Origin of the sequence: Aquamicrobium sp. (assembly GCF_023954335.1) — a bacterium.
Classification (GTDB): Bacteria; Pseudomonadota; Alphaproteobacteria; order Rhizobiales; family Rhizobiaceae; genus Aerobium.
In genome coordinates this window covers 217,552-441,754 of the sequence record NZ_JAMLIE010000002.1, presented here as the reverse complement: position 1 = coordinate 441,754, position 224,203 = coordinate 217,552, and the positions used below count along the sequence as shown (strand labels likewise).

General features: G+C 64.7%; 237 protein-coding genes, 3 tRNA genes and 8 pseudogenes (2 of these 248 running past the window's edge). 65 read left to right on the top strand and 183 right to left on the bottom strand.

The annotated features are described in order from the left end of the window. From M9945_RS14830 to M9945_RS14800, 7 genes are all read left to right on the top strand, one after another. Window positions 1–66, top strand: partial view of a 3-hydroxyacyl-CoA dehydrogenase gene (locus tag M9945_RS14830; protein ID WP_367945220.1) — the end only. 696 nt of this gene lie to the left of the window's left edge; only the last 66 of its 762 coding nucleotides appear in the window; its start codon lies beyond the left edge, outside the window; it ends in the stop codon at window positions 64–66. Between the two features lie 8 nt (window positions 67–74). Continuing rightward, entirely contained in the window at window positions 75–1,238 is a 1,164-nt protein-coding gene (locus M9945_RS14825) for a CaiB/BaiF CoA transferase family protein (RefSeq protein WP_367945219.1), read from the top strand. Between the two features lie 35 nt (window positions 1,239–1,273). Next, window positions 1,274–2,056 carry a HugZ family protein gene (locus M9945_RS14820; RefSeq protein WP_367945218.1) on the top strand — a complete coding sequence of 261 codons (783 nt, stop codon included), beginning with the start codon at window positions 1,274–1,276 and terminating at the stop codon, window positions 2,054–2,056. Between the two features lie 168 nt (window positions 2,057–2,224). Then, a complete protein-coding gene (locus M9945_RS14815) occupies window positions 2,225–2,557 on the top strand; it encodes an ArsR/SmtB family transcription factor (RefSeq protein ID WP_367945217.1) in 333 nt (110 codons plus the stop codon). 93 nt (window positions 2,558–2,650) lie between these two features. After that, window positions 2,651–2,860, top strand: coding sequence for a heavy-metal-associated domain-containing protein (locus M9945_RS14810; RefSeq protein ID WP_367928951.1), 210 nt, complete (start codon window positions 2,651–2,653; stop codon window positions 2,858–2,860). A 38-nt stretch (window positions 2,861–2,898) separates the two neighbouring features. After that, on the top strand, window positions 2,899–5,100 hold the full coding sequence (locus M9945_RS14805; protein WP_367945216.1) for a heavy metal translocating P-type ATPase: 2,202 nt from the start codon (window positions 2,899–2,901) through the stop codon (window positions 5,098–5,100). Beyond that, entirely contained in the window at window positions 5,097–5,903 is an 807-nt protein-coding gene (locus M9945_RS14800) for a TrmH family RNA methyltransferase (protein ID WP_367945215.1), read from the top strand. The genes M9945_RS14805 and M9945_RS14800 overlap by 4 nt, the downstream gene beginning before the upstream one ends. 282 nt (window positions 5,904–6,185) lie before the next feature. On the opposite strand, the gene M9945_RS14795 is transcribed toward M9945_RS14800, so the two are convergent. After that, window positions 6,186–7,349 carry a hypothetical protein gene (locus M9945_RS14795; protein ID WP_367945214.1) on the bottom strand — a complete coding sequence of 388 codons (1,164 nt, stop codon included), beginning with the start codon at window positions 7,347–7,349 and terminating at the stop codon, window positions 6,186–6,188. Window positions 7,350–7,478: 129 nt separating this feature from the next. After that, complete coding sequence (locus M9945_RS14790) at window positions 7,479–8,042, bottom strand: DUF1134 domain-containing protein (protein ID WP_367945592.1); 564 nt, start codon at window positions 8,040–8,042, stop codon at window positions 7,479–7,481. 303 nt (window positions 8,043–8,345) lie between these two features. On the opposite strand from M9945_RS14790, the gene chpT reads away from it, so the two are divergent. After that, window positions 8,346–8,975, top strand: coding sequence for a histidine phosphotransferase ChpT (gene chpT, locus M9945_RS14785; protein WP_367928947.1), 630 nt, complete (start codon window positions 8,346–8,348; stop codon window positions 8,973–8,975). Window positions 8,976–9,200: 225 nt separating this feature from the next. After that, a complete protein-coding gene (locus M9945_RS14780) occupies window positions 9,201–9,569 on the top strand; it encodes a response regulator (RefSeq protein ID WP_367945213.1) in 369 nt (122 codons plus the stop codon). A gap of 74 nt (window positions 9,570–9,643) precedes the next feature. Here the strand turns inward: M9945_RS14780 and ctrA are convergent, their stop codons facing one another. Then, window positions 9,644–10,339 carry a response regulator transcription factor CtrA gene (ctrA, locus tag M9945_RS14775; protein WP_367928945.1) on the bottom strand — a complete coding sequence of 232 codons (696 nt, stop codon included), beginning with the start codon at window positions 10,337–10,339 and terminating at the stop codon, window positions 9,644–9,646. A 448-nt stretch (window positions 10,340–10,787) separates the two neighbouring features. On the opposite strand from ctrA, the gene M9945_RS14770 reads away from it, so the two are divergent. Beyond that, entirely contained in the window at window positions 10,788–11,162 is a 375-nt protein-coding gene (locus M9945_RS14770; RefSeq protein WP_367945212.1) for a flagellar export protein FliJ, read from the top strand. Window positions 11,163–11,272: 110 nt separating this feature from the next. Then, window positions 11,273–12,178 (top strand): leucyl/phenylalanyl-tRNA--protein transferase, encoded by a 906-nt coding sequence (locus tag M9945_RS14765; RefSeq protein ID WP_367945211.1) that lies wholly within the window; start codon window positions 11,273–11,275, stop codon window positions 12,176–12,178. Window positions 12,179–12,208: 30 nt separating this feature from the next. Here M9945_RS14765 and M9945_RS14760 read toward each other — a convergent pair whose 3' ends face one another. Continuing rightward, window positions 12,209–13,027 (bottom strand): VOC family protein, encoded by an 819-nt coding sequence (locus M9945_RS14760; RefSeq protein WP_367945591.1) that lies wholly within the window; start codon window positions 13,025–13,027, stop codon window positions 12,209–12,211. Window positions 13,028–13,302: 275 nt separating this feature from the next. On the opposite strand from M9945_RS14760, the gene M9945_RS14755 reads away from it, so the two are divergent. Next, complete coding sequence (locus M9945_RS14755) at window positions 13,303–13,851, top strand: RBBP9/YdeN family alpha/beta hydrolase (protein WP_367945590.1); 549 nt, start codon at window positions 13,303–13,305, stop codon at window positions 13,849–13,851. Between the two features lie 244 nt (window positions 13,852–14,095). Here M9945_RS14755 and uvrB read toward each other — a convergent pair whose 3' ends face one another. Together uvrB and M9945_RS14745 are read right to left on the bottom strand one after the other, a co-directional pair. Further along, window positions 14,096–16,909, bottom strand: coding sequence for an excinuclease ABC subunit UvrB (gene uvrB / locus M9945_RS14750; RefSeq protein WP_367945210.1), 2,814 nt, complete (start codon window positions 16,907–16,909; stop codon window positions 14,096–14,098). Window positions 16,910–17,022: 113 nt separating this feature from the next. Continuing rightward, a complete protein-coding gene (locus tag M9945_RS14745; protein WP_367928941.1) occupies window positions 17,023–17,235 on the bottom strand; it encodes a cold-shock protein in 213 nt (70 codons plus the stop codon). A gap of 257 nt (window positions 17,236–17,492) precedes the next feature. On the opposite strand from M9945_RS14745, the gene M9945_RS14740 reads away from it, so the two are divergent. The 3 genes from M9945_RS14740 (at window position 17,493) to M9945_RS14730 (ending at window position 19,325) form a co-directional block, all read left to right on the top strand. Next, on the top strand, window positions 17,493–18,020 hold the full coding sequence (locus M9945_RS14740) for a hypothetical protein (RefSeq protein WP_367928940.1): 528 nt from the start codon (window positions 17,493–17,495) through the stop codon (window positions 18,018–18,020). 438 nt (window positions 18,021–18,458) lie between these two features. Next, entirely contained in the window at window positions 18,459–18,671 is a 213-nt protein-coding gene (locus tag M9945_RS14735) for a cold-shock protein (RefSeq protein WP_367928939.1), read from the top strand. A gap of 204 nt (window positions 18,672–18,875) precedes the next feature. After that, window positions 18,876–19,325 carry a BA14K family protein gene (locus M9945_RS14730; protein ID WP_367945209.1) on the top strand — a complete coding sequence of 150 codons (450 nt, stop codon included), beginning with the start codon at window positions 18,876–18,878 and terminating at the stop codon, window positions 19,323–19,325. Here M9945_RS14730 and M9945_RS14725 read toward each other — a convergent pair. The 3 genes from M9945_RS14725 to M9945_RS14715 form a co-directional block, all read right to left on the bottom strand. Next, entirely contained in the window at window positions 19,289–20,245 is a 957-nt protein-coding gene (locus M9945_RS14725; protein WP_367945208.1) for a DMT family transporter, read from the bottom strand. The two genes, M9945_RS14730 and M9945_RS14725, sit on opposite strands and share 37 nt — an antisense overlap. Window positions 20,246–20,487: 242 nt before the next feature. After that, window positions 20,488–21,126, bottom strand: coding sequence for an MBL fold metallo-hydrolase (locus tag M9945_RS14720; RefSeq protein WP_367945207.1), 639 nt, complete (start codon window positions 21,124–21,126; stop codon window positions 20,488–20,490). Window positions 21,127–21,287: 161 nt separating this feature from the next. Continuing rightward, window positions 21,288–21,563, bottom strand: coding sequence for a DUF1153 domain-containing protein (locus M9945_RS14715; protein ID WP_367928935.1), 276 nt, complete (start codon window positions 21,561–21,563; stop codon window positions 21,288–21,290). Between the two features lie 366 nt (window positions 21,564–21,929). On the opposite strand from M9945_RS14715, the gene mnmA reads away from it, so the two are divergent. Beyond that, the gene (mnmA, locus tag M9945_RS14710; RefSeq protein WP_367945589.1) at window positions 21,930–23,144 is read left to right on the top strand and encodes a tRNA 2-thiouridine(34) synthase MnmA; all 1,215 of its coding nucleotides are present in this window, start codon (window positions 21,930–21,932) and stop codon (window positions 23,142–23,144) included. A gap of 162 nt (window positions 23,145–23,306) precedes the next feature. Here mnmA and M9945_RS14705 read toward each other — a convergent pair whose 3' ends face one another. Beyond that, the gene (locus M9945_RS14705) at window positions 23,307–24,260 is read right to left on the bottom strand and encodes a Gfo/Idh/MocA family protein (protein WP_367945206.1); all 954 of its coding nucleotides are present in this window, start codon (window positions 24,258–24,260) and stop codon (window positions 23,307–23,309) included. A 211-nt stretch (window positions 24,261–24,471) separates the two neighbouring features. Between M9945_RS14705 and M9945_RS14700 the strand changes: the two genes are divergently transcribed. Next, window positions 24,472–24,548 (top strand) — tRNA-Met (locus M9945_RS14700). A gap of 26 nt (window positions 24,549–24,574) precedes the next feature. Continuing rightward, entirely contained in the window at window positions 24,575–25,111 is a 537-nt protein-coding gene (locus M9945_RS14695) for a hypothetical protein (protein WP_367928932.1), read from the top strand. Window positions 25,112–25,120: 9 nt separating this feature from the next. On the opposite strand, the pseudogene M9945_RS14690 reads toward M9945_RS14695, so the two are convergent. From M9945_RS14690 to M9945_RS14600, 19 genes and pseudogenes are all read right to left on the bottom strand, one after another. After that, window positions 25,121–26,134, bottom strand: a pseudogene (locus tag M9945_RS14690) (recombinase family protein); the annotation flags it as partial. 357 nt (window positions 26,135–26,491) lie between these two features. Continuing rightward, on the bottom strand, window positions 26,492–26,794 hold the full coding sequence (locus M9945_RS14685) for a hypothetical protein (RefSeq protein ID WP_367928931.1): 303 nt from the start codon (window positions 26,792–26,794) through the stop codon (window positions 26,492–26,494). Window positions 26,795–26,968: 174 nt separating this feature from the next. After that, window positions 26,969–27,247, bottom strand: a complete 279-nt coding sequence (locus M9945_RS14680; RefSeq protein ID WP_367928930.1) for a hypothetical protein — start codon at window positions 27,245–27,247, stop codon at window positions 26,969–26,971. Continuing rightward, window positions 27,231–27,452, bottom strand: coding sequence for a hypothetical protein (locus M9945_RS14675; RefSeq protein ID WP_367928929.1), 222 nt, complete (start codon window positions 27,450–27,452; stop codon window positions 27,231–27,233). Before M9945_RS14675 ends, M9945_RS14680 begins: the two co-directional genes overlap by 17 nt. Window positions 27,453–27,572: 120 nt before the next feature. Continuing rightward, window positions 27,573–27,646 (bottom strand) — tRNA-Ser (locus M9945_RS14670). A 374-nt stretch (window positions 27,647–28,020) separates the two neighbouring features. Beyond that, window positions 28,021–28,782 carry a hypothetical protein gene (locus tag M9945_RS14665; protein WP_367928928.1) on the bottom strand — a complete coding sequence of 254 codons (762 nt, stop codon included), beginning with the start codon at window positions 28,780–28,782 and terminating at the stop codon, window positions 28,021–28,023. Between the two features lie 96 nt (window positions 28,783–28,878). After that, complete coding sequence (locus M9945_RS14660) at window positions 28,879–29,073, bottom strand: hypothetical protein (RefSeq protein WP_367928927.1); 195 nt, start codon at window positions 29,071–29,073, stop codon at window positions 28,879–28,881. A 130-nt stretch (window positions 29,074–29,203) separates the two neighbouring features. Next, window positions 29,204–29,602: a helix-turn-helix transcriptional regulator gene (locus M9945_RS14655; protein WP_367928926.1), complete on the bottom strand. Its 399-nt coding sequence runs from the start codon at window positions 29,600–29,602 to the stop codon at window positions 29,204–29,206. Window positions 29,603–29,697: 95 nt separating this feature from the next. Next, window positions 29,698–30,024, bottom strand: coding sequence for a hypothetical protein (locus tag M9945_RS14650; protein WP_367928925.1), 327 nt, complete (start codon window positions 30,022–30,024; stop codon window positions 29,698–29,700). A 10-nt stretch (window positions 30,025–30,034) separates the two neighbouring features. Then, entirely contained in the window at window positions 30,035–30,286 is a 252-nt protein-coding gene (locus M9945_RS14645; RefSeq protein ID WP_367928924.1) for a hypothetical protein, read from the bottom strand. 92 nt (window positions 30,287–30,378) lie between these two features. Continuing rightward, on the bottom strand, window positions 30,379–30,627 hold the full coding sequence (locus tag M9945_RS14640) for a hypothetical protein (RefSeq protein WP_367928923.1): 249 nt from the start codon (window positions 30,625–30,627) through the stop codon (window positions 30,379–30,381). Further along, complete coding sequence (locus tag M9945_RS14635; RefSeq protein WP_367928922.1) at window positions 30,624–31,046, bottom strand: hypothetical protein; 423 nt, start codon at window positions 31,044–31,046, stop codon at window positions 30,624–30,626. Before M9945_RS14635 ends, M9945_RS14640 begins: the two co-directional genes overlap by 4 nt. Next, a complete protein-coding gene (locus M9945_RS14630) occupies window positions 31,046–31,417 on the bottom strand; it encodes a hypothetical protein (protein ID WP_367928921.1) in 372 nt (123 codons plus the stop codon). The genes M9945_RS14635 and M9945_RS14630 overlap by 1 nt, the downstream gene beginning before the upstream one ends. 265 nt (window positions 31,418–31,682) lie before the next feature. Beyond that, window positions 31,683–32,810, bottom strand: a complete 1,128-nt coding sequence (gene gcvT / locus M9945_RS14625) for a glycine cleavage system aminomethyltransferase GcvT (protein ID WP_367928920.1) — start codon at window positions 32,808–32,810, stop codon at window positions 31,683–31,685. Window positions 32,811–32,894: 84 nt separating this feature from the next. Further along, window positions 32,895–35,345 (bottom strand): FAD-dependent oxidoreductase, encoded by a 2,451-nt coding sequence (locus tag M9945_RS14620; protein ID WP_367928919.1) that lies wholly within the window; start codon window positions 35,343–35,345, stop codon window positions 32,895–32,897. A 171-nt stretch (window positions 35,346–35,516) separates the two neighbouring features. Further along, window positions 35,517–37,139 carry an ABC transporter ATP-binding protein gene (locus tag M9945_RS14615; protein WP_367928983.1) on the bottom strand — a complete coding sequence of 541 codons (1,623 nt, stop codon included), beginning with the start codon at window positions 37,137–37,139 and terminating at the stop codon, window positions 35,517–35,519. Between the two features lie 10 nt (window positions 37,140–37,149). Further along, entirely contained in the window at window positions 37,150–37,989 is an 840-nt protein-coding gene (locus tag M9945_RS14610) for an ABC transporter permease (RefSeq protein WP_367928918.1), read from the bottom strand. Further along, the gene (locus M9945_RS14605; RefSeq protein ID WP_367928917.1) at window positions 37,989–38,957 is read right to left on the bottom strand and encodes an ABC transporter permease; all 969 of its coding nucleotides are present in this window, start codon (window positions 38,955–38,957) and stop codon (window positions 37,989–37,991) included. Before M9945_RS14605 ends, M9945_RS14610 begins: the two co-directional genes overlap by 1 nt. An 85-nt stretch (window positions 38,958–39,042) precedes the next feature. Continuing rightward, the gene (locus M9945_RS14600) at window positions 39,043–40,590 is read right to left on the bottom strand and encodes an ABC transporter substrate-binding protein (protein ID WP_367928916.1); all 1,548 of its coding nucleotides are present in this window, start codon (window positions 40,588–40,590) and stop codon (window positions 39,043–39,045) included. Window positions 40,591–41,092: 502 nt separating this feature from the next. Between M9945_RS14600 and M9945_RS14595 the strand changes: the two genes are divergently transcribed. Further along, on the top strand, window positions 41,093–41,872 hold the full coding sequence (locus M9945_RS14595) for a cupin domain-containing protein (RefSeq protein WP_367945205.1): 780 nt from the start codon (window positions 41,093–41,095) through the stop codon (window positions 41,870–41,872). A gap of 62 nt (window positions 41,873–41,934) precedes the next feature. Continuing rightward, a complete protein-coding gene (locus M9945_RS14590) occupies window positions 41,935–42,534 on the top strand; it encodes a dimethylsulfonioproprionate lyase family protein (protein ID WP_367928914.1) in 600 nt (199 codons plus the stop codon). Between the two features lie 139 nt (window positions 42,535–42,673). On the opposite strand, the gene M9945_RS14585 is transcribed toward M9945_RS14590, so the two are convergent. The 4 genes from M9945_RS14585 to M9945_RS14570 all read right to left on the bottom strand — a co-directional run bounded on the left by M9945_RS14585 (window position 42,674) and on the right by M9945_RS14570 (window position 47,409). After that, window positions 42,674–43,615: a bifunctional methylenetetrahydrofolate dehydrogenase/methenyltetrahydrofolate cyclohydrolase gene (locus M9945_RS14585; RefSeq protein ID WP_367928913.1), complete on the bottom strand. Its 942-nt coding sequence runs from the start codon at window positions 43,613–43,615 to the stop codon at window positions 42,674–42,676. A gap of 3 nt (window positions 43,616–43,618) precedes the next feature. Beyond that, window positions 43,619–44,509, bottom strand: coding sequence for a formyltetrahydrofolate deformylase (purU, locus tag M9945_RS14580; protein WP_367928912.1), 891 nt, complete (start codon window positions 44,507–44,509; stop codon window positions 43,619–43,621). Window positions 44,510–44,646: 137 nt separating this feature from the next. Beyond that, on the bottom strand, window positions 44,647–46,125 hold the full coding sequence (locus M9945_RS14575; protein ID WP_367928911.1) for an NAD-dependent succinate-semialdehyde dehydrogenase: 1,479 nt from the start codon (window positions 46,123–46,125) through the stop codon (window positions 44,647–44,649). Window positions 46,126–46,128: 3 nt separating this feature from the next. After that, window positions 46,129–47,409, bottom strand: coding sequence for a 4-aminobutyrate--2-oxoglutarate transaminase (locus M9945_RS14570; RefSeq protein ID WP_367945204.1), 1,281 nt, complete (start codon window positions 47,407–47,409; stop codon window positions 46,129–46,131). 135 nt (window positions 47,410–47,544) lie between these two features. On the opposite strand from M9945_RS14570, the gene M9945_RS14565 reads away from it, so the two are divergent. Next, window positions 47,545–48,384, top strand: coding sequence for a MerR family transcriptional regulator (locus M9945_RS14565; RefSeq protein WP_367945588.1), 840 nt, complete (start codon window positions 47,545–47,547; stop codon window positions 48,382–48,384). Between the two features lie 404 nt (window positions 48,385–48,788). Next, window positions 48,789–49,043: a hypothetical protein gene (locus M9945_RS14560; RefSeq protein ID WP_367945203.1), complete on the top strand. Its 255-nt coding sequence runs from the start codon at window positions 48,789–48,791 to the stop codon at window positions 49,041–49,043. A 22-nt stretch (window positions 49,044–49,065) separates the two neighbouring features. Here the strand turns inward: M9945_RS14560 and M9945_RS14555 are convergent, their stop codons facing one another. The 52 genes from M9945_RS14555 to M9945_RS14300 form a co-directional block, all read right to left on the bottom strand. Then, window positions 49,066–49,329, bottom strand: a complete 264-nt coding sequence (locus tag M9945_RS14555) for a hypothetical protein (RefSeq protein ID WP_367945202.1) — start codon at window positions 49,327–49,329, stop codon at window positions 49,066–49,068. 10 nt (window positions 49,330–49,339) lie between these two features. Next, window positions 49,340–49,531: a hypothetical protein gene (locus M9945_RS14550; protein ID WP_367945201.1), complete on the bottom strand. Its 192-nt coding sequence runs from the start codon at window positions 49,529–49,531 to the stop codon at window positions 49,340–49,342. Window positions 49,532–49,668: 137 nt separating this feature from the next. After that, complete coding sequence (locus M9945_RS14545) at window positions 49,669–50,160, bottom strand: YkgJ family cysteine cluster protein (RefSeq protein ID WP_367945200.1); 492 nt, start codon at window positions 50,158–50,160, stop codon at window positions 49,669–49,671. Then, window positions 50,160–50,357 (bottom strand): hypothetical protein, encoded by a 198-nt coding sequence (locus M9945_RS14540; protein WP_367945199.1) that lies wholly within the window; start codon window positions 50,355–50,357, stop codon window positions 50,160–50,162. Before M9945_RS14540 ends, M9945_RS14545 begins: the two co-directional genes overlap by 1 nt. Further along, complete coding sequence (locus M9945_RS14535) at window positions 50,354–50,566, bottom strand: hypothetical protein (protein ID WP_367945198.1); 213 nt, start codon at window positions 50,564–50,566, stop codon at window positions 50,354–50,356. Before M9945_RS14535 ends, M9945_RS14540 begins: the two co-directional genes overlap by 4 nt. Beyond that, entirely contained in the window at window positions 50,566–50,805 is a 240-nt protein-coding gene (locus M9945_RS14530) for a hypothetical protein (RefSeq protein WP_367945197.1), read from the bottom strand. The genes M9945_RS14535 and M9945_RS14530 overlap by 1 nt, the downstream gene beginning before the upstream one ends. Window positions 50,806–50,847: 42 nt before the next feature. Further along, window positions 50,848–51,276: a hypothetical protein gene (locus tag M9945_RS14525; RefSeq protein ID WP_367945196.1), complete on the bottom strand. Its 429-nt coding sequence runs from the start codon at window positions 51,274–51,276 to the stop codon at window positions 50,848–50,850. Then, complete coding sequence (locus tag M9945_RS14520) at window positions 51,276–51,464, bottom strand: hypothetical protein (RefSeq protein ID WP_367945195.1); 189 nt, start codon at window positions 51,462–51,464, stop codon at window positions 51,276–51,278. The genes M9945_RS14525 and M9945_RS14520 overlap by 1 nt, the downstream gene beginning before the upstream one ends. After that, window positions 51,461–51,643, bottom strand: a complete 183-nt coding sequence (locus M9945_RS14515; protein WP_367945194.1) for a hypothetical protein — start codon at window positions 51,641–51,643, stop codon at window positions 51,461–51,463. Before M9945_RS14515 ends, M9945_RS14520 begins: the two co-directional genes overlap by 4 nt. Continuing rightward, window positions 51,636–51,857, bottom strand: a complete 222-nt coding sequence (locus M9945_RS14510) for a hypothetical protein (protein WP_367945193.1) — start codon at window positions 51,855–51,857, stop codon at window positions 51,636–51,638. The genes M9945_RS14515 and M9945_RS14510 overlap by 8 nt, the downstream gene beginning before the upstream one ends. Next, a complete protein-coding gene (locus M9945_RS14505; RefSeq protein ID WP_367945192.1) occupies window positions 51,857–52,051 on the bottom strand; it encodes a hypothetical protein in 195 nt (64 codons plus the stop codon). Before M9945_RS14505 ends, M9945_RS14510 begins: the two co-directional genes overlap by 1 nt. After that, window positions 52,048–52,479, bottom strand: a complete 432-nt coding sequence (locus tag M9945_RS14500; RefSeq protein ID WP_367945191.1) for a hypothetical protein — start codon at window positions 52,477–52,479, stop codon at window positions 52,048–52,050. Before M9945_RS14500 ends, M9945_RS14505 begins: the two co-directional genes overlap by 4 nt. Next, entirely contained in the window at window positions 52,472–52,657 is a 186-nt protein-coding gene (locus tag M9945_RS14495; RefSeq protein ID WP_367945190.1) for a hypothetical protein, read from the bottom strand. The genes M9945_RS14500 and M9945_RS14495 overlap by 8 nt, the downstream gene beginning before the upstream one ends. Next, entirely contained in the window at window positions 52,650–52,994 is a 345-nt protein-coding gene (locus M9945_RS14490; protein WP_367945189.1) for a hypothetical protein, read from the bottom strand. The genes M9945_RS14495 and M9945_RS14490 overlap by 8 nt, the downstream gene beginning before the upstream one ends. A gap of 31 nt (window positions 52,995–53,025) precedes the next feature. Beyond that, entirely contained in the window at window positions 53,026–53,232 is a 207-nt protein-coding gene (locus tag M9945_RS14485) for a hypothetical protein (protein ID WP_367945188.1), read from the bottom strand. Window positions 53,233–53,241: 9 nt separating this feature from the next. Continuing rightward, window positions 53,242–53,364: a hypothetical protein gene (locus M9945_RS14480; RefSeq protein WP_367945187.1), complete on the bottom strand. Its 123-nt coding sequence runs from the start codon at window positions 53,362–53,364 to the stop codon at window positions 53,242–53,244. A gap of 482 nt (window positions 53,365–53,846) precedes the next feature. Further along, the gene (locus tag M9945_RS14475) at window positions 53,847–54,101 is read right to left on the bottom strand and encodes a hypothetical protein (protein WP_367945186.1); all 255 of its coding nucleotides are present in this window, start codon (window positions 54,099–54,101) and stop codon (window positions 53,847–53,849) included. Window positions 54,102–54,203: 102 nt separating this feature from the next. Then, window positions 54,204–54,755 (bottom strand): hypothetical protein, encoded by a 552-nt coding sequence (locus M9945_RS14470; RefSeq protein ID WP_367945185.1) that lies wholly within the window; start codon window positions 54,753–54,755, stop codon window positions 54,204–54,206. A gap of 87 nt (window positions 54,756–54,842) precedes the next feature. Further along, entirely contained in the window at window positions 54,843–55,193 is a 351-nt protein-coding gene (locus M9945_RS14465) for a hypothetical protein (RefSeq protein ID WP_367945184.1), read from the bottom strand. A gap of 100 nt (window positions 55,194–55,293) precedes the next feature. Continuing rightward, a complete protein-coding gene (locus M9945_RS14460; RefSeq protein WP_367945183.1) occupies window positions 55,294–55,917 on the bottom strand; it encodes a hypothetical protein in 624 nt (207 codons plus the stop codon). Then, window positions 55,917–56,351 carry a hypothetical protein gene (locus M9945_RS14455; protein ID WP_367945182.1) on the bottom strand — a complete coding sequence of 145 codons (435 nt, stop codon included), beginning with the start codon at window positions 56,349–56,351 and terminating at the stop codon, window positions 55,917–55,919. Before M9945_RS14455 ends, M9945_RS14460 begins: the two co-directional genes overlap by 1 nt. 159 nt (window positions 56,352–56,510) lie before the next feature. Next, window positions 56,511–57,692 carry a hypothetical protein gene (locus M9945_RS14450; protein WP_367945181.1) on the bottom strand — a complete coding sequence of 394 codons (1,182 nt, stop codon included), beginning with the start codon at window positions 57,690–57,692 and terminating at the stop codon, window positions 56,511–56,513. 72 nt (window positions 57,693–57,764) lie between these two features. Beyond that, entirely contained in the window at window positions 57,765–58,328 is a 564-nt protein-coding gene (locus M9945_RS14445) for a crossover junction endodeoxyribonuclease RuvC (protein ID WP_367945180.1), read from the bottom strand. Then, a complete protein-coding gene (locus M9945_RS14440) occupies window positions 58,328–59,239 on the bottom strand; it encodes a hypothetical protein (protein WP_367945179.1) in 912 nt (303 codons plus the stop codon). Before M9945_RS14440 ends, M9945_RS14445 begins: the two co-directional genes overlap by 1 nt. A gap of 73 nt (window positions 59,240–59,312) precedes the next feature. After that, window positions 59,313–59,666: a hypothetical protein gene (locus M9945_RS14435; protein WP_367945178.1), complete on the bottom strand. Its 354-nt coding sequence runs from the start codon at window positions 59,664–59,666 to the stop codon at window positions 59,313–59,315. Further along, window positions 59,663–60,739: a hypothetical protein gene (locus M9945_RS14430; RefSeq protein WP_367945587.1), complete on the bottom strand. Its 1,077-nt coding sequence runs from the start codon at window positions 60,737–60,739 to the stop codon at window positions 59,663–59,665. The genes M9945_RS14435 and M9945_RS14430 overlap by 4 nt, the downstream gene beginning before the upstream one ends. 8 nt (window positions 60,740–60,747) lie before the next feature. Further along, complete coding sequence (locus M9945_RS14425) at window positions 60,748–61,005, bottom strand: hypothetical protein (RefSeq protein ID WP_367945177.1); 258 nt, start codon at window positions 61,003–61,005, stop codon at window positions 60,748–60,750. Between the two features lie 30 nt (window positions 61,006–61,035). Beyond that, window positions 61,036–61,368 carry a hypothetical protein gene (locus M9945_RS14420; RefSeq protein ID WP_367945176.1) on the bottom strand — a complete coding sequence of 111 codons (333 nt, stop codon included), beginning with the start codon at window positions 61,366–61,368 and terminating at the stop codon, window positions 61,036–61,038. Between the two features lie 18 nt (window positions 61,369–61,386). Further along, complete coding sequence (locus M9945_RS14415) at window positions 61,387–62,754, bottom strand: DEAD/DEAH box helicase (RefSeq protein WP_367945175.1); 1,368 nt, start codon at window positions 62,752–62,754, stop codon at window positions 61,387–61,389. A 105-nt stretch (window positions 62,755–62,859) separates the two neighbouring features. Then, window positions 62,860–63,696: a hypothetical protein gene (locus M9945_RS14410; protein ID WP_367945174.1), complete on the bottom strand. Its 837-nt coding sequence runs from the start codon at window positions 63,694–63,696 to the stop codon at window positions 62,860–62,862. A 55-nt stretch (window positions 63,697–63,751) separates the two neighbouring features. Continuing rightward, window positions 63,752–64,780 carry a hypothetical protein gene (locus M9945_RS14405; protein WP_367945173.1) on the bottom strand — a complete coding sequence of 343 codons (1,029 nt, stop codon included), beginning with the start codon at window positions 64,778–64,780 and terminating at the stop codon, window positions 63,752–63,754. Continuing rightward, a complete protein-coding gene (locus tag M9945_RS14400; RefSeq protein WP_367945172.1) occupies window positions 64,777–65,397 on the bottom strand; it encodes a ribonuclease H in 621 nt (206 codons plus the stop codon). Before M9945_RS14400 ends, M9945_RS14405 begins: the two co-directional genes overlap by 4 nt. A 4-nt stretch (window positions 65,398–65,401) precedes the next feature. Then, the gene (locus tag M9945_RS14395) at window positions 65,402–65,851 is read right to left on the bottom strand and encodes a hypothetical protein (RefSeq protein ID WP_367945171.1); all 450 of its coding nucleotides are present in this window, start codon (window positions 65,849–65,851) and stop codon (window positions 65,402–65,404) included. Window positions 65,852–65,928: 77 nt separating this feature from the next. Then, window positions 65,929–67,212, bottom strand: a complete 1,284-nt coding sequence (locus M9945_RS14390; protein ID WP_367945170.1) for a DnaB-like helicase C-terminal domain-containing protein — start codon at window positions 67,210–67,212, stop codon at window positions 65,929–65,931. Further along, complete coding sequence (locus M9945_RS14385; protein ID WP_367945169.1) at window positions 67,213–67,782, bottom strand: hypothetical protein; 570 nt, start codon at window positions 67,780–67,782, stop codon at window positions 67,213–67,215. Then, window positions 67,782–68,837: a hypothetical protein gene (locus M9945_RS14380; RefSeq protein ID WP_367945168.1), complete on the bottom strand. Its 1,056-nt coding sequence runs from the start codon at window positions 68,835–68,837 to the stop codon at window positions 67,782–67,784. The genes M9945_RS14385 and M9945_RS14380 overlap by 1 nt, the downstream gene beginning before the upstream one ends. Further along, window positions 68,837–69,511 carry a hypothetical protein gene (locus M9945_RS14375; RefSeq protein ID WP_367945167.1) on the bottom strand — a complete coding sequence of 225 codons (675 nt, stop codon included), beginning with the start codon at window positions 69,509–69,511 and terminating at the stop codon, window positions 68,837–68,839. The genes M9945_RS14380 and M9945_RS14375 overlap by 1 nt, the downstream gene beginning before the upstream one ends. Window positions 69,512–69,577: 66 nt before the next feature. Beyond that, complete coding sequence (locus M9945_RS14370; RefSeq protein WP_367945166.1) at window positions 69,578–70,774, bottom strand: ATP-binding protein; 1,197 nt, start codon at window positions 70,772–70,774, stop codon at window positions 69,578–69,580. 214 nt (window positions 70,775–70,988) lie between these two features. Next, entirely contained in the window at window positions 70,989–71,294 is a 306-nt protein-coding gene (locus M9945_RS14365; protein WP_367945165.1) for a hypothetical protein, read from the bottom strand. Between the two features lie 155 nt (window positions 71,295–71,449). Continuing rightward, the gene (locus M9945_RS14360; RefSeq protein WP_367945164.1) at window positions 71,450–71,689 is read right to left on the bottom strand and encodes a hypothetical protein; all 240 of its coding nucleotides are present in this window, start codon (window positions 71,687–71,689) and stop codon (window positions 71,450–71,452) included. Then, window positions 71,686–72,858 (bottom strand): peptidoglycan-binding protein, encoded by a 1,173-nt coding sequence (locus M9945_RS14355; RefSeq protein WP_367945163.1) that lies wholly within the window; start codon window positions 72,856–72,858, stop codon window positions 71,686–71,688. Before M9945_RS14355 ends, M9945_RS14360 begins: the two co-directional genes overlap by 4 nt. Window positions 72,859–72,988: 130 nt before the next feature. After that, a complete protein-coding gene (locus tag M9945_RS14350; protein WP_367945162.1) occupies window positions 72,989–76,981 on the bottom strand; it encodes a LamG-like jellyroll fold domain-containing protein in 3,993 nt (1,330 codons plus the stop codon). Next, the gene (locus M9945_RS14345; protein ID WP_367945161.1) at window positions 76,978–78,027 is read right to left on the bottom strand and encodes a hypothetical protein; all 1,050 of its coding nucleotides are present in this window, start codon (window positions 78,025–78,027) and stop codon (window positions 76,978–76,980) included. The genes M9945_RS14350 and M9945_RS14345 overlap by 4 nt, the downstream gene beginning before the upstream one ends. Beyond that, window positions 78,024–80,906 (bottom strand): DUF2793 domain-containing protein, encoded by a 2,883-nt coding sequence (locus tag M9945_RS14340; protein WP_367945160.1) that lies wholly within the window; start codon window positions 80,904–80,906, stop codon window positions 78,024–78,026. Before M9945_RS14340 ends, M9945_RS14345 begins: the two co-directional genes overlap by 4 nt. Before the next feature lie 3 nt (window positions 80,907–80,909). Continuing rightward, window positions 80,910–83,522 (bottom strand): phage tail protein, encoded by a 2,613-nt coding sequence (locus M9945_RS14335; protein WP_367945159.1) that lies wholly within the window; start codon window positions 83,520–83,522, stop codon window positions 80,910–80,912. Beyond that, window positions 83,515–83,967, bottom strand: a complete 453-nt coding sequence (locus M9945_RS14330; protein ID WP_367945158.1) for a C40 family peptidase — start codon at window positions 83,965–83,967, stop codon at window positions 83,515–83,517. The genes M9945_RS14335 and M9945_RS14330 overlap by 8 nt, the downstream gene beginning before the upstream one ends. Further along, a complete protein-coding gene (locus M9945_RS14325) occupies window positions 83,967–85,475 on the bottom strand; it encodes a DUF2163 domain-containing protein (RefSeq protein ID WP_367945157.1) in 1,509 nt (502 codons plus the stop codon). Before M9945_RS14325 ends, M9945_RS14330 begins: the two co-directional genes overlap by 1 nt. Then, window positions 85,472–86,671, bottom strand: coding sequence for a DUF2460 domain-containing protein (locus M9945_RS14320; RefSeq protein ID WP_367945156.1), 1,200 nt, complete (start codon window positions 86,669–86,671; stop codon window positions 85,472–85,474). Before M9945_RS14320 ends, M9945_RS14325 begins: the two co-directional genes overlap by 4 nt. Next, window positions 86,671–87,729 (bottom strand): hypothetical protein, encoded by a 1,059-nt coding sequence (locus M9945_RS14315; protein ID WP_367945155.1) that lies wholly within the window; start codon window positions 87,727–87,729, stop codon window positions 86,671–86,673. Before M9945_RS14315 ends, M9945_RS14320 begins: the two co-directional genes overlap by 1 nt. A gap of 28 nt (window positions 87,730–87,757) precedes the next feature. Then, window positions 87,758–93,037 (bottom strand): phage tail tape measure protein, encoded by a 5,280-nt coding sequence (locus tag M9945_RS14310; protein WP_367945154.1) that lies wholly within the window; start codon window positions 93,035–93,037, stop codon window positions 87,758–87,760. A 33-nt stretch (window positions 93,038–93,070) separates the two neighbouring features. Continuing rightward, a complete protein-coding gene (locus M9945_RS14305) occupies window positions 93,071–93,466 on the bottom strand; it encodes a hypothetical protein (protein ID WP_367945153.1) in 396 nt (131 codons plus the stop codon). Between the two features lie 26 nt (window positions 93,467–93,492). Continuing rightward, entirely contained in the window at window positions 93,493–93,981 is a 489-nt protein-coding gene (locus tag M9945_RS14300) for a hypothetical protein (RefSeq protein ID WP_367945152.1), read from the bottom strand. A gap of 233 nt (window positions 93,982–94,214) precedes the next feature. Here M9945_RS14300 and M9945_RS14295 point away from each other — a divergent pair, with 233 nt between their 5' ends. Continuing rightward, window positions 94,215–94,490, top strand: coding sequence for a BrnT family toxin (locus M9945_RS14295; protein ID WP_367945151.1), 276 nt, complete (start codon window positions 94,215–94,217; stop codon window positions 94,488–94,490). Beyond that, on the top strand, window positions 94,477–94,707 hold the full coding sequence (locus M9945_RS14290; RefSeq protein ID WP_367945150.1) for a BrnA antitoxin family protein: 231 nt from the start codon (window positions 94,477–94,479) through the stop codon (window positions 94,705–94,707). The genes M9945_RS14295 and M9945_RS14290 overlap by 14 nt, the downstream gene beginning before the upstream one ends. 90 nt (window positions 94,708–94,797) lie before the next feature. On the opposite strand, the gene M9945_RS14285 is transcribed toward M9945_RS14290, so the two are convergent. The 40 genes and pseudogenes from M9945_RS14285 to M9945_RS14090 all read right to left on the bottom strand — a co-directional run. After that, on the bottom strand, window positions 94,798–96,051 hold the full coding sequence (locus tag M9945_RS14285) for a hypothetical protein (protein ID WP_367945149.1): 1,254 nt from the start codon (window positions 96,049–96,051) through the stop codon (window positions 94,798–94,800). A 38-nt stretch (window positions 96,052–96,089) separates the two neighbouring features. Then, window positions 96,090–96,317 carry a hypothetical protein gene (locus M9945_RS14280; protein ID WP_367945148.1) on the bottom strand — a complete coding sequence of 76 codons (228 nt, stop codon included), beginning with the start codon at window positions 96,315–96,317 and terminating at the stop codon, window positions 96,090–96,092. Between the two features lie 33 nt (window positions 96,318–96,350). Continuing rightward, on the bottom strand, window positions 96,351–96,530 hold the full coding sequence (locus M9945_RS14275; RefSeq protein ID WP_367945147.1) for a hypothetical protein: 180 nt from the start codon (window positions 96,528–96,530) through the stop codon (window positions 96,351–96,353). An 83-nt stretch (window positions 96,531–96,613) separates the two neighbouring features. Beyond that, the gene (locus M9945_RS14270; RefSeq protein ID WP_367945146.1) at window positions 96,614–97,114 is read right to left on the bottom strand and encodes a hypothetical protein; all 501 of its coding nucleotides are present in this window, start codon (window positions 97,112–97,114) and stop codon (window positions 96,614–96,616) included. Between the two features lies 1 nt (window position 97,115). Beyond that, complete coding sequence (locus M9945_RS14265; protein WP_367945145.1) at window positions 97,116–97,769, bottom strand: hypothetical protein; 654 nt, start codon at window positions 97,767–97,769, stop codon at window positions 97,116–97,118. Between the two features lie 10 nt (window positions 97,770–97,779). After that, window positions 97,780–98,385, bottom strand: coding sequence for a hypothetical protein (locus M9945_RS14260; protein WP_367945144.1), 606 nt, complete (start codon window positions 98,383–98,385; stop codon window positions 97,780–97,782). 3 nt (window positions 98,386–98,388) lie between these two features. Further along, window positions 98,389–98,988, bottom strand: a complete 600-nt coding sequence (locus M9945_RS14255; RefSeq protein WP_367945143.1) for a hypothetical protein — start codon at window positions 98,986–98,988, stop codon at window positions 98,389–98,391. Between the two features lie 89 nt (window positions 98,989–99,077). Then, the gene (locus M9945_RS14250; RefSeq protein WP_367945142.1) at window positions 99,078–100,055 is read right to left on the bottom strand and encodes a hypothetical protein; all 978 of its coding nucleotides are present in this window, start codon (window positions 100,053–100,055) and stop codon (window positions 99,078–99,080) included. Window positions 100,056–100,094: 39 nt separating this feature from the next. After that, complete coding sequence (locus tag M9945_RS14245) at window positions 100,095–101,540, bottom strand: hypothetical protein (protein WP_367945141.1); 1,446 nt, start codon at window positions 101,538–101,540, stop codon at window positions 100,095–100,097. A gap of 1 nt (window position 101,541) precedes the next feature. Continuing rightward, on the bottom strand, window positions 101,542–102,213 hold the full coding sequence (locus tag M9945_RS14240; protein ID WP_367945140.1) for an XkdF-like putative serine protease domain-containing protein: 672 nt from the start codon (window positions 102,211–102,213) through the stop codon (window positions 101,542–101,544). 105 nt (window positions 102,214–102,318) lie between these two features. Continuing rightward, entirely contained in the window at window positions 102,319–103,695 is a 1,377-nt protein-coding gene (locus M9945_RS14235; protein WP_367945139.1) for a hypothetical protein, read from the bottom strand. Window positions 103,696–103,862: 167 nt separating this feature from the next. After that, window positions 103,863–105,731, bottom strand: a complete 1,869-nt coding sequence (locus M9945_RS14230; protein WP_367945138.1) for a phage portal protein — start codon at window positions 105,729–105,731, stop codon at window positions 103,863–103,865. A gap of 57 nt (window positions 105,732–105,788) precedes the next feature. Further along, window positions 105,789–107,936, bottom strand: coding sequence for a DNA polymerase (locus M9945_RS14225; RefSeq protein ID WP_367945137.1), 2,148 nt, complete (start codon window positions 107,934–107,936; stop codon window positions 105,789–105,791). A 276-nt stretch (window positions 107,937–108,212) separates the two neighbouring features. After that, window positions 108,213–108,611, bottom strand: coding sequence for a hypothetical protein (locus M9945_RS14220; RefSeq protein WP_367945136.1), 399 nt, complete (start codon window positions 108,609–108,611; stop codon window positions 108,213–108,215). After that, the gene (locus tag M9945_RS14215; protein WP_367945135.1) at window positions 108,608–108,817 is read right to left on the bottom strand and encodes a hypothetical protein; all 210 of its coding nucleotides are present in this window, start codon (window positions 108,815–108,817) and stop codon (window positions 108,608–108,610) included. Before M9945_RS14215 ends, M9945_RS14220 begins: the two co-directional genes overlap by 4 nt. An 11-nt stretch (window positions 108,818–108,828) precedes the next feature. After that, a complete protein-coding gene (locus tag M9945_RS14210) occupies window positions 108,829–109,710 on the bottom strand; it encodes a hypothetical protein (protein WP_367945134.1) in 882 nt (293 codons plus the stop codon). An 86-nt stretch (window positions 109,711–109,796) separates the two neighbouring features. Then, window positions 109,797–110,522, bottom strand: a complete 726-nt coding sequence (locus tag M9945_RS14205) for a hypothetical protein (RefSeq protein WP_367945133.1) — start codon at window positions 110,520–110,522, stop codon at window positions 109,797–109,799. Window positions 110,523–110,560: 38 nt separating this feature from the next. After that, window positions 110,561–111,673 carry a hypothetical protein gene (locus M9945_RS14200; protein ID WP_367945132.1) on the bottom strand — a complete coding sequence of 371 codons (1,113 nt, stop codon included), beginning with the start codon at window positions 111,671–111,673 and terminating at the stop codon, window positions 110,561–110,563. 104 nt (window positions 111,674–111,777) lie between these two features. Continuing rightward, entirely contained in the window at window positions 111,778–112,293 is a 516-nt protein-coding gene (locus M9945_RS14195) for a hypothetical protein (RefSeq protein WP_367945131.1), read from the bottom strand. Between the two features lie 21 nt (window positions 112,294–112,314). Then, on the bottom strand, window positions 112,315–112,539 hold the full coding sequence (locus M9945_RS14190; protein ID WP_367945130.1) for a hypothetical protein: 225 nt from the start codon (window positions 112,537–112,539) through the stop codon (window positions 112,315–112,317). After that, window positions 112,539–112,817 carry a hypothetical protein gene (locus M9945_RS14185; RefSeq protein WP_367945129.1) on the bottom strand — a complete coding sequence of 93 codons (279 nt, stop codon included), beginning with the start codon at window positions 112,815–112,817 and terminating at the stop codon, window positions 112,539–112,541. Before M9945_RS14185 ends, M9945_RS14190 begins: the two co-directional genes overlap by 1 nt. A gap of 35 nt (window positions 112,818–112,852) precedes the next feature. Further along, window positions 112,853–114,862, bottom strand: a complete 2,010-nt coding sequence (locus M9945_RS14180) for a PEP/pyruvate-binding domain-containing protein (RefSeq protein WP_367945128.1) — start codon at window positions 114,860–114,862, stop codon at window positions 112,853–112,855. Between the two features lie 178 nt (window positions 114,863–115,040). Further along, the gene (locus M9945_RS14175; protein ID WP_367945127.1) at window positions 115,041–115,532 is read right to left on the bottom strand and encodes a hypothetical protein; all 492 of its coding nucleotides are present in this window, start codon (window positions 115,530–115,532) and stop codon (window positions 115,041–115,043) included. Between the two features lie 152 nt (window positions 115,533–115,684). Next, complete coding sequence (locus M9945_RS14170) at window positions 115,685–117,586, bottom strand: hypothetical protein (RefSeq protein WP_367945126.1); 1,902 nt, start codon at window positions 117,584–117,586, stop codon at window positions 115,685–115,687. A gap of 31 nt (window positions 117,587–117,617) precedes the next feature. Beyond that, the gene (locus M9945_RS14165; RefSeq protein WP_367945125.1) at window positions 117,618–118,223 is read right to left on the bottom strand and encodes a hypothetical protein; all 606 of its coding nucleotides are present in this window, start codon (window positions 118,221–118,223) and stop codon (window positions 117,618–117,620) included. Next, window positions 118,220–119,143 (bottom strand): ParB/RepB/Spo0J family partition protein, encoded by a 924-nt coding sequence (locus M9945_RS14160; RefSeq protein WP_367945124.1) that lies wholly within the window; start codon window positions 119,141–119,143, stop codon window positions 118,220–118,222. Before M9945_RS14160 ends, M9945_RS14165 begins: the two co-directional genes overlap by 4 nt. A 101-nt stretch (window positions 119,144–119,244) precedes the next feature. After that, window positions 119,245–120,729 (bottom strand): hypothetical protein, encoded by a 1,485-nt coding sequence (locus tag M9945_RS14155; RefSeq protein ID WP_367945123.1) that lies wholly within the window; start codon window positions 120,727–120,729, stop codon window positions 119,245–119,247. Continuing rightward, complete coding sequence (locus tag M9945_RS14150; protein ID WP_367945122.1) at window positions 120,726–121,385, bottom strand: PIG-L deacetylase family protein; 660 nt, start codon at window positions 121,383–121,385, stop codon at window positions 120,726–120,728. The genes M9945_RS14155 and M9945_RS14150 overlap by 4 nt, the downstream gene beginning before the upstream one ends. Window positions 121,386–121,395: 10 nt before the next feature. Then, the gene (locus M9945_RS14145) at window positions 121,396–122,052 is read right to left on the bottom strand and encodes a WbqC family protein (RefSeq protein WP_367945121.1); all 657 of its coding nucleotides are present in this window, start codon (window positions 122,050–122,052) and stop codon (window positions 121,396–121,398) included. A 9-nt stretch (window positions 122,053–122,061) separates the two neighbouring features. Then, window positions 122,062–122,712 (bottom strand): class I SAM-dependent methyltransferase, encoded by a 651-nt coding sequence (locus M9945_RS14140; RefSeq protein WP_367945120.1) that lies wholly within the window; start codon window positions 122,710–122,712, stop codon window positions 122,062–122,064. Next, window positions 122,688–123,911 (bottom strand): hypothetical protein, encoded by a 1,224-nt coding sequence (locus tag M9945_RS14135; protein ID WP_367945119.1) that lies wholly within the window; start codon window positions 123,909–123,911, stop codon window positions 122,688–122,690. The genes M9945_RS14140 and M9945_RS14135 overlap by 25 nt, the downstream gene beginning before the upstream one ends. 53 nt (window positions 123,912–123,964) lie before the next feature. Beyond that, the gene (locus M9945_RS14130; RefSeq protein WP_367945118.1) at window positions 123,965–125,071 is read right to left on the bottom strand and encodes an SDR family NAD(P)-dependent oxidoreductase; all 1,107 of its coding nucleotides are present in this window, start codon (window positions 125,069–125,071) and stop codon (window positions 123,965–123,967) included. Continuing rightward, window positions 125,056–126,195, bottom strand: a complete 1,140-nt coding sequence (locus tag M9945_RS14125) for a DegT/DnrJ/EryC1/StrS family aminotransferase (RefSeq protein WP_367945117.1) — start codon at window positions 126,193–126,195, stop codon at window positions 125,056–125,058. The genes M9945_RS14130 and M9945_RS14125 overlap by 16 nt, the downstream gene beginning before the upstream one ends. A gap of 59 nt (window positions 126,196–126,254) precedes the next feature. After that, on the bottom strand, window positions 126,255–126,593 hold the full coding sequence (locus tag M9945_RS14120) for an RNase adapter RapZ (protein ID WP_367945116.1): 339 nt from the start codon (window positions 126,591–126,593) through the stop codon (window positions 126,255–126,257). Window positions 126,594–126,596: 3 nt separating this feature from the next. Next, the gene (locus M9945_RS14115; RefSeq protein ID WP_367945115.1) at window positions 126,597–127,115 is read right to left on the bottom strand and encodes a hypothetical protein; all 519 of its coding nucleotides are present in this window, start codon (window positions 127,113–127,115) and stop codon (window positions 126,597–126,599) included. Window positions 127,116–127,164: 49 nt separating this feature from the next. Continuing rightward, window positions 127,165–127,497, bottom strand: coding sequence for a helix-turn-helix domain-containing protein (locus tag M9945_RS14110; RefSeq protein WP_367945114.1), 333 nt, complete (start codon window positions 127,495–127,497; stop codon window positions 127,165–127,167). 7 nt (window positions 127,498–127,504) lie between these two features. Further along, window positions 127,505–127,915 (bottom strand): GNAT family N-acetyltransferase, encoded by a 411-nt coding sequence (locus M9945_RS14105; RefSeq protein WP_367945113.1) that lies wholly within the window; start codon window positions 127,913–127,915, stop codon window positions 127,505–127,507. A 287-nt stretch (window positions 127,916–128,202) separates the two neighbouring features. Next, window positions 128,203–129,108 carry an AAA family ATPase gene (locus tag M9945_RS14100; protein ID WP_367945112.1) on the bottom strand — a complete coding sequence of 302 codons (906 nt, stop codon included), beginning with the start codon at window positions 129,106–129,108 and terminating at the stop codon, window positions 128,203–128,205. A gap of 10 nt (window positions 129,109–129,118) precedes the next feature. Beyond that, a complete protein-coding gene (locus tag M9945_RS14095) occupies window positions 129,119–129,355 on the bottom strand; it encodes a hypothetical protein (RefSeq protein ID WP_367945111.1) in 237 nt (78 codons plus the stop codon). Between the two features lie 573 nt (window positions 129,356–129,928). Continuing rightward, window positions 129,929–130,972 (bottom strand): annotated as a pseudogene (locus M9945_RS14090) (MFS transporter); the annotation flags it as partial. Here M9945_RS14090 and M9945_RS14085 point away from each other — a divergent pair. Together M9945_RS14085 and M9945_RS14080 are read left to right on the top strand one after the other, a co-directional pair. Then, window positions 130,901–132,025, top strand: coding sequence for an AAA family ATPase (locus M9945_RS14085; RefSeq protein WP_367945110.1), 1,125 nt, complete (start codon window positions 130,901–130,903; stop codon window positions 132,023–132,025). The pseudogene M9945_RS14090 and the gene M9945_RS14085 sit on opposite strands and share 72 nt — an antisense overlap. 67 nt (window positions 132,026–132,092) lie before the next feature. Continuing rightward, window positions 132,093–133,227: pseudogene (locus M9945_RS14080) on the top strand (IS3 family transposase). A gap of 539 nt (window positions 133,228–133,766) precedes the next feature. Here the strand turns inward: M9945_RS14080 and M9945_RS14075 are convergent. After that, complete coding sequence (locus tag M9945_RS14075; protein ID WP_367945109.1) at window positions 133,767–134,483, bottom strand: TIGR02281 family clan AA aspartic protease; 717 nt, start codon at window positions 134,481–134,483, stop codon at window positions 133,767–133,769. A gap of 393 nt (window positions 134,484–134,876) precedes the next feature. Between M9945_RS14075 and M9945_RS14070 the strand changes: the two genes are divergently transcribed. The 3 genes from M9945_RS14070 to M9945_RS14060 are packed head-to-tail and all read left to right on the top strand — an operon-like array spanning window position 134,877 to window position 139,351. Continuing rightward, the gene (locus tag M9945_RS14070) at window positions 134,877–138,215 is read left to right on the top strand and encodes a CHAT domain-containing protein (RefSeq protein WP_367945108.1); all 3,339 of its coding nucleotides are present in this window, start codon (window positions 134,877–134,879) and stop codon (window positions 138,213–138,215) included. Window positions 138,216–138,226: 11 nt separating this feature from the next. Then, entirely contained in the window at window positions 138,227–138,970 is a 744-nt protein-coding gene (locus M9945_RS14065; RefSeq protein ID WP_367945107.1) for a peptidoglycan-binding protein, read from the top strand. Between the two features lie 39 nt (window positions 138,971–139,009). Further along, window positions 139,010–139,351 carry a DUF2147 domain-containing protein gene (locus M9945_RS14060; RefSeq protein ID WP_367945106.1) on the top strand — a complete coding sequence of 114 codons (342 nt, stop codon included), beginning with the start codon at window positions 139,010–139,012 and terminating at the stop codon, window positions 139,349–139,351. 85 nt (window positions 139,352–139,436) lie between these two features. On the opposite strand, the gene M9945_RS14055 is transcribed toward M9945_RS14060, so the two are convergent. The 4 genes from M9945_RS14055 to M9945_RS14040 are packed head-to-tail and all read right to left on the bottom strand — an operon-like array spanning window position 139,437 to window position 142,179. After that, window positions 139,437–140,018, bottom strand: a complete 582-nt coding sequence (locus M9945_RS14055; RefSeq protein WP_367945105.1) for an amino acid synthesis family protein — start codon at window positions 140,016–140,018, stop codon at window positions 139,437–139,439. Between the two features lie 26 nt (window positions 140,019–140,044). Continuing rightward, the gene (locus M9945_RS14050) at window positions 140,045–140,929 is read right to left on the bottom strand and encodes an NAD(P)-dependent oxidoreductase (RefSeq protein WP_367945104.1); all 885 of its coding nucleotides are present in this window, start codon (window positions 140,927–140,929) and stop codon (window positions 140,045–140,047) included. A gap of 10 nt (window positions 140,930–140,939) precedes the next feature. Then, a complete protein-coding gene (locus M9945_RS14045; RefSeq protein ID WP_367945103.1) occupies window positions 140,940–141,743 on the bottom strand; it encodes an SDR family NAD(P)-dependent oxidoreductase in 804 nt (267 codons plus the stop codon). A gap of 4 nt (window positions 141,744–141,747) precedes the next feature. Continuing rightward, on the bottom strand, window positions 141,748–142,179 hold the full coding sequence (locus M9945_RS14040) for an IclR family transcriptional regulator C-terminal domain-containing protein (RefSeq protein WP_367945102.1): 432 nt from the start codon (window positions 142,177–142,179) through the stop codon (window positions 141,748–141,750). Window positions 142,180–142,331: 152 nt separating this feature from the next. Here M9945_RS14040 and M9945_RS14035 point away from each other — a divergent pair. From M9945_RS14035 to M9945_RS14015, 5 genes and pseudogenes are all read left to right on the top strand, one after another. After that, window positions 142,332–142,544 (top strand): annotated as a pseudogene (locus M9945_RS14035) (integrase core domain-containing protein); the annotation flags it as partial. Window positions 142,545–142,621: 77 nt separating this feature from the next. Next, a complete protein-coding gene (locus M9945_RS14030; RefSeq protein ID WP_367945586.1) occupies window positions 142,622–143,131 on the top strand; it encodes a transporter substrate-binding domain-containing protein in 510 nt (169 codons plus the stop codon). A gap of 133 nt (window positions 143,132–143,264) precedes the next feature. Next, window positions 143,265–143,948, top strand: a complete 684-nt coding sequence (locus M9945_RS14025) for a carboxymuconolactone decarboxylase family protein (RefSeq protein WP_367945101.1) — start codon at window positions 143,265–143,267, stop codon at window positions 143,946–143,948. Further along, window positions 143,948–144,706 (top strand): DUF1989 domain-containing protein, encoded by a 759-nt coding sequence (locus tag M9945_RS14020; protein ID WP_367945100.1) that lies wholly within the window; start codon window positions 143,948–143,950, stop codon window positions 144,704–144,706. Before M9945_RS14025 ends, M9945_RS14020 begins: the two co-directional genes overlap by 1 nt. A 42-nt stretch (window positions 144,707–144,748) precedes the next feature. Beyond that, the gene (locus M9945_RS14015) at window positions 144,749–146,158 is read left to right on the top strand and encodes an amidase (protein ID WP_367945099.1); all 1,410 of its coding nucleotides are present in this window, start codon (window positions 144,749–144,751) and stop codon (window positions 146,156–146,158) included. 45 nt (window positions 146,159–146,203) lie between these two features. Here M9945_RS14015 and M9945_RS14010 read toward each other — a convergent pair whose 3' ends face one another. Beyond that, on the bottom strand, window positions 146,204–147,100 hold the full coding sequence (locus tag M9945_RS14010; protein ID WP_367945098.1) for a LysR family transcriptional regulator: 897 nt from the start codon (window positions 147,098–147,100) through the stop codon (window positions 146,204–146,206). 176 nt (window positions 147,101–147,276) lie between these two features. Here M9945_RS14010 and M9945_RS14005 point away from each other — a divergent pair, with 176 nt between their 5' ends. From M9945_RS14005 to M9945_RS13990, 4 genes are read left to right on the top strand one after another with little or no spacing between them, the layout of a single operon-like run. Beyond that, window positions 147,277–148,263, top strand: a complete 987-nt coding sequence (locus tag M9945_RS14005) for an ABC transporter ATP-binding protein (RefSeq protein ID WP_367945097.1) — start codon at window positions 147,277–147,279, stop codon at window positions 148,261–148,263. After that, window positions 148,260–149,231 (top strand): ABC transporter permease, encoded by a 972-nt coding sequence (locus M9945_RS14000; protein WP_367945096.1) that lies wholly within the window; start codon window positions 148,260–148,262, stop codon window positions 149,229–149,231. Before M9945_RS14005 ends, M9945_RS14000 begins: the two co-directional genes overlap by 4 nt. A gap of 14 nt (window positions 149,232–149,245) precedes the next feature. After that, window positions 149,246–150,106 (top strand): ABC transporter permease, encoded by an 861-nt coding sequence (locus M9945_RS13995; protein WP_367945095.1) that lies wholly within the window; start codon window positions 149,246–149,248, stop codon window positions 150,104–150,106. Between the two features lie 3 nt (window positions 150,107–150,109). Continuing rightward, on the top strand, window positions 150,110–151,147 hold the full coding sequence (locus M9945_RS13990) for an ABC transporter ATP-binding protein (protein ID WP_367945094.1): 1,038 nt from the start codon (window positions 150,110–150,112) through the stop codon (window positions 151,145–151,147). Between the two features lie 89 nt (window positions 151,148–151,236). Here the strand turns inward: M9945_RS13990 and M9945_RS13985 are convergent, their stop codons facing one another. After that, on the bottom strand, window positions 151,237–152,835 hold the full coding sequence (locus M9945_RS13985; protein WP_367945093.1) for an ABC transporter substrate-binding protein: 1,599 nt from the start codon (window positions 152,833–152,835) through the stop codon (window positions 151,237–151,239). A gap of 563 nt (window positions 152,836–153,398) precedes the next feature. Between M9945_RS13985 and M9945_RS13980 the strand changes: the two genes are divergently transcribed. After that, a complete protein-coding gene (locus M9945_RS13980; RefSeq protein ID WP_367945092.1) occupies window positions 153,399–153,854 on the top strand; it encodes a gamma-glutamylcyclotransferase family protein in 456 nt (151 codons plus the stop codon). Between the two features lie 60 nt (window positions 153,855–153,914). Here the strand turns inward: M9945_RS13980 and M9945_RS13975 are convergent, their stop codons facing one another. From M9945_RS13975 to M9945_RS13895, 17 genes are all read right to left on the bottom strand, one after another. After that, entirely contained in the window at window positions 153,915–154,388 is a 474-nt protein-coding gene (locus M9945_RS13975; RefSeq protein ID WP_367945091.1) for a nuclear transport factor 2 family protein, read from the bottom strand. A 72-nt stretch (window positions 154,389–154,460) separates the two neighbouring features. Next, window positions 154,461–155,543: an SDR family oxidoreductase gene (locus M9945_RS13970; protein WP_367945090.1), complete on the bottom strand. Its 1,083-nt coding sequence runs from the start codon at window positions 155,541–155,543 to the stop codon at window positions 154,461–154,463. A 152-nt stretch (window positions 155,544–155,695) separates the two neighbouring features. After that, entirely contained in the window at window positions 155,696–156,841 is a 1,146-nt protein-coding gene (locus M9945_RS13965; protein WP_367945089.1) for an ABC transporter substrate-binding protein, read from the bottom strand. A 26-nt stretch (window positions 156,842–156,867) separates the two neighbouring features. Next, entirely contained in the window at window positions 156,868–157,572 is a 705-nt protein-coding gene (locus tag M9945_RS13960) for an ABC transporter ATP-binding protein (protein ID WP_367945088.1), read from the bottom strand. Continuing rightward, window positions 157,565–158,326: an ABC transporter ATP-binding protein gene (locus M9945_RS13955; protein ID WP_367945087.1), complete on the bottom strand. Its 762-nt coding sequence runs from the start codon at window positions 158,324–158,326 to the stop codon at window positions 157,565–157,567. Before M9945_RS13955 ends, M9945_RS13960 begins: the two co-directional genes overlap by 8 nt. Next, window positions 158,323–159,288 (bottom strand): branched-chain amino acid ABC transporter permease, encoded by a 966-nt coding sequence (locus M9945_RS13950; RefSeq protein ID WP_367945086.1) that lies wholly within the window; start codon window positions 159,286–159,288, stop codon window positions 158,323–158,325. Before M9945_RS13950 ends, M9945_RS13955 begins: the two co-directional genes overlap by 4 nt. Then, window positions 159,285–160,145, bottom strand: coding sequence for a branched-chain amino acid ABC transporter permease (locus M9945_RS13945; protein WP_367945085.1), 861 nt, complete (start codon window positions 160,143–160,145; stop codon window positions 159,285–159,287). Before M9945_RS13945 ends, M9945_RS13950 begins: the two co-directional genes overlap by 4 nt. 474 nt (window positions 160,146–160,619) lie before the next feature. Next, the gene (locus tag M9945_RS13940) at window positions 160,620–161,522 is read right to left on the bottom strand and encodes a CoA ester lyase (protein ID WP_367945084.1); all 903 of its coding nucleotides are present in this window, start codon (window positions 161,520–161,522) and stop codon (window positions 160,620–160,622) included. A gap of 2 nt (window positions 161,523–161,524) precedes the next feature. Further along, on the bottom strand, window positions 161,525–162,688 hold the full coding sequence (locus M9945_RS13935; RefSeq protein ID WP_367945083.1) for an acyl-CoA dehydrogenase family protein: 1,164 nt from the start codon (window positions 162,686–162,688) through the stop codon (window positions 161,525–161,527). A gap of 59 nt (window positions 162,689–162,747) precedes the next feature. Then, entirely contained in the window at window positions 162,748–163,518 is a 771-nt protein-coding gene (locus M9945_RS13930) for an enoyl-CoA hydratase/isomerase family protein (RefSeq protein WP_367945082.1), read from the bottom strand. Between the two features lie 10 nt (window positions 163,519–163,528). After that, window positions 163,529–164,767 carry an acetyl-CoA hydrolase/transferase family protein gene (locus M9945_RS13925; RefSeq protein ID WP_367945081.1) on the bottom strand — a complete coding sequence of 413 codons (1,239 nt, stop codon included), beginning with the start codon at window positions 164,765–164,767 and terminating at the stop codon, window positions 163,529–163,531. A 247-nt stretch (window positions 164,768–165,014) separates the two neighbouring features. Then, window positions 165,015–165,770 carry a FadR/GntR family transcriptional regulator gene (locus tag M9945_RS13920; RefSeq protein WP_367945080.1) on the bottom strand — a complete coding sequence of 252 codons (756 nt, stop codon included), beginning with the start codon at window positions 165,768–165,770 and terminating at the stop codon, window positions 165,015–165,017. 182 nt (window positions 165,771–165,952) lie between these two features. Next, the gene (locus M9945_RS13915; protein WP_367945079.1) at window positions 165,953–167,407 is read right to left on the bottom strand and encodes an aldehyde dehydrogenase family protein; all 1,455 of its coding nucleotides are present in this window, start codon (window positions 167,405–167,407) and stop codon (window positions 165,953–165,955) included. Window positions 167,408–167,538: 131 nt separating this feature from the next. Next, window positions 167,539–168,675: a zinc-binding dehydrogenase gene (locus tag M9945_RS13910; RefSeq protein ID WP_367945078.1), complete on the bottom strand. Its 1,137-nt coding sequence runs from the start codon at window positions 168,673–168,675 to the stop codon at window positions 167,539–167,541. A 132-nt stretch (window positions 168,676–168,807) separates the two neighbouring features. Next, entirely contained in the window at window positions 168,808–170,229 is a 1,422-nt protein-coding gene (locus tag M9945_RS13905) for an MmgE/PrpD family protein (RefSeq protein WP_367945077.1), read from the bottom strand. A 13-nt stretch (window positions 170,230–170,242) separates the two neighbouring features. Continuing rightward, window positions 170,243–171,376 carry an NADH:flavin oxidoreductase/NADH oxidase gene (locus M9945_RS13900; RefSeq protein WP_367945076.1) on the bottom strand — a complete coding sequence of 378 codons (1,134 nt, stop codon included), beginning with the start codon at window positions 171,374–171,376 and terminating at the stop codon, window positions 170,243–170,245. A 61-nt stretch (window positions 171,377–171,437) separates the two neighbouring features. After that, a complete protein-coding gene (locus tag M9945_RS13895) occupies window positions 171,438–172,298 on the bottom strand; it encodes an N-acyl homoserine lactonase family protein (RefSeq protein ID WP_367945075.1) in 861 nt (286 codons plus the stop codon). Window positions 172,299–172,749: 451 nt separating this feature from the next. On the opposite strand from M9945_RS13895, the gene M9945_RS13890 reads away from it, so the two are divergent. From M9945_RS13890 to M9945_RS13875, 4 genes are all read left to right on the top strand, one after another. Further along, window positions 172,750–173,160 (top strand): PaaI family thioesterase, encoded by a 411-nt coding sequence (locus M9945_RS13890; protein WP_367945074.1) that lies wholly within the window; start codon window positions 172,750–172,752, stop codon window positions 173,158–173,160. A 55-nt stretch (window positions 173,161–173,215) separates the two neighbouring features. Then, window positions 173,216–174,250, top strand: a complete 1,035-nt coding sequence (gene dctP, locus M9945_RS13885; RefSeq protein WP_367945073.1) for a TRAP transporter substrate-binding protein DctP — start codon at window positions 173,216–173,218, stop codon at window positions 174,248–174,250. Next, window positions 174,247–174,972: an SDR family NAD(P)-dependent oxidoreductase gene (locus M9945_RS13880; protein ID WP_367945072.1), complete on the top strand. Its 726-nt coding sequence runs from the start codon at window positions 174,247–174,249 to the stop codon at window positions 174,970–174,972. Before dctP ends, M9945_RS13880 begins: the two co-directional genes overlap by 4 nt. Before the next feature lie 255 nt (window positions 174,973–175,227). Beyond that, complete coding sequence (locus M9945_RS13875; protein ID WP_367945071.1) at window positions 175,228–176,442, top strand: CaiB/BaiF CoA transferase family protein; 1,215 nt, start codon at window positions 175,228–175,230, stop codon at window positions 176,440–176,442. Between the two features lie 82 nt (window positions 176,443–176,524). Here M9945_RS13875 and M9945_RS13870 read toward each other — a convergent pair whose 3' ends face one another. The 5 genes from M9945_RS13870 to M9945_RS13850 all read right to left on the bottom strand — a co-directional run bounded on the left by M9945_RS13870 (window position 176,525) and on the right by M9945_RS13850 (window position 180,140). Next, a complete protein-coding gene (locus M9945_RS13870) occupies window positions 176,525–177,802 on the bottom strand; it encodes a TRAP transporter large permease (protein ID WP_367945070.1) in 1,278 nt (425 codons plus the stop codon). A 4-nt stretch (window positions 177,803–177,806) separates the two neighbouring features. After that, a complete protein-coding gene (locus M9945_RS13865) occupies window positions 177,807–178,352 on the bottom strand; it encodes a TRAP transporter small permease (protein ID WP_367945069.1) in 546 nt (181 codons plus the stop codon). Between the two features lie 271 nt (window positions 178,353–178,623). Beyond that, window positions 178,624–179,172: a DUF488 family protein gene (locus M9945_RS13860; RefSeq protein ID WP_367945068.1), complete on the bottom strand. Its 549-nt coding sequence runs from the start codon at window positions 179,170–179,172 to the stop codon at window positions 178,624–178,626. 12 nt (window positions 179,173–179,184) lie between these two features. Next, a complete protein-coding gene (locus M9945_RS13855) occupies window positions 179,185–179,394 on the bottom strand; it encodes a DUF2945 domain-containing protein (RefSeq protein WP_367945067.1) in 210 nt (69 codons plus the stop codon). Between the two features lie 11 nt (window positions 179,395–179,405). Further along, entirely contained in the window at window positions 179,406–180,140 is a 735-nt protein-coding gene (locus tag M9945_RS13850) for a GntR family transcriptional regulator (RefSeq protein ID WP_367945066.1), read from the bottom strand. A 130-nt stretch (window positions 180,141–180,270) separates the two neighbouring features. Here M9945_RS13850 and M9945_RS13845 point away from each other — a divergent pair, with 130 nt between their 5' ends. Both M9945_RS13845 and M9945_RS13840 read left to right on the top strand, forming a co-directional pair. After that, the gene (locus M9945_RS13845; protein WP_367945065.1) at window positions 180,271–181,416 is read left to right on the top strand and encodes an alpha-hydroxy acid oxidase; all 1,146 of its coding nucleotides are present in this window, start codon (window positions 180,271–180,273) and stop codon (window positions 181,414–181,416) included. Between the two features lie 11 nt (window positions 181,417–181,427). Further along, on the top strand, window positions 181,428–181,784 hold the full coding sequence (locus M9945_RS13840; protein ID WP_367945064.1) for a RidA family protein: 357 nt from the start codon (window positions 181,428–181,430) through the stop codon (window positions 181,782–181,784). Between the two features lie 34 nt (window positions 181,785–181,818). Here M9945_RS13840 and M9945_RS13835 read toward each other — a convergent pair whose 3' ends face one another. Then, entirely contained in the window at window positions 181,819–182,490 is a 672-nt protein-coding gene (locus M9945_RS13835) for an aspartate/glutamate racemase family protein (RefSeq protein ID WP_367945063.1), read from the bottom strand. A gap of 243 nt (window positions 182,491–182,733) precedes the next feature. On the opposite strand from M9945_RS13835, the gene M9945_RS13830 reads away from it, so the two are divergent. From M9945_RS13830 to M9945_RS13800, 7 genes are all read left to right on the top strand, one after another. Next, on the top strand, window positions 182,734–183,708 hold the full coding sequence (locus M9945_RS13830; RefSeq protein ID WP_367945062.1) for a Bug family tripartite tricarboxylate transporter substrate binding protein: 975 nt from the start codon (window positions 182,734–182,736) through the stop codon (window positions 183,706–183,708). Next, complete coding sequence (locus M9945_RS13825) at window positions 183,705–184,244, top strand: tripartite tricarboxylate transporter TctB family protein (RefSeq protein ID WP_367945061.1); 540 nt, start codon at window positions 183,705–183,707, stop codon at window positions 184,242–184,244. Before M9945_RS13830 ends, M9945_RS13825 begins: the two co-directional genes overlap by 4 nt. Before the next feature lie 7 nt (window positions 184,245–184,251). Continuing rightward, a complete protein-coding gene (locus tag M9945_RS13820) occupies window positions 184,252–185,754 on the top strand; it encodes a tripartite tricarboxylate transporter permease (RefSeq protein WP_367945060.1) in 1,503 nt (500 codons plus the stop codon). Window positions 185,755–185,869: 115 nt separating this feature from the next. Further along, window positions 185,870–187,030, top strand: a complete 1,161-nt coding sequence (locus M9945_RS13815) for a mandelate racemase/muconate lactonizing enzyme family protein (RefSeq protein ID WP_367945059.1) — start codon at window positions 185,870–185,872, stop codon at window positions 187,028–187,030. Between the two features lie 14 nt (window positions 187,031–187,044). Then, entirely contained in the window at window positions 187,045–188,184 is a 1,140-nt protein-coding gene (locus tag M9945_RS13810) for a M24 family metallopeptidase (RefSeq protein ID WP_367945058.1), read from the top strand. A gap of 16 nt (window positions 188,185–188,200) precedes the next feature. Continuing rightward, window positions 188,201–189,289: a hypothetical protein gene (locus M9945_RS13805; RefSeq protein ID WP_367945057.1), complete on the top strand. Its 1,089-nt coding sequence runs from the start codon at window positions 188,201–188,203 to the stop codon at window positions 189,287–189,289. A 17-nt stretch (window positions 189,290–189,306) separates the two neighbouring features. Further along, the gene (locus M9945_RS13800; protein ID WP_367930921.1) at window positions 189,307–190,386 is read left to right on the top strand and encodes an NAD/NADP octopine/nopaline dehydrogenase family protein; all 1,080 of its coding nucleotides are present in this window, start codon (window positions 189,307–189,309) and stop codon (window positions 190,384–190,386) included. A 13-nt stretch (window positions 190,387–190,399) separates the two neighbouring features. Here the strand turns inward: M9945_RS13800 and dhaK are convergent, their stop codons facing one another. The 13 genes from dhaK to M9945_RS13735 form a co-directional block, all read right to left on the bottom strand. Further along, window positions 190,400–191,383, bottom strand: a complete 984-nt coding sequence (dhaK, locus tag M9945_RS13795) for a dihydroxyacetone kinase subunit DhaK (protein WP_367945056.1) — start codon at window positions 191,381–191,383, stop codon at window positions 190,400–190,402. 19 nt (window positions 191,384–191,402) lie between these two features. After that, the gene (locus M9945_RS13790) at window positions 191,403–191,810 is read right to left on the bottom strand and encodes a hypothetical protein (protein ID WP_367930919.1); all 408 of its coding nucleotides are present in this window, start codon (window positions 191,808–191,810) and stop codon (window positions 191,403–191,405) included. An 8-nt stretch (window positions 191,811–191,818) separates the two neighbouring features. Continuing rightward, window positions 191,819–193,426 carry a putative PEP-binding protein gene (locus M9945_RS13785; protein WP_367945055.1) on the bottom strand — a complete coding sequence of 536 codons (1,608 nt, stop codon included), beginning with the start codon at window positions 193,424–193,426 and terminating at the stop codon, window positions 191,819–191,821. Beyond that, complete coding sequence (locus M9945_RS13780; protein WP_367930917.1) at window positions 193,419–193,733, bottom strand: HPr family phosphocarrier protein; 315 nt, start codon at window positions 193,731–193,733, stop codon at window positions 193,419–193,421. Before M9945_RS13780 ends, M9945_RS13785 begins: the two co-directional genes overlap by 8 nt. A 10-nt stretch (window positions 193,734–193,743) precedes the next feature. Continuing rightward, entirely contained in the window at window positions 193,744–194,142 is a 399-nt protein-coding gene (gene dhaM, locus M9945_RS13775; RefSeq protein ID WP_367930916.1) for a dihydroxyacetone kinase phosphoryl donor subunit DhaM, read from the bottom strand. After that, window positions 194,139–194,762, bottom strand: coding sequence for a dihydroxyacetone kinase subunit DhaL (dhaL, locus tag M9945_RS13770; RefSeq protein WP_367945054.1), 624 nt, complete (start codon window positions 194,760–194,762; stop codon window positions 194,139–194,141). Before dhaL ends, dhaM begins: the two co-directional genes overlap by 4 nt. A 5-nt stretch (window positions 194,763–194,767) precedes the next feature. Further along, window positions 194,768–195,505 (bottom strand): ABC transporter ATP-binding protein, encoded by a 738-nt coding sequence (locus M9945_RS13765; RefSeq protein ID WP_367945053.1) that lies wholly within the window; start codon window positions 195,503–195,505, stop codon window positions 194,768–194,770. Further along, window positions 195,498–196,358 carry an ABC transporter ATP-binding protein gene (locus tag M9945_RS13760; RefSeq protein ID WP_367945052.1) on the bottom strand — a complete coding sequence of 287 codons (861 nt, stop codon included), beginning with the start codon at window positions 196,356–196,358 and terminating at the stop codon, window positions 195,498–195,500. Before M9945_RS13760 ends, M9945_RS13765 begins: the two co-directional genes overlap by 8 nt. Then, complete coding sequence (locus M9945_RS13755) at window positions 196,355–198,232, bottom strand: ABC transporter permease (RefSeq protein WP_367945051.1); 1,878 nt, start codon at window positions 198,230–198,232, stop codon at window positions 196,355–196,357. Before M9945_RS13755 ends, M9945_RS13760 begins: the two co-directional genes overlap by 4 nt. Before the next feature lie 80 nt (window positions 198,233–198,312). Then, a complete protein-coding gene (locus M9945_RS13750) occupies window positions 198,313–199,458 on the bottom strand; it encodes an ABC transporter substrate-binding protein (protein ID WP_367945050.1) in 1,146 nt (381 codons plus the stop codon). An 88-nt stretch (window positions 199,459–199,546) separates the two neighbouring features. Beyond that, the gene (locus tag M9945_RS13745) at window positions 199,547–199,969 is read right to left on the bottom strand and encodes a hypothetical protein (protein WP_367930910.1); all 423 of its coding nucleotides are present in this window, start codon (window positions 199,967–199,969) and stop codon (window positions 199,547–199,549) included. Next, window positions 199,966–200,481, bottom strand: a complete 516-nt coding sequence (locus M9945_RS13740; RefSeq protein WP_367930909.1) for a hypothetical protein — start codon at window positions 200,479–200,481, stop codon at window positions 199,966–199,968. Before M9945_RS13740 ends, M9945_RS13745 begins: the two co-directional genes overlap by 4 nt. A gap of 231 nt (window positions 200,482–200,712) precedes the next feature. Then, window positions 200,713–201,174, bottom strand: a complete 462-nt coding sequence (locus M9945_RS13735) for an Lrp/AsnC family transcriptional regulator (RefSeq protein WP_367930908.1) — start codon at window positions 201,172–201,174, stop codon at window positions 200,713–200,715. Window positions 201,175–201,318: 144 nt separating this feature from the next. On the opposite strand from M9945_RS13735, the gene M9945_RS13730 reads away from it, so the two are divergent. Next, window positions 201,319–202,431: a PLP-dependent cysteine synthase family protein gene (locus tag M9945_RS13730; protein ID WP_367945585.1), complete on the top strand. Its 1,113-nt coding sequence runs from the start codon at window positions 201,319–201,321 to the stop codon at window positions 202,429–202,431. Window positions 202,432–202,434: 3 nt separating this feature from the next. On the opposite strand, the gene M9945_RS13725 is transcribed toward M9945_RS13730, so the two are convergent. The 4 genes from M9945_RS13725 to M9945_RS13710 form a co-directional block, all read right to left on the bottom strand. Then, on the bottom strand, window positions 202,435–203,130 hold the full coding sequence (locus M9945_RS13725) for an RES family NAD+ phosphorylase (RefSeq protein ID WP_367945584.1): 696 nt from the start codon (window positions 203,128–203,130) through the stop codon (window positions 202,435–202,437). Further along, on the bottom strand, window positions 203,124–203,534 hold the full coding sequence (locus tag M9945_RS13720; RefSeq protein ID WP_367945049.1) for an antitoxin Xre/MbcA/ParS toxin-binding domain-containing protein: 411 nt from the start codon (window positions 203,532–203,534) through the stop codon (window positions 203,124–203,126). The genes M9945_RS13725 and M9945_RS13720 overlap by 7 nt, the downstream gene beginning before the upstream one ends. A gap of 62 nt (window positions 203,535–203,596) precedes the next feature. Continuing rightward, complete coding sequence (locus M9945_RS13715) at window positions 203,597–205,417, bottom strand: acyclic terpene utilization AtuA family protein (protein ID WP_367945048.1); 1,821 nt, start codon at window positions 205,415–205,417, stop codon at window positions 203,597–203,599. A gap of 34 nt (window positions 205,418–205,451) precedes the next feature. Then, window positions 205,452–206,261: an enoyl-CoA hydratase/isomerase family protein gene (locus M9945_RS13710; protein ID WP_367945047.1), complete on the bottom strand. Its 810-nt coding sequence runs from the start codon at window positions 206,259–206,261 to the stop codon at window positions 205,452–205,454. Window positions 206,262–206,375: 114 nt separating this feature from the next. On the opposite strand from M9945_RS13710, the gene M9945_RS13705 reads away from it, so the two are divergent. Beyond that, window positions 206,376–207,065: a TetR/AcrR family transcriptional regulator gene (locus tag M9945_RS13705; protein WP_367945046.1), complete on the top strand. Its 690-nt coding sequence runs from the start codon at window positions 206,376–206,378 to the stop codon at window positions 207,063–207,065. Here M9945_RS13705 and M9945_RS13700 read toward each other — a convergent pair. The 3 genes from M9945_RS13700 to mtgA all read right to left on the bottom strand — a co-directional run bounded on the left by M9945_RS13700 (window position 207,062) and on the right by mtgA (window position 208,651). Beyond that, on the bottom strand, window positions 207,062–207,463 hold the full coding sequence (locus M9945_RS13700; RefSeq protein ID WP_367930902.1) for a hypothetical protein: 402 nt from the start codon (window positions 207,461–207,463) through the stop codon (window positions 207,062–207,064). The genes M9945_RS13705 and M9945_RS13700 overlap by 4 nt on opposite strands. 138 nt (window positions 207,464–207,601) lie before the next feature. Continuing rightward, window positions 207,602–207,784: a 50S ribosomal protein L32 gene (gene rpmF / locus M9945_RS13695; RefSeq protein ID WP_367945045.1), complete on the bottom strand. Its 183-nt coding sequence runs from the start codon at window positions 207,782–207,784 to the stop codon at window positions 207,602–207,604. 156 nt (window positions 207,785–207,940) lie between these two features. After that, a complete protein-coding gene (gene mtgA, locus M9945_RS13690) occupies window positions 207,941–208,651 on the bottom strand; it encodes a monofunctional biosynthetic peptidoglycan transglycosylase (protein ID WP_367930927.1) in 711 nt (236 codons plus the stop codon). A gap of 200 nt (window positions 208,652–208,851) precedes the next feature. On the opposite strand from mtgA, the gene M9945_RS13685 reads away from it, so the two are divergent. After that, window positions 208,852–209,760, top strand: a complete 909-nt coding sequence (locus M9945_RS13685; protein ID WP_367945044.1) for a polyprenyl synthetase family protein — start codon at window positions 208,852–208,854, stop codon at window positions 209,758–209,760. A 327-nt stretch (window positions 209,761–210,087) separates the two neighbouring features. On the opposite strand, the gene M9945_RS13680 is transcribed toward M9945_RS13685, so the two are convergent. From M9945_RS13680 to M9945_RS13665, 4 genes are read right to left on the bottom strand one after another with little or no spacing between them, the layout of a single operon-like run. Then, window positions 210,088–211,131 (bottom strand): ABC transporter substrate-binding protein, encoded by a 1,044-nt coding sequence (locus M9945_RS13680; RefSeq protein WP_367930900.1) that lies wholly within the window; start codon window positions 211,129–211,131, stop codon window positions 210,088–210,090. A gap of 60 nt (window positions 211,132–211,191) precedes the next feature. Continuing rightward, complete coding sequence (locus M9945_RS13675) at window positions 211,192–211,932, bottom strand: ABC transporter ATP-binding protein (RefSeq protein ID WP_367930899.1); 741 nt, start codon at window positions 211,930–211,932, stop codon at window positions 211,192–211,194. Beyond that, window positions 211,929–212,780, bottom strand: a complete 852-nt coding sequence (locus M9945_RS13670) for an ABC transporter permease (RefSeq protein ID WP_367930898.1) — start codon at window positions 212,778–212,780, stop codon at window positions 211,929–211,931. The genes M9945_RS13675 and M9945_RS13670 overlap by 4 nt, the downstream gene beginning before the upstream one ends. 12 nt (window positions 212,781–212,792) lie before the next feature. After that, window positions 212,793–213,098, bottom strand: coding sequence for a hypothetical protein (locus M9945_RS13665; RefSeq protein WP_367930897.1), 306 nt, complete (start codon window positions 213,096–213,098; stop codon window positions 212,793–212,795). On the opposite strand from M9945_RS13665, the pseudogene M9945_RS13660 reads away from it, so the two are divergent. The 5 genes and pseudogenes from M9945_RS13660 to lexA all read left to right on the top strand — a co-directional run bounded on the left by M9945_RS13660 (window position 213,081) and on the right by lexA (window position 216,041). Next, window positions 213,081–214,251 (top strand): annotated as a pseudogene (locus tag M9945_RS13660) (IS3 family transposase). The gene M9945_RS13665 and the pseudogene M9945_RS13660 sit on opposite strands and share 18 nt — an antisense overlap. Before the next feature lie 45 nt (window positions 214,252–214,296). After that, window positions 214,297–214,353, top strand: a pseudogene (locus tag M9945_RS13655) (Lrp/AsnC family transcriptional regulator); the annotation flags it as partial. An 81-nt stretch (window positions 214,354–214,434) separates the two neighbouring features. Then, on the top strand, window positions 214,435–214,677 hold the full coding sequence (locus M9945_RS13650; protein WP_367945583.1) for an Lrp/AsnC ligand binding domain-containing protein: 243 nt from the start codon (window positions 214,435–214,437) through the stop codon (window positions 214,675–214,677). Between the two features lie 256 nt (window positions 214,678–214,933). After that, window positions 214,934–215,233, top strand: a complete 300-nt coding sequence (locus M9945_RS13645; protein ID WP_367930069.1) for a hypothetical protein — start codon at window positions 214,934–214,936, stop codon at window positions 215,231–215,233. Between the two features lie 91 nt (window positions 215,234–215,324). Beyond that, window positions 215,325–216,041, top strand: a complete 717-nt coding sequence (lexA, locus tag M9945_RS13640) for a transcriptional repressor LexA (RefSeq protein ID WP_367945043.1) — start codon at window positions 215,325–215,327, stop codon at window positions 216,039–216,041. Between the two features lie 307 nt (window positions 216,042–216,348). Here lexA and M9945_RS13635 read toward each other — a convergent pair. The 3 genes and pseudogenes from M9945_RS13635 to M9945_RS13625 form a co-directional block, all read right to left on the bottom strand. Then, window positions 216,349–217,721, bottom strand: a pseudogene (locus tag M9945_RS13635) (glutamate--cysteine ligase). A 116-nt stretch (window positions 217,722–217,837) separates the two neighbouring features. Continuing rightward, window positions 217,838–218,587 carry a 16S rRNA (uracil(1498)-N(3))-methyltransferase gene (locus M9945_RS13630; RefSeq protein WP_367945042.1) on the bottom strand — a complete coding sequence of 250 codons (750 nt, stop codon included), beginning with the start codon at window positions 218,585–218,587 and terminating at the stop codon, window positions 217,838–217,840. A gap of 193 nt (window positions 218,588–218,780) precedes the next feature. Beyond that, on the bottom strand, window positions 218,781–219,422 hold the full coding sequence (locus M9945_RS13625; protein WP_367945041.1) for a hypothetical protein: 642 nt from the start codon (window positions 219,420–219,422) through the stop codon (window positions 218,781–218,783). Between the two features lie 82 nt (window positions 219,423–219,504). Between M9945_RS13625 and M9945_RS13620 the strand changes: the two genes are divergently transcribed. From M9945_RS13620 to M9945_RS13600, 5 genes and pseudogenes are all read left to right on the top strand, one after another. Next, the gene (locus tag M9945_RS13620; RefSeq protein ID WP_367945040.1) at window positions 219,505–220,209 is read left to right on the top strand and encodes a type 1 glutamine amidotransferase; all 705 of its coding nucleotides are present in this window, start codon (window positions 219,505–219,507) and stop codon (window positions 220,207–220,209) included. A gap of 172 nt (window positions 220,210–220,381) precedes the next feature. After that, complete coding sequence (gene groES / locus M9945_RS13615) at window positions 220,382–220,678, top strand: co-chaperone GroES (RefSeq protein WP_367930064.1); 297 nt, start codon at window positions 220,382–220,384, stop codon at window positions 220,676–220,678. Window positions 220,679–220,753: 75 nt separating this feature from the next. Then, a pseudogene (groL, locus tag M9945_RS13610) lies at window positions 220,754–222,390 on the top strand (chaperonin GroEL). Between the two features lie 180 nt (window positions 222,391–222,570). Further along, window positions 222,571–222,750 (top strand): CsbD family protein, encoded by a 180-nt coding sequence (locus M9945_RS13605; RefSeq protein WP_367930072.1) that lies wholly within the window; start codon window positions 222,571–222,573, stop codon window positions 222,748–222,750. Window positions 222,751–222,977: 227 nt separating this feature from the next. Then, window positions 222,978–223,054, top strand: a tRNA-His gene (locus M9945_RS13600). An 18-nt stretch (window positions 223,055–223,072) separates the two neighbouring features. Here the strand turns inward: M9945_RS13600 and xseA are convergent. After that, window positions 223,073–224,203 carry the 3' portion of an exodeoxyribonuclease VII large subunit gene (gene xseA, locus M9945_RS13595; protein WP_367945039.1) on the bottom strand. Its footprint extends 390 nt past the window's final position, so the window shows 1,131 of its 1,521 coding nt (coding positions 391–1,521); the start codon falls outside the window, past its right edge — the gene reads right to left on this strand; its stop codon occupies window positions 223,073–223,075.

The window sequence follows — 224,203 nt, the reverse complement described above, 5'->3', positions numbered from 1 at the left end:
GAGAACCAGATGCTGAACGGCGAGGTGATCCGCCTCGACGGCGCGATCCGCATGGCCCCGCGCTGAGCCACGCCATGGCTGGGAACGGAACGGGGAACAAACCCGGCCCCCTCGCGGGCCTGACCGTCGTCGAGATGGCCGGCCTCGGGCCGGTGCCGCTCGCCGGCCTGATCCTCGCCGAACTCGGCGCGCGCGTGGTGCGCGTCGAGCGGCTGGCCAGGGAGCAGGCGTTCCTCAATTTGCCGCCTGAGTTCGACCTCGACCGCCACGGCCGCGAGATCCTGCGCATCGACCTGAAGCGGCCGGAAGGCACGGCGCTGCTGCTCGGCCTGATCGGCAAGGCCGACATCCTGCTCGAAGGCTTCCGCCCCGGCGTGATGGAGCGGCTCGGCCTCGGGCCCGACGTCGCGCTGGCGCGCAATCCCGGCCTCGTCTACGGCCGGATGACCGGCTTCGGCCAGGACGGGCCGCTGGCGAACCGCGCCGGCCACGACCTCACCTATCTGGCGCTCACCGGCGTCCTCTCCGCCATCGGCCCGAAGGGCGGCAAGCCGGTGCCGCCGCTCAACCTCGCCGCCGACTATGGCGGCGGCACCATGTTCCTGATCGCCGGGGTGCTGGCGGCGCTGGTCGAGAAGGACCGCTCCGGCAGGGGGCAGGTCGTCGACGCCGCCATGGTCGACGGCGCCTCGATGCTGGCCGCGCCGTTCTTCGGCTTCCTCGCCGCGGGGATCTGGCGCGAGGGGCGGGGCTCGAACCTGCTCGATTCCGGCACGCCCTTCTACGACACCTACGAATGCGCCGATGGCGGCTTCGTCGCCGTCGCCTGCCTCGAGCCGCAATTCTTCGCCGAGTTCTGCCGGCTTCTGCCGCTGCCGGAGGCGTTCGCAAACGCGCAATACGACCAGTCGCGCTGGCCGGCGATGCGCGAGGCGATCGCTACGCGCATCGCAACACGCGGCCGGGACGAATGGGCGGCGCTGTTCGAGGCTTCCGACGCCTGTGTCGCGCCGGTGCTGTCGCTGGCCGAAGCGCCCGGCCACCCGCACAACCGCGCGCGGGACCTGCACGCGACCACGAACGGGCTGACCCGGCCGAACCCCGCCCCGCGCTTTTCGCGCACGCCGGGCGCGCGTTCGGGCGAGGCCTTGCGCGACGCCGCCGCGACGCTGTCGGGCTTCGGCATCGACGCCGACGAGGCGGAACGGCTTGCCAGCGCCGGCATAGTCGGCCAATAAGCAGAGAAATCGCCTCAACTTATCGGAGTGCCCACATGGCGGAGAAGACCAGGGACGTCCTGCGCCCGACCGACGACGAAGCCATCCGCCTCGCCCGGGGCCTGATCCGCACCGCCCGCCACGGAGCCATCGCGGTGCTGGAGCCGGGAAGCGGCGCGCCGCTCGCCAGCCGCGTCGCGGTCGCGACCGACCATGACGGCGCACCGATCATCCTGATCTCGGGGCTCGCCGCCCATACCGGCGGCATCGAGGCCGATCCGCGCTGCTCGCTGCTGCTGGGCGAGCCCGGCAAGGGCGACGCCATGGCGCATGCGCGCATCACCCTCGCCTGCATCGCCGAGAAGATCGCTCGCGACGATCCGCGCCACGCGCGCATCGAATGGCGCTTCCTGTCGCACAACCCGAAGGCGAAGCTCTATGCCGGCCTCGGCGATTTCGCCTTCTACCGGCTGGAGCCGCAGCGGGCGAGCCTCAATGGCGGCTTCGGCAAGGCCTTCGCCCTGACGCGCGAGAACCTGCTGACCGCCGGCGACAGGCTCGACGCCATCGCAGCCGCCGAGCGCCGCGCCGTCGAGCACATGAACGAGGACCACGCCGACGCCGTCGCCAACTATGCCGCCGTGTTCGGCAAGGCCAGGGGCGACGAGGTCTGGGTGATGACCGGCATCGACGCCGACGGCTTCGATCTCGCCGCCGGCGACAGGGTGCTGCGCATCCCGTTCAGGGAGCCGCTGGGCGACGCGCCGGACATGCACAAGACGCTCGTCGCCATGGCGATCGAGGCCCGCCAGGCAAGGACAACGATTGGTCCAGAATGACCGCGACAGTCTTGCCCATCAATTTTTCCCTTCGGTGGCTTGTGATTAGGGAAGTTTAGACTACGTTAGGTTGCATGCATGCCGGGTAGCGGACGGGATGCAACCTGCGAGGACCATCCGGCGTTCTTACCCCCGTAGCGCCTGATGAAATGCGGCGATGGGGACGAAATGATATCGAAGCAGCTTGTCGACAATGCCGACATGGTGGCGGAATTTCTGTCCGCAATCGGCAATGGGAAACGCCTGGCGATCATGTGCCATCTCCTTTGCGGCGAGCTGTCCGTCGGGGAAATCGCCGAAAAGGTCGAGCTGAGCCAGTCGGCCCTGTCGCAGCACCTGGCCAAGCTGCGCGGCATGGGGCTGGTCGAGACCCGTCGCGAGCGGCAGATGATCTATTACTCCTGCTCCTCCCCCAACGTGCAGCGCATCCTGCTCACCCTCGACGACATTTTCGGGGCCCCCGCCTCGGTGCCGACGGCGGCCCGCCCGGCCGGCATCTGAACCCGCCGCTGAAATTCATTCCGCATTCCCCTTGACCTTCCAGTAACTGGAAACCCTATCTGTCTCACGAACGACAGACAGGGAGTTCGGACCATGGACATCGTGCTGAAGATCGAAGGCATGACCTGCGGCGGCTGCAAGGCCTCGGTCGAGCGGCTTCTCGCCGCCCAGCCGGGCGTCAGGAGCGCCACCGTCGACCTCGCCGCCGGCCGGGCCACCGTCGCCGCCGAGGACGGCGTGGCGGCGCAGGCGCTGGCCGACGCGGTCGAGGGCGCCGGCTACGACGCCCGCGTCGAAGGCTGACCGCCTACCATTATAGAGACAAGACAGGCAGAAGAGACATGTCAACGGTTTCGCTCGACATAACGGGCATGACCTGCGCGGCCTGCTCCGCGCGGATCGAGAAGGCGCTTTCGCGGACCGAAGGCGTCCGCAAGGCGGAAGTCAACCTCGCGCTCGAACGCGCCTCGGTCGAGACCGACGATCGGGTCACGCCGCAGGCGCTGGTCGCGGCCGTGGAGAAGACCGGCTACGGCGCGCGGCTGCGCTCCTCCGACGAGGCGGAGCGGCGCGCGGCCGACGAGCAGCGCGAGGAGGAGCGCCGGCGTGAGGAGCGGCTGACGCTGTGGCGCTTCATCATATCCGCCGCGCTCAGCCTGCCGCTGGTCATCGGCACCCTGCCGATGATGATCGGCACCGGCCATGCCTGGATCAGCCCGTGGACGCAGGCGATCCTCGCCACCGGCGTCATGCTGGTCTCCGGCACGCGCTTCCTGCGCGAGGCCTTCGCCGCCGTGCGCGGCGGCGGCGCCAACATGGCCGTGCTGGTCTCGCTCGGCACCTCGGTCGCGTATGTCTATTCGCTGGTGCTGGTCATCAGCGGCGACGTCCATGCCCACCTCTATTTCGAGGCGGCGGCGGTGGTGCTGACCCTCATCATGCTCGGCAAGTATCTCGAGGCCCGCGCCAAGCGCGGCACCTCGGCCGCGCTGGCGGCGCTGCATAAGCTGCAGCCGCGCGAGGCCGAGCTGATCGGCGCGGACGGCGCGGCGCGCGTCGTCGCGGTGGAGACGCTGAAGCCGGGCGACCGCGTCCTCGTGCGCCCCGGCGGGCGCATGCCCTGCGACGGTAAGGTGGCGAAGGGCCACTCGGCCATCGACGAATCTCTCGTCACCGGCGAGAGCCTGCCGGTGGACAAGGAGCCGGGCGATGCCGTGATCACCGGCACGGTCAATGGCGAGGCCGCGCTCGAGATCGAGGTCACGGCCGTCGGCCCCGACACCCGCCTCGCCCGCATGACGCGCCTCGTCGAGGAAGCCCAGACCGGACAGGCCCCGATCCAGCGGCTGGTCGACCGCATCTCGGCGATCTTCGTGCCGGTCATCCTCGTCGTGGCGGCGGCGACCTTCCTCATCTGGTGGCTGGTCGTCGGCGATGCCACCGGCGGCATGGTCGCGGCGGTGGCGGTGCTGGTTATCGCCTGCCCCTGCGCGCTCGGGCTGGCGACGCCGACGGCGCTGGTCGCCGGAACCGGCGCAGCCGCCCGCGCCGGCATCCTGATCCGCGACATCGAGACGCTGGAGCGGGCCGAGGAGATCGGCGCCATCGCCTTCGACAAGACCGGGACGCTGACCATCGGCAAGCCCGAAGTGGTCGCGGCCGAGGGCGACGACGCCACGTTGGCGCTCGCCGCCGCCATCGAGGCCCACAGCGAGCATCCGCTGGCAAGGGCGCTGGTCGAAAAGGCGACCGGCACCGGCGCGCCCCTGCCCGCTGCCGCCGGCGTGCGCGCCATCCGCGGCAAGGGGCTTTCCGGTACGGTCGACGGCCGCTCCGTCTCGGTCGGTAACCGCCGGCTGGTTGAAGAAGCCGGCATCGCCGGCGCGGAGATCGACGCCATGCTCGCTCGCCTCGGCGAAGCCGGGACCGTCGCCTTCATCGTCGTCGACGGGCAGCTGTCCGGCGCGGTGCGCTTTGCCGACACGCCGCGCCCCGAGGCGGCCGAGACCGTCGCCGAGCTGAAGCGACGCGGCCTTGCGCCGGTGATGCTGACCGGCGACAACGAGGCCGCCGCCGAGTCGATAGGCGGCGCGCTCGGCTTCGCCGACATCCGCGCCGGCCTGCTGCCCGAGGAGAAGGTCGAGGCGGTGAGGAAGCTCGCCGCGGAGCAGGGCGACAAGGGCGTCGCCTTCGTCGGCGACGGGCTGAACGACGGGCCGGCGCTCGCTGCCGCGCGCCTCGGCATCGCCATGTCCTCGGGCGCGGACGTCGCCCGCGAGGCCGCCGCCATCACCCTGATGCGCACGGATCTGAGGCTCGTCCCCGCCGCGCTCGACATCGCCCACAAGACGCGGCGCACCATCGCGCACAATCTCGGCTGGGCCTTCGTCTACAACGTCATCGGCATCCCGCTCGCCGCCTTCGGCGTGCTGTCCCCGGCCTTCGCCGGCGCGGCGATGGCGTTCTCGTCGGTGTCGGTCGTCACCAACTCGGCGCTCCTCGCCCGCTGGAAGCCGCGCCTGCCGACGACCGAGCCGCAATGAGGGCGGAGCCGATCCACATCGACGACGCCGGCGATCCGCGTATCGCCGGCTATCGCGCCATCCGCGAGCGCGACCTCGTCGGGCGCGAGAAGCGCTTCGTCGCCGAGGGCAAGGTGGTGCTGAATGTGCTGTTCTCGGCCCGCCGCTTCGAGGCGGAATCGGCGCTGATCCTCGACCGCCGGCTGGACGGCATGGCCGACACGCTCGCCCTGGCTCAGCCCGACATGCCGGTCTATGTCGCGTCGCAGGACGTGATGGACGCCATCGCCGGCTTCCACATCCATCGCGGCGTGCTGGCGCTCGGCCTGCGGCGCGGGGACGACGACGCCGACGCGCTGCTGGCTGGCCTTCCGGACGACGCGCTCGTCGTCGCGCTCAGCGGCATCTCCAACCACGACAATGTCGGCGCGATCTTCCGCAACGCCGCCGCCTTCGAGGCGGATGCGGTGCTGCTCGACGACGCGTGCTGCGACCCGCTCTACCGCAAGGCGATCCGCGTTTCGGTCGGCGCGGCGCTCAAGGTGCCGTTCGCCGTGCCGGGAGACGAGGAGGCGCTGTTCGCGGCGCTCGCCCGCAACGGCTTCGCCCAGATCGCCCTGTCGCCCTCCGGGGCCGACGACATCGCGGCCATCGCGCGGCAGGGCCGCACCGCGCTGTGGCTGGGCACGGAAGGCGAGGGTCTGGCAGAGGCGACGATGGCGCGCATGCGCACGGTCCGCATCCCGATGTCGCCCGGCTTCGACAGCCTCAACGTCGCCACCGCCGGCGCGATCGCGCTCCACCGGCTCTGGCGGCCGCGCTGACTCAACACCTGTGCCGCCTCTATCGAGCCTCGCGCCTGTGCATCACCGGCACCGCCCACGCCGCCCCTCATCCGGCTGCCGCCACCTTCTCCCCGTGAACGGGGAGAAGAGAGCTGCCGTCCTTGCTTTCGCCAATCGCAAGCGCCGCAGGAGAAATTGCGGCCGTTGCGGCCGCCATTCCTTCTCCCCGTTCACGGGGAGAAGGTGCCCGAAGGGCGGATGAGGGGCGGCGCAGGCGTTCGACGACCGCGCTCCTCCGGAGCGGACAGGACGCTACAGGCCCTAGGATTTGCCCGCCGCCTTCCGGTCTCCCGCCTGTTGCAGGAGGCGTATCTTCTCGGCGAGGCTGGCGGGCTGCGCGTCGGCGCGTGCGGCCTTGTCCGAGGCCGGCTCTGCGCCGAGCATCCGGCCTATCTCGGAATCCGGGCCTTCGATGCGCGCGGTCAGGCTCACCATTTCAGCAGCGAGGGCGTCGATTCGCTCGCGCAGCAGCGCGGTCTCGACCTCCCCTCCCGCGCCGGTGCCCGGCGTGTCGCCATTGGCGGCGCTCCATTTCCTTTCCTGCACGGCGCGCAGCGCCTTGTTCTCGCGGGCCTGAAGCGCCAGCTCGTCGCCGAGACGCACGGCCTTGTCCTGCGCCGAGGCCAGCCGGGCGGCGAGGTCGCTGCCGGCCTCGTTCGCCTCGCGCAGCTTCTCGCGCAGCCGTTCGAGATCGCGCTCGCGCCGCTCCAGCTTCTCCTCGCGGTCGGACAGCGCCGCGGTCAGCTTCTCGATCTTGCGCTCCAGCGCCACGATCCTGCGCTTCTCGGCCCGGACGGCCTTGTCGAGCTCCTCGGCCTCGGCCCGCGCCTCGCCCAAGGCGCCGTCCGCCCTCGCCCGGCTTTCCTGCGCCTCGGCGAGCTCATCCGACAGCTTCTCCAGCTTCGATTCCTGCGCCACCAGCTCGATCTGGCGGTTGGAGGCGTCGAAGCTCGCCTGGTCGTACATCGCGCCGAGCGTCTCGAGCTCGTGCACCTGCTCGTCGATGATGTCGTCGCGCTCGGCGATCAGCTCCGCGAGCCGGGCGAGTTCCTTCTCGCCCTTCACCAGCTCCGAGCGCAGGGCGCCCTGCTGCGTCTCGAGCTCGGCGATGGTCGCCGCCTTCTCGTCACGTTGCAGCGCGGTGCGCCGGGCCTCGTCGCGTGCCCGGTCGGCATCGATCGACCGCGCCGCCATCTCTTCGCGCAGCGCCGCGAGCGTCACTTCGAGCTTTCGCGTCGCCATGGCGTGCTCGGCCCTGAGCGCGTCCTTGTCGGCGCGGATCTCGTTGAGCGACAGCGGCAGCGCCGCCTCGATGCGCCGGTGGGTCAACGCGACCGCGCGCCGCCAGATCGCCGGCGCGACCAGAACCGCGAGGAAAACGGCGCTCAGAAAGCCGAGGATGAAGATAAGCGTCGCCTGGATCACAGCCCTGTGCCTGCCCTTGGGCCGCGCATGGGAAAGGCGCGGCAGTCACCGCGCCTATCTGCCATGCCGATGCGGCAAGAATCCAGTGCCTTCACGTCGATGCGGCGGCAAAATGCCGGCCGCTCACGGTCAGAACGGGTTCCAGGTCGGACCGGAGGTCAGCTTGAGGTAGCCGACATTGATGCCGAGGCGCGCGCCGACGCCGGTGCGGACCGGAACGAGCAGCGTGTTGCCGTTCTTGAGCACGGTGAAGCCGAGGCCGGCGAGGACATAGGCCGAGCCGGCGACGCCCGCATAGCGCCTGTAGAGCGAGTTGATGCTGTCGAGATTGTAGACGAGGATCATCGTCCGCGATCCCTGCCCGCCGAAATCCCAGCCCAGCGACGGCCCCTGCCAGTAGACCCGGTGATCGCCGACATTCTTGGTGTAGAGCGTGCCTTCGCCGTAGGTCAGCCCGCCGACCAGCGCGCCCGAGCCTTCCTCGCCGAGGATATAGCCGTTGGGCATGCCGTAGGAGGCGAAGATCGTCTCGATCAGGCTGCCCAGCCCGCCCGAGGTGGCGCCGAAGAACTGATGGCCGGAATCGACGATTTCCTGCGCCGTGAACGCCTGGCCGGCATTGGCCTCGGCCCGCTGCGGAACCGCGACCGCCACCAGCGCGGACACGAACATCGCAGCGAGCGCAAGGCGCATGCCGCGGAAAGATAAGAGCCTGCCCAACATGGCTTGCATTCTCCCTTTGGACCCGCGGCCGCCGCATCCGAAACGCGACCGGCCGCACCGCCGTCTTTGTCCCCGCCGATCCGAACCAAATTATGATGCAAACCTTATTCAATCATTAACCATTCGCCGACCGGCGGCGCGGCGCCCGTCCATGCCTTCCTTGTGGCGACCGCCGGCCTGTGTAACCAATACGCCGTCCAAGAAATTGTGATTCGCCGACGGCGCTTCCTGCGGCCCGGCGGCCGCGACATGCACGACGAGGGGTGCCTTTTGATGAGCGACGTCCTGACCCTTTCCGCTCCCGACCTTGCCGCGCTGCTGTGCAGCCGCGTCTGCCACGACATCATCTCGCCGGTCGGGGCGATCAACAACGGTCTCGAACTGCTCGACGAAGGCGGCTCCGATGAGGACGCGATGCGGCTGATCCGCACCAGCGCCCGCAACGCCTCGGCCCGGCTCCAGTTCGCCCGCATCGCCTTCGGCGCGGCCGGTTCGGCCGGGATGCAGATCGACACCGGCGACGCCGAGGCCGTGGCCAGCGCCTTCCTCGCCAACGAGAAGCCGGAATTCGAATGGCGCGGCGCGCGCGCGCTGCTGCCCAAGAACAAGGTCAAGCTGCTGCTCAACCTGATCCTCGTCGCCAACGCCGCCATACCGCGCGGCGGCAAGATCACGGTCGATCTCGCCGATCTCGACACCGCCCCGCGCTTCACGCTGACCGCGAGCGGCCCGATGATGCGCGTGCCGGCCCGCTTCCTCGAGCTCCATTCCGGCGTCAAGCCGGACGAGCCGATCGACGCCCATGCCGTGCAGCCCTATTATACGCTGCTGCTCGCCCGCGAGGCCGGCATGACGATCTCCATCCGCGCCGGTGCCGAGGACATCGTCCTGACCGCGCAATAGGCCGGCCGCGCGGCTCGTCATTCACGCTTTTGCGTATCAAGTCTCTGTTTTTTCGGGTGTTTGCCTCCCGGAGCAGGTCCGCGCCTTCATGCGCGATGCGTCTGCCGCGCTGCGATATTTACCGAATATTCAGCTAGCCGGTTACGCCGATGTTTACCGTCGCGTCCTAGTCTTCCCTCCATCGCCGCCAACGCAGCAAGCCGGCGGCGAAACATGGGGTGGAACATGAAACGCTGCATGATCGTCGACGATTCGAGCGTCATCCGTAAGGTCGTGAGCCGCATTCTGGCCGGTCCGGACATGGTCGTCGTGGAAGCGCCGACCGCCGGCGATGCGCTCGCCATGTGCGCGGCCGAGCTTCCCGATGTCGTCATCGTCGATTCGCGCCTGCCGGACATGGCCTCCGAAGACCTGATCCGCCGGCTCACCACGCTCGATCCGCAGGTCAAGCCGCATATCATGATCTGCATGACCGAGTTCGATGTCGGCACCATCATGCGCGCCCGGCGCGCCGGCGCGCGGGGCCACATGCTCAAGCCCTTCAGCCGCACGCAGCTGCTCGAATGCTTTCGCGACATGGAAATCGCCGCGTAGCGAATAGAACAAGGAAAAGGCCGCTGACGCAGTCAACGACCCCCTATTCGCTACTCTCTATTCGCGATCCGCTTCTAGGCGATTTCGCGAATGTCTTCCGGCTCGCGCAGCACGTAGCCGCGGCCCCAGACCGTCTCGATGTAGTTCTGCCCGCCCGACGCGGCGTCGAGCTTCTTGCGCAGCTTGCAGATGAAGACGTCGATGATCTTCAGTTCCGGCTCGTCCATGCCGCCATAGAGATGGTTGAGGAACATCTCCTTGGTCAGCGTCGTGCCTTTGCGCAAGCTGAGCAGCTCGAGCATCTGGTATTCCTTGCCGGTCAGATGCACGCGCTGGCCGCCGACCTCGACCGTCTTGGCGTCGAGATTGACCACCAGGTCGCCGGTGGTGATGACCGACTGGGCATGGCCCTTGGAGCGGCGCACGATGGCGTGGATGCGGGCGACCAGCTCGTCCTTGTGGAACGGCTTGGTCATGTAGTCGTCGGCGCCGAAGCCGAGGCCGCGCACCTTGTCCTCGATGCCGGCCATGCCGGAGAGGATCAGGATCGGCGTCTTGACCTTGGAAAGCCTCAGCGTGCGCAGCACCTCGTAGCCCGACATGTCGGGCAGGTTGAGATCGAGAAGGATGATGTCGTAGTCGTAGAGCTTGCCGAGATCGACGCCCTCCTCGCCGAGGTCCGTCGTATAGACGTTGAAGCTTTCCGACTTCAGCATCAATTCGATGCTCTGTGCGGTCGCACTGTCGTCTTCGATGAGCAGAACGCGCATATATGTCCCCTTTCCCGCCGCAATCCGGGTTCAGCGAGCTTCCGGCTTCGCAGCGGCAACTGCCTGAATCGGAAATTGCCATGCAATGGTTAACAAAATATGATTCACCTTTGCAAGCTCAATTCCACGCATTCAGCTTTTGCCGATACCTTCTTGAATCCAAACGTAAATCACAAAACCCGGAAGTTAATGTGATGGTTCAGGAAACACGTCCAAGCGACTCAATCAGAGTCGTTTTGCCGCGTTAGGCAGGCCAAATCGTCTTTACCCGGCCTTAAGCCCTCCCCGCTATGATTAACAATGCGCGTAAACGAATGGTTACCGCCGGGGCACGAGGTTAGGATTTTGTTTCCCATCGTCGTGCAGCATGCCCGTCGGCAGCGGAACAACCGGTATGTTGCCGCGGGTTCAATGCGTGCGAGTGTATGCGTTTCGGGAGTAGCGAGTAATGAAGGCACGAGAGAATCTGGTGCGGCTGAAGCGTTTTCAGGTCAATGAAAAGCGCAAGCAGCTCACGCAGCTCGACATGATGATCGCCGATTTCGAGCGCATGGCCGGCGAGCTGGAACTCCAGATCGCCGCCGAAGAGAAGAAGGCGGGCATCACCGACATCAACCATTTCGCCTATCCCACCTTCGCCAAGGCCGCGCGCCAGCGGCGCGACAACCTGCTCGGCTCGCAGGAAGAGCTGAAGCAGCAGCGCGAGAGCGCGCAGGCGCTGCTCGACGCGGCGGAAGCCGAGTTGGCGAAGGCCGAAGCACTGGAAATGCGCGACGGACGCGGCCGCGACGCCGATGGCGGACGCGCGGCGGCTGCCGGCTGACCGGACCGACGGAGCGCCCGCGGACAGCCGCGGCGTTACAGGCGGGACCGCGGCGGACCGCCTCCCGAACCCCGCCGCCCCCGGAAGGCTGACACCGGAAAGGCAGACAGTTGCCCCAAGACACCGCATTTGCCCCCGATGCCGGTGCAGAAAACGCTTCAAGCACCCCGATCGCCCGCGCGCGGCAGCTCGTGCTCGGCATGCTCTATCCGCTGAAGCCGAATCGCGTCGGCGACGCGCCGTATCTGGCCGCCTGCATCGTGCTCGACACGCTGAACCGGCGCGACGGCCCGCCGCAGGCCGCTGACATCAGGACGCGCCCGGCCGGCTATGCCGGCATCGCCTGGGATGTCTCGACCCCGACCATTCTCGAGGCCGCCCGGCGCGGCTTCTATCCACATTCGCATGTCGGGCCGATGAAATGGTGGTCGCCGCCCGAGCGCGCGGTGATGATGCTCGATATGGTCCACGTCGCGAAGCGCTTCCGCCGCACCATGCGCGCCAGCGACGCCGTCCTGTCGTTCGACCGCGATTTCGAGGCCGTCCTCGACGCCTGCGCCGCGCCGCGCCCCGGCCGCACCCCGCTGACCTGGATCACCCCGCGCGCCAAGGCGCTCTACATGCGGCTGCATCGCGAGGGCCATGCGCACTCGGTCGAGATACGCAATGCCGGGGGCGTGCTGGAGGGCGGCCTGTTCGGCCTGACCGTGGGGCCCGTCTTCAGCGCGCTGTCGATGTTCCACACCGCCGACAACGCCTCGAAATTCGCCATCGTCGGGCTCTACCATCACCTGTCCGAATGGGGCTTCGCCGCCGTCGACCATCAGGTGATGTCCCCTTGGGTCGAGGCGCTGGGTGGCGCGATGCTGCCGCGTGCCGCCTATGAGGCGCTGCTGAAGACCCCCGCCCCGGCGATGGCCGCGCCCGGCCGCTGGACCGCGCGCTACAGCCCCGCCGACACCGCCGGCTGGCAGCCCGTCGGCGACAGCGGAAAAGACGCGGCGGAGGCGGCGTAGCGCCGCCTTCCGGTCAGCTTCGCAATCGCCTCACGCGGCGACCGGCCGAACCCTGATCTCGGTGCCCCACGGATCGCGCGAGGCGCTTTCGTTCGCGCTGTCGCGCGACAGGAGCTCGACGAAGCTCAGCCCCGTGCGGTCCTCCTCGCGGCGGCCGGCGCCGCGGCTGCGCCAGACATTCGCCCCGATATGGTGGTGGTAGCCGCCCGAGGACAGGAACACCGCCTGCCCGCCATAATGGGTGATGGTGTCGAGGCCCTGCGCCTCATTCCACCACGCCTCGGCCGCCTCGACGTCGCCGACGCGCAGATGGACATGCCCGACCACCGTGCCGGCCGGCGCGCCGCGCCAGCCCGCATCGCCGTCGCGCAGCTCGCCCATCAGGCTGTCGAAATCGAGGCGCTCGGTCGCCATGCGGATGGAGCCGCCCTCGCGCGGCCATTCGCTGCGGTCGCGGTCGACATAGATCTCGATGCCGTTGCCCTCGGGATCGTTGAGATAGATCGCCTCGCTGACGAGATGGTCCGACGCGCCGTCGATGGCGAGGCGGGCGTCGGCGGCATGCTGCGTCCAGCGGGCGAGATCGGCGCGGGCGGGCAGAAGGAACGCGGTGTGGAACAGGCCGGAGCTTCGCGGGTCGTCTTCGCGCAACGCTGCCGAGCCCTCGATCTCCAGCAGCTCGCGGCCGTCGACTCCGAGCCCGATGGTCGAGCCCGCGCGGCGCAACTCGTCGAGGCCGAGCACGGATCTGTAGAAGGCGGCGAGGCCCTCGGCGTCGCGCGACCGGAGACCGACGCGGCCGATGCTGACCGGCGTGGTGGCGGCAAAGGGAAGGAAAAGGCTGGTCATCTGGTTCTCCGTTCGTGCCGGCACGGCGCCGGCAGAAAGCGCGAGCGCGGCCATGCCGCCCGTTATCTGGCGTCTCGTCGGTCTCATGTCCCTCGACCTCCCGGCGAAACGGCTGCATTGCGTCATGGTGGAAGATCGTGGGCGGCGGGCCAAGGCGCAAGGCCGATTCCGCAGACACGCCGTTCACGCCATGAAGACGATGAATCGTAAAAGCTCGCCGAACGGTTGACGGGCAAGCGGTTGCAACGATGCGGCCGCATCGCTACATGGCGGCCATGAAGGTCAAGGACGCAGATATCCTCATCATCCCCGGCTACACCAATTCGGGGCCGGATCACTGGCAGACGCGCTGGCAGGGCCGGCTTTCCACCGCGCGGCGGGTGGAGCAGGCCGAATGGTCGAAGCCGGTGCGCGACGACTGGGTCGCCAGCGTGGTGAGGGCGATCGAGGAGGCGACGCGGCCGGTGGTGCTGGTCGCCCATTCGCTCGGCGTGCCCACGGCGATCCACGCCGTGCGCGAGGCCGGGCTTCCCGTCGCCGGCGGCTTCTTCGTCGCCCCGCCCGACGTCGCCAACCCGGCGATCCGGCCGAAGCACCTGATGACCTTCGGCCCCTATCCGCGAGACCCGCTGCCGTTTCCGTCGCTGACCATCGCCAGCCGCAACGACCCGTTCTGCGCCTTCGACGTCGCCGAGGACGTCGCCGGCGCGTGGGGCTCGCTGTTCATCGACGCCGGCGAGGCCGGCCACCTCAACGCCGAGTCCGGCCACGGCCCCTGGCCGGAAGGCTCGATGACCTTCGCCAATTTCCTGACGCGGCTCTAGCGCGTATCCGCACCGCCGGCGCCGCCCCTCATCCGGCTGCCGCCACCTTCTCCCCGTGAACGGGGAGAAGAGAGCTATCGTCTTTGATTTCGCCAATCGCGAGCGTGGCAAAGTGGGGATTTGGCGGTGCGGCCGGCATCCCTTCTCCCCGTTCACGGGGAGAAGGTGCCCGAAGGGCGAATGAGGGGCGGCGCGGGCAGACGGAGATCACGTTCCTTCGGAACGGATAAGACGCGATGCGGCTTTAGCGCCCCGGCCGCCCGGTCTTCTTCTTGCGGCCTGACTTGTGGCGCTGCTCGGCCGGGTCCTCGTAGGAGCCAATGCCGGCGCGCTCGCGCTTTACCGGCTTGGGGTCATCGACGGGTTTCACCGGCGCCCTGCCCGGCACCGGCTTTTCCGTGCGCCCGACGGTCATCTCGTCGAGCGAGTTCTTGCGGAAAAGGCCCCGGCTCACTGCGCCCGCAGGAGTGGCGTGATCGCCGGAGGTCCCCATCTCGTCGAGGTCCGCCTTGCGGAACAGGCCGCCGGCCTCCTCCACGGTCCTGTGCCGCGCCCTGCCCTTGTTGTGCCGGCCCTTCTCGCGGCCGGAAACCGGGCTTTCCTGCTCCACGTCGCGCGCCAGCGGATCGTCGGCGACGGCGAGCTCCGCCTCGCGCAGGCGCTTGATCTCGTCGCGCAGCCGCGCCGCACGCTCGAAGTCGAGGTCGGCCGCCGCCCCGCGCATCTCCTTCTCCAGATGCTCCAGATGCGCCTTGAGGTTGGAGCCGACGAGCTGGCCGCCCTGGGTGACGCCGGAAATGTCCGGCCGCACATGGTCGCGCTCGTAGACGGAGTCGAGGATGTCGCCGATGTTCTTCTTCACGCTTTCCGGCGTGATGCCGTTCGCCTCGTTGTAAGCGAGCTGCTTGTCGCGGCGGCGGTTGGTCTCGTTGATCGCCCGCTCCATCGAGCCGGTGATCTGGTCGGCATAGAGGATGACCTTGCCGTCGACATTGCGCGCCGCGCGGCCGATGGTCTGGATCAGCGAGGTCTCCGAGCGGAGAAAACCTTCCTTGTCGGCGTCGAGGATGGCGACGAAGCCGCATTCGGGAATGTCGAGGCCCTCGCGCAAGAGGTTGATGCCGACCAGCACGTCGAACGCGCCGAGGCGCAGGTCGCGCAGGATCTCGATGCGCTCCAGCGTGTCGATGTCGGAATGCATGTAGCGGACCCTGACGCCCTGCTCGTGCAGGTACTCGGTCAGGTCCTCGGCCATGCGCTTGGTCAGCACCGTGACGAGGGTGCGGTAGCCCTTGGCGGTCGTCTCGCGAATTTCGTCGAGCACGTCGTCGACCTGGCTCTTGGCCGGGCGGATCTCGACCGGCGGGTCGATCAGCCCGGTCGGGCGGATGACCTGCTCGGCGAACACGCCGCCGGCCTCCTCCATCTCCCAGCCGCCGGGCGTGGCCGAGACCGCGACCGTCTGCGGCCGCATCGCGTCCCATTCCTCGAAGCGCAGCGGCCGGTTGTCCATGCAGGACGGCAGGCGGAAGCCGTATTCGGCCAGCGTCGCCTTGCGGCGGAAGTCGCCGCGATACATGGCGCCGATCTGCGGCACCGTCACATGGCTCTCGTCGATGAAGACGATGGCGTTGTCGGGCACGTATTCGAACAGCGTCGGCGGCGGCTCGCCCGGCGCGCGGCCGGTGAGGTAGCGCGAATAGTTCTCGATGCCGGCGCAGGAGCCCGTCGCCTCCAGCATCTCGAGGTCGAAGCGCGTGCGCTGCTCCAGCCGCTGCGCCTCCAGCAGCCGGCCGGCCCGCTCCAGCTCGACCAGCCGGTGCTTCATCTCCTCCTTGATCGACTTGATCGCCTGGTTGAGCGTCGGCCGCGGCGTCACATAGTGCGAGTTGGCGTAGATCTTGACGCTCTTCAGGTCGCCCGTCTTGGCACCCGTCAGCGGATCGAACTCGGTGATCGACTCGATCTCGTCGCCCCACAGGGTGATGCGCCAGGCGCGATCCTCGAGGTGGGCCGGGAACAGCTCGATCGTATCGCCGCGCACCCGGAACGAGCCGCGCGTGAAGTTGATGTCCTGCCGCTTGTACTGCTGCGCCACGAGATCGGCGAGGAGCTGGCGCTGGTCGAGCTTGTCGCCCACCTCCATCTGGAAGGTCATCGCCGTATAGGTCTCGACCGAGCCGATACCGTAGATGCACGACACCGAGGCGACGATGATGACGTCGTCGCGCTCCAGCAGCGAGCGCGTCGCCGAATGGCGCATGCGGTCGATCTGCTCGTTGATCGACGATTCCTTCTCGATATAGGTGTCGGTCCGCGGCACGTAGGCCTCGGGCTGGTAGTAGTCGTAGTAGGAGACGAAATACTCGACCGCGTTGTTGGGGAAGAAGCTCCTGAACTCGCCGTAGAGCTGCGCCGCCAGCGTCTTGTTCGGCGCGAGGACCAGCGCCGGGCGCTGCGTCTCCTCGATCACCTTGGCCATGGTGAAGGTCTTGCCGGAGCCGGTGACGCCGAGCAGCACCTGCGTGCGCTCGCGCTCGTTCACCCCGGCGACGAGGTCGGCGATCGCGGTCGGCTGGTCGCCGGAGGGCTTGAACGGCGTCTCCATGCGCAGCTCGATGCCGCCCTCGGACTTCTCCGGCCGGGCAGGACGATGCGGCACCCACGCCTCGTTGCGCAAATTGGGATCGCCGCCCTCGATCAGCCGCGACAGCGCCGCGACCGTGGCGGTCACGCCCGACGAGGCGAGCGTGTCGACGTCCTCCAGCGCGATGTCGAGGCCGGCGACGGGGTTGAGGCCGGCGGCGACGCGCTCCTTCGGCGAGGCCGCGCCGCCCATCGAGGTGCCGCGCGCCGTGCGCGTCGGTTCGGCCGAGCGTTCGGGGATCTTCTTCTTCGCCGGCTTCGCGGGGGCGGCCTTCGCGGCCTCGCGGGCGATCTGCTCGGCCCAGCCCGAGACGGAGCCGCCGAGCGGCGCGCCCTCGAACGCCGCCTGCGGCGCCTCGCCGAAACCGGACGGGTTCTCCGGCGTTGGGTTCTCGTTCTGTTTTCTGGCCATGGCGCGAATATGGGCAGAGTCCATGCCGATGGAAAGGGGTGCCGGCACGAGGCGCAAAGGAAAAGGGCGGCGCAGTCGCCCGCGCCGCCCTTTGTCCGAAACGGCTAGGCCGATCAGGCCGCCGAAAGGTTGACCGCCTTCGGGCCCTTGCCCATGCGGTCCGGCTCCACGTCGAAGGTGACCTTCTGGCCGTCCGCGAGGGTGCTCATGCCCGAGCGCTCGACGGCGGAGATGTGGACGAACACGTCCTTCGCGCCGTCATCGGGGGTGATGAAGCCGAAGCCCTTGGTGGTGTTGAAGAATTTCACGGTGCCGGTCTGGGCCATGGGAATGCTCCTGTTCCCTGATGATGAACCGCACCTGCGCCCCATGCGCAGGCTCGCGGGTGGTCGAGAGTTCACGGTGTCGGGGAAAGGTCGTCCATAACGGTCCAGTCTCCGGGTCAGTAAATGCCCGAACGATACGCTCTTCGCACAGAAACGGCTCTGGCACAAGGGTTTCCTGGGGGTGACAGGGGCAATCCGGGCGGATCGGGCGCGAAAGCGGTTGCGCCGCCGCGCCCGAGGACGCAGGATCGCCGGTCATGAAGCAGCTCGTCACAGCCGGCCTCGCTCTTGCCCTGGCCCTCGGCGCCGCCGGCCCTGCCGCCGCCGAATGGCAGGTGGACAACGGCGTCGCCATCGTCGCCCCGACGACGAACAACAGCACGATGGAACTGCTGGCGATTTCCTGCGGCGACCCCTATCAGGTCGAGGTCTATTCGCGCGGCGGCCCGGTCCGCCCCGACAGCGGCGCGCCGGCGGAGGCGGACTATTTCTACAAGCCCGGCAAGGTCGAGGCGCGGATCGACGGCGCGGCCTTCGCGCTGGCCGCGGCAGGCTCCGACGCGGCGGTGGTGCTGTTCGCCGAAGGCAAGGCGGCCGAGAGCCACCTCGCGCCGGTCACCCGGGCGTTCATCGAGGCGCTGAAGGACGGAACCACGCTGGTGCTGGCGTTCGACGTGACGCCTGAGCCCAACGCGCAGGACGACTCGCCGCACGAGACCGTCGCGGAATTCCCGCTCGCCGGGTCGCGCGCGGTGCTCGACGAGGCGCTCGCCGGCTGCCGCTGAGGCGCATCGGCCCGGAACCGGCTCCGGCCGGCGGGCCGGCGGGCCGGGAAACGAAATTGCGGAGCGCGTGGCCCGGTGCCGTCCGGCCACGGCGCGCTTCGAGGGGATGGCAGGGCAAAACCCGTTGCCGCAGGGACACCCGTCCCTTGCGAATCTTTCGCTTGCCCGCAGGACAAAAATAAAGGAAAGATAGAGTGTTCGGGCATTTGCCGGCCCGGAGACTGGAAATAGGATACCCGGTGCAATTGCATATACGCCACCGCACACGCAGCCGTGACGACATGCCAGGACGCGACCACCGGGACGGACGCGAAATGAGAGGGTTCTGGCAAGACCCCGGCGCGCGCAGAGCTGTTTCTTCTCCCCCAGTAAAGGCACGAGACGCGAGCGGGACCGACACCCCGCGCCATCTAACCACAGGGAGATAAGGAGCTTCCCATGCCCCAGAGCGGAACAGTCAAATTCTTCAACCATGCCAAGGGCTTCGGCTTCATCACGCCGGACGATGGCAACAAGGACGTGTTCGTCCACATCTCGGCCGTGCAGGCGTCCGGCCTGCCGGGCCTCGAGGACGGCCAGAAGGTCTCGTTCGACACCGAGCCGGACAAGCGCGGCAAGGGCCCGAAGGCGGTCAACCTGACCGTTCTGTAGGCGCGAAAGCCCGCAACCAGTTTTTTTCGATGCCCCGCGGGGTCCGCCCGCGGGGCATCGTCGTTTCCGACCCTTACTGGCCTCGGACGGCCGCGCCCGGATCGCATGAACCGGGCATTCAGCGCCCATTCAGTCGCCCTCTCCTAAACCGGCAGCCAGTTCCGGCCGCATGGCCGTCGCTTCGGGTCCACAGGAGATCGACCGATGACTTTCCGTCCCAGCAAGACGCTCGCCTGCGCCGTCGCCGCCGCCACCCTCGCCTCCGCCCTGCCCGCCGAGGCGGGCGAACGCTGGCGCGACCATCACCGCCGCCCGATCGCGGCGGAGCGGCACGGCGACGCCGCGGACCTCATCGCCGCCGGGCTGATCGGCCTTGCCGCCGGCGCGATCATCGCCGGCATCGCCAGCCGGCCGCCCCCTGCTCCGCGCGAGCCGGCGTGGCGCCATCCGCAGGCCTATCCGCGCCCCAGCCCCGACCGCGTCTATTTCCCGCCCGTGCCGCCGCGCGGCATGTCAACCGGCGCGGCAGGCCTCTATCAGCCCTGGTCGCCGGCCTGGTACGCCTGGTGCGGCGAGCGCTACCGCTCGTTCGACGCCCGCGCCGGCACCTTCATCGGCTATGACGGCGTGCGCCGGTTCTGCATCGCTGGCTGAGGCCGCAAGGCGCGCCACGGCCTGCCGTCGATGGCGGACAGGCCGAGGCCGATCAGCGCTATGCCGGCGACGTGACGCGGCAGCAGGGCCTCGCCGAGGAACAGGATGCCGAGAAGGATGGCGCTGACCGGGATCAGGAACGTCACCAGGAGAAGGTTCGTCGCTCCCGCCGACGCGAGGATGCGAAAATAGAGGACGTAGGCGAGCGCCGTCGAGAGCGCCGCCACCCCGGCCAGCGCGGCGAAGGTTGCCATGCCGGGCATCGCCAGCGTCCACGGACGGTCCACGACCAGCACCAGCGGAACCAGCAGCAGGCTCGACGCCGTGACCTGCCCGGTGGCGGTCGCCATCGGCGACAGGCCCATCGCGCCGAACCTGCGCCCGTAGATGCCGGCGAACGCATAGGAGATCGCGGCGGCGAGGCACAGCGCCTGCGCGGCGACATGCGCACCCAGCGCCTGCGCCGCGTCGAGCCCGATCATCACCGCGACGCCAGCGAAGCCGGTGACGACGCCCGCGACCCGGCCGGCGCTCATCTTCTCGTCGCCGGTCAGAAAATGCGCGAGGACGACGGTGAACAGCGGCGTCGACGCGTTGAGGATCGAGGCGACGCCCGAGGCGATGTGCTGCTGGCCCCAGACGATCAGCGAAAACGGGACGACGTTGTTGATGAGCCCCATGACGAAGAAGGCGCGCCAGATCCGCGGCGCGCGCGGCAGCGCATCGCCGGCGAGGCGCAGCAGCGCGTAGAGGATCAGCGCCGCGAGCGCGACCCGCGCCACGACGATGGTGAACACCGGCAGCTCGCGAACCGCGATGCCGTTGAAGAAGAACGAGCCGCCCCAGACAGCGGCCAGAACGAGCAGCATCGCCCATTCGCGCATCGTCATCGGCCGGCTCGTTCGGGTGGTTGGCGACATCTCATTCCTCCGCAAGCAGCAAGTCTCGCGAAGGGGTAGGATCGGCCGGCGGTCGGCGCCACCCGTTTCCTGCCTGCCGGGAACGGAGGGAAATTTCCTTTTATGAGCAGCGGGTTGCGCCGGCGGCCGGACTCACTCCGTCAATGCACGTCCCTCGAAAGCGGGGCCGCTTGCGGGATGAAGACATGCGTCAAAGCAGGAAGCCATGCGCAGGAAACGACTCTGAAAAATCGTGATGCTGGCTAGACGAGGAACGGATTGGAGCGCCGCTCGTCGCCGAAGCGCCCGCCCGGCCCGTGGCCGCAGATGAAGCCGATCTCGTCGCCGAGCGGCAGCAGCTTCTCCTTGATCGAGCGGATCAGGGCCTCGTGGTTGCCGCCCGGAAGATCGGTGCGGCCGACCGAGCCGTGAAACAGCACGTCGCCGACATGGGCGAACTTCGCCGCGCGGTTGTAGTAGACGACATGGCCGGGCGCGTGGCCGGGACAGTGGAACACCTCGAAATCGTGGCCGTCGAAGGACACCGTCTCGCCCTCGTCGAGGAAGCGGTCGGGCGCGCAGTTGCGCACGCCGGCGATGCCGTAGACCTCGCCCTGCCGCTCGATCTGCGACAGGAGCGGCGCGTCGTCGCGGTGCGGGCCGATGATCTCGACGCCCAGCGCCTCCTTCAGGTCCTCCGCGCCGCCGGCATGGTCGATATGGCCGTGGGTGATCCAGATCGCCTCGATGGCGAGGCCGTTGTCGCGGATCGCGGCGAGGATGCGCTCGACGTCGCCGCCCGGATCGACCACCACGCCCTTTTTGCTCTCGTCGTCGAACAGGATGGTGCAGTTCTGCTGGAACGGCGTGACGGGAATGATGCCGGCCTTGAGTTCGCCCATTCGAAGTCTCCTTTCGCGGCCGCGCCGGCCGAGCGGCGCGTTCCGCGCGTCATGGATCGTCGCCGCAGATGTGGCGGTTTCCCGCCGCGAATGCAAACGGCAAAATCCGCGCGCCTTCCTGCCGGGAAGACGCGCGGCGTTTTATGGGATTCAGCTGCGGATCAGTGGCGGTATTGCTGGATTCGCGTGGTGCGCAGGCCGGCGAGGCCGTATTCGTCGATCGAAGCCTGCCACGACAGGAACTCCTCGACCGTCAGCTTGTAGCGCTGACAGGCCTCCTCGAGGCTGAGAAGCCCGCCGCGGACGGCGGCCACCACTTCCGCCTTGCGCCTGATGACCCAGCGCCGCGTATTCGACGGGGGCAGATCGGCTATGGTTAGCGGGCTGCCGTCAGGCCCGATGACATACTTCACCCGCATTCTAACCAGATCGGTCATCGTACTCTCTACACTTACTCAAAGCACCAATCGACGCAGATGCTAGCGCGCCGCCTTTAAAAATTGCCTAAGCGCGTCCTAATTCATAAGTAAGGAATCTGAATCCCGCGTTAGGGTTTGCCCGGTCATTTTAGTCGAATGCGACAGATCGGCCGCCCGCCATGGCGGCGCGGGCCGTGGCGCTCGCCGCGCGCTTGACCTATATTGCCCGGGCGGGCATTAGAGCAGCGGCCGAAAAAGTGGATGCCGGTTGTCGGATTATCCCGGCCCGCAAGGAAAGCGGAAGGCAACCCCGAAGCATGCGCCGGCCGGCGCAGCGGCAGCCCGACCGCCGGAGCAACGACAATGCCAGCGGACTCCCCCGCCCTGAACAGCCTCGACCTTTCCGGCCTGCCGCAGGACACGCGCGTCGTCGTCGCGATGTCGGGCGGGGTCGATTCCTCCGTCGTCGCCGGCCTCCTGAAGCGCGAGGGCTACGACGTGGTCGGCGTGACGCTCCAGCTCTACGACCATGGCGCCAGCGTCCATCGCGCCGGCTCCTGCTGCGCCGGGCAGGACATCGACGACGCCCGCCGCGTCGCCGAGACGCTGGGCATCCCGCATTACGTGCTCGACTACGAGGAGCGGTTCCGCAAGGCGGTCATCGACCCGTTCGCCGAAAGCTACGTCGCCGGCGAGACGCCGATCCCCTGCGTCGCCTGCAACCAGACGGTCAAGTTCGCCGACCTGCTCGAGACCGCGCGCGAGCTCGGCGCCGACGCGCTCGCCACCGGCCACTACATCCGCTCGCGCGTCAATGGTACCGCCGGGGGTGCCACCGGGCGCGCCCACCGCGCGCTCTACCGGCCCGTCGACGCCGACCGCGACCAGAGCTATTTCCTGTTCGCCACCACGCAGGAGCAGATCGACTTCCTGCGCTTCCCGCTCGGCGGCCTGTCGAAGCCGCAGGTGCGCGAGGCGGCCGAGGCGATGGGGCTCATCGTCGCCGCCAAGCAGGACAGCCAGGACATCTGCTTCGTGCCGCAGGGCAAGTATTCCGACATCATCGCCCGGCTGAAGCCGACGGCCGCCGCGCCGGGCGAAATCGTCCATATCGACGGCCGGGTGCTCGGCCGCCACGAAGGCATCGTGCGCTACACGATCGGCCAGCGGCGCGGCATCGGCATCGCCTCCGGCGAGCCGCTCTATGTCGTGCATCTCGACGCCGAGCGGGCGCGCGTCGTCGTCGGCCCGCGCGAGGCGCTGGAGACGCACAAGGTGTTCCTGCGCGACATGAACTGGCTGGGCGACGGCCCGTTGGACGCGCTGCCGCCGGAAGGGCTCGACGTCTTCGCCCGGGTGCGCTCCTCGCGCCCGCCGCGCCCGGCGACGCTCCACCACGAGGCGAGCACCGTCTGGGTCGAACTCGCCGACGGCGAGACCGGCGTCGCCCCCGGCCAGGCCTGCGTGCTCTACAGCGACGACGGCGACGAGGCGCGGGTGCTCGGCGGCGGCTTCATCAGCCGCTCCGAGCGCAGCGCCGAGGCCGAAGCGATGCTGTCGCGGCTCGCCGCATCGGCGAGCGCCCGTCGCAGCGCCTGATTTTTCGACCTTCGCCGACGGCTTCGGAACGCCGGCCGCGGTCTTTTGCGAACCGGAAACGGTTCAAGCGACGGCATTCTGGCGAATGCCGTCCTCGTCGCTCTATCTGTTCGATTTGACTGTTCCATGCGGCGCCGGACGTCCTGCCAGCCGCAAAGTGCGTCAGTCGTGGATGACGGTTCCGGCAGTCAGGATGCGCAGCACGCCGATCGCTTCCTCGCCATCCGTGCGCGGGTGGGCGCGCGTGCGGATGCAGTCGATGAAATGCTCCAGCTCGCGCGTCAGCGGCATGCCGGACGCCACCGGCACGTAGGACGGCTCGTTGGCCGTGAACGCCCAATGGCCGCTGTCCTGCCAGACCGCATGGCGGTAGACGGCGAGCTTGCGCTCCCACGGCTCGACATCGTCGAACACCGCCATCGCCCGCGTGCCGACCACGGTCAGCCGCCGCTCGCGATAGGGATTGAGGCGCGAGGTGAACAGATGGCTGCGCAGCCCGCCGGGAAAGCGCATGTGCAGATGCGCGAAGTCGCTGAGATGGTCGAGCAGCGCCGCGCCCTCGCCGCGGATCTCGACCGGCGCCACCCCGGTGATCGCGAGGATCATCGACAAATCGTGCGGCGCCAGATCCCACAGCGCGTCGTTCTCGGTGTGGAACTTGCCGAGGCCGAGACGATGGGAATGGATGTACTTGACCGTGCCCAGCTCGCCGTCGTCGATCAGCTGCTTCAGCTGCTCGAAGGCGGGGTGGAAGCGCAGGACGTGGCCGACCATGAACACCCGGCCGTTGGCCGCGGCCGCGGCCACCGCGCGCTCGGCATCGGCGACGTTGAGCGCGATCGGCTTCTCGACCAGCACGTCCTTGCCGGCCTCGACGGCGCGGATCGCCGACGCGGCATGGAACTGCGGCGGCAGCGCCATGACGATGGCGTCGACGTCCTCGCGCCCGAACAATTCATCCGGGTCGATGGCAAGGCAATCCTGTTCGCTGGCGAAGCCTTCGGCGCGCGCGGCATTGGCGTCCGAAACGGCATAGAGCGCGCCCAGGGATTTGAGGGTGCGGATGTGGTTCGAGCCCCAATAGCCGCATCCAAGGACAGCGATACGCGGTTTCATGAACAGTTTGACCGAAAGACCTAGCGGGAGAGACATAATCGTGCGCCGGAGCGAACTCAACCCCGCAACGCCCGAAAACGACACGCCCGGAAAGACCTGGTCGCAATTGCCCCGGATGCTTGACAGCCGGACCGGAGCCACCGTATATCCGCGCGACCTTCGGTCAGGGCCAGCCGTCGTCGCGACATGCCAGCGACATCCTGACCACTGGGGCGGAGTAGCTCAGTCGGTTAGAGCAGAGGAATCATAATCCTTGTGTCGGCGGTTCGAATCCGTCCTCCGCTACCATCTATATTAATTCTCGCGGCAGCCTCTTGACATTGGCCAAGCATGGTCGCGAGGTCCCCCTTGATTTCGATGGTGTAGCGAACGCCAGCCGCCCGATCTCCGGGCGTTATGACCACCTGGCTGATAATTTCACGGATCGCCTGGGCGGCCTCGAGATCGCCCTCCTGCACCGTCGTCCCGATCGCCTTCGCCAAGTGCGCAATCTGGCGGTCGTAGAACTTCAGCGAAGCCGGAATAAGCTCGATGACGTTCTGAGCGGGGGGCGCATCCACCAGCTTCTCTTCGATCTCGCGCTTTTCCTTCGACAACTCGGCCGCGCGCTGCAAATTGAATTCATCGTGGCCAATGCCCTGACTGAACCGCGCGGCGTAGCGTCGACCCTCGGCAATGACGTCGGCCAGACGCTTTTCCAACGCGCTCCGCTGGCGATTGCGCGCACGTTCAAGCCGCTGGCGCTCTTCGTGGTATTGACGCAGGTATTCCGACAGGACGTCCGGCTCCTTCAGCTCCTTGCGCAGGTGGCCGAGCACGGCATCCTCGATCTCGTCGACATAGTAGCTTGAGGGGTTTTCGCAGGAGCCAGCCTGCGTGTAGCCGGTGCAGCGTATCCGGGTGCGCTTCGACTTGTCACCGCCATAGGCGCTCATGCCCCCTCCGCACGACCCGCACTTGAGCAGGCCGGACAGGAGGCGCTTCGGCCGGCGCTGCTCGTAGAACGGCTTCATCGAGTGCGCCGTCTCCTCCTTGCGGGCCTGCACCTTCGCGAACAGCGCCTCGTCAACGATGCGAAGATCGGGGCGGTCGACGAACTCCCACTGGTCGGGCGGGTTAACCCGGCTCACGCGCTTCCCTGTGCTTGGGTCCTTGATCATGCGGACGCGGTTCCAGACGATCTTGCCCCCGTAGATCGGGTTGCGGAGGATGCCGTTGCCCCTGGATGCGTTGCCGTTGAGCGTCGTCGACGACCAGACAGTCCCGCGCGGGGGCGCGACGCCCCGATGGTTCAGCTCCTTCGCGATCGCGCGCGGGGACTTGCCGCCGGCAAACTCGCGGTAGATCTTTCGGATGACTTCGGCCTCGTCCTCCTGGATGAGCAACTCGCCCTTCTTCATCGGGTTCGGTCGATAGCCATAAGCCCTACCGCCGGCCGAGAGCCCGCTCTTGACGCGGCCAGCAAGACCGCGGCGGACCTTGTGGGCGTTGTCCTCGCGGAACATCTGGCCCACGAGCCCGCGCAGGCCGACGAGGACGGTGTTTACCTCGCCATCATGGACGGCGATCAGGCGGATACCGAGGAACTGGAGGCGCTTGTGGATGCCCGCGAGGTCTTCCATGTCGCGCGACAGACGGTCCAGCGCCTCGACAATGATGACGTCGAACTTCTTGTTCGTCGCGTCGGAGAGCATTTGCTGCAGGCCATCGCGCCCGAAGATGGAGCCGCCGCTTTTCGCCCGATCCTCATAGCATCCGACGACCTGATAGCCTTCACGGTCAGCAAATGACCTGCACAAGACAATCTGGTCTTCAATCGAACGATCACTCTGAAGTTCAGTGGAAAAACGCGCGTAGACAGCAGCCTTAGACATTGGTTCCATCGCCCTCGGGGTATAGGGCAGCATGATCGCGTCTAGCAGCCTGACGTGCAAGAGTCCTTGCGATGCTCAGCGCGATTTCTCGTAAGGGACGATCTACTTCTGCGACGGGCTGCTTCTTGCGAGCGGGTCCACGCTCCGCGATCGGAGCGATTGGAGCAACGTCGGTCGGCCTGCTCGCCTTCTTTCGGATCACAATCGGCATGGCATCCTGCGGAAAGATGCTCCTCCGATCAGTGGAAATGAAACTACCCTGACGCGGAGAGGCTGGACGTCGATCTGTCTCGGATGAGCACCAACGATCAACGTATTTTGCAATTGATTGCAAAATATACAGCGATACAGCAACCGTCAAGGAACCTGCTTTCCGGTCTCCCGCGCCCATTTGGCGTTCATGCAGTTTTCGGCCTTGCCGTGGCATGGGAATGCATAGGAGTGGCCACAGAGATCGCAGCTCGTCGGGTCGGGCGGCCTCATCGTGTTCGATTTGGCAGCCCATAATTCCTCGATAGACGAAGCGATGGGCAAGTCTCTCCAGGAGACGGGGCGCTCCGGCACGGCCGGCTCAATCGAGCGCGGAGCCACAAGCTCGTCGGGCTCCACCACTCTGGCGGGCGCCTTGGTCGACGCCTTCTTCTTGATAACGATGGCCACCCGGCCCTCCCTGCGCTTGAATTGATGCGAGAGACGGGGCGCGCACCGGGATAGAACCGGCGCTCCCGGCGCTATCGGCCAACTAGCAGCTCCCCGGCCTTGTCGGATCATCGCTGCGGAGGTTCAGGATTCCCTCCCTAACCTAGTGGCCCCGTCTCTCGATCCCCGAAGGGATCAGTAGCCGACAGCGGCAAGCTGTTCAGGCTGGTACTTATCGGGTTCGACTTCCTGGATCTTGATCTCGAAAGCCCGGCCGGCCGCGTGATAGACGACCGTCGACGGATCGTCCTTCACGACGCCGAGGTCGCCCTTCGTCTTTGCCTTGTAGATGTTGGCGCGGGTATTCGCCTTGGCGACACCCAGCTCCTCGAGCGGATTGTGGTTCCGGCACTTGCGCCCAAACCATTGGGCGAGCTTCTCGGTGTCCGTACCGCCATTACGCAGTTTCGGCATGTTCTTCTCCTTCGTCTTTGATTTCCTCGGTCTCGCCTTCCATCAACTGATAGTCGTCGAACTCAGCGACACCGTCTTCTTCCCACGCGCCTTCGTAGAAGCGATCCATAGCGATCACATCAGCCTCTTCGGCGGTTTCGGCCTCAACGGTAGTGGCGTATTTGGCCCATGCATCGTGGCCTTTAACGACTCGGAACTTCGGCACCTGGACCCTCCTTGGTTGGGCCTCATGATCTTAGGTAATTTGCAATCAATTGCAAATTAATTGCCGTCGTTTCGTGGACACAATGCGGGCGATGATGGCATTCCGCACCATCACCGCCCTTTTGATGTGCGGGGATCGAACCCGCGACCGATTGGTTTCAAGCCAATTGCTCTTCCAACTGAGCTACCATCTAGTCCGTTTCGGCTCCGGCTGTCCGTCGGTCTCTTACTGACGTGATCACCAACTCTACCACTGAGTTACACCCCATCATCTGATCCAATCGTGGGTGATTGGGTGGGGTGGCGGGACTCGAACCCGCGACTGGCGATATCTAACGACCTTCGCTACCTTCTGCCGTCGCATCTGTGCTCAAACTGAGGGGCACAAGACTGACCAGGATACTGACCTCCGGCTAACCGCTCGAAAGCGGGGCCGGCTTTTAGACTGACAACAATACTAACCCCTATGGGTCCTTGGTGAGGCGGCCAGAAAGGCTCGGCCTCGAAACAGCTGCGACGGGTGATCCTGAGCGGGGGGGCTGGGGCGGACCACCCGTCGCAATCCCGGCTTAGGCGCCGAGAAGGTAATCCTTGATCTTCTGGCCGACCTGGATCTTGTCGACCTCGACCGTGTTGGCCATCTGGCGAGCCTTCTTGACCGCATTCATCAGCTTGTCGACCCGCGCCAGCACTTCGGCTTTCTTGGCCGGCGTCCACATGCCTGAGACATGCGTGGTTTCGATCTTGGCGACCGGGACGTCGACCGTCCATTTCTCGATCTGGGCCGGATGCTTGTCGGTGGCGGCCGCGAGCACCTTGAACTGCGTGTCCTTCTCGGTGCGCTTCGATACCTGCGGGGTCGAGCGGTAGACACCTTCGCCGGCATTCTGGTCTTCCTCCCAGATCAGCGACGGGTCGAGCGTGGGGGCCGTGAGGATCGTCTGGTGGACGCTCTTCAGGCGGTTTTCCAGGCCGAGCAGGAAGGTGGCCGGAAGATCGGTGCCGATGACTTCGCCGTCGATGACGAGGTCGATCTTGGCGCGCTGGTTTGCTTCCTCCTTCTGGAGGAGCGCGTCGTAGAGACGAGCGACGTGATCGAGCGTGAATTCGAGCTTGTCGTCGACCGTCGTGACCAGCTTCTTCTCCTCGCGTTCGTTCTCCTGGACGCGGGCCTCGTTGAAGTAGGTCACCGCTTTGACGTGACCGCGGAAGTGGTCGGGCTTCTTCGCAAACGTCGTGACCGTTTCCTCAAGGACCGCCTTCGCGGTGTTGGTCAGGTCAGCTTCGACGGCCAACAGGGCATGCAATTGCGTGGGTTTCTTCTCGGCCATCGTCACCCTCCTTGGTGTAAACTGGCGCTGTTTTGAATGTCCCCACGGTACGGTTTATGCAGCCAATTGCAAGATTATTTTGCAATCAATTGCAGTTTATGCCGAGAAAACCTCCTGGGACGATATGTCAATGACCTCGACGGCCAGACCCGCCTCTGCGAGCATGGCGTTTGCCATTTCAACGTCCGGCGTAAGAGCATCGCGCAACTCGTGATCGAAGAAATCCTCTGTTGCCTTCAGCGATAGCGTGACAACAAACTGGACTGTTATGGTTCTGCCATCATCGGACACGACAAGCCTCCTGGCCCTTGCTGGGTCTGCGTGACTCGGGCGGTAAAAAATCTTCCGAAAACAAACGATTATATCACTCTGCAAGCTCATAGCGTTCATGTCGAGTTTGCATGTGTTCAATATGAAACGCTCAGGGGTAGAGCGCATAAATCGTCTTGGACAGCTTTGTCGCGGCAGCCTTGAGACGTACTGCGACCTCGGGATTGTCAACATAGGAAAGACGAACAACCTTTCGGTTTCCGACCTGCTCAAACCTTACCTGACCCAGCTTTTCCAACCGCCTCAGTGCCCGCCAGGCTGTCGATCTCGAAGCCCCGGTGTAACCGGCTATGTCAGACACTGACAATTCCTTGCCATCGCCTTGTCCGACTACAATCGCCAATCCCACGACGAAGTCGAAACAATGCCGGCTCAAATCTGACGTTACGCCTTGGACAGCCTGGGTTTCCCGTAAAAAATCGAGCATCGCCCTGCCGAACAATCCACGTCTTTGCGCGTCTGTAAGCTCTTCCAGTTTCTCCCCCGCCATGCGGACAATATATGCCGATCCGTGTCGATTCCGAATGGGCCACCAGTAGGCATCGAACAGGGCATGAAGTTGCAATCAAATGCAAAATGAATTGATCAACAAGTTTTGAACTCGCCGACCTCATCTGCATCCTCGATGCTGATGCCCGCGGCGCGAAGCTCTCGGCCGAAGCGGGCGATCATTGCCCGGACCTTGGCGCGCAATTCACCGCTGGCTACAAGCTCCTCCACAAGCAGTTTGGGAACGTCGGCATGCACCCACTCGAGATGGCCTTCGAATGGTCCCGCGTAGACCCGGAGCTTGCATTTTCCGACACCCTGATCTGGCCGGGCCGGTGAGAGCGTTTCGTATAGCTTGAGCAGCTCCTCACGTTGCTGGATCTTGCCCGCCAGGTCGACCGCAGCTTGCCGAGTGAAATTCACCGCACGATCCTCAGCGCTTTATCTTCACAGGCTTCAGTTCGTAGCCGAGCATCCGGTAGGCCATCTGGACCGACACGCTTTGCGGGTGGCGGACCTTACGGCTCTGCCAATTGTTCAGCGTCGATGTAGAAAGGCCGCTGACATTTGCCTTGGCGAAGGTGCTGCGCTTATCGCTATTCAGCGCCTCCAAGAGGTCGTCGAGCATAGGGTCGACGTCGGGTTTCAGGGGACGATCTGCTGACCAGTTAGGTTTCTTGCTCATGGTGCCCTCCTTGGCTTCCCTGATCGTGGTCGGATGCCAATAATTTGCAATTGACTGCAAGATCGTCAAGCAGAAACACTGTCCGCAGCCAACTAAGCCTGCTCGTCCTCCTCCATGTCAGCCGGAACCAGTTCGTCGAACGTCCATTCTCGGCCGGCCTCATCGAGATAGACGATTTGTCCATCCCTCCGCACCGTCTTCTGAGCGTTCCAAAATACCTCGGTTCCGCCTTGGTATTCCGGGGTGCCATCGTCGTTGATGCCGATGATCTCCGCCCGGCCGATCAGGGTCTCGAGTGTTCCTAGAATCTCGCTCCCATCGGGTGACAGGTAGGTTTTCATTCGGCCTCCTCCGGGAACTCCTTCGCATAGGTCTTGTCAGCGCAGTCCGGGCACTCGCCGTCGTAGCCGTCACCATAGGGATCGTATTTTTCCCCGCAGGTACGGCAGTTGTTTGCGTCTCCGCGATCGGCATCGTCGATGTCTGTAATTCCGATCTGCTCATTCGTCACCCACACCCAGGCATGCACCCAAGCACCTGGATCGGCGCCGAGAGAGACGATCGCGTCGTCATCAACCTCCAGTTCATCATTGGTCTCGACGGCGTTGCGATATGCGGCGTCCAGCGGGTTCTCGGCCTCATTCGCTTGGATTTTCGCGATGATGGCAGCACCATGATCGACTGCCGGCCCGTCGCCTATGGCTGAAGCCAAGGCGAACTTGATAATCGCGATCTCCTTGTCGTCGAGATTGAGCCACATCAGATCAGCTCCGCCTTGCGAGAGCTGCCGGCCGCGGCCCTGACAGCCTGAAGGGCTTGTTCGGGTGTGTTGGCGTCCGCGATACTGAACTTCAAGCTCATCTCGTCCTTCACATGACCGACGCCATAGGACAGTGCCGCTGGAATACCGTTGGCGAGCACGCAGCTCACCTGGCCGCCTTCCTTGATGATGTAGGCGATATTGCCCAGCTGATCGGTGCAGCGGATTCGGATGAGCGCCCCTTCCAGCTCCGCGCTGGCGGCAACCAGATCCTCGACCAGTTGAGCGCGTTCCGCGCCTGTCTCGCTATCGGGGTCTTCGATAACGGCGGCCGCCCGCGTGAGCAGAGCGGCTAGGTCCTTTCGTTTCATGTCATCACCTCATTCGATCTCCTTTCCCTATTCTTGCTGAAGGTCGTAGAATTGCAATTGATTGCAATTCTGGCTTGTGAGAGTGACATCTATTGCTGGTGGGTCAACCGTCGCCTCTTCCGCGCGGGATATCCGACCCACCAACCATTCCGGCCGAAACAGCGTTGAGTTTCGCAACGCCCCATAGACCGGCTTGTCGCAAGATGAGGCATTGGCGGCACTAGCCAACTGGTCTGAACGCCTATGCCCTTCTCGCGATGCAAGCCTACTGGCGTGCCTTTGATCCTTGAGGATCGTATATTGGCTTCAGCCACACCCGTACCCCTGTACGGGTTGCGTCGATCGAGACGATCTCCAGTTCCCTCTGGTCTGTCGCGAACGGAGTTTCAACGTAACCCATCGCCAGACTTCGCCCGACGAGATGGCCGGTGGCCGCCGACGTCACCGCACCGATCTTACGCCCCTCGGAAACAATGGAATCACCAATTGCAAAGGACGGCTTAGTGTCCTCCGCAGCAAGAAGAACGAGCAGGCGTTCTGTTCCGTTTTCTTTCTGCTCTTGCAGAACCGGTTTCCCTATGAAATCGCCCTTGCTCTTACGCAATGTCCATCCGAGACCAGCCTCGATCGGGGTCGTGGTCTCGTTGATATCGAGCCCGTAGAGAGGATATCTTTTCTCCATCCGCAATGTCGCGAGAGCGCCCAGGCCGCACGGGCGGATGTCGAATTTCGCTCCGGCCTCTAGGACGCTGTCCCATATGTGGCAGGCATATTCGGAGGGATAGAAAATCTCGTATCCGCGTTCACCCGAGTAGCCGGTTCTGGAAATGATCGTATCCGGCACGCCAGCAAACACCCCGGACGTAAACCGGAAATAACCCAGCGCCTCGCCATCGACATCCGTGTCCGTCAGGCTTGAAACAACCTCGTGGGATTTCGGTCCCTGGATCGACAGATAGGCGTCCCTATAGCCGAGGTTGACAATCGAGACATCATCGGTTTCCCGCTGCTGGTGAAGCCAGGCGAGCACGGCGGTGACGCGCGCGGGTGTTGGGGCGAGTCGATAGTCCCGCTCCGAAAAGCAAAAGACCGTGAGATCGTCGATCATGCCGCCAGCGGCATTGCAGATCGAGGAATAGCGGATGTCTCCCGGTTTCATCGAGAGAATGTCGTTGACGCAAAGCCTATCAAGGAATCGGACAGCATCCTGACCAATAATCGCGATCATGACCTGATAGTAGACGTCGAAAATTCCCACTCCTGAACGAGTAGCCAGATGCTCTTCACGGATCGAGCCATAGTGGTAGGGTGCGGAAAAGCCGATGCGATCGACGAACTCCGCACCGAGGGCCTGTTGCCTTGAAAAATATGGTGATTGGCGCATCGAAGGCATGTTGTCCTACCTCTCCCTATTTCTAGGCCAGAATTTTTGGATATCTTGGCCTGTCTTCTTTGTATGTGTGTTGATTTGATCTGATCAGTTGCGGACTCTGGCGTTGGCCGGGTCGTACCAGGCGCCAAACTGGATCTCGATTGGATATCGCTTCATCGCGATCTCCACTTCCCATTGGCCCGACGCCAGCCACTCCCTGGTCACGCCGCCTTCATTCGCGACATAGCCGAGCCCAAGCGACGCCTCGACACGATGGCCGTAAGCGCCGGAGGTGATCGCGCCGACGATCCCGCCGTTCCGCAAGATCGGTTCCTGGTGGTAGAGCATCGGAGCGTTCGGACCGCCCGCCAGCTTGATCTGGACGAGCCTGCGTCGGATCGGCCCTTCGGCTCTCTGCCGAAGCAGCGCCTCGCGACCGAGAAAACCGCCTTGCTTGTCGACTGCGACGGCAAAGCCGAGCCCAGCCTGATAGGGTGTATCTTCCTCGCCGATGTCATGTCCCCAGTGGCGGTAGCCCTTCTCCATGCGCAGCGAGTTCAGCGCGAAGAAGCCGGCAGGCGCCAATCCAAGGTCCTGCCCGGCCGCCGCTATCTCGTCGTATACATGGGCGGCGACCTCCGTCTCGGCATAGATCTCGAAGCCCAGCTCGCCGACGAACGTCAACCGGCTGGCGCGCACCCGGGCATAGCCGAGATCGATTTCGCGGCTTGTTCCGAAGGGAAGCGCCTCGTTGCTGAAATCGTCGGGTGAAACACGCGCCATGAGTTCGCGTACCCTTGGTCCCATCAGCGCCAGCATCGACAGGCCGGAGGTGACATCCGTAATGAAGACGCGGGCGCCGTCGGGAACGTGGCGCTTGAACCATGCGAGATCGCGGCGCTGGGAGGCGGCGACGGTCACGACCATGAACCGGTCGGCGGCAAGCCGTGTGACCGTGACGTCCGCCTCGATGCCGCCGTTCTCGTTGAGCCATTGCGTGTATACGACGCGCCCCGGCTCCACATCGCATTCGTTCGCGCAGATCCAGTTGAGCGTTGCAAGCGCGTCAGGCCCCTCGACGAGGTACTTCACGAAGCAGGAGTGATCGAAGATGGCTACGTTCTCGGCGGTGTTGCGGCATTCCGCGGCCACATTGCCGAACCAGCTCGGCCGGCCGTAGGAGTATTCGACGCTTGAGGGCTCCCCTCCAGTCTTGAAGAAGCCGGGGCGCTCCCAGCCGGCCGTCTCGGTCATCCAGGCACCCGCTGCCAGCAGCCGGTCGTGGAAAGGCGACCGCCGGACGCCGCGCGCGGTGGTGAATTGCCGATTCGGCCAGTGCATATCGAAGTTCAGACCGAGGGACTCGACCGTTCGGTCCCGAAGATACCGGCGGTTGCGCTGGAAACTCTGGGTCCGGCGCACATCGACGTCGATCAGTTCCACCGGAGGGCGGCCATCATGGATCCACGCCGCAAGCGCTTTGCCCACCCCCCCGGACGAGAGAATCCCTATCGAATTGAACCCCGTCGCACAGAACAATCCTGCAACCTCGGGCGTCTCGCCGAGGAGGTAGCGATTGTCGGCCGTGAAGCTCTCCGGTCCGTTGAAGAACAACTGCATGCCCGCGTGCTCGAGGAGCGGCACCCGGTGCGTCGCCGCTTCCAGATGCGGCGCGATGTGCTCGATGTCTTCGGGCAGCGTGTCGAAGCAGAAGTTCTCGGATATGCCGTTCTGCCCCCACGGCTTAGCCGCAGGCTCGAAAAAGCCCACCAGCAGCTTTCCGGCATCTTCCTTGTAGTAGGTCCACTCGTCGCTCATGAAAAGAACAGGCAAGTCCCGGGGGAGGTTCGGGATCGCCTCGGTGACGACATAGAAGTGCTCCGCAGCATGAAGCGGCAGCGTCACGCCGACTTGCGCAGCCAGATCACGCGACCACATGCCTCCGCAGACGATGACATGCTTCGCCCTGATCTCGCCCTGGTCGGTGAGCACGCCAGTCGCGCGCCCGTTCTCAACCAGAATGCGGGTGACGGGAAGGTTCTCGATGATGCGCGCACCACCCATGCGCGCCCCCTTCGCGTAGGCCATAGTTACATCGGCCGGATTGACCTGTCCGTCCTGGGGAAACCAGAATCCGCCGACGATACCTTCCGTGCTGATAGGCGACCACCGCTCTCTGATCTCGCCTGGTGTTACCGCCTCCACCGGTAGTCCAAAAGTGCGCCCCATAGATGCGCCGCGCGCCAGCTCTTCGTACCGTGCTTCATTCGTGGCAACGCGAAGCGAGCCGGTGCGGCGGAACCCTGTGGCCTGCCCCGTTTCCTCTTCTATGCGACCAAACAACTCCCCGGTGTATTGCGCCAATTCGGTCATGCGGCGCGTCGCGCGCAGTTGGGTAACGAGACCAGCCGCGTGCCAGGTCGTTCCGCTCGTCAGTTGGCGCCGCTCGCACAGCACCACATCAGTGATGCCGATCTTGGTCAGATGATAGGCGATAGAGCAGCCGGCAATTCCACCGCCTATTATTACGACATCGACGCTTGAAGGGATTTCCATGTATATTTGCCTTTGCAATTTTGCGTCCGAACCACTCAAATGAAGGGCTCAGAAACTCGGCCGTCTGACTTACCTGTCAATAGATAGCTTCTTGATAGAAGCACATTGACATCCACAGTATGCAATTCTTGCAAAGAGAAGATACTGTTAGTGCCACCGATGTTATGGAATCTATCCTCCTTCAATCGCAATCAATTGCTTTTCTCGCCCAGGAATGGCGTCGATCAATGCTTGTGTGTATGCGTTCTGCGGCCTGTTGAAGATGTCCCACGCGGAGCCCAACTCAACGATCTGCCCCTTCTGCATCACAGCGATACGGTCGCAAATCTTGGCGGCGACGCGGAGATCATGCGTGATGAAAACGAGTGACAGATGGAGGCGCTTCTTCAGGTCATCGAGCAGGTCAAGCACCTGCGCCTGTATGGAGACGTCAAGTGCAGAAACTGCTTCGTCAGCGATGATTATCTCGGGCTCCAAAGCGAGAGCCCGCGCAATACCGATACGTTGACGCTGGCCTCCGGAGAATTCGTGCGGATAACGGTGCATCGTAGAGGCTTCGAGCCCGACCATCTCCAGCAGCTTGGCTGCATTGGCATACGCGCTGCTTGCAGGTAGCCCATGCGCTATCGGACCCTCAGCGACGATTCGACCGACGCGCGTGCGAGGGTTGAGCGACGAGTAGGGATCCTGAAAGATCATCTGGATGCGCTTACGCTCGGTGCGCAGCTTCTCGCCCTTCAAGCTCGCCATATCGACACCTGAAAGCCGAACGGTGCCGGTGTCGGCTTCCATCAACCTCACAAGACACCGGCCGACGCTCGACTTCCCTGAGCCGGACTCACCCACGATGCCTAGCGTTTCTCCCTGCGCGAGATTGAAAGACACATCCTTCACGGCCTCCACCACACGGGGCTTGCGAAAGGGCGATGCCCTCGTGACATAGGTCTTGTTCAGCCCCTCGACAGAAAGTAGTGGAGCGCCCCTGTGGGGTTCACGGCGACCCGCGGCGGCGGTCGGAATCGCAGCGAGAAGCCTCTTCGTATAGTCGTGCGTGGGTCTCATCAGCACGTCGTCAACCGCGCCGGCTTCAACGATGCGGCCATGCTGCATCACCGTGACACGGTCGGCGATCTCCGCGACAACACCGAAATCGTGGGTGATGAACATCACCGCCATCCCCCGATCCCGTTGAAGTCTTCGGATGAGTTGCAGGATCTGCGCCTGTGTCGTGACATCCAGCGCAGTCGTCGGCTCGTCGGCGATCAGGACCTCCGGTTCGAGCGCCAGAGCCATTGCGATCATGACACGCTGGCGCTGTCCGCCCGAGAGTTGGAAAGGGTAGGCGCGCGCAGCCAGTTCCGGATCGGGGATCCCCACCTCACGCAACAGGTCCAGGGCGCGCGCAGCACGCTCCCGTTTGCCCAGGAGACCATGTGCCTCGAAGACTTCGGAAATCTGGTCGGCGACCCGCATCAACGGGCTCAGCGCCGTCATGGGTTCCTGAAAGATCATGGCGATGCGCTTGCCACGCAACGCGCGAAGCTCGCTCGGCGACTTCTTCAGGAGGTCCTCGTCGCCCAGCGTGATCGATCCTGCAACCGGACGAACCAGTTCGGGAAGCAACCCCATCAAGGCGTTGGCTGATATCGACTTGCCCGACCCAGACTCGCCGACGACGCAGAGAATCTCGCCCGCATGCAACTCGAAACTCACGTTCTCGACTGCGTATGGGCGATCGGCTCCAGGGGGTAGTTCAACGGTGAGGCCGTCGATACGTGCGACAGGTTTCGTCATCATAGCCCGCCTACTCCCCCCGCCGGGACAGGCGTGGGTTGAGTGCGTCGTTCAAGCCTTCGCCGATGAGGTTCAACGCCAACACCGTGAGGAGGATCGCGACCCCGGGAAAAAAGGACAGCCACCAAGCCTGCCGGATAACGGTCCGGGCGGCGCCGATCATGTAGCCCCACGACATCATGTTCGGGTCGCCCAACCCCAGAAACGAAAGCGAGGACTCGAGCAGGATTGCCGTCGCCACCATGAGAGACGCCAGCACGATTATCGGAGAGAGCGTGTTGGGCAGAATCTGGCGCCAGATGATGGTCGAGTGGGTCTGCCCGGACAGTATCGCCGCCTCGACATATTCGCGCGAGCGCAGCGAAAGGACTTCCCCGCGGACGAGGCGCGCAACGGGCGGCCAACTCACGATCGCGATCGCGCCGACGATGGAATAGATGCTCGGCTGGAAGATCGCGACGAGCACGATCGCCAGCGCGAAGCTCGGAACCGTCTGGAAGAACTCGGTGAAGCGCATGAGGCCATCGTCCACCATGCCGCCGAAATAGCCGGCCAACGCACCGATCGGAATGCCGATCACCAAGGCGACGATTGTCGATACGAGGCCGATCAGCAGGGAAATCTGCGCTCCATAGGCGAGACCCGCAATGACGTTTCGACCGAGCGTGTCGGTGCCGAGCGGATAGGCCCTCATTTCGAACGGCGGCAGGAAGGGGCGCTGCACCATTCGCCACGGAGAGTCGGGAAAAATCAGCGGCGCGGTTAGTGCCACCAGAATGACGAAGGCAAGAACGACGAGCCCTATGACGGCTCCGTAGTTGCGACGGTATCGTCTCCAGAAATCAGCCATCACGCTGCTCGGATCCTGGGATCAACGACACGGTAGAGGATGTCGGTAATCAGATTGAAGAAAAGCACCATGGCGGCAGAGACGAAGAAGACGCCGAGCAGGACGTTGTAATCTCGTTGCGTCAGCGCCTCGAACATCAACCGGCCAATACCTGGCCAGGCGAATACGGTTTCCGTCAGGACCGCGCCACCGACGAGCTGTCCGGCCTGCAGCCCCGCCAGCGTCACCACTGGAAGCATGGCGTTTCGGAAGACGTGACGGCGCTGGATTAATCCGGGTTTGAGCCCCTTGGCGTGAGCCGTCTTGACGAAGTCCTGTTGGGCAACTTCCAACATCGATGCGCGCGTCATGCGCACATAGACGGCGGTGAAGAAGAGCCCCAGGGTCGTCGCCGGCAGGATCAAATGGCGGCCGATGTCGAGCGCCCGGTCGAGCCCGGTATATCTCCCACCAACGGTTTCGTAGCCGAAGCCCGGCAGCCACTCCAGGTAGACAGAAAAAACCAGCACGGCCATCAAGGCGACCCAGAAGAGTGGCGTTGCATAGAAAAAGAGAGCGGCGGTTGAGATCACAGTGTCGGACCACTTTCGAACGCGCGCGGCGGCGAGCGCACCCGCCAGCGTTCCGACCGTCAGGGCAATTATGAATGCCGTTGTGGTCAGGAGCAGCGTCGCCGGGAGTCGTTGCAGGATCAGGTCCATGACCGGCATCTGCTGGCGATAGGAAAAGCCCAGGTCGAACTGAAGGATGCCGCCTAGATAGATGCCAAGCTGTTGAAGCAGCGGACGATCAAGGCCGAAGCGTTCGCGCAGTTGCTCGATGTAGAGGGCGTCAGCAGCTCCCGCCTCGCCGGCCAGGACAAACACAGGGTCACCCGGTGCGGCGTGTATCAGCAGGAAATTCAGCGTCAGGATCGCAATCAGGACCACCGCAGCCTTCAACAGCCGCGAAGCAACGAAAAGAAGCATGCACTATCTCACCTGGTTCCGTACGGCAGCATCGAGCGCAACCCCAGGGCGAGAGCACAGACGCACCCTCGCCCTGGAGGCATGCCTATTTCTCGATATAGGCGTTCTTGAAGCCGTCGTTGACGCCCACTGCGGTCGTAATCAGATCCTTGATATTGCAGCGATAAATCGTCGGAAGGCCAAGCTCCAGAAGCCAGGCGACGGGGACTTCGTCGACAATCTTCTGCTGCGCTTCGGTGTAGAGCTTCTGGCGTTCTTCCGGTGTCACCGCAACCGCCGCAGCATTGAACAGGCGGTCGACTTCCTCGTTCACCCAACCCTGAACATTGTTGTAGGGATTGCCCTTTGCGATGTTCGTCGAGAGATAGTTGCGCGAGACGCCAAGCGCGGGATCGCCATACTGGAACAGATATGTGAAAGCGATCTCATAGTCCCATTCGGACAGTCTCTGGTTCCAGCCGGCGACGTCGGTAGATTCGATTTCGACGCGAATGCCGACCTCTTCCAGATTCTGCTTCACGGCCTCGGCCCAGCGCGTCCATACTTCTCCGTATGGCATCGCGAGCATTCGTATCGGCCTGCCGTCGTAGCCGACTTCCTTCAGCAGTTGACGTGCCTTCTCCGGATCGTAGTCGTACTTGGTGACATCGTCGCTGTAGAAGCGAGTCGACGAGGAAATCGGCCCGGTCGCCAGCTTACCAAGGCCGTTCCACAGCGCCTGGTGAGAGAACTCGCGATCGATGGCATGCATGATCGCCTTGCGGAACCGCACGTCCGATATCGGATCGATACGGTTGTTGAGCCATAGCCACGAATGGGGACCAAAGAACTCCCAGCCCTTGTCGGTAACACAGCTATTTGCAAGCTCGGTCAAACGCTTGACGTCAAAATTTTCGATCGATCCACCCGGCAGGATGTCGATTACTCCCGTCTCGTACGCAACCGAGCGCGCGGCCGCGTCGGGAATGACGTGCCAGTAGATCTCATCGAGATAGGGCTTGCCCTCCTCGTAGTACTGCTCATTCTTGGTCAGGAGAACGTGCGATCCACGGACCCATTCGGTGAATTTGAAGGGACCGGTGCCGATGGGAGTGTTGTTGGCGGGGTTGTTTCGGAAATCCGTGCCTTCATAGATGTGTTTGGGGATCATCGGCATCGTTCCAGCCTCGAACATGCCGATGAACGGACCAAAAGGCTGATTCAGCTTGAAGACGACGGTGTGCGCATCCGGCGCAGTGATCGATTCCACATATTGGAGTGCGCTCCTCACCCGAGCGTGGGTCTCACGAAGAAACACGTCCACCGAGAACACCACGTCTTCGGACGTGAAGTCCTTGCCGTCATGCCATTTGACGCCTTCGTTGAGCTGGAATGTATAGGTCAGGCCGTCCTCGGAAATGTTCCACGTATGCGCAAGCTGCGGCATGGGGCGAAGGTCAGTGTCGTAGCGCAGCAGGCTTTCGTAGATGTTCCCCGCGATCATCTGCGTCGGCTGGTTCTGGAGCAAGCCGACCATCAGGCCCGGCGGCTCCGGCTGGATGACGACGTTGGCGCGACCGCCGTAGACGGGGTCGGCGAGCGCAGAAGTCGATAGCAGCAACGCCGCTGAAAAGATGGTGGTTCCTATCCTCATGTTCGTCCTCCGGTTTGACCCGTCCTGGGTCGTTGAAATCGAAACTTGACGCACATTCCGCAAATCGAGGCAGCCAGCCGGCATAGCTAACCGGCGGGAACCGAGATCAGGCGACCCGGGCTCACAGCAATTCAGGTGTTGGCTCCCAGCTCGAGATGCGCTTCTCAGCTTGGATAAAAGCTACAAAAATATAGCTTTGAGGGGATGTCAAGGCACTTTCGAACGCGCTATTGTCGTTACGACGAAAGTGATGCGAGGACGGAAACGGTTGCCATCCCTGCGGCGCAGTGCTTCATATGCCGCCGCTGGATGAAAGCTCACGGCACGCTTCATGATGAAAATTTGTAGGTCAGATTGAAGTAACCAAAAGCCGTCGGAAAGCTGTATTTTGAAGTATTTGTGGCTGGACGTGAGGCCGTTTCGAATGACGCATGATAGGACCCGGAAGGCGCCTACCGCGAAGACGCAGAAGGCATCTACCGCCGATGATCGAACCCCGGCCTTGAAAATCTCTGATGTCGCCCGATTAGCCGACGTGTCCGTTTCGACCATCCGTGTGTGGGAACAGAAAGGATTGCTGCAACCCACCTATAGCCCCACCGGGAGGCGGCTGTACAAGCATGCCGACGTGGAGACAGCGGTCTCGATCAAACGCATGCGCAGTCGAAAGAAGATGCCGATAGCCCAGATCGCCACGTCGCTGCCGGCGCCCGGAAATGTCGAGCCTGTCTCTGGCATCGATGGAATCGGCCGCTTATTGCGCGAGATGCGTACCGCACGGCGACTGACACAGCGCGAGGTTGCAAGCGCCATCGGGCTCACTGCAAACCAACTTGCATCGATTGAGCGTACGTCGATTGGCCTAGACGTTCCGGCGCTGAAGCGGATTGCGACCTTTTTCGGCGTGACACTGAACGAAATCATGGGGGTGGACACAAGTCGAAGCGGGCAGGAGATCGTGATGCGGGACCGCGGGGTACTGCTGCCTCGCCTCGGCGTCGGCGTCCAGATCGAGCGGCTAGGTTCCGGCGTCGATGTCATGGATTGCCAGCGATGGACGCTGGAACCCGGCGTTCAAAGCAATGGCGCATACCGGCACTCCGGCGAAGAGTTCATTGTCGTTACATCCGGAACCTTCGAGATCACCCTTGATGACAATAGGGTCCATGTGCTGACGAAGGGGGATAGCATCTACTTCAATAGCAGTACGCCGCACTCGTGGAGAAGCCTGGGACCCGGATCGGCCGAGTTGATCTGGGTCTGCGTCGGCGATTCATTCTAGCCAGTTTAACACATTGCCAGTCGGACTAAGGCAAGCCGGCTGCGACAAATTTGGAGGCGCAGATGACGCATCAGTCCAAGGATTTGCAGGATTTTATAGACCACACCTTCAACTGCATACGAGCAGACCCGAACGTCGCGCAGTCGACCATCGCTGTTGTCTCACGCATATCAGCGGCGTTGAAGACACCAGCAGAACGCACGAACGAACTGGAACCCAGGCAACTACCTGTCTGCCGTTTTATCGATGCAGCATTGGAAACCGCACGCAGGAAATCGGCTGGGCTGGCGAAAGTCGCCGATGCGTTTGAGCATCTTCGACCATCGTTGACATGGACGCAGCGTGCGAGCAGCAACGAGTCAGCCCCCGAGTTTTGGGATGGCCACGCGAATGCTATCCTAGTCGGACCGACTGGCTTGGAGGTCCGGGACGATGTGTGGATCGGCATGACATTGATGGCTCCAAACATCCGCTACCCTGACCATCAGCATGCCCCCGAGGAAGCCTATCTCGCGCTTTCCGCGGGCGAGTGGTGGCGAGAAGGAGAAGAGTGGTTTTCGCCTGGTGTGGGCGGAACGCTCTACAACTCTCCAAACATCTTCCACGCCATGCGCTCCGGTTCCGATCCCTTCCTTGCCATATGGTGCTTGCCACTTAGATGACTGTCACGGCCCCCGAGTCGACCGGCAGCCTAATGCCGGTCGACTGAATTCCAGGTCGACGGCTTTTCCCCTTGGCGCTTGCCCGAAATAGCGAGGCGATTCGCCATCACACATCATATCTCGTCAACCTGGGCAGGGCTTAGGACGGCGTTACACACGGGCCTCGATCACACAAGAGCGTGTCGAAATCTGCGATCTCCAGCCCGGACGCGATCCAGGCGGCTTTTGCCGTATTCGCCATCAGCATCGCAATAGTCATCGGGCCAACGCCACCTGGAACAGGTGTGATGGCGCCTGCCCATTCTGACGCCTCTGCATAGGCCACATCACCCACAATCCGCGTCTTCCCTTGCCCCTTGTCTGGGGCCGATACACGGTTAATGCCGACGTCGATTACGGTTGCTCCTGGTTTGATCCAGTCACCCCTGACCATTTCTGGCCGACCAACGGCTGCGACGAGAATATCGGCGGCGCGGCAGATCGCTGCTAGGTCCTTGGTCCGGCTGTGAGCGACGGTAACCGTAGCATGGGCGGCTAGAAGCAGGTTCGCGATTGGTTTGCCAACGATGTTCGAGCGACCGAGCACCACAGCCGACAGGCCGGATAGATCACGGCCGCGTGCTCCCTCAAGAAGTATCATGCAGCCTGCCGGCGTACAGGGTACGAACGCACTCGCAATCTCACCGGTTCCGAGCTTGCCCACGTTGACGAAGGTGAAACCGTCGACGTCCTTCTCCGGGGCAATCGCCTGCAGGATGCGGCCCGAATCGATGTGGGGCGGCAGCGGGAGTTGCACCAGGATGCCGTGAACCCTCGGATCGGCGTTGAGAATGCCGATGAGGGTGAGCAGGTCGACTTCGCTGCTCTCTGTCGAGAGATCATGCTGGACCGAATGGAATCCGCATTCTTTCGCCATCCTCGACTTCGAGGCGACATAGACCTTGCTTGCGGGGTCCTCGCCCACGATGACCACCGCGATGCCGGGAACAGTTCCGGTCTCGTGCTGCAGTACTCCTGTCGCAGATTTCACCTGCTCTATGACCGATTGAGCCGCAGCCTTCCCGTCGATGAGTTTTGACATCGTTCACCCCATCCGCTCGGAAGCGTACGAGCCGGGGCTTGCCGGAAATACGACGGTACGATTTCCATTGATAAAGATCCGATGATGGATATGAGCATGGATGGCGCGTGCGAGAACCTGGCTTTCCACATCACGGCCAATCGAGATGTAATCCTCGGCCGATTGAGCATGGGATATCCGGGCCACGTCCTGCTCGATGATCGGGCCTTCATCCAGATCGGCGGTGACGTAGTGGGCAGTTGCGCCAATCAGCTTGACGCCGCGCTCGAACGCCTGCTTGTACGGATTTGCTCCTTTGAAGCTCGGCAAGAAGGAGTGGTGGATATTGATGATCCGCCCCGACATCTTCCGACAGAGGTCATCGGAAAGCACCTGCATATAGCGGGCGAGAACTATGAGGTCCGTGCCTGTTTGCTCGATCAACTCGGCAAGCGCGGCTTCCGCCTTTGACTTGTTCTCTTTCGTCACCTTGATGTGATGATACGGGATATCGTGGTTCACGACGACTTTCTGGTAGTCGAAATGGTTCGATACCACCCCGACAATATCGATGGGCAACGCCCCGATCTTCCAGCGATAGAGAAGATCATTCAGACAATGGCCGAATCGCGACACCATGATCAACACCTTCATGCGATGTGTTTCATCGTGCATCTCGGTGATCATCCCGAAAGTTTCCGCTATTTCGGAGAACCCTTCCTCGAGCTCCGTGCGGTTGCGGCCTTCCTCGGAAAGGAAACTGATCCGCATAAAAAACATGCCGGATTCGAGGTCATCAAATTGCGAGCTATCAACGATGTTGCAACCCATTCCGGCCAAATAGCCGGAAATGGCAGCGACTATTCCTCTCCTAGATTTGCACGCGACTGTTAGTACGATGGTGCCTGTTGCCATCTCGTTGTTCCCTTTATTGAGATTTGATCTTTGGGTAATAAATCATGGTGGGGACATTCGTGCCGCCGAGCGCTCAAAATACGAGCGATTTCGCAGCAGGCGACACAAGAACATCGTTTATGGAGGTTGTTTTATGCCTATATACTCAAGCAGAGATATTTCATCTCGACATAGTCATCGATGCCGTACTTGGAGCCTTCGCGCCCCTGGCCCGACTGCTTGACGCCGCCGAAGGGCGCAACCTCGGTTGAGATCAGGCCGGTGTTGATACCGACCATGCCGTATTCGAGCGCCTCGGCCACGCGGAAGATGCGCGACACGTCCCTTGCGTAGAAATAGGAAGCCAGGCCGAACTCGGTGTCGTTGGCCATGGCGATCAGCTCCTCCTCGGTGTCGAAGCTGAACAGGGGCGCGACCGGCCCGAAGGTCTCCTCGCGGGCGACCTTCATGTCGGTCGTCACGCCGGTCAGGATGGTCGGCTGGAAGAACAGGCCGCCTCTGGCGTCCGGCTTGCCGCCGAGCGCCACCGTCGCGCCTTTCGACACGGCATCGCCGATATGCTCCTCGACCTTGGCGAGCGCTTTCCTGTCGATCAGCGGCCCGGCATTGACGCCGTCCTCGAAGCCGTCGCCGACCTTAATTGCGCTGACCTTCATGGCCAGCTTCCCGGCGAAGGCGTCATAGACGCCCGACTGGACATAGATGCGGTTGGCGCATACGCAGGTCTGGCCGTTGTTGCGGTATTTCGAAACCATCGCGCCTTCGACGGCCGCATCGAGATCGGCGTCGTCGAACACGATGAAGGGCGCGTTGCCGCCGAGCTCGAGGCCCAGCTTCATGATCTGGTCCGCGCCCTGCCGCATCAGGATGCGGCCGACCTCGGTTGAGCCGGTGAAGGTCAGCTTGCGCACCTTGTCGTTCTCGGTGAACTCCTTGCCGACAGCAGGCGAATCCTTCGATAGCACCACGTTGAAGACGCCCGCCGGCAGGCCAGCACGCTCCGCCAGCAAGGCCAGCGATAGCGCCGAGAGCGGCGTTTCCGCCGCCGGCTTGGAGATCATGGCGCAGCCGGCCGCAACCGCCGGCGCGAACTTGCGCGCCAGCATGGCGTTGGGGAAGTTCCACGGCGTGATCGCCGCGACGACGCCGACCGGCTGCCGGATTACGATGATGCGCTTGTCGGCCTGGTGGCCGGGAATCGTGTCGCCATAGACGCGCTTGGCCTCTTCGCCGAACCACTCGACATAGGCCGCGCCGTAGAGGATCTCACCTTTGGCCTCCGCCAGCGGCTTGCCCATCTCCATGGTTAGGATCGCGGCCAGATCGTCGGCATTGGCGACCATCAGGTCGTAGAGCCTGCGCAGCAAGGCGGCGCGTTCCTTGCCGGTCTTCTTCGCCCATGCCTTCTGGGCGATGTAGGCTGCGTCGACGGCGCGCGCGGCCTCCGCCCGGTTCATGTCCGGCAGCACCGCGATGACCTCTCCGGTAGAGGGATTGGTCACCTCGAAGGTCTTGCCGCTGTCGCTGGCGGCCACCCATTCTCCGGCGATCAGAGCCTTGTCGATGGCGAGCGACGGGTCCTTGAGCCTGGACAGGAGCTTGTCGGAGATCGTCATGGATCAGGCGTCCTTCGCGCAGTCGCGCAGCGTCTCTTCCAGAATATCGAGCGCTTCGCCGAACACCTCGTTCTGGATGGTGATGGGAGCGAGGAAGCGGATGACGTTGCCATAGACGCCGCAGGTCAGCAGGATCAGCCCCCTGGCCAGAGCCTGCTCACGCACCCTGTTCGCAAAGTCGGGGTTGGGTGTCTTGCTCCCGGGTAAATTGAACTCCACGGCGTTCATGAAGCCGGGGCCGCGGATGTCGGCGATCTGCGGAACGGCGCCGACAAGTGACTGGAGGCGCTGCTTCAGCCTTGCCCCGAGCCGCTCGGCGCGGTCGCACAGTCCTTCTTCCTCGATGATGTCGAGCACGGCGTTGCCGGCCGCGATGCCGATCGGGCTGCCGCCATAGGTGCCACCGAGGCCGCCCGATCCGGGCGCATCCATCAGTTCGGCGCGGCCAGTGACGGCGGCGATCGGGAAGCCGCCGCCGAGCCCCTTGGCCATGGTGGTGAGATCGGCGACGACGCCATAGTGCTCCATGGCAAACAGCTTGCCGGTGCGCGCGAAGCCGGTTTGCACCTCGTCGGCGATGAGCAGGATGCTGTGCCTGTCGGCGATCTCGCGCAGCCTGGTCATGAAAGCCTTCGGCACCTCGTAGAAGCCCCCTTCGCCCTGCACCGGCTCAACGATGAAGGCAGCTACCCGATTGGGGTCGACATCAGCCTTGAACAGCTTGTCCAACACGCCGAGCGAATCCTCGACGCCGGTGCCATGCAGCTCGACCGGGAACGGCACGTGGAACACGTCGGGCATCATCGCCCCGAAGCCGGCCTTGTAGGGCTGCACCTTGCCCGTCAGCGTCATGCCCATGAAGGTGCGACCGTGGAAGGCGCCGGTGAAGGCAACGACCGCTGAACGGTTCGTGGCGGCGCGCGCGATCTTCACCGCGTTCTCCACCGCTTCGGCGCCGGTGGTAACGAAGACCGTCTTCTTCCTGAAGTCGCCCGGCACCACCTTGTTCAGGCGCTCGGCAAGCAGCACATAGTTCTCGTAGGGCACGACCTGATGGCAGGTGTGAGTGAACCGGTCGAGCTGATCCTTTACCGCCGCAATCACCTTGGGGTGGCGATGGCCGGTGTTCACCACGGCGATACCGGCCGCGAAGTCGATGTAGCGCCGGCCCTCGACATCCCAGATCTCAGCGTTCTCGGCCCTTTCGGCGTAGACTTGCGTGGTGACGCCCACGCCGCGCGAGATGGCGTCCGAACGGCGGACCGCGATGGCTGTATTCGACATGGTTTCCCTCTCCGGATGGACGAATGGATGCGAAAATGCGTGACGTAGCTCCGCCACAAACTATCTGCATTTTTTCAGTAGAGTTGCAAGCGGGTCAGCCGGCGTTATTCAGTGGAAGGTGTTATCAGCCGCGATATGGAATACAGGCCATTGAACGATCCCAGTTTCAAGATTGCCGAAGCAGCCCGCACAGTGGGCGTTTCTCCCTCAACCCTGCGGCTATGGGAGACGCAGGGCCTGATCGAACCAATCCGCACACCATCCGGTCAGAGACTCTACGATCAATCGCTGATCGACCGCCTCAAGGCGATCGTCTGGCTGCGGAATCAGGAGGGTCTGAATCCGGCGGCTATCCGTCAAAGGCTGTCGGAGCAGCCGCTTGGCGCCTGGGAAATCGCTGGAAAATCCGACAACACCAAAATCGCATCCGACATTCCATTCGGCTCGAAAATCCGCAGGCTCCGCCGAGATGCCGGCATGACACTAAACAAAGTTGCGCGAGCAACCGGCGTTTCAGTCTCCTTGCTCTCAACTTTTGAGCGAACATCGCAAGGTCTGTCGCTGACAGCGCTACACGCGGTAGCGAAACACCTGGGTACGACTATTGCATCCCTGAGCGGTCAACAGGACGAAGCGTCAGGAGAATCGCTGGTTCGTGACGGCCAGTGGAAGGCTTGGCCGCCGAGTTCGTCAGGCGTGACGGTCCATGTCCTAGCCGAGGGCCAGAACCGCATGGAATGCCATCGCTTCGTGTTAGCGCCCGGAGCATCGAGCGAAGGGGCTTATCAGCACGAAGGCGAGGAGTTCATTCATGTGCTCGCCGGGAGCGTCGAAGTTGTACTCGACGGCGACCGCTTTGTAGAACTTGGCGTAGGCGACTCGTTCTATTTCGAGAGCCGCCGACCCCACAGTTGGCGAAATAGCTTTCCTGGCGAAACGATCCTTATTTGGATCAACACCCCGCCAACCTTCTGAACGCGGTACGCAATCGCGTTCGGCCGGAAAGTTGCGACCGCTTCCTGGAGGCGATAGCGCTATTGGCTCACTGGGCCTGCCAAGTAAGGTCGAGTTGATTGGCCTCGACCTGATGAAGGGGAGATCAATCTTGCAATTGACTGCAAACTTTACGCTGTTGGGACCGTTGCACCGGTGCCTTATGGACTCCTTCACCAGCGGCACTTATTTTGATCCTGCGGCGGGGAGACCCGTCGTGAGGCTTAGAACCCTCTCAAGCGTGTCCTCGGCTGCCAGTTTAGCGGCCGGGTGGCGGTCGCGTATGTCCAAGGCTCAGGCCCAAAGGCGGCCGCGCCGTTGTGGACACGCGACGGGTTCTAACACCCGGCTTCGGGGTGCCTCTGGTTTCGATGGGAGAGGCAGCCGTGTACCGGATCGACTCGTTTGCGACCGTTGACGAAATTGTCGAGACCATTCTCAAAGAGAAGACGCAATTCGAGGCGGAGCTTAACCTTGGCATGAGCTTCGCGCTGGCAACCCGAGAAGGTGATAGCAAATCGATGCTGCGGCTCGCCCTTGCCCACTACGTCTGGAAGAATCACCAACTGGACGCAGACACGATGGCCGAGATGGTCGCCGTGATGAACTGGCAGGGCGTCAAGAAGTCCAAGGCGCAGTAATCGTGCAATTGATTGCAGACAGCTAGGCGGCCTTGTCCGTCCCGGTCAGGAACCTGCCATACATCGACTTCAGGAGATCGACGCCCTGCTGGATGCATATCTCGGGGTCCCGCTTCATCTGGGCCATGAGATACCCGTTGTGATGGGCTTCGTAGGCGCGAGCCAAGATCGCCCTTTGGTCCTGAGTAACCCCGATCGTGAACGTCTTGGCGATCTTGAGGGCCTGTTTCCATCGACCCTGGTTCATGTGCTCGATCACCTGGGCGGTCTTGGTCTTGGATGCCATTACCGGCTCCTCAGATCAGGCCGTGTCGGTGCAGGCGGTACAGACGAACGAACTCATCTGCACCAATCAACGTCCCCCAATTGTTTCGAATGATGCAGGACGCCTTCGACAGATCGCTAGGAAGCGCCAGGTATTCGGCCCAAGTCTCCGAGTCGCCGGCCTTCAGGGTCGATTCAACTTCTGCTTTGGTGAGGATGTTCATGCTGCACATCTGCTTGCCCTCCATGGCGTTCGGGAGTTGGATTTCCCTATGCCTTGACCGTAGCTTGAGCCTACGGCGGGTCAATATATTTTGCAATCAATTGCAAAATAATGGATGGGCGTGCAATTGATTGCACGTCATTCAGACTGATTCATCGGGTCGTACCATTGCATGCCGGACTCGTCGGGATCGGACATGGTGATCGTGCGCTCGCGGATCGCCCCACCGTGCTTCTCGATCAGAGTTTTCCTGGTGCTGATGCCGAGGCTGATGACCACCCGCACATCGATCTTCGCCAGGCGCTCAAGGATGCGCTTCATGCCGCCCTCGCGCCAGGCCAAGGGCTGGGCAGGATCGACGAACGCCGTCATCACGTTGGGGCTGCTGGTCGGCGCGATCACCACTTTCGATTTGTCCGGCCGCAGCTCAGGCCCCATCGGATGCGGCTTGGTCTGCGATTGCAGCCAGAGGCACTCGAACTCGCGGCACGACCGGGGGCGGTCTTCGTAGATCGTGCAGCCATTGCCGGGCTTACAGTGCCGACACCATTGGTTGACCGGCTTGCGGGGCGCCAGATCGCTGATCCCCAGCAGCTTGCAACACATCGTGCAGGTGCCGCAGGCGTTCACTACCGTGCTCCCCTGATCTCGTCCCGCAGCTCCTTTACCTTCGCGGCATCGGCATCCGAGAACATCGTGAGCCGGGTGCCGGTGGGCAGCCGAACGATTTCGGGCCGATAGCCGAACAGATGCGTCCGCTTGCTGATCTGCTGGGCTTCGTCCTCGGTCAGGGTGCAGGACTGCTGCGCTCGCACATATGCGGTCACGACCCCAGATCCTCCTGAGCCTCGCAACTGGTGACGTAGTGCTCCTTGCTGGCGTTCGGGGTGTCGTCCTGTTCCCACACCAGATCGGGGTCCCGGTAGGACCGCTCATGGGCCAGCATGATCGCGGCGGCGCGGTTCTCGGCCTCGACCAGCATCGTGCAGCTCTCGGTGGTGTTCCGTGTGACGATCACATCATAGGTCCTCCGCATTAGGCTTCCTCCACTCGGATGTTGAACGACGTGCCGTCATCCAGCTCGATGTGGATCAGATGCTCGGCGCCGAGATCGACGTTGCTCACCGTCTGAATGTTTGCGCTGGTGCCGTGCTCTTGGCCGATGATGTGCGGAGGGCGATCGTCGGGATGCGGGAAGGCTTCATCGCATTTCGCCATGTGCATCTCGATCAGCTCGCAGACCATCGCGGCGATCGTGTTGACCTTCGTCGTCATTCGCTCACTCCTCACGCTACGCTTTGCAATCAATTGCAGAAGCTACAGAATGCCGGAAAACCCCTTCGTCATGCGGTCGGAACGCTCGGCCGGCAGATCGACGATGACGTATTTCGACCAGACGCTCTTGGGGACGAGCCGGGCTTTCAGTTCGGTCTGGCCTTTCAGGCTGGCCGCGACGTACCGGTGATGACCGTCGACAAGCAGGTGGCTTCCGTCGATCCAGTGTAGGAGCAGCAGGGGCTCCTTGATCTCCTCGCCCATGAGGCGGTCGACGCGATGCTGCTCGATCCCGCGCTTCTGGACGAAATACTCGGCAATGGCGGGCTCGACCTCGATCGTGACGATCGGCCGGGCCTTGGTCTTCCAGCTCTTGGCAAGCGCCGTGACGTTGATGTGCGTGGTCTTGCCTGTCTTGTCGTCGACCAGGGAAAACACCACGTCGAGCGGGTCCATGTCCTGGTAGCGCATCAGCGTAGCCCCAGAGTGTCGAAGGCGCTCTCGGGATCGAGTCGCCACCTCTCGCGGGTCAGCTCATCGATGCGCGCGTCGAGCTTCGGGTCGTGGGGCGAGAACGCGCCGTTCTGCAGGTCCTCCAGCTCCTTGTCGATCTCAGCGATACGGGCCTGGACTGCCATGTCGAGCTTGAGCGTCTTCACGGCGTCTCCTCCTCCAGGCCGGCGAGAAATGCTGCGTAGGTCTTGAAACCCCGCATGTGCGCCGCCGCTTCGATCGCCTGGGATTGACTGAGGCCGGCGTAGGCTCTCTTGATCTCGGCGGCTTCGGCCTTGATCGCGATGATCTCGGGGTGGTCCTTCGTCGGATCGTGCCTAACCACCACGCTCCTCCTTCGGCACCAGCCACTCTCGCACCTTTGTGCCGGCGCAGTTGGGGATCGCCTCGACGTCACGCCGGGCCTTGTCGAGCAGGGTCCCCAGCTTGAGGGCGATCTCGGTCCCGGTGTCCTGGCCGCCGGCCTCCAGCGCGTTGGAAAGCTGGGCTGCCTGAACGGGCGTCATCGTGATCTCGACGGTGATCAAGGGGGTCGCCATCACACGAGTCCTTTGTCTTCGAGTAGCGATTGTTCGGCGGTGAGCACCCAGAGGCGGCCGCGCTTGTGTTCGACCTGACATTGGGACTTGGGCACCCAGACAGCGTTCTCGCGATCGCCGTCCGTGCTCACCAGCACCGCCTTGTCGGTCTGGTGGTGCATGTGGACTTCGATGTCTTCGAGGTTCGACTTCACGGCGTCTCCTCCCAGGTGGAGGAGCAGATCGCGACAGCGCGCCAGTAATCGATCCGCTCCTCGGCGGACCAACGGTCCTCCAGCGTGGCCGAGCTGATCAGGTCGAGGCTTCTCCAGTACGGATCGGCCACCTTGAACAGCAGCTGCACGGCATAGGCCCTGGCGTGGCGGCGATAATCGAAGGGCGTCGGCCGGCAGTCGTATCCCAGCGGATGCGGCCTGGTGAGCTGGGGCCGGCGGTCAAGCAACCAGGCGATCACCTCTGCGACCTTGCCCTCGGACGGCTGGCGCCATTCCAGGACGTCGTGATTGACCTGGTCCTGCACACGGAAAGCGTGGTTCAGGATCTGGGTCATGGTCGGATTGTCCCTGTACTTCTCAAGGACGATCTCGCGCTCCGGGTCTTTGAACAGGATGGGCTCACTCATGCTGGGCCGCCTTGATCGCCTGCCAGAGGATCTCTTCCTCTTCTTCGGTCAGGTCCCATTCGCCGGCCCCGATCAGGTCCTGAAGGGCTTTGGACAGCAGCACTTTCTGGATGACCTCGATCTCATGGAGCATGGGCTTGAACGGCTTCAGATCGTTCTCGGAGGCTGGATCACGCATCGTTCTTCGCCGCCATCTTGTCGAACAAGGACGAGACCTTCTCCTCGTCGACCAGACGCTTGATCACCGCGGCCTTGGGCAGGTCCCTGGCGAGCGGGCTGTCCCAGGCATCGCCATATGGCAGGTGGACGAGAAACGACTTCTTCGGGGAGTCGGCGTACATGTAGCGCGCCGCGCCATCGCCCATCGGAAGCGACAGGATCTTCCCCGTGTGCTGGCCGGCGTAGCCCGAGCGGAGCAACCAGTCCTTCAGCTGCGCCTGGTGCGCCTTTTCGCGGGCCTGCTCCTTCTTCCAGTCGTAGTTCTTGTAGTCGGGCTCCGCGAACAGCAGAACCATCGGCAATCCGCAAACTTTCATCGTCGTCTCCTCATGCGTAGCGTCGTCGAATTGTCGTGCAATCAATTGCAAACTCGGAGCCGAGTTCGATCCCCGACTCCATCAGGCCCCGACCGATCTGGCGGGCATTGTCTTCCGAGACGTCGCGGAACATCGGGTGCCGGGCGCCCGCGACGATCGTGCCGACGGTGAGCAACCCATTCTCTTGCCGGGCGCAGTAGTAGCGGTCGTCGCTCATCGGGCGTTCTCACTTGCCTTCGAGGCCGGAGACGATCGCGTTGACGCCCGCGGCGACCAGCTCGGCCGACAGGTTCAGGCCGGCGATCGACTTCAGGTACTGCTCGATTGCGATCCTTGTGGCGGTCTTCATGGCGTTGCCCTCCGTGGCCTTGCCCTGTTCCCTATGCCCCTAACTTAGCTTATACCGCACTTTTTGCAATTGATTGCAAAATCGTCATGCTGATTTTTTGGAGCCGGGCACAAGCCGGACAGAGACGCGACGCGATCAGGCTGCCTGTCGATCGATCGGAAATGTCCCGCACGCCGACTACCGGCGCGACCAGCAGGGTCAGTACCGGCGCGTCGACGAAAGCGCGGACTTGTACGGTGACTTGTTCGGTGCGGGGAAAGGGGTTCCTGGGACGCTCCCTATAGGCCGGGGGGGCGTTCTGGAATTTGGAAGCTACCATATGGGAGGTAGGGAGTGCCTTCGATAAAGCCTGGTGTAGCGGGCTTTTGGGGGCGCTTGAAGGCTTGGGATTACCCCCTGAATTTTGGGAGTTTATCCGGGTCCCCGCGAATGTCCCCGCCGGACATCGGGACAGTCTGTTTTGTCCCCCGGTTTCGGGGCGGCTATTCCCCAACAACCACCTGGAGGATCGCGTTGAACAGGGCGGATGACGCCACACCGAAGATGTTCTTGTTGCCCACCAGAGCTTTCCTGGCTTGCTGGGCCTCGACCTTGGAAGCGTATGCCAGCTTGATCGTGTTCTTCCCCTGGAGAAGGGTGAAGCCCCATTCCGCCGACGCTGTCTTACCGATCGGCCCTACAAAGCCCACCTTCGCGGCGAGGGCTTCCTCGTCGATCGGCCTGGTGTTCGCGATCATGACGGGCGCCTTCCAAAGGGGTTATACGACTGATTGTAAATATTATTCCGTGTTCAAGAATTGATCAAACTGTATATTCAAAGCGTTCGGCCGCAACGCTGGTCAGAACCCCAGATCAGCTACGATCTTCATGAGTGCTTTTCCCCGCTCCCGGTCAGAGATATTTGTCGCCGTCGTCTTTCCGGCCCCATATTTCATCAGGAGCTTGTCGAGGCGTTCCTTGTCAGCGGCAGACAGCCGAAGGGTGAGCACCCTCTCATTCTCGATCAGCTTCTCCCCGCGAAGCACTTTCGCGAGGTCCGACGATTTGTGCTTCTTCGCCTTGTCGACCAGCTCCTGCCAGTTCTCGGCCTGCGCGTAGGGGGCAATTTCCTTGAGCTTCGTCCAGCCTATCTCTCGGGCCTGGTCGGGCGTGATGGGGAGGTTGCAGAACGCCTTGCCGATGTCGATCAGGTAGTATGTCTTTCGCTGGCTGAGCCCCGACTCTTCCTGAAAGGTCACCACGTCATGGATGTTGTTCTTCTGCAGCTCCCAGAGCGCGACGCTCAGTTCCAGAAGGTTCTTGTTCACATCCCTCGCATAGGCGTACGCCTTGGCAAGCAGCTTGGTGCTGAGTTCCTGCTGCTTGGTTTGGGCCTTAGCTTCCTTGATCATGGTTCCCTTACTCCGCTCCCAGAAACGCCCCTTCACGTCCCTGTAGCTTGACGATCATGGATTATGCAACCAATTGCACATTCTCGCCTACAAAACATCCATCAGCGCCAGCTGCTCGCCATCTGAAAATGCAGGTGGTCTCCGCTTCTTGGCCACGACGTCCGTGAACGGATCGAACGTGCCGGCCCCTGACAGTTCGACTCCGTCCAGAAAGCCGTTGATGAACGATTCATATGGCATAACCGTGAGGCCACGCAACTTTGCATTTCGGGCCTTGACCGTGTCGGTCCTTGACGAAACCAAGAAATCGGTGTCGCGGCGTACGGTGGACTGAACGGTTAGTCCAGCCGCAGTACATGCCTGGGTTAACTCCTTACGGGTAATGATCTTTCCCCCGCTGGTGACTGCGGGGCCGGTAAACACGACATTGATATGCATGGCCGCCCTCCAGGCTGAAAAATTCCATGACTTATCGTAGCTTCCGGGCTGCGAGGCCAAAGGAAGGAAGCGGTAAGCCGTCGGGAATACGTGGGTTTGGTTAAGCGTCGGCCTGATGCGGATAAGGCAGCGCCCAGCGCAGCGCGGTGATTCGGCCGTAGCCGTGCTCGGCTTCGACTTCCCCCTCCACGGGTTCGTCGGTGAACACACATACCCCGGTCAGGGCGAATCGGTATCTGGCGAAGTCGGCCAGATTCTCTGTCATGGCGTGAAGGATGTCCTTCAGCGCCTTCTCCTCGCCCTCGGTAAGCGCGGTATTCTGGAAATCGATCCCGCCATCCGTGTCGATCCGCCCGAAATGCCTGGCCTTGCCGAAGGCGCCCCCGTTGTTGATCGTGATGGTTCCCGGATGCTTCGAGCCGTTTCCAGCCAACGAGAACAGGACGCCATCCCAGAAAATGGTCTTGTGCAAATGGATGCGGGGATAGGTGACGTATTTGCGCGCGTGCTGGAAGTGCCAGACCAGGCGCCCGTAGGCCCCTGCCGGGTAGGTCACGAGATCCGGCTTCGGTCCCTGCTTCACGAGGCCGAGCATCGACCGGAGGTACTTCTTCTGGACGGTGTTGAACGACTCGCGCTGCAGAAGGGCCAGCACCATGCCCCGGTCACCCCGTGGCAGGAGGGCAAGCCCCTCCCGCAACTTCTTCAGGTCGAGCGGGGTCATCAGATCAGGCCCCGCTTCTTGGCGAACGCCTTGGTCATGGTCAGTTGGATGGTCGGCGTAGACGTGCCTTCCTCGACGTTGATCGCGTAGGCGAGGATATTCGACTTGCCGAACGACTTCACCGTACCGTCGGGCATGAACACGTCGATGTAGACGTTCGACTCGTTCTTGAACTTGAAGGACAGGGTGATCTTGTCGCTGTCGGGGACCGCGGCCTCGTCCTGGAGCTTCTTGACGAGGTCGGCGGGCTTGGCGACGGGGAGCGGCTTGGCCGGCGGGACATAGTCCTTGCAGACCGTGATGGGAACAACCTGGAAGCCGGTGGTCACCTTGTAGACGTCATACTTGACGCCTTTGTTCTTGGTCAGCTTGCCGGCGATCATGTTCGCGACAGCCTGGGTCTCGTAGATCATCTTACCGGAAACATCGAGCATTTGGCCCTCCTTGGCGCTGCTGGTGTGGGGAAGAAGTTCCTTGATTTGACGGTAACTTGAGCCGGCTGCGATGCAATAGGAATTTGCAATCAATTGCAAAAAAGAACCCCGGAGAGATTACTCTCCGGGGTCTTTTGCGATCAGGCTGTTGAGGTGCTTTCAGGCCGCTTCGTCGCTCTTCACGTCGACGGTGATGTCGACGTCGGGGAACGCCTTTTCGAGGATGGCGAAGGCCGCCTCCATACCCATCGCCTTGAGCTTCTGTTCGAGCGTCTGCCCGCCCAGGAAGTCGATGCAGATGAACTCGAGCGCGACAGTGTCGACCGTCGTGCCGGACTGCTCCTTCGCCTTGTCGATAGCCGTCTCGATCGTGGCCTTCTGGTCGTCGTGGACCTTGAAGGTCTTCGTCGTGACCGTCTTGGATGCGCCGTCCTCGAGAGCTTTCGGGCTCTCCTTGGCCAGCGTCTTCTTGACGGTGTCGATCAGGGTGAGCGTGTTCGAGTTCTTGGCGATCTCGATCCACTGGTCCTGGTTCTCGGCCGTGATGACGAGCGCGATCTCCTTGAGCTTCGTCCAGCCGAGGCCCTGCACCTTCGACCAGGGCACCTGGGCCGCGGACAGGCCGTTGTAGATAGAGACCCAATACATGGCTTTGCGATAGGCGAGGCCGTGCTCCTTCTCGGTGAAGTCGCGGAACGACGCATAGGGCTCGAACCATCCGTTGGCCTGGATCAGCGACAGGACGCCGCCGAGGCGGAACATGGTCAGCTCGGTCTGCTCGGACAGCGCCATGATCATCGTCAGGGCGTCGTTCTTCTTCAGGTTCTCGATTTCGTGGACGAGGTCCGCCAGGACGTCGGGTTCCATCACTTCGCCGGACTTGGCGGTCGAGGTGGCGACGTCCTTGGATTTGGCGGGCGCCTTCTCCTTCTTCGGTTTCCCCTTGATCTTGGGATCGTCATTCTCCACGGCGGTCGCCGTCTGCTCCGTCTGCTCCGTCTGCGCGCTGTCGGTGGCCGTCGTAACAGCCGGCTCCGAGGTCGGCTTGTCTTGCGCGGCAGCGGCATCGCCCGCCGCCTCGGAGGCGTCCTCGAACTGGCTCTTCAACCAGACGCGCTTGTCGCCTGCGTCCCAATTTTTCCAGTCCTCCGGGACATCGATGTCGTTCTCCTCGACAAGGGCGTCGAGCTGCGGGGCGTCGAGCTGGTCGACATCGACCACGACATCCTCCTCGCCCTCGGCTGCTGCATCGGTCGGCGGGTCTACCTTCTCCTCGGTGATCGCGTCCTCGACGGCCGCCTTGGCAGCGCCCTTCAGGAGCGACAGTGATGCGGAACTCATGTGACAGACCCTCCTTGGCCCTTCGTGTGGAGTAGATCGGTCCAACGTAGCTTTTTTGCAATCAATTGCAAATTATTTTGAGCGCACCGACATGGCGCCAACAATCTTCTGCATGTCCAGGGTGATGCCCGGAAGGCGGCCGGCCTGGGCGAGCCCCATGCAAGCAAGCCCGTAGGCGTCGGCCACGTTGTTGGTGGCGGCTTCAAACACCCAGCGCTTGAACACCTGCAGCATCATCTGCTCCTTGTTGGCGGTGCCCTTGCCGCAGACGAACTTCTTCACCTCCGTTGCGCGCGGGTCGTACCACTTCAGCCCGCCCATCTTCATCGAGAAGCGGATCAGGGTTCCCAGCTCGACGAGCGGGATGATGCTGGAAGCGTTCTTCGTGTTCAGGGAGAAGCCCTCGACGACGAGACGGTCGGGCTTGTGGCCATGCACGATCTCCATGATCTGGTGCGTGACATTGATTGCACGGTCGAGGCCGTCGAGGCCGGGCTCGGGCTTCAGCTCCGCGACGAACAGGGTGGCGGGGATCTTCAGCCCGGTTTCCTCCAGCAGCACGATGCCGGTCGCGGCGGGCGACGGATCGATGCCCATCGACGTGAGCGGGACCCCGCCCTTGATCCTGACGGTCATCAGACGTCCTTCCACTCGTGCTGGGCCGGATATTCGCCGGAGAAGCAATGCTTCTTCATCGGGCACTTCATCGCCCGTTTGGTCAGGGCGTTCGAGCAGATGCCGCAGGGCGACGGGATCAAGCCCTTTCGGAAGTCGGTCACCACCTTGGCGCGGTTGACGATGCCGTCGGTCAGCGCGTCGTTGCGCTTGATCGCGAACTCCTTGAACGGGGAGTATTTCTCGAACATGCCCCATTTCTCCGGCTCGGCGTCCTGGCAGCCGTAGCCGCCCTTCGAGACGTAGAGGATGGTCGCTTCCTCCGTATCGACCTGGTTGGACCAGGGGTGGGCGCTTTCCGCGATCAGCCGAAGGTAGAGGTTGGTCCGCCACTGATGCTCCGCGAGCGGGGCTTTGAGGGCCTTGAATTCCTCCTTGTCCATGGTCTTGAGTTCGGTGACGCGGAGCTTCGGCTGGTTCAGCTTCACCAGCATGTCGATACCGCAGGAGGCCCCGCAGATGGCGCTCTCGAAGCGAACCTCCTTCGGCTCGGTCCACTTGCAGCCGCAATGCTTGCAGGCGGCCGGCCGCAGCGTGAAGTCGTGAACGGTCCCGCAGTTCGTGCATTTCCAGTGGCAGACGGCCCGGCCCATCTCCGCGAACCACAGGACGATGTTGCGCTCCTGGTCCCGGCCGATCTGAAAGGTCATGCGCTCGGAGGTCGTCAGCCACTGGTCCTTCGGCTTCTGGCCCGTCAGGTCATGCAGAGCATAGTATCGCGGGCAGATGCCCCCTTCCTTGGTCAGGTCGGAGGCGTGGATGCGGCTGATGGAGCGCGCGGGGTCGTAGCCGGACAGGTGCTTGTGAAGCAGGAACTTCACGCCCATCGGCGGGGCGGCCTTCTTGGCGGTCTTGAGGAAATTCACCGCCATCGGACCACCCGCACGTCGTTCAGGCGGCGTCGAGGAACCATGCGTTCAGGTCGTCCGGGATCGAGGGTCATCTTCATCCGACGCTGTCCTCCCAGACATGGCGGGGAACCGCGACCCATTCGCCGTCGACGACCGGGTTGCCGTCGGGAGTGACGAACGAGATCATCAGGGCCGGCGACTTGCCCTCCTGGCGGGCCTCGCGGGAAATCTTGGCCAGCCATTCGAGCTTCAGCCCCATCGACAGGGCGGTCGTGCTCTTGGCTTCCATCAGCACCGCGCCGAGGTCGATGTCGCCTTTGGCGCCTTCCATCGCGCCCGAGGCCGGACGCGCCTTGGCCTTCAACTGGCGAGCCAGGCGTTGCTCGGACGCCCGGCCCGATTTCCCGATTGCATGCTTGGCGCGACGTTCGAGGTACGGGTTGGTCAAGCCTCGCCCTCCTCGAGAACGGTGCCCTTGAGCATCGTGCTGATGATGTGCCGGCGGATCTGCGCCCCGAACTTCTCGTCGCCGTAGAGGCGCTCCCTGAATGGCGCGATCGTGTCGTAGTGCTGGCCGTAGATCAGCCAACCCTTGCCCTTGTCGCCCTTGTCGAACAGGCCGAAGGTCTTGAGATACTCGCTGACCGTGTTGAAGTCGTCGCACTGGCCGACCTGCAGGCCCTTGTGCGGCTGCGTGGCCATCTCGAAGCGGCCGGAGGCGGCCAGGATCGGCGTCTTCCATTTCTTGATGACGAAGCTGACCTCCTTCGCCACGGGCATGACGTCCGAAATGGTCTTGTCCATGACATTCGAGCCATGGACGCGCAGGCGGATCGCGGACTGGTATTTCGGCTTGTTGCCACCAGGCTCGGCCTCGGGGTTGCCGAACATCACGCCGATCTTGGTGGTGATCTGGTTGATGTAGAACAGGGACGGATAGCGGCCCTGCTTCTCCGCCTCGGAAAGGGCGTTGACGGTCTTGCGATAGAGCTTGCCCATGATGAGCGAGACACCGCCCACCACGGCGCCCTCGGCGCTCTTCTCCAGCTCCGCGGTGCCGACGAGCGCGGCGATGGAATCGAGCACGACCATGCCGACATCGTGCGCGTGCAGCATGCCCTCGATCAGGTCGACAGCCTCTTCGGCATAGGCCGGCTTGAGGACGACGAGCTGGTCGGTGTTCACGCCGAGCGCCTTCGCCCAGGCCGGATCGAATTCGTTCTCGACGTCGACGAACACGCAGATCAGCTCGGGCCAGAGCAGCTGGTGCATGGCGATCGCGCGCAGGGCGATATTGGTCTTGTTCGAGCTTTCAGGGCCGAAGATGGTCGTGGTCTTGCCGCGCGGGAAGCCGCCGCCCAGCGCAAGGTCGAGCGGAAACAGGCCGGTGGGGATGCGGGTCGAGTTGACCAGGCGGCCGCCGAACGAACCGATGGCGTCACCCTTGTCCTTCTGGAACGTCGCCAGCAGGTCGGCCACGCCGACGGTAGCCTTTGCGGGCGCCTTCTTCGAGATCTTCACCGCCAAGGTCACTCCTCCTGCTTGGACCAGGTGACAGTGTCCGTCTCGTCGGAATAGACCACGTCATAGGATGGCGGTTCCTGCCCATCCGGGACCGGATCGAAACCCGGAGACCAGGCTTCATAGTCGGTCTGGTTCATCTGGAAGCGGAACTCGGCGCGCAGGATCACGCACTCGCCCATCACCTTGCGGACGATGTCCGGCGCCTGGATCAGGACATCCTGCTCGATCGAGAACTTGCCATAGCGGCGTTCGGGCAACTGCATGCTGAAGTCCTTTGTGCAATTGATTGCAGGTCAGTTGCCGTTGACGATGTCGCTGACGCACTTGGAGAGGCGGCCATCGACCCACGTCTCCGCATAGTCAGCGATCTGGTCGATCTCGCCGTACTCGCAGGGGACGGAGAGCGAGATGGCGATCCTGGTCGACTTGAAGTCACCGAGGTTGTGCGTGTAGCTGGCCTCGAAGCCGACGCGGCACAGCTCGGGCGACGCGGAGATTTCAGGCGAGACCTCTTCCGGGATTTCGACGTTCTCCTGGCTGGTCTCCTCGGAGATCACCTTGCCCTGATCTTTGTGGGTGGTGGTTTTCGTGGCGGTCGCCGCCTTCTTGGAGAGTTTCAGCGCCATTGTAGCCTCCTTGCCTGGCTATACGTCTTGAATGTAACTGCCGACGGTCTGATACCAATGGTGACGGTTGGCGGCGTAGCCGGAGAACACCGGGCTATCGTCGTCGATGATGTCGAATACCGTCGGCGTCGGCTTGTCCGGATATTCCCGCCGGATGCGGCCGACGGGCTGCTCGACGTTGGAGCGCGGCATCGCCAGGATCGCGAGATCGAGCCAGTCGATGGACGTCCCTTCGCCCATCATCGTGTAGGTCGTCAGAAGGATCGGCTTGACCTTCTCCTTCTCGCGGGCCTTGCGCTCCTCGGCCGTGTTGGCGCCGATGTAGTAGCCGATGCGCCGGCCAGAGATCTTGAAGTTCTCCCGGCACGCGCGATGGATCGCCTTCAGATGCTCGTGGAGCGTCGAGAAGACGACGATCTTCCGATCCTTCCGGAAGGCGGTGTCGATCAGCTCCGCGATCAGCTGGTTGCGAACGGGGTCGGCGGCGATGATCTTCTCGAGATGGGCCGTCTTGCCGGGCTCGTGAGGCAGGCGAACCACCTTCTTGCCGCCGGTCTTCTTGTCGTCACGAATGACGCGCGGGCATTCCCAGGCAGACCGGAAGCGCATGACCTTGGGGACCATCAGCTGGGCTTCGGTCCTGGCGCGGATCGGCCCGATATGGGCGAAGATCAGCAACTCCTTGCCGTCCGCCCGGCTGGGCGTGGCGGAGAGCCCCAGGCGCAGCTTTGCCGGGAACATGCAGGCCACCTCTATGAACTGGTCGGCCGGCAGCCGGTGGCACTCGTCGAAGATCACCAGGCCGAAATCGTTGGCGATCCAGTCAGGGTATTTGCCGTCCCTCGACAGAGAATGGATCATCGCCACGCAGAACTTGGTGCCGATGACCTCGCATTTGTCACCCCGGATCTCGCCAATCTCATGCGGCTGCAGGCCGAGGAACGTCCCGGCGCCGTCGATCCATTGCCTGTAAATGTCGTCCTTGGTCGTGATGACGAGCGTCTTGCGCTGGACCTCGTAGGCGGCCTTGTAACCGAGGACGGTCTTGCCCCAGCCCGTATAGGCGCTGACGACGCCGGACTGGCCGGCCTTCAGGAACGCCGTCGTTCCCTCGAACAGCTCCACCTGATGCGGCCGCGGCGTCGGGCACTTCGGGAAGACGACCACCTGGCCATCGGAACGGTTGTCGTTGTAGCCGACCGGGCAGACGGCGCGCGGCAGCAGGATCAGGCCGGTCTTGGGGTCCTTGCGGAACAGGGAGACAACGTCACCAAACCGGGACGTGAACTGGTACTTCCGCTCGATCTGGGCCGAGTGCGGATAATGCGCCATCGCATCGGTGATCAGCGGCTTGTCGTGGCGTATCAGTTCGCCCAGCGTGGCCAACGGTATTCTCCCTGAACTGGTGCAGGCCGGTGCATGCGGCCACCGGCCTGCGATCCGCATCGGTCGGTGACGGCGTCCCGATGCGAATTTGCAATCAAGTGCAAATTATAGTTGATCGGCAATCTTCGAGCCGACGCCCTTCTCATAGCCGGGGCCGCCGTGCGCCTTGCCGACGCCGAGTTCGATCAGCTCCTGCGGCGTGTAGTATTTGATCTCCTCGCCATAGCTCAGCGGCAGGCAGTCCTCCTCCTTGAGGCCGAGTTCGGCGGCGATGCTGGCCAGCGACTCGTGCTTCTCCACGAAGTCGAACTGGTTGCCGACATTCGGCTCCTTCTCGCCGGTGCGGGCGATGTCGAACGTGCAGCCGGCAAGGCCGCCACGCTTTTCCGCGAGCTTCTGCAGGTGCTTGATCGTGCCCTTCTTCATCACGTAGAGGCGGCGCTGGTTCTTGATGACGTTGCCCTTGTTCGGGCCGCTCTGGACGACATGCTCCGAATGGTCGATGACGGTCAGGACGCCGACCAGAGAGGGGCGCGAATCCTTGTCGTTCCGGGCGCAGATCGGGCACGGCTGGGACTGGTCGACGTCCGAGGTGCAGACGAAATTCATCCAGTTGCCGTTGACGAACAGCGTGTGCTGGTAGAACCGCTGATCGGTCAGCATGCCGTTCTCATCGAGATTGCCATCGAGGAACGTGACCCTCTTTTCCTCGCCGTCCTTCAGCATGAAGCGCCAGGCGCGGCCGGCTTCGGCCTTGGCCATTTCCGCCTTGGCTTCCTCGGTAGCGAGCGCTTCCTGGGCGGCCGAACCCGACTTCAGGAATGACACGCCGGACTGGCTTTTCGGCGTCTGCTTGGTCGAATTCGAGGGGGAGGAAGCGGGCTTCGAGGTCGACAGCGACGTCGTCGACTTCTGGGCTGCCTTCGCAAAAGTAAGGGCCATATCGATCTCCTTGAGAGGCTATGTCTCACATCAGATTTACATGATGATTTTGCAATCAATTGCAAATTTGACTGAAATCCGGGGGATTGCAAGGGTATTCTTCGACCCCCGGAAGAACCTCGTGGAGAATGTCGAAGAGCGCGGCTGGCGAGCAGGCGCCGGGGTCTTTCAGCCCTTCGGGGACCATCAGGTGGACGAGCACATGGGTCTTGCCCAGCACCGCCGCGAACTTCTCGCGGCCGGCGTCACCGCCCTTGCCGCGGTCGAACAGCGTGTAGACCTCCAGCGCGTCCGCCATGCGCCTGATCTTCTCGGCGCTCGGGTTGACGAACAGCGGGCTCACCACGTTGTCGTAGACCTTGAGGACCGACGCGACGTCGAACGGCCCTTCGACGACGAGGATCGGCTTCGACCGGTCGACCCACGACTCCCCGTACCAGACGATCGGGTTGTTCCGCTTCGCCTGCAGGTACATGCGGTATCTCGGGTTGGCCCCTTCCTCGATCGCCCGGCCGTGAAGACCGACCAGGCGGCCCTCAAAGTCCCGGACGGGGAAGCAGACGCGCCGTTCGCCGTCCTTGGTGTCGGCCCGTATGTCGAGCTTGTCAGCGATCCCCGCCGGCACGTCGCGGTTCTTGAGATACTCCCTTGCGAAGGTCACCTCCCGCCACGGGGGGAAGCTGTCCAGCCACCATTCCGGGAACAGGTGCAGCTCCTCCTTGGCGCCGAACAGGACCTCCTCGATGTCCGGGAAGTCGAGGTCGAGCAGGTCGTCGTTCTCGGCTTCCTCGATCAGCGCGTTGATCTCCGACCATTTGACGGCGATCTCCGGCTGCTTGCCGTTCAGCATCTGCATTTCGAGAACGAGGTCGGACATGCGGCCGTGATAGCCGCAGGCGAAGCAGTTGCAGAAAGCGTCCCCGCCTTCGCGTTTCACCCCGAACACCTCGGGGCTGGACTTGCCGCCTTCGTGCCGCCATGGGCCGAGCGGACAATCGGAGACGATCCAGCCGGCCCGCTTCTGGGCTAACGGCACCTTCGCTCCCAGCATCTTCAGGAACTTGACAGTGCGCTCGATCTTCATTGCATCGCCGGGCCGGCGGCGAGAGCGTCCTTGTGAAGCTCCTGCATCTTGGCGGTGCAGAGTTCGTCGCAACGCTCATTCTCGACGATGCCGGAATGGCCCTTGACGTGTACGAAGCGAACATTGTGCAGCTGGTACAGCGCGAGCAGGATTTCCCACAGGTCGCGGTTGATCACGGCGTTGCCCTGATAGGTCTTCCAGCCGTTCTTGACCCAATTGCGCGCCCACTGCGTGCAGCCCTTGATGACGTACTCGCTGTCGGCATGGATGACGATCTCCGGGCCGATCTCGAGTGCTTCCAGCGCGCGGATGACGGCGATCAGCTCCATGCGGTTGTTCGTCGTATCGAATTCGCCGCTCGCATGCTCATGTGCCGAACCGTCGGGGAGCTTGATGACGTAAGCCCAGGCGCCGACCCCGTTCTTCTTCATGTCGCAGCCGCCATCGGTCCACACCATGATCTGTCCGGGCGACGCGGCCGACAGGGGCTGGAACGGAGCTGCGATGTCCCCGACCTCGACGGGGAGCGCGGCGAGGATCTTCTCGACCTTGAGGCGCAGCGCCTGCGCGGCCGCCTCGTCGTCCACGGCGACCGTGATCGGAAACTGGTAGGCCATGTCACTACCTCGCCGTGATCTTCATGGTCCGGGACGAGCGGCTTTCGGTGATGACCTCCTTGCGCTGCGGCTCGATCATGTAGGCGTCGAGGTCCTTCAGCGTGATCGTCGCGCATGCATAGAACAGCTCGTCACCCAGGATTTCGTGGACGCGCTTCATGTCGGTGACCTTGCGGCTGGTGCCACGGATGCCGGCCTCGATCTTGAATTCGACGCCGAGTTCCTCGATCGCCGCGTCGGGGTCGCCAAGCTGGTCGATGATCTCCTGAAGCTCCTTCTGCACCTTCGCGTAGGGCTTCAACTCCTCCTGCAGCTTCTTGATCCTGTCCTTGACCTTGAGCGCCGGCCCTTCCAGGCGGCCGACCTCGTCGATCTTGGCGGCGAATTCGGAGAGCATCGGGTCGGGCGCCGTGACCGGCGGCTGGACCTTCTTCTTGCTGATGACGATTGCCATTTCGGACTCCTTTGCCTTTCCCCGATCTTAGCTGGCGGCCTGCGGAGTGCAATAATTTTGCAATTGATTGCATAAAATTAGAGAAACTGAAGGTCTTCGACGTGGGGAGAGAGCACCTCCGAGAAGTCCATCCCGATGAAGTCCCAATTCGTCGTGAACTTCCCGACCTCGCCGTTGCGGCCCTTCAGGATATCGATGACGCGCTGCAGGAGGGTCTCCACGCTCTCGTCCTGGAACACCCCGAGCGCAACCGAGCTGACTTGCGCGATGGCATCGGAGTAGCCGATGTCTTCGAGGCCGGCCTTCTCGCCCTTTTTCTTGTCCTTCTTCGCCGCCGACCGGGCGAACTGCCACGAGACGGTGGTGGGGGCGAGCGGTGCCAGCTCCTGCTTGATCAGGTCCGCGTTTTCGGCCACGCGCTGGTATCGATCGCTCACCTTGGGGTGCTTGAGCAGATAGCCGCCGTCGATCCAGATGCTGCCGGGCTTCAGATACTGGGCCAGCATGAAAATGTCCTCGACGGTCGCCGTCAGGTTCCCGTCGACCACCCAGAACGGTGCGTGGTGCCCTTTGATCAGGGTCAGGCCGTCCTTGTACTTCTGGAGATTGGACGAGGTCAGCCCCGCGTGCTTGATCTGGCCCGCCGGCAGGTGCGTGAACATCGCGGCCAGGCGCTGCTGGATCGCCAGCGGGTTCATCTCCATCGAGACGAACAACGGCGTCTGGTTCTGGATTTCGGCCGGTGTCGGGTCCTTCAACTTCATGCCCTGGCGCCAACCGTGGAGCGCGCCATAAAGCAGTTGCCACGTCTTGCCGACCGCCGGGCGGCCGATGATCGAGATCATGTCGCCCTTTACGGCCCCACCCATAATGTCATCGAGCGTCGGCCAGCCGAACTGGATGCCGTACTGGTCGGGCGTCTTCCATTTCGCAACGTAGTCGGCAATCAGCGCATCGTGCGCCTCGCGGAAGTCGACGACCTGCTTGGCCTGCCGGCGGGACACCAGCTCCATGACCGCGGTCGACAGGGTGACCAGCGCCTTCTCCGGCTGCTTGTTGTTCGGAAGCAGGTTCTGCGTGGCGTCCTGCATCGCCTTCTTCAGCCGGTGTTCGGTGTCGCGCAGGACGAGCAGGTCGTAGTAGTAGGCCGCCGGCTCCTTGTGAGGCACCAAAGCCTCGTCGACGTGGGCGAGGATCGTGTCGGGCGACGGGAGCGCCTGGTATTTCTTCACGAACTCGCGGACGAACGCATAGACGGGGACCTCGCTGGCCTTGAACAGGCTTTCGATGTCCCCGAACTGCAGCAAGCCGGCGACCGAGCCTTCCGCCAGGACGGCGGAGATGAACATCTTGCCGAGCATTCAGATCTCCACATCGAGGAAGTGTTCGGAGATCATGGCGCCGAAGCCGAGGCCGTATTCCTTCCGCAGCGAATCCTTGTTCGAGGCGTAGAGGACGGTCTGCTGACCAGTCACCTGCCGATGCGAGAGGAAGTCGAGAAGGGCCGACGTCTGCCACGAGGCGATCGTCCCGCCCTCGGCCTGGGTGTAGAAAAAATTTGGGATCAGGATGCAGGTGATCTCGGGCATCTGCTTGGACGCCAGGAGGTCGAGAACGGTTCCCAGGGTCATGACGCGGGAGCGAATGAAATTGCGCACCAAAGCCCCCGCCATCGCCGCCATGCGGCGCTCCATTTTGCCCGCGCCGTTGGGGCCGCTGTAGACAATCCCCGAGACGCCGGTCGCCCCCGCAATGTGCTTGCGGAATGCCTTCAGGTAGTCGATCTCGCGCTTGGTGAAGTCGTCCGGCAGCGGCCGGTAGATCCAGTGCGGTTTGATGCCGGCATCGAGCGCGAAGTTGTCGATGTCAGCCACCAGCCGCTCGTGGTGCTCCTTGACCAGCACCCCGTCCTTGTAGGGGTCGGCATGCATCAATCACCCCCGAGGATCGAAAGCAGTTGGTCGAGGTCCTGCACCTCATCGACCGGGTCAGTATTGGCATTATGTGCAATTGATTGCAAATTTCGTGACGCGCCGACGCCTTTCCCGGCCTCCTGATTCAACGGCTTCGATGTTGAGGGGCTGCCGATCAGGTTCACCGCGACGCCGGCATGGGTCAGCAGGAATTCGAGCTTGGGCTTGGAGGGCGAGGTCTTTACCCCGGCCTGTTGCTCGACGGTCTTGGCGAATTTGATCCAGTCGAGCATCGCGGCCGTCATAGCTTGCTCTGCCGTACCGGGCGGGCATTTGTTCAGGAAATGCTTCAGCAGCCCGAGTTCCTTTTTCGTGGTCACCGTCGCCACCAGACCGTGGTGCTCGTGCAGCAGGTTCTTCCAGAGGAACGAGAGCCCGGACACGCTGTCGGGCTTGTGCAGCATCTTGTTCGCCTTGACGTGGGCCACGACGTCATGAACCGACTTCGGCTTCGAGGGGGCCGCCTCCGCGTTCATGCCCTGGCGTTTGGCTTTCGGAGGGAGTCTGATCATGCTTCCAACCTTTCCCGGACCTGAAGTTTTCCCCGGATAAACCCCAGCGTGCGAAGTCACGCTACTCACTACATTTCCCTCACTACCCTTTCCCTCACTAAGATACGTAGTATCTATAGATGGTGCATTTCCGAGATTTTGACTGGCGCAATTCTGCACCGCGCCTGGTGCGATTTTGCACTTCTGACCAACTTGCTCCGGCGCAGAAATACACTTCTGCCCATAGTCGGTCAGCGTCACGAACGATGCCTTCTTTCCCTTGACGAGCTTCGTCTGGACGTTGATGACGCCGATCTGCTTGAGCTGCGCGAGCCCGCGCTTGACCTGGGCTTCCGTCAGAGCGGCTTCCACCATCCAGCGTTCGCGGCTGAACGACACCCAGCGCCTTCCAGAAGCGTCCTTGATCTTGGACTTCGGCAGCCAATAGGTCAGCCGGAACAGGATCGCCCCGGCTGACTGGGACCCCGCCACGTTCATGCAGCGCGCGAACGGGTTGGGCATCACACACCCGCGGCCGGCGGCTCCTTGTCCTCGGCTTCACCCGACTTGGACGTTTCCTGAGCCTTCTCGAGCGCCTTCTTCAGGATCTGGGCCTGCATGCCGAAGACGCCGATCTGGGCTTCCATCTCCTGCTTGATCGCGTTCTTCTTGTTCACGGCGTCCATGATCTGGGCGACCAGGCCCTTGTAATACTGGTCGAGCCATTCCTGGATTTCGCTGACGGGAATGACGAGGTTCTCTTCGCCGGCCAGCGTGGCGACGTAATCGGCCAGCTTGGAGGCCAGCTTTCCCTTGTCGACCTCGTCGAGGAACATCTTCACTTCCTCGTCGGTGCCGAGCGGACGCCCATGCAAGAGAACGCCGATCACGGTCGAGGACCGGGTTTCGTTCGTGTTCTCCCAGACGACCTCGGGCCAGGCGGTGGCCGTCGTCAGCATCATGTCCTTGATCGACACAACCTTGTTGATGGGCATCGTGTCGAACAGGCCGCCGGCCATCGCAGACCGCAGCCGGGCGCCGAACCATGTCGTCCCGTCGTGCCCGAACGCCTTGCCGTCGAGGACAGCTTCCGGCTTGACGCCCAGGGCGAAGCCGCCGCGGCGGGCGATCACCAGATAGGACTGCTTGGACTCGGTGCCGCCCATCATCAACGGCGGCTGTTTCTCGGCGTTCATCGTCGTTTCCTCATCGCTTTCCATGCAATTGATTGCACGGTGATCGTGGCTGGCAGGCGAGCGGGATCAAGGTTTGGCGTTCATGGGCGACTTCTTGATCCAGGCGTATGTCTCGGCCGTCAGGGCGGCTTGCGAGTAGGTCAGCGGGCTCACGTCGGAGATCGGCTGGACGCTCTTCATGATCTCCTTCACGGCAACCTCGCTGAACTTGCCGTGGAAGCCGTCGAGCACCTTCGCGACGAAATCCATGGCGGGGGCATTCTCGAGACCGGCGAAGACCAGCGTCTTGTCGATGCGGCCCTCCCGGTACAGCTCCTTTGGGAGCTTGCTGGCCGCGTTCGTGGTCATCATGACCAGCACCCGGCTCCTGTGCTCGGCAAGCCACCACAGGAGTTGCGAGAGCATCGTGGACGTGGTGCCCGACGTATCGTTGTTCGAGGTGTTGAAGATCTTCTCGACCTCGTCGATCAGCGCGATGCACGGCTCCTCGTGATCGAGGCGGGCAAGGTTGTTCAGCAGATTTTGCTCGGATTCGCCGACGTATTTGTTCTTGGTTCCGGCAATGTCGACCCGGTAGAGCGGAACGCCCCATTGCTCGGCCACATACTTGGCCGCCGCCGTCTTCCCGGTGCCTGGCGGGCCGTCCATCAGCAGGCCGCGGGGGACGAGCCGGGGGTCTTTGCCGTGCAGGAAGAAGTCTCTCTCCTTGCCGATCCAGTCCGCCAGCTCCTTCGGCGGGTCGTAGAAGCCCTGCTTGATGTCGATCTGGGTCAGGCCGTTCATCCCCTGGAAGATCGACTTGCGGGTCTCCATGATGCCTTGCACGGTCAGGCTGTTGTCGCGCGCCGTTGTAAGGCGCACCAGCTCCGCCGCCTCCTTGATCGTGCATCCGCCGAGCCCCTGCAGCAGCGTGGCGGCCTGGGCCTCGTCGATGACGATCTGCTTCATGAAGTCGAGCAGCAGCGCCCGCGGAACCGGCACCTCGCCGGCATTGAACATCGGCTCCACCACCCGCTCGGGGTTCACCAGGATCAGCGTGCTCTCGGCGGCGACCATCTTCTCGTAGATCTTGACCAGCGGCAGTTGGGCGCCGGCGGGATGCACGAAATAGAAAAGGGAGTCCGGCTTTGGCTTCGGGCTGTTCGGGTCGAACACCATCGGCGCCTTCTTGGTCAGCGTCTTCAGGACGTCGACGAAGTTGACGAGATCGCGGGTATGAACGGCGATGAGCGGTATCTGCGCTTCGATGGCGAGCTTGAGCATGCGGGGGCCGGCCCTCCTTGGCCTGTCGTCCCCTGACTATGACCTAGAGGCGGGCAGTATCAAGCAGAATTTTGCAATCAATTGCAATATTTCACGCAATGGGCCGGGGGGTCTACCGGCCCGGCCCTGGAGTCGGACGAGCAGCTGGCGACACCCAGGATATAGAGCCATCCTAGCGCGATGATCGCGGGCCAACTTACCATATCGAGCATCTTCACTTCGCCCTCCATATCTTCAGGAACTCGATGGCTTCCTTCGGATTGTTGGCGGAGAAAATCAGCCACTTGCACAGTCCTTCTCCGGTCAATCCGATGAGGACAGCGACCGGGATCGTATATGTGTCCCGGTCGAGATCGAGGAACGCCAGGGCCGGCTTCGTGAAGACCCACGCGACGAACAAGGCTGCGAAGACCGAGATGAGGCTCCGCAACCAGGTCATGCGTGGAGACGTGGCGAGCTTCAGGATCGCCGCGCCCAGCACCGCCAGCCAGAAGGATATGTCGTGACCCCCGATCAACACGCGGCTTATCCTTCCCTTACGGGCTGCGCCCTGCTGCCGATCGATCCCAGCAACCGGCCCTTACGCCGCGCTCGAAGTGGGCATCGATCCTCTTGTTGCCGTCGGGCGTGGCCGCCTGGACATCGCCCAGGCTGTCTACGATGACGCCGCACGGCTTATTGACCGGCTGCGTCGTCGCACACCCCGCGAGCACGGTCCCACCTGCCGCCAGCGCCATGGCAGCGATCGACATCCGCCTGGCCGCCGGCCGCCATGCCCTCGGATTTCCTGTTCGCGTCTTCGACATCCTGGATGGCCTCCAGCCTGGCTCCCTCTCGGAGCGTGTGAACCGTCCAGCTGATGGCGAGGACGCTCGCGAGCAGCAGCAGGCCGTAGATGACGGCGCGCGGGCTCATCGCCGCTCACCGCTTTGGAACGCCTCGACGCCCTTCTTCTCGCCGTTCCGGCTGATCATGAAGATCGACAGCGCCAGCAGGGTGAGGAGCACGAGCCAGAGCCAGCCCGGAAGGCCGGCGGCAAACCCCTTCAGCGGGTCGATGTAGCCCCTGGCGTCATCGAACTGGTCGAAGATGCCGACGATCGCGGCGAAGAAGCTGGAGACGGCCGCCGTGGTCGCGGACAGGATCTTCGACAGCATGTTTGCCTTCACCTCCGGCACCTTCTCGGCCACGACGCTGACACTGGCCAGTACGCGCTCCTTGGCGATCTGGCGTGGCTGGGCGACCTTGAGCGCACGCATGAACTCGTCGTCGAGAGTGGGCGTGAGCGGCAGGCCGTTCTCGGCGCGGAAGGCCAGGATCGCCCCCCGCGTCATGGTCCCGATCACGCCGTCGACGCCTCCGACTTCGGTGTAGCCGAGCGCCTTCAGCATGACCTGCGCTTCCCTGATGACCACGGGGTTCGTGATCGCTCCGGGGACCCCCGCAGGCTTGGCGTTGTCGGGCCATACGGTCACAGCCCGCGCCAGGTAGGTTCTCACGTCGGACAGGCCGTTGGTGCCGCCATTGATGGCCTTGCGCACCCCCTCGGTATCGTTCCTGTCAGCCAGTTCGTTGCAGCCGCGCTTCTTCCACTCACGAACAGCAGCCAGAAAGGCGAGCTTCGGGTTCGACTGGAGCGCGCCGGGGTTGCCCTCGAAGCCCATGTTCCGATAGCCCTCGCGCCCCGTGGTCTGAAGCATGCCGCCGCCGCGAAAGTCCCAGCCGTCCGTGCTGGGGGCCGGCGCATTGCCCATGCGGCCGCCATAGACCTTGATCGCGAGCGCCTTGGCGTTGCGGACATAGGACTGGCATTCAGCGACCGATTTGAAGCGGCGGTTCGTCGCCGGCCCCTTGAAGACGTCGTAGATGCGCTGCGCGCTCGTATAGGTCAGGCTCTCCACGATCGACGTCAGGCCGCCCGTCTCGGTAGCGATGTTCGACAGGAACTGCCGGATGCGGCGGGGCGACGTGATGCCGGCAGCCTCCGCCTCATGCCAATTGCCGGCGACAGCGGCAACAAGCGCCGCCTTCGCTTTCGGGAGGAATTTCCTCAGATCGGCTTCGGTAATCACGGCGACCTCCACGCAGGCGCGTGTGCAATTGATTGCATTCGGCCTGTTCTAGTCGCGCCCCGTTCTTTTTTGCAATTGATTGCAATCTGCCCGGCCCAGTCTGGAGGCCGGCGCGATAAAGGCTTTCAGGAGGAAAATCCGCTCAGCCGCCGGGAGCGACCAGGCTGATCGCCGCGAACCTGTTGAACGCACCCGTGGCATCGTTCTCCAGGTTCACGCTGACGGTCGGCTCCACGCCCGTCCAGTTGAGATAGTCGCTGCCGACCTCCAGCGTGCCGTCCTCGACAATGTGCCGCTCTCCGACCACCAGATAGTTGCCCACGTTCTGGCTGTTGAGGGCGACGGCGATGACCCGGCCGCCTTCGCCCACGGCGATCGTGCCGAGGGACGGCTGACTGTCGGTCCCCTGGATTGCATCGAGCAGCTCAGGTTCGCCATCTACCCAGAACGTAGCGATGCCATGTCGGTATCTGTTTCCGGTGTAGGATACGGCGACCGTCGCCGTCGTGCCGGTCGGAACGGGCGCCATCCAGAAACTGATATGAGCATTGTGGACGCCCGCGTGCCAGCTGCTGTCGAACTCCGCGATCTTCGTGGCGCCGACGCCCGCGACCGTGACGGTGTTGGGGGACCCGGCGATGCCGTTGGCGCGGTTGTTCGCTACAACGACCAGCACATGGCGATCGACACCTTGCGCACCGATCGGTTGGCTTGCGTGGCTGTAGGCAGCCGAGTTGGTGCCGCTGGTCGCCACCCCGGTATAGAGAACCGGCAGGAAGTGCGCCCCGCCGCCCGTGGCAGGAAATCGGTTGGCAGGTGGGGCAAAGTCCTCCGTGTAGCGGCGCTTGCCGTCCGTGATCCGGAATTCGTCGATGTAGCCGTACCAGCTCGCATTGTCGCTGGCCGAGGAGCTGCGGCCGATCGTGAAGCTCGTCGTCAGTGCCGTGAGGTAGGACAGATTGACGGCCGCCTGCCTCTTGCCGTTGACGAACATTTCGCAGACCCCGTCTGCATCGCGGCAGAAGGCCAGGTGAAACCACTCATTGTACGGGATCGGCGCATCGGGACGGACAACCGGGCCATGCAACTGTAGCGAGTTGGACGCGCTGTCATTCCATTGGCCGAAGCCGTTGAAGATGCCTGTCCAATCGCGTGGGTTGCCCTTCTTCAGAAGCCACGCCTCAAGGGTAAGCTCCGTCTTGAATCCCAGACCAGGAAGGACGACGTTGAGGTAGTCGGCGTTTGAAGCTGCCCCGGCGGGATTGAATGCGATGTTGTTCCCGTCCCCGAACCTGCTCTCGGCCACCGTGTGCTGGGCGGTCCCGTTCACGGTGTGCGTGATGCTGCCGAAAGGCGCGAGGTTCTCGATGGCTCCGTTCCGCGAGGAAAGCAGATAGCGGACACAAGGCCACAAATCGTCCTCGGTGACGACGGGCGCAACCGGGGGATCGGGCGGCAACACCGCGGGCTTCTTGACCAGGCCGTGCATGCCGATCGGATAGAAGCTCACGATCCCCGTCTCGCGCGCGCTGCGGACCCCGCGATACCCCATCCGCACCTTGCGGGCCTCGTCGGGGATGCGCGTCTCCAGCTGCGAGCCTTCGCCTCCGAGCTTTTGCCTGTAGTAAGCCGAGCTGTCATATCGCCGCTCACCGACCTGAACGCCTCCGGCGTCGAGGAACTCCGCCCAGACCCGGCCGCCGTCGTTCGTGTCGCCCGAATGGAGCGTGCCGAACCAGTTCATCTCGAAGGCGCACAGGCCCGCGTCGATGTCGTCGGTCATCTCGGGCGGTAGATCAGCCTCGAAATAGGTGTCGGACATATCCGCGGTCTGCGAGAGGCCCGTGGTGCCGTAATCGAGCGCCACGGTCGTGATCGCCCCTCCGAGATTCGTCGCCCACTCGGCCGGCGCCGGAGGATAGGACGGCAGCGCCACATACCGAACGGGATCGCTCCGCTGATCGAGGGAAACTTCGAGATTTGTGCAATTGATTGCCGGGACCGTGCCGCTGTTGAAGGCGAGGAAGCCGATGTCGACCGCCCGCGTGCCCGCCGGCAGCGGGAGCCGCACCGACTGCGGGCTCCAGTTCTCCGCGGAGAAGTTACGGCTGTACCGCTGCGCCACGACCTTCCCCTCTGCATTCGTGGCCCTGACCAGGTAGCAGCCGTTTGCCGCGGGCGATCGCGGGTCCAACCCGAAATCAAGCTCGAAGACCGCATCGACCAGGCCGGCATCAACATCTTCGACCAGCAGCTCCGGGATCGATAGCTTCTGGACAGTATGGACCCGCGTCGTCGACTGGAGATGGAATGCGTAAGGGGTCCCAGGATAGTCCTGATAGCCGCCCGTCTGCATGAACTTGTTCCAGCGGCCAGGGATATTGCCGGAAAGCTGCAGCCACTCCGAGCCAGGCGCCACCGCAGCGCGAGGGTTCACGACGGGCAACGGGTACGGATAGGAATAGCTATCGCCAGGGGGGACTTCCGGGACGTAGGCCGGCCCTTCAACCGGCGGCCTGAAGAAATACTCGTGAGCCGGGATGCAGTAGTCGTCCGTCCATCGGGCGATACCCTTCGTAAGTCGGAACTCGTTGATGCGGCCAGGGTTCGATTGCCAGCCAAGGAGCAGTTCCGCTGCCGGCACGCTCGGCGGGTAAACCCCCACGGTTTTGTCGACGAGATAGCCGTTCATGTACATGCGGCTCACGCCTTTGCCGTCATAGGTGAAGGCGAAATGGATCAGGCTGTTGTAGCTGTTGTCCCCTGCGTTGCCGACACTCGTCCAGCCCGTGCCGTTCCAGAAATAGATACGCATGTTGCTGGCGCTGGCCCAGAGCACCCATTGGTTCTGGACGCCCAGGATGTCATAGCTGACGATGCCCTGCGAGGCGTAGTAGTTGAAGATGCTCTCGATCGTGAAGGGAGTGCCGTCACCAAGGTTGTTCTGGTCGTCGATATCGGGAACCACGATCTTGGCCCCGGAGAGCGGCCACAGGGATTGCACGGGGCCGTCGTAGAAGCTCTGGCTCTGGCTGGTCGACGCGGTGGGAGCCGGATTGCCGTAGACAGGCACGCCCCTGGGGCCGCGGTCAACAATGCCCGCCGACGTGTCCAGCAGCACGGATATCAGGTCGTAATACCGGTCCTGCACAGGGTCGACTTCCGGCATATCCCGAGGCTCGAATGGTGGATGCCCCGTCGGCGCCGTGAAGCCGGTATCCGACCCATAGCGGCAGACCCCGTTGGTGAACCGGACGTCATCGAGCCAGCACTCGGCGGCATTGTTCGTGTGCGATCCGCCCATCTTCAGCCGGGCGCCGGCCTTCCGTATCAGGCCGGGGTAGCTGGTCGACGCGGCCATGGCCCCGTTCACATACAGGCGGACGACGCCTTCATCGTCGCGATCGATGGCGAGGTGATGCCAGCTATTCAAGGACAGCGCCGACGCGGCCGCCAGGTTCAGGGTCGCGGCAGAGTTGGTCTGGTCTGCCGCCCAGAATGTGGGGATGCCATTCTGGAGGTGGAGCATCCAGCCGCGGTCATTCGCATCGGGATTGTAGCAGCTCAGCACGACGGCATAGTTGGCTGCGGGAACCCTGATCCATCCCTCGATGGTGAATTTCTTGCGCCCGATGCCATATCTCTGGACGTCGGGGCGGCAAGCCAACCCGAAATGACGAACGGCGCTGCTCGGCACGGTGCGCTGGTGAAACGAGGTCGTGCCGAACTTTGCCTGCGCGGCGGTGATGAACGGCCCGTAGCGGCGATCCATCGAAAATCCGCGCTTGCGCCGGGACAGGTCGAAATAGCCGATGTCCGACCGCACCAGGAATTCCACCCGGCTCCAATACGGATCGCCGGGAATGCCTTTTTCCGACGTCATCGAGATTGCGATCGGCACTTGCCTGGACGGCTGGCGGGCCGGCCTCGACCGATGGAGCACTTGCAGGAATGCCTGCGACAAGCACGCGGCCGGTTCCTGGTTGACCAGCAACTTGAGCGCGGTTTGCGTCACCCGAGCCGGGGGTCGCGCGTCGCCAAGCACCTTGACGGAACTCTGGGTCACGCGGGCCGGACCACCGCCGGCCGTCGCAAGAACCTTCACCGCATCCTGGGTGACGATTGCGTCCGTCATGCCGAGACCTTGATCTTCGTCTTGAGGCTGCCGATGGCGCCCGCGAGCCATGCGTCGCCGGTCGCCGGGTCCGCCTCGAAGATGGCGTGCGAGGCGGCATAGCTCGTGCCTAAAGCGCTGCCCGGCCCGAGGGCTTCATCGATCCCGCTTACGATGCCGTGCTGGATCGAGCGGGTGCCGCTATCCGACTTCCTGCCCACGACGGACGTGCCGATCGCCAGGATGTTCGCAGGTGCGACTGCCGGCGCTTCCAGGCCGAACGTGGCCTCGTCGCCTACCGTTTCGGAGCTGATATAGGTCGTGTCGCCGTCGCTGCCGACGTCGTTGATCGCGTCCCAGGCGTCCCCCGTGTTCGGGACCCAGGTGCCAAGCGCGTCATCGGCATTGGGGAAAATCGTCAGGACCTCGGCATCACCGACCCACGTATTGTTCGTCGTGCCTTCCGTGTCCCAGACAACCCAGTTGTCGACGAGGAAGCTGCCGTTCCTGTTCACGGTCGCGGCGTTCACCTGCATCAGGGACACGGCATCGATGATACCCTGGCCGCCGTTGCGGGTATCGACGCCCGTCACAAGGCCCCATGTCTCGCCGTTGACGCGGACCTCCATCTCGCCATCCGCATCTCCGATCTTCACGCGGACCTCGACATGATACCAGGTGTCGAGGAGAAGCGGCCGCGAGAAGCCGGCCACGGCGGCGGTGGAACGGTACAGCGCGAGGAAGCCCCCGGCGTCGATATGAAGGCCGGCATGCCAGGTGTTGCCTTCCAGAAATCGGCACAGGTAGCGGTAGTCGTTCGCATAGGGATAGGCGACGATCTTCAGGCGGAACCCACAGCCGACATATGCCCCGAGGGGAACCTGCGGAATCGATCTGACCAGGCCGTTGTGGTTCACCGCAGGCTGCAGGCACGCCAGGGATTTGCCCCGGCCGAATGGCGTGTCGGACGAAAGCCCCCACACGGCCGCGCCGGTCAGCACATAGGTGTTTCCAAGGTCGGCCTGAGCTGCGTACTGCTCAAAGCCATCCATATGACGAATGCTCATATGCGGCTCCCTGCAAAGGTGATGGAGATGTCCGCGAGGTTCTGCAGGCTCAACGGCGAGACGAGGGTCAGCCGGTCGCCGGGCGCGAAGCCCACGGGATCGTCGAAGGCGAATACGCCGTCGTTGGTGGCGAACGCGAACGTGACCGAACCGATCATGGTGCCGTTCTTCTGGATCGAGATGATCACCTCGCCATCGGCCGCGGTCTCGGCATAGGCGAAGCTGTCCTCGAGATCGGCGGCAAGCGTGTACTCCCTGGCGGTGATGTACCGGGCGATGACGCTTTCGGCATCGGGTGTGCCGGGGATGAACAGCGATATGTCGAATTCGGTCGCCACGTTGCCGAAACCGGCACCAGCGACCCATCTGCCCAGCGTGCCGTCGAAGACCAGGGAGTTGCCATCGACCGGCGCCGCGGCCAGGTCGACGTCACCAATCTCGCCCAGTGTTTCCGGGGCGCCCGCGCCCGGCAGCCATTTGCTTTCGGCCTCGCTCCAGACGATCGACTGCCCGTCCTCGAGATCGGTCAGGTCGACGTCACCGATATCCCCGAGCGTTTCAGCGGCGGCAGACCCCGGAACCCACTTCTGCCCGGCCTCGTCCCAGACCAGAGCTTCCCCGTCAGCCGGGGCCTGGGTGTCCAGATCCACGTCTTCGATGTCACCGAGCTGCTCGATGACGCCGCCTGCTTCGCCGGGCACCCACTTTGCTTCCATCTCGTTCCAGACGATGGTCTGGCCGTCGACGGGCGGCGCCGTTTCCATGTCGACGTCCTGCAAGGCTCCAAGCCCGAGGCTGACCGTGCCTTGCTGAATTCGAGAGCCTGCCGGGAAGTCGGGATCTTCCCAATAGGTCAGCAGCGTGCCGCATGTCCCGTCATGCGTGGCGTTCGAGCGGTTCGTGATGCCTACCCGGTCGGGTACGCCTTGCAGGGTGGTGGAAGGATCGACCGGATTGCCGAAAACCTGCCAGACCAGGCCATCGGAAGACACCCAAGCCCGGATGTGGTTGCCGTCGAAGCCGAGGCGCAGCCAGTTGTACTGGTTCGGCTCGGTCAGGAGGATCGTCTCTGCGCCGGCAGCACTCACCCATCCGAGACGCAACGAAAATTGCGTGTCGCTGTTGGAGTTGCCCAGCGCGAGAAAAACGAAAGCCCCGTTGAAAGCGCGCTGAACGACAATCCCGCCCGCGTGACCGGCCACCATGAAGGAGTCGGGGACAACGCGGGCGGTGACCATCCACGGCTCCAGGTCGTACTCGAGCTGTCGATAGACCACCGCGTGGCGCACGCCCGAGGTCTGAGGGCCGCCCTGGATCACGAGGCCGCGCCCCTTGACCGCTGTCAGGTCCGCAGACGGCGCGTTGTGCCGGCCGGGGAACATTTCGGCGGTCGGCGGCGCGAAGGGACCCAGCTCGTAGGTCGCCACCACATATTCGTTCTGATCGATGTTCGGCCCGCCGCCGCTGCCGGTGCCCGGCCCCCATTTCTGGGAAAGCGCATCGAACTTGAGCACGTTGCCGTCGACCGGCGGCGTCTCGAATTGGACGTCATCGAGGTCCGACAACGCCACCGCCTGCGCGGTCTCACCGATATCCACGGTCAGCACGTCATCGATCAGCGTGACGTTGATCCCGTTGCCGGTGAAATTGATTGCACTGACGTCGCCTCCAAGTGCATCGCCGTCGGCCTGGAATTCGAGGACGTTGGAGGCCGTGATGGTGACGAAGCCGTCATTGTCGGGGTCTTCGATGACGTTGAAGCCGTTCAGGTAGAGCTGCCGGATGCGCGAGGTCATCGCGGTGCCGCCGACCGTGAGCCCGATCGAATAATTCGTCTGGTTCACCGTGTCGTAGACATACTGGTATGTGCCCCCGACCTTCGTCAGTTTCAGAAATTTGTTCAGGTGCGTGTCGGACGGTGCCTCGACGTCGGGAAAATCCGCGAGGTTGAACGTCGCGCCGGACAGCAGCTCCGAAAGGGACATGAAGCGGAGGAAGCTCTCGGTCGGGTCGACGACCAGGAAGTGGTCTGCATAGCCGTCGAAGGTCTGCGGCCCGTCCACCATGCCCAGGAACGAATAGGTGATGGCTGCCGGGCTCGGCACCCATGCGGCGCCGTTCCAGGCGAGCACGTCATTCTGCTGGGCGCCGCCGGCCACGACGTCGTTCAGGTCGTTGAGCTGGGCGGCCGGGAATTCGAATTCCTTGAACATCGCCTTGCCGGCGGCGTTGTCCCACATGAAGAGATCGCCCTCGCTCGGGCTGTTCATCTCGACATCGGTCAGTTGTGCGAGCGCCGTCGCCCCACCGCCGCCGCCGGACGGAGGCGCGCTGTTCACCCACTGGCTGCCTGTCTCGTTCCAGACGAGGATCTGACCGTCCAGCAGCGTGTTGAGGTTGATGTCGGCCAGTTGCCCCAGCGGCGGGATCGCGGCGGGTGCCTGCGCCTCCCAGCGATTGTCCGAGGCGTTGAAGGTCAGCACGTCGCCGTCCTCGGGAGCTACGATCCCGACATTGGTCAGGTCGTCGAGCGTCGACGGCGTGCCGGCCGGGTCCTGGGTCCAACCCGCGCCGGAGTAAGTCCAGAACGTGCTCGTCGCCTCGTTGAAGAACTTCATCTTCTGGAGCGGCGAATAGAAGCGCCAACCGTTGAACCAGAGCGCGATCTTGTTCGCGTGGCCGCTCCATGCACCGCTCGCTCCGGTGCCGACGATGTAGGTGTCGCCGTCGGCCGGGGAGCCGGGCGGGTTGTTCTGCCGGTTCTTGGCCGACCGCGCCACCATGGCGTCGAACACCACGGCGGCTTCGTTGAAGACGACCTCCTTCTGAACATCGTTCGATGCCATCAGGCGGACACCGAGCTTTGGGGTCGCAACCATGCCCTATGCCTCCAGTTCCTGGGCAAATCCGCGGCCCACGATCTGGCCTAACTGATACAATCTCAGCCGGACTCTGTCCTCGACCTGCCCGAAGTCGGCGGCCTGGCTGGCTGCTGCGTAGGTCCACTCGCGGCCGGTGATCGATGCGGTGCGGACGACCGTATTCCCGTCCAGAACGTCGATTTCGTAACGCTCGAAAGGCTGGTCGATCTCCAGGGTCTGGCCGTTGATTAGGCCGCCGTTCTGACGCCTGCGCGGGCTCCAGCGAATGTAGATGTCGTCGTTGGACCGCCGCACCAGCTCATGGACGGCCGGCGTCCACGGCCGCAGGCTGTTTCCGGTGTTCACGAACGTGAAGCTGGCCGCGCTGTCGGGGTCGTCCCCGAAGGTCACGGCCCGGTACACCTGGGGTTTGTTCAGGCCGCTGTTGTCATGTGTGATCCGCTTGATGGCCGACTGCTTGAGGCGGACGAAGCGCTCCCCAGGGGCATGCTTGTCCATCTCATGCTCGGTGCCACGGAGCCCGCGCAGGAACTTCGAGATTTCCCATATGCCGTTGCCGAGGTCCCTGACCTGCGAGAACTGGACGATTTCGTTGCCGATCACGGCCATGTTGAGCGGTTGGGACAGCAGGTCATTGGGGTCTGCGGAGGCTAGGTCGATCTCCTTGTTCAGCATGTAGACCCGGATGGCGAGCTGGTCGTCCCAAAGGCCGGGCATGGCTCGCGGGAGCGCCGTCAGCGTGTAGCCGTGGGCGATGCCTACGCTGTTCTGGGCGACCGCGTACCATTTGGAGCCTGCCGCCTCGTTGGCCTCCTCGATGCCGAAGACCTGCACCGTGCCGCCCGACGAAATATCGATCAGCAACGCCCCGCCGGACCATGTATTCCGGTTGCCGGCGAGCACGGCGTAGTAGCCGACATTGTCCGTTTCCTGGTCGCTGAGCAGCGGCACATCGAGCAGGTACGGCACGGTGGGCGAACCCCGAGGCAGCACCGCTGGCTGGTTGTCGTCGATGTCCAGATCGCCTTCGGTGATCGCCGTCGTGTGCAGGAACTGGTTGTGATCGACGAAGACGTGCTCGAGGATGCCGTTGGCGCCGATGTCCACGCCGACGCACCGCCATGAGAGATACTGGTAGCCGGTCGTGTCGGTCAGGTCCGAAACCAGCACGGCGTCGCCCGGCTCGACGATCACATATTTGCGCGGCAAGAGCACCTTGTGGCTCTTCCGGGCCGTGAACTTCAGGGCGAGCATCTCCTCGACGCGGGTCTTCGCCATCGATCGGGTGAGCGCGACCGTGACGTCCAGATCATCGACACTGTCCGCCTCTGTCACCTGCCGGGTCGCATAGACCATGTTCGGGGAGTATGCGCGCGCGGGCTCCTGGAACTTCAGCTGCAGCCGCCGCGGCAGGTCCGCATCCTGGGCGCGGGTCGTCTCGATCGAGGGCGGTGGCTCGCTGCCGTCCGCGTAGGCGCCGAAATCCTCGCGCCGGATAATCGCGACCGGTCTCTGGTTGATCCATTGGAAGACGATCCGGTAGGCGCTTTCGGCCGCGTCGAAAGGGTAGACTGACTGGAGCATGTTGAGCACGCCGCGCCCGGATTGCGATTGCGTGACCGCGAAGCCAGGCACTTCGATGTCTGTCGGCATGTGGCCGAGGGCATCGAACTCCACATCATCAAGGCTACACTCTCGGCAAACGTCGCGCACGATCTCGTGGAGCTGCACCGCGCCGTCTGTCTTCTGCACCTCGACGGTGAAGGTCGGCACGCCGTTGCCGAAGTCCTCGAGCTGGAGATTATGGATGACGAAGTAGCAGACGCCCCGATAGGCGGGGACGTTGCCGACACCGAGATACTCCTCCATCTTCGCGTTCGGGGTCTGGGTCTCGCTGCCCAGATAGACGTTCATCGAGTCGAACCGGATCTTGTTCGTCGCGTATTCCTGGTCCTTGCCGAGACCGTCGAGCATCTGCCCGAGCAGCGCGTCGACGGCGGACTGGCTCGGCGCCGGGACGGGAGGCGTCAGGTTCGTGCCGGGGTGCGCCATGATGTAGGCGACCGCTTCGGCCTGCGTGCCGTAGGTGTATTCGTCGGGACGGTAATTGTTGAAGGCGAAGATGAACGCGCCGCAATAGGCTTCTTCCAGCCGCGTGACGCCTTCCTGGTTCACCAGCCGGTCGAGTTCGGCGTAATAGGCCGCGTCGAAGTCTTCGCTCGCCTGCATGACGATGTCGTCGTGCATCCAGAGGAGCTTCTGGTTCGCCCAGATGCGGTTGATCCGGTGGACCGGTCCCTGGCAGACGCCGACGGTGCAATCCACCGAGTAGGTGTAGGTGTAGATCTTCTGGCTATCGCCTTTCCCGCCGCCCTTTTTGCCCCCTCCAACTTCCTCGACATGCTCGGTTTCGATCAGCTTCGACGTCCAGAGCAACTGGCCCGGAACCTTCATGGCGCCCCAGAGGCGGATGATCGGGTTGCCCGGCGACACGGTCGCTATGTTGATGTCCGAGAGTCGCGGGCCGTACTGGTCCTTCGGCTTCGGCGCGAGCGCCGCCGACAGCATCGTACCCGCCACGCCGATGGCGAGCGAGAGCGCAATCTTACCCATAGGGCGACACCTCCAGAGGGGTGGTGCCGGGATACTCGTAGACGCGGACCAGGCGCTTCATCCAGAAGGCGTCCCAGCTGTGTTCGAGCACCTTTCCGGCCTTGCTGAACGAGTGGATCATCGTCTGCCGGCCGGCGTGCTCCCCGACGATCGCAAGATGCTGGGCCTCGTTCCGGTCGAAGCCCCAGAGGATGGCCACACGGCCGAGCGCCAGCTCCTTGCCGGGGATCGGCTCGAGCTGCTGGTCCGCATAGCGCAGGACGAGGTTCGAGCTGGGGCTCTCCGCGTAGAAATCCGGTGCAATTAATTGCAAACCCAGTTCCGCGCCGACACCGATGATGAGGCCGACGCAATCGACGCCTCTTTCCTTCGAGCGCCCCTGGTGCCGGTAACGCGCGTCGATCCAGGTCCGGGCCGTGTCCACGATGTGCTGCCGGTCGATCATCAACTGCCTCCGCTGTCCTGCTTCTTCTGGCCGCCCTTCGAGGTGATGTTCGCTGTCGCCAGCGCCTTCTCCTCGGTCGGCATGTCGGGGAAGCCCCGGTAGTTGTGGATGTTGTCGAAGTCGTTCTTGCAGGCCGTGCGTGTCTTGGCGCAGCCCTTCACCACCTCGTATTCGTCGCCCGGCATGATCTGCCCCGGCATCTGCTCAAGCAGCGCGAAGGCGCCGCCGCCCTCCTGCGAGTAGGCCCGCACCTCGACCTTCAGGCCCTTGTTCGTGCCCGTGATCCATTCGACGGTGCCGTACCGCCACCAGTCGTAGGGCTCGGCGCGCGAGGCGTCCGTGAAGTGGCTGCGGCTGAAAACGGCGGTGACCGCGCCCCGCAGACGCCGCGCGCGTATCGTTCGCCAGACGAGATGGTTGTCTGCGACCTCGACGCCCACGGCCTGCGGCCAGTTCGGCTCGGCCGGCCCGGACAGCCCGATGGCGTACCGGATGCTCGACGAGACGTTCGTGACCGTCAGCGGCTGCACGCCGGCCGGCGCCGAGAGCGGGACCTCGCCTTCCTTCGTCGGCGTCAGGTACGCCTGCGAGTTGACCAGCTGTCCCTGGCTCGTCAGGTCCTGCTGGTAGTAGCTTTCTCCGAACGGCATCATGCCTTCGACGGTCACGGCGCCCGAGGTCTGCTTCTTCATCGCCGTGGCGATCGCCTTCAGCGCCGGGTGGCTGTTCACGTTCACGACAGTCGCGCCGCTGCCGATGTTCGCCATCAGCAGCATGAGCTTGAACATGCCTGCGGCGCCTTGGGCGTTCACGTAGTTCTGGATCAGCCCGTTCGCGATCAGGCTGCCGAGCACGCCGGCCTGCGGGTTCGACGTGACCGACGCCTGGGCGCCCTGCGCCCGCACGCACTGATACCAGAAGCCGTTCTGGACCCTCGGCCTCACATAGGAGCCGATGCCGGCGTCCGCGCCGGCCTTGGCGATGTAACGCGAGTTCGCCTTCCACTCCTGGGCTTCGAGCCAGACCTTGCACCTGTCGTCCCCGAGAGCCGCGGAGCATTCCAGCGTGAAGAACTGCCCGAACGGCTGCTGCAGCTTCTGGAATGGAGACCGCACCTCGGCCTCGAACTGGCCGTTCCTGATCTTCACCTCGCCAAGGCGGCCGCCCCGGATCGGAACCGCCCCGATCTCCGGCTGCAACGGGTTGAGCCAGAACATGCGGACGAACGCATTGTCCCAGAGGCCGGCTTGCAGGTCCCAGTCCGTGATCTTGTCGCTGACCAGAGCGGTCGCGCTCGTATTGTCCACGGACAGGTTCGATTTCGAGGACACGGCCATGCCGCTGAAGGCATTGGACGGAACATATTCGATGCCGTCGATGGTGAACGGGACGTCGCCCGACGTGAAACCGAGCTTCAGGCCGTCCTTGCGTTCCAGATACCAGCCCAGCACGATGTGCGTGGACCGCTCCTTCAGCTGCTCGAAGAGTGCCGGCGAAATGCGCTTCATTCGTCGAAGACCTCCGACGGACGGATCTCGATCAGCTTGACGTCCGCCGCGCCGCCGACCCCGTATTCCTCCAGGGCCACCGGAAGGCGATCTGTGTCGAAGCTCACCGGGACATAGAAATGGTAGCCGGCCGTAATCACGACGTTTGGCTTGGGAGCCGGGTGCCGATAGACGCCGACGCCGTTGCGGTTGCTCTCCAGCTCGCCGTAGTTCGCGGGGCCGGTATACGTGATCTGGGAGCCGTCCCCGGCCACGGAGGCGACGACAAGATTCATCGCCTCGTTGCTGTTGTTCAGCGGGTTCAGCCAGTTGCGGGTGATGATCTTGTCGCCCGTTACCAGGCCGGTGAACGTGCCCGTCGCGCCGAGCATGCGCCACTGGTTCGCGCCATCCGCCGGCTCCAGGCGCATGTTCTGCAGGTTCACCTTCTGCCAGTTCGGGACGAAGGTGATCACGCCGGTCGCGTAGTCGATCTCCCAGCTTGCGGTCTGCAGGCCGCCGACCCCGATCATGACGGTGCCCGGCTGGGGCCGGTAGATCGGCCTGATCTGCTCCTTGTTGCCGCTGGGCGTCGGATACCGCTTGATCAGCTGGAACTTGAACTTCGAGTGATCGCCCACGCCGATTACCTGATCGAGATGGGATATATCCGGAGGGCGTCGGGCCTCCTCCTCGGTGGCCAGTGTCGAGGTGTGGTCGACATGATCGTGGTAGAGGAAAGCGTCCCGCCGGCCGTGCATCGAGCGGAAGAACGCTACCAGCCCCTGGAGCTGCTCCATGGTCCGCACGCCATAGGCGATGTCGTACTCCATGAGCGGCTGGTCCCAGCGCGACGACCGCTGGTCATGGCCGCTGTCCACCCGCACCACGTCCGTCTGGAAGCGGGTCGCACCGATGCTGTTGTAGGAAATGTCGAAAGGGAAAACCTCGTCGATGACCATGTCGATCCACTCGAAATTGGGTGTGAAGGGGATCATCACGTTGGCGTAGACCTGCGTGAACCGGTTGGCGCCGTCGGCCTCTTCCTCCCCGGTGTTCAGGGGGTATTTGCCCATGATGTGCGCGTAGAGCTGCGTGATGCGGCGGCGGTGGTTGTTCGAGACCCCCAGGAACTGCGCGGAGCTTTGCGTGGCGATGAGGGTCGGCCCGCTCATGCCCGTCACTTCCACGGAGATGCCGGTGATCCGGAGCGACATCAGGCGATCTCCACGCCGATATGGATGGCGTTCGCCTTGGCGCGGTTCCAGCCGCCGCCGTCCGGCGCCGTCTCGAAGACATGGTGCTTGTTCGTGTAGACCGTCGTCAGCGTCATCGGCGGGCTGGTGGCGGTGTCGCTCAGATAGCGGCACTTCAGCTTGATGTTGGAGGTGCCGGCCGCGTCCTTCCTGGCGCGCGCATGCACGCTGACGGCCAGCACATCGATGATGTTGGCCGGGAGGGCATCCAGGTCGAACATGTCCACCTGGCCGAGCGTGTTCGAGTAGATGTAGGAGAGGTCGCCGTCGGGCGGGATGTCATCGACCGCCGTGTAGTTGGACAGGCCGCCGCCATAGGCCACCATCTGGTTCGGGCCGGCGTCCTGCATCGGCGTCAGCGCGTGGATCACGACGTCGCCGCAGAAATCGTTGAACAGCGCGCCGGTCGTGTCGCAGATGTAGAGGTCGTCGAACCTCTTGTTCCAATCGTTCAGGCTGAACTCGCCGGATAGCTGCTGGAACTGGAACATGTTCACGGAGTTGGGGGCGTCGTTGTGCTTGCCCCCCGCCGCGGTCAGGACGGTTGCGCCATCGAGGCGAACGATGATGTGCGACCCCGGCTTGTACTTGACCTCCACATAGTGCCAGACCTTCGCGAACATGATGTTCGGGCCGCTGGCCGCGAGGAATTGCTGGTTGTCCCCGCGCAGGATCGTGATGCCGCCCTGGCCGTTGAGCCAAAGGCTGATCTGGCTGCGGATCGTGCCCATGCGATCGTCGTAGAGAATGTTTCCCAGGCACCCGAAATCGTTGCGGGGGGCGTTGATGGCGAAGCCGATAACGATCTCGTCGCGCGTCACGAAAGCGCGGCGGCAGCGCGTGCCCTGATAGACGGCCGCGCCGCTGGACATACGCATGCAAAGGCCGCGGCCGGTGCGCGTCGTGTTCTCGGCGGTGAGGCCGTTGACGTTGACGTAGCCGGATGCCGACACCACGTCGGTCGCATCCTGACCATGTGACCCATAGGTGTCGAAGCCATCCATCCAAAGAAGCGCCATCGCTTCCCTCCGTGCAATTGACTGCACATCAGCTGTTGCGGCCGGCGAGGCGACGCATCTGCACGGAGCTGTCGGCCATGACCTGGCCCTCGCTCCTGCGGAAGCTGTTCGCGTCCTCGGCGTAGACAGTGATGTTCTGGTTGAAGTTCTGGTTTCCGAAGCGGGTCCGGTCAGAGCGCGCTTGCTGACGTTGCTGGGCCTCCAGGCGAGAGGTCAGGCCCTCGATGACATTCATCGTCCGAGTGTTGTCGTTGGCGGTCAGCACCTTCTCGCCGCGCTTCAGGATCGCCGGATACTCGGCGCTCTTCAGGCCGTTGTGGTGCTTGACTGCGTTCGCCCAGGTGTTCGCCGGCATCATGCGCAGGCCCGAGGCCGGGATACCGCCGTCCACGTCGCCGCCCTTGTGGAACAGACCGCCGAGCATGCCGAAGATGCCCCCCATACCGCCCATTCCGGAGGAAGCCATCTGCTGGATCATCTGCATCAGGGCCTGCGAGAACTGGCCGGTGGCAGCGGGCGCCTGCATGAGCGGCCCCATGAGGCCGGTGAGCTGCTGGCCGAGGCCGCCCAACGCCGGAACAACGCCCTGGGCCTGCTGGGCGATCTGCTGGAACTGCGGAGCGATCCCCTGCAATGCCTGCCCGCCCTGGCCGAATACCTGGGTGAACTGCTGGCCGACGTTCTGAAGTGCCGGCGTGAATTGCTGCGGCATGGCCTGGGCGAGCGTCACGTTCGCCTGGGTCATCTGCTGCTTCCACTGCTCGGTCAGCTGCGTGACCTGCGGGATCGAGCTGGTGGACATCATGTCGACGCCCGGCTGGCCCGGCAGGTTCAGGCCAAACTCTCCCGGCCGCCAACGCTGCAGCTCCGGCGTCGTGCCGTGGTAGTGGATCGCCTTGCCGGCACCATACTTCGGTCCTTCGAGCGCGTTGATCCAGCCGAGGTTCGATTTCGAGCTGTAGTGGGGATTGGCATAGTTCAGATTGTCGCCCACGGACGACTGAGCCCCGGCCGCACGTTCCGCCAGCCAGCGGTCGACCAGGTCCGAGGACATCTGACCCTTCTTCGAGTTCAGGATGCTGTTGGGGAGCGCATCAACCGTCCAGCGACCCTTTTTGTCGGTCAGGATGGAATTGATGTCCGAGAACTGCGCTCGCGCGTTCACGACGTCCGTGATGCTGTCGCCCCATTTGCCGGACGCCTTGCGGTTCAGGATCGTGTCGATGATGCCCTTGCCCTGCATCTCCCCGGCGCCCGTGACCCACTCGGTCGACAGCGTCTTCTTCAGGTCGAGGATTTCCTTGGGCGTCAGGCTTATCTGCTTGGCGAAGCTGCCGGCGGCGGACTTCAGCGCGGGCTGGATCGCCTGCTCGGTCACCTTCTGGACCGAGCCGATGTCCAGAGGCAACGAACCGCGCAGGCCCAGGTTTGTGCTGGCACCCGTCAGGTCGAGGCCGCCCCGCAGCGAACCGAGATCGAGGCCCTTGGTGGCGCTGGTCACGACATCGATCGAGCCGCGCAGTTGCTTCGAGACGTCGTCGACGGCCTCGCTGATCGGGGCAAGGGCCTGGCGCGTCACCTGGCCGAGCGGAGCAGCGAAGTTCTGGTTCGCAGCGCCCAGGCCGGGAAGCACGCCGGTGCTACCCGGCGACATGCCAGGGACACCCAGAGGCGAACCGTTGATCAGGACCGTGGCGGCCGTAACATTCATCGTGGCGGTGGCCATCTGCTGCACGGCGCTTTGGACTGCTGCGGCCGCGTCGGTGGCCGTGCCCGCAGGCGCCACGGGCGAGCTGCCGCCGAAGATCTTCGAGAAGAAGTCCTTGATGCCGCCCGTGACATTGCCGGCGCCACCCTGGACGCCCTGCACCAGGTTCTTCAGGAACTGGTTGACGCCGATCTTGACCATGCTGTTGGCGATGCCGCGCAGGAAGTTCGTCCAGGAGCCCTGCGCGCCGGTCAGTGCGCCGGAGATGGCGTCGGACAGGCCGCTGGCCACATCCTTTGTCAGGTCCAGGAGATTGTCGGTCATCGAGCCGACGCTGTTGATCCAGCCTTGCAGGCCCGAACTCTGGGATTTTTCGATATCCTGCAGCTCGCGGTTCATCGCCGCGAGTTGATCCTTCTGCTGCTGGGTGAGCACGACACCCTGGCGCTGCAGGTCGTTGATCGTCTGCAGCGTCTTTACGTCGGCATCGCGGTAGTCGCCGGTGATGCGGGCCGCGTCCATCGCCTCCCGGATCGAGCGGAGCTGCGCGCCGAACGGATCACGGGCGTCCTGCGTAGTCGCGTTCAGCGTGTTCAGCATCTGCTGGTACTGCTGGGCCGTGATCGCCCCGGACGCCAGGGCCGCGTTGAGCGTCTGGACATTCTGCTCGTACTGGCGGGTCGCTTCGCCCACCGGATCGAGCGTGCTCTTCAACTGGTTGAAAGCCTCGGCCTGGTTCTTTGCCGCAAAGGCCGACTCCAGGGCTGCCTTCTGGTCGGCCGAGAGCGCGCCGTTCGACTTCTCGAAGTCCGCGATCTGGTGCTTGATCTGGAGGCGTTCCCTCTCCGACGCCGTAGTGGCGCGAGCGAGTTCAAGCTCCTGCTGTGCGGATCGCAGCGCCTCGTCATAGGCGGCCTGCTTCTTGGCTTCGTTGAGCGCGGCCACCTTCGAGCGAACCGCGGCAGCCTCGGCTTCGGTGAGCGCCAAGTTCTCCTTGTTGAACTCGTTGATGAGCTTCTTGACCTGAAGCTCCTCCCTGGCGGCTGCGGTAACGGCCTTCGCAGCTTCGATCTCCTCGTCGAGATCGCCCATCATGTCCTTGAAGGCTTCGAGCTTCCGAGCCTCCTGCAGCTCGCGGACGACGCCGGCCAAGCGCTTGCGCGTCTCTTCGTAGGAGCGGCCTGTCGCCTCGGCGGCGTCCCGAATCTGGCGCTCGAGTTCGAGACGCGCCTTGTCCTCGCCGGTCCACGCGCGGGCGTCTTCGATCTGGTCCTTCAGCCCGCGTTCCTGGGTGAACAGCGGATTGTCGCGCATCTGCATGTGCAGCGCGAGCATCTCGCGAGCGCCTTCGAGGTCCTCCCGCTTGATGCCGACGCCGGCAAGCTCCTCGTCGGTCGCCCGGCTGAGTTTCTCGTTGACGAAGGTCTCGAGCTGCTCGAACTGCTTGCGGATGGCGGCCATCGGCACGAGGGCGTCGATGAGCGACTCGTCCTCCTTGCCGAAGGAGACGGGGATGCGGCTGACCTCGTCGATCTGGCTCCGGACGGCGTCGAGGTCGAGCGAGGGCCGCAGCTGCACGTCCCCCAGGACGTCATCGACGTCCTCCCCGGACAGCCAGGACACGAAGCTGTCCCACCTGTCTGTGAGGTACTGGACGGTCGCGTCGAACGCTCCGGCGATCGTGTCGTAGAGAGCCGCCCCGATCTCGCTCCAGCTCATGGAGAAGAATGCGACGATCTCGTCCCAGTTCTTGTAGATGACCACACCGAGCGCGACGACGGCGGCCGTGACAGCCGCGACGATCGCCGCGACCAGGACGGCGGGAGCTGCCGCAATCGCGGCGGTGACGCCCGCAAGCGCCGCCGGAATGCCGACGATCAGCGCCGGGATCGCGATGATAGCTGCACGCAGCCCGGTAAAGGCCGCGGTGACGATGCCCACCGTGCGAGCGGCGGCCGCCATCAGGCCGAAATTGCGGACCATCGCCAGCAGGTTTCCCGAGGTGACAAGAATGACCGCACCGAGCCGGACCATCGCGGCGATCGCCTGCCTGCTGAACAGCAACGCGGCCGCGGTAGCCGCCTTGAACGCCGGGCCGATGCTCTTGATGAAACCGATCAGACCCGCGATCGCCTGACCGGTCGTGACGGTCATCAGCGCCGAGGTCCTGGCCATCATCACCGCACCGGCGACGGTCGAGATGAACGCCTTGCGCACGACCCCGAGCAGCGCGGGCAACCCAGCGAGGGCGCCGGTCAGGCCGGAGAACATCGATGCGCCGCCAAGCAGCTTGAAGGTCGTCGCAAGGAGACGAACGGCGGGGATCACCGCGAGCACGGCAGGGCCGAGCGTAAGCGCGAGCGCGACTGCCGTCTGGATCGGCTCCGGCATGGCCTTGAACGCCGTGATCGCCGCGTAGATGCCCGACGTGAGGCCGTCGACGAGCGGGCCGGTGAGCGGAGCAAGTGCTTCCCCGACCGCCGCGAAGGCGCTCGTCATGGCCTTCCCGAGGGCGATCATCCGGTTTTCCTGGGCGGCCGAGAACGCCGCGAACTCGCGGTCGAGCGCGCCGACCCAATCATCGCCGGAAAGCTGGTTCATGGTCGCGCGGACTTCCTCGACGCGCACGCCGATGGTGCCGAAGACACGCTTGATCTCGTCGGTGTTCAGGCCGAGCTGTTCGAGGAAAGTGACCGCCTGACCCGTCTTGGTCATCTTGGCGTAGACCTCCGCGAAGTTGATGAGGACCTCGGAGGGATCGTCCTTCATCATCTGGTCGAACTGCTCGCGCGTAAGACTGGCTTGCTCGAGGAAGGTCTTGAACGACTTCGCGCCTGTCGCGGAGCCGTCTCGAAGGTTGCGAAGCACCCGTCCGAACGTGGAGCCGGTCACCTCGAACTTCAGGTCGAGTTCGCGGGCGGCGGCCGACAGGGCGAGCACCTGCTTGGAGGACAGGCCGAATTCGGAGGTCGACTGAGCCACGGCGGCCGCCATGTTCAGGATCTCGCTCTCGGTGGCTTTCGAGTTGTTGCCGAGCTGGTTGAGGGCGTCACCGAATTGACGGACCCCGGCGGGGCCTTCTCCCGTCAGGGACAGGATGCGGCCGACCATCGTCGCGCCCTGCTGGCCGACGACGTCCGAGGTGACGCCGAGCTTGCCGAGCACCTCGGTCATCGCGACGATGTCGTCGACGCCCTTCACGCCCATCTGGCCGACCGTCTCGGAAAGACCTGCCAGCTCGCGGGTGCTGATGCCTTTCATCGTCTTGTCGAGGCTGTCGAACTTCCGTCGGAAGTCCTCAAGTTCCCGGCCCGCGAGGTTGGTCGTCTTGACCACGCCGACGATGCCCATCTCGTAGGCGTTCCAGGCTCCGACCGACTTGCGGATCAAGCCTGCGGACGTCGCCACACCGGCCAGCGCGGCAATCGCCTGCTTGGCCGAGGTGGTGATTTCGTCGAGGCTGCCGGCGACCTTCCTGTTGTCGTCCGAAAGACCCTTCGCGCCTTTGCCGGCCTTGCCGAAGGAGCCGCCCAGGTTCTCGATGAGGGCCGAGGCTTCGTCCCTCATTTTGATGATGAATTCGAGTTCCTGAGAATTCACGACAACGGTGCCTTCTTGCAATCAACTGCACAACTATCGGCGGCCTGGTGCTCTGCTCGGCCTCTTGCTGCTTCTGGCTTTCTCCTTCTCCGCTTCCACGCGATCGCACTGGTCGTTCGCGTCATCTAGGATGCGGAAAACCTCCAGGGCCTTGTTCGACTGATCGAGGAGTCCGCCGGGTCCGGGCAGGAAGCCCTTCTTGTAGAAACCGTAGAACTTGAGCAGCCAGCCCCAGTAGCGTGGGTTCTCCCGAATGTGCTGGCGGGGGCATGCGTAGGTCGTTTCCCCCATCAGCTGGACCGGATGGGCAGCGGGGTTGACCCAGTTGCCCGGTTGGTCCGGTTCGTGCGGCGGGTGATCCTTCCATCGCCTGGCGGTACACCCCCAAAGCGCTTGCTTGGTGCAGCCGACGCAATTGCGCTCGGGCATCAACCGTATGGCGGTGACGCCCCGTCTTAGTTTTTTTCCTCGTCCGTGGTGACGTCGGAAATTTCCTTGATCCTGCCGGCGAGTTCCTGGATCAGCCGCAGGCCGAGCTTCGAGATCGTCTCGTCGGATGCGACGTCGTACTCGCGGCCGTTGACCACGTCCTTCTGGGTCTTGAACGCGATCTGGCTGCCCTTGGCGTCGACAAAATTGCGGAAGCCGGCAAGGCCGTGGCGGACGGCATCGATGTTGGTCTGGTTCACGCGGGTCTTGATGCCGACCTCGGCGGACCCCTCCTTGCCCGTAAGGGACGAGGCGTTGTCGTAGATGTAGCCGTTGAGGAAGACGTCGAGCGGCTTGAGGAAGAAGACGGTCGCACCCTCTTCGATGACGAAGTCTTCCTTCACGCCCTTGGACGGATCGCCTGGATCGACCGGAACGGTGATCTTCTTCTTGCAAGGGTCGCGATCGGAAACGTGCTCGATCGTATCGGACACGGTCATTGCGATCAGAGCCACGGTCTGCCTCCTTCGGCTGTCTGGGTTTCGGCTGCCAAGTCGGCGGCGCCCAAAGCCTAAGAGAGGTCTGCTATTTCATGCAATTGATTGCAAAAGCGATGGCCTACGGGTTGATCCGGGCCGCTCTCGTCGCCATCATGGAGAGACACCCCAAAGGTTGATCATACCCAGGCAATCTTTTTCGGGTGTACAAAAATTATTGCCCTCTCGATTAAATGGGTGTACGAAAAACAATGGAGATCGAGTTCGATCCTGCCAAGGATGCGACGAATATCGCCAAGCACGGCATGTCGTTACAGGCTGCAGAAGCGTTCGATTGGGATACCGCATTTGAGCGCGAGGATGATCGCTTCGACTATGGCGAGGTTCGGTTTGTCGCTATGGGGCTAATCGACAACCGCCTGCATGTGCTAGTCTTCACTGAAGGCTCTCACGAAAACGCCGTTCGCGCCATCAGCCTGCGCCTGGCAGAAAAGCACGAAGCAAGGTTCTATCATGGCCAAGTTTGACCCGAAGATTCACGACGACAACCCTCCGATGGATGCCGCGTTCATGGCTGGCATGAAGCCGTCCCGGCGTGGACGGCCTAAAGTGGATGCGCCGAAGGTAGAGGTGAAGATCCGTTTGGATGCGGCAACGGTCGAGCACCTGCGGAGTAGTGGCCCCGGATGGCAAACGCGCGTGAATGCCTTGCTGGGCAAGCTCGTGGCAACCGGGCAGCTCTAGGGGCCGTCGAGGGCGATCCTTCCAGGCTCATGGACTTGGCCGGAAGGGGAGAGCGCCGCCGCTCTCCCCAAAGGCAAGTGATCGCGAATATTAAGCCAGGACGATGCAAAGCTCGTCGTTTCCGAGAACCCGGCTGAAGCGCAGCTGCGCATCGTAGGTCCTGATGCCGTTCCGGTCCTGGTAGGTCAGGCCGGTGTACTGGACGCTGGGCGCCAAGAACCACACCGTGTTGCCGCGATCCTTGCCGACCCGCATCTGGAACGTCATGCGCTCGGCGTCGCCCATCCTCCCCCAGAAGTCATGATCAGCGACCTTCTCTGCCTCGGGGTCGATGCCGCCTTCGGGCGCGCGCGAGACGATGCGGGTGCCGACATAGCCTTCACGCGAGCTGACGTCCGGGCGGATCTGGATATCGTTGCCCTGCGTGTAGTTGAAGGCGTTGACGATGATGTAGTCCTTGTCCATCCGCAGGCGAGCCAGTTCCACCTGGGACGGAAGCGACTTCTCGTAGTTGCAGATGGGCATCGGCACGTCCGTCGGGTCGATGAAGGTTCCCTGGAACTCCCACTCGATACGGGCATAGTCGCCGGCCTCGGCCGAAACCGAGAACGTGCCGAAGCAGCCCAGCATCTTGTGCTGGACGCCGTCCATGTTCAGCACCAGCGTCAGGCTCTCGAAATTGTCCGAGATCGGATCGAGCCGCAGGCCCGTGGGGAGCGCCCAGACGGTCCAGCGCTTGCCGGCCTGCAGATTGCCCGCCCAGGTCGGCGTGACTTCGAGGCCGTGCGTACCAAGCGGGATCGCGGTCCCGGACGTCGCCACGATGGAGGGGCCGGGCGAGCCTTCCCCTGCGGTGTCTGAAACGATGGCGACCTCTGCCGTGCCGGAAGGACCGCCGGTCACGACCTCGATCGAGTAGTTGATGACGTCGGTGTGCGCGGCCGCGACAGCGCTCACCAGCCACTGGACTTCCACCGTGTGGTTGCCGATCGGGTAGACGACCGTGCTGTCCGCGTCAGGAATGGCCGTGAGGGAGTAGCCGCACGCCCGGAACAGGCGGGCGATTAGCGGAGCATCCGCGACGTTGCCGCTGTTCTGGGCACCTGAACCTTTCAGCTCGGTGGTGAACGTCATCGACGCCAGGCGGCGCCCGACGATATTCGGGAGCGGCGAGAGGTCGTCGCGGGCGAAGTCGCGTTCGAGGAGGTTTACGTCGACGGCGTAGTCGGGTTCTTCGACATAGAGCGCGTCGTTGACGCCGACAGCCGCTTCCTGGCGATAGACGCCCTCGATCGCGGTCTGGAGCACAGCGCGGCGCGTAAGCAGAGGTGCTGCAACGGTCATAGCTTCTTACCTTTTGCTGGAGTTCGCCTGACCGCCGCTCACGCCTTGAGGGCCGCGATGACATCGTTCAGCTTCTCCGCGATGGCCTGGGAGGTGGCCGTCGACGGGTCAGCGATGGGCGTGAGCGCTTCGATTTCGGGCTTCGTGGAAGCCGGCTCCTCGCCGTTCACAGCCGTGATGATTTCGTTGAGCTTCTTCTCGAGCGTGCCGTCGAAGATCTTCGACGTGCCGGAGAACTGCTGTTTCCTGATGGGCGCGATAGCCATGGGGCACCTTTCCTTGGAGTGCGGAGGTGCAGGTCAGACCCGGACCCGCTTGCCTCCCCCGATCGAGCGGAAGACGCCGCCCTTGCCGTAGTCCTCGGGCTCGGGGGTCGCGGGTGCGGGCTCATCGGCAACAGGCGCCGTTTCCTCGGAGTCCGGCTCCGGGGTTACGGCCGGCTCTGTGGCCCTGGCCTTCAGCTTGAAGCTCTTGCGCACGACGCATCCTCGCCCTCGATACTTTTTGCAATCAATTGCAAAATAATATCAGGCGTCAACGCGAAGTCGGGCGCTTGGTATGCTCAGGGGTCCGGGTGCGGATCGCGCGGATCGAGATGCGAATGGCGGAACATCACCTCGATGAAGAGGGCGCCGAAGACGGTCTTGTCCCCGTAGGACGACAGGTCGATCGTGTTGCCCGTGCGCTTGGTGTCGACCGCGAGACCGCCCCAGGTACGATCGACGTCAACGACACGCTTGACCACGGTCAGCATGCGCTCGGCCTGGATCAGGGGCTTTTCCTCGTTCTTGTTCACCGTGATGCGGAATTCGACCCCGACCTGGAAATTGCATTCGATGAACGGGAAGGTGAACCGCTCCTTCTCGGGGCCGGGCACGATGCCGACGCTGTGCTTCTTGCGATGGTCTTCCAGCTCCAGCGGTCCCAGCTCGACGCTCGAGAACGCATAGGGCCAGTCGGCATCGGTCGGGACGTGCATGGGATCGGCCGGTGGCTGCACCGCCTCGTAGGCAGCCTTGATGCGGTTGATGATCCCCATGCGGACGCTTGGTGTGTCGGGCATGTCAGGCTCCCTTCGCCGTAGCGACGGCACGCACGATCGCGTCCATGCTCTTTTCGACGAAGTACGGCAGGCCGACATCGAGGGTCTTGCGCATGCCGAGCCGCGGCGGGATCGTGACGCTTGTTTTCAGGACGTAGAGGGGAACGATCTGGGTTCCTCGCCTCTGGAAGATGATCAGATTGCCGGCCTTGCTCCTGGCGACGAACGTGTTGTCCCACTCTCTGGCGGACTTTTTCCTGGGGGTTCCATCGCTGTTCAGGGCAGCCGGCAGCGGGACGGTCAGGTACTTGGCCTTCTTCGGCTTGATCGTTGCGCCGAACTCCTGGACGCCCGCGATCATCGAACCGCCGATCGTCCCCCGGATGGTGCTGAAGGTCTGGCCGTTGACGACGACGCTGTCCACGATGCTCTGGAGCATCTTGCCGGATCGCTTCGACAGCGTTTCCGAGCCGGTGCCGCCGGGCCACGCTCCCGAGTGCCGAAGCACCATGGCCTGGGCTATCTCATCAAGGAACGCTCGCAGTTCCTGACTGAGGACCTTGGCGGAACCGTCCCAACTCGCCTTCAGGTGATGATGAAAAGAGCGCAGGCCCTTCTCGGCGTCCCTGAAGCGTTTGTTCCGGAATTCGAACTCAAGGGTAAGGTCCGAGCCCATGACGACCCCGTCACAGGGGAAGCAGCGCCATCGGGGCGTACCGGACGTGCTTGCTCATGAGCGCTTCGTACTGGGCCGACAGCATCCTGACGTCGAGCTTGACCTCGGCCTCTGTGAGCGCCGGGTTGCTGGACAGGTGGATGAGCGCCAGGATACGGGCGGACTCTTTTAGCCATTTCGGCACCTGACCGAGATCGTAGGACGTGTCGTCGTCCTCGAAACCGTAGATGTAGGCGATCTCCACGGTCTGCTGGTGGTAGGCAGTCTTCAGGTCGCGGACGATCCCCTTGTCCTTGTCGGGAAGCACGATCGACGTCAGGTCGGTCTGCTCGGCCTCGCTGAAGAGGAGGGAATTCGCCGTGGCGGTGACCGAGATGATCGACTGCACCAGGCCGCGCCGGAGGCGGAACTCCGTCTTGTTGACGCCCGGCGCCTGGACGGTCGGCTCGCCCACATAGAAGGTATCGCTCTGCGTGCCTCGCGCGAAAGAGGTGTCCAGACGTGCGGCGATCTGAGGCTCGACAGCGTGCAACGCCTGCGTGATGGCGTCGTTTATGTCGGTCATGTCGTCGAAACCGAGCTGGTCCCGGATCTCTTTCACGGAGGCGAGCAGCATCGATCAGACCTCCACGGCTTCTTCGGTCGTCTCGTCCTGCTGGCTGCCGGCTTCTTCCGGCCGCTCGGGCTCCTTGTCCTGCTCCTCGGGCTTCTGGGCGCCGACGGTGTTGAGTTTCTTGAGCTGCGCCTCCTTGCGCTCCTGGCGGGCGGTCGCACCGCGAACAATGCGGACGCCGGCCCCCTTGGTCTTCGAGCCATCCTTGGCCGGATCGATCGACTCCGAGCCGCCTTCGGCCGTGTCGAGTGTGCCGGCGGTGGAGGCGCGCATCGCGGCGTCACGCTCGGCCGCCGTAATGTCGTAGCCAAGGACGCGCGAGATCGCGAGGTGGTGCGGCTTGCCGCTGGAGGTGAAGTCGTCTTCGCTGTCGACGTCCAGCTGGCCGATCGCGTCGTGGATCGCCGCATGCAGTTCGCCACGTCCGCGCGGCTTGTCGCTGATGGCCTCGAAGTCTGCCTTCGAGAGACCAGCCACCTTGAAGCGGCTGTCCTCCATCAGTTCGAGGGCGACTTCCGAAGGGACGTCCGTGCGTGGCTCGTTCTGACGGAAGAGGAAACCCCTCGTCGTCAGGCTCCGAGGTCGCAGAAGTTCAACTGTCGGCATGCTGCTCTCCTTAGCGTTTCTGCCTTCCAAGCAATGAGAGGCAGCCTAGTAGGGGCCGCCTCTTTGTGCATTTGATTGCAAGACTACGATCAATCTTCAGCGATGTTCTCGTAAGCCACGATCGCGTCGGCCTCTTCGATCTGGAAGTCCACGCGGCACGTCAGGACGATGATGTAGACGCGGGCGGTGATGTCCTTGTCGAACTCCATGCTCACTTGGCGCTGGACGCCGAAGATCAGGTTCAGCGGGTCGGTGTAGATGCCGTCCTCCTCCGGCATCATCGCCACGTCGGTCACGCCCGAACCGTAGGCGTAGAGGGGACTGTTGCCTTGCACCATGTTGTCGCCCAGGCCGGTGCCGCGGTCGGCCAGCGTGTCGCGGTACTCCGTGGCGTTGTTGACCGAGATGAAGTGCGTCAAGGCGGCCTTGTTGCGCTGGTACTGGGACGGCAGCGCCTTCAACCCCTTTTTGAACACCGACTTCTCGATGGTCACGTTGCCGGCGTCGACGGCATGACCGTCGGTACGGGCGCGCTTCAGCCAGCCGTCGAGCTGGGAGAGGTATGCCTGGTCGTCCGGATCGGTCGCGTTGACATAGGCGGTGTCGGCCAAGAGGGCGAGTTCCTCGAGGTCGAGCGCCGCACGCTCGGCGATCAGGTCGATGATCGTCTGGCGCAAGCCGCCAGGACCAGTGTTCGACCCTTCGTTGTTGGCCGACACCGCGCGTTCGATGTTGTCCTCGAGGACGTCGTAAGGCAGGCGCACCTCTGCGATCTGTTCCTTCGTGTCCAGCTCGATCTGCTCGGTGGTCGGCTTGGAGCGTTGGGCGAGCGTGAGCGCCACTCCCGACGTGGCCTTGCGGAGGATGCGCTTGCCGAAGCCGATCTTGTTGATCTTGCGCTTCGGGGACAGCATTTCGACCACGCGGCACAGGCGGATCAGGGTCGGCTGCTTGATGAGCTTGCGGATGAACGAGGCGCCCTGCTCGGGGAGCAGCTCGCCGCCATTGGCCTGCAGGTCCGCGATGGCCAGGTCGGCTTTGCGGAGAAGGCTGGAATTCGACGACATGGGTATTTCCTTTCAAAAGGGGTTGCTTGCCTTCCGCAGTTACGCGGCGCTGCGACGGGAGAGGCCCGTATCGAGGAGCGGGATGTCCACGTTCTCGACCTCGCCCTTGCGGGCGGCGGCGCGATCGGCGGGTGACTCCGCGAACACGGTGCCGTTCAGCGCCGCGTCGGTCTTGCGTGCCATGGTGGCCACCTGATCGACTCGGGTGTTCAGGTAACCGACCTGCTTCTGAAGGGCGTTTTCCAGGCCGGAGACCTGTTCCGAGACGCTCTTCTGAAGATTTGCGATGGCTTGCAAAATCGCGTCGTTTTCCGACTTCGTGAGATCGGCCGCCGTCGGCTTTTCCGGGTTCGGCTGCTGCGCGCCGGCACCCGACTGATGCTCGGGAAGCGTCTGCTGCTCGCCGCCGATCTGGTCGTCACCTTCGTTCTTCCTGACGCCGCCGAAGCGGGCCAGGCCGCTGTTGCCGTCCGGGATGGAACTGCCGGTCGTGCCGCCGTTCAGCTTCATCTTCTTGTCGTCGGCGCTGGCATGCGCCACGGCGCGCTGCGTATCCGCGGGCGGAGCGGCGAAGCCGTCCGCATCGCCCGGTTCGTGGCCGGTCGGCTGGGGAAGGTTCTTGAGTTCGGCCTTCCTGGCCTCCTCGGTCTCCTTCTCCTTGTCCTTATCCTTGGCGGCCATCGGGGGCTTGCCGTCGCCCTTCTGGGCATCGACGGGGGCCTCATCCGGATTGCCGGTCGTGCTCTCGCCGCCGGTGGCGTTCACGGCGGTATTGGCCGCGTCGTCGGCCGTGGCGCGCGGCGACGTGCCGGTGCCCTTGCCGGCCTCGAAGCCGGCGCCGGTGCCGTTCTTGCCCGCGTCGGCCTTGGTCAGGGCGACTTCCATTTTGAAAGCCTGGACCGGCAAGGACGAGGCCATCGCCGTGACGTAGCTTTTGAAGTCGTCGGCCGCCTTGGAAATGGACTGGGCCGCCTCGGTGGGGCTGTTGGCGTCGTAGAGGATATTGGTGACCGTGGTCGCGAAAGCCTCATGAGCGGCGCAGAGCGTGGGGTAGAAGCCGTTGGTCTTCAGGACGGTGAGGAAGTCCTTGCTCTCGTAGTCGTAGTCCGAGAACGCCTTCTTCATGTTCGAGATGACGAACGCGATGTTGTCGTTCGCCTTGATGATGACGGTGTCCTCGGCGGCCTCGGCATTGGCCTTGGCGACGACGATCACGCCATCCTTTTCGACGGGCGTGTATTCGGCGGGGTTGAGGCCGGCCTCCTTGAAGGTGCGGGCGAGCGCGTCGGCGTCGGTGCCCGGCTGCATGATCGCCGCCACGATTTCGGGCTTAGCTTCGGCCTTCTTGAAAAGAGTGCGGCCAATCTTGTGCAAGTCGAGCATGGGCTCATCCCCTTTGGTAATTCGGAACGGGATGCGGTTTGCGCCCCGCTTCACCAGCGATACGAAGTTCACGTCGGTGCCCTGCAGCTCGGTGGCTTTCATCTCAAACCTGGGCACTGAGGACTCCCTCCACGAACGAGAACCGATGGGCGTGGCCGAAGGCGTCCTCCGTCACGGTTCCGCGCAGAATTCGATGCATGTGACCGTCGACGACGTCGGTGTGGCCGCCCAGGAAATTGCCGTCCCGGTCGAACTTGACGAAGAAGCGGTGGCGGTGCCCCTCGACCTCAAGGGTCTCTCCCTGGAGCAGGTCGGGCATGTCGATCTCGAGGACCGTTTCCACGCGCACGCCGAAGCCATCCAGGGAGAAACCGTTCAGCTCTCCGGACTTCACCAGGCTCCAGATCTCCGGATCGGGGACCTTGACGCCCAGCACCCAGCTTCCAGGGATGAAAGTCAGGTCGCCTTCCCGAGCAATGAAGCTCTCGACGACGTAGCAGCCACTTTCCTGCTGAGAGTGCTGGACGTCGATCTTGGTGACCAACCCCTTGCGCATGAACCCGTGAGCCATCTCCTGGATGGTCTCCACCGTCATGAAGTCCCCCTGGCTGTCAGGGAAACCCGGCGCATACACCTCACCGTAGACGAGCTGCTGTTCGTCATCTTGCTTCTTGATCTGGACAGACGCGGCGACCGATCCGCCGTGTGCAATTGATTGCACCGGAGGCACGGATGTCCCCTGCGTCCAATCAGCTGCGAACGTCGAACCGAACAACTCTGGTCTCCCCATCTCGTGCGCGAGTAGCGAGGCGGGAGAATATGCAGGGCTTAGATCATTGCAATTGATTGCAAAAAATGCGGCTTAGCCCGTGATCCGACGTCACGTCAGCAAACCGGCGTCCACGAGGATCTGCCGCACGGTGTCCAGATCGTCGTTCGACCACGCCGAGAGCGCGGCTTCTCGCCGGTTTTGACTCTTCAGCTTGTCGACCAGTTCGAGCCAGGCATACGGCTTCTCGGTCCATGCCAGCGTGGGCTCGGGCGTCGTCGGCTTGGTCTTGCTCGGGAGCGTCGCTGCCTCCGCGATGGCGATGGAGCCGATCGGAAACTCTTCGATGACCGACCCCTGCAACGCGAGCATCCCACGGCAACCGGGATGATAGGGCGGGCTGCCGTACCCGGATGATTGCATGTCGCCCAGCGACATCGAATAGAGCTGCTTGAGGCCGGCCTTCGTCTGAAGAGGCCACGGCGCGAGGCCCTTCAGTTCCTTCGGGTCGGACGTCGCCATGACGTTGAGGACGCGGGAATACTCCCTTTCGACCCTGAAGGTCTTGCCGTGCATGTACCGGCACACTGGGCAGGTCTTCTCGTCGAGCACCTCATTCACCTGGTAGGTGTCGAGCCCCGCGTCGATCGCCTCGGCCAGGAAGCCGAGGGACACCAGCCGGCTTGTCGTGAGGTTCGCGCCGATGTCGATGATCTTTCCGCCCTTGCCGAGGACGGCGTTGTTCAGCCGTTCGGCCAGACTGAGTTCCGCCTTGTTCAGGCGGATTTCCTTGATGTCGGATGACCAGTCCTCCTTCACGGGAGCGAACTTCTCGGCGCCGAACACCAGGTCACCCGTGAACGGCTCGACGAGCGAGAAGTCGAAGTCCTCGATGGCATAGGAAATCGTGACGTGAGGCCGGTAGGCGGGATGATCTGAAGAGGCGCCGGCCTTGCGCAGTTCCCTGTTCCTTGCCTGCAGCTCGTCGCTGTCGAAGGTCAGAACGATGGCCTTGCCGAACAGCTCGATCTGCCTGGCGCCGCCGGACACCGTGATCGTGTCGCCGCGCGGCTCAACGTCATCCCATTCTACCTTCGCCTTGCTGTAGCAGATGGTGACGTGAAAATCGTCGTCTTCCAAGGTTGATGGGAAACCCTGCGCCTTCGCCCATGCAATTAACTGCACGGCGTTCTTCAACGGACGCATGGCGTAGAGCGTCTCTTCTTCCTTCCCCAGCGGTTCGCGTATCTGAAGCTCTTCCGACCGTATCAGCGCATGAAGCTCTTTTCGGAGAAGCTCGGCCCCGTCGCGCTCGACCATTGCCTGCATGTGGCCGAGGGCCTGCTGGACACCACGGGGAATCTCCGCGGAGCCTGTCACAAAGGACGTCTTCTTGAGGTCCTTCGTGACATTCTGGGCGCCGAAGAGGATCGACGAGACCGCCAGCTCCTCGAGGCGCGGAAAGGACGAGCCGACGAGGCCGTTCATCGTGATCTTGCCGGCATATTCGTGGGCGTAGTCCCACTGGCCCTGGGCGAGCATCTTGTCGAGCGCCTCGATGTGGCGCCCGGCGTCCCGCTCCCAGCTGTGCCGCAGGACTGCCGACTGGGTTGTCTCCAGTGCGATGAATGCTTTCGGATCAAGCATCGCGCACCTCAGTGGATGTGGCCGCAGTCACAGTCCTGCTTCATGGCCCGCCCCATGACGGAAATCGTGCAGGAGGCGAGGTCGGTAAGGCCGTCGGCGTCGAGCGTGGTGTCGACGAACTGCAAATCCGCCGATGCCTTGCGGAAGCGGTCGAAGCCGACATGATCGAGTGAACTGATCAGGTTGATGTTCTTCGTCAGCTGAATGACGTCGCGCTTGCGCAGGGCGAGCATGGTGTCGAGCGCCAGGTCGAGCGCGCCGCGGTGCTCGGTCTTCTCGACCGGCGTGGGCTTCTTCTTCGCGGCCGCCTTCGGTTTTCCTGCCCCCGGCCTGTTGCTGTTCGCCGGGGCTTCCGGCATCGGGACCGGCACGATCCTGCCGTCGGCGTCGATCGTATGGCTGGCGCCGTTGAGGACGCGGGGCTTGTCGGAAACGCGAATGTCGGTGCCGGCGGCCTCGTTGATCTCGTAGATCACGTCGTCCATTTCGACCTGCCCGGTCGAGATGGCCATGTTGATGCCTTCCAGCTTGAGCGTGGCATCCTCGATGACGAGCGGCTTCGAGACGATCTTGTACTCCTCGAAGCCGAGGCCCTTCACGAGCTTGAGCGTCACCACCTCGTCGAACTCGTCGCGCTCGGGCTTGAACACCTGCGCCTCGGCCACCGTGTAGGAGGCGAAGGCGGTGGCGAACGAATAATCGTCGGCCTTACCCACGAAGATCGGCGGCAGGCGGAACGAGCGGCGGATGCGCGTTTCGCACTTGTCGTCGTAGTTCTCGAACATCGCGTCGTTCTGGCGCTCGGCGCCAAATCGCTCGACCGTCACGCGGACGGTGCTCTCCTTCTCGAGTGAGCCGCCGCTGGGCTCCACCTCCAGGATCTGGATGCGGTTCTTCTTACCGGGCGTGCCCTTGGTCATCTTCTGTTCGAGGGCGTCGCGCGTCTCATGCTGAAGGGTGCCGCCCTGCAGGACGATCAAGGCCGGCGGGACACCGCCATTGTCGAAGAATTCGAGGTTGAACTCCTCGGCCTTGCGCGAACCGAGCACGGAGGGAAGCTGGCTGACCCACCGGGGAACGCCATAGGGCGTGTGGGAGTCGGGCAGCAGGGTAAGATGGATGATCTCGGTGCCGCGTTCGGGCGCAGCCAGCCTTTGCCCGGTCTGGGACCAGCGGCCCGACTTCTTGTGAACGTCGCGGGTCGCGCCGAATTCCTTGAAGTAGACCAGGCTGACGCCGTTCACCATCTGGCAGAAGCGGCGCTCGCGCGTCATGACTGCGATCGTCTCGTCCTTGCCGCGGCGCTTTACCGTCTTCTTGACGGGGATCGGGTCGTCGAGCTTGACCAGGCGCATCATCTTTGCGTCGACGTGCCGGAAGAAGACGATCTCGTCCTGGGCGTTGCGCAGCACTTCCAGATAGGCGTTGCCGGTGCGCTCCAGGTCGCGGCGCAGCTTCTTGCGGATCGTCTGGAAGGACTCGCCCGGCCACGGCTGGGAGAAGAAGTCGTTCAGGTGCTCGATCCGGGTGTCGTCCTCGTTGTCCTCGGCTTCCTCACCCTCCTTCTCGAAATCATAGCCGGTGCCGTCGACGTTCGTGACCATCGCCTCGATGCAGGGGCTTAAGGCGTTGTTCTCCTGGGCGAGCCTGTCGAGGGACTTCAGATTGTAGGGCGGTTCGAGGATGCCGATGTCGCGGGCAGCGCCGATGTAGAGGTCCTGGTATTCATCCTCGATCTCGAAGGCATTGGCGGCCACCGCCTCGCCATTCGCCTTCGAGACTTTTCCCCTGAGCTTGTCCAGGATCGGATCGCCGTCACCCTGGAACTTCACCAGCCGCAAATGAGGACGTTTGCCCTCGGTCTTCTCGTCGCTCATCCCGCACCTGCCTCGGCAGCGTCAGCTCAAGCCACATCTTGCAATTGATTGCAGACGCTAGGCGGCGAGCTTCAGCTTCTTCAGATCGGCAAGAGTGGGGCCGGCCTCTGCATCCGCGGTGAACGTCAGGACAGGCTCCCACCCCAGCTCGTGGAAGGGCAAATTGCTCATGATCGCCGTCAGGCGTCCAGCCCACAGGGTCGCTTCGTGCTCCGGCACATATGCGATCAGGGCGTCGTGGATCTGGCCGACGATCTGCACGCCGGAGTTCGGATAAGCGTCCTCAATCAGGGCGATCGCCCAGCACATCATGTCCGTGAGCGTCGACTGGATCGGGGAGTTGATCGCCTGGCGCTCGGCCCGCGACTTGATCTCGCGATCCCAGGACCGGATCATCGGGAGATGACGGACTCGGCCCAACGGGGATCGGACCATCTCCGTCACGCGGACGATCGTGCGCTGCTTTTCGTGGTAGTCCGGCAGGCCGGGATACAGCTCGAAGAAGGCGTTCCGCATCTTCTCCGCCTCCTCGAAGGTGAGCTTGATGCCGTAGTTCGCCCAGGCGTAGGTGCGGAACCCTTCAACCTGCATGCCGTAGAGGAGGCCAAAATTCGCCGGCTTCGCGTTGGTGCGGTGCTTCTCGAACAAAAGCGCCAGCGCCGTGTCGGCGTTGTCCTTCCATGCCATGAACTCCTGAACGTCCACTTCGGCCAGCTTGGCGCCGGTCAGCGCATGCAGATCCAGGCCGTCGAGATATGCCTGGATCATGTTCTTCTCGTTCGCGACGCAGGCGACGACCTTCAGCTCGCCCTGGCTGTAATCGAGCGCGAGGACGACGTGCCCCGGCGGCGCGGGGAAGCACTTGCGGATGCGCTTCGCCCACTTCGTCTTCTTCGGCGTCACCTGGAACGGCGGGTCCTTGGCTGACAAGCGGCCGGTGACGGTTCCCGACTCGTCGTCGTCATGTCCCTCGAACTCGGCACGGCCGAGGAAGTAGGTCGTGTGGAATTTGCCGTCCGGGCGCAGGTGCTTGAGGAAGCCCTCGACGAAGGTTGATAGCGTCTTGGCCGCCGAATCCATCTCGGTCAGGACCGACACCATTTCCATCGCCACCGGAATGTCCGCGAACTGGCGAAGATGGGACTTTGCTATTGACGGCTCCTGGGTCTTGCCGGTGAGCATCTTGGGCTTGAGGTTCAACCCATGAGGGGTGAAGAAGAACTCCTTGAGGATGGAAGGCAGTAGCGGGCTTTTGCCGGCCGCAAGCTGCTCGTCTATGCGGTCCCGGTACTTGATCCGCATCTTGTTCGGCAGCAGGCTCATCGCCTTGTCCTGGTTCTCCTTGACGACGACCTTCAGATCGTCCCGGAGCCTGTGGAACTCCTGCTGGTCGACGCAGACACCGCGGCGCTCGATCTTCTCGAAGGCGCGGGCGGCCGGGTGCAGGATGGTGATGTAGAATTTCGCCAACTGCTCGTCCTGCAGGAGATCAGCCTTCAGGTCGTCGGCCACGCGCTGGGCCGCGTCGGTGTCGCCGCCGGCATAGGTCAGATAGTCGTCGTCCGCCGGCAGCTTCTCGAAATGGCTCTTGTCGACCCGGTCGTTGAAGGCGTCATCGTAGCCGCCCATGTCGGTGCGGATCTTGGCGTGGATGTTCAGGCTGTTCGACAGGTTCTCGTTGAGCAGGGTCCCGACCAGCATGTTGTCGAAGGTGAAGTTCGTGCATTCGATGCCCCACTTCACGCCGATCCAGATCAGGTCGTACTTCCCGTTGGACATGCGCAGCTTCACCTTCGGCGAAGTCAGCAGCCATTTGATCTGGTCGAACAACGGGACGCTCGGGTCGAGCTGGACCGGGTGCTTTTGCGGGCCAAGGTAGAGCACCTCGGCCGTCCGCGGCTGCGCCGTGAAGCTGATCGAGACGATGTCCTTGTCCGGATACCACGGGTAAAAGCCCATCGTTTCGGTGTCCAACGCGACGTCGACGGGCCGGCCGGTCTTGGCGAACTGCGCCTCGATCCAGTCGATCATCGGCTGGTAGCTGTTCACCCATTTGTACTGGCCAAGGTCCGGGAGCGCCGATCCGGTTCGCAGCACGCGCGTCGCCAGCCGCACGTCCCAGGCGAGAAGCTCCATCTTCTCGGGCTCGGTCATCATCGAGTACGGGTCGAAGGTCATCAGGAAGTGACCGCCGCCGCGCTTCAAGGGTCTTTCCCGTAACGAATTCAGGGTCCGGTTCTTGGCAACCAGACCCTCGCGCCTCATCGTTTCGAGTGGCTTGTTGCCACATACGAGGACAACGTCCCCGGACCCCGCTTCCGGGACCGGGTCCTCCTCTTTCCAGGGTATGAACTTGTGCGCCGGCACCTCCGGCCTGAACGATCGCAGGATCGGGCCGAAGGTCTTCTGCAGCAGGGAGGTTTCGGACGTCGTCCAGATCAACAAGGTCATTGCGAAATTTCTATGCAATCAATTGCAAAACTAAGGCACCGGCTTCCAGCCTTGCTTGCCGACCTTCCTGAAGGACGCGACCACGGCGGAGCCGAGCTTTGAGAGGCAGTCTTCACGGCTGGCGGGCTTCACGTCCTCGAGCCAGGACTGCACCTTCGGCAGCATCGCGAGATCGAGGATGTGGACCTCGACTGCGTCCTGCTCGTCGACCGTCGCGAAAATCGCCAGGTTCCCCGCGATCTTCGCGATGACGCCGATCAGGTCGTCGATCATGCCCGACGATACGACCTTCTGGCCGAATTCGAAGGTGACGCCCGGCAACCTCCATTTCTTGATGCGGGCGCCCGTGATCTTGCCGTCCGCGCCGTCGCTGTCGATGGCCATGCCGAGCGCATCTGCGAGAGCGTACATGCGGGTCGTGTAGCTCATTTCGACCACTCCAGCTTTCCGCCCGTCAGACGGCACATCCACCGGCCAAGGGTGATGTTCAGGAAGGTGGCCACGAAGCGGACCTCGCGCTCCGTCCGCTCCTGGACGTGAAACGACACCTTCTCCTGGGTCAGGCTGGGAAACAGGGACTCGGTGTCGACGACATCCCCGACTTCGAGCGATTTGAATTCTTCAACGGTGAGCAAAGGTCAGCTCCTTATGCGATCAGCGCGAGATCGGGGATCGGGGTTTCGAGGGAGACGCCCAAGCCGACGAGGAAGGCGCCCAGCGTCTTGTTGGCGAGCAGGAGATCGCCTCCCACATCGAGATGCACCGAGGCGTACTGCTCCGACTTGGACAGTTTCGAGAAGCCGATCGCCTCGATCTTCTTCTTGTGGTCCGACAGTCCCGGTCCCTCCAGACGGATGGAGAGCGTGCCTCCCTTGTAACGGGCGGCCACCCGGATCGAGCTGTTGCCGGCGACCATGAAGTAACGGGAGCCGGCCGAGGAGCCATGCACCGGCTGGTACATCAGCGTGGCGTCGCGCAGCTTCACGAGGTCGGCCGTCTTGATCTTGTCGAGATCGAAGCTCTGCCAGCCCGGCGTCACCTTCGACGCGGCCTGCATCGGAGGGATGCCGCTATTGATCTTGAACGCCCCGGATGCGCCGCCCTCGGCCTGCTTTTTCGCGTCGGCGTAGGTCAACGGCGTTTTCTGCAATTGCGGCAGCTTCCCCAGCGTGCCCTGATGGGTGATCGGGTTCTTCCAGCCCTCCGGCGGCTCCGGCAGATTCGCCAGATAGGCGCCGTGCTTCTCCTGGATATGCGAGATCGTGCCCTGCAACTGGCTCTGAAGGGTCGCGGTCTGGGCGGCGGAGATCGAGCCGTTCTTCAGGGCCACCATCACGTTCAGGCCGATATGGGTGTGGAACTCCTCGGTCGTCTCCGAGAAGTCCTCGGACGGAATGGCCAGCATCAGGTCCGACGACGTCAGCGAGACCTTGACATGGTGCTTCGTCAGCCAGTCGACCTGCTCCTGGGAAACCCCCAGCTTGATCAACACGGTCTTGGCGTCGAAGACATTGAATTTCACAGCCACCGCTAACCTCCTTGTTTCGGATAGCCCGTGATCTTCATTCTACTTGAGAGGTCTGCGGGTGCAATAAATTTTGCAATCAATTGCAGTTATTCCCAGATCGAGCCAGCTCCTTTCAGGTAGCCGTAGGTCTTTACGCTGGCCTTTTTCGACCCGCTCCTGTCGGAGCCGCCGGGCTTGCCGTAGGGGACAACGCCGCCCTTGCCGGGCTTGCCGGCGCCTTGCTTCGACCCGCTGACCTTCTTCACCCCGAAATGCTCGTGCAGGAAGTTGATCTGGCCGCCTGACTCCACAGCCTTCTGGCAGTAGTTCTCGCGAACGTAGGTGATGGCGTCATCAACCCCGTAGGTCGAGACGAGCGCGGCGAGGAACGTGCCGGTGCGGCCGTGGCCGCCGATGCAGCCGCAATGTACCTTGCGGCCAGCCTCGAGCTGCGCGCGTGTCCAGGCCACCAGCTTCTTGAACTCCTCCGGCTTGGACGGAACACCCATGTCCTGGATGCGGAAGTAGACCTCTTCCCCCTTTTTCCAGGGGTAGTGGCGCTCGGTCCACCGCATCGAATGATCGAAGCCGATATAGACGTCGGCGTCGAGGATCACAGGGTCCGAGCAGGAGCCTCCGTAGATCACCAGATCCGTGCCCGGCAGCTTGAGCGGCGGATGCTTGGTGTAGCAGCGGTGGGTGTTGCCGGCGTAGCCCCCCGACTTGCCGCCCTTCCAGCCGTCGTCGAACAGGCTGTCGGTATAGCTCCGGGCAGCGCGCGCCACCGACCGGTCATTGCTGAGCAAGTCGTCGATGTTCTTTCTCTTGGACATCCGGCCCTCCTTGGCCTTCGTTCGTTTGGTGGCCGCCGTCAGGCCGCCTCGCGGATCATCTCGATCTTCTTCACCTGGACGTCGGGCATGACCACGAACCAGTTCTTCTCGAACTCGGCCTTTTCCTTCGCCGCCTGCTCCTTGGCTGCCTTCTTGGCCGCAGCCTCGGCTTCCTTCTTCGCCTGGGCGAGCGCCGCGGCATTCTTCTCGGCCTCGCTCGCCTTCACGGACATGCCGTGCTCCTGGACCTGTTGGGCTTTCTCGGCTGGATACTTGTGGACCGAGCCCAGCGCCTCGACGACGAACCAGTCGACATAGTCGCCAATGGCGCCGGGAAACCGGCTTTTCAGGTCCTTGAATTTCGAGGCCATCGCCGCATCGGCAAATTTGCTGATCTGCGGGTCGGCAAGCACCGCCTCCGGTATCTGGCCGGAACGCTGGACATCGAGGATGCGGAGAAGGGTGTGCGTGTACATCCCGTAGAAATGCGACTTGTTGAATATGGGGCCGTTGTTGTGGCTCAACGTCCAGACGGTATCGAGCATCATCTCGGCGCTGAATTCGCCCTTCACGAAGCGGCAGAGACAGTCGGTCACCTGTCCCCATTTCTTGCCGCCGTAGCTGGAGTTCCACTTCGAGTTATAGAACTGCCAGCGGACGCACTCGACAAAGTTGCCGATCGTGGTCTGCGGCGGCTTGTTCAGCAGCTTCTCGTGGATCGATCCTTCGCCTCCGGACATCTTGAACCACTGCGCGGTCTCCTTGCCGAACTTCTCCGTCATCTGCACGACGTCATTCGCCAATGACTTGTTGTGACGGGCTTCCCTCGTGCAGATCAGCAGCAGGTAGTAGAACGCGCGGAGCGACTTCTCGATCAGCCGGCCATGATAGTCCTTGACCCAGGCAAGGTCCCATTCGTCGAGCGGCTGCAGCGGATCGTACTGCGCCGCAATCAGCGCCATGCCGTGATTGAGGCCGTAGAACCACAGCGCTTCCGCCTCCGGCACCGTGCCGGGGTTCTTGTCCTTCGACTTGAACTGCTTGAGGGCGGCGGACACCAGATGCACAGGCACATTCGACATGTCTCGATAGGATGTCAGGACCCGAGACTGGTGATAGGCCAACGTGTTCTGGGGATCGACGAGAGCCATCTGCTACCCTCCTTGGTCATGGCTTACATTTGAACTTTGAGGGAATGACCAGCGAGATCAATGGGTTGTCGTCCATTTAATGCAATTGATTGCAGGAAATTTTCTTAGCCGAGCAGTCGGCGGAAGCGAGCCCTCCACGCCGCCCGAACCATCCACTTCCGCAGCTCAGCGACATCGAAATCCTCGACGTAGGCTTCCTGCTCCTTCGTCTCGACGGCGCGCGGCGTGTAGCTCCTCCGAACATAGTCGATCGGGTCCTCGACGCCGGCCGTCTTGGCGATCAGGGCGAGGAACAGGCCGGTGCGCCCCCAGCCGCCGGCGCAGCCGACATAGACGCTCTTGCCGGCGAGCGCGGCTTCGAGCGTGTCCTTGAGGGCATACCGGACCTGACCGTCGTCCTGGGGCACCGCGAAGTCGTGGATCGGCAGGTGGACGGCAACGCCTCTGGCCGGGACGCGCTCGGCGCGAACGCACACGCCGAAATTCACCCCCTTGACCGTCGGATAGCGATCGAAAGGACCGCCCACCAGCTCGAACTTCATCCAGGCGTGCCTGGCGCCCAGCGTGATCGGCAGGATGCCGTTGGCCCCCGATGGGACATTGCGGGCATTCATGTTCATGTGACCCTCCTTGGTCAGTTTCTATGCTGCTGATCCGCCCGCCTGGTCAGTCAGGCGGCACACATCCGTGATCAGGTCTCCCTCGATGCGAAGGACATACCCTTGGTATCTGCGGTTGCCGTGCGGGCTGGTGACCGGGGCCGACCGGGCGGCCATGCGCTGCAGGCGCTTCTCCGTATCGCCGTAGATGCCCGCGTCCCGCCCACGGGCAACAGCTTCCGGCGCGGTCTTGAAGATTCTCGTCATCAATAGGCTCCCGCCGGTCTGCCGCGCTCGCCCCGCAGGATCAGGACATCCTTGGGAGCTTCGATGGCGACCCTGACGGTCCCGATTGGGGGATTGGAGCCCGCCGAGATGTAGACCTCGGCCATCACCTCCTCGGACTCCGCGTCCGTGATGCGATGGATCTTCCCGCCGGGGCCGATCAGAGAAAAGTCATTCTCGGTATCGATCTTGCCGACCGAGAAGCACTGACCTCCGATGAAGACGTCGTCGCCGCTTTTCAGGCTCAGGACCAACGCCATGTCGCTTACTCCATTTTTGCAATTGATTGCAAACATTATGACGCCTGCGAGAGCGTCGAGAAGACGGCATAGTCCACGGGGCAGACAGCAGGCGCGGCATCTGATCCGAGCACGACAAATCCGAGCGAATTGAATACGGCGGTATCGGCGCCCGTGAGGCCCTTGACCCGAAGCCCCTTCAACTCGCCGCCGGCTGCAAAGAGCGCCTGCTTCAAGGCGGTGTCGAAATCGTCGGCATACGGATTTACGCCGAAGGCGTTCACCAGATCGGCGTCCTCCGGCTGCATCAGCTCCAGCGGCGAGCGGAGATCGAGGATCGTGAACTCGCGCACCGCCTGGTCCTTGAGATCAGAGACCAGCACATCGATCAGTTCATCGTGCCCCCACCAATACGCGACCTGGATGCACTGATGCTCACCGCCGACCTGATCGTCGTCGACCGGGACTCCGGGGATGGCGTCGACTTTCATCATGCACCACTCACCGACCGTCTTCACGGCGGGCAGTTGCGAGCTGTCGACGACGGGGACTTCCGTCTCGACCCAGACTTGCCCGGTCGCGCCGTCGATCGTGATCCGCTTTGCCGCCTTCACCATCGACCAGTCGAGGTCCGTGCAACCGACGACGCACGACTTGTCCATCGCGCGGGCAACGACGGCCGCGTGGCTTGTGGCGCCTCCGGTCTGAGTCAGGATGCCGGCAGCGGCGTTCATCCCGGCGATGTCGTCGGGCGTCGTCTCGTGGGTCACCAGAATGCACGGCTCAGTGCAATTGACTGCATCCGACGAGCTGAACACGGGCTTGCCGGTCGCGACGCCGGGGCAGGCTGGCAAGCCCACGAAGTCGGGCTTGGCGTCGAACTTCGGGTCGATGATCGGCCGCTTGACCACGCGATACTGGTCTTCGGTGAGACGCGACAGCGCGGTTTCGGCGTCGATCACGGCATCGTTCACGAGGTCGACCGCGATCTGGAAGGCGGCGGCGGCCGAGCGCTTGCCCGTGCGGCTCTGGAGGATGAACAGCTCTCCGTCCTGCACCGTGAATTCTATGTCGACCATGTCCTTGTAGGCGGTCTCGAGCTTGGCGCACATGCCCAGCAATTGGCTGTAGATGCTGTCCCAAACCTCCGACTGGACCTGACCCATCGTATGGACCGGCTGCGGTGTACGAATACCGGCCACCACATCCTCGCCCTGGGCGTTGACCAGAAACTCCCCGAACATGCCGGCTTCGCCGGTCGAAGGGTTGCGGGTGAACAGAACGCCGGTCCCCGACTTGTCGTTCATGTTGCCGAACACCATCGCCTGGACGTTCACCGCGGTCCCCATCGAGGCGTCGATATTGTTCAGCTTTCGGTATTCGATCGCCCGCGGATTCATCCAGCTGTTGAAGACGGCTTTGACGGCGGCCGTCAGTTGCTCCTTGCGGGTCTGCGGGAACTCGACGCCCTTCTCATCAAAGAAGATCGTCAAATACTGATCAACCAGCGCCTGCAGGTCGACCACGCCCAGGTCGGTGTCCTGTTCAACGCCAAGATGCTTCTTCATCGTCGTGAGGGCGTTGTCGAAGCGCTTCATGGGGACGCCATAGGCGGTGCTGCCCAGCATCTGGATCAGGCGGCGGTAGCTGTCCCAGGCAGCGCGTTGGCCGAGACGATCCTCCCATTCGAATACGGTTTCGGACGTCAGCCCTACATTCAGGATCGTGTCCATCATGCCGGGCATCGAAAGCGGGGCGCCGGAGCGAACCGAGACGAGCGGCGCGTAGCCGAACTCACCGGCCAGCCATGCGTCGTTGACGTCCACCTCGGCCATAAGCAGCGTCATCGCATCGCCATAGGCAAGATCGAGCTTCTTCTCCTTCATGGCGGCAAGCTCGTTGCAGACGGTCGTGGTGATCGTGAAGCCGGGGGGCACAGGCATGCCGGCCTGGGCCATCATGACCAGACCAGCGCCCTTGCCGCCGAGGATTGCCTTCGCCTTCTTCTGGTCCTTGTCCTGCCAGTCGCAGAGCGCGCCCGAGAAGCGGAAAATCTGGTCCTTCACCTGCTACCCTCCTTGGTGTTTGGTGGTGAGCTGACTTTAGATGAAGGTCGTACCGGATCAAGATATTTTGCAATTGATTGCAAAATATGGCGCCTGCTCAATCTCCGCCATGTCCCTTATCGCGTTGCGCGTTGCCCGCGTGGGAAGGTGCCATAGCTTGCGGCGCTGGTGTGATCAGTTAGACATAGAGCCCTTGCAGCATAGCCCGTATCATGAGCCCGCCGGCTGCGTCGTGCCATCGCTTCTCCTGGGCAACCCAGACAGGCCCGGTATCCGCGCGCCCGCGCACCTCGTCGCGCACGTCGTCCACCAGAAGCATCGACACCAGCACGGCCTGGTTCTTCGCGTCCTTCCATTTCCCCTCGTCGACGAGGCGCAGGACCAGCATGGCGCAGACATAGAGCCCCTCGCGGGGATCGTCGGGCGAAAGGTCATGCAGGAGGGCGCGCGCCACGTCGTCCGTGCGCTTCGCCAGCCGTGAGACAGACAGCTCGTCGAACTTAGCCAGAGGAGCCGCCACCGCGAGGTTCAGATGATGCAAAACGTCCGAACGCACCTCGAAGCCGATATTTTGGCACTGTTCCAGCATGAGAAACAGCATGTGCGCCGGCACCATCTGTTCGACCACCAACCGGTCCCTCGTTTTGACGTCCAGTACCGCCGTTTCCATCGTCGTGCTCCGGTGTTGCGCCCCACATCGATGCGAGGTCGTCAATTTCGTGGTCTCCCTCCAGCGCGACGGTGCTGCCGTCGACGGTGAAGGGAATGCTCTGGGCCTGGAGGTCGTGTGCGAACCCCTGGAGGTTCGTGTCCGACCAGAGGCTATACCGCCTGCCTGACATCGTTCACCTCCCGGCCAAATTGGTCGGCGCGGTTGTAGTATTCGTCGCGCTGCTCCTTGCGATCGATCGAGTTCTTGCCGGCCTTCTCGGGGCGCTGGAACTGCGGCCGCTTGTGAAGCGGCACCTTGTGCTTCACCCAGATCTCCCGACGGTTGGTCAGACCGATCGCCACGCCGGCCATTGAGTCGGAAACGTCCTTCGAGCCGTTCGGCGGGTGGTCGATCTTGTTCTTCTCCTTGTCGATCTCGAGCGTGATGACTTCCTTCTGCGCCTTCGGGTGTTCCGGCGCCCTCACGCGCTTGTCGTAGAAAGCCTGTTTCAGCAGATCGTAGGCGTAGGTGTCGGTGTCCATCGACTGGTAGCCGACGATGAAACCGTTGTTGTGCAGAACCTGCATCGAGTCCCTGGACTGATACTGGTCGAAGGTCACCCACTTGATCGGCAGCTTGATCTTGTCGCGGAGCGTGTAGAGCAGCTTGCGGATGTTCTCGAACTCGATCTCGCCCCCGCGCGGCGGGCGAACCTCCAGGATGAAGTCGTACTGGATGAGTGGAAGCGCCTCGACGTGCTCGCCGCGGTTCATGTCCACGAAGCCGGGAACATGCCCGACGGTGACGCCCGCGCTGTCCTTCGACACCGCCAGGTCGATGTGGGCGAAGCGCGGCTCGAACGGATTGACGATCCGCTTCGGATAGACCTGGATCTTCGTCGATTTGAAATCGCAGTCCTCGCGCGAGAGGATCGGCAGGGTCGTGCCGAAGCAGTCGTCCACCGCCTCGGTGTTGAGGATGAAAGGGTGCAGCGCGAGCGTCGCCTTGCCGGCGATGTCCCGAAGGGACGCAAGAATGTCGTTCTCGAAGGAACTCCGGTACTCGACAGGGATATGGTCGATCAGGTGCGCGTCCTCGGGATCAAACGCCTCATCCGGCTCGAGAATGCGAGGCTTGCGGGTTTCATCGCCAATAAAGACGCGGAACCGATCCCCGCAAAAACGCTCCGGGCGCAGCTCCCAAAGCCGCTTGTCGTAGACGAAGATCGTGGTGAAGCCCTGCGCGGCGATCTGCCGGCGGGCTTCCTCCTCCTTCTTGTCGGTGAACTGGCCGGGGTAGTTGCGCGAGGACACGAGGCAGAGCATGCCGGGGAGCACGCCCATCTGCATGAAGCGCGACTCGCGGCGGCGGGCGATCGAATTGTAATTCTGGACGGCCTGGTCGTAGGTGCCGCCGTCGCGCTTCTGCTTGGAATTCTCGACGACAGCCATGAAGTTGACCTCGTCGATGATCCCTCCGATGACGTTCTGGCCGATGGCCGCCGTATCGTGGCCGGCGACCGGCTTTACGATCACATTGCGGGGGAATACGAGCTGGCTCTCCAGGCCGGTGTCGAACAGGTAGTTCTTGCGGAAATACGGCCCGTTCTCGATCATGTCCCTGAAGCGCCGGTAGTCGACGTCATGGGCCAGGTGCTTGTTGATTGACTGGAAGACGATCAGGATTTCGGAAGAGCTGTCGAGATCGAACAGCTTGTGCGGGTCGGCCAGGCAGCTGAGCAGATAAACCTGGTAAGCCTGCGTGTAGAGGGCGAGCGTGGTCTTGGCGACACCGATCGCGCCCGTCAGGACGGTCTCCATATAGCGGCCGGAGTTCATCTCCAGCCCTTGCTGCATGACCGCCGGCCACAAGGCTCCCTTCTTGTTCAGGTAGGTCGGCGCCTCGACGAAGGTCTGGAAGTCGACGGGGATCGACCGCCAGGTGTCGGGCTTCATCGCCTTTTCGCGAATGAACGCGATGGACCGGACGAGATAGGCAAGGCGCTCGGCCTTGTCGTCGATCGTCTTCCCGACCGTCCAGACGGCCTCGCCTTGCGGCCCCAGGGACTGCAAGATGCGGAAGCATTTCGACAGGGGGTGCTCCCTATGCATCTTCGGCGCTGAAGGCTTCATCACTCGACTCGATCGACTTGAAAAGTTGCTCCTGCTCCTCGGTCCACTCGAAGGAGTGCATGCGGCCATCGTCCCCCTGGTACTGGCCGCGGACGGTCTTGTGCGCCTTCTGGAGGACGCCGGTCTCCAGCTGCAGCTTGCCGAGGTCCATGATCATCTCCTTCAGCAGGCGCCCCTCGTTCGAGGCGTCCTTGAGGATGATGCCCTCGGGCAGACCGGCTTCCTTCGCCAGCAGCTTGTCGTGCCGGCCCTTCTGGATCAGGACCAGTCGCTCCATCTCATCGAGCGCGTTCAGGCGTATCTGCAGCTGGGTGATGCCAGCATGCTTCTGGACACCGGCAATGCGCTCGATGGTCTTGGTGCGCAGCTCGGAACCCCGGTAGCGGGTCAGCGCCTTCGTGAGCGCGTCCTCCTTCATCTCGGTCAGGTGCCCGCCCTCGTGGAGGGATTTCGCGATGGAGCGCGCCGTCTCGCCGGCCAGGAGCTTGCTTTCCACGGCGTCGATGACCGCCTGCGGGCAGGCTTTCAGTTGCTTGAACTCCCCCGACCGGGTCTTTTTCTTGATCCGGATGCTCATACCGCTGCGATCTTGGCGAGGTGCTCCTTGGTCGGGGCAACAGCCAAGCCTTCCGGTATCGAGTGCTTCGGGACCTTCTTCAGGATCTTGGCGAGCGCATCCGCCATCTCGCCCTTTGCAATTAACTGCAGAACCTGTCCGACGACGTCGTCAACCGTGCGCTCGTTCTCGATGCAGATGTCACCGATGACGTCGAGGGCGTTCATGGTCTTGCCCTCGATGCGGAGCCACATCGATCGCTGGCCGCCGTGGTCGAACACCATGAAGCCGAAAGGCAGCGTGTCGCCGTACTTCGTGAACATCTCGTTCAACAGCTTCGACAGGCCGTCGACGGTCTTGATCTCCTCGGCCGCCTCCTTGAATTTCTTCTGCAGGTGCTTGTCGGGCAGCGCCTTCGCCGTCTGCTCGATGAGCTTCCGGAACTCGGCTGCCTCGGCAAAGCCGAAGGCATCCTGAAGGACCTCGTCGGTGTAACTCGATGCGAGCTTGTTGTAGAGGTCGAAGAACGCCTGCGGGTCCATGCGGCCGCGGATCATGTTCATTCTGACCAGCTGGAATTTCTCGGCCTCCTCGTCGAATTTCGGGTCCATGATCACGGTGCAGGGCACGGTCTCGAAGCCGAGATAGGCGGCGCCGTCGAAGCGGTGGTGGCCGCCGACGATGCGGAACCTGAGCTTGTTCTCGACGAAGGCGGCGACCAGAACGCTCTCGTCGAAATCCTTCGCCGCCAGATCGACGGCCAGCTTGAAGTCCAGCGGGCGAACCAGGATCGCGTCGGTGATCCCGGTCTTCTCCATGTTGTCGATCAGCAGGTCGAACTCCCGCGCCGACATCTTGTTGGGATTGTCCTCGTTCTTCTCCAGCAGGCCGAGCGGAATGTCCAGGCGCAGCAATTTCTTGGTCTTTTGAAGCGCCGACATGACACCTCCTTGGTCGCGGACAGGCAGCGGGACAAAAAATGCCACCCCGGTCGTCAGGGTGGCAAATTGCAATTGATTGCACGGTTCAGGGCGTGCGCCGCCTACTTCTCCAGGTGCCCGACCTCGACGGAGGCATCCCGGAAGCCGTGGAACAGCTGCAGGCCGAGCTTGTACGGGTGGAAGGGGGTGGAGAACGTGATGTTGCGCTCCAGGCGGTCTGCCGGATCGGTCTTCCTGTCGAGCATGTCGACCTCGCCGGTCTCGCCCATGAAGCGCAGGCCGTCGAAGACCGTGCGGATCAGCTTGTCGCCCTGAGCCGTCCCGATCAGCTCGGCAAGGCGCTGGACGATCCTGTTCTCACCGAGGCTCAGCATTTCGCCGCGGAGGTCTTCCATCTTCTGCTGGTAGTCATCGACCGCGGCGTCGAGCTTCGCGAAGAGGAGGTCCTCCATCATGCGCTTCTGGTAGGTCGGCTTGAACCAGCCATCCTGCCAGGCGACGAACTTCTCGTAGAAATAGGCGTAGTCGTCATAGAGCGCCTTCACGAGACCCGGCATCTGGCTGGGGCCTTCGGCAAAGAGCGGATAGTCCTTGCCCAGCAGGCTCTCATAGGCCGGCGTGCGGATCGTCAGGACCGGGGTTCCCAGCATGATCGGCTCGATCAGGGAAAGCGAGAAGCCGCCACCGTTCGGCATCTTGATGAAGGCGTGCATCTCCTCCTTCACGATCTTCCAGAATTCCTCGCGCTTGGGCGTGCGGATGTCGACCAGCTCCTTGTCGAAGACGGGAACGACCTTGGAGACCGTGCAGACGACGAGCTTCACCCGGTCCCCGCGCGTGATCCAAGTCTTCACCATCAGGTCGTGGATGTCGACGATGTTGTTCGCCTTCTCCATGCGGCCGATGTAGGCCAGGCCGAACGGCTTGCCGCCGCCCTTCTTGTAGAACTGGTCGGGCGCCTTGACGTGGTAGTCCTCGAACTGCGCCGTCACCACGTTTTCCAGCTTGGCGTCCAGTTCCCGCACGATCGACGGCGCGAAGAACTGGCGGGCCGAGCGGACGATCTCCGGTTTCTCGTGATAGGAGCAGACCCAGGAGCGGTCGGCCGCCAAGTGCCCCTCGATCGTCATGCGGTCATGGACGGCGGGAATCATCGTGGGGACCGTGGTCTTGAACTCCATCATCGGCATGTCCTCGATCACCCAGACTTCCTTTTGCCAGAAGTGCTTGCGGGTGCGCGGACTGTTCATGATCACGCGGAACAGCGGGACGAGGCCGGTACGCACGGTCAGCAGGACGTCGAAGTCCCAATGCGAGCCGTTGAAGGCCAGCACCTCGTCGAACTCCGGGGACATCGTAATGTAGTCGCGCACCCGGTCGCGGGCGCGGGGCATGCGGATGTACGAGACATTCGGATGCTGCGGGTAGAAGGCCATCTCCTCGTCGGAAACCGAGGTCGGCACCACCCAATAGAAGAACAGGCATGGGCGGGTCTTCAGGCTGCGGGTCACGAACTCGTGGAACTGGATCGTGGTCGAGCACTTCGCAGGCTCGGCGGTCAGTACGGGATCGAGCAGGATCTTCACCGGGCAATCTCCCGGATCAGGAAGGTCACTTCTGCATAGGCCACGCCGATCTCGGCCCCGCGCACGGCGGCAAGGGCATGGGCCGCGTCGGGATTTACCCCCTGCGCGCGCCCCTCGAACTGCGACCTGTGCGCGCGCAGCGCGTTTATCTTGCCGAGGACCGCGCCGTCCGTGCCGGGGTGGTAGCGGCGTCCGACCTGCGGGACCGGGTACTGCCACCCGTTTCCGGGGTATTCATAGGCGTGGAGGCATGCCGTTACGCCGCCGGGGCGAAAAGCGGTGACCGTAGCGTCGTAGAGCGCCCGGTGGTCCTGATTGAAGGACGGGAGGCACACATAGATGTCCGTCGGGTCAGCCTCCGCGATCTCCTTCTCTATCCGCTGCACCAGCTCACCGTAGCCCGCCTCGAGCGCGCCGTTCTCCTGGAACCAGCCGGCGGCCCGCCAGTCGGTCACGCCGAGAATGTTCATGGCGAGGCTTGTCTCTTCCATCCGAAGCGTTCCGTCGATGTATGTCTCGTCCGCGCGCCGGTAGCTGCCGGTGGCGGCGATAACCACCCGAACCGAGTCACCGCGGGCGAGCCACCCCTGAATGGCGATCCCGAGACCAAATTCCGCATCGTCGTGATGCGGCGCCAAGATCAGATGCCTCGCCAACGTCGATCTCCTATCGCTCGATCTTTCTCCAGACGCCTTGCGACATGATCCAGTCTGCGGGGTCAGGCTCTTTTGCAATCAATTGCAAAATAGATGAACTAGCGGCGAAGCGGTAGGGGTCTTGCACAAAACAGTCGACCCGCGCGAAACGCTCGGGGTCAAAGTAGCTGGCGGTGCCGGCGCCCATGTAGAATGAGGTCATGTGCGGGGCGGCCACACGCAGGCGGCTGTCGAGCCGATCGGTCTTCGTCGAGCCGCTGCCGGCGTAGTGGTTCAGGACGAACCGGTAGTTGAAGGACATCTCCCTCGCGATGCACCGGAGCAGCGCGACATTCAGGTGCATGAGGCTGTCGCCAGGCTTCACGTTGCGAAGGCGTTCGAGAACGGGCTCCAGGCGTTTCTTGTAGGGGCCGCTGACCTGGGCCACCGCTTTCCATGTCTTCTCTATGCGGCGCGCATCATGGCCGATCGTCACCTCGTTGATCGCACTGGTATCGGACGCATCCACGGGGAGCGTGAGCCAGGCGCCCTGATGCCGGATTCGGTTCAGGTAGCCGTCCTTGGCCCACTGGACGCCAGCCTGCAGGACGAACGTGTCGACGGACATGACCTTGTGCCAGTACCCCGCCCACGGCAGGAAAGCTGGCTGGTGGCTGGCAACGCGCATGGGAAATCCTCAAGCGTGGACGAGGCTGGCGGCCATCATCGAGGAAGCGCCGAGGAACCTCTCGCCGGTCATGTAAGCCCATTCGGCCCGGAGGCTGGCTTGCCTTGCGTGGTTCTCCAGGCCCGACAGCGTGAAGCGGTGCCTGATGGTCGGATCGGCCTTGAAGCCCCGGAGCCAGTTGTAGGGCATCCTGAGCAGGGTATGGGTCAGGTTCGGATTGAGAACGACGATGCGTCCTTTGTCGGCCAGCGCGCCGGACAGCATCCCGAGCGTTTCCGCCACATCATCCGTGTGCCCGAGGACGTGCAGGCAGAAGATGACGTCGAACGTCCCAAGGTGATCAGGCAGACGGTCGTCGAGGCGAACATAGGCGGGCCGCGCTGGGCGGACAAAGCCGATCTCGCACTCCTCGGCCCGACGAAGCATTTCATCGGACGGGTCGACGCCGACGACGCTTGCACCCTGACCGGCGAGCATCCGGCACAGCTTGCCCGTGCCGCAGCCGAAGTCCAGAACCCTGCATCGCGACAAAACGGAGGACTTCGTGTCCACCGTCTCGATCAGCCTTCTCGCCTCGCGTACCCAGCTCACGCGCCCTTGGAAATTCTCGACGCGGGCAGCGTACTCGACCGGGCTCATTTCGAGTGAAGTGTCGCCCATAGCACCTTCGATCTGCATTGGTTGAGGAAGCCGATCTCCTCGCGGATCGCCTCCAGGTAGGTCGGGGCAAGATCGCCCAGGTCTGCAAAGCGGGACGGACCACCCACCAGTGCAATCAGGGCCTGGCAGTCCGGACCATAAGTCACCCGCTTGCCCAGGCATCCGCCTTCGGCATGGAACACCCCGCCGAACTGTAGGCGATCCTGCGCTCCGGCTGGCATCGCCTTCACGTAGGGCTCAAGCTCCTTGCTCTCTCGGAAGAACTTCTTGATCGCGACCTTTCCCTCGCGGACATACTGGTCGTACGCGGCGCCGAGCAGCTTGCCGACCTTTTCGGGATAGATCGCCTGATGGCTGTGATCGACAACGGGTGCCGCGCGCAGCATCTCGTGGACCAACGGCATCGCGGCAAACATCGCCTCCGACAGGCGGCTGGCAGTCTTGGCCGCGAAGTAGAGCAGGAGCCGCGGGCAACCGATCTCCACCATCATTCGGAACAGGCCGGTCGGCTTGCGGTTGTTCGTATCGGGAAACGTGTTGCCGGCGTATCGGCGCGTGCCTGCGAGAAGCCAGGCGGCGCACATGCGCTGCGGGAACGTGAAATCCTCGTTCATGGCCGTCGCAATCAGCTGCCCGTCCGTGGCCTTGGCCCACTCCTTCTTCGGGACCATCTGCTCAAGCTCGGCCGTCACCAGCAGGTTTACCGCGGTGCGGTCCTTCACGCCTGCGGCCAACTCCCTGGCGACCCAGATCATGAAACGCCGCTCATCGAGGGACTTGCGCCAGTGGGCATTGCCCATCGCGGCCAGGACGATCCCGACCATCAGCGGGTTCCCCATCAGGCAGTCCTCGACCGCAATGACGCCCAGGCGTCGCAGCGTATGGGCCTTGTCCATGTCGTAGGCTGCGGAGACCGCGAACTGCGCGTCTTCGACAAGCCCGAACCGGATCGCCTTCTGGAGGCTTGAGATCGTCCGCCACTTGTTGTCCGGGTTCGTGCCGTGCCCAATCTCGGCTGGCATGTAAAAGCCCTTGATGCCCTTCTCGGCAGCCATCAAGAACGCTTTGTCGACATCGTCGCATGCATCCTTCGTAAAGGTGCCATCGTCCCCGATTTCCTTCGCCATCGGCCGTTTCAGCAGAAACTGCGCCAGCAACTTGCTCCCGAACTGCTCTTCAAAATGTTCCGCGTACTTCACCAGTATTCCTCAGTCTATGAGCCCCCCGATGACCGTAGCTGGAAGCCGGCGGGTTACCATTTGAATGCGACTGCCTCGCTGGTGATCTTGTCGAGCGCTTCCCTGACGACTTCGGTGTTTCTTGCTCGTGCCGCCTGGATCAGCCAGGCAATCATGTCCAGGAGGGCCTTCGGCCGGCCGATGCTGATGGCGGCCTTGCGCAGGCGCGGGACTTCGGTGGGCTTCATGTTCTCCCACTCGTAGGCCAGCATCTCGTGCAGTTTCTCGCCCGGTCGCAGCCCCGTGTATTCGATCTTGATGTCGACGCCCGGCGTGCGGCCGGCCAGCATGATCAGCTGACGGGCGAGATCCACGATCTTCACCGGGCCGCCCATGTCGAGGATGTGCAGGCCATAACCCTCGCCAGACCGATGTTGCAGGTCGGCCGAGGAAAGGACGAGCCCGACGGCCTCCCTGATCGACATCATGTAGCGCGTCATCTCGCGATGGGTGACGGTGACGGGGCCGCCCTGGGCGATCTGCCGGCGGAACAGGGGCACCACGGAGCCGGACGAGCCGATGACGTTGCCGAAGCGAACCTGGGACAGATGGCTCGTGCCGATATGCGCCGCGAGAGAGCGCGTGAACAGTTCGGCCACCCGCTTGGTCTTTCCCATCGTCGACAGCGGATAGACGGCCTTGTCGGTGGAGACGAGGACCATGTCCGCGCCACGGCCGACGGCTGCAAGCGAGACGTTCGCCGTCCCGACGACGTTGGTCATGACGGCCTCGATCAGATTGTGGTCGTTCTCGAGGAGCGGGACATGCTTCAGCGCGGCCGCGTGAAGGACCACGTCGACCTCGAAGTCGTGCATCAGTTTCTCGACCGCGACCCGGTCGCGCACATCCAGAATTGCCGCATGCTTCTTCTGGTCCGGCGCCCCCTGACGAACCGTCGAGTCGATCTCGTAGAGGTTCAGCTCAGAAATGTCGGCCATCACGAGCAGGTCCGGCCGGGAACCGGCGGCCTGCAGCACCAGCTCTGAACCGATCGAGCCGCCGGCCCCGGTGACGAGTACGCGCTTTCCGCGGACGCTTTCATAGAACGGCCCGTCCCTGGATATCTGAGGGCGGGGCAGCAGAAGCGGGAGAGCAAGATCCTCGTTCAAGCCTGCGAGCATTCGAGCTGCTCCTTCAGGCTGGTGATCGCGGCATCGAGAACCTTGGCCACGTCGACCACCGCCATGGTCGGGTAGATCGGCAGGCTGACCGTCCTCATGAAGTGGTTTTCGGCGTTCAGGCAGCGAGGGGCGCCAGCGTCCTGCCAGGCTGGGTGCAACGGCAATGGGATGAAATGGACCGAGCACTGGATGCCGTGGCCCGCCATGCGCGTGATGAAGTCGTCGCGGTTCTCGACGTAGATTGGGTACAGGTGAAAGGCCGAGCCCTCGTCATGGCCGAGCGGGCGCACCGGAAGGTTCGTGCGGGTGAAGATGCTGTCGTAGAGGCTCGCGATGGCCCGGCGCTTCTCCAGCATCTCCTGGGCGCGTTCGAGCTGGACGAGGCCGACGGACGAGGCGAGGTCAGTCAGGTTGGCCTTCCAGCCATTGTCCTCGATCGCATACGCCCAACCTGCCTGGATGTTCGTGTAGCGGTCGAACAGCTGCTTGTTGAAGCCGTGCTGCCGGAGTTTGCGGATGCGAGCGGCGAGATCGTCATCGTTCGTCGTGACCATCCCGCCGTCGCCGGTCGTCAGGGTCTTGGTGGCGTAGAACGAGAAGAAGGTTGCGAGACCCTTGGAGCCGACCTTCGACCCGTCGCTATAGGCCGCCGGGAACGCATGCGCCGCGTCATGGATGATCGGAATGTCCCGGAAATGCGTCTCGAGGCTCTCGATACCGGCTTCCCACGGGTTCCCGGCAAAGTCCGTCGGCATGATCGCCTTGGTGCGGCTCGTCACCTTGGCGAGCGCGTCCTCCCACGACATCTCCGGCGAGCTGGCCCGGCTGTCGGCAAAGACCACCCTGGCGCCGAGCCGCCGCGCCATCATGGCCGGGCCGGAGAATGTGTAGGCCGGCACGATCACCTCGTCCCCCGCGCCGATCCCGAGGGCATCAAGAACGAGAAGCGCCCCCATCGTCGCGCTGGTGACTGCGAGGGCATACTTCGCCCCGACAGTCTCCGCGAAACGTCTCTCGAATTCAGCGGTCACCCCGCCCGTCGTCAGCCAACCGGAACGCAGGCAGTTCGAAATGGCGGTAATCTCGGCTTCGGTAATATCCGGCTTGGCGAACGGTATCGGCATCGGCTTTCCTCTTTTTGCAATTGATTGCATAAAATTGAGCAAAAAGGGAGAGGCGATCTTCAGTCGATTTCCCGATGCACGACCTCGACATCGTGTCCGAGTTTCACAAGACGGTCGCAGGTCAACTCGGCCATCGTCACGGAACGGTGCCGGCCACCGACGCAGCCGAAGGCAATCACTTTCGCACCCTCGGAAATCAGGCGATCGACGTCTCCCGTGAGCGCAATGTAGCGACCGTCACGCTTGACGAACTCCTGGACCGGCGCGTCCTTACCGGTCAGCTCTCGCATGTCCGGGCGGCCATGCGGGTTTGGCAGCGCGCGGCAGTCGATGATGAAATGCGGGCCGAGGCCGTCGGGCGTACCGAACTTGAAGCCGAACGAGAGAATCGTGAGCACGGGTCACCATTCATAGGCCGGGAGATCATCCAGCTGATCGGCGGCCTGATCCAGGCACAGCCACGGGCAGCCCAACTCCCGAGCCACGTTGATCGCCGCGAGCAGATCTTGCGGGACTTGCGAGGTGTCCTCGGGCAGGTCGCCAACAAAGAACCACCAACCATAACCGCCCTTGTCGAAGACGATCAGGTCGAAGGTCTCACCGGCGTTTAGGTATTCAGCTGTCAGCGCGGATATGTGCGCGGTGCTGACGGTGAGGCACGTCTCGACGTGCATGGCATTGGGACCGAGCGGCGCTGCTGGCATCCCGTGCTTCTTGAGCACGTCCAGGGCGAGCTGCACCTGGCTCTCCTCGTCGAGGTGCTCCAGCGCGGCCGCCCATTCGCGGACCTTCTGGATGGCCTCCCATTCCCATTCGGAAGGCTGGTCCTCGTCCTCATCATCGATGCTCTCGGCGTATGCCTGGGCGAGCCCGGTCACATGCAGGATCTGATTGAACGTCGGCTCCGCAAATTCTGCCACTTTTCCCTCCTTGGAATAGTGCAATTGATTGCAAAATTTATCATAGCGTTTAGTCGAGCCGGATCAAGCCGGTTGTCGCCAGGAGGTCCATCGTCAGGATGCGGCTCATCGCCAGCTTCGACCTGCGATCCGGGTTTGTCTCGATAGCCGCCTGCCGGCGTAGCCGCTCATCACGGCTGACTTCCTCCATCACCTCCAGCTCATACCCGAGATAGCGGAGGATACGCTCCATGGTGGCGATCTCTGCGGAGGTCTTGCCGGCCTCGATGCGACGGAGCGTGTTGCGGTTGACTTGCGCCCGGTCGGCAAGGACGCGCTGCGATACCCCTTGCTCTATCCGTAGCTTGTGGATCAGGTTCCCCCAAAAATTGCTCTGCTGCATGCCGGCCTCACATCTCGTAGACCACGGACGAGAGGCGCGCACCGATCGCTTCCATGACGTCCTCGGCAACATCGTTGCCGGCGCCGAACTCGAAGCTGATCCGGGTAACCTGTCGCTGCTTGGCGAGCTTCTTGAGGCTCTGCACCAGCTCCTTGAACACGCCCTTCTTCCGGCTGGACGGCTCCACGTAGGCCATGGTCACATGGAACGTCTGGGTGCCTGCGCTGTGCCGCCACAGGAGACATCCCACCGTCTCGTTGTGGAGATCGGCAAACAGGACTTCGGCGTCCGTTGCCGCGTATGGAAAGCTGATCTGGTCGAGAGTCATTCCCTCCTGCACCAGTTCGTTCCACCCTTCGACAACGAGCGCAAAAGCCTTCGTGTTCTGGGTGCTTTTGCTGTAGCCGATCGAAATCACAGACGCGCACCCTCCTGGTCATCGGTTTCTCTGCGAATTTGCAATTAGTTGCGAAAAAGAGATAACTGACTTGAGTCAGCCGCGCGACAGGAAACATAAAGTGCCGCACAGGTTTTGGCGCAATCTCTGCGCCTACCCGAAAACAAGATGCTTGACAGTTGGAGACGCTTGTCAGGCCGGCTTTCGTTCAAGCCGATCTCCTTGCCCGGCATGGGAGCAGCGGACGCGGCGAGATCCTCGACCTGATTGAAAAAGGGCGCCTCGAAGGGCGCCCCTTGGATCATCGATCAGGCCGCGTCCTGGATCGAGAATGCTGCCGGCACCTTGACCGCTTTGAGGGTCGCCTGTTCCGGCATCAGCTTGCGCTCCATGATCGCCTTGATACGGGCGTGGGCGGCCTCCAGCGGCATTTCGTAGACTTCCGTCAGCAGCATCAGTTCCTTCAGGTGAGCAATGCTGTAGCCATCGGTGATGTCGACGACGGCCTTCCGCTGCGCGTCCGACATCTGCGGCTCCTTCGCCTTGAGGAAGGCATCGCGCGCCTCCGCGGCGGGAAGGCCGATCTGCACGACGAGGTCGAAGCGGCTCGGTCGGTTGGCGATCCTGTCGGGCAGTTTGTTCAGGTGGTTCGTGGTCGCCACGACCACCACGCCGTCGGCCTGGTGCTTGCCGTCGAGCAGGTTCAGCAGATGCTCCTCGCCGCCGCCGCGGACAACCGCGTCGATATCTTCGATCACCACCATGATCAGGCGCTCGGGTTCCCGCTTGCGGATCAGGCCGATGCCGAGAGCGACCGCGCTCGGGTCCTGGGCGAGAAAGACCACACCGTCGAACTTGTTGACGAACAGCTCGATCATCAGCTCGGTGTTCGAGGTCTTGCCGGAGCCCGGAGGGCCTTCCATGATGATGCCGCGCTTATGCACGACCCCGCGCGCCTTGTAGCGATCCTTGCGCTGCACGAACTGCTCAATCTCGTCCAGCACCACATCGGCGCCCATGCCGGGCAGGACCACCAGATCGTCCTTCACCACCCGCACCTGATCGAGGTAGGGGCCAAGGCGCTGACTGACGGCGACGCTGTACACGCCGCAGGGCAGGCGGTTCGCAATCGGGGTGGGCACCCAGAAGCGACCATTGGACGTGGCCCAGGCGGCGCCGGTGTCTTCGATCTTGATATCGATTTCGTCTTCCATTTCACGCTCCTCAGTTGATGTGATGCGGGTGGAGCAGCAGTCCACCGCCGTTGCCCTCGGCAAGCTGCTTGACGACCGTGTCGAAGGCGTCGTCGTCGATGTTCTTCACGGCGATGACAGACGACCCGTCACCCTCGCGATCCACGACAGCCATGAGCACGAACCCGACTAGCGGGAAGTCCAGAGCCATGTCGTCGACGGCCGCCGAGAGCATCTGGGCAATCTCGTCCGTTGTTCCCGTGTCCACCACTATCGCTGCCTCTCTTGACGCACCCGGCGTCAATTTTGCAATTGATTGCAATTCAACTATGGCAGGTAGCCGACCTTGTGCAATGAAGGTCGGCAGAGCCGGCTAGGCTCGCTTGCGAATTTTCAGGGAGTATGGAACGCTGACGCCGGGCAATCGTCTCGGATGGGAGTCGCGGTTCCAGAACTGGTGGTTATGACTTAATCCAGGATGAGGCGGTCTCCCGCTACCACCTATAACCCCCGGTTTTTGGGGGTATAGCGTAGGCTGAGACGGTCCTCCGCTACCAAAAAAGTCTATATTTTTCAGATACTTAACCTTATTTCTGCATTTCATCATGTACGCATAGACCCGATTGGGTGTCAAATTGGGTAACACCTGACACTTGGTAGGTTGCTCCGCTGCGTCGTTCACGACGGTTAATTGAAGAGGAACAGTCGTGCAAAGCACGGCCTTGCATCTCTATGCAGCTCTTTGCCCGATCCGTTTCTCCTTCACGAAGAACATCACGCAGGCACCCGCAGTCGTCCATCGATCAGCGGTTTTGGGATTTTTGCGACGCTAACCGGAGCCCTATAATGAGGCTTTATTTGCTTTGACCGGCCCCCACAGCAGCGCAACGAGCGCCAGATTGGCGAGGGCAAGCGCAGCCAGCATGATTAGGGTCTGGTCTGTCCCGGCAACGGAAAGCAGAAGTGCGCCCATGGTCGGCCCGACCGCTTGGGCGATGAGGCCCGGTCGCGCCAACCTTCCCATGATCGGCGCATAGCGTGCGGGACCGAACAGAGCGAGCGGAAGCGCCCCCTTGGCTATAGAAAAGATGCCGTTGCCAGCGCCGTAGAGGACGAGCGATAACCCGATGACGGGGAAGCCGGCGGCGAGCATCGTCATTCCTGCCGCCCCGAAAGCCGTAGCGATTGCGAGCGTCCAGAACGGATGATGCCGCCCTCCGCTCACCATTTCACCGATACGGCCGGCGACTTGCGCCGGACCAATCAGCGCCCCGAGCGCAACCGCTTCGGCCAGCGAGAAGCCGCGTTGCTGCAACAGGGTCAGCAGATGCACCGAAACGATGGTGACACCAAGACCAGCCAGAACGATGATCGCCATCATGGTCAGATAGGCCCGGCGTTCGTGACCGTGTAGCGCCAAGCGTGGCATCTCGCGTAGGCCGCTGACAGGCTTGGGTTTGCCGTTGCCCGGCAGGACAAGCAGCACGAGCGGCAGGCAGATGGCGAGGTGGATGGCGGCATAGGCGGCGCATGTTCCCCGCCATCCCCAATGCTCCAGAAAGAGAGCCGAGAGCGGCCAGCAGACCGTGCTTGCGAAGCCGCCCCACAGCGTCAGGGTGGTTATGGCGGATCGCGCCGAATGGCCGTAGTAGCCGCCGAGCGTTGCGAAGGCGGCATCATAGAGGCCCGCTCCCATGCCGAGGCCGAGCACGACCCATCCCGCGACGAACACCCATAGGGACGGAGCGGCCGCAAGGATGACGAGGCCGGCGGCAAGGAGCAGGCACGCGGCCGCCAGAACCGGCCGCCCGCCATGCTGGCCGATGGCATCGCCCACGCGAGGAGATACGATGCCGGCGGCGAGCAGGCCGAGGGAGAGCGCGCCGAACCCTTCAATGACCTGTTCCACACGTCGATCAAGGTCGAATGCGTGAAGGGCAAGCTCGACGGCACGAAGTTCGTGCGCGTTCCGAACTACAAGCCACGCGACCTAATGGCCGAAGGCAGCGGCTTCTTACAATGGACAAGCGTTTACGTGCTGGCCCTCAGCCAAACTGTCAGAGTTCTGCTTCTGGATGAACCGGATGCCCATCTGCATCCATCGCTTCAGTCGCAGCTTGTCGAGGCGCTGGAAGACATTGTCAGAGCTAGTGGAAAGCAGGTGCTGATGGCGACCCACAGCACCGAGATTCTCCGCTGGGCAGACCCAGCATCGGTCATGGAATTCAAAGCGACCGGAGGGAAATATCTAAAGGAAGCCAATCAGAAGATCTCGCTATTTCTAGGACTGGGAAGCAACTATGCGCCGAAGCTCGACCCTCTCCGGAATTCTAAGAAGCTGCTGATTGTCGAAAGCGCCAGCGACGCACGAATACTCAAGACACTGGCGGGTAGGGCTGGGTTGGTATGGCCCGAGAATCTCGTCATCTGGCCGTGGACGGGCAGCAGCAAGGAACGGAAGAATCTGTTCCTACAGCTTCAGGACGAGGTGCCGGGTCTGAAGGCTATCAGCATCAGGGATAGGGACGACCAGAGCCTTGAAACGGTCGATCCGACGAATCTTCGGGACAAGGGCTTGCATTCGCCACATGAGGATATGCTGATCCGCGTCTGGCGTCGGCGCCATATAGAGAACTATCTGCTTTGCCCCGCAGCCGTGGCTCGAGCCAGCGGCCAGCCGCTTGAGGTCATCAACGAGCTCTTGGCGACCCATGCCCTAACGATACCGGACAACTTCACGGCGAAAGACGTTGCAACGGCGCTACTGGATGCAAGGGGCAAAGAGATTACAGTGGAACATGCTGACAGCTTCAGGAAACGGCTCGGCGTCACTCCGATACAGATTGCCGATGTGATGAACGCGGACGAGGTCTGCTTAGACATCATCGAGCTGGTCAACCAGATCATTGCTATGTGCGCGCCGGATGACCCCGTCTAGCAGAGGTGGTGCCGGTTTCTGAGACAGGGGCATAAGGTGGATCGCCCGATGGAAAGGACGATCCAGCATGAAGACACGCAGACGGTTTACGGCCGAGTTCAAGGCCAAGGTTGCGCTTGAGGCGATCCGCGGCGAGCGGACGATTTCGGAACTGGCGACGAAGCACCAGCTTCATCCGAACCAGATCACGCAGTGGAAACGGCAGGCCATCGAGAACCTGGCCAAGGCATTCGACGACAGGGCTTCGGATGCGCAGGCCGGCCGGGAAGCCGAGGTGACGAAGCTGCACGCCAAGATCGGCCAGCTCGTCGTGGAGCGGGATTTTTTGGCCAAAGCCTTCGATCGCTGAGCCTGGATCGGAGGAGAATGATGATCGATCCCGATCACGAACGGCTCTCGATCCGCCGCCAGTGCGAACTGGTCTCGATCTCGCGGGCCTCGTTCTATCGACAGCCGGCGGGCGAGACGCCCGAGAACCTCGAACTGATGCGCCTCATTGACGAGGCGTTCACGGAAATGCCGTGGTATGGCTCGAGACAGATGGCGCGGCACCTACGCCGTCAGGGCTGGTGCGTAGGCCGCAAGCGGGTCCGGCGGCTGATGCGCAAGATCGGCCTGTCACCGATCTACCAAGCGCCGAAGACCAGCGAGCCGCATCCCCAGCACCGCATCTATCCCTACCTGCTGCGGCATCTCAACATTGAGCGCCCCGATCAGGTCTGGTGCGCCGACGTGACCTACATCCCCATGCGGCGCGGCTTCCTCTACCTCGTCGCCATCATGGACTGGTTCAGCCGCAAGGTGCTGGCCTGGCGGCTGTCGAACACGATGGATACCGACTTCTGCGTCGCCGCTCTGGAAGAGGCGATCGCCCGCCATGGCAGGCCCGACATCTTCAACACCGATCAGGGAGCCAGTTCACCAGCTTCGCCTTCACCACGACGTTGAAGGATGCCGGCATCCGCATCTCCATGGACGGGCGCGGCCGGTGGATGGACAACGTCTTCATCGAGCGGCTGTGGCGCAGCCTCAAATACGAGTGCGTCTTCCTCAACGCCTTCGAGACAGGCGGTGAGGCCCGGGCTGGCATCGGTTCATGGATCGACTATTACAACCGGCGACGCCCCCACTCGACCTTCGACGGCAGGACACCCGACGAGGTCTATGCTACGGCAGAAATGATGGAGAAATTGGCGGCGTAAAAACCAACCCGATCCACCTTAGCCAAGCCGCCAAACTGTCTCACCAAGCGGGTCCACCTCAATGATTCATCTGCAAATCCGCGTCAACCGATATTCGGTCAGATCCTTTTCTGAGAAAGAAAAAAGAATGAAAGACCGAGAACTAACACCGGAAATGGTCCCTGTGATTAAGCTGGCCCGTAGCTTGAAATACAATTATGCGCGCATCGCATCGTATTTCGAGATCAACCAAGGGCGCATCGCAGACGTGATGAAGGGGCGTAGGTTCCCCAACATCCCACCTGCATCGCAGCTTCCGTCCGACTTCCCAAGGACATAAACAGAACTGGGGCGACCTATGAGTCGCCCCTTTTCAGTTTCCACAGTTTATATGGTCTGCTGGCGTCACGGTCATCAGTCCAGCCACACTCGAAATGGCAGTCAGCACATGAATTTCACCACTGGGAGATATTGACGGCGACGCTCCTCCGCTACCACTGCAAACCCTCTTTCACGGAGAACATCGCGCCGGCGTCTGCATGGTGCGAGCTGTTCCCCTGTCAGTCGCGCAGGACCAGCCGCTCGCCGCGCATGTCGAAGCCGGAAAGCGTGCCGATGAAATTCATGCCGAGCAGGCTCTGTTCGAGGCGTCCGCTCTGCGCGACCATCACCGGTACGCGCCTGCGAACGATGTCGCCGATGCGGATTTCATCGGCCACGACCCGCGCCGCGCTGGCCTGGCCGTTCGCCGTCATCACCGGAATCTCGAACCTGAGCGTCTCCAGCTCGTACCCTGCCCGCCGCGCATCCTCGAATGTCAGCACCGTGCTGGTCGCGCCGGTATCGATCATAACCGTCAGCGGGACGCCGTCGATCTCGGCGCGGACCTCGAAATGGCCGTTCGCGCGGCGATCGATCATCACGGCGGCGCGGCCGTCCGTATCGGTGATCGACAGGGGACTGCCGGGAATGAGGCCGGCGGTAAGGCGGCTCGCGATGTCCTGCAGCTCGTAGCGGTACTGGTAGCCGGCCATCAGCACGAGCAGGATCAGAAGCCAGATCGCCATCGTGCGCGCCACCTGGCCGAATCGCATGCCGGAGCCGAGAATGCCCGCGGCGATCACCGCGCCGAGCACGCCGAGATAAAGGATGCTGGCGAAGCTGTCGTCCTCCAGGCCGAAGACGGTGCTCGTGTCGCCGCTCGACAGCAGCAGGACCAGCCCGAGCGCGAGTGCGCCGATCGCGAACCAGAAGACGGCGTTGCTGTTTGGTCTCATATCAGAATTTTACCACGTCCTTTGCCGGGCGGGGTTCCTCCCGCCGCTCCAGCCATAAACTCGTTATCCGATGCAGCCGCTCCATAAAACGACGTCTGCTCGCCGCCTGTGATGACCGCGCGGCATATCATGTCTATGATGCGGGCAGTTTCGAGGCTTGCGGGGAAGAACGCTGTGCGGATTTCATGGCTTTTCGCGCTGCTGTTGTCGTGCGGCGTCGGCGTTTCGTCCGCTCACGCACAGGACAACCTGCTTGATGAACCGGACGACGCCGGGCAAGATGAGCTATGGGAAGCGCCTTCCGACGCAGACCGGCTGGATTTCTACCGGCACTATCTGCGCGGACTTGAAGACGGCGCGGAGGCCGCGAATGCCGTCCGGCGCTATGTTTCCATGCCTCGCGAATACTTCCGCTCGTGGGATGATCCGGAGTTCGGCAGCGAGCAGGACAACCTGCTTCAGTCTTCCGGCTACGCGCAGATGGTCGGCATCAGCGAGATGGGAGACCTGACGCGGGTGGCGACGCTGGTGTCGAGGCATGGCGAGGCCCTCGCGGCCTTGCAGGACGAAGGCACGGCGACCTTGATGATCGTCATCGCCGAAAGGCTGCTGGACGGCGGCTCTCTCGACGGGAAGGATGCCGCGACGGCGGCGCGATTGCTGGACGCTGCAGCGCGTGCGGGCAGCGCCATGGCGCAGTCCCGGCTTGCGTTCATGTATCGCCACGGCCTGGGTGTCGAACGGGATGCCGCAAGGGCACGGCAACTGGCCGCCGAGGCGGCCGAGCGCGGCGAGGTGTTCGCGCTTTACCAGCTTGCCCGCGCCGCCGAGGACGAAGGCACGCTGGCCGGCACGGAAGCGGCGACCGCTTTCTACCAGCGCTTCATGTCGTCGCCTGAGCATTTCCGCGGGCCCGAGGGCAGCACGCCGGCCGCAATCCTCGTCGCGAACCGCCTGCTTTCGCCCGGTCCCGCCCTTTCGGCGCAGAATGCGCAAGCCGCCATCGCCGGAGTCGCGGAAGAAGCGCCCGATTTCGCGCGGGCGCTGGCGCAGGTGAACCTGTGCACCGATTGCGGCGGCATCATCGATCTGGCCGATGCCGCCGAATGGCTGCGGCTCGCCCACGATCTCGGCGATGCCGATTCCGGCTATCACCTCTATCGCCTGTTGCAGGCAAGGCCCGACCTGGCGATCGAACCGGGCGAGGCCTTGTCGAGGCTTGCCGCCAATATCGAGCCCTCCGATGCGGACGGAGGCCACGTCGGCTACGACACCCATATCAATTCCTACCTTGTTCTGGAGATAGAGCGGCTGCGCGCGGAAGCCGGCGAAACGGGCCTGCAACAGAAGATCGGCGCGTTGCTCGATCGTCTTTGCGAGACGGACGATCCCCGCTGCGAGGAGAGCGCGCTGGCGATGGCGTCGGGCGGGATCGACCTTCTGGCGGTCGTTCCCGGCATCAACAAGCTCATCGAGCGCGACTCGATCTATCTCGTCGACACGCTTGCCTCCTATGGCGACTTCGCCGGCGCCCTGGAGCGGGCGCGGCGGATCAGCCCGGGCAGCTATTCGATGAGCGAGGCGCTGACCCCCGACAACCGCACCGCGACGTTCCGGCGGATCGTCGCTTCCCGCGAAGCCGGCAACATGGACAGGCTGCCGGACGGCTTCGTGCCGCTGCTCCGGTTCCTTGCCGACAACGGCAGTTCCGACGCCACGGCAATGCTGCGCCTGCTCGAGGACCCGCGGGGAAGGACGGACGGCGTTGCCGCCGCGCCGCCGATGTCGCAGGAAGAGTTCGACCGCATCGCGGCAAAGGGCGGCCTGAGCCGGTCCTTCGTGCTGGCCGCGCGCAACCGTTCGCGAACCCTGCGCGCGGACGGCAGGCAGGCCGACGCGCTGCGCATGGAACTGACGGCGCTCTCCACGGAACTTCAGATGAACGATATCGCGGGGCTGTCGGACGGCCCGCTCCAGCGCGACCTGACCCGCGTATGCCTCCTTTCGAAGGCCAGCGAGCGCATATCCGATCTCGGCGCGGACGATGTCGCCATCGTGCTGGCGAAGGACGCGGTCAACACGCTGCAAGGCGTTCGCGCCAGCCTGAGCGGGGTCCCGGAGCGGCTTCAGGCCTGCTTCAGCGATCTCGTCGCCGACCAGTATCGCTGGCTCGCCGATTTCTTCGTCACGCGCGGCAGGCTCGCGGAAGCCGAGTTCGTCATGGCGCTGCTGAAGGATTTCGAGGCGTTCCAGTTCGTCGGGCGCGACACCGATTTCCGCGGACGGGCCTACGAGACGCTTCCCTTCTCGATTCCCGAGGACTCGCTGAAGGCGGTGCTGGACACGCTGCGCCCGCCGACGGTGCCGGATGCCCGGCGCAGCGAGGAACTGCGCATCAAGCGGGCGCAGGGCGGGCTGACCGCCGAGGAAGAACAGGAGTTCGACGCGCTCGACGCGCGGCTTGCCGAGGCCGACGCGACCTATGACGCGGCGCTGGACGAAATACTCGCCCAGGCAGAGGAAATGGGACGCGAAGACCGCATCTCCGGGCTCGAGAACCTCGGGTCGCTCCAAGGTTACCTGCGCCGGGAGGACGGCGAGCCGGTCGCGCTCCACTATGTCGTCCTCGACGACCGGATGCACATCATCCTGACCACCGGCTATGACCGCAAGAGCGTGACGGTGACCGAATGGCATGGCGAGCCGTTTTCCGAAGCGCGTCTCGATGCCGATATCGCACGGTTCCACACTTATCTGGCGACGCCGGGCAGCGATCTCATACCGCAGGCTCAGAGGCTCTACGACCTCCTTCTCGAGCCGTTCGCCGCCGATCTCGAGGCGGCGCAGACCGCCCTTCTCCTCATCTCCTCGGACCGGCGGCTGCGCTACGTGCCCTTTGCCGCGCTGCATGACGGCAGCCGCTATGTCGCCGAGAGGTTCGGGATCGCCATGCTGTCGGACGCCGGATACGAGATCGCCGGCGACAGGGTGAGCGGCGCGCCCGTCGCCGCCCTCGGCATGACGCGGCAGGTGGAAGGCTTCTCCGCCCTTCCGGGGGTGCGCATCGAGATCGAGGGCATCATCAAGGGCGACGACGGCTTCGGTCTGTTCGAGGGGCGCTCCCTGCTCGACGGCGATTTCAGCGACGCCGCCTTCCAGGATGCGCTCCGCATCGGTGCGGGCTCGAAGGCGGGCCTGGGCGTCGTGCACGTGTCGTCCCATTTCAACCTCGGCGACAGCGACGCGACCTCGTTCCTGCTTCTCGGCACCGGGGAACGGCTCAACCTGCGCGACATCAAGAGAAACCGCCGCGCATACGAGTTCGGCTATGTCGACCTGCTCACATTGTCGGCCTGCGAGACCGGCTATGCCGACCCCGCGCAGGACGGGAGGGAGATCGAGAGCCTGTCCAAGCTGACCGGCAGCCGCGGCGCGCACGCCATACTCGCCAGCCTCTGGCCGGTCAGCGACAACTCCACGGCGGTGATGATGCAGCGCTTCTATGAACTGCGCGAGCTGGGCGGCCTGTCCAAGGCGGGCGCGCTGGCGCTGACCCAGCGCGAGTTTATCGACGGCAAGATCGGATCGCGGGACAATCTTCAGGTGGAGAGCATCGTGCTGGAGACCGCGGCGCGCGGTGCCGTGACGCTTGTGGCGCCGGCCGGGCGGACATTGTCTTTGAGCCATCCCTATTACTGGGCGCCGTTCGTGCTCACCGGAAACTGGCGTTAGGAGGCGAGCCCATGAGGCGCAGATCACCCGCGTATCATCTGGCGGCACTGGCGGTTCTCGGCGCTGCCTGCACGCCCGCCCTCGCCGAAGAGCTGACCAGCGAGGACATACTGTCCGGCGCCTGCCTCACCGCCGGCCAGCCGCGGGAGGAAGGCCCGATCAAGGAACTGACGTTCCAGATCACCAGACAGAACGATCCCGAGGGATACAGCGGCGATCTGCTCCGGCTCTCCTTCACCGAATGGGACGTCCCCAACATCGTCTTCGAAACGACCGCAGCCTGCTGGACGGGCGAGCAGGGGATTCAATGCAGCATCGATTGCGACGGCGGCAGGGCCTTTGTCGCCGGCGGAGACGGCAAGCCGTGGACGATCCGGACCGAGCATCTCGCATACTCCATGACCGGACCCGAGAGCCTGTTCGCCCTCCAGGCGGAGCAAGGCCCCGATCTCGGCCAGCTGACGGGAACCTTCGCCATAAGGCGCAATCCGGGCAACGGGATGTGCCGCGCGACGGCGGACTATGTGTTCGCCGCGCTCGAGCCGGGCGACATCTCGCCGCGCGTGCTGCAAGCCGAACGGCTGCTCAGCCAGTGGGGCCAGTTCCTCGAATTTCCGGACGCGATCTACGATGAGGCGACCGCCGACGCGGTGACGCGGTTCCAGCGGCAATACGGACTTGCCGAAACCGGCATAATCGACGAGGCGACGATGAGCGCGCTGGTGACGGCGGGCGCGGCGGGCCATTCCTGCTGAGTGGATGCCGGCAAGGAACGACAAGGAAAGGTGCCGACGATGGTGTTGCGACGGGCTGCATGGGTGGGGTTGGCAATGCTGGGCGCGGACGCCGCGGCCGCGGACCCGATCGTGGGCGAGTGGCGGACGATGGACGGCTCCCTCGCCGACATAGGCAAGTGCGACGCCGGGTTCTGCATCGTCATGAAAACGGGCGACTGGCCCGGCAGGCAGATCGGCGCGCTGAAAGCGTCCACGCCGGGGCGCTATTCCGGCTCGGTGACGGACCCGCGCGACGACCGCACCTATTCGGGGCGGGCGACGCTTTCCGGCAACACGCTGAAGCTTACAGGGTGCGCCCTCAAGATCTTCTGCCAGACGGAGACGTGGTCGCGGAACTGAAGCGCCCTGCTCCGTCGGCAAAACCCTCGATACATGCAGCCGCCTTCAATGAGATAAGCGGCGGCGATGGAAAGCGACAGCAGTCCTACCGCTGGCCGTCGTCTCCCTTGACGTTCTCCTTGAGCAGGCCGCCGAGGCGGGAATTCAGCCGGCCGCCCGTTCCCATCACCAGCGCGAACAGGATCTCGTCGGCGCGCGGCGCGTCCTGGATGCCGATCTCCATGCTGTTGAAATGGCTGCGGACATAGGAGGCGTGGATGTAATGGACCGGCACCATCATGCGGTAGCCGGCGCCTGCAACCGCCTTGTTGGCCGGCACCATCGCCCTGGGCTGGCCCAGAACCTCGCGCATCGCCCAGCCGCCGGCCTCGTGCCACACCGCGCCGTGCTCCATCTCGCCGTTCAGCCCGACGACGGCCGCCTTGGAATAGACCTCGACCTTGTCGACGCCGCCGAGGGCATCGACGAGCTCGAGCGCCAGTTCCTTGCCGAGGCCGCGCAGCTCGGCCATGAACGGCATCAGGTCCGGCTCGTAGCGGCCGGCATAGGGGTTGGCGACCACCGCCATCGCCGCGGCCATCTTCAGCGGCTGCTCCGGCGCCGGGCCGAGCTCGTGGAACGTGGTTTCGACGGTCAGCGCGCGCTTGCGGATGCGGATGAGCGACATGGTTTCCTCCGTTCGGGATGCGTGTGTCACGACGCCCGGCCGCCGAGCGTGTGGTAGATTTTCATGCTGTCGACATCGGGGCCGACCCGGGCGACGGTGCCTTCCCAAATCTCCAGCACCCGGGGCACCATCGGCAGATCGAGCCCGGCGCGTTCGCAGCTTTCGATGAAATTGCGCACGTCCTTGGTGATCAGCGCCGACGTGAAGCTGACGCTGTCGTCATCGCGGCGCACGGTTTCCAGCTTGTTGGCCGAGACATAGCTGGCGCCGCTGGAGCTGTTCACCACCTCGCCGAACTTCTCGAACGAGATCCCGGCCGTGCGGGCGAAACGCAGCGCCTCGGTGAAGCTGACGATGTTCGCCGCCAGGAGATAATTGTTCGCCGCCTTCATGACGTGGCCGTCGCCCACCCTGTCGAGCCGGACGATCTTGCTGGCGAAGCAGCCGAGAACGTCGAGCAGCGGGCTGTCGCCGGCGATGCCGCCGGCCATGATCGTCAGCTCGCCCTTCCATGCCCGGACGAGGCCTCCCGAAACCGGCGCGTCGTGGAGGCCGATCTCCTTCGCGGCCAGCAACGCGGCGAGACGCGTCGTCTCCGACGGGATCGAAGAGCTGCAATCGACGACGACGCTGCCGGGGCGAAGGACGTCGATGAGGCCGGGTTGCCCGCCAGCCCCCTCGACGACGGCCGAGACCACCTTGCTGTCGGGCAGGCAAAGCACGACGACGTCGCAGCCGGAAAGATCGCCGATCGCCGGAACGAAGGACAGGAGCGCCGCCGCATCGCCCGCCTCGGCCGGCAGGACGGGCGGGCGCGGGTCGTAGATGGCGAGGGGGCCGCCCGTCTTGCGCGCGATGTTGCAGGCGATGGGCAGGCCCATCTTGCCTGCGCCGAGAAATCCGATCTTCACGCTGTGCTCCTTAACCGCCGGCGATGCCGGCACCCGAAAGCCCGCCATCGACGAGGAAGACGCCGCCCGTGACGTAGGAGGCGAGGTCCGAGGCGAGGAACGCCGCCATCTGCGCCACGTCCTCGGGGCGGCCGAGCCGGCCCATCGGCACCTGCGCGGCACGCCGCTCCAGCATCGCCTCGAAGCTGTCGACATCATAGGCGCGGGCGAGATTGTGCCGGATGCGCGGCGTGTCGATGAAACCGGGGGCGATCGAATTGACCCGGATGCCGTAGGCGGCGTTTTCCTGCGCGATCAGGCGGACGAAATGATCCAGCGCCGCCTTGGAGGCGGCGTAGAAGCTGTGCGGATAGCCGAGATGGCGCTGCGACCAGGCCGAGCCGGTAGCCAGCACCACGCCCGCGCGCCGCGCGCGCATTCCCGGCAGCAGCGCGCGCGCCACGGTATGCAGCCCGACGAGATTGGTGCTCAGCACGGCCTCGAACTGCGCCGGCTCCAGCGTCTGCGTCTCGGCCGCGAAGCCGATGCCGACATTGTAGTGGAGGATATCGACGCCCTCTTCCGCGAAGGGCGCGACGGCCGAGGTCGCGACCGCGGCGTCGGCGGCATCGAAAACCACGGTGCGCGCCCGGCCGCCCTGCCCGCGGATCAGCGCCGCCGTGGCGGCGGCGGCCTCGCCGTCGCGATCCGCCACGACGACCTCGGCGCCGCAGCCTGCAAAGGCGGCGCAGACGGCGCGTCCTATGCCGTTGCCTTCTCCGAAAGTGCCGCCGCCGACCACGAGGGCGCGCTTTGCCGAAAGGTCGATCCGCATGGCCTCATCCCTCCGTGCGGGCGCTCTGGCCGGCCAGCGTATCGGTGATCAGCCGCGCCTCGCGCTGGAGCAGCGCGACGATCTCCCTGCTGCGCTCCGCCTCCATGCGCGACGAGATCGCGGCGATGCTGATCGCGCCGAAGGGACGCCCGGTCAGCGGGTGGACGATCGCCACGCCGAGCGCGGAGACGCCGGGCAGGACGTCGCGCTCGCTCGATGCGAAGCCATCGGCCCGGGCGCGCCTGATGCGCTCATGCAGCGACTGCGCGGTCGTCTGGCTGTAGCGCGTGATGACCGGCAAATAGTTCTCGATGTAGCGCGCGACGAAGGCCTCGTCATGCGCGGCCAGCAGCGCAAGCCCGACGCCGCCGACGCCGAGCGGCCAGACGTCGCCTTCCTCGAGCGACAGGCTGCGGACCGGATAGCTGCCCAGCACCTGTCCGGCGTCAGCACTGATGGGACCAAATCGGCTTAACTGAGAACGGAGGATTTCTGGTTCATCGTAGCCTTTCAAAGGAGCGAAGATGAGACAGAAATCCTCCGTTCTCAGTTAAGCCGATTTGGTCCCATCAGTGCTGACGCCGGACACTCGAAAACTACTTCCTGCCGGGTGATCTCGAGCAGCAGGTCGCGGCGTTCGTCGATCACTACAACCACCGCCGCTACCACGAGAGCCTCGACAATCTCACCCCTGCCGACGTCTACTTCGGGCGCGGCGATATCATCACGCTGGAAAGGGAAAGGATCAAACGCAAAACCATCAAACAGCGCCGCTTGCTTCATCGAGATGCAGCGGCCTAATGTGACAAACCTGATGGACCAGAGCCTCCGTTAGCTCACGCCGCCTGTTGTCCCAAAAACCCTGACGACGGACAGTCATCGTCAACCTCAATCCGACGCGCGAAAGGGCGAAGGCGATCGACTTCACCCAGCCCTATTTCATTACCGGAACCACGCTTCTGGTGCGCAAGGGAAGCGGCATAAACGGCCCGGCGGACCTCGACGCCTCGAAAACCGTCGCGAGCGTGCAGGGGTCGTCGGACGCGCAGGGCCTGCTGTCCGTGCAGCCGAACGCGAACATCACCTACTATCAGGAGTATCCGCAGGCCTATATGGCGTTCAAGCTCGGCCGCGTCGACGCGATGGTGAAGACGAGCATCGTCCTCGGCAAGCTCGCCAAGGATGATCCCGACTTCGAGATCCTCATGCCTCCCTTCAAGCCGGACCCGTGGGTGATGGGCGTCAAGCACGACGATTCCAAATGGCGTCTCGCGCTCGACGAGCTCATCATGGATGCCTGGCATGACGGCACGATAAACGAGCTGCACAAGAAGTATCTGGAAACGCCGGCGGGCTTCGAGCTCCAGATCTGGCCCGACTACTACTGAGCCGGTCCTGACCGCGGCAGGCACGGTTCGACCTGCGACTGGAAAAGGCGATGTCCGTCGGCCGGACCCGACGGGCATCGCGGCAAGGTCATACCCGTCACCGCATGACGGCGTCCAATCCCGGCGGAAGGTCATGATGAACATGCGATCGACGAGTGAGAACGGCTGCATTCTCGACCATCGAGCCCGGCTATTGATCGCGATAGCGGTCAATTCCTCGACAACCCATCTGGACAGGGAGGGGCTGCGCGAGAACGTGGAAGAAGCCCTCGAAGCCGGCATTCCGGGCCGGCAGGTGCTCGAGGCGATGCAATTGTCGTCCCTTGTCGGGATGCACACCTTCACCGTCGGCATTCCCGTGCTGTTCGACGAGATGTCGGCCAGGCAGCTTCTCGACGGCGACGAGACAGCCTGTGCATCCGAAGCCGAGGCGATGAAGCGGGCCTTCGTCGCCGACCGGGGCTACTGGAGCAAGTTCCTCGACCAGATGCTGGTCCTGTCGCCGGACCTGTTCCGGGAGTTCTACAGTTTTTCTTCGCTTCCCTGGAAAAGGGGGAGCATCGACGGGAAGCTCAAGGAACTGATCTATCTGGCTACCGTCAGCATACCCGGGCATTTTTACCGGGACGGGTTCGACAATCACCTCAGGGGCGCGAGGAACAACGGCGCAACGGATGAGGAGATAATTGAAACCCTGCAGATCGTCCTGTCTCTCACCGACGATGGCGCCACGCCACGCTCGGGCGAGGTGCGAGAGGCAATAAACGCAATCAGGGCAACAGGCACTGCCGATCACGTGAATGAGGAGCCGAGGTGATGACCAGCGGTCGCAATGAAGAGTTCAGCCCCCCGCGCTACAACCCGGAAGGCTTCAACACGTTGAAGACCGGCAGCCTGCCGGACGACTACTATGAGCGCGCGCGCCGGGGCGACATCGCGCGCAAGCTGATCCTGGAGCGGGTCGTCCAGCCGAGAGCGGGATTCGGCTTCGCGTTGAAGCGCGGCAACCTGGTCAGGATCACCTGCATCGAAGGTCCGCAGGTGGTCGATTTCAACGCCTTCAACATGCACGACCCGCGCGAGGCCCTTTCATGCGCCCGCACGCGCATGGTCAACGGGCTGCACCTGAAGGAAGGCGACTATATCTGGAGCAAGCCGCCTTACGCGCGGCCGATGATGAAGCTGGTCCGCGACACCGTCGAGAAGACGGGAGACAGGCTGCACACGCACGATCTCACCTTCAGCCAATGCGACCCGCAATATTACAAGATGCTCACCGGAAGGGACGATCTTCCGAGCTGCCATGACAATCTTCATTCGGCCGTGGCCGAATACGGAATTACCACCGACATGGTCCACGACCCCGTCAACCTGTTCATGTACACGGGCCTCAATGAGGGGAACAGGATGTACTATGAAGACCCGGTCGCGAAGCGGGGAGACTATGTGGAGATCGTCGCCGATATGGACTGCATCATCGGGACTTCCGTTTGTCCCGGCGGCTCCAGCGGAAAGATCAAGCGGCCGATCGGCATAGAGGTCTTCGAGCTGGACGGCGGAGCTGGTGCGTCGTGACCCGGGCGATCGCGGCCCGGCGGCGTCCCGGGTGATTTTTCGATGTCCATCCCAGACGATTTGACGGATGCGCCCATCCACGTCCTCGCGCCGCTGGTGGCAAGCCGGCAGGTTTCCGCCGGCGAGATTTTTCAGGCCCACGCGGCGCGGATAGAGGCGAGCGACGGGAAGCTGGGCGCCCTGGCCGACTTCTGGTTCGACGCCGCCGCCCGGGCGGCCCGCCGGGCAGACATGCTGCTCAGTGACGGCTGCTACCTTGGAACGTTGCACGGAATCCCGTTGGGCCTGAAGGACAATTTGATGGTCGCCGGCCGGTCGAGCGCAGCGGGCTCGGCGGCGCTTGCCGGGCGGCCGGACGACAGAACGGCCACCGTGGCGGAACGGCTTCAGAAGGCCGGCGCGGTTCTCCTCGGCAAGCTTCACATGGTGGAATTCGCCGCCGGGGCGTGGGGCACGAACGCACGGCTGGGCACCCCCTGGAACCCCTGGCATGAAACGATCCACCATGCGCCGGGCGGCTCCTCGAGCGGCGCCGGCGTTGCTGTCGCCGCCCGCCTCATGCCGGCCGCGATCGGCACCGACACGGGCGGCTCGATCCGCGTACCCGCCTCTTTCAACGGCGTGGTGGGCCTGAAGCCGAGCAACGGCGCGGTCAGCAACTACGGTGTCATTCCCTCGAGCAGAAGGCTCGACATAGTCGGCCCCCTGTGCCGCTCGGTCGAGGATGCAGGCCTGATCCATGCCGCGATCAGCGGCCCCGATCCGCTGGATGCCGATACGGCCGGGTTTCCCTGGCGCGATCCATTGCGGCGTCTGAAGAAGCCGGTGCGGGGAATGCGCGTCGGCATGGTCGCCGCAGATCAGCTCCCCGGTGTGCGGGAGGACGTCTATGCGGCCTTCCGGGCCGCAGCCTCGGCTTTCGAGGATCTCGGTATCCACGTGGAAGAAGTGTCCCTCCCCCGCTCGCCCGCCGAGTATAGCCGGGCGGCCGCGATCATCATTCGCAGCGAGTGCTACACGAATTTCGCCGAACTGATCGACGGGCCGGGCGAGGCGCTCGATCCCGTCATTCGGGCCCGCCTGCGCAAGGGCGCGCTCACGCCGGTCGGCGACCTCGTCAGGGCGTTGGAGAGCCGGCGCCCGCAACGGGCGGAAATGCAGGCTTTCCTCTCCGACTACGACGCCGTCATTCTGCCGACGACGCCCATGACGTCAGTGCCGCTTGAGGAGATCGACGAGGATGACGGTTCGATCGTCGACCTGACCCGCATGGCGAACCATCTCGGCCTTTGCGCGCTCTCGATACCTTGCGGGTTCACGGAGAGCGGCCTGCCGCATTCCTTGCAGATCGTCGGCCGGCCGTTCGAGGAGGAGCGGGTGCTCCAATTGGCGTGGGCCTACGAACAGGCAACCCCGTGGCATCTGCGGCGAAGTCCCTTTCCGCCGGCCTAGGAGCCATCGTCGAGAGCGGCGAAGGTCTGCGCTCCGTTCCAGCCGTCACGCCAGCGCGTCGGGAGCGTTCATCTCGCGGAAGAGCCAGTTTCCGAAGACCTGCACGTTGTGGCTTTCGCGGTAGCGATCCGGGTAGACATAGTAGTAGCCGTCGCTGCAGGGCATGGCGATGTCGCTGATCTTGACCAGCGCCTTCGCGTCGAGCTCCCGCAGGATCAGGAATTCGGGCAGCAGGGCGAAGCCGATCCCCGCCATCGCCGCCTCGATCACCAGCGAATAGAACTCGAACCGCGGCCCCGCCTGGTCGCCGGGCGTGTCGATCCCGACATGGTCGAGCCATTCGCGCCACAGGGTCGGGCGGGTCGTGTGCTGGATCAGCGGCGCGCTGCGCAGCATCCGCGCCAGCGGCACGTTGCCGACCAGCGCCGGGGCGGCGACGGCCACCACGCTCTCCCCCATCAGGTAGCGCATATGGCAGTTCGGCCAGACCGCCGGGCCGAAATAGATCGCCGCCTGGATATCCTCGCTCTCGAACTCGAAACGGCGGATCTTGGACACGAGGTTGATATTGATCGACGGATGCGCCGAAAGGAAGCGGTTCAGCCGCGGCACCAGCCAGCGCGAGCCGAAGGTGGGCAGGCAGCCCACGGTCAGCGCGCCGCCCTGCCGCCCCTCGGTCAGCATGCTGGTGGTCGCCACCTCGATCTCGTTCAGCAGCCCGTGCAGCGTCTCGGCATAGATGCGGGCCGCCGGCGTCGGGGTCAGCCGCAGGCGCTCGCGCAGGAACAGGCGCTGGCCGAGCAGGTCCTCGAGATAGCCCAGCCGGCGGCTGACCGCGCTCTGCGTCATGTTCAGTTCGGCGGCCGCCTTCGTGACCGATCCATTGCGCACGACCGCCTCGAAGCAGCACAGATCGCGGGTCGAGGGCAGAGTTCGGCGCATGACGGCCTCCCCAACTTTGTCATTACAACTTGGAATAGCTAGCGCATCAGATGGCAATGTACAATCGGACCGGCGCGTTGCACTCTGGCTCCATAAGGCAAATTATAAAAACAAGGGAACGGGAGTGACGGTGGGATGATGGGAGTCCGCGTGCGTCGCACGACAGGGCCGCTGCCGTGATCGAGGTGCGGGGGCTCAGCCGCTTCTATTCCATACCGGTCGGCATGATGGCCCGGCTGCGCGGCGCCCGCCCCCGGGAGCTGCGCGCGGTCGACGGCGTGACCTTCGATCTCGCCCCGGGCGAGGTCCTGGGGCTGGTCGGCGAATCCGGCTGCGGCAAGTCCACCACCGGGCGGCTGCTCGTCGGGCTGGAGGACCCCAGCGAAGGCACCATCCGCATCGGCGGCGAGGATGCGCTGGCGCTGCGCCGGCAGGACCGCAAGGCCTTTCACCGCCGGGTGCAGATGGTGTTCCAGGACCCGTTCGGCTCGCTCAACCCGCACCTGACCATCGCCGAGATCGTCGCGCGGCCGCTGGTCTATCAGGGCCACAAGCGCGGGCCGGAGCTCGACGCCAAGGTCAAGGCGGTGCTGGAGCAGGCCGGGCTCACCCCGGCCGAACAGTATCTTTCCCGCCATCCGCACCAGATCTCCGGCGGCCAGCGCCAGCGCGTCTGCATCGCCCGCGCCATCGTGCTCGACCCCGTGGTGCTGCTCGCCGACGAGCCGATCTCGATGCTCGACGTGTCGATCAAGTGGGGCATCATCCGGCTGATGAAGCGGCTGGTGGCGGAACGGTCGATCTCGCTGCTCTATGTCACCCACGATCTCGCCACGGTGGGGGCGATCTGCGACCGCATCGCCATCATGTATCTCGGCCGCATCGTCGAGACCGGCCCGGTCGACCGGGTGCTGGCCGCGCCGCGCCATCCCTATACGGCGGCGCTGGTCTCGGCCATTCCCGTCGCGGTGCCGGGCGGCGGGCGCCCTGCCCCGGACATCAAGGGCGCGATCCCCGACGCGACCGACATTCCCCCCGGCTGCCGCTTCGCCCCGCGCTGCACGCGCGCCACCGACCTGTGCCGCACCGACGACCCGGACATGACCGGCGAAGGTGCCTGGCAGGCCGCATGCCACCACCCGCGCACGGAGGCGGCGGCATGACGCGCTATATCCTGCGGCGGCTGTTCTACATGGCGGTGACGCTGTTCATCATGATCACGCTGATGTTCTTCCTGTTCCGGCTGCTGCCCGGCGACCCGACGGCGGCGGTGATCAGCCCGGCGCTGGACGAGGCCGCGCGCGAGGCGATGCGGCGGCGCTTCGGCCTCGACCAGCCGCTGTTCACGCAATATCTGGCCTATCTGCGCAACCTTTCGGTGCTGGATTTCGGCATGTCGTTCCGCACCTCTGCCCCGGTGTGGGAGATGATCGAGCTGCGGCTGGTCAACACCCTGCTGCTGATCCTGCCCTCGATGCTCGCGGCCTATGCGATCGGCGCCTATGGCGGCGCGCTGATCGCCTGGCATCGCGGCGGCAAGGCCGAGGCGAGCGTGGTGCTGTTCGCCACCGCCATGCAGTCGGCGCCGCTGTTCTGGCTGTCGATGCTTGCGATCCTGTTCTTCTCGATCCTGCTCGGCTGGTTCCCGACCGGCCATATCGTCACGCCGGGACGCTTCCCCGACCCGACCTGGCGTATGTACCTGACCGGGGATTTCCTGCATCATCTGGCGCTGCCCTTCCTGGTCAACACTTGCTACCAGCTCTGCTTCCCGCTGCTGCTGATGCGCTCCACCATGCTGTCCACCATCGGCGAGGACTATGTCGAGCTGGCGCGCATGAAGGGGCTGACGGAACGGCGCGTGCTCTATGGCCACGCCATGCGCAACTCGCTGCTGCCGCTGGCGACGACGCTGCCGATGATCCTCGGCTGGGCCGTGGCCGGGTCGGTGGTGATCGAGACGGTGTTCAGCTGGCCGGGCCTCGGCCTCCTGATGATCGAGGCGATCACCCGCTCGGACTATCCCGTCGTCCAGGGCGCCTTCCTGCTGATCGCGGTGCTGACCGTTCTCGGCACCTTCGCCGCGGACCTTCTCTACGGTCTGCTCGATCCCCGCATCGTCTATCGCTGAGAGGAGGAGGCGCGATGCAGATCCTGCTTTCCTTCCTCAAGGCGGTCTGGAAGACCCCGACGGGCCGCTTCAGCCTGATCGTGCTGGGCATCTTCGTGCTCGTCGCCATCCTCGGGCCGCTGATCGCGCCGCACGATCCGATGCTGCGCAATTACGGTCCCGACAGAAAGCTGCTGCGCCTTGCCGGGCCGTCGTGGGAGCACTGGCTGGGCACCACCCTGATGGGGCGCGACATCGCCAGCCAGATGCTGCACGGCGCGCGCCCGGCGCTGATCGTCGGCGGGCTGACGGCGCTCGGCACCGTGGCCATCGGCATGAATGTCGGGCTGCTGGCCGGCTATTACGGCGGCCGGATCGACGGCATCCTGATGCGCATCACCGACGTGTTCCTCGGCCTGCCCTTCCTGCCCTTCATCATCGTCGTCCTGTCGATGAGCGGGCGCAGCCTGACCACGATCGTCATCGCGATGACGCTGGTGATGTGGCGCTCCACCGCGCGGGTGATCCGGGCGCAGGTGCTGACGCTGCGCGAGATGCCCTTCGTCGCCGCCGCGCGCATCACCGGCGCCAGCGACCTCGCCATCCTCTACCGCGAGGTCGCGCCCAACATCCTGCCGCTGGCGCTGGTCAACACCGCCTTCGCGCTGGCCTGGGCCATCATCACCGAGGCGAGCATCGGCTTTCTCGGCTTCGGCGACCCGAACACGATCACCTGGGGCTCGATCCTCTACGACGCCTATGCCTCGCAGAACATGTACCGCGCGCCGTGGTGGGTCGTGCCGCCGGGCATCGCCATCATGGTGCTGGTGTCGGCCGTCTATTTCGCCGGCCGCGCCTATGAGGAGGTGCTGAACCCGCGCCTCAAGGGGATCTGAACCATGGCGATCCTCGACATTGAGGGGCTGGAGCTGCGCTACGTCACCGAAAGGGGGCCGGCCAAGGCGCTTTCGGACGTCAACCTCAAGGTCGAGCGCGGCGAGGCCATCGGCATCGTCGGCGAATCCGGCTGCGGGAAAAGCACGCTGCTCAAGGCCATCATGGGCGTGATGCCCCGCAACGCGGTGATCGCCGGCGGGGCCGTCCGCTTCGACGGGCAGGACCTGATCGCGGCGGGGCCGGAGGCATGGCGGCGCACCCGCTGGAAGGGCATCGCCATGATCGCGCAGAGCGCGCTCAACGCGCTGAACCCGGTCAAGCGCGTCGGCGCTCAGATCGCCGAAGCGATCACCGCGCACGAGTCATGGCCGAAGGCGCAGGTCGAGGCGCGGGTGCAGGAGCTGCTGGCGCTGGTCGGGGTCGATCCGCGCCGCGCGCGCGACTATCCGCACCAGTTCTCGGGCGGGATGCGGCAGCGGGTGCTGATCGCCATGGCGCTCGCCCTGCGTCCGCCCGTCCTGCTGGCCGACGAGCCGACGACCGCGCTCGACGTGATCGTGCAGGACCAGATCTTCCGCCGCCTCGGCGCGCTGCGGCAGGAGCTGGGCTTCGCCATGCTGCTGGTGACGCACGATCTGGCGCTGGTGATCGAGAACTGCGACCGCGTCGCGGTCATGTATGGCGGGCTGGTGGTCGAGGAAGGCCCGGTGGCCGAGATCGTCGCCGCGCCCTCGCATCCCTATACGCTCGGGCTCTACAACGCGCTGGCCCGCCCCGGCCAGCGGGCGCAGCCGATCTCCATTCCCGGGCGTCCGCCCGATCTGGTCGACCCGCCCGACCACTGCCGGTTCGCGCCGCGCTGCCCCTTCGCCGTCGACCGCTGCCGTACGGAATCGCCCGGCATGACGATGGTTTCCTCCCGCCATGCGGCCCGCTGCTTCCGCATCGCCGAGATGGAGCAACTGCGCCCCGCCGCCGCCCTGCCCGAGACCTGGGAAGGCGCAGCCGCCCGCCCCGCGCCCGAGCCCGAACGGCTCTGACAGGCCACCGGGCCGGACGACGAACCGCCAGACGAAAAAACGGGGCGCCGGCAATCCGGCGCCCCGTCCCGTTTCTCCGGATATCCCCTTTATTCGGGATAGCGCAGGCGGCCGTTGTCGCCCCAGGTGAAACCGGCCTCGGTCAGGATCGCGCGCGCCTTGTCGAGATCGTATTCCTGCACCGCCAGCTCCGGATCCGACCAGAAGGCATTGGCCGGGACCAGCGGGGTCGCGATGGCGACGGCATCGCCGCCCAGCACGTCCTCGATGATCTGCTCGCGCGGGATCGCCCAGCCCAGCGCCTGCCGCAGAGCCTTGTGCGAGAATGGCTCGGAGCGGATGTTGTAGCGTGCCGACATGTGGCCGTTGGACTGGGCCTGGATGAGCTGCAGGTTGGCCTGCGTGGCGAATTCCTCGACCACGGTCGGCACGATGGGCTGGAGCGACACGCCGATCTCGCCGCTTCGAAGGGCGGCGGCGAGAACCTCGGCCGAGCCGAACTGGACCATCAGCACGTCCGCCTTGGGCTGCATGAAGTGGTCGGGCCGCCGGACGAACGAGATTTCCTGCCCCTGCCGCCAGTGCGACAGCGTCCACGGGCCGCTGCCGACGGGCTGCTCGGTGTTCTTGAAGTCGTGCGGCGCGTCCATCGTCTCCCACACATGCTTCGGCAGGATCGGAAGCTGCCCCAGCGCCAGCGAAACGAAGCTCGCCGACGGCTCGGTCAGGGTGAAGCGCACCCGGTTGCCGTCGACCGCGACATCGGCGAGGCTTTCGAGCACGGAGCGGAAATAGGCCGCTTCCTTCTCCTTCAGGAAGCGGAAGGTGAAGGCGACGTCCTCGGCCGTCACCGGCTTGCCGTCGCTGAAGGTCAGGCCGTCGCGCAGTACCGCCTCGATGGTGGTGTCGTCGACCACTTCGATGCTCTCGGCCGCCCACATCCGCGGCTTGCCGTCCGGGCCGGTGACGACCAGCCGGTCATAGATCAGGCCCAGCCGGTCGAGGTCCTCCAGCGTCTTGAAGACCAGCGGGTTCCAGCTGTCCTGGTCGATGGTCCATCCGAGCTTGACCGGCCCGTCGACCAGGCTCTCCATGTTCAGCATGTTCCAGACCGAGCGCACGCCGTCGGGCGAAGGCTGGTATTCGGCGAGCTTCACCCGGTCGGTGTTGATCGCCATCGTGTTGACGACGGCTGCGATCAGCCCTTCCGGCTGCTCGTCATAGATCACCTTCTGCATCTCGAGGACCACGGCGCGCCGCGCGTCGGGATCGTAGAGCTTGCGCTGCTCGGGGATGAGCGCCTCGAACTGCTCGGAATGGAAGCCGCCGACATTGCCGCCGCCCGGCTTGTCGTTGATCTTGGCGAACTGGTTGACGGTGAAGAACTCCGGGTCGAGCCGCGCGGGCGAGCCCGACAGCACCGACATCACCACGTCGAACTTGTGCTCGGTGAACCACATCGACACCATCGGCGACGGGAAGGGCTGCGGGTCGAGCTGCACGTCGAGCCCCAACTCGCGCCAGCTCTCGGCGATGTAGTTCGAGGTCTCGTAATAGTGCTGGTAGTTCGAGGCAGGCCAGGTCAGGAAGCTGATGGTCTGGACCTCGCGGCCTTCGGCCAGCGCGGCCATGGGCATCAGGACGAGGCCCGACGCCACGATGCCCGATGCTCCGATAATTGTGCGCATTCGCATGGTGATCTCCCCTTTATAGGGGCGAACGCGCGCCCCTGGTTTTTGGCGGCGCCTCCGTATCGTCGCCGTGAGGGGGAATGTTAGCGCAGGCCGCGGAGGGCAATAATTGACATTTTGCTCCGCCATCATTCCAGCCTGTAATGCATCTTCTCACACCGAAATAAAAATCCTTTCATAACAATAGGATAGAGATTTTCCTCGCTCGCCGGCCGGATTTCGACCCCGGGCCCGACCGTGTTGACAGGACCGGCCGCCGCCGTAAGCTTCGACAGGTTTGACCCGGGCCGTTCTCCGGCGCGGGTGGAATAATTGCCGCAACGGACAGACTTCCTTCCGTGCATGACCGTAGTTCGGACATCTGACAAAGGATTGGGCGCGTTCGGCGGGACACCCGTGTCCCGGAAAATCTGCCCCGAGACTGCCGAAACCCCGGCGATGTCTCGGAATGCGACAGACAATATTACGCTCTTCGGCATCCGGGCCGCGAGGCGACGGTCGTTTTGTGTGAAGCGTGACCGCCGGTTCAGTTACCCGGTTCAGTTACAAGGAGAAACGACATGAAATACTTCTCATACGCCAACCTCATGGATATCGACTATCTCCACCGGGTCGCGCCCTCGGCGAAGGTCGTCGGCATCGGCTGCCTGAAGGACTACGAGTTCTCCTTCGGCGTCTGCCACGACGGCTCGCACAGCGGCGCGCGCCTCGTTCCCTCGAAGGGCGGCGAAATCTGGGGGGTGGAGTACGAGCTCTCCGACGCCGACATGGCGGCGCTGGACAAGTCCGCCGGGGTCGAACACGGGCACTGGGCCCACAAGGCCATCGAGCTGCACACCGCGGACGGCCGGATCTATCAGTCCATGACCTACGACATGCCCAACCCCTCCGCCCCCGCCGGCCCGCCCGCGCACTATGTCGAGCCCGCCCTCAAGGGCGCCCGCGCCAACAAGCTGCCGGCCGACTACATCGTCAAGCTGGAAGCGCTTCTCACCGGCGGCCCCGCCCGGGCCTGAAACCTGCACTCTCATGATGAACCCGCCGGCCTGCCCTTTTCCATGGAGGGTCCGGCGGGACTAGCTGCCGCCCAATCCCTGAAAGGCGCCGGGCAGCTTGCCCATTCCGATGGCGCTGGATCCGATGTTGCGCCGACGACGCGAGGCGATCCGCCAGCCCGCATCGGTCAGGCGGAGCTCGTCGAGGTAGACACCGACCGTCACGAGGTCGACATCCCGGTCGGACGGGCGGCTTTCGCCGGACTTGAACCAGTGCCAGGCCTGAAAGTAGCAGCGGGACCGGGCCGTCGCTCCGTTCACCTCGATATCGATGTTGGTGATGAAGTGGGCGGAGCCTTCCCAGTCGGCGCAGATGGTCCTGAACCAGTTCGTCAATTGCTCGCGCCCGTGCGACGTCGCCATGCCGACGCCGTGGCTTTCCTCCAAGTCTTCGGTGAAGATCGTCGCGGCGATCTCATCCAGCCGGCCGCTGTCGAGAAGCGTGCAGTATCGGGTCAGCAGCGCGGTTATCGCCGCCTCGGCATCGAGGGTCATCTGACATTCCTCCGTCAAGCATGATGAGATTGCCGAGGATCGGCAAAACCCGCCGGTATCCCCTGTACGCGCCTAGGGAATGATCCGGGCGGCCTGAAGCTCCTTCAATTGCGACAGGACCATCTCCCCGCTGTCCAGCATCTCGTGGAAACCGGCCTGCCTGATCTTCGTGGTCGAGGAAAAGACGTCGAAGTCGAGGCCGAGGATGAAATCGACGAAAGCCCAAGAGGCGACCTGGTTCAGCTTCAGCGGGCGCAGGTCGTGCTTCTTGACGATCTCGTCCCAGACGTCGCCTTTGTCGCCCATCCACTGGATAAGCGACATGTAGCGGACGCCGGACGTCTCCATTCCGAAATGCCGCGCCACCTTCGGCCACAGCGTTTCCCAGCGGAAGACGTCGCCGTTGGTGACGTTGAAAGCCTGGTTCTCAGCCTCTTTCGAATTGCACATCCAGAAGATCGCCTTGGCGAGCAGGTTCGCGTCGGAAATGTCCTGAAGGCTGGTGTAGTTTCCCGGCTTGCCCGGGAAGGCCAGCGGCAGGCCGAGATGCCGGCAGATCGCCGCATACGCGCCGATGGTGGAGATGAAGCTCGGCCCCACCCGCTCGCGGCTGCCGGAAATCACGTTCGGCCGGCTCGCCGACCACGTCCAGCCGCCCTTCTTCGATTCCGTTTCGAGATATTTCTGTTGGGCGAAATAGTAGTTCGGCGGCATGTGCCCCGGGTCGGATTCGACCATCGGGGTCGTGATCGGCGAGATGTGGAAGCCGTACCACTTGCTGCCCATCACCGCATGCACATGGCGCAGCGCGCCGCCGTCGACCGCGGTGACGATGTTGGCGAGCATATCGAGGTTGGGCTTCACCTCCTCGATCCCCACCCGCGCATAGGGCTGCATCGCGGTGTAGAGGGCATGGGGAGCCCGCGCCGCATAGACGACATGCGTGAATCGCTCGCCTGCGACGGCGCGCCGGCAGCTTTCGATATCGGAAAGATCAGCGCCGAGATAGCGCACATTCGGCTGCGCCTTGGCGGGCGGACGGCGGCACAGCCCCGTCACCGTCCACCCCGGCGCGGTGCTGACGATGTCGATCAGGAATTGCGTCGCGACGCCGGTCGCGCCGGCGACCAGCATGCTGTTCTCGACGTCTGTCATGCGAGTTTCCTCCGTGGATTCATGGTCGGACGCCTAGGACGCCCGGTAAGGCAGCGGTGCGGCCTTGCGTCTCGGGCGGGGAATCCGCGGCGGCGGAAATGCGATTGCCCTCCCGCGCGGCGCGAGGGCAATCGCTGTCCTTGTCGAGCGCGCTATTCGGTCTTGCCGATGACGACCGGCTCGCCGTTGCGGATGGCGCCGACATAGTTGACGGTCAGAACCTCGCCGTCGACGCCGTAAAGGTCCTTGCCGCCGAGGGTCAGCGTGTCGCCTTGCACGGACTCCATCGGCAGCACCTTCGGGAAGGCCGCGGCCGCCGCGACCGGATCATCCGCGTCGCCGCCCGCCGCGATCGCCGCGAGCATCACCTTGGCCCCGTCATAGAACGAGACGATGATCTCGTTCGGCACATGCCCCTCGGACGCCTGGTAGGCGGCGGCGAGGCGCTTGAAGCCTTCGTTCTGCTGGTCGGCATAGAGCATGTTGATGATGCCCTCGGCGGCCTCGACGCCCGCCGCCTTGACGATGTCGTAGGGGCCCGCGCCGCCCATCTTGGTGAACAGGCCCTTGTAGCCAAGCTCGCGCGCCTGCCGCACGATCAGGCCCGCCGTCGCCGGCGAGGTGCCGCCCATCTCGACGATCTCGGGGTTCATCGCGATGATCTTGGTGATCATCGGCGCGAAGTCGCTCTGGGTCCGCTCGAACAGCTCTTCCCCGACGACCTCGAAGCCGTTCTGGGAGAAATGCTCCTTGAACAGGCGCGTCTGGTCCCAGCCGGTCTCGTCGTTCGGATTGACGATCACCACGCGGCGCTCGGTGAGATTGTCGGCCATCCACTTGACGAAGGGCGGAACGTAGCTGACCGGCGCCGAATACATGCGGAACAGCTGGTGCGTGTTCTCGTCCAGCGCCTGGGTGGTATAGGACGCGGTGATCGCCAGAACGCCGTCGTCCTCGATGTTCTGCTTCAGAGCCATGGTGCCGGAGGAGGAGACGAGCACGATGTACTTGACCCCGTCCTGGTTCACCAGCCGGTTATAGGCCGCCACCGCGTCGGCGGCCGCGTACTTGTCGTCGTAGGAAATGACCTCGACCTGATGCTTGACGCCGCCGATGTCGAGGCCGCCGGCCTCGTTGATGTCCTTGGCGGCAAGCTCGGTGCCGACCTTGGCGGCCATGCCCCACGGCGCGCCGCCGCCCGTGAGCGGGGCGATGACGCCGACCTTGAGGGTTTCGGCCGATGCTGCCGACGCCATGAGAAGTGCCGCCGCGGCGGCGAGTAGAGTCCTGATCTTCATCCAATCCTCCCTGGTTGTCCGGGCGGTCATCCGCCCAGATAGGCTTCCCGGACCCGCGGGTCCGCAAGTATTTCCGCGCTCGTGCCGGACATCACCATCCGCCCGGTCTCAAGCACGTAGGCCTGCCTGGAAATCTTCAGCGCCTGCGTCGCGTTCTGCTCGACCAGCACCACCGAGATCCCTTCCTCGCAGATGCGCTGCACCGTCTGCAGCACTTCCTGGATCACCTTCGGCGCGAGGCCGAGCGTCGGCTCGTCCAGAAGCAGGAGCTGCGGGTTGCCCATCAGCGCGCGGGCGATGGCGACCATCTGCTGCTCGCCGCCGGACAGGCTGGACGCCTGCTGCTGCGCGCGCTCGGCGACCCGCGGGAACAGGCGATGCACGAAAGCGAGCCGCTCGCGCACCGTCTCGCGGTCGCGCACCAGATACGCGCCCATGCGCACGTTCTCGGCCACGGTCATCTCGGGAAAGAGCTTGCGCCCTTCCGGGCACAGGATGATGCCCCGCCCGACGAGCTTGCTGGTCGACACGCCGTCGATCGCCTCGCCGCGGTGACGGATCGAGCCTTCCACGGCCGGCACGAGGCCGACGATGGTGCGGAACAGCGTCGACTTGCCCGCGCCGTTGGCGCCGAGCACGCTGGTGATCTCGCCGGCCGGCGCGGTCAGCGAGACCTTGTCGAGCGCGAGGGTGCTGCCGTAGCGCACCGTCAGATCGGTGACCTCAAGCATCGATATGCTCCGTGCCGAGATAGGCATCGATCACCGCCGGATCGCTGCGGATCTCGGCCGGCGTGCCGATCGCGACGTGCCGGCCGTAGCTGATCACCTTGATCCGGTCGCACAGGCTCATGACCATTCTCATGTCGTGCTCGATCAGCAGGATGCCGATGCCGAAATCGTCGCGGATGCCGCGGATCAGCCGCGTCATCTCCACCTTCTCCGACGAGTTCAGCCCCGCGGCCGGCTCGTCCATCAGCATCAGGCTCGGCTGCTGGACGAGCGCCATCCCGACGCCGAGCACCTTCTGCAGGCCGTAGGCGAGGCTGGCGGCGTCGACCTCGGCATAAGGCTCCAGCCCGAGGCGGGCCATGACCTGATCGACCGGCAGGCCCGGGCGCTGCGGCGAGCGGCGCAGGAGCCAGGCCAGCGGCGAATAGGTCGACAGGAAGGACCTGCTTCGCTCCAGCGTCTCGCGCACAGTCCGTCCAGGGAAAACCGTCGTCGCCTGGAAGGTCCGGCCGATGCCGAGGCGGGCGATCTGGTCCGGCCGCTTGCCCTGCAGCGGAACCCCGTCGAGCAGCGCCGTGCCGTCGGTCGGCTTGTGAACGCCGGCGATGACGTTGAAAAGCGTGGTCTTCCCGGCGCCGTTCGGGCCGATGACGCCGAGGATCTCGCCCGGCACGACCTCGAGCGATATGTCGTCCAGCGCCCGCAGGCCGCCGAAGCTCCGCCCCAGCCCGTTTATCGTCAGACGCCCGCTCATTTCGCTCTCGCGAGCTTGCGCAGGGCGGGCAGGCCCTTCGCCGATTCCGCCCCCGTGCCGAACAGGAAGCCGGTGATGCCGGTGCGGAAGAAGGCCATGAACAGGATGAGCAGCGCGCCATAGGCAAGCAGCTGGTATTGCTGGGCGTCGCGCAGGATTTCGGGCAGCGGCACCAGAAGGATGGCGCCGACGACCGGGCCGAAGGGCGAGCGTATCCCGCCGATGACGTTGATGACCAGGATGTTGACGGAAATGGCGAAGGTGAAGGCGGCCGGCGACAGGAAGCCGATGAAATGCGCGTAGACGCCGCCGGCGATCCCCGCCATCAGGCCGCTGAGGCCGAAAGTCCAGACGCGCCAGCGCATGACGTCGACCCCGAGGGCGCGGGAAAGGTCCTCGTTCTCCTCGATCGAATGCATCACCCAGCCGGCGCGCGAGCGGTCGAGCAGATAGGTCGCGAGAAAGGCGAGAGCGAACAGGAAGAGCGCGAACGGATACAGCGCCTCGGGGCGCGCGAGGCGGATCCCGAACAGCTCCATGCGCGGGATGTTGAACAGGCCGCTGTTGCCGCCGGTGACGCCGACCCAGTCCTGGAGGATCAGGTTGACCACCTGCGCCAGCGCGAAGGTCAGCAGCACGAAGTAGACGCCGCGGATATGCAGCAGGAGCGGCCCGAGGACGAGCGCGAGGATGCCCGAGGCGATGCCGGCGAGGACGATGGCCAGCACCGGCGGCAGGCCCCAGGCCATGGTCATCAGGGCCGAGCCGTAGGCGCCCGTCGACATGAACACGACCTGCGCCAGCGAGAGCTGGCCGACCTTGAGCATGAGGTTCATGCTGAAGGCCATGATGCCCATCAGGCAGACCATGACGGCGATGTGGGAGAGGTATCGGTCGCCGATCAGCATCGGCGCGACGGCAAGGACCACGATGGCCAGAAGGGTCGCGAGCTGGCGCATCATACCGCCTTCCCGAACAGGCCGCGCGGGCGCACCAGGACGACCAGCACCACCAGCGCGAAGGAGGCGATCAGCGCCGCCGTCGAGTGCATCGCCGAGGCGAAGGCGGATTCCACCAGGCCGATCACCAGCCCGCCGACGACCGCGCCGGGAATGCTGCCGAGGCCGCCGAGCACGACGACGACGAACGCCTTGAGCATCGGCAGCTCGCCCATATAGGGCGCGACGGAATAGATCGGCGCCATCAGCCCGCCGGCCGCGGCGGCGAGCCCGGCGGCGATGGCGAAGGCCAGCGCCGACACCGAGCCGATGCGCACCCCCATCAGCGACGCCGTCTCGGCATCCTGCGCCACGGCCTGCATGGCGAGGCCGGTGCGCGAGCGCGTCAGGAACAGGTAGAACAGGGCGATGATGGCAAGCGCCACCCCGCCGACGAACAGCCGGTCATAGGGCACGACCAGCCCGCCGAAATCGAGCGCGCCCGAGACCGGCCGTTCCATCGCCTGCCACTGCGGGCCCATGACGATCAGCGCCGCCGCCTGTAGCGAGATGGCGATGCCGAGCGACATGATCATGCCGTTGAGCTCGGTGTTGACGAAGGGGCGGAACAGGAAGCGCTCGATCAGCGCGCCCAGCCCCGCCGTGAGCAGCGCGGCCAGGAGGACCGCGACGAAATAGTTCATGCCGTTATGGGCGTAGAGGATCAGCACGAGGCTGGCGCCGACCATATAGAGCTCGCCATGCGCGAAGTTCACGATGCGCATGATCCCGAAGATCAGGGTGAAGCCCAGCGCCATCAGGATGTACACCATCCCCGACAGCAGGCCGTTGGCGATAATCTGCAGGATGAACTGGGTCATCCGGTTGCAGCCCGACTGCGCATTCGATCCTCCAGCCGGACAGCATCATCCGAAGGCCGCCGCGAAGGCGGTCTCCCCTGACATCCCGGTCTTCCAAACGACAGGGCGGCGATCCTGAATGCCCGCTCCTCCCTTGAATTGAATCTCTATCAATTAGATGATTAGGATGCAAGTGGAAATTCCCCGGATGAGGGGAACCGCGTCACGGCGCAGGGCGATGAACACCGGCAGCAAGAAGGCGGAGCATCCGGAATGCCGTCGATCCGGCATCCCTTGCCCGCGTCATCCGCATGAGACCCGCTCGCCGGCCCTGCGGGCGCGATCGGGCTGGCAGGGAGCGTCGTCGACGGAACACGATGCCGTCTCCACGGCGCCGCGCCCATCCTCCGTCCAGCCTGCCATGAAGGGTTGGTCGACGTTGATCGAAACGGGCGGCGAAGCGCGCCGGCGCCTGACGCCGCCCGGAATCCCGGCCTATGCGGGCCTGCGCGATCCGGCCGCTTCGAGCGCCGCCGCGCGGGAGAGAAGCCGCAGGGCGATCCGCTTGTGCGCGATGTCGACCATGCGGCCGTCGAGCCGCGCGACGCCGCGATCCGCGAGGAGCTCCACCACTCGGCGCGCCCAGTCGAGCTGGCCGTCGTCCGGCGTCAGGACGCGATTGATGATCTCGACCTGCGCCGGATGGATGGCCGCCTTGGCGACGAACCCGTCGCGCAGCGCCGCCCGGACTTCCGCTTCCAGCCCGGCCGGATCGCGGAAATCGGTGTAGACGGCATCGACCGCCGCGATGCCCGTCGCGTTGGCGGCATAAAGGCATTGCGAGCGAGCGAAGCGATAGGGAAAGGTGTAGTGGCCTTCCTCGTCGCGGTTGGCCATGGCGCCGAGCGCGGCGGCAAGGTCCTCGCCGCCCCACAGCATGCCCCACAGCCGTTCCTGGCCCTCGCCGGTCGGCGATGCCAGCGACAGCGTCGCGGCCGCGGTCTCGGTGGCGACCGTCAGGATGCGCGTCGTGCCGGCCTCGACCGCCTCCCGCGCCTCGAGCGCGTCGAGCATGTGGGAAAGCCGCGCCACTTCCGCCGGGCCATGCGCCTTGGGCAGCACGACGCCCCACGGGCGCCCGCCGAGGACGGCCGCCGCGTCGGTCGCCGTCAGGCCGGTGTCGAACGCGTTGAGGCGCACGAACACCGCCTTGCCGCCGCGCTCCGCGTGATCGAGAACCTGCCGCGCGACCTCACGGGCGGCGGCCTTCCGGTCCGGCGCGACCGCGTCCTCCAGGTCGATGATGACCGCGTCGGCCGCCGAGGCCAGCGCCTTGAGGATGATGTCCTCCCGGTCGCCCGGCACGAACAGCAGCGAGCGGATGCCCTCTCCCGTCATCGTCATTCCAGCCCGAAGCTGAGGAAGCCATCCGCCGGGAACGTGTCATAGACCCGCTTTCCGAGCAGGTCCTTCAGAGCCTCCGTCGCGCCGCCGCCGAGCGTGCCGTAGCGCGCGCCGCGATAGAAGTGCGACACCGGATAATCGTCGGTGAAGCCGTAGCCGCCATGCAGCTGCACGGCGTCGCTGGTGACGCGGATGGCCATCTCGTTGGTGGTGATCTTGGCCAGCGCCGCGAGGTAGGGATCGGGGAACGGATCGGCCGAGGCCGCGGCGCGATAGAGGATCGACCGGGCCACCTCGATCTCGCGCAGCATCTCGGCGAGCTTCCAGCGGTTGCCCTGCATCGAGCCCGTCGGGCGGTTGTAGATCGTGCGCTCGCGCACATATTTGACCGCTTCCTCGAACGCGCCTTCGGCAAGCCCGAGCGAGACGGAGGGGTTCATGCAGCGCTGCGTGTTGAACGCCGTCAGCAGCCGCTTGAAGCCGTTGTCGTGGATGATGAGGTTTTCCAGCGGCAGCTCGACATTGTTGAACTGGATTTCCGCAAGGTTCTCGCCGCCCATCGTGTGATAGCGCGCCGTCACCTCGAAGCCCGGCGTCTTCGGATCGACCAGGACGCAGCCGATGCCCTCGCGGCCGGGCACGCCGTTGACGCGGGTGAAGACGATGAAGCAATGCGCCTCGTCGGCGCGGCTGATGAGCGTCTTCACGCCGTTCAGCACGACCTTGTCGCCCTTGACCTCGGTGTTGGTCCGGTAGTTGGCGACGTCGGTGCCGGCATGGGGCTCGGTCATGCAGATGGCGAGGATGGTCTCGCCGGTGACGACGCCCGGCAGGAATTTTTCCTGCACGTGCCGGGGCGCATAGTTGGCGATGATCCGGTTCTGCGCGCCCATCGCGCTCATCACCGCCATCGAGGTGCAGTAGCAGACCTTGGCGATCTCCTCGAGCACCAGCACGCAGTCCAGCACCGGCAGACCGAGGCCGCCGAATTCCTCCGGCACGGCCATGCCCAGCACGCCGATCTCGGCGAGGTCGCGGATGTTCTCGTACGGGAACGTCCCGTCCTGCCACTTCTTCACGCGCGGCTTGAAGCGTTCCTGCACGAGGTCGCGCACGCTCGACACCATCGCGCGCTGGTCGGCGGTCAGTTCAAGTTTCATCGATCGTTCCTCCAGATGACGCCCCCGATCGCCGCCGATGCGGCCCGGGCGGCGGGGACCTATTTGAATGCGGGCGTGCGCTTCTCGGCGAAGGCGGCGAGACCTTCTGCATAATCCTCGGATTTCAGCAGGTCGACGATCGCTTCCCGCTCGATGTCGAGGCCGCCGGCAAGATCGGATTCGAGGCCGCGACGGACCACCTCTTTCAGGATGGCGCCGGTGCGCGGCGAGCGCCGCGCGACAAGGCGCGCATAGTCGAGGACGCGCTCCATCAGCCGCTCCGGCGCCACCACGTCGTTGACGAGGCCCCATTCGCCGGCTTTCGCGGCCGGGATCGGCTCGCCCGCGAACATCAGCTCGAGCGCGCGCGAGGCGCCGATGACGCGGGGAAGCCGCTGCGTGCCGCCGGCGCCGGGAATGATGCCGAGCCGCGTTTCGGTTAGGCCTATGGAGACGCCCGCCGCAGCGAACCGCAGGTCGCAGGCGAGCGCGATCTCCAGCCCGCCGCCGAGCGCCAGCCCGCCGATGGCGGCGATGGTGCAGAGCGGCGATTGCGCGATCGCGTTGGCAAGGGCGTTGATCTGCCGGTTATGCGCGTATTTCTCGTCCTCGCACAGCCCGCGCCGTTCCTTCAGGTCCGCGCCGGAGCAGAAGCCGGGGCCGTTGGCGGCAAGCACCAGCACGCGCGCGCCGTGAGCGGGCGCCGAGCCGACCGCTTCGATCATCTGCGCCAGCAAGGACCGGCTGAGGGCGTTGTAGCTCTCGGGCCGGTTCATCCGCAGCACGCAGATACCGGCTTCCGGCCATTCGATGATGAGCTGATCCGACATCCGCCTTCCCTCAGCCAGACAATCGTTCCGAGACGCCGGACGCGCGGCCGAGCTCGTCGCGGAAATCGGGATGCGCGACGGCGATGAGCGCCGCCGCGCGCGCCTTGAGGTCGAGCCCCCACAGGTCGGCGGACCCGTATTCGGTGACCAAGAGGTCGACGTCGGAGCGCGCCGTCGTCACCGGCCGGCCGCCGAGGCCCGCCACAATCTTCGAGCGCTTCCCGTCCGGCGTCACCGACGGCATCGCGATGATCGAGCGCCCGCCCGCGCCGGCCCGGCCGCCGCGGACGAAATCGACCTGGCCGCCCACGGCCCCGACATAGCGCTCCCCGGCCAGCTCGGCGTTGACCTGGCCGGAAAGGTCGATCTCGATGGCGGAGTTGATCGTGTGGAGATTTGCCAGCCGCGACAGCGTCGCCTGCGCATGGGTGTAGGTCGCGCGGCGCAGGGCGACGGCCGGGTTGGCGTCGGCGAAATCGAGCAGCCTCCGGCCGCCGAACAGGCCGCCCGTCACCGTCACCCCTGCATCCACCCCCTTGTGCAGGTTGTCGACCGCGCCGGTCTCGATGAGCGCGACCGCGCCGTCGGGAATGACGCCGCTGTGCAGGCCGAGGCCGCGATGATCCTTCAGCGCGGCGCAGACGGCCGCCGCTATCGTGCCGATGCCGATCTGGATCGTCGCGCGGTCCGGCACCAGCTCGGCGACGCGCCGCGCCACCGCGAGGTCGAGCGCGGACGGCTCGGGGTCCGGCAGCAGCGGCTCGTCGCGGTCGGCATGGGTGAAATGGGTGATGCGGCTACGCGGGATCAGGGCGTCCTGTCCGGTCAGGGGCATGCGCTCGTCGATCTCGGCGACGACGACGCGCGCCGCCGCCACCATCTCGTGGACGAAGTCGCAGATCACCCCGAGCGAAAGCATCTCGGGATCGTCGGTCGGCCTCGCCCGGATGAGGGCGACATCGACGGGGATGCGGCGCGCGGCGATCAGGCCGGGGATCGCGGAAACATGAGCGGGGACGATCCGGTTGCCGGAATAGGCTGCCGCCTTGCGCGCGTCCCCCGCCCCGTTCAGGCACAGATAGTCGAAGCCTGCCGCAGAAGGAGCATTCAGCGTCTTCGAGGTGACCATGCCGACGACCAGCGTGACGCGCGGAAGCGCTCCCTGCTGCTCCATCAACCGGTGCGTCAGCCCGACCGGCTCGCCCGGCCCCTGCGGCCACGCCACATGGTCGCCGGCACGAAGAACCACCGAAAAATCAAACTCCGCACTCGGCTTCACGTCGTCATCCGATTCAAACGGGACCGATCCGCAGGATCGCTCCATATCTCCAATATCATCTATATCAATAAAATAAGTTACGACAAGGTCAATCCCGAATCCGGGCGCGAACGGGCACAATCGGGGGATATGGCCGGAATGGCGTCGCAAGCCCCGCGCCGCCGGCGCGGGCAAGCCGTCCGGATGCGGGAACGGAGCTGGACCGCCGGAGAAGGCGTCAGTCTACGCGGCGGCCCTGACGGGGAATGACGTCCGTCGCCCGCGACAGGAGATGCTGGTAGCGTTTGCGCACGAGGTGCTGCAATTCCTGCACGTGCGAGCCCATGCGCTCCGACGCGAGCGACTCGTCGCCGGCGCGGATGGCGTCGACGATGGCCTGATGCGCCTCCGCGACATGGTGCTGATGCGTCGAGGTATAGGTGATCCCGTGCTGCTCGCCCGAGGCGAGGATGCTGATGGTGGACCAGAAGATCATCAGCACCTTGTTCTGGCTGGCTTCCGCCACCAGCGAATGGAAGCGGCGGTTCTCCTTGAGGAACTCGGCTTCGGTGGTGGCTTCCTTCAGGCGGTCGACGGAATCCTGGAGCCTGACCAGATCCTCTTCCGTGCGGGCGGAGGCGGCTTCGGCGGCAAGCGCCGGCTCGATGACCTCGCGGGCCTTCAGGACGGTGATGAACGGAACGCCGTGCAGGCGAAGATAGACCGACAGCGCATGCGCCAGCACGTCCATTCCGGGCTTGGTGACGATGATGCCGCCCTTGGGCCCCGGGCGCAATTCCAGCACGCCCTGCGCCTCGAGGATGCGCAGGCTTTCCCGCAAGGTGGGACGGCTGACCGAGAATTGCTGCAGAAGGTCGGCCTCGGTGCCGAAGCTGCTGCCCGGCTCGAGATTTGCCGTGATGATCCGCTCGAGGAGAAGCTGGGCGACATGTTCGGACTTGTTCTTTGGAATCATGGTCTCGATGCTGCTCATGTTCCCTCCATGCTGTCGCCCCGGAGCGTAAAGGGCACCTTCATCCGCGGGAAGTCCGATTCGTATCACCTCCCGATCTTCCTACGATAATCATAGAAATGAAACAGCTCATTTCGGCGTCCGAAGCGATAGTAGGCCCGGCCGCTGCCGCCGAAAGCCCTCCCCGGCGGCACGGACGTTCCTCACGCCACAGGCACGTCGATATGCTGGGGCAGCATAAACTCGCGCAGGCCGTCCTCGCCCCATTCCGAGCCGAGGCCGGAATGCTTGTATCCCGTCATCGGCGCGTCGGGCCGCAGCGGGCTGCCGCCATTGACCTGCACCGTGCCGACCCGCAGCTCGGGCACCAGCTTCAGGCATTCCGCGGTCGGGCCGAATATGTAGGCCTTCAGTCCCAGCTCGGAATCGTTGGCGATGCGAATGGCTTCCTCGACCGTGCGATAGGTCAGGACGACGGAGACGGGGCCGAATATCTCCTGGCGCGCCAGCTCCTTCGAATTGTCCAGCCCGCCCACCAGGGTGGGGTTAAGATACCATCCCTTCGGCATGTCGGGCCGCCCGCCGCCGGCGATGATCTCCGCGCCCTGCTCCACCGCCCGCGCGACCATCGCCTCGATGCGCTCGCGCTGCGCGGCGCTGACGACCGGCCCGAGGATGGTGGACGGGTCGCGCGGGTCGCCGACCTTGATCTTCTCGTAGGCCTTGCGGCTGAGCTCGCAGAACTCCCGATAGCGGGACTCCTCGACGAGGATGCGCGTCGGCGATCCGCAGCCCTGCCCCGCATTGCGCGCGTAGCGCGCATGAAGCTGGAAGGCGTAGCGCTCGAGGTCGACGCCGGGCAGCATGATCGCGGCGGACTTGCCGCCGAGCTCCAGCACGACGTCGCGCAGGCCGCCGGCGGCCTGCTGCATCACCTGGCGGCCGACATTGACCGACCCCGTGAAGCTGACCTTGTCGACGCCCGGATGCTCGGTCAGCGCCCTGCCCGCCTCGACGCCGCCGGCGATGATGTTGAGGACCCCGCGCGGAATGCCGACCTCGCGCGCCAGCTCGCCGAGCTTCAGCACGGTCAGCGGCGCCTGCGGCGAGGACAGCAGCACCGCCGTGCAGCCGGCGGCAAGCGCCGCGCCGACCTTCGTGCCGCCGATCAGGATGGGATAGTTGAAGGCGGTGATCGCCGCCACCACGCCGGCCGGGCGGTAGGCGACATAGCTCGTGGCCGTGCGCGTGGCGTTGAAGCCGAGATTGCGCGTGAAATCCCGCACGCCCTGCTCGGCGAACCAGCGGATGAAGGTTGCCGGCGTATCGATATGATTCGGCTTGAGATTCGCCGGCGTGCCGATCTCGCTGATCAACAGATCCATCAGCGCGTCGCGGCGCTCCATGAGCAGGTCGGCGAATTTCAGCAGGACGGAGCGGCGCAGCGCAGGGTCGCGCCAGCTCCGGTCTTCATCGAACGCGCGGCGCGCGGCGCGGACGGCCTCGTCGACCTGCTCCGCCGAGGCGCCCTGGAAATCGGCGACGACCTCCTCGGTCGCCGGGTTCACCACTTTCAGCCGCTCGCCCCGGCCGGGCCGGTCCTCGCCGTCGATCAGAAGCTGGGTGCGGACCGTCGTCGCGCCATGTGAGCTGTCCATTTCCGGGTTCCTCCAATCGTGGTCGCGCGCTAGAGCAATTCCAGCAAAAGTGCGAAGCGGTTTTGCGTCCGGAATTGCGTAAAAACAAAGAGATGGATCGTTTCACCGTTTCCGTGAAACGGTGAAACGATCTAGAGCCGGCCGTGCGGCAGCAGCACCTGCCGGATGACGTCGCCGCCGTTCAAGAGGTCGAGGCTGAGATTGAGGCGATCGAAGCCGATCGCCTGGCTCTTGAGCCGGTCGACGGGCATCTTCCCCGCCGAGAACAGGTCCATGTAATGCGGGATGTCGCGGTCGGGCACGCAACTGCCCATGAACGAGCCGCGGATCGCCCGCTCCTGGCTGACCAGCGCGGCGTGGTTGTAGTCGTGGCGCGTATCGGAGGCGCCGAGGCCGACGCAGATCACCTGCCCGCCCGGATGCAGCATCTCGGGGGCATAGGTCATGACCGGCCCCGCGCCCGTGATGTCGAACACGAAATCCGCGCCGCCGCCGGTCAGGTCCTTCACCTGCGCGGCGAGGTCGCCGTCGTTCCCGTCCAGCGTGTGGGTCGCGCCCAGCTCGCGGGCGATGGCGAACTTGTCCGGCCGCGTGTCGATGCCGATGATGATCGAGGCCCCGGCGATGCGCGCCGCCATGATCGAGTTCAGGCCGACGCCGCCGAGGCCGACGACCACGACCGACGCGCCGCTCTGCACCTGCGCTGTGTTGAGGACCGCGCCCGCGCCGGTGACGACGGCGCAGCCGAACAGCGCCGCGACGTCGAGCGGGATGGACGGATCGATCCGCACCAGCGAGGCCGGCATGGTGACGGCATATTCGGCGAAGCCCGACACGCCCGAATAGTGATAGATCGGCTGGCCGTTGCGGCTGAGGCGGCGCTGGCCGTTGGCGAGCAGGCCCTTGGTCCGCGGCAGCGTCACCGCCTCGCACAGCGCCGGCCGGCCGGAGCGGCAGCGCACGCAGGTGCCGCAGCCGGCGACGACCGTCATCACGACATGGTCGCCTTCCGACAGGCCGGAAACGCCGGCGCCGACCTCGCGCACGATGCCGGCGGCCTCGTGCCCGCCGACGACGGGAAGCTGCCGCTTGCGCAACCCCTTCACCTGGCTGAGGTCCGAATGGCACAGGCCCGCGGCGCGCACCTCCACCAGCACCTCGCCCGGCCCGGGGCCTTCCAGATCCACTTCCTCGATCCTGAAGGGCTCGCTCTTCTCGTACGGCGCAGGCAGGCCCTGCTCGTACATCACGGCAGCCGTCATTTTCATGTCACAGCCTCTCGATCAACACGCCCGCCTTCGGCGAAGCGCACAGCATATCATAATCATCTAGATGATAAAACAAACCTTGGCAACCGTCCCGATATGAACGGGCGGGCGGAAGGCAGACCTTCCGGCTCCCTAGCATCTCAGCCCGTCGAGAACGCTCCTGCCGGAGGCGGCATGCTCCAGCCCGTCGACGATGGCGCGAAACCGCGCGACCGTGTCGGCCGGCCAGTCGAGGCCGCTGGCGGCGAGGCAGCCCGCCATCTTGGCCTCGAAGTCGGCGCGCGTCATCCGGTTGCGGACATGGCCGCGCGGATAGTCGATCCGATGCGAGAAGGTGCCGTTTTCGGTCTCGACCTCGACATGGGCCGGTGAAATGGTGCGACCCCACGCCGCCTCGATCCCGTCGTCGACCCTGCATTCGGTCCGGGCGGCAAGGGCGAGGATTTCCGGCCGCGACAGGGCGGCCTCGGAGAGATCGTTCAGCCCGACGCCGCCGGTGACCAACGCCGCGGCAACCGTATAGGGTATCGAGAACTGCGCCTGCACCACCGTGCGCGGCGCGCGGCGTATGTCGGGCGGTGTGCAGACCGCCTCGTAGGCCTGATTGTTGACCCCGACGCGGATCGCCTTGATGGCCGACGGATCGCCGATCCGCGGACGCAGCGCCAGCGCCGCGTCGATCGCCGTGTGGTTGAAGCGGCAGCAGGGATAGGGCTTGTAGCTCAGATCGACGAAATCGAACGTCGTCCCGAGCCCCTCGCGCAGGCGCGCCGGATCGTAGCGATCGTGGAAATAGGTGCGGAAGAGACCGTCGATCCCCTCGAAGGTCTGCTGCGCGCCGCGGATGCCGATCCGGCTCATCGCGGTGGAGATCAGCCCGGTCTTGGCGGCGAAGCCGGGCTGGACGCGCTTGGTCAGGGCCGCGTCCCGCGTCACCTGATGGTTGCCCGCCGCCTGGCTGTAGGCGATGCCGAGGGCGTTGCGCATCTGCCCGGCATCGAGGCGCAGCACGCGCGCGGCCGCGGCCGTGGCGGCGAAATGGCCGAACAGCGACGTGTACATGTAGCCGCTCTCGATGATGCCGACCGTCGTCGCCATGCCGAGGCGTGAGATCAGCTCGAGCCCGACAACGACGCCGGCGACAAGATCCGCGCCCGTCGCCTCCGGCGCGACTTCCGCCGCCGCGACCGCCGCCGGGATCACGGACACCCCGGCATGGAGCACGGCGGCGTCATGCGTGTCGTCGAAATCCCGGGCATGGGACATCATGCCGTTGACCCACGCCGCCGTGGGCGCGGGGACGCGCCTGTCCGTGCACCAGATGGTCGCCTCGGGCTTGCCGCCCCAGTCCGTCACCAGCCCGGCCAGGTCCTGGACGCCGTCGGCGGAATAGCCGCCGGTGGCGCAGGCCATCGTGTCGAAGATGTTGGCCTTCGCCGCGTCGATAACCTCGGGCGAAAGGTCCGCGACGGAAAGATTCGCCGCGAAGTCGCTGAATTCCTGGGAAAAATCGCTTGTCGCGCGATCCTGTCCCGCACTGCCCTCGACTGCCATCGGCCTTCTCCCTTCAGGACGCCGCGATGCTGTCGAGCAGCTCGGCCCGGCGCTGGAGCCACCAGCCGTGCTGCGGCGGCCAATGCGCGAAGCCCGGCCCTTCCAGCGCCTCCTGCGCATGCAGCGCCCAGTTCGGGTCGTAGAGCGCCGCGCGGCCGATTGCGATCACGTCGGCATCCCCGGCTTGCAGCACGGCTTCCGCCTGCGGCCCGTCGAGGATCAGGCCGACGCCGATGGTCGGGATGCCGACCTCCCTGCGGATCGCGGCCGAGAAGGGAACCTGGAACCCGAGCCCGCGCGCGAGGCGGTTGGCGCTCGCCCGGCCGGATATCCCGCCGCTGGAGCAGTCGATCGCCTCGGCCCCCGCCTCCTTCAGCGCGGCGGCATAGGCGATCGTCTCGGGCAGCTCGTTGCCGCCGTCGGCTCCGTCGGAGCAGGAAACCCGCACCAGCAGCGCGCCGTCCGACGGCAGGATCGCCTTGATCTCGCGAACTATCTCCAGCGGCAGGCGCCAGCGATTCTCGGGGCTGCCGCCATACTCGTCCTGCCGGTGATTGGAGAGCGGCGAGACGAACTGATGCAGGAGATAGCCATGGGCGGAATGGATCTCGATCGCCCTGAAGCCGGCCGCCACCGCCCTGCGGGCCGTATCGACGAAAGCCTGCCGGATCGCGGCGATGCCTTCTTTGTCGAGCACGGCGGGCGCCGGGCGGTCGGACGCCATGGCGATCGCAGACGGCCCGACCAGTTGCCACGGCGCTTCACCCCGCTCGGCGATGTCGAGGTCGGAAAGCGCCCTGCCGCCGTCCCACGGCCGCTGGGCCGATCCCTTGCGCCCGGCATGGCCGATCTGGATCGCGGGCACCGCGCCGAGCGTGTCGATGGTATGCGCGACCTCGGCGAGAGCTTCCTGCTGGGCCTCGTTCCACAGGCCGAGGTCACCATGCGTTCCCATGCCCTGCCGGTTGACCGCGGTCACCTCGACCATGACGAGCCCCGCCCCGCCTATCGCGTAGCGGCCGTAATTCACCCGGTGCCAGGGCTGGGCAACGCCGTCGACGGCCGAATACTGGCACATCGGAGAGACCATCATCCGGTTCTTCAACGCGACGCCGCCGATCCGATAGCCCTCGAACAGCTTGCTCATTCCGGATTCTCCATATGCTCTAGTCCCGTTTCACCCATGCCGGCTGGCCGCCGCGAGGCCTTCACTCCAGCCGCGCCAGCATGTCGAGGTCGTGCGGCTTCGGCACCTCGTGCAAGAGCGCCAGCGGAAGCCCGTTGAATTCGCGAACCGGGTAGAAGTCGCAGACGAGCGGGTCATGCCCCGGGATCAGGAACTCGACGCCCTTCGCGATCCGCAGCATCTCGCTGTAGGAGCGCAGCGTCGTATCGACGCCGACCGTGAGAAGGAACGGCGAGCGCCGGGCAAGATTGGCGTAGGTGTGCGTGGCGTCGGACGCCAGCAGCACCGGCCCGCGCGGCGTGTCGATCAGCACGCCCTGAACCGCGCCGCTATGGCCCGGGAAGGAATGGAGGCTCACGCCCGGCAGCGGATGGCCGGTTCCGTCATGGAAGACCACACGCTCGGCGAAGGTGTGGCGAACGAGCGTCACGACATCCTCGACGTCGAACGGCGCGCGGATATGCCGCTCGCACATGCAGCGCCCCGTGGCGAAGGCCACCTCCGCATCCTGGATGTGGAAGCGCGCCCTGGCGAAGCGATCGAGGTTGCCGGCATGGTCGTAATGAAGGTGGGTGACGAAGACGTCCTCGATCAGGTCCGGGTCGATGCCGAGCCGGCCCAGCGCGTCGATCGGATCGAACAGCAGCGGCCGGTTGCGCTCCTTCTCGGCGCGCGCGTTGACGCCGGTATCGACGAGGAACGTGCGGTGGCGATTGTGCGCGATCCAGAAATTGAAATGCAGCGGCATCGGCGCGTCGTGAATGTCCCGGAACAGGAAATTCTCGTGCCGCCGGCGCGGTATGTGCGCGTAGGTCAGCTGGAAGACGTGATAGATGTCGTCACGGTCGCTGTCGGGCGCGGTAAGGATCGGCTCTTGCGGCATGACGGTCTCCAGTAAGGGCGTTCCTGCTTGCGGCGCCTGCCCGGCCGGCCTTCGTCCGCAAGGCATCCGGCCGCCCGGCACCTGCTTTCCGGCATTGCGCCGGACAGCTCAAGCCCGGCGCCACGCACGCCCGGCCTTTGATCGGCGGCAGGTTAGGCAGCCCTCAATGGATTGTCAAATAATTTAGATCATAGAAATCAGACTTGACGACGCTTGCGCCGGCCACCGATCTTTGTCGAATATCATAAATGAAATAGATGATTGACAGAGAACTCGTCTCCCTCATAGGCTCGGCACGAGGAAATCCACGGCTGTCCGGATGACGCGGGCCGGGTCGTTCGCGCCGCGAGGTCGCGAACCGGGAGAGCGAGATGACAGAGATTCCCGAAGATGCGCGGATCGTCCCGACGCGGCCTGTCGCGACGGCGCGCTGCCGCCAAGGGCACAGCCGATGAGCACGCATCAGGCGCTGCTCGACGAGGGCTGGCGGGTCCTGCACGACGAGACGTTCATCGGCCATATCGGGTCCGTTTATACCCGCCCGGCCGAAGGCTGCGCGGAACTCGCGATCCTCACCCTTCCGGTCCACCGGAACATGAGCGGCGCCGTGCATGGCGGCATCCTCATGTCGCTGTTCGACCGCGCGATGGGCAGGCATGTGCGCGACCTTCATCCCGGCGAGCGCTTCGCGACCGGCTCGATGACCGTCGAGTTCCTGCGCCGGGTGGATGTGGGCGATGTCATCCGCATCAGGCCGATCGTGACCAAGGACGGCCGCCGGGCGGTATTCATGCGCGGCGAAGCTTATGTCGAGGAACGGATGGTCGGCGCGGCCAGCGCCACGTTCCTCGCGATCCACTGACAGAAGCTGGAACCCGCCCGCCGTCGATGAAAACGCGGGCGAGAAGGAGGAGAAGATGAAACGCAATGCCTGCCTGACATACATTGCCGCGGCGACATCCATCGCGCTGGCTGCGCCGGCCGCCTCGGCCGAGACCATGATGGTCGGCCACGGCTTCTCGCCGACCCATTTCATCTCCAAGGATCTGACCGAACCGTGGATGGCCTGTGTCGAGGAGGGAACCGGCAAGGCGATCACCTTCGACTACTATCCGTCCGGCCAGATCGCCGCCCCCACGGCGACGCTCGACGCGCTGAACACGGGATTGCTGAACGTCTCGACCGTATCCATCGGCTACGTCACCAACAAGCTTCCGCTGAACGGCATCTCCATGCTGCCGAACATGGGCGAAACCTCGAAGCAGATGGTGGCCGCCTATCGCACCGCGCTGGAGCAGATCCCCAAACTGGCCGAGGAGCTGCGGGCGAACGGCTTCAAGCCGCTGGTCATCAATCTTTTCCCGCCCTACCAGATTCTGGGGCGCAGCGATCCGATCGACACGGCCGCGAAGTTCGAGGGACGGCTGATCCGCACAGCCGGTTCCGCCAACACGCTGACCATCCGGGAGCTCGGCGCCTCGCCGGTCGAGATGCCCGCCGCGGACATCTACATCGCGCTCGAGCGCGGGACCGTGGACGCGGCGCTGCTGGGCCTGTCCAGCATCAAGAGCTACAGCTTGCACGAGCTCTTGAAATCGATCAGCGCCAACGGCCAGTTCGGCTCCTTCACGACGCTGCTGGCGATGGACCTCGAGGATTACGAGGCGCTCTCGCAGGAGAACCGCGCCGTCGTCGACGAATGCGCGCTCAAGATCGAGGCGAACGTGGCGCAGCTGATGGACGACGAGCAGAAATCGCTTCTCGACGAGTTCGAGGCGATGGGCATCGCCATCTACCGCTATTCCGACGAGGAGCTGGCGACGCTCGCCGAGCGCATGAAGGGCGTCGAGGAGGACTTCGTCACGCGGCTTGAGGCCCGGGGCCTGCCGGCAGCCAAGGTCGGCGAAGCCTACAAGAAGATCGTCGCGGAAACGCCGACCTTCGCCGAATGAGCGGCTCCTCGCGTCTCGCCGGGCGGCGCGTCCTGATCACGGGGGGCGCCGCCGGCATCGGCAGGGCGACCGCCCTCCGCTGCCTCGCCGAGGGCGCGAGCGTCGCCCTCCTCGATCGGCAGGCAGAGCCGCTGGCAGCGGCCGCGGCGGAGCTGGGCTGCTCCGGCCACGCCGTCGACGTCACGGACGAGCAAGGGGTCGCGGACGCGATCGCCGCGGCGGCCGGGCGCATGGGCGGCATCGACGGGATCGTCAACGCCGCCGGCATCATGCTGCGCGGCAGCATCGGCGACGTCGACGGCGCGACCTGGCGGCGGGTGATCGACGTCAACCTGACCGGCCCCTACCTCGTCATCCGCGCGGCGATGAGCCACCTCGCCGCCTGCGAAGGGGCGTCGATCGTCAACATCGCCTCCGGCCAGGCGCTGCTGCCCAACAGCCCCGACCGGGCCGCCTATTCGGCGTCGAAGGGCGGCGTGCTCAACCTGAGCCGGGCGCTGGCGGCGGAGCTCGCGCCGCGCATCCGGGTGAACTGTGTCTGCCCCGGCCTGGTCGACACGGCCATGGCCGACGGGGTACGGCACAACACCGGCAATTATGCGCTCGGGCGAATCGCGGACCCGCAGGAGATCACGGCGGCTGTCGCCTTCCTGCTCAGCGCCGAGGCCTCCTTCGTCACCGGCGCCGCGCTGGCGGTGGATGGCGGGCGCAGCTTCCACTGAAGCGCCCTGAAAGCGGGAACCGCTTTCGGAACAAGGGCATGGGCGCGGAAAGGGAATCAAGGCGTGAAGAGCGGAACTGGAGGGTCGCGGCACGCTTCTCGACCCTCCCCGGGTTCCCTGCCGCAAGGCATTCCACCCCAGCCGCAGCCGCACCGGAAAGCGCAATTGACAGGCCAGCGCTATTTATATAGATGATTTATTGATATATCGTGCGCCGACTGCGCGACCAGTCCAGCAGCGTTGGGGAAGATGACGATGAGCGCCCAGGACCAGATAGCCAGCACCTACCCGCTCGAGGGAATCACGGTGCTCGATCTGACCCAGATCTATAACGGCCCCTACGCGACGTTCCTCATGGCGATGGGCGGCGCGAAGGTGATCAAGGTCGAGCCGCAGACGGGCGAGAACCTGCGCAGCCGCGGCGATCTCGGCGGCGTCGCCTACCCCTTCGCCATGCTGAACTCGAACAAGACCCCGGTGACGCTGAACCTGAAGACCGAGGCCGGCAAGATCCTGCTGCGCGAGATGGTGAAGAAGGCCGACATCCTGGTCGAGAACTTCGCGCCCGGCGTCATGGAGCGGCTGGGCCTGTCGCCGGAATCGCTGCGCGAGATCAACCCGCGCCTGATCTACGGCTCCAGCTCCGGCTACGGCAGCGACGGTCCCTACCGCAACTATCCGGCGATGGACCTCGTCATGCAGGCCATGTGCGGCGTCATCAACTCGACCGGCTTCCAGGACGGCCCGCCGGTCAAGTCCGGCGCGGCGCTGTGCGATTTCTTCGCCGGCATCCACCTGTTCTCGGCGATCATGATGGCGCTCTATCACCGCGAGCGCACCGGCGTCGGCGAGATCGTCGAGGTGAGCATGCAGGACGCGACCTATGCCTCGCTCGCCTCCAATTACGGTATGTATCACGCGCGGGGCGAAACCGCGCCCGAGCGCACCGGCAACCGCCATGGTGGGCTCGGCGTCGCGCCCTACAATGCCTATCAGGCGCGGGACGGCTACGTGGTCGTCAACGCGCCGGCCGACCATCACTGGCAGGCGATCCTCGAGGTGATCGGCCGGACCGACCTCAAGGACGACGAGCGCCTCAAGACCCGCACGGCGCGCGTCATCAATGTCGAGCTGGTCGATGCGCTGCTCGAAACCTGGATGAAGACCCAAGGCAAGGACGCCGCAGCGCAGGCGATGCTCGACAGGGCCGTTCCCTGCGCGCCGGTGCGCAAGCTCGGCGAGGTGATGAACGATGCCAACATGCTGGCGCGCGGCGCGCTGCAGAAGGTCGAGCACCCCGAGCTCGGCCCGGTCAACCTGATGCACACGCCCCTGAACATCAGGGGCCTGCCCCGGCTGCCGATCGAGCCGAGCCGGCCGCTGGGCGCCGGCAACGACGAGATCTATGCCGGCTGGCTCGGCTATTCGGCGGAAGAGATCGAGCAGTTGCGGCAGCAGGGCGTGATCTGACCGCCCGCCCCCGATCCGGCCCGACGTTCCGATCGCCGTTCTTCCGCGAAGAACGGCGATTTTTCGTTGCGCCGCGAACGGATCAGTTCACGAGATAGAGCGAGATCTGCGGGTAGGCGATCAGCAGCCCGAGCAGCACCAGCTCGGTCGCGATATACGGGCTCACGCCGATGAAGCTGGACCGCAGGTCCGTCCGGGACGAGGACGACACCACGAAGGTGACGAGCCCGAGCGGCGGCGACACGAGGCCGATCTCGGCCGTCTTGATGATGATCACGCCCCACCACACCGGATCGTAGCCCAGCCCGACCATCAGGGGCGTGGTGATCGGCGCGGTCAGGATGATGATCGCCGCCTGGTCCATGAACATGCCGAGAATGAGATAGAGCAGCACCACCAGCAGCATCACCGCCGTCGGGGCGAGGTCCGCCGCGGCGATCCATTGCAGCATGGTGTCGGTGATGCGCGAGAAGGAGATGAAATATCCGAACAGATGCGCGCTGAAGATGATCGTCATGATCATCGCCGTGATGCGCAGCGTGCCGGTGACGGCATGGACGAAGCCCGGCCGGGTCATGCGCCGGAGGCCGAGGGAAACCAGCAGCGCGCCCAGCGCGCCGATGGCGGAGATCTCCGTCGGGGTCGCGACGCCGGTATAGAGCCCGCCGAGGATCACGGCGATCAGCAGGACGATCGGCCAGACCGCGCCCCTTTCCCCCGCGCCGGCGATTTCCATTTCCCGCTGCGGATCGGGGCCCAGCGAAGGCTTCAGCCACAGGACCAGCGAGATGGTCACGATATAGCCGACGGCGGTGATGACCCCCGGGATGATGCCGGCGATGAACAGCTTGCCGATCGAGGTCTCGGTCATCAATCCGTAGAGGATGAACGCGACCGACGGCGGCACCATCACCGCGAGCGTGCCCGCTATCGCGATGGTGCCGACGGCGAAGCTGGGGCTGTAGCCCGCCCGCCGCATGGCCGGGAACGACGCCCGCGACAGGCTGGCGGCCGATGCCGTGCTGCTGCCGGTCACCGCGGCATGCACCGCCCCGGCGAGGATGACCGCCATCGCCATGCCGCCGCGGACCTTGCGCAGCAGCCGGTTGCACGCCAGCAGAAGATCCTCGGCCACCTGCCCGGTGCTCAGGAACTCCGCCATGAGCACGAACATCGGGATGGTGAGGAACAGGTAGTTTCCGATCGTGACATGCACGACCTTGGTCATCAGGGCGAGGATGGAATCGATCGGCACCAGGAGCGCGAGGCTTGCGATGCCCGCCAGGCCGAGGGCGAAGCCGATGGGGATGCCCAGCGCGATGAAGGCGAGAAGAAAGACTGTGCCGAGGGCGAAGGTCATGGGCCTACTCCGCGTGAACGGTCTTGGCGACCAGCCCGCCATCCGGGCCGATCGCGATCAGGAGGAGCCGCAGCGCCAGCAGGCCGCAGCCGACCGGGATCCATATCCACGACCACGAGACCGGCCAGTCGATCACGCCCATCACGATCTCGTCCTTGCGCACGGCGGACAGGAAATACGCGCCGCCCAGCCAGGCGAGCACGGCGATATAGCCTGCGCTGAGCAGCAGCCCGACCCGCAGGATCACCGTCCGCGGCCGGCGCGGCAGGGCTTGGACCAGCCCCTCGATGCGGATATAGCCCCCGGTGCGGAAGCCCCACGACAGGGACAGCGCGACCATGCCGACCATGAGGTACTTTTCGGTGAGATAATACTGGAAGGTCAGCGGCGCGCCGAAGATGTAGCGCAGCAGCGCATCGAGCGAGACGAGCACCATCGCGAGGAGCATGATCGCCCCGGCGAACGCGGCGGCGACGTTCTCCAGCCAGCACAAGGATCGGTCGAGCAGCGCATGCAGCGTGCCACCGTGATGACGGACTGATTGCGACATTCCTTCCTCCCGCTGCGTGGCCGGCGGCCGCCATTCCCTGCGCGCACGACGCCCCGGCACTGGCCGGCAACCATCGCGGCCGAATGGCCTGCCAGCCACCCGGCCGACATGCGCGCTCCCCCACCGGCGACTGCGAGGCGCATCGTGATGGGACTCTCTATCCATGTCAATAATCTATATCAATTAACTATGGAAAACCACCATTCGCACGAAAGAGTCCGTGCTGAAACGGGAAGCAGATGCCGACGATCGGAACGGGCCCGGCGGCGACCTACGAGCCCGACGGCTGCACGGCTGGATAGACGACCTTGCCGTCGGCCCGGACGGCTGCACCGGGCGTGAGGCGGGCCGGTTCGAGGCGGCCTTCGCCCATGATGTGGAAGACGGTTTCACCCGACGCGATCAGGTAGTCGGCGACGATGCGGCGGTGGCATCGCCACCAGACGGCTTCGGAGCACATGATGGCGCACCGCCGCGCGCGCCCCTGCTCCAGCAGGTGATCGAGGCCGGCGTGGAACGGCTCGGTGAGCGCATAGTCCGCATAGTTATGGAAGCTCCTGTTCGTCCACAGACCGTTGACCTCGTCCGGCAGGGCTTTCGCTCTCCCGCGCAGGCCGCCGAGCGCGGCAAGGTGCTCGTAGGAAATCCGGAAAGCCGCCAGCACGCCGGTCAGCGCGTCGACGTTGAACTGCGGATTGCTCCGCGACATCGGCATTTTCCTGACGTCCGCGAGATGCTCGACCCCGGCGGCCCGCAACAGGTCGATGAACGCCTCCGCGCTTCGGTTGGAATGACCGATGGTGAAGAAAGGCGGCTTCACGCGTCGTCCTTTTCAGGCGTGCCTCAGCGCGCTTCCCTTATGGGCGGCCACGTGGTCGGTCTTGTCGCTCTTGATCTCGTATTGCGGATCGTCTTCCGAGGCGCGGTGGGTGTGGCCCTTGTAGTCGAAGTCGCGCGTGTGGATCGCGATGATCGTCCCCGACACCCGTCCGGCCTCCGAATTCCAGCTCACATGGTCGCCGACCTTGAACCGCTTCGCCATATCTGCGCTCCTTACAAAGCCAGGGGATGCTCCTCGCCGTCGAAGCTGAACGACAGCTCCGCGATCGGGCCGGTCTTCACGCCGCTTCGCGATTGCTGGATCAGGTAGTTTCCCGTCTTCATGATGTCGCGTCCCATCGCCGCTTCCGTTGCGTCAGGGTCGCGACGCTCGAGCGCGGTGAGCATGTCGAGATGGGAGGAATTGTCCCAGATGCCGGGCGAGCTCAGGGAGAAGTACATCGTCGGGCCGCAGCGCAGCCAAAGCCCTTCTATGATCGGCAGCAGGACCGTCGACCGGGTCAGCCGGTAAAGGGCGAAGTGAAAGCTCTGGTTGGCCTTGAGCACCTCGCCCATCGCGCCGCTGTCATGCGCGTCCTTGACGGTCTGGTTGATCTCGACGAGCTTGCGCAGTTCCTCGTCCGTTATCCTGGTCGCCGCGATCCGCGCCGCCATGCCCTCCACGCGCACGCGAAGCTCGAACAGCTCCTCCAGGCTCTGGGCGCTCAGGCGGGGAACGCGCACCGAGCGATTGGGCAACTCCTCCAGCGCGTTCGCGGCGATGAGCCGGCTCAGGCTCTCCCGCACCGGCATGGCGCTGGTGCCGAAATTCGCCGCGAGCTTGCGCAGGCTGAACACCTGCCCCGGCACGAAAAGCCCGGACATCAGGCCATAGCGCAATCCCGCTAGGACCTTGTCCTGGACGCTGCCGCGGCTGCTCTTCGTTTCCACTCGCTCCTCCGTCTTCATCGGCTCTCCGTGCTTGACGATCCAATTTTGTGATGACAATTTGTGATCAATAAATTGGGCACCAGCATCGGGCATATCCATGCAGACTACAAGGTTTTTCCGCTCATGTTGAAGGGCGGGCCATACGGAAATGTCTAAAGCGCAGCTCGTGAACGTCGAAGATTATCGGCGTGCGGCGCGAAAGACGCTGCCGCGCGTTTTGTACGACTTCGTCGCCGGCCATGCGCTGGACGGCCAGACGGGAAACAGGAACCGGTCCGGATTCGACGACTGGTGGCTTCGCGCGCGCAGTTTTGCTTCGACCTCCGCTCCGGATATTTCCGTCGAGCTTGCCGGAAAGCGCTTGGCGCTCCCCGTGCTGATCGCGCCGACCGGCTGCTCGGGCCTGCTGTGGCCGCGCGGCGAGGCGCTGGTGGCGAAGGCTGCCGCCGACGCCGGCACGATCCTCGAGGTCAGCGCCGGCTCCATCCTGTCGATGGAGGACATCGCCGCCGGCGGAAGCGGCCCGAAATGGCTGCAGATATTCCTCTATCGCGATCGCGGTCTTACGCGCGAGTTCATCGCCCGGGCCCGGGCGGCCGGCTATACCGGCATCGTCGTCACGGTGGACGCGCCGGTGCACGGGCGGCGCGAGCAGGACTACCGCAACGGGTTCGCCATCGACCAGCGCCTCACGCTGGCGACGATGCTCGACGCCGCCGTCCACTACAGATGGTGGATGCGCATGGCCGGGCAGCCCCGGTTCGGCATGGCCAACTTCGCCGGCCGCTCGGACGGGGACATGAACGACATGGCGTCCTACATCGCCAGCGTGCTCGATCCCGACATCACCTGGGACGACCTTTCCTGGCTGAGGGCGCAATGGGACGGCTTTCTCGTCGTCAAGGGCATCCTCGACCCGCGCGACGCCGGCGAGGCGGTCACGCGCGGGGCGGACGCGATCCAGATATCGAACCATGGCGGGCGCCAGCTCGACAGCACCCTCGCCTCCATCGACGCCCTGCCCGCCATCGCCGAGGCCGTCGGGAAGCGGGTGCCCGTCCTCCTCGACGGCGGCATCGATCGCGGAACGTCGGTCCTCAAGGCTATCGCCCTCGGCGCCGACGCCTGCCTTATCGGTCGTTCTCATCTTTGGGGGCTTGCGGTGGCGGGCGGCGATGGCGTAGGCGCGGTGCTCGACGTCCTCAAGACCGAGATCGTCAATGCGATGACGATCGGCGGGTGGAAGTCGCTTGCCGAACTCGACCGCAATTCCATCACACGTACCCCCCGCTGACGGAGAACCATATGAGCAGTTCCATCAAACGCTATCCGGGCACGGCCCGCATGAGCAACATGGTCGCCTATCAGGGCGTCCTGCTGACCAAGGGCATCACCGCCCGCGGCATGCCGCGCGACATCGCCGCCCAGACGGCGGACGTCCTGCGCCAGCTCGATTCCCTGCTCGCCGAGGCCGGCCTCGGCAAGGAGGCGCTGCTCCAGGTCATGATCTGGCTGGCCGACAGCCGCGATTTCGATGCGATGAACGCGGTCTACGACCAGTGGGTGCCGCAGGGGCACCAGCCGGTCAGGGCGTGCGTCGAAGGCGCGCTCGCCAGCCCCGACGTGCTGATCGAGATACAGGCGAGCGCCGCGCTCGCCTGATCGGGGCCAGGTCTCGGGCCAAGTCAGGGCCAAATCAGGGAACATCGATGCTGCCCGGCGCGACGCCGCGCACGGGCAGCGCCTCGTAGCAGATCTTGCTGTGCGACAGGCCCATGCTCACCAGCCCGATCGCCATGTTGATGGCGCAGGCCATCGGCTCGACGATCGGGACGCCGTAGCGGTCCGCCAGCCCGCCGACATAGCCCGACATCGCCGTGCATCCGAACAGGATCACGTCCGCCCTGTGCCCGGATAGCGCCAGCGCGATTTCGCGTTCGATGATCTCGAGGCAATAGGCCTGGGACTCGATCAGGTCCGCGGGCGGGCAGTCGACGACATGCATGGAGCAGACCTTGCGGTCGAACCCGTAGGCGCGGATGTGCTCCTCCAGCGCATGCTGCCCGTTGCGCATGCCGAGCACCGCGATCCGGTATCCGAGCATGCTCGCCACATGCAGCCCCGAATGGGTGGGCGCCATCACCGGAATGCGCACCGTTTCGCGCGCGGCGCGCAGCACCGGGTCCACGCAGCAATCCAGCACCACCGCATCGACCCCGTCCTTCTCCGCCCGGCGCACCGCGTCGAGGATATAGGGCGCCGCCAGGGCCTCCTCCGTCGCGAACTCCATCGAGAACGGCCCGCGCTCGATCGGAACCACCTCGATCTCGACGCCGGGACGCGCCCATTGCTGGCGCTGGACGGTCATGCCGTGGATGACTTTGGGTGAACGAACGGGAACAATGTCACGAATTCGCATTGGGAAACGATGCCTTAATTGTGATGACACTGTGTGATCATATCATCGCGACACGCGGTTGCAACCGCATGCCACCGGTCACGAGGCTCAAGCCCGACCGGCCGAATTTTTCTCTTGCCATTCGTAAAATGTGATCACAAAATGACATTACAAGAAGAACAATCCATCCACCAGAACCAAGGGAACACAGTGATGAACTTCAGGCATCTCACGGCTGCGATCCTGTCCGGGATCGTCCTTTCTCTTCCGCTTTCCACGGCCGGCGCGGCGGATTTTCCGTCGAAACCGGTGACGTTGGTGGTGCCGTGGCCGGCAGGCGGCGGCAGCGACATCCTGATGCGCATGATCGCGCAGAAGGCCTCCGACGAGCTGAGCCAGCCCGTGGTCGTCGTCAACCAGCCGGGCGCCGGCGGGTCGCTGGCGCTCCGCGAGGTGGCCGAGGGCGACAAGTCCGGCCACACCTTCTCGATGATCGCGACCGGCTTCATCGCCGAGCAGTACGGCAACCCCAACGCCCCGACGCTGGACCAGTTCAAGGTGCTGGCGTTCATCGGCACCGACCCGGCCGTCCTCGCCGCGCGCGCCGACACCGGGTTCAAGACGCTCGACGAGCTCGTGGCCAAGGCCAAGGAGGCGCCGGGCTCGCTGCGCAACGCCAACGACCAGCCCGGCGGCACATCCTACGTCGCCGCCTCCCTGATGGAGACCCAGCTCGGCATCGACCTCACGCTGGTGCCCTATGCCGGGTCGGCTCCGGTGGTTCAGGCGATCCTGGCCGGCGAGACCCAGACGGCGACCCCGTCCGTCACTGACCTGATCGCCCAGCACAAGGCCGGCGACGTGACCATCCTGGCCGTGGCCGGTGCGGAGCGCCACTTCATGGCGCCGGACATCCCGACCTTCACCGAACAGGGCTATCCGCTGGTGACCGGCACCATCCGCGCGCTGGTCGCCCCGGCCGACGTCGACGCCGACGCCGCGGCCGCGCTCCAGAAGGCGCTGCTGTCCGTCCTCAACAACGAGGACTTCAGGAAGATCGCCAGCGACGCGGGCTTCACCCTCACCCCCATGGGGTCCGCGGACGCGACCGCCTTCCTGCAGGGGCTCGACGCCGACATGTATCCGGTGCTCCTCGAAGCCGGACTCGTGAAGGTCCGCCAGAAGTGAGCGTCGGACAGCATGAGGACATCGCCGCGCGGGACGACCGCGCGGCGAAACAGCCTGCCACCACCGAGCTTGTCGCAGGCGCCGTTTTCATCCTGATCGCGCTCATCGCGTCCTGGAGCCTGCTGACCGATCCGTATCTCGAGCTCGGCAAGGTCGCGAACGACCCCGGCCCGGCCTTCATCCCCTGGATAGGGACCGCGGTGATCGGCCTCGGCGGCGTCGCGCAGATCGTCTGGACGCTGTTCCAGATGCGCAAGACGGGAGGCATGCGGGCAGCGGGAGAGTTCGTCGCCTCGAAGCTTTGGCTCCCGGTACTGCTCGTTCTCTCGCTGATCGGATACCAGATGGCGATGCGCCCGCTGGGCTTCGTCGCGGCGAGCATCCTCTTCGCCATCCCCTGGGGCGCGATCATCCACTGGCGCTCGGGAGGAACCTTCACCCCGCGCTACATCGTGCAGGTGCCCGTCGAGGCGGCGCTGGTCGTGACCGGGATCTACCTTTTGTTCAGCTACGGCATCAACGTGCCATTCCCGTGAGCGTGAAATGACCGAACTGCTCAATGCCGCCGTAACGATCCTGACCGACCCGGGCACGATGGCGCTGGCCGTGCTCGCGACGCTCGTCGGCATCATCCTCGGCGCCCTCCCCGGCATCAGCTCGACGATGACCCTCGCGGTGCTGCTGCCGTTCTCGTTCTCGATGGAGCCGGGCAACGCCATGGTGTTCCTCCTCGGCGCGTTCTACGGCAGCGCCTGGGGCGGATCGATCTCGGCCATCCTGATCAACATCCCCGGAACGCCCGGATCGATGCTGACCCAGCTCGACGGCTACCCGCTCGCCAAACGCGGGCAGGCCGGCGTCGCGCTGACCTATGCCTTGCTGGCCTCGACCTTCGGCGGCGTCGTCGGCTGGCTCGGCCTCGTGATCTTCGCGCCGACCCTGGCGCGGGCGGGCTTCGCCTTCCAGAGCCCGGAATTCGCCGTGCTGATGGTGTTCGGCCTGTCGATGCTGGCCTATGCGTCGCCGGGCTCGACGTTCCTCGGGATCCTGTCCGGCATGCTGGGCCTGCTCCTCGGCACGGTCGGTCTCGACATGATCACCAACCTGTCCCGTTTCGACTTCGGCATCGGCAGGCTTCAGGCCGGCATCAACATCATCCCGTTCGCGGTCGGCATCTTCGGGCTCACGGAGATCCTGCGGCTTCTCGAGCAACCCATCGTCACCGAGAAGGCGACGACCCAGATCGGCGCGATATGGCCGAAATTCAGGGACGTCATCCGCACCTGGGCCACCGCGGTCCGGTCGGCGATCGTCGGGCTGATCGTCGGCATCATCCCCGCCGCCGGCTCCGCGGTCGCGGTCTCGATGTCCTACGCGCAGGAGAAGAAGCTCTACGAGAAGAAGGAAAGCTTCGGCGACGGCAATCCGAGAGGCATCGTCGCCGCCGAGACGGGAAACAACGCCGCGGTCGGCGGCGCGCTCGTTCCGCTGCTGACGCTCGGCCTTCCCGGCGACACCATGACCGCGGTCCTCGTCGGGGCTCTCCTCGTCCACGGCCTGCAGCCCGGCCCGCAACTGTTCACCAACCACCCCGATTTCATCGCCACCATCTATGTCGCCCTCGGCCTGACGATCGTCCTGACGTTCTTCCTGTCGCTGGGGCTGACCCGCGCCTTCGCCCGGCTGCTCTCCGCGCCGCCGCGCGTCCTTTATGTCGGCATCCTCGTCCTGTGCGTGACCGGATCGTTCGCCGTCCAGAACGCGCTGTTCGACGTGCTGCTGATGATCTTCTTCGGCGCGCTCGGCTACCTGTTCCTGAAGCTCGGCATCCCGACCGCGCCGATGATGTTCGGGCTCGTCCTCGGCCCCCTGCTCGAGGAGAACCTTCGCCGCACCCTGATCGTCTACGGCGACTGGATGGTGTTCCTGCAACGGCCCATCACCATCGTGATGCTGGCCATCACCGTGGTCGTCCTGCTCCTTCCGTTCTTCGGGCAGGTGCGCGAGCGCCTGGCGCGCGCCGCGGTCGAGGCCGGGCCGGACTGATCGGCCCCGCCCAGGCGGCAAGGCGGCCCCCGGCCATCGCCCGATGAGGGCCCGATGAGGGCTTGACTTATCCATAAGTGTGATCACAATTCGAAATCACATTAGGAGGACAGCAGTGGTATCCATATCCTCGATCGAGACGCGCCTCGTCAGATTGCCGACCCGGCGCGTGCACAAGTGGACGGGCCTGACCGAACCGATCGGGCAATATCTTCTGGTGAAGATCACCGGCAGCGACGGCACGGTGGGCTGGGGCGAGGCGCCGGCGCTGAAGGACTGGGGCGGCGAGTTCGGCCGCTACTTCGGCGAGAGCGCCGCCATCGTCGACATGGTGATCTCGCGCTATCTCGCCCCCGCCGTGCAGGGGCTCGAGATCGGCAATCCCGCCATGCTTCACAAGAAGATGGACGCCGTCGTCAAGGGCTATCCCTATGCCAAGGCGGCGGTCGACTTCGCCTATTACGACCTGACCGGAAAGGTGCTCGGCGTTCCGGTGTATGTCCTTCTCGGCGGAAAGCTGCGCGAGACCGTGCCAGTCACCCATTCCATCGGCCTGCTCGACATCGACGAGGCGGTCGCGGAGGTGGGACAGGTGGTCCGCGACGGCATCCGCACCATCAAGATCAAGATCGGCGTCGACCCCGACCGGGACGTGGCCATCGTCCAGGCGATCCGCCGCGCCGTCGGTCCCGACATAGCGCTGTGCGTCGACGCCAACGAAGGCTACGCCACGCCGGGACAGGCGATCCAGACCGTGCGCCGGATGCAGGATGTCGGCCTCGTCTATGTCGAGCAGCCGGTCATGGGCATCGAGCGCATCGCGCGCGTCGCCCGGGCCATCGACATCCCGGTGATGGCCGACGAATCGGCATGGAACGCGCATGACGTGGTGCAGATCATCGCCCAGGACGCGGCGCAGATCGTCTCGATCTACACCACCAAGCCCGGCGGGCTCTACAAGGCCATGCACGTCTCCGCCGTCTGCCAGGCTGCCGGCATCGTCTGCAACGTCAACGGCTCGGTGGAGACGGGCGTCGGCAACCTCGCCAACATCCATCTCGCCGCTTCCGCGCCCGCGGCCACCCTCTCCAACGTCATTCCGGTGTCGATGCCGGCCGAGCACCAGAACGGCCGCATCGGCGGCATCTACTATGCCGACGATCTCCTGAAGGAGCCCGTGGTCTTCGAGAACGGCGGCATCCGCGTTCCCGACGGGCCGGGAATGGGAATCCCGGTCGACGATGCCAAGGTCGAGAAATACGCAATCACCCTTTGAGATGAGCCCTTACGATGCGCAAAACCATTGTCGATAAGATCGCCCGCACGCTGCGGGCCGAGGGGCTGGACGCCGTCGTCACGTCGTCGCCCGAGAATTTCGCCTATCTCACCGGCTTCGTGGTTCCGACCCAGCCGCTGATCCGCCACCGCCACGCCATGGCTATCCTGACCGCGGACGGCAGGGAAAGCCTGTTCGGGGTCGACATGGAAGCGACGACCATCGCCAACAAGGCGCCGGAGACGCCGCTGACGGTCTGGCGCGAGTTCCATGACGACCCGATGGCCGTCCTCGCCGACGCGCTCGAGAAGGCGGGCCTCGGGGCGGCGGCGATAGGCCTCGAGATGGACTATCTGCCGGCCGGCGATTTCGCCCGCCTCGCCGCCCGCATGCCGAAGGCCCGCTTCGTCCCGTTCGAGTCCCAGCTCTCGCGCGCCCGCCAGATCAAGACGGAAGAAGAGGTCGCGCTGATCCACCGGCTTTCGCGGATCGCCGATCAGGCCATCGCCGACAGCCTCGCGGCCGTCCGCACGGGCGATACCGAGCTCGACATCGCGGCGGTCCTGACCCGCCGCATCTACGAGCTGGGCGCGGAGAACTTCAAGCTGCTGATCGTCGCCACCGGCGAGCGCAGCCAGTTGCCGAATGTCGGCCCCAGCAGCCGCAAGCTCCAGCCCCGCGACGTCTGCCGCGTCGAGATATTCTCGGTGATCAACGGCTATCAGGCCGGCGTCTGCCGGACTGCCTATGTCGAGGAGCCGCCCGCCATGGCCGAGGAGATCTGGGACCTGATGGTGGAGTGCAAATACGCCATCCTCGACCGGATCAGGCCCGGCGCGAGCTGTCTGGCGATCTACAACGATTTCATCGCGCGCCTCGAAAAGATGAAGCTGCCGCCGATCTCCTTCGTCGGCCACGGGGTCGGGCTTCATCTCCATGAAGACCCCTATATCGGCGCAACGCCGATCCTCGGCCGCCCGGGAGAGGATGCCGTGATCGAGGAGAACATGGTGCTCGGCTTCGAGCCGCTCTGCTATCGTACCGGCTACGGCTTCGGCGTGCAGAACAAGGACGTGCTGCATGTGAGCGCCGGCGGCGCCGTCCTGCTCTCGGACCACACGAACACCGACAAGCTCATCCGCATCGGCGCCTGAGAAAGAGAGGCCTTCCATGGGAAACGACGCGCGGCAAACCTGCGACATCCTGATTTCGGGAACCGGCTACTATGCGGAGATCATGGTGGCCGACCTCGCCGCGGCGGCGCGAACGCCGCTTTCCGTGGTGATCGCCGGCCGCAACACGGCGCGGATGGCGTGGCTCGTCGAGGCCTGCCGCGCCCGCGCGGCCAATTTCGGCACGCCGGTCACCTTTTCCAGCGCGCAGCTCGATTCCACCTCCGCCGCGTCGATCGCCGAAACGCTGGACGGGATCCGGCCGCGCGTCATCGTCCAGTCCGCCTCGGCCCAGTCTCCATGGCGCGTCGACAACAACGAGAGCGACTGGGCACGCCTCGTCGCGAAGGCTGGCTTCGGCCTGACCATCGCCTTCAATTCGTTGCTGTCGTTCCGCACGGCGAGCGCGATGAAGACGCTCGGTCTCGACGGCCATTTCGTCAACACCTGCTATCCCGACGGCGTCAACCAGGTGCTCGCCCAGGCGGGCCTGCCGATCACCTCCGGCGTCGGCAACATCGCCATCTTCTCGGCGATCATCGGCGGCCGGCTGCCGCCGGAGCAAAGGGCCGACCTCAGGGTCCTGGCGCATCACCGCCATATCGTCGAGTGGCGCAAGCCGCCCTCGCAGCGCGCCGGCGCGCCGGTGCGCGCCTGGGTGGGCGACAGGGAGCTGATCGACGTCGACGCCCGCACCGGCGATATCCAGCTGCCGCACCGCGAGCTCAACCTGATCTCGGCGGCCAACGCGGTGCCGGTCCTGCTGGCGCTGGCCGGCGAAGGGGCGCGGCGCGTCCATGTGCCCGGGCCGGGCGGCCGCACGGGCGGCTATCCCGTCATCGCCGATGCGTCCGGCGTCGTACTCGACCTCCCCGCCGGCCTGACGGAGGAGGAGGCGCTCGCGTGGAACGCGCAGTTCGAGGACGCCGACGGCGTGTCCATCCGCGACGGGCAGGTGATTTATGCGGAGCGGGTGCGCAGCCTTCTGGCCGAGCACAGCCCGGAGCTGGCGAAAGGCTTTAGGGTCAGCGACGTCGAGGAGGCCGCCGCCGCGCTCGGCGAGCTGCGCGACAGAATGACCGCCTGACAACCGGGAGGAAGCCGATGAGAGTGACCGTAATCGGGGCCGGCAATGGCGGTGCCTCCGCCGCCGTCGAGCTGACGCTGGCGGGGCACGACGTCGTCCTGCACGGCCGCTCGCAGGCCACCATAGCCCCGTTCCTGCAGGGCGGGATCGGCTATCTCGGCGTGTTCGGCGAAGGCCGGATCAGGCCGGCGCTCGTCACCACCGATCTCAAGGCGGCGATCGACGGTGCCGATGCCGTCGTCGTGGCGCTGCCGACATTCGCCCTGACCTCCGTCGCCGAAGCGCTCCACGCGGCAGGCTGGAGCAGCCGGCGTCCGGTCATCCTCAATCCGGGACATACCGGCGGCGCCCTCGAATTCGAGACCGCGTACAGGGCGCGCCAGCCGGAAATCCCGCCGATCGCCGAGTTCGCCACCCTCGCCTATGTGGCGCGAAAGCCCGCGCCGGACACGGTGAACATCACCGGCCGCGCCAGGTCATTGCGGGCCGCCGCGCTGAAGGGCGGGGAAGCGGCGCTGGAGGCGGCGCTCGCGCTGTTCCCCGGAAGCTACGATTGCGGCGACGTGATCGCGTCCGACCTGTGCAACGTCAACATGGTGGTCCATCCGCCCGGCGCCATGCTCGGCGCGGCATGGGTGGAAGCGACCGGCGGCGACTTCACCTTTTACGTGCAGGGGATGACGGATGGCGTCGTCAAGGTCATGGAGGCGCTCGACCGGGAGCGCATCGCCGTGGGCCGCGCCTTCGGCCACGCCCTGCCGACCATCGTCGAGGAGATGAAGGCCATCGGCACGGTGCCCGCCGACGCCGCCGGCAGCGACTACCGCGCCATCGCCGCGGGCGAGGCCAACCGGCGGATCAAGGCGCCGGACTCGTTGACCCACCGCTACTACGTGGAAGACTTCAGCCACGGGCTGACGCCATTCCTCGTCTACGCGCAGATCGCCGGCGTCCATGTGCCGACCGCGTCCGCGCTGGCGGATCTGCATGCCGTGATGGTTGCGGGCTCGCAAAGGCCGGCCCCGCGCGACGCCGCCGCCATGGGCCTCGTCGGGGCGACGATGGAGTCGCTGAAGCAGCGGGTCGGCCTGCTCTAGGCCGGTCCCCGCCCTACCAGCACAGCGCCGGGGTGCGCACCGGCGCGTCCCACAGGGCTGCCAGCTCGTCGTCCAGCACCGTCACCGTCAGCGAGCAGCCGGCCATCTCGAGCGAGGTGACATAGGTTCCGACGAGGCTGCGCGCCACGTCGAGCCCGTCTTTCGCGAGGCGGCGGCGGGCCGCGTCGTAGACGAGATAGAGCTCGCCCGAGGGCGTGCCGCCGAACCCGTTGACGAACAGCAGGCAGCGCGCGCCGGCGGCGGGCTTGAGGTCGGCGAGGATCGCATCGAGCAGCTCGTTCACGATCGTCGCGGCGGGCGCCATCGGCCCGCGGCGGCGGCCCGGCTCGCCATGGATGCCGACGCCGATCTCGATCTCGTCCTCGCCGAGCTCGAAGGTCGGCTTTCCGGCGGCCGGCACGGTGCAGGAGCTGAGCGCCACGCCCATCGACCGCGTCGCGGCACTGACCCGCCCGGCCAGCGCCGTCAGCGCGTCGAGGTCCATGCCCTGCTCGGCCGCGGCGCCGAGGATCTTCTCGACCACCAGCGTTCCGGCGACGCCGCGCCGGCCGATGCTGTAGGACGAATTGTCGACCGCGACGTCGTCGTCGACCAGAACGCTGGCCACCCGCCCCGTCGCCATCTCGGCCGCCATCTCGAAGTTCATCACGTCGCCCTCGTAGTTCTTGACGATGAGAAGAGCCCCGGCCCCGGCGTCGACGGCCTCGATCGCGGCGAGGATGCGGTCGGGTGTCGGCGAGGTGAAGATCGCGCCCGGCACCGCCGCGTCCAGCATCCCCTGCCCGACGAAGCCGGCATGCAGCGGCTCGTGGCCCGAGCCGCCGCCCGAAACCAGCGCCACCTTGCCGGGCGAGGCCGCGCGGCGGCGCACGAAGCGGCGCTCGCCGTCCATCTCGATCAGCTCGGCATGGGCGGCGGCGAAGCCGTCGAGGCTCTCGTCCAGCACCGTGGCGACGTCGTTGATGAGCTTCTTCATGGGTTTCCTCCTCGGCGGATCACTTTTCCTGCAGGATGCGGATCATGTTGCGCGCCATGTCGCGGATCGCCTCGTCCACCAGCCGGTTGGCCCGCGCGCTGCCCATATCCGGCACGCAGACCTCAATGGTGCGGCGGCCCGCCCCGTCGTCGGGCTGCTGGCGCTGGTTAGGGTGGGCGGCGTCGTAGGCGGCGAGGAACTCGGCCCGCTCGGCCGGCGAGAAATGGCAGACCTCGAAGATGGTCTCGATGTGGTGGGCCGGGATCGCCACCTTGTAGGTGGGGCTGCTGATCTGCGAGACGAAGGAGCGGTTGGTGCCGAGCGCCACCGCCAGCCGCTGCCGGGTGCCGGAGGGGCGGCTGTCGAGCACCCGCCGCAGCAGCTCCTTGTACTGACGGACATGCTTGGGGATGCGCGCGCTGCTCATGGTCCGGGTCATGTGTCCGTGGCGAGGTCGAGGCCGGCGATCGCGGCCTTGACCGCTCCCGCCAGCTCGGGCTGGACGGAGAGAGACCGCAGGCCCGCGGCTAGAAGAGCCGGAACCAATAGCGGATCGCCGCCGGCATCGCCACACAGGCCGACCTCGCGCCCCGACAGGCGGCCATGCGCGGCGACACGCGCGATCAGCGCCAGCACCGATGGGTCGGCGGCCGAGCCGAGCCGGGCGGCGGCGGCCTCCTCGCGGCTGACGGCGCAGGTATATTGCACGAGGTCGTTGGAGCCGATGGAGAAGAAATCCGCATCGAACCGCTCGGGCGTGATGGCGACGGCCGGAACCTCGACCATGATGCCGAGCGCCGGACGCCCGTGCGCGGCGCCGGCGGCGGCGAGCGCCGCGATCTCGCTGTCGAACATGGCCCGCGCCTCGGCCAGCTCGCCGGGCAGCGTCACCATGGGCAGCATCACCTTGAGCGGGCCGTCGGCCGCGGCGCGGGCCAGCGCGCGCAGCTGGACACGGAATATGTCGGGATGGCGCAGGGAGAGGCGTATGCCACGCATCCCGAGGAACGGATTGGCCTCGTGCGCGACGGTGTAGCCGGCGATCGGCTTGTCGCCCCCGGCGTCGAGGGTGCGCACCGTCACCGGGCGGCCGCCGGCCCAGGCGAGGATGCGGCGATAGGCGGCGAGCTGGCCCTCCTCGTCCCTCAGGCGCGCGGGGCTGTCGAGGAACAGCTCGGTCCGCACGAGGCCGATGCCGTCGAAATGGGCGGGGTCGAGCCGGTCGAGCTCGGCAGGGTCGGCGATCGTCGCCTGCACCGCCACCCGCACCCCGTTGCGGCTGACCGCCGGCCGCGCGGCCATGGCGGCGGCTTCCGCGCGCCCCGAGGCCTCGTTCGCCAGCCGGTCGCGGGCGGCGGCGAGACGGGCCTCGTCCGGCTCCGAGACGAGCACGCCCGCCGCGCCGTCGAGAAGCGCCGCGCCTTGCAGGTCGAGCATCTCGGCGTCGAGCGCCACGACCATCGGCAGGCCCCGGCCGCGCGCCAGCATGGCGACGTGGCTGGTCGGGCTGCCATGCGTCAGCGCGATGCCGGCCCCCTTGCCCCAGCTGGCGGCGAGGAATTCGGAAGGGCGCAGCTCGGTGGCGAGGAGGATCGTGTCGTCGGGCACGACAAGCGGCCCGCCGCCGCTGCCCGTCAGGGCGGCCAGCACCCGGTCGCGCATGTCCTGAAAGTCGACCGCGCGCGCGCGAAAATACTCGTCGTCCGATGCCTGGTAGACAGCGATCTCGGCATCCATCGCCGCGGCCCATGCCGCGGCCGCCGGCCGGCCGGCGGCGATCGCCTCGAAGGCCGGGCGCGCCAGCTCGTCGTCCTCAAGGAACGCCATCTGCATCGCGACGATCTCGGCCTCGTCGCCGTCGAGCCGGCCGAGAAGTTCCGCCAGCTCGTTGCCGGCCGCGACGATGGCGGCCCACAGCGCCTCGGCGCCGCTTCCGCCGCGCGTCTCGGCCATTTCCCGCCCCGCGGCGCGCGCGGGGCGCAGCACCTGCCCGGAGGCCAACCCGGCGGACGCCGCGATGCCGGTGAACAGCCTCTCAGCCATGTCCGCCGCCGTCCGGCGCCGCGGTTTCCTCGTCGAAATTGCTGGCCACCAGCGCCAGCAGCTCGTCCAGCGCGCGCTGGGCGCCCTCGCCCGAGGTGCGCAGCCACAGCCGCGTGCCCTGCGGCGCGCGGAAGCGCATCAGCTTGACGGGGCTCTTGGCGTCGACCCAGGGCCCGGCCTCGTCGGTCGCGACCTCGATGGTGGCGGGAAAGGATTTGGCCAGCTGCGTCAGCTTGACCGACGGGCGGGCATGCATGCCGGCCTCGTTGGTCAGGATGGCGGAAGCGACGATATGGTCCTGCGACATCGACAATCCCTTACTGCGCCGCGAGCTCTTCGGCCACGGCCTGAACCTTCTCGAGCGAGGATCCGCCCGACGCCTCGGTCGCGGCGATCACCGCGCCCTCGACGATGGGCGCGTTGCAGATCACCGCGCGGCCCTGGCGCTCGGCCGGCAGCATCTCGACGGCCATCTCGCTGTTGGTCTCCGCCCCGCCGAGATCGACCAGAATGGCGACGCCCGCCTCGCTCCAGGCGCGGTCGATCGCGCCGAGGATATTCTCGACGCTGGTGCCCAGCCCGCCGGCGGCGTCGCCGCCGGTGAAGGCCAGCGGCACGCTGTCGCCCACCATCTGGCGCACCATGTCGGCCGCGCCCTCGGCCACCTTCGACGAATGAGAGACGATCACGATGCCGACATTCTTGGGAGCGTTCATGCGGATGTTTCCTTCAGCCCGGCGCAGACCGCGCCGATGATCAACGAGGCCGAGCGCGCGCCGGGGTCCATGTGCCCGATCGAGCGCTCGCCGAGAAAGGCTGCGCGGCCGCGCAGCGCCTGCATTGGCACCGTCGCCTCGGCGGCCTCGGCCGCCACGCGGGCGATGCCGTCCGCGTCCTCGCCGCGCTCCAGCGCCGCCGACACCGGGGCCAGCACGTCGAGCAGGGTCTTCTGCCCCGGCTGCGACTTGCCGCGCGCGGCGACGGCCGCCATGGCGCGGGCGAAGCCGGCGGCGAGCCCGGCGCGGTCAAGGGCATCATCGGACACGTCGCCGAGCGCCTTGCCCAGCTCCATGAAGAACGTGCCGTAGAGCGGCCCCGACGCGCCGCCCATCGACATCACCAGCGTTCGCCCGGCAGCCACCAGCGCCGCCGGCAGCGGCTGCCCGGAGAGCGTGTCGGCATCGGCCAGCAGCGCGTCGAAGCCGCGCTTCATCCCCGCGCCGTGGTCGCCGTCGCCGATGGCCTGGTCGAGGGCCGTCAGCTCCTGCCAGTGCGCCTCGACCGTGGCGGCCATGGCCTCGATGAGCTGGCGGCGCAATTGCGTGTCGATCCGCATCTTCCTTACCCTCCCAGATAGGCGCGCCGCACCTCGTCATTGTCCAGAAGCTCGGCGGAGGTCCCGCTGACCGAGACGTGGCCCTGCTTGAGGACATAGCCCCGGTCGGCGATGGACAGGGCCATGTTGGCATTCTGCTCGACCATCAGGATGGTCATGCCCTGCGCCTTCCATCGCGCCAGTATCTCATAGACCTGGTCGACGAACAGCGGCGACAGGCCCATCGATGGCTCGTCGATGCACAGGAGCTTCGGCTTGCGCATCCACGCGCGCGCCATCGCCAGCATCTGCTGCTCGCCGCCCGACATGGTGCCCGACACCTGGTTGCTCCGCTCGGCCAGCCGCGGGAACATCGCCAGCGCCTCCTCGATCTGCGCGTCGAGCTCGGCCTTCGGCTCCCCGCGCCGGACATAGGCGCCGAGCTTCAGGTTGTCGAGGACGGTCATCTCCGAGAACATCCGCCTTCCCTCGGGGATGGAGCCGACGCCGCGCTCGATCATCCGGTAGGCGGGCGTGTCGTTGACGCGCTCGCCGTCGAACACGACGTCGCCGCGCGTGACCTTGACGAGGCCGAGCACGGTCTTGACCGTGGTCGACTTGCCCGAGGCGTTGCCGCCGAGGACCACCACCGTCTCGCCGGGCATGACGGTGACGTTGACGCCGAACAGCGCCTGCACCGGACCGTAGAAGACGTCGATGTCGGTCAGCGAGACCAGCGGGGAGCTGCCGGGAGCCTCAACCATCGGCGTTCACCTTTCCAAAGGCGGCGGCCGAGCGCCGCGTGCCCAGATAGGCCTCGATGACGCGCGGATGCTCCAGCGCGCCGGCCGGCGTGTCGTCGACGATCACCGCGCCCTGCGCCATGACGATGCAGCGCTCGGCGAGCTGGCGCACGACCTGGAGCTTGTGCTCGACCATGACGATGGTCATGCCGGGGCGGCGGCTGCGCAGCTCGGCCAGCACCTCGGCGAGCTCCGTGGTCTCGGTCGGGTTCATGCCGGCGGCCGGCTCGTCGAGCAGCAGGATGTCGGGGTCCTGCACCAGCGCGCGGGCGATCTCGAGCCGGCGCCGGTTGGCGTAGGACAGGGAGAAGGCCTGATCGTCGCGGCGCGGCCACAGCCGGTCGCCGAACATCTTCATCACCTCCTCGGCGCGGCTTTCGGCGGCGGCGACCCGGGCGCGGTAGCCGGGCAGGCGCAAGAGCGCCGAGACGAGCTCGCCCGCCGGGCCGTAGCGGCGCGGGGCGCGCCCGCCGCCGATCAGGCCGACCTGGGCGCCGACCATGATGCTGTCGCGGATGGTCAGCATCGGAAAGACGCGGCTGGTCTGGAAGGTACGCGAGATGCCGAGCGCGTTGATCTGCTCCGGGCGCAGCCGGTCGATGCGGCGCTCGCCGAGGCGGATCTCGCCCTGCTGCGGGCGCACGATGCCGCTGATCATCTGGAGGAGCGTCGACTTGCCGGCCCCGTTGGGGCCGACCACGGCGAGGAATTCGCCCTTGGCGATGGCGAAGTCCAGCGCGTTGGCCGCCACGACGCCGCCGAAGCTGCGGCTGACCTTGTCGATGACGAGGGTTCCGGAATTGGTCACGGTCATCGGGTTCCCACCAGTCCCTGCGGACGGAAGCGCAGAAGAAGAAGAAGGATCGCGCCATAGGCGACCATGCGGTACTGGGCGAATTCGCGCAGCAGCTCGGGCAGCATCGCCAGCAGCACGCCGCCGATCAGCGCGCCGGTGATGTTGCCGAGCCCGCCGAGCACGATCATCGAGATCAGCACGATCGAGGTGTCGATGATGAAGCTGTCGGGGCTGACGAAGTTCTGCAGGAAGGCGAACTGCGCGCCCGCGAGCCCGGCGAGGAAGCCCGAGACGAGGAAGGCCAGCGTCAGGTACCGCGCCACCGGGATGCCCGAGGCGTGAGCGGCCAGCCGGTCCTCGCGTATCGCCCGCCACGTCCGGCCGATGGGCGAGTTCAGCATGGCGAAGGCGATGGCGACGACGAGGGCGAGCACCGCGAGCGCCTGCCAGTACTGCGCCGTCAGGCTGCGCATGTCGATGCCGAGCAGGAGCGGGGGCCGCTGCACGCCGGGAATGCCCATCGGGCCGCGGGTGACGTCGACCCAGTTGAGGCAGATGAGATAGACGATCTGGCCGATGGCGAGCGTGGCGAGGCCGACCGTGTGGCCCGACAGGCGGATCGTCGGCCAGTACAGCACCGCGGCGAACGCCGCGCCCGCGCCGCCCGCCAGCAGCAACGCCGCCTCGGCCGGGATGCCCCAGGCCCGGCTCGCCAGCGCCGCCGCATAGGCGCCGACGCCGAAGAAGGCGGCATGGCCGATGGAGATGACGCCGGCCGAGCCGGTCAGCAGCGTCAGCGACACCGCGAGCATGGCATAGATCGCCGCCTGCACGCCGACCTGCAGCACGTAGTTGGAGCCGCTCAGCATCGGCAGGAGCGCGAACAGCGCGATCACCGCGAGCAGCACCGGCAGCGGCAGGTCGACCACGCGCTGCTTGGTGCGCCCGGTCGACCCGGCCATGGACGCGACGACCGACGTGGTCGGGATGCCGCCCGACGCGCCCGATGCGCCGCCCAGCGCGTCGAGCGACTTGTTGCCGAACAGCCCGTGCGGACGCACGATCAGCACCAGCAGAAGCACGCTGAAGGCGATCACGTCGCGCCAGCCCTCGCCGACATAGCCGGAGGCGAGGCTTTCGAAGATGCCGAGCAGTATGCCGCCGACGATGGCGCCGGGGATCGACGACAGGCCGCCGAGCAGCGCCGCCGCGAAGCCCTTGAGGCCGTAGGGAATGCCCATCTGCGGAAAGACCGACATGTAGTACATGCCGATCAGCACGCCCGCGAGCGCGCCGAGCGCGCCAGCCAGCCCGAACGAGAACTGGCGCATCAGCGGCACGTTGATGCCCATCTGCTGCGCGGCCTCGGGGTCCTGGGCCGTGGCGCGCAGCGCCTTGCCCATCCATGTGCGCGACAGGAACAGCATCAGCCCGGCCATGACGGCGAGCGAGACCGCGATGATCAGGAAATCGACGCCGGTGAGATAGGCCGAGCCGACGAAGACCACGTAGCGGGAAAGCGGTGAGGGAAATGCCTGGATCTCGGCCGACCAGATCATCTCGGCGGCGGAGTCGAAGATGATGGCGATGGCCAGCGTCGACAGAAGCGGCGCGATATAGGGTGCGTTCTGCAGCGGCCGCAGGGCCAGTTTCTCGATCAGCATGCCGGTGACGGTCGTGATGACGACCGCGACGGGAATGGCGAGGGCGATCGGCGCGCCCACCCTGACCATGGTGAAGGTCAGGAACGCCCCCAGCATCAGCAGCGCGCCCTGCGCGAAGTTGATGATGTTGGCCACCCCGAACACGAGGCTGAAGCCCAGCGCGATCAGGGCATAGACGAAGCCGATCACGACCCCGTTAAGGATCTGACTCAGGAAGAGTTCCAGCATGTTCGGGAAAGCCTCTAGGGTCGCGGCCCGGCAGCCGGGAGCCCCGAAAGGCTCCCGGCCGGATCAGGGCCGACAGAGGGTCACTGAAGCAGCGTGTAGGCGCCGTCGGTGATCTTGAGGATCGTGAGCTCCTTCGACGGCGTGCCGTCGACGAACTCCGTGACGCCGGTCACGCCCTCGAAGGGCGGCAGGTCGTCGATGGCGTCGCGCAGGGCCTCGCGCGTCACCGGCTGGCCGGCCTCGGCCAGCGCCTTGGCGCCCGCCGCCGCGATCGAGATCGCGTCATAGGCGTAGGCGGCCCACAGGTCAGGCTCGCGGCCGTACTTGGCCGTGTAGGCCTCGACGAAGCCGGCCTTGGTGGGATCGCCGGGGAAGAAGTAGGTGGTGGTGATGATGCCGTTGGCTGCCTCGCCCGCGAGCGTGATCAGCTCGGGGTTGTACAGCGTCTCGGGGCCGACCACCTGCTGCTCCATGCCCGCCTGCCGCAACTGCTGAAGGAAGATGGCGGTCGGGCCGTAATGGCTCGCCAGCAGGATGCTGTCGACATTGGCCTGGCGCAGCTTGGTGACGAGCGGCCGGAAGTCGCGCGCGTCGGGCAGCATCGCCTCGAACACCGGCACCTCGGAGCCCCCTTCTTCCAGCGCCGCCTTGGTGGCGTTGCCGACATAGATGCCCCAGTCGTCCTGGAAGTAGATCACCGCCACGCGCTCGTGCGGGGCGTTCTCCTTCAGGGTCTTCACATACATCAGGGACATGGTGTCCTGGGTGTTGGGAATGCGGAACTGGAACTTCGAGATCTTGGTGTAGTCGGGATGCGAGGAGGACGGGCTGACCTGCGGCACGCCAGCGGTCGCGAAGATCTCGCCGGCGGCGATGGAGTTGCCGCTGGTGAACGAGCCGATGGCGGCGACCACGTCCGGGTTCTCCGAGAATTTCTGCGCGATGGCCGTGGCCTGCATCGGCTCGCCGCGATCGTCCTCGGTCAGCACCACCAGCGGCTTGCCGCCGATGCCGCCATTGGCATTGGTCTGCTCGACGAACAGGTCGACGGACTCCTTGAAGCGCTCGCCATTGGCGCCGAAGCGGCCGCTGAGCGGGGCGAAGAAGCCGAACGTGACCGACTCCGCCGACTGGGCCATCGCCGGGGTCTGGGCACCCTGCAGCAGGCCGAAGGCGGCGACGATGGCGAGGCCGGTGCGACCCAGCCAGTTGATACGATGTGTCATGGCAGTTCCCTCATCTTCTGGTTCTGGTTGCTTCTGTTCCGGTGGAATGCGGGGCCCGTGCGTCCTTGCCGGACGCGCGGGCGCCCGGTCATGCAAGCCGCAGCGTCAGCGGCACGCCCGGGCTGGTCCACGTCTTGACGGCGGCGAGCTCCATCTCGAGCCCGCCTTCGATGATCTCGCCGCAATAGGACAGCTCGAAAGGCTCGGGCGACACGTCGTCGCCGTAGTAGATGCAGATCTGCTGGCGCGGGCCGTAGAAGCACACCGAGCCGCCGGCCGTGCCCTTGGCGGCGCGCCGCTCGCGGCAGATCTCGGTCAGGGTCTGCGGCTTCTCGTTGGGCATCACCACCGGCAGGCAGAAATACAGCAGGTCGCCGACGATCTTGCCGTGCTGGGCGATGCTGGTCACCGGCAGCACCTTGCGCAGCGCCGCGGCGACCGCCGGATAGCGGTCTTCCCAGATCTCGATGGTGCAGGTGTCGCGCCCGTCCATGCTCAGGATCAGTTTCATTGCTTGGCTCCCTGCTCCAGACCGTCGGCGTTGCGCGTGCCGTAGCCGGCGCGCATGAAGCCGGTGCAGACCCCCCACGGAAAGGCCGCGTCGAGCCAGACATGCACGCGGTTGGCATAGGCCAGCGCCGCGTCCGTCAGGCGCTGCAGCTCGCCGAGGTCCGGCGCGGTCTGCGCCACCTCGATGTACTTGCGCATCAGGCCGGAGGCGTGCTCGAGGCCGAACAGCTCGAAGAAGCCCGCCTTGCGGCTGACCAGCTCGCCGATCATGACCTTGAGCGTGGCGAGGTCGGTCTCGGGCCGGTCGCACATCAGATGAACCACCCACAGCGTCTCGTCGGCCAGCGAGCGCGCGGCGCCCTCGGCGAAGATCAGCGGCGTGAGATACTGCCCGCGCGAGCCGACGCCGCGCGGGCTCTCGCCGCGCGACAGGATACGAATCTCCTCCGGCTGCTTCAGCCAGATGGTTTCGCATTCGCGCTGAAACAGCGCGATAGCCTCGTCTATCGTCATCAGTCCTCCACAGAAGGTCGAACCCGGTTTAGCCGGATTGTTAAGTACTCAACAAAATTGTTAGTCGCGTTCCGTGCGCTTGGCAAGGGCGTTTCGGAGCCGGGTCGGCGCGCCGGTTCAATGCGCTCGGCGCGCAGGATCGCCACCCTCGCGGCCGCGGGAAAACGGTCCGATTTATGTTAAGTAGTAAAAAAAATCCCGCCCCCGCGCCGGACCTGCGCTCCGGCCTCGTCAGACCGGGATCGGCCGGTTCTCGGCGATGGCTTCCATGGCGAAATAGGAGGTCACGGTCTCCAGATCGAGCTTCTCGATCAGGCGCTGGTAGACGTGGTCGTAGCTCTTCATGTCGCGGGTGACGATCTTGAGCATGTAGTCGTAGTCGCCGCCGATCCGGTAGAAATCGACGACGTCGGGGATCGCGCTGACATGGACGCGGAACTTCTTCAGCCATTCCGCCGAATGGCTGCGGGTGCGGATCATCGCGAAGACCACGAGGCCGTAGCCGAGCGCCTGGGCATCGAGCCGCACTGTCTGGCCGCGGATAAGGCCGCGCTCACGCATCAGCCGGATGCGCCGCCAGCACGCGTTCTGCGACAGCCCGACCTTCTCCGCCAGCTCGCGCTGCGACTGCCCGGCATCTGCCTGAAGCTCGCGCAGGATCCGTGCGTCGATTTCATCGAAAGATTCGGTCATTTCTCGATCAACTACACCATAATTCCCTGATGATGCCGATCATATTGGGAAGATTTCCCCCACACGACAACTAAAATCTCCCTGCTTGCGAGATCGGCAGGCGCAGGCCCTCCCGGAAGACATGACATGGACGAAGCAGGCGACATGGAATTCAACGCGGCGCAGTCGGCCGGCGCGGCCGCGCTCGACCGCGACTGGGTGCACCGGGCGATCGAGCTCTTGCAATGCGACGGCCGCCGCTCGGCCGACACCCATCTCATCAACCCGGCCTTTCCGGCGCTGAAGGGGCTGTCGATCTACCTCAAGGACGAATCCACCCACCCCACGGGGAGCCTGAAGCACCGCCTCGCGCGCTCGCTGTTCCTCTACGGCATCTGCAACGGCCATATCGGCCAGGGAACGACGCTGGTCGAGGCGTCCTCCGGCTCCACCGCCGTCTCGGAAGCCTATTTCGCCCGCCTTCTCGGCCTGCCCTTCATCGCCGTGATGCCGCGCTCGACATCGCGGGCGAAGGTCGACGCCATCGAGCGCATGGGCGGCCGCTGCGAATTCGTCGACGAGCCGGCGCGCGTCTACGAGGTGGCCGCCGGCATCGCGCAGGAGACGGAGGGCCACTATCTCGACCAGTTCACCAATGCCGAGCGGGCGACCGACTGGCGCGGCAACAACAACATAGCCGAATCGATCTTCCGGCAGATGGCGGGCGAGCCGCACCCGGCCCCGCAATGGGTGGTGATGAGCGCCGGCACCGGCGGCACCGCGGCGACCATCGGCCGCTACATCCGCTACCAGAACCTTTCGACGCGGCTCTGCGTCGCCGATGTCGAGAATTCGGTGTTCTTCGATGCCTACCAAAAGGGCGATTGCGCCATCACCTCGGCGCGGCCGTCGCGGATCGAGGGCGTCGGCAGGCCGCGCGTCGAGCCGTCCTTCGTGCCGGGCGTGATCGACTGCATGCTGCGCGTCCCGGACGCGGCCTCCATCGCCGCCGCCCATGTGCTGTCCGAACGGCTGTTCCGGCGCGTCGGCGGATCGACCGGAACCAACTTCATGGCCCTCCTGTGGATCGCTGCGCGCATGCTGCGCGAGGGGCGGCAGGGATCGCTGGTGACGCTGATCTGCGACAGCGGCGACCGCTACGCCTCGACCTATTACGACCCGGACTGGCTCGCGGGGCAGGGCATGGACATAGCGCCCCTGAAGGCGCGGATAGAGAGCTTCCTCGACACCGGCACCGGCTTGGAATATCTTATCTAGACGCTACAGTGCGAAAATCGCGCTCGTGCGGCAGTTGCGCACCTTGTCGACCCGCGCGCCGTCCCAGTGGAAGTCGAAGTGATCCGCCTGCACGGGAATGGCGAGGAGATCGGGCCAGAAGACCGCGACACACTCGCCGCCCGGGCAGCGCACGCTGCGATAGACGATGCCGTTGGCGCCGCCCGCCCGCAGACTCTTGCCCAGCGCCTGCGACGCCGCGTAGTCGTCCGGGTCGTGATACGCCGTTTCCGGCCGCGCATCGTGGAGGTCGAGATCGAGGCGGTTGACCAGCATGCGGAACTGCGAGGTCCATCCCGGCTCCTCGCCGCTATTGGCCATCGCCCTGCCGTGGTGATGGGCGACCTCCCGGATCGCCACCTCCTCCCGGTCGCCGGCGCTGTAGACGCCGTAGGTGCCGTCGGTGAAGCGCCCCGGCCGGTCGGTGCTGATATGGACGAACGGCGCCATCAGGTAGCTGGCGCCGAGGCCGCCCACCCGCCGCGCCGGCGGCACCAGGTCGAGCCGGCCGATATGCTCCCACAGGCGCGGATTGGTCTTCGATTCCGCCGAGGCCAGCGCCTCCCAGTCCTGCGGATCGGCGATGTCCTCGAAAAGGTCGATGGGCGGATAGATGGAGCGGATGATCCGGCACGCGTGCGGCCAGCGTACCCGGGCGAGCGAAAGGCCGCCGCTCACCAGCCGCCGCGCTCCGCGTCGAGATAGGAGCGCACGCGCGCCAGCGAGAAGATGTCGCCCTGCGCCATGATCTCGACCGGCGTGCGGCCGCCGAAGGCAAGGTTGGGCTTCTTCACCCAGGCATAGCCCCGCTCCGGGTCGGAGAAGAGGAAGCGCAGGCCCTTGTGGATGCCCATGAGCAGCGAAAGCCGCGTGGCGAGGTCGCGGTCGATGCGTCCGGGCGCGCCGGCCTTCCACCGCGCATAGGTGCGGGGGGCGAGCCCGCCGAGGATCTCGCGCGCCTCGGCGTCGGACACCTGCCACCGCTCGAACAGCCGAAGCACCGCCCGCACCATCGCCTCCGCCTCGGCGGCGGTGATCTGCGGGCTGTCCGGGGCGGCGACGGTGCGCGGTATCTCCTGCAACATGGCAAATCTCCTTCTGGCGTAAAATAGGGAGAGATTTGCCAAATGGCAAGACGACGACGCGCTCAGCCGTTTTCGACGGTCGTCCACCCCGAAAGCGGGCCATCCCCGTCCAGCCATGCGGCCGGGACCTCGACCGGCAGGTCGAGCAGCATCTGGGCATAGGTCTTGGCCTGCGGGTCGTAGCGCAGCGAGGCGGTGCCGCCGCCGCCGAGGACGTCCTCCAGCAGGAAGTTGAGCGCGTGGAAGCCCGGCAGGACATAGCGCCTGACCTCGCCCTCGAGATAGTGCGCGAAGAAGGCGGCGACGCGCGACGCATCGACCCCGGCGGCCAGCACGGGAAAGAATTCGGGGCGCCGCGCGATCAGGCCGATATTGGCATGGTTGCCCTTGTCGCCGCTGCGGCCCCAGGCGAGCGCCCGCAAGGGCACGGCTACGGCCGGGCCTTCGACGGCCGCTGCCTGCGGCGCGTCATGCGGCGGCGGCGCGGGCGCTTCCGCCCCCGACGCCACGTCCACCGGCAAGGACGCACCGTCGACCAGCACCTCGACCGGAACCTTCGCCTTCGGCCACAGGAACGAATGCACCTTCAGCACCGGCACCGGCTTCGGCCTGCCATGCAGCACGCCGGTCAGCCCCTGCGCCATCGCGACGCCCGGATGGGCGAACTCGCGCGCGAAGAGCTCCAGCGCCCGCGCATCGTCGTGCCTGAGGCCGATCTTGACGACCACCTCGCGCGCCTCGGTGACCCGCGCATTGGCGCCGTAGGTGTCCTCCGCGCCGATCACCTCGATCGAGACTTCGCGGAACGGCGCCATGCCGCGCATGGCGAGCAGGCGGCCGACGCGGGCGACCAGCGCCTCGGCCGTTCGCCTGCCCTTCGCGCCGGCCTGCCAGCCGGCGATCATGTAGGTGGTGAGGATGCGGAAGCCGTCGGCATGGGTGGCGCAGACCTTGTAGTCGCCGCCCGGCGCGCGGCCCCTCGCGCCCGAGACGCGCACGCGGTCCCTGCCGATTTCCTCGATCCGCACCTGCGAGAAGTCGCAGGTAGCGTCCGGCAGCCGGTAGGATCGCGGGTCGCCGATCTCGTAGATGATCTGCTCCGCGACCGTGCCGCGCGAGACCTTGCCGCCCGTCCCGGCCGGCTTGGTGACGACGAAGCTGCCGTCGGCGGCGCATTCGACGATGGGAAAGCCCATGTCGTCCCAGCCGTCGGCCACTTCCTCCCAGTCGGTGAACAGGCCGCCCGTCGCCTGCGCGCCGCATTCGAGGACATGGCCGGCGAGGCTGCCGGCCGCGAGGCGGTCGTAGTCCTCAGCCGTCCAGCCGAATTCATGCATCAGCGGCCCGAGCGCCATCGCCGAATCGACCACCCGCCCGGTGATGACCACATCGGCCCCGTCCGCCAGCGCCCGGGCGATGGCGGACGCGCCGAGATAGGCGTTGATCGAGGCGAAGGCCGCCGGCAGCGCCGCGCCCGAGAACATCTCCACCGGCTGCGCCGCCCTGATCTTGACCTCGGCCGGCAGAAGGTCGTCGCCGAGCACCACCGCGACCCTGAACGCCAGCCCGGCCTCCGCGGCGGCGGCGAGAAAAGCGTCGCGGCAGGCGAGCGGGTTCATGCCGCCGCTGTTGGTGACGAGCCGGATGCCGCGCTGCCTGATCTGCGGCAGCAGCGGCCGGACCGAGGCCAGCCAGTCGGGAATGAAGCCGCCATCCGGCGCCTTCGACCGCGCGCGCGCCAGCAGCGCCATCGTCACCTCGGCAAGATAGTCGCCGATCAGGTAATCGACCTCGCCCTTCTCGATAAGCTGCCGCGCGCCGTGGATGGTGTCGCCCCACGCGGCGGCCGCGCCGCCGATGCGAACCGTCTTCGTCGAGGCCATCGCCCTTCTCCCCCGTTGTCTTCCCGGAATTGCCCTAGAGCGCCCAGCGCGGCTTGCGTTTCTCGAGGAACGCGGCAACGCCCTCGCGCCCCTCCTCGCCGGTCAGGCACCGGGCGAAGCCGGCGGCGGCGCGGTCCAGCATTTCCTCGCGCGGCAGATGCGCGGCGGCCAGCGCCAGCTCCTTGGTCACGGCGACGGCGCCCGGCGCGCACTGCATCACGTTTCGCCGGACTTCGCCCTCGATGGCGGCGAGCCCGGCGGCGTCCTGCGCCACCGCGTCGGCAAGGCCGATGCGATGGGCTTCGACGCCGTCGAAGCGCGCCGCGGTCAGCATGATGCGCCGCGCCGCCGCGAGCCCGATGCGCTGCACGACGAGCGGCGCGATCTGCGCCGGCGGTATGCCGAGCATCGTCTCGGTCAGCGCGAATCTGGCATCGGCGGTGACGGCGACGAAATCGCCGGCGCAGACGAGGCCGAGCCCCCCGGCCATCGCCGCCCCTTCGACCAGCATCACAGTCACCTGCGGCAATTCGTTGACAGCATGGAACAATTCGCCGGCGCTGCGGCTGAAGGCAGCGACGTCCTCCAGCGTCCGCCCCTCCTCGACGATGGCGCGAAAACCCTTCAGGTCGCCGCCGGAGCAGAAGGTGCCGCCCTTGCCGCGAAAGGTGACGCCGCGAACCGGGCTATCGTCTCGAAGTGCCGCCGCCACGGCCTTCAGCTCGTCTACCATCTCGCCGGAGAGGGCGTTGCGGGTTTCCGGCCGGTCGAGCCAGACGGTGAGCCAGCCGCCCTCCTCCTCCAGCACCAGGGAGCGTGTCGTCGGCAGCGCCCGCATCGGCATCCTCCGTTTCCAAGCCTCGCGATGCGGTTGACAATACAGAACGAACGTCCGGTTTGTCCAGAAGGCCGGGATCGGCTATGAAGACGGCTTCGACGGCGTGAAAAGGCGGGACCGATGGCGGCGACAGCGGACGGATCCGAGCGGAGAAAAGGCAAGCGCGACGGGAGCGGCGCGTCCGCAGCCCCGCCCTCGACGATGGAGGCCAAGGCCGCAGCCGCCCGCACGCGCATCCTCGACGCGGTGATCGAATGCCTCGACCGGCACGGCTATGCCGAGACCAGCATCGCCCGCATCCAGGAGCGGGCGGGCATGTCGCGCGGGGCGTTGACCCACCATTTCCCCAGCAAGGAGGCGCTGATGGTGGAAACCGCCGAGCGCCTGCTCCGACCGGTGACGACGCCCCGCCGCCGCCCCGATGCCGGCGCGGCCGATCCGGAACGTCGCGGCGACGCCGTCGAGGCCGATATCGTGTGGATGTGGGAGAAGATGGTCGACACGCGCGAAGGGCGCGCCCTGCTCGAGATCCTCGTCGCCTCGCGCACCGACGCCGCGCTCAGGAGCCGCATCGCCGGCCATTTCCTCGACTGGAACAGCCGGATCAACCGGGCGCTGGCCGCCGGCTACAGCGCCTTTCCGGCGGGGGCCGCGGCGCAGGAGGAGATCTGGACGCTCTGCCGGGTGTTCCTGCGCGGCCTCAACACGCAAAGCCCGTTCGAGCCCGACAGGGAGGCGCGGCGCAGGCTGGTTCGCCGCTTCGCGCGCATGATCGCGCATTGCCTCATGGACGAGGATAACGGTTCCTAGCGGAAGTTCACGTCGCGCGAGGCCGCCCGCAGCGAGATGACGAAGCCGGCCAGCACGTCGACCAGCGCGATGATCATCAGGATGAAGAACAGCGAGCTCGCCGCCCGCTCGACCAGCAGAAACTCGACGAGGAACAGCACGAAGACGAAGGTGGACAGGAGATGGTCGAGCACCGAGGCGTTGGAGGTGCGTGTCGCCTTGAGGATCTCGACGAACAGGATCGTCAGCGAGAACAGGACGAGGAGATCGGCAAGGCTCATCGTCCACACGCCGCCCGACAGCATGGAAAGCGAGAAGACCTGCGCCTGCCACGGGTCAGGGATGTCGCCGAACGCGCCCGCGAGGCCGAGATTGTAGAGGATGAACGGCACGATCATCAGCGGGATGTGGGCGAACATGGGCTTTCTCCGAAGGTCGGACCCTATCTAGAGCATTTTGCAGCCGGACGGAATCGTCCAGGCGGCCAAGGCATGCCCGCAACGAAAAAGACCGGCGCGGGGCCGGTCTTTCCGAAAATCATGGAAGCGGAGAAAGACTCAGCTTTCCTTGGGCTCCAGCACCTGACGGCCGCGATAAATGCCGGTCTTCAGGTCGATGTGGTGCGGGCGGCGAAGCTCGCCGGAATTCTTGTCCTCGACATAGGTCGGGGCCTTCAGCGCGTCGGCCGAGCGGCGCATGCCGCGCTTCGACGGCGAGGTCTTTCGTTTCGGTACTGCCATTGTCCTGCTCCGATGTTCGCTCGAACGGCCGTTGCCGCCTCTCGATGGAAAGGCTTGGGCTTGCGGCCGAAAACCGGGAAAGTTGCGTGCCTATACACGCATGCGGGACATTTGGCCAGCGCCGCCCGCAAATTTTTCGTGAGCCTGCGGCCCGGCTCACTTCAGGCAGCCATTATAGCCGCCGGCATGGCCGGCGCGCCGCTCGATCGTCGCGGCCAGCCGGTTCAGCGCGTTCGACGGCTTGCCCGGCGTGCGCGCCAGCGGATTGGGCAGGGTGACGGCGAGAAGCGCCGCCTGCCGCGACGAAAGCTCGCGCGTCGACTTGCCGAAATGATGCCGCGCCGCCGCCTCCGCGCCATAGATGCCCGGGCCCCACTCGGCGATGTTGAGGTAGATCTCCATGATCCGCCGCTTGGGCATGACGAGGTCGAGATAGATCGCGTAGGGCAGCTCCAGCGCTTTGCGCACATAGGAGCGGCCGTGCCAGAGATAGAGGTTCTTCGCCGTCTGCATGGTGATGGTCGAGCCGCCGCGCGTCGCCTCGCCGGCGAGGAAATCCTGGAACAGCGCCCGGAACTCGTTAAGGTCGATGCCGTGATGGGCGCAGAACTGCCCGTCCTCCGACATCAGCACCGAGTTGACGAGGCGCGGGCCGAACCTGTCGAGCGGCGTCCATTCGCGCGTATAGCCCTTGAGCGTGATGACGTCCTTGACCATCAGCGTCGAGACCGGATGGATTACCGGCGGGAGATAGACAAGCGACAACAGGAGCGGCAGCGCGAGGAGGGCGATGACGCCGAGCGCGATGCGGCGCAGCCAGAAGCGGCCGCGCCCACGCGGCTTGCGGCCCTTGCGGCGACGTTTCACAGGCGGCTCGATCTCCACGGTCGGGCTGTCCACGCCGACGCTCCCTTCATCCCGGTTCTGGAATACAGACCCTGCCCGCCCGGCGCAATGCCGCCCGTCTCGCCAGTCTCGCCCGGCGCAATGCCGGGCGGCGCGGCTTGACGGCGGCCGGTTTTGCCGCCATCGCTCCGGCCATGATCAGACGGCAGGCGAGCGCGGACATGGACGAATCCGGTTTCGAGGCGGCGCTGGCGCGGCGCGCCGGGGATGTCGAGCGGATGCTGGAGGCGCTGCTCGGCGACGCGCTGCTCCCCGGCGAGATCGCCCGGCCGGCCGGGCTGATGCGCTCGATTCGCCACGGCGTCCTCGGCGGCGGCAAGCGGCTGCGCCCGTTCCTGGTGCTCGAGAGCGCGGCGCTGTTCGACAGCGACGGCGAGGCGGCGCTGCGCGTCGCCGCCGCGCTCGAATGCGTCCACTGCTATTCGCTGATCCATGACGACCTGCCGGCCATGGACGACGACGATTTGCGCCGCGGCCGGCCGACCGTGCACCGCGCCTTCGACGAGGCGAGCGCGATTCTCGCCGGCGACAGCCTGCTCACCTTCGCCTTCGACATCATCGCCGACGAGGCAACGACGCTACCGGCCGAGGCCCGGGCAAGGCTGGTGACGAAGCTCGCCCGCGCCGCTGGCATGGGCGGCATGGCCGGCGGCCAGGCGCTCGACCTCGCCGCCGAGCGCGACAACCCCGACGAGGCGGGAATCATCCGCCTCCAGGCGATGAAGACCGGGGCGCTGATCCGCTTCGCCTGCGAGGCCGGCGCGGAGATCGCCGGCGCGCGCGCCGAGGAGCGCGAGGCGCTGGCCGAGTTCGGCTCGGCCATCGGGCTGGCATTCCAGCTCGCCGACGACCTTCTCGACGCCACCTCCGATTCGGCCGCGCTCGGCAAGGCCGCCGGCAAGGACGCGGACGCCGGCAAGGCGACACTGGTCTCGCTCCACGGCGTCGACTGGGCGCGCCGCCAGCTCGGCGGCCTCGTCGCGCAGGCCGGCGAGTTGCTCGCCCCTTTCGGGACCCGCGCCGATACCCTGCGCGCCGCCGCCCGCTTCGTCGCCGTGCGCACGTCCTGAAACGGCGATACCCTTCATAATTATCTGTCGTTAGGCGGGATTGTGCTTCTGCTTGCGCGGGACTCGCCACACAGCCATACGCAGGTCGAACGTCGAGACGTCCCGTGCCCCGGCGAGAACAGCGACGGGAAAAGTCGTTGGCCCGGCGGTGCAGTTCAACATAGCCTGAACACCTCGACTACCACCGCGATAGTCGTTTTAACCTCATCCAGCTCACTATTGCGAGCCTGATAGCGGTCCATGGCACCATCGGTCGCCGCAGTTCATGTGAATCTTCCGCACGACAGCATGACTTGAGTATCAGATCAACACCATCCCGGAGTTTGCTCAGGTATTCGCCAATATACTTCCCGCTTTATCGCGGGCCCGTACCAGGGGGCCGTGATCGATCCAGGACGCCGTGTCGAAATCAGCCGGCAAGAACCCGTTTTCAAACAGAAAGCTCTTTCGGGCCTCCAGAGCATCCACCAGCTGCGGCTCAAGCGAGATGTCAAGCCTTTCGGAAATATCCGCGCCGATAGCCTCTTCGACCCAATAGTCGCTCGTCCCGATCTCACGGGCCATCATTCTTGTTGCTTCAGCAACGTTCCGCTTGGCCCATTCAGATGCAGCCAGCAATACCGCGACGTAGTCGTCGACGAGATCTGGATGCTCGCGCAGAAGTCCGCCGCTCACCGTTAGCGTCTCGGGTTGCTCATTGTTGACCTTGAAGCGGTAGTCGTCATCCAAAGAAAGATTGTAGACCTCATGCGCGCCAAGCTGGTGCTTGAGCGACATTCCCCACGCGGAGTATGCGAAAATTGCATCAACCTCGCCACGAACCAGGGCAAGCGTTTCGGTCAGCGACAGACGGCTGAGCCGGGGCACCGAGGCCATGTTGTCCTTGTCGTTGGGGTCGGCTGCGACATAGCTGTCGGACCGTTCGAGGTATTTGATGTTAATGTCGTCGAGGGTCAGTCCGGAACGCGAAAGCGCATGTGTGACCCCCTGAAGCGCGATCGCCCGCCAGAAATCGATCTTGTGGTTCAATCGGAGCGGGATGCCGATCGTCGCGCCCTTGAGTGTCTGTCCGGGGGTGAGCGAAATGATGGCTTGGTATTGCGGCACCCACTGTAGCCCGATCAGCCTTGTATCCGCACCGGCCGCACGCGCCCATATGGCAGGCGCGTTGCCGCCCTGCCTGAACGAGTTCTCGAGGCGATGCGTGTAATGGGACTCACGTATTTCCTGCGAAGGATGCTGACGCAGCGAGCGGAACTCTACGTTCTTCCTGCCAAGGACATCGGCGATCCATCCCTGCTGGATCGCTATGCCGCTGGCTGCAGGAACAGGACAACGTGTGAACCATATCGTATCTGGGCGAACGTTCATGACTCTATCTCGTGGTTCCGATGTTGAAAGAGGCAGGCTGGGAGCCGGTCGCCCACGCTGTCAGGCCGACGCGAGCGCCTTGTGCGGCAGCAAGTCAGCAAGAATAATCTCCTTGAAGCGCTGGAACTCAGGAGACGTGCGAATACGGGGTTTCGGCAGATCGACGAGTATATCGCGGATGATGCTGGCGGGCGGACCGGCCATCACGACGATCCTGTCGGAAAGCGCTAGGGCCTCATCGACATCATGCGTGATAAGAAGAACGTTTGGGACGGCATCGCTAACGATTTCCAGCAGATGGTCCTGCATCTTGAGCCGGGTCAACGGATCGAGGGCACTGAACGGCTCGTCGAGCAACAGCAGCCGCGGCATGCCGACCAGCGCGCGCGCAAGTCCCACCCGCTGCGCCATGCCGCCCGATAACTCCTTAGGCAGCGCCTCGGCAAACTTGCTCAGGCCCACCTTGGCGATAATCGCTTCCACCGCGATTGCACGGCGGTCCTTGGCCCAGTCCCACACGCCCAGCTCGATGTTGCGACGCACAGTCAGCCACGGCATCAAGCGAGGATCCTGAAACGCGACTCCGATCTCCGGGCGGGGCCTGTCGATAACCTTGCCGTCGAGGCTGGCCTGGCCTCCAGTTGCGGTTTCAAGCCCGGCAAGCAGGCGCAATGCCGTGCTCTTTCCACAACCGGACGGGCCCAGAACAGTGGTGATGCGCTCTTTGTCGATCTGCAGGTCTATCGGACCTAACGCCTGAAAGCCGTTGAATTTCTTCACGAGGTCCTTCAGCTCGATCACGCGTCACCTCCTGATCTGGTATCCTGCCAGCTCAAAACGCGCCTGGAGATATAGGCCAGAAGCATGTCGGTCCCCTTGCCGCAGATCGCGAAGATGATCATGCACGCCATGACGATCTGGGGTCTGCCGGTCATCTCGCCATCGAGAAGCAAATAGCCGATGCCCGAGGAAGCCCCCATCATCTCGGCGGCGACCACGACGAGCCAAGCGATGCCCATCGACTGGCGAAGGCCGACGAAAAGATAAGGCAGGGCCGCCGGAAGCAGAATGCGACGGACCAGCTGGAAGTTGTTGAGCCTGTAAACCTGCCCCACCTCGATCAACCGCCTGTCAGCGTTGATGATTCCGGACATGAAGTTGAGATAGGTTGGAAAGAACGCCGACTTGGCTATCAGCGTGACCTTCGAGGTCTCCTCAATGCCGAACCAGAGGATGAACATCGGAATCCACGCAAGGCTGGGTACGGTGCGCAGAGCGTGGATCACCGGATCGATGAGTCGCCGCCAGAGGGGCGAATAACCTGTCAACGCACCAAGAATGATGGCAGCGGAAACGCCGTAGAAGAAGCCCAGGAACACGCGTTGGACGGAAATGCCGAGATGGCCCCAGATTCTGCCCGTCTGGAAGAAATTGACCAGCACGTCGAGCACGTCGAGCGGGGATGGCAGGAAGAGCGGGTTTATCCATCGCAGGCTGACCGCCAGCTGCCACAGGACGATCAAGCCGACGGGAAGCACGAAGGGGGTCAGGACTCGCTCCGCGCGCGTATACCACGGCGTGCCGGCAGGCATGTCTGTTGCGGCCGAAGTGCTCCTCCGGCCGCCTGCGGAACTAGCGTAAACGGTCATGCGCTTCCCCGGCTATTCAGCAACCTTGAACAGATCGTAAACGAGTAGCTCGTCAACGATCTTCTCGAGATCGGCATCGGCGGGAATGGTGCCGAAGTCCTTGTAGAGATTGCCCCAGTTCAGGAGGAGCTGCCGATCTTCCGGAATGACCGCCGGCCGGGAAATATCCGTACGGGTGATGACCGGACGGGCGATCTCCTCGCCGAGGCCGGACGATGCGGCATAGTCCGCGATTGGTCTGCCCCCTGAAAAGTGGCCCTCCCTGAAGTAGGCTATTGAGCCGTTGGAGAGGACTTTGGAATGCCCCAGAAGAAGCACAAGCCCGAAGAGATTGTCGCGAAGCTGCGCCAGGTCGATGTTTTGTTGTCACAAGGCCGCTCGGTTGGAGAAGCGGTTCGTTCGATCGGCGTGACGCAGTTTACGTATTACCGCTGGCGCAAGGAGTTCGGCGGTCTGAAGGGTGATCAGGTGAAGCGCCTCAGGAGCTTGAGAGGAGAACGACCGTCTGTAAGCAGTGTCGGACCTGACGCTCAACTGATCCTCAAAGAGGCTGCCTCGGGAAACTTCTAGAAGCCCCCTTCCCGTCGTCGTCTAGATTTGTGTCGATCATGTCATGGCGAAGTTCTGCGTGTCGGAGCGCTTCGCCTGCAAGGTTCTCGGCCAACACCGTTCGACCCAGCAAGGAAGCGGGAGTCTGCATGATGATGAGAGGCGCTGACTGCCCGACATCATCCGTCTGGCTTCCCGGTATGGCCGCTATGGCTATCGTCGGATCACCGCGAAGTTGCGGTCGGAGGGATGGACGGTCAGCGCCAAACGCGTCGGAAGTGACGCATCTGGCAGCAGGAGGGGCTGAAGGTTCCCCAGAAGCAACCGAAGAAAGGCCGGCTGTGGCTGAATGACGGATCGTGCATCCGGCTTCGGCCGGAGCATCCCAACCATGTCTGGTCCTATGACTTCGTCGAGGGCCGGACCCACGATGGCAGAAAGTTCCGCATGCTCAACATCATCGACGAGTTCACTCGGGAGTGCCTGGCAGTCGGATCGGTCGCAAGCTCAACTCGACCGACGTCATCGACGTTCTGTCGGACCTGTTCATCCTGCGCGGTGTGCCGGGCCATGTTCGTTCCGACAATGGTCCGGAGTTCATCGCCAAGGTCGTGCGGGAATGGATCGTGGCCGTCGGCGCAGAACCGCCTTCATCGAGCCGGGCAGCCCGTGGGAAAACGGCTACTGCGAAAGCTTCAGCTCGAAGCTCCGCGATGAACTGCTCAACGGTGAGATCTTCTACAGTCTCGCCGAAGCAAAGGTCATCATCGAGGCATGGAGACGCTACTACAACACCGAGCGGCCGCACTCATCGCTCGGATACAAGCCGCCGGCACCGGAGGCCATCATCTGGCCTCCACCGTCGCGCGGATCGACACCGCCATCGGCCCAGGTAATGGCCGACAAGCCGATCATGCATTAAGATTGAAACCGGACCACCCTATGGGGTCAGGCCACCGCACTAGCACAAGCTGTAGGCGCATCGCCGGCCTCCTGCTGGAGACGGATCAAATTGCTCGAAAGCAGAGGAGTTCTAGGAAAAACTGTCCGCTTGGTCGATCCGGAGAAAGTCAATAAGGGAATAACTGTTATATGTCAGATAAAAATGAAATCACACGACCATGAAGCGAGGACTAAATTTGAAGAATTTATCAATAATAGCACAAATGCTATAGAATGTTATTCTATATCTGGAGAATGGGATTATTTAATAATATTTATTCTTGAAAATATAAATGAATTTCATGATTTTCTCATGAATAATATTCTTCAACATAAATCTGTATATAATTCATCATCTCATTTTGCACTAAAGAGAGTAAAATACTCAACATCCATCCCGGTATAATTTTTTTTAGCCCGCTCACGAACGTCCGCGAACCAGCAGCGTATAGTGGCTACAGCAGCCATCGACAAAGCAGCGGCAGGCTTTCCGCACGCAGACCGACACGACGATGAATTTCCGCCCCGATCCATTCGCCGACGATTGCGCCGATCACGACTGTCAAGGCAGATCAGATCCGCGATGGCGATCTTGGGCTCCATGCCGTTGCCCAGCAGCAGCACCAGGATCGGCCTTCGCGACCACCGGAATCGTGTTGATCATGACCGCGATCGGAAAGAATGCCTCCTCGACGCTCTGGCGGTACGCAAAGGCCGTTGGATTCTTCACGCCGGTCGACTTCATGCGGGGGTTACAGTCCGGCGAACTCGTCCACATACCGCTTCAGGAACCGGGGCTGCGGCAGAGCGAGGTCGGCCTGCTCATCCATCGCGAACGGCAGAACTGGCCTACCGTCCGGACGGTCGCGGCGCATCTGATAACCGAGTTCACGACGGTCGCCACCGAAATCCGCGAGATCGCTGCGGCTGCGGAACGACGCAAGGCCGCTACCGTCCGCTGACCGCCTTATCGTATAAGTCCTTGCAGAACACAAAAGGAACAGATATAGATTGTTCCTGTTTTGTTTAGGATCGATTCCCGAAAGGGCCGGGATGCTCACGCGCAAGCAACACGAACTGCTCCTCTTTATCCATCAGCGGCTGAAGGAGACCGGGATTCCCCCCTCCTTCGACGAGATGAAGGAGGCGCTCGACCTTGCGTCCAAGTCGGGCATCCACCGCCTGATCACGGCGCTGGAGGAGCGCGGCTTCATCCGCCGCCTGCCGAACCGCGCCCGCGCGCTCGAGGTCCTGCGCCTGCCCGATTCGATCGCCCCCGGCCTTAACGCGGCGAAGAAGTTCTCGCCCAGCGTCATACAGGGCAGCCTCGGCCGCGCCGCCGCGCCCGCGCCGCGGGCGCCCACCGGGAACGACAATGACGGCGCCGCGCTGGTCGGCATCCCAGTCATGGGCCGTATCGCCGCCGGCGTTCCCATCGCCGCGATCCAGAACCAGACCCATTCCATCGGCGTCTCGCCCGACATGCTCGGCAGCGGCGAGCACTACGCGCTCGAGGTCAAGGGCGATTCGATGATCGAGGCCGGCATTCTCGACGGCGACACCGTCATCATCCGCAACTGCCAGACGGCGAGCCCGGGCGAGATCGTCGTCGCCCTGGTCGACGACGAGGAAGCCACGCTGAAGCGGTTCCGCCGCAAGGGCGACACCATCGCGCTGGAAGCTGCCAACCCGGCCTACGAGACGCGCATCTTCGGCCCCGACCGGGTCAAGGTACAGGGCAAGCTGGTCGGTTTGATCCGCCGCTACTGACGCCTCGCGCCCGAAGTGGGGCGGATCCGAACGGCCCTGATGGGTTTGGACCGGGATACCCCCGATGTCTTCGGGCCGGCATAGAGGTGCAATCCTCCTTGTTTGCCCGGCCCTCGCCTTTCTTCCGTGAACGGAAAAGAGAACCGGCCGCATGTTCACGCCGTTCTGCCACGCTTGCGATTAGCGAAAGCGGGGATGAGAACCCTCTACTCCCCGTTTACGGGGAGAAGGTGCCCGAAGGGCGGATGAGGGGCGGCGCGAGGGTCGAAGATCGCCCTCCTGCGGAGCGGACAAGACGCGAAACGCTTCAGTACGCGTATTCGAGAAAAGCGGGTTCGATCGAGCCGCCCCAGCGCGTCCGGTAGGCGTTGAGCATTTCTTCGGCGCTGGTCGTGCCGCGCGCCACCACCTCGTCGAGCGGGGCAAGGAAGCCGGTCTCGTCGCTGCCTTCGCCGTTGGTGCGCGCCCGCGCCGCCAGCCCCCGGCGCGAGATCGCCAGCGCCTCGCGCGCGATCTCGCGCAGCGTCGCGTTGCGGAACGGCGTGGCGAGCGCCTGCGCCGGGACGGCATCACGCATCGCCACCACCTCGGCGAACGTCCAGTCCTTCGTCAGCGCCTCGGCCTCGTCGAGCGCGGCTGCGTCGTAGAGCAGCCCGACCCAGAACGCCGGCAGGGCGCAGATGCGCCGCCACGGCCCGCCGTCGGCGCCGCGCATCTCGAGGAATCGCTTGAGCCGCACGTCGGGAAACAGCGTCGAAAGGTGGTTGGCCCAGTCGCCCATGGTCGGCAGGCCGTCGCTCACCTCGCCCCGCAGCGCGCCGTTCATGAACTGGCGGAAGGTGACGTGAGTGGCATCGAAATAGCGCCCGTCGCGGATGATGAAGTACATCGGCACGTCGAGCGCCCATTCGACATAGTCGGCGAAGCCGAACCGGGGCGAGAAGCAGAATTCGAGAACGCCCGAGCGCTGGTTGTCGGTGTCGCGCCAGATGTCGCCGCGCCAGCTTGCAGGCCGTTCGGCCGCCCCTCGGTGAAGGGTGAGTTGGCGAACAGCGCCGTCGCCAGCGGCTGCAGCTTGAGCGACACCTGCATCTTGCGCCGCATGTCGGCTTCCGAGGAGAAGTCGAGATTCACCTGGATGGTGCAGGTGCGGTACATCATGTCCAGCCCCCGGCTGCCGACCTTCGGCATGTAGGCGGTCATGATGTCGTAGCGCGATTTCGGCATGCGCGGGGTCTCGGCAAGCGTCCATTTCGGGCTGCCGCCGAGGCCGAGGAAGCGGATGCCGAGCGGCTCGGCGACCTCGCGCAGCTGCGCGAGATGGGCGTTGCCCTCGCGGCAGGTCTGGTGCAGCGTCTCCACCGGCGCGCCGGACAGCTCGAACTGCCCGCCCGGCTCGAGGCTGATCGCCCCCTGCCCCGTCGGCTCCACGAGGCCGATGACGTTGCCGGCGTCGATGATCGGCTCCCAGCCGAGCAGGCCCTGCATGCCCTCAAGCAGCGCCCTGATGCCGTTCGGTCCCTCATAGGGAACCGGCCGGTTGCCGTCGACATAGAACGGGAACTTCTCGTGCTCGGTGCCGATGCGCCATGCGTCCTTCGGCTTGCAGCCGGCGGCGAGATAGGAGACGAGCTCGTCCACCCCTTCGATCGGGCTGAAATCGGTGGTGTCGCGCGCCATGGTCGTGTCCTCGCCCTGCCTCCGCGCCGCCTTGCCGGCGGCCGCGCGCGAGTGTTGAGCGGAACTCGCCGCCGCGATCAAGCGAAAAATCCTGACAAGCTGTTCAATGGGGCCGATCAGCCGGCCTGATCGCGCCAGTCGCCCAGCGTCGCCTGCACCAGCGCCAGCGCCGCCACCGCGGCCGTGTCGGCGCGCAGGATGCGCGGCCCGAGCGGAATCGCCGTGACGAAAGGCTGCGCCGTGAGCAGCCGCCGCTCCTCGTCGGAAAAGCCGCCCTCGGGGCCGACGAGAACGCCGATCTTCGCTTCCGTCACCGCCCGGAGCGCCGCGAGCGGGTCGTTCGTCCCGGCGCTCTCGTTGCAGAAGACGAGCCGCCTGTCTTTCTCCCATCCGGCCAGCAGGAGGTCGAGCTTCACCGGCGGGCGCAGCAGCGGGATGGACAGCACGCCGCACTGCTCGGCCGCCTCGATCATGTTGGCCTGCATCTTCTCCAGCGGCGGCCTCGTCACCTGCGTGTGCTGCGTGACGACCGGCTGGAGGACGCCCGCGCCCATCTCGACCGCCTTCTGCACCATATAGTCCAGCCGCCCGACCTTCAGCGGCGCGAAGGCGTAGACGAGGTCGGGCGCCGGCGGCTGCGGCCGCTCAGCGTGCTCGACGGCGAGCCTCACGCCCTTCTTCGAGACCGCCGCGACACGCGCGCGCCATTCCCCGTCGCGGCCGTTGAAGACCAGAAGCTCCGCCCCCTCGCCCATGCGCAGCACATGGGCAAGGTAATGGCTCTGCGCCCTGTCCGCCTCGAAGGCGGCGCCGGGGCCGAGATCGTGCGGCATGAAAAGCCGCTGCAATTTGTAGTTTGCGCGCATGAATCTCGTGATGCGGCGCGGACGCGGCCGGGTCAAGCCCGGCCCGCCGTCCCCGGCTCGCTCAGTTGGCATTGACGAGCACGACCCGCCGGTTCTTCGCCCGGCCGTCGTCGGCCGCGTTGGTTGCCACCGGGGCCATCATGCCCGCGCCGGCCGTGGCGAGGTGGTAATCGTCGATTACTGTTTACGTGGGTCAGGCCGGGGTCAGCGTCGGGTGCCAGACCGGGCTGAACCCCGCCCCCAGCGCCGCGACCGTGGCTGCGGGCGTGACCAGCCTTGCGCCCGGCGGCAAGGCCTGCGGCGGGCCATAGCCGCCGAAGCTCCACGACCGCGCCCTGCCCGCATGGAGCGCGAGGATCCGCCCCCCGACCTCGATCATCGCGCCGTCGGGCAGCGCGCCGATGGCTTGCGCATCGAGGGTGGGCAATGCCGCGCCGGCAGCATGCCTTTGCCGGTGGAGGACCGAATCGATGTCGGGGGCCGGGACATGGCCGAGCCGGTTGCCGGCGGCGAAGCAACGGCGAAACGCCTCCGCCGCCGCGCGCCGGCAGTAGAAGCAGGGGCGATGCCCCGCCGCCAGCGCCGTCGCCTCGTCGAGGAAGAACAGCTCCGTCCACCCGGCCGCGCCCGAGGGCGCGTTGCGCCCCATCGGCTCGCGCCGGCAGCCTCGCGGATGGTCGAGCGCGCAGATGATCCACGCCTTCGTCGTCCAGCGGCGCGCGAGCAGCGCCTTCGCTAGCGGATCGTGGATGACGCCGCGATTGCCGGTGAACAGGCCGCGCGCGGCGACGGCATGGATCTGCCCCAGCGGATCGACCCGGTTCTGCAACGGCACGGTTCTCGCTCCTTCCCGACTCGCGCGTCTCCATGCTATCGCTCGCGCGAAGCTGCGGCACCACCCGAAAGCGGACATCCTCATGCGCGTCCTCGTCGTCCAGAATTATGCCAATACCGGCCTCGGACAGGTCGGCGTCGCGCTGGCGGAAGCCGGCGCGCGCATCGACCTCCTGCGCGCCGATCTCGGCAAGGCGCTTCCCGACCGGCCGGGCGGCCATGACGGGCTGGTCGTGCTCGGCGGCGGCCAGAACGCGCTCGCGGACGAGCAGTCGCCATGGCTGCCGCAGCTGTGCGGCCTGATGCGGGCGTTCGGCGATTCCGGCCGCTCCGTGCTCGGCATCTGCCTCGGCAGCCAGTTGCTGGCGCGCGCCTATGGCGGCCAGAACATCATCGGCGGCGCGACCGAGTTCGGCTGGAACGAGGTGGAGCTGACGCCCGAAGGCGCGGAGGACCCGGTCCTCGCCCCCCTGCCCCCGTCCTTCCGCTCCTTCCAGTGGCACGACGACACCTTCGTCCTGCCGCGCGGCGCGAGCCGGCTCGCCGGCAGCCTCGCCGTCCACAACCAGGCCTTCCGGATCGGCCGCGCGGCCTACGGCTTCCAGTTCCATTTCGAGGCCGACCGGCCGCTGGTTGCCGAGTGGAGCGGCCTGTTCGCCGACTGGCTGGCCGAGCGGCATCCGGGCTGGAGCGAGCGCCACCCGGCCGAGGCCGCCCGCTTCGGCGGCGAGGCCGACGCCGCCGGTCTCGCCATCGCCCGCGGCTGGGTCGGCACGATCGGCGGCTGACGTCCTTTCGGCTGCTGCCGTTAGCGATAAATCGCCTTCGATATTGACAGCCCGGCAAGCCCTCACTATCTCACCCGTCATGTTAGCACTCACCAATGGCGAGTGCTAACCGCGTCCGGCGTCGCCGGATGGAGGGAACCTCTCAAACCAGTTTTTTAAGGACACCCAAGACATGGCAAAGTCGAAGTTCCGCCCGCTCCATGACCGCGTGGTCGTCCGCCGGGTCGAATCCGAAGAGAAGACCGCAGGCGGCATCATCATCCCCGACACCGCCAAGGAGAAGCCGCAGGAAGGCGAGATCGTCGCCGCCGGCTCCGGCGCGCGCGACGAGAACGGCAAGCTCGTTCCGCTGGAGGTCAAGGCCGGCGACCGCGTCCTGTTCGGCAAGTGGTCGGGCACCGAGGTCAAGCTCAACGGCGAAGACCTGCTGATCATGAAGGAATCCGACATTCTCGGCATCATCGGCTGATCGGCCGGTTCCCATCCCTTTCATTGACATTCGGCCGGCCCGCATGCGGAGCGGCCTCGAAAACAGGAGCTGAACATGGCTGCCAAGGACGTAAAATTTTCCCGTGACGCCCGCGAGCGCATGCTGCGCGGCGTCAACATCCTCGCCGACGCGGTGAAGGTGACGCTCGGCCCCAAGGGCCGCAACGTCGTCATCGACAAGTCGTTCGGCGCGCCGCGCATCACCAAGGACGGCGTCACCGTCGCCAAGGAGATCGAGCTCGAGGACAAGTTCGAGAACATGGGCGCCCAGATGGTGCGCGAGGTCGCCTCGAAGACCAATGACCTTGCCGGTGACGGCACCACGACCGCGACCGTTCTGGCGCAGGCGATCGTCAAGGAAGGCGCCAAGGCCGTGGCTTCCGGCATGAACCCGATGGACCTGAAGCGTGGCATCAACAAGGCGGTGGATGCTGTCGTTGCCGAGCTGAAGGCCAATGCACGCAAGGTGACGAAGAACGACGAGATCGCCCAGGTCGGCACCATCTCTGCCAATGGCGACGCGGAGATTGGCCGGTTTTTGGCCGAGGCCATGGAGAAGGTCGGCAACGAAGGTGTCATCACCGTCGAGGAAGCCAAGACCGCCGAGACCGAACTTGAAGTGGTCGAGGGCATGCAGTTCGACCGCGGCTACCTCAGCCCTACTTCATCACCAACCCGGAAAAGATGGTCGCCGACCTCGAAGACGCTTTCATTCTCCTGCACGAGAAGAAGCTCTCGAACCTCCAGGCGATGCTCCCGGTTCTCGAAGCCGTCGTCCAGACCGGCAAGCCGCTGGTTATCATCGCTGAAGACGTCGAAGGCGAAGCCCTTGCTACGCTCGTCGTCAACAAGCTGCGTGGCGGCCTCAAGATCGCTGCCGTCAAGGCTCCGGGCTTCGGCGACCGCCGCAAGGCCATGCTGGAAGACATCGCCATCCTGACGGGCGGCACGGTCATCTCCGAAGACCTCGGCATCAAGCTCGAAAACGTAACGCTCGACATGCTCGGCCGTTCGAAGAAGGTTTCGATCTCCAAGGAAAACACGACGATCGTCGACGGTGCCGGCCAGAAGGCTGAAATCGAAGGCCGCGTCGCGCAGATCAAGGCCCAGATCGAAGAAACCACCTCCGACTACGACCGCGAGAAGCTGCAGGAACGTCTTGCCAAGCTCGCTGGCGGCGTTGCCGTCATCCGCGTCGGCGGCTCGACGGAAGTCGAAGTGAAGGAAAAGAAGGACCGCATCGACGACGCCCTCAACGCGACGCGCGCTGCCGTTCAGGAAGGCATCGTACCGGGCGGCGGCGTTGCCCTGCTCCGTTCTTCCACGAAGATCTCCGCCAAGGGCGAAAACGATGACCAGGAAGCTGGCATCAACATCGTTCGCAAGGCGCTCCAGGCCCTGGTTCGCCAGATCGCCGAGAACGCTGGTGACGAAGCTTCGATCGTCGTCGGCAAGATCCTCGACAAGAACGAAGACAACTACGGCTACAACGCCCAGACCGGCGAATACGGCGACCTGATCTCGCTCGGCATCGTCGATCCGGTCAAGGTTGTCCGCACGGCTCTGCAGAACGCCGCTTCGGTTGCCTCGCTGCTGATCACGACGGAAGCCATGATCGCCGAACTGCCGAAGAAGGATGCACCGGGCGGCATGCCTGGCGGCATGGGCGGCATGGGCGGTATGGACTTCTAAGTCCTGCCCGAAGACCAGACCGGGAAGGGGCGGCAGCGATGCCGCCCTTTCTTTTCGTATTGCGCAGAGCCTTTCTTTTCGTATTGCGCAGAGAGCGCGAGCGCATCCGCGCAACCAAAACCCGTCTGGCTCGTTCTTTAACGCCGCATGGATGCGGCATTGGCGAAAGGAACAGGCGAGATGGTCAACAAGGATCAGGTCAAGGGCGTGGCCAAGCAGGCCAAGGGCGCCGTGAAGGAAGCCGCGGGCAAGGTCACGGGCTCGAAGAAGCTCCAGGCCGAAGGCAAGGCCGACAAGGTCGCCGGCAAGGTCCAGAAGGGCGTCGGCGACGTACGCCAGAAGGTCAAGAACGCGATCTGAACCCCGCTTTCGGGTTTACAGCACCACTTCTGGAGCGATCTTCGGACCGCTCCTTTTTTCTTTCCGGCTTGCCGCCGCCGCGACGGGCACGGATCGCTGCCCGAAAACCGATGCCCTGCCCCAAATCGTGAGGACTGCCGGATTAAAGCCGTGATCGGCCCCTCGTCGCACTTGAAATCGCCGCCGATTGCCCGTAAGAGCCACGCCAGCCCTTAAGGCGTGTGCATGCGGTTGTAGCTCAGTTGGTTAGAGCGCTGGTTTGTGGCACCAGAGGTCGGTGGTTCAAATCCACCCAACCGTACCACTTCTTCCCCCCGAAAGCTCAGAACAGCGATCCTTGGCCGCCGCCTTCCGGCTTCCGCGCCTGCTTGCGCGTCACCGGCCGCACCGACTCGCCGCCGGAGGCGACCGCATCGACGCTGCCGTCGGCGAACTCGATGGCAAGCGCATCGCCCGGCCCGACCGCGGCGGCGGACTTGACCGGCAGGCCTTGCGCGTCGCGCACCAGCGCGAAGCCGCGCCGCAGCACCGAGCGGTGGGACAGCGTCTCGGCCAGCCGCCACGCCTGCGCCAGCCGCACCGTGCGCCGCTCCCGCGCGATGGCGATCGACTGATCGGCGCGGCGGCCGAGGCGCTCCAGCGCCTCGCCGTGAAGCTCGATCCGCCGCCGCAGCGCCTCGGGCGACACGCGCCCGGCGTCGCGGGCAAGGCGGGTGCGCGCTTCGGCCAGCCGTCGCTCCAGCAAGGCCGGCGACAGCCGCAGGCCCCTGAAGCGCAGCCGCTTCGCCTCGGTGCTGGCGGCCAGCGCCCGCGACAGCCGGCTCGCCGCCTCGTCGAAATCGCGACGCGGCATGGCGAGGAGATCGTCGATCGACGGCAGCGCCCGCGACACGGCGCGCAACGCCTCGCGCTTGCGCTCGCCATGGCGCGACATGCAGCCGCGCAGCCGCGCGGCAAGCCGCGCCAGCGCCGCCTCCAAGTCCGCCTTGACCGGGACCGCGAGCTCGGCCGCGCCCGTCGGCGTCGGCGCGCGCACGTCCGCCGCGTGGTCGATCAGCGTCCAGTCCGTCTCGTGGCCGACCGCCGAGATGACAGGGATGTGCGAGGCGGCGACGGCGCGCACCACGGCCTCGTCGTTGAAGCCCCAAAGGTCTTCCAGGCTGCCGCCGCCGCGCGCCACGATCAGCACGTCGGGCACCGGCACCGGGCCGATCGGGTCGAGCGCGTTGAAGCCGGCAATCGCCGCCGCGACCTCCGCGCCCGCCGTCTCGCCCTGCACCCGGACCGGCCAGACGACGACATGGAGCGGGAAGCGGTCTGAGATGCGGTGGACGATGTCACGGATGACCGCCCCGGTCGGCGAGGTGACGACGCCAATGACGCGCGGCATGAACGGCAGGAGCTGCTTGCGTTCCGCGTCGAACAGCCCCTCGGCGGCGAGCCGCCTGCGCCG

Bases quoted from the DNA above. Each gene is read 5' to 3' on its own strand.
- M9945_RS14735 (WP_367928939.1), top strand. From the start codon at position 18,459: ATGCCCCAGAGCGGAACAGTCAAATTCTTCAACCATGCCAAGGGCTTC.
- M9945_RS14335 (WP_367945159.1), bottom strand. From the start codon at position 83,522: ATGGGTAAGATTGCGCTCTCGCTCGCCATCGGCGTGGCGGGTACGATG.
- M9945_RS13910 (WP_367945078.1), bottom strand. From the start codon at position 168,675: ATGAAAATGACGGCTGCCGTGATGTACGAGCAGGGCCTGCCTGCGCCG.
- M9945_RS14645 (WP_367928924.1), bottom strand. From the start codon at position 30,286: ATGAGCAAGAAACCTAACTGGTCAGCAGATCGTCCCCTGAAACCCGAC.
- M9945_RS14525 (WP_367945196.1), bottom strand. From the start codon at position 51,276: ATGCGCTACCAGGACATGGACCCGCTCGACGTGGTGTTTTCCCTGGTC.
- M9945_RS13805 (WP_367945057.1), top strand. From the start codon at position 188,201: ATGGGAAACGACGCGCGGCAAACCTGCGACATCCTGATTTCGGGAACC.
- M9945_RS14360 (WP_367945164.1), bottom strand. From the start codon at position 71,689: ATGAGCCCGCGCGCCGTCATCTACGGCCTGCTGCTGCTCGCGAGCGTC.
- M9945_RS14290 (WP_367945150.1), top strand. From the start codon at position 94,477: ATGGCCAAGTTTGACCCGAAGATTCACGACGACAACCCTCCGATGGAT.
- M9945_RS14375 (WP_367945167.1), bottom strand. From the start codon at position 69,511: ATGAACGCCGAGAAACAGCCGCCGTTGATGATGGGCGGCACCGAGTCC.
- M9945_RS14480 (WP_367945187.1), bottom strand. From the start codon at position 53,364: ATGAAGACCGCCACAAGGATCGCAATCGAGCAGTACCTGAAGTCGATC.
- chpT (WP_367928947.1), top strand. From the start codon at position 8,346: ATGAGCGACGTCCTGACCCTTTCCGCTCCCGACCTTGCCGCGCTGCTG.
- M9945_RS14810 (WP_367928951.1), top strand. From the start codon at position 2,651: ATGGACATCGTGCTGAAGATCGAAGGCATGACCTGCGGCGGCTGCAAG.
- M9945_RS14450 (WP_367945181.1), bottom strand. From the start codon at position 57,692: ATGAGTTCCGCATCACTGTCGCTCCTGAAGGGCGCTGCCAAGGCGGCC.
- M9945_RS13700 (WP_367930902.1), bottom strand. From the start codon at position 207,463: ATGTTCGCCCACATCCCGCTGATGATCGTGCCGTTCATCCTCTACAAT.
- uvrB (WP_367945210.1), bottom strand. From the start codon at position 16,909: ATGGCCAGAAAACAGAACGAGAACCCAACGCCGGAGAACCCGTCCGGT.
- M9945_RS14070 (WP_367945108.1), top strand. From the start codon at position 134,877: ATGCCTCGCGAATACTTCCGCTCGTGGGATGATCCGGAGTTCGGCAGC.
- M9945_RS14055 (WP_367945105.1), bottom strand. From the start codon at position 140,018: ATGTCGCTCATCCGCATCCGCAAGCGCGCGCTGACCGTCGAAACCACG.
- M9945_RS13880 (WP_367945072.1), top strand. From the start codon at position 174,247: ATGAGCGGCTCCTCGCGTCTCGCCGGGCGGCGCGTCCTGATCACGGGG.
- M9945_RS14705 (WP_367945206.1), bottom strand. From the start codon at position 24,260: ATGAAACCGCGTATCGCTGTCCTTGGATGCGGCTATTGGGGCTCGAAC.
- M9945_RS14245 (WP_367945141.1), bottom strand. From the start codon at position 101,540: ATGAAAGCCACCGAGCTGCAGGGCACCGACGTGAACTTCGTATCGCTG.
- M9945_RS14665 (WP_367928928.1), bottom strand. From the start codon at position 28,782: ATGGCCGAGAAGAAACCCACGCAATTGCATGCCCTGTTGGCCGTCGAA.
- M9945_RS14630 (WP_367928921.1), bottom strand. From the start codon at position 31,417: ATGAAACGAAAGGACCTAGCCGCTCTGCTCACGCGGGCGGCCGCCGTT.
- M9945_RS14400 (WP_367945172.1), bottom strand. From the start codon at position 65,397: ATGGCCTACCAGTTTCCGATCACGGTCGCCGTGGACGACGAGGCGGCC.
- M9945_RS14145 (WP_367945121.1), bottom strand. From the start codon at position 122,052: ATGCGCGTTGCCAGCCACCAGCCAGCTTTCCTGCCGTGGGCGGGGTAC.
- M9945_RS14285 (WP_367945149.1), bottom strand. From the start codon at position 96,051: ATGACCGTTGCAGCACCTCTGCTTACGCGCCGCGCTGTGCTCCAGACC.
- M9945_RS14565 (WP_367945588.1), top strand. From the start codon at position 47,545: ATGGAATACAGGCCATTGAACGATCCCAGTTTCAAGATTGCCGAAGCA.
- M9945_RS14265 (WP_367945145.1), bottom strand. From the start codon at position 97,769: ATGGGCTCGGACCTTACCCTTGAGTTCGAATTCCGGAACAAACGCTTC.
- M9945_RS14110 (WP_367945114.1), bottom strand. From the start codon at position 127,497: ATGCAGCAGAGCAATTTTTGGGGGAACCTGATCCACAAGCTACGGATA.
- purU (WP_367928912.1), bottom strand. From the start codon at position 44,509: ATGGCAACAGGCACCATCGTACTAACAGTCGCGTGCAAATCTAGGAGA.
- M9945_RS13745 (WP_367930910.1), bottom strand. From the start codon at position 199,969: ATGAAACTGATCCTGAGCATGGACGGGCGCGACACCTGCACCATCGAG.
- M9945_RS13760 (WP_367945052.1), bottom strand. From the start codon at position 196,358: ATGACCGTGACCAATTCCGGAACCCTCGTCATCGACAAGGTCAGCCGC.
- M9945_RS13735 (WP_367930908.1), bottom strand. From the start codon at position 201,174: ATGACCGAATCTTTCGATGAAATCGACGCACGGATCCTGCGCGAGCTT.
- dctP (WP_367945073.1), top strand. From the start codon at position 173,216: ATGAAACGCAATGCCTGCCTGACATACATTGCCGCGGCGACATCCATC.
- M9945_RS14760 (WP_367945591.1), bottom strand. From the start codon at position 13,027: ATGACCAGCCTTTTCCTTCCCTTTGCCGCCACCACGCCGGTCAGCATC.
- M9945_RS14195 (WP_367945131.1), bottom strand. From the start codon at position 112,293: ATGAACATGAATGCCCGCAATGTCCCATCGGGGGCCAACGGCATCCTG.
- M9945_RS13995 (WP_367945095.1), top strand. From the start codon at position 149,246: ATGCAGATCCTGCTTTCCTTCCTCAAGGCGGTCTGGAAGACCCCGACG.
- M9945_RS14755 (WP_367945590.1), top strand. From the start codon at position 13,303: ATGAAGGTCAAGGACGCAGATATCCTCATCATCCCCGGCTACACCAAT.
- M9945_RS13945 (WP_367945085.1), bottom strand. From the start codon at position 160,145: ATGACCCAGTTCATCCTGCAGATTATCGCCAACGGCCTGCTGTCGGGG.
- M9945_RS13720 (WP_367945049.1), bottom strand. From the start codon at position 203,534: ATGTTGCAGGAGATACCGCGCACCGTCGCCGCCCCGGACAGCCCGCAG.
- M9945_RS14555 (WP_367945202.1), bottom strand. From the start codon at position 49,329: ATGGCATCCAAGACCAAGACCGCCCAGGTGATCGAGCACATGAACCAG.
- M9945_RS14485 (WP_367945188.1), bottom strand. From the start codon at position 53,232: ATGAGCGACGACCGCTACTACTGCGCCCGGCAAGAGAATGGGTTGCTC.
- M9945_RS14460 (WP_367945183.1), bottom strand. From the start codon at position 55,917: ATGACCCCGCTCGACCTGAAGAAGTTGCGGGAGGGGCTTGCCCTCCTG.
- M9945_RS14805 (WP_367945216.1), top strand. From the start codon at position 2,899: ATGTCAACGGTTTCGCTCGACATAACGGGCATGACCTGCGCGGCCTGC.
- M9945_RS14535 (WP_367945198.1), bottom strand. From the start codon at position 50,566: ATGCGGAGGACCTATGATGTGATCGTCACACGGAACACCACCGAGAGC.
- M9945_RS13980 (WP_367945092.1), top strand. From the start codon at position 153,399: ATGAAATACTTCTCATACGCCAACCTCATGGATATCGACTATCTCCAC.
- M9945_RS13750 (WP_367945050.1), bottom strand. From the start codon at position 199,458: ATGACACATCGTATCAACTGGCTGGGTCGCACCGGCCTCGCCATCGTC.
- M9945_RS14185 (WP_367945129.1), bottom strand. From the start codon at position 112,817: ATGGCGTTGGTCCTGAGCCTGAAAAGCGGCGACGACGTCTTCATCGGA.
- M9945_RS14530 (WP_367945197.1), bottom strand. From the start codon at position 50,805: ATGACGACGAAGGTCAACACGATCGCCGCGATGGTCTGCGAGCTGATC.
- M9945_RS14200 (WP_367945132.1), bottom strand. From the start codon at position 111,673: ATGGCTCTCGTCGATCCCCAGAACACGTTGGCCTATCACCAGTCTCGG.
- M9945_RS13970 (WP_367945090.1), bottom strand. From the start codon at position 155,543: ATGACAGACGTCGAGAACAGCATGCTGGTCGCCGGCGCGACCGGCGTC.
- M9945_RS14085 (WP_367945110.1), top strand. From the start codon at position 130,901: ATGCTGGCCGATGGCATCGCCCACGCGAGGAGATACGATGCCGGCGGC.
- M9945_RS13865 (WP_367945069.1), bottom strand. From the start codon at position 178,352: ATGTCGCAATCAGTCCGTCATCACGGTGGCACGCTGCATGCGCTGCTC.
- M9945_RS14130 (WP_367945118.1), bottom strand. From the start codon at position 125,071: ATGCTCGCAGGCTTGAACGAGGATCTTGCTCTCCCGCTTCTGCTGCCC.
- M9945_RS13820 (WP_367945060.1), top strand. From the start codon at position 184,252: ATGACCGAACTGCTCAATGCCGCCGTAACGATCCTGACCGACCCGGGC.
- M9945_RS14575 (WP_367928911.1), bottom strand. From the start codon at position 46,125: ATGACGATCTCCGACAAGCTCCTGTCCAGGCTCAAGGACCCGTCGCTC.
- M9945_RS14165 (WP_367945125.1), bottom strand. From the start codon at position 118,223: ATGAGCATCCGGATCAAGAAAAAGACCCGGTCGGGGGAGTTCAAGCAA.
- M9945_RS13965 (WP_367945089.1), bottom strand. From the start codon at position 156,841: ATGAAGATCAGGACTCTACTCGCCGCCGCGGCGGCACTTCTCATGGCG.
- M9945_RS14620 (WP_367928919.1), bottom strand. From the start codon at position 35,345: ATGGAAATCCCTTCAAGCGTCGATGTCGTAATAATAGGCGGTGGAATT.
- M9945_RS13810 (WP_367945058.1), top strand. From the start codon at position 187,045: ATGCGCAAAACCATTGTCGATAAGATCGCCCGCACGCTGCGGGCCGAG.
- dhaL (WP_367945054.1), bottom strand. From the start codon at position 194,762: ATGCGGATCGACACGCAATTGCGCCGCCAGCTCATCGAGGCCATGGCC.
- M9945_RS14075 (WP_367945109.1), bottom strand. From the start codon at position 134,483: ATGAGACCAAACAGCAACGCCGTCTTCTGGTTCGCGATCGGCGCACTC.
- M9945_RS13855 (WP_367945067.1), bottom strand. From the start codon at position 179,394: ATGGCGAAGCGGTTCAAGGTCGGCGACCATGTGAGCTGGAATTCGGAG.
- M9945_RS14315 (WP_367945155.1), bottom strand. From the start codon at position 87,729: ATGGCGCTTCTTTGGATGGATGGCTTCGACACCTATGGGTCACATGGT.
- M9945_RS13940 (WP_367945084.1), bottom strand. From the start codon at position 161,522: ATGACGGGAGAGGGCATCCGCTCGCTGCTGTTCGTGCCGGGCGACCGG.
- groES (WP_367930064.1), top strand. From the start codon at position 220,382: ATGGCAAAGTCGAAGTTCCGCCCGCTCCATGACCGCGTGGTCGTCCGC.
- M9945_RS14730 (WP_367945209.1), top strand. From the start codon at position 18,876: ATGACTTTCCGTCCCAGCAAGACGCTCGCCTGCGCCGTCGCCGCCGCC.
- M9945_RS13935 (WP_367945083.1), bottom strand. From the start codon at position 162,688: ATGAAACTTGAACTGACCGCCGACCAGCGCGCGATGGTGTCGAGCGTG.
- M9945_RS13605 (WP_367930072.1), top strand. From the start codon at position 222,571: ATGGTCAACAAGGATCAGGTCAAGGGCGTGGCCAAGCAGGCCAAGGGC.
- M9945_RS14235 (WP_367945139.1), bottom strand. From the start codon at position 103,695: ATGAACGGCCTCGTCGGCTCGTCCTTTCCGCGCCTCGAGGAGCTGGCG.
- M9945_RS14320 (WP_367945156.1), bottom strand. From the start codon at position 86,671: ATGTCGCTCCGGATCACCGGCATCTCCGTGGAAGTGACGGGCATGAGC.
- M9945_RS14715 (WP_367928935.1), bottom strand. From the start codon at position 21,563: ATGACCGATCTGGTTAGAATGCGGGTGAAGTATGTCATCGGGCCTGAC.
- M9945_RS13875 (WP_367945071.1), top strand. From the start codon at position 175,228: ATGAGCGCCCAGGACCAGATAGCCAGCACCTACCCGCTCGAGGGAATC.
- M9945_RS13680 (WP_367930900.1), bottom strand. From the start codon at position 211,131: ATGAACGTTCGCCCAGATACGATATGGTTCACACGTTGTCCTGTTCCT.
- M9945_RS14510 (WP_367945193.1), bottom strand. From the start codon at position 51,857: ATGGCGACCCCCTTGATCACCGTCGAGATCACGATGACGCCCGTTCAG.
- M9945_RS14010 (WP_367945098.1), bottom strand. From the start codon at position 147,100: ATGCGCCGAACTCTGCCCTCGACCCGCGATCTGTGCTGCTTCGAGGCG.
- M9945_RS13985 (WP_367945093.1), bottom strand. From the start codon at position 152,835: ATGCGCACAATTATCGGAGCATCGGGCATCGTGGCGTCGGGCCTCGTC.
- M9945_RS14405 (WP_367945173.1), bottom strand. From the start codon at position 64,780: ATGAAGATCGAGCGCACTGTCAAGTTCCTGAAGATGCTGGGAGCGAAG.
- M9945_RS14640 (WP_367928923.1), bottom strand. From the start codon at position 30,627: ATGAAAACCTACCTGTCACCCGATGGGAGCGAGATTCTAGGAACACTC.
- M9945_RS14260 (WP_367945144.1), bottom strand. From the start codon at position 98,385: ATGCTGCTCGCCTCCGTGAAAGAGATCCGGGACCAGCTCGGTTTCGAC.
- M9945_RS14025 (WP_367945101.1), top strand. From the start codon at position 143,265: ATGATGAACATGCGATCGACGAGTGAGAACGGCTGCATTCTCGACCAT.
- M9945_RS14100 (WP_367945112.1), bottom strand. From the start codon at position 129,108: ATGGAAGACGAAATCGATATCAAGATCGAAGACACCGGCGCCGCCTGG.
- M9945_RS14160 (WP_367945124.1), bottom strand. From the start codon at position 119,143: ATGTCGGCGCTTCAAAAGACCAAGAAATTGCTGCGCCTGGACATTCCG.
- M9945_RS13730 (WP_367945585.1), top strand. From the start codon at position 201,319: ATGGAATTCAACGCGGCGCAGTCGGCCGGCGCGGCCGCGCTCGACCGC.
- M9945_RS14380 (WP_367945168.1), bottom strand. From the start codon at position 68,837: ATGCCCAACCCGTTCGCGCGCTGCATGAACGTGGCGGGGTCCCAGTCA.
- M9945_RS14205 (WP_367945133.1), bottom strand. From the start codon at position 110,522: ATGTCCAAGAGAAAGAACATCGACGACTTGCTCAGCAATGACCGGTCG.
- M9945_RS13870 (WP_367945070.1), bottom strand. From the start codon at position 177,802: ATGACCTTCGCCCTCGGCACAGTCTTTCTTCTCGCCTTCATCGCGCTG.
- M9945_RS14190 (WP_367945130.1), bottom strand. From the start codon at position 112,539: ATGACGAGAATCTTCAAGACCGCGCCGGAAGCTGTTGCCCGTGGGCGG.
- M9945_RS13620 (WP_367945040.1), top strand. From the start codon at position 219,505: ATGCGCGTCCTCGTCGTCCAGAATTATGCCAATACCGGCCTCGGACAG.
- M9945_RS14305 (WP_367945153.1), bottom strand. From the start codon at position 93,466: ATGCCCGAGCGCAATTGCGTCGGCTGCACCAAGCAAGCGCTTTGGGGG.
- M9945_RS14605 (WP_367928917.1), bottom strand. From the start codon at position 38,957: ATGCTTCTTTTCGTTGCTTCGCGGCTGTTGAAGGCTGCGGTGGTCCTG.
- M9945_RS14045 (WP_367945103.1), bottom strand. From the start codon at position 141,743: ATGCGGATCGACCTTTCGGCAAAGCGCGCCCTCGTGGTCGGCGGCGGC.
- gcvT (WP_367928920.1), bottom strand. From the start codon at position 32,810: ATGCCTTCGATGCGCCAATCACCATATTTTTCAAGGCAACAGGCCCTC.
- M9945_RS13840 (WP_367945064.1), top strand. From the start codon at position 181,428: ATGAGCAGTTCCATCAAACGCTATCCGGGCACGGCCCGCATGAGCAAC.
- M9945_RS14825 (WP_367945219.1), top strand. From the start codon at position 75: ATGGCTGGGAACGGAACGGGGAACAAACCCGGCCCCCTCGCGGGCCTG.
- M9945_RS13835 (WP_367945063.1), bottom strand. From the start codon at position 182,490: ATGACCGTCCAGCGCCAGCAATGGGCGCGTCCCGGCGTCGAGATCGAG.
- M9945_RS14270 (WP_367945146.1), bottom strand. From the start codon at position 97,114: ATGCCCGACACACCAAGCGTCCGCATGGGGATCATCAACCGCATCAAG.
- dhaK (WP_367945056.1), bottom strand. From the start codon at position 191,383: ATGAAGAAGCTCATCAACGACGTCGCCACGGTGCTGGACGAGAGCCTC.
- M9945_RS14395 (WP_367945171.1), bottom strand. From the start codon at position 65,851: ATGGCAATCGTCATCAGCAAGAAGAAGGTCCAGCCGCCGGTCACGGCG.
- M9945_RS14465 (WP_367945184.1), bottom strand. From the start codon at position 55,193: ATGCATATCAATGTCGTGTTTACCGGCCCCGCAGTCACCAGCGGGGGA.
- M9945_RS13785 (WP_367945055.1), bottom strand. From the start codon at position 193,426: ATGGCTGAGAGGCTGTTCACCGGCATCGCGGCGTCCGCCGGGTTGGCC.
- M9945_RS13930 (WP_367945082.1), bottom strand. From the start codon at position 163,518: ATGTCGGATCAGCTCATCATCGAATGGCCGGAAGCCGGTATCTGCGTG.
- M9945_RS14060 (WP_367945106.1), top strand. From the start codon at position 139,010: ATGGTGTTGCGACGGGCTGCATGGGTGGGGTTGGCAATGCTGGGCGCG.
- M9945_RS13975 (WP_367945091.1), bottom strand. From the start codon at position 154,388: ATGACCCTCGATGCCGAGGCGGCGATAACCGCGCTGCTGACCCGATAC.
- M9945_RS13905 (WP_367945077.1), bottom strand. From the start codon at position 170,229: ATGGCAGTCGAGGGCAGTGCGGGACAGGATCGCGCGACAAGCGATTTT.
- M9945_RS14015 (WP_367945099.1), top strand. From the start codon at position 144,749: ATGTCCATCCCAGACGATTTGACGGATGCGCCCATCCACGTCCTCGCG.
- M9945_RS14820 (WP_367945218.1), top strand. From the start codon at position 1,274: ATGGCGGAGAAGACCAGGGACGTCCTGCGCCCGACCGACGACGAAGCC.
- M9945_RS13915 (WP_367945079.1), bottom strand. From the start codon at position 167,407: ATGGACAGCTCACATGGCGCGACGACGGTCCGCACCCAGCTTCTGATC.
- M9945_RS14330 (WP_367945158.1), bottom strand. From the start codon at position 83,967: ATGATCGACCGGCAGCACATCGTGGACACGGCCCGGACCTGGATCGAC.
- M9945_RS14340 (WP_367945160.1), bottom strand. From the start codon at position 80,906: ATGGTTGCGACCCCAAAGCTCGGTGTCCGCCTGATGGCATCGAACGAT.
- M9945_RS13890 (WP_367945074.1), top strand. From the start codon at position 172,750: ATGAGCACGCATCAGGCGCTGCTCGACGAGGGCTGGCGGGTCCTGCAC.
- M9945_RS14590 (WP_367928914.1), top strand. From the start codon at position 41,935: ATGACGCATCAGTCCAAGGATTTGCAGGATTTTATAGACCACACCTTC.
- M9945_RS14780 (WP_367945213.1), top strand. From the start codon at position 9,201: ATGAAACGCTGCATGATCGTCGACGATTCGAGCGTCATCCGTAAGGTC.
- M9945_RS14385 (WP_367945169.1), bottom strand. From the start codon at position 67,782: ATGCATGCCGACCCCTACAAGGACGGGGTGCTGGTCAAGGAGCACCAC.
- M9945_RS14065 (WP_367945107.1), top strand. From the start codon at position 138,227: ATGAGGCGCAGATCACCCGCGTATCATCTGGCGGCACTGGCGGTTCTC.
- M9945_RS13740 (WP_367930909.1), bottom strand. From the start codon at position 200,481: ATGACGATAGACGAGGCTATCGCGCTGTTTCAGCGCGAATGCGAAACC.
- M9945_RS14230 (WP_367945138.1), bottom strand. From the start codon at position 105,731: ATGAGCGACGAGAAGACCGAGGGCAAACGTCCTCATTTGCGGCTGGTG.
- M9945_RS13900 (WP_367945076.1), bottom strand. From the start codon at position 171,376: ATGAGCAAGCTGTTCGAGGGCTATCGGATCGGCGGCGTCGCGTTGAAG.
- M9945_RS13755 (WP_367945051.1), bottom strand. From the start codon at position 198,232: ATGCTGGAACTCTTCCTGAGTCAGATCCTTAACGGGGTCGTGATCGGC.
- M9945_RS14345 (WP_367945161.1), bottom strand. From the start codon at position 78,027: ATGAGCATTCGTCATATGGATGGCTTTGAGCAGTACGCAGCTCAGGCC.
- M9945_RS14280 (WP_367945148.1), bottom strand. From the start codon at position 96,317: ATGGCTATCGCGCCCATCAGGAAACAGCAGTTCTCCGGCACGTCGAAG.
- M9945_RS14295 (WP_367945151.1), top strand. From the start codon at position 94,215: ATGGAGATCGAGTTCGATCCTGCCAAGGATGCGACGAATATCGCCAAG.
- M9945_RS14000 (WP_367945096.1), top strand. From the start codon at position 148,260: ATGACGCGCTATATCCTGCGGCGGCTGTTCTACATGGCGGTGACGCTG.
- M9945_RS14610 (WP_367928918.1), bottom strand. From the start codon at position 37,989: ATGGCTGATTTCTGGAGACGATACCGTCGCAACTACGGAGCCGTCATA.
- M9945_RS13650 (WP_367945583.1), top strand. From the start codon at position 214,435: ATGAAATCACACGACCATGAAGCGAGGACTAAATTTGAAGAATTTATC.
- M9945_RS14635 (WP_367928922.1), bottom strand. From the start codon at position 31,046: ATGTGGCTCAATCTCGACGACAAGGAGATCGCGATTATCAAGTTCGCC.
- M9945_RS13630 (WP_367945042.1), bottom strand. From the start codon at position 218,587: ATGCGCGCAAACTACAAATTGCAGCGGCTTTTCATGCCGCACGATCTC.
- M9945_RS14770 (WP_367945212.1), top strand. From the start codon at position 10,788: ATGAAGGCACGAGAGAATCTGGTGCGGCTGAAGCGTTTTCAGGTCAAT.
- M9945_RS13960 (WP_367945088.1), bottom strand. From the start codon at position 157,572: ATGCTTGAGGTCACCGATCTGACGGTGCGCTACGGCAGCACCCTCGCG.
- M9945_RS14470 (WP_367945185.1), bottom strand. From the start codon at position 54,755: ATGATCAAGGAAGCTAAGGCCCAAACCAAGCAGCAGGAACTCAGCACC.
- M9945_RS14570 (WP_367945204.1), bottom strand. From the start codon at position 47,409: ATGTCGAATACAGCCATCGCGGTCCGCCGTTCGGACGCCATCTCGCGC.
- M9945_RS14500 (WP_367945191.1), bottom strand. From the start codon at position 52,479: ATGAGTGAGCCCATCCTGTTCAAAGACCCGGAGCGCGAGATCGTCCTT.
- M9945_RS14745 (WP_367928941.1), bottom strand. From the start codon at position 17,235: ATGGCCCAGACCGGCACCGTGAAATTCTTCAACACCACCAAGGGCTTC.
- M9945_RS14600 (WP_367928916.1), bottom strand. From the start codon at position 40,590: ATGAGGATAGGAACCACCATCTTTTCAGCGGCGTTGCTGCTATCGACT.
- M9945_RS13845 (WP_367945065.1), top strand. From the start codon at position 180,271: ATGTCTAAAGCGCAGCTCGTGAACGTCGAAGATTATCGGCGTGCGGCG.
- M9945_RS13765 (WP_367945053.1), bottom strand. From the start codon at position 195,505: ATGGTTGAGGCTCCCGGCAGCTCCCCGCTGGTCTCGCTGACCGACATC.
- M9945_RS13705 (WP_367945046.1), top strand. From the start codon at position 206,376: ATGGCGGCGACAGCGGACGGATCCGAGCGGAGAAAAGGCAAGCGCGAC.
- M9945_RS14220 (WP_367945136.1), bottom strand. From the start codon at position 108,611: ATGAGCTACACGACCCGCATGTACGCTCTCGCAGATGCGCTCGGCATG.
- dhaM (WP_367930916.1), bottom strand. From the start codon at position 194,142: ATGAACGCTCCCAAGAATGTCGGCATCGTGATCGTCTCTCATTCGTCG.
- M9945_RS14815 (WP_367945217.1), top strand. From the start codon at position 2,225: ATGATATCGAAGCAGCTTGTCGACAATGCCGACATGGTGGCGGAATTT.
- M9945_RS14800 (WP_367945215.1), top strand. From the start codon at position 5,097: ATGAGGGCGGAGCCGATCCACATCGACGACGCCGGCGATCCGCGTATC.
- M9945_RS13670 (WP_367930898.1), bottom strand. From the start codon at position 212,780: ATGACCGTTTACGCTAGTTCCGCAGGCGGCCGGAGGAGCACTTCGGCC.
- M9945_RS14455 (WP_367945182.1), bottom strand. From the start codon at position 56,351: ATGCTCGATGTTTCCGGTAAGATGATCTACGAGACCCAGGCTGTCGCG.
- M9945_RS13685 (WP_367945044.1), top strand. From the start codon at position 208,852: ATGGACGAATCCGGTTTCGAGGCGGCGCTGGCGCGGCGCGCCGGGGAT.
- lexA (WP_367945043.1), top strand. From the start codon at position 215,325: ATGCTCACGCGCAAGCAACACGAACTGCTCCTCTTTATCCATCAGCGG.
- M9945_RS14325 (WP_367945157.1), bottom strand. From the start codon at position 85,475: ATGAAGCGCATTTCGCCGGCACTCTTCGAGCAGCTGAAGGAGCGGTCC.
- M9945_RS13950 (WP_367945086.1), bottom strand. From the start codon at position 159,288: ATGATGCGCCAGCTCGCGACCCTTCTGGCCATCGTGGTCCTTGCCGTC.
- M9945_RS14390 (WP_367945170.1), bottom strand. From the start codon at position 67,212: ATGCTCGGCAAGATGTTCATCTCCGCCGTCCTGGCGGAAGGCTCGGTC.
- M9945_RS14175 (WP_367945127.1), bottom strand. From the start codon at position 115,532: ATGGAAACGGCGGTACTGGACGTCAAAACGAGGGACCGGTTGGTGGTC.
- M9945_RS14420 (WP_367945176.1), bottom strand. From the start codon at position 61,368: ATGGCGCTGAAACTCTCCAAGAAGGCGGCGACCGCCACGAAAACCACC.
- M9945_RS13955 (WP_367945087.1), bottom strand. From the start codon at position 158,326: ATGAGCGGGCGTCTGACGATAAACGGGCTGGGGCGGAGCTTCGGCGGC.
- M9945_RS13895 (WP_367945075.1), bottom strand. From the start codon at position 172,298: ATGCCGCAAGAGCCGATCCTTACCGCGCCCGACAGCGACCGTGACGAC.
- rpmF (WP_367945045.1), bottom strand. From the start codon at position 207,784: ATGGCAGTACCGAAACGAAAGACCTCGCCGTCGAAGCGCGGCATGCGC.
- M9945_RS14740 (WP_367928940.1), top strand. From the start codon at position 17,493: ATGAAGCAGCTCGTCACAGCCGGCCTCGCTCTTGCCCTGGCCCTCGGC.
- M9945_RS14410 (WP_367945174.1), bottom strand. From the start codon at position 63,696: ATGGCCCTTACTTTTGCGAAGGCAGCCCAGAAGTCGACGACGTCGCTG.
- M9945_RS14495 (WP_367945190.1), bottom strand. From the start codon at position 52,657: ATGCGTGATCCAGCCTCCGAGAACGATCTGAAGCCGTTCAAGCCCATG.
- M9945_RS13830 (WP_367945062.1), top strand. From the start codon at position 182,734: ATGAACTTCAGGCATCTCACGGCTGCGATCCTGTCCGGGATCGTCCTT.
- M9945_RS14655 (WP_367928926.1), bottom strand. From the start codon at position 29,602: ATGGCGGGGGAGAAACTGGAAGAGCTTACAGACGCGCAAAGACGTGGA.
- M9945_RS14790 (WP_367945592.1), bottom strand. From the start codon at position 8,042: ATGCGCCTTGCGCTCGCTGCGATGTTCGTGTCCGCGCTGGTGGCGGTC.
- M9945_RS13645 (WP_367930069.1), top strand. From the start codon at position 214,934: ATGACCGCGATCGGAAAGAATGCCTCCTCGACGCTCTGGCGGTACGCA.
- M9945_RS14125 (WP_367945117.1), bottom strand. From the start codon at position 126,195: ATGCCGATACCGTTCGCCAAGCCGGATATTACCGAAGCCGAGATTACC.
- M9945_RS14490 (WP_367945189.1), bottom strand. From the start codon at position 52,994: ATGGTTCTGCTGTTCGCGGAGCCCGACTACAAGAACTACGACTGGAAG.
- M9945_RS13790 (WP_367930919.1), bottom strand. From the start codon at position 191,810: ATGAGCAGCGCGCGCATCCCCAAGCATGTCCGTCAGTACAAGGAGCTG.
- M9945_RS14720 (WP_367945207.1), bottom strand. From the start codon at position 21,126: ATGGGCGAACTCAAGGCCGGCATCATTCCCGTCACGCCGTTCCAGCAG.
- M9945_RS14425 (WP_367945177.1), bottom strand. From the start codon at position 61,005: ATGCAGTTGCCCGAACGCCGCTATGGCAAGTTCTCGATCGAGCAGGAT.
- M9945_RS14445 (WP_367945180.1), bottom strand. From the start codon at position 58,328: ATGACCGTCAGGATCAAGGGCGGGGTCCCGCTCACGTCGATGGGCATC.
- M9945_RS14550 (WP_367945201.1), bottom strand. From the start codon at position 49,531: ATGAACATCCTCACCAAAGCAGAAGTTGAATCGACCCTGAAGGCCGGC.
- M9945_RS13800 (WP_367930921.1), top strand. From the start codon at position 189,307: ATGAGAGTGACCGTAATCGGGGCCGGCAATGGCGGTGCCTCCGCCGCC.
- M9945_RS14140 (WP_367945120.1), bottom strand. From the start codon at position 122,712: ATGGGCGACACTTCACTCGAAATGAGCCCGGTCGAGTACGCTGCCCGC.
- M9945_RS14440 (WP_367945179.1), bottom strand. From the start codon at position 59,239: ATGGCGGTGAATTTCCTCAAGACCGCCAAGAAGGCCGCCCCGCCGATG.
- M9945_RS13715 (WP_367945048.1), bottom strand. From the start codon at position 205,417: ATGGCCTCGACGAAGACGGTTCGCATCGGCGGCGCGGCCGCCGCGTGG.
- M9945_RS13850 (WP_367945066.1), bottom strand. From the start codon at position 180,140: ATGAAGACGGAGGAGCGAGTGGAAACGAAGAGCAGCCGCGGCAGCGTC.
- M9945_RS14350 (WP_367945162.1), bottom strand. From the start codon at position 76,981: ATGACGGACGCAATCGTCACCCAGGATGCGGTGAAGGTTCTTGCGACG.
- ctrA (WP_367928945.1), bottom strand. From the start codon at position 10,339: ATGCGCGTTCTGCTCATCGAAGACGACAGTGCGACCGCACAGAGCATC.
- M9945_RS14680 (WP_367928930.1), bottom strand. From the start codon at position 27,247: ATGCCGAAACTGCGTAATGGCGGTACGGACACCGAGAAGCTCGCCCAA.
- M9945_RS14725 (WP_367945208.1), bottom strand. From the start codon at position 20,245: ATGTCGCCAACCACCCGAACGAGCCGGCCGATGACGATGCGCGAATGG.
- M9945_RS14615 (WP_367928983.1), bottom strand. From the start codon at position 37,139: ATGACGAAACCTGTCGCACGTATCGACGGCCTCACCGTTGAACTACCC.
- M9945_RS14250 (WP_367945142.1), bottom strand. From the start codon at position 100,055: ATGTCGTCGAATTCCAGCCTTCTCCGCAAAGCCGACCTGGCCATCGCG.
- M9945_RS14020 (WP_367945100.1), top strand. From the start codon at position 143,948: ATGACCAGCGGTCGCAATGAAGAGTTCAGCCCCCCGCGCTACAACCCG.
- M9945_RS13710 (WP_367945047.1), bottom strand. From the start codon at position 206,261: ATGCCGATGCGGGCGCTGCCGACGACACGCTCCCTGGTGCTGGAGGAG.
- M9945_RS14585 (WP_367928913.1), bottom strand. From the start codon at position 43,615: ATGTCAAAACTCATCGACGGGAAGGCTGCGGCTCAATCGGTCATAGAG.
- M9945_RS13990 (WP_367945094.1), top strand. From the start codon at position 150,110: ATGGCGATCCTCGACATTGAGGGGCTGGAGCTGCGCTACGTCACCGAA.
- M9945_RS14370 (WP_367945166.1), bottom strand. From the start codon at position 70,774: ATGCTCAAGCTCGCCATCGAAGCGCAGATACCGCTCATCGCCGTTCAT.
- M9945_RS14475 (WP_367945186.1), bottom strand. From the start codon at position 54,101: ATGATCGCGAACACCAGGCCGATCGACGAGGAAGCCCTCGCCGCGAAG.
- M9945_RS13920 (WP_367945080.1), bottom strand. From the start codon at position 165,770: ATGAGCAGCATCGAGACCATGATTCCAAAGAACAAGTCCGAACATGTC.
- M9945_RS13780 (WP_367930917.1), bottom strand. From the start codon at position 193,733: ATGTCGCAGGACCATATCGTCGCTTCCGCCATCCTGACCAACGAGGCC.
- M9945_RS14255 (WP_367945143.1), bottom strand. From the start codon at position 98,988: ATGCCGACAGTTGAACTTCTGCGACCTCGGAGCCTGACGACGAGGGGT.